Source organism: Caulobacter sp. GW821-FHT09A05 (assembly GCF_059418465.1).
On the sequence record NZ_JBWKPX010000004.1, the window covers coordinates 113,986 to 324,391 of the forward strand.

The window sequence follows — 210,406 nt, forward strand, 5'->3', positions numbered from 1 at the left end:
AAGGGAACCGAGGCCTGCGCGGTGTTCGGCTCGGGCTATCTGGCCAATACCGGCCTGATCCCCACCTTCGCCGGCAAGGGCGACATCGTGCTGGTCGACGAACTGGCCCACGCCTGCATCTGGGCCGGCGCCCAGCTGTCCGGCGCCCGGATCATCCCGTTCGCCCACAACGACACCGACCACCTGGCCGCCCTGCTGGCCGAGCACCGGTCCGGCGCCCGCCACGCCATCGTCGCCACCGACGGGGTGTTCTCGATGGACGGCGACATCGCCCCGCTGGACTGGCTGTCGGCGGTCTGCGAGGCCAACGACGCCTGGCTGCTCTCGGACGACGCCCATGGCGTGGGCGTGCTGGCCGAGGGCCGCGGCTCGGCCGCCCTGTTCCCCGAGGCCCAGATCCCGTTCCAGATGGGCACCCTGTCCAAGGCCCTGGGCTCGTACGGCGGCTATGTCTGCGGCTCCCGGGCCGTGGTCGACCTGCTCAAGACCCGGGCCCGCACCCTGGTCTACACCACCGGCCTGCCGCCGGCCGCCGCCGCCGCGGCCCTGGCGGCGCTGGATATCGTCGAGGCCGACGCCGTCCTGACCGCCCTGCCCCTGGCCAAGGCCCGGGCCTTCACCAAGGCCGTCGGCCTGCCGCCCGCCGCCAGCCCGATCGTGCCGGTGATCATCGGCGAGGCCCAGGACGCCCTGGACGCCTCGCGCGCCCTGGAGGCCGAGGGTTTCCTGGTCGTGGCCATCCGCCCGCCCACCGTGGCCGCCGGCGCGGCCCGCCTGCGCATCGCCTTCAGCGCCGATCACCCCGACGCCGAGATCGCCCGCCTGGCGGCCCTGGTGAAACCCTACGTGAAGGCGCGCCGCTGATGCCCGCCCTGTTCGTCACCGGAACGGGCACCGACATCGGCAAGACCCATGTCAGCTGCGCCCTGATCCGCGCCCTGAAGACCCGGGGCGCGGCCGTCGACGCCTTCAAGCCGGTGGTCAGCGGCTTCGATCCCCGCGACGCGGCCGGCAGCGATCCGGCCCGGCTGGCGGCCGCCCTGGGCGATCCCGGCGCCGTCCTGCGCATCGCCCCGCGCCGCTACCGCGCCCCGCTGGCGCCCAACATCGCCGCGCGGCTGGAAGGCCAGGTCCTGGCGCTGGACGACATGGTCATCGACGCCGTGGCCCGGGCGGCCGAGCTGCGCGACGGCCTGCTGCTGGTCGAGGGGGCCGGCGGGGTGATGTCGCCCCTGACCGACGGCGAGACCAATCTCGACATGATCACCGCCCTGGGGGCGCCGGTGCTGCTGGTGGCCGGCTCCTATCTGGGCACGATCAGCCATGTGCTGACCGCCCTGGTCGCCCTGCGCGCCGCGAAGGCCGAGGTCGCCGCCGTGGTAATGAGCGAGAGCCTCGACGCCCCGGACCTGGACCAGACCGCCGAAGCCCTGGCCCCGTTCCTGGGCGACGCGCCGCTGTTCCTCGCGCCCCGCTCCGAAGCCTGGGACGCCGCCGACCTCGCCGACCACCTCCTCGCCCGCTCGAGAACCCCATGACCCCGCGCATCGCCATGATCGGCCTGGGCGACATCGCCCGGAAGGCCTACCTGCCCGTCCTGGGCCCGCGCGCCGACGTCGCGCTGGTGTTCGTCACCCGCAACGCCCAGGCCCTGGCCGAGTTCGGCGCCGCCTGGCGGGTCGAGCGGTTGCACGCCGACCTCGATACGGCCTTGGCCGACGGCCTGGACGGCGCCCTGGTCCACGCGGCCACGGCGGCCCACCCGGACATCGTGCGCCGCCTGCTGGAGGCCGGCGTGCCGACGCTGGTCGACAAACCGCTGGCCGACAACGCCGCCGACAGCGAAGCCCTGGTCGACCTGGCCGAAACACGCGGCGTCTCGCTGATGGTCGGCTTCAACCGCCGCTTCGCGCCGACCTATCGCGACGCCGCCGCCCTCGACCTGCCCCTGACCCTCATGCAGAAGAACCGCGCCGACCAGGCCGACGAGGTGCGTCGCGTGGTGTTCGACGACTTCATCCACGTGGTCGACACCCTGCGCTTCCTGGCCCCCGGCGCGGGCGAGCCGCGCGTGCATGGCCAGGTCGCGGACGGCCTGCTGCGGCACGTGGCGCTGTCCCTGTCGGGCGCCGGTCGCGACGCCCTGGGGATCATGAACCGGGTCAGCGGCGCCAACGAGGAGACGCTTGAGGTCTCGGGCGCCGGCGCCAAGCGACGGATCGTCGACCTGGCCCAGGTGGTCGACCAGTCGGCCCAGGACCATCTCACGCGGCGCGGCGACTGGACCTCGGTCGGCCGCCAGCGCGGCTTCGAGGGGCTGTGCGAGCATTTCCTGGCCGCCGTCCGCGACGGCCGCCGGCTGTCGGCGCTGGACGCGCTGGAGACGCATCGCCTGTGCGAGACGGTGGTCGGGGCGCTTGGCGAGTAGCCCGGCGCTGTTCGAGGTTCGCCCTCCTTCCCGTTGTCATCCCGGAAAGCGCACAGCGCTTGTCCGGGACCCAGGTGAACCGCACCGCATAAGCCCAGTCTCCTGGGTCCCGGACAGCCTCTGCGAGGCTTCCGGGGTGACAACCTTGAAGGTCATGCCCCTTGAACGATGGCGGTGATCAGCGGAACCCGTAGGCGCCCGCCCTTCGCCCCTCAGGCGCTCCGCCGCTCCACCACCTCGTCGACCGCCAGGGCCGGCGCCATGCCCGCGCGGCGGAACAGCTTGGCCAGGGCCACGAACAGGCCTCGCTCCTCGACCCGGTGATAGGGCGAGGTCGCCGCCAGCTGGGCCGACAGCCGCGCATGGGCCTTGCCCAGGTTGTGGTACGGCAGGCGCGGCAGCAGGTGGTGCAGGGCGTGATAGCGCAGGCCAACCGGGGCCCACAGGAAGGGCAGCAGGGCCGGCGGCGGCACGTTGACCGAGTCCAGGAACTGGTCCTCGAAGCTCATCCGCTCGCCGTCGTTCTCCCAATAGTGGGCGACCAGGGTGCGCAGCTGGTTGACGAAGGTGGCCAGCGAGAACAGCGCGAACCAGGTCAGGACCACGCGCACCGGCACGACGCCGGCGACGGTCAGGGCCGCCACGCTCCAGCACCACAGCCAGCAGCCGACCTCCTGGGCCAGCCAGTCGGGCCGGGTCCGGTCGTTGTCCTCGCGCACGAAGTCGGGATTGATCACCAGGGCCGATAGCTTGGTCCGGACCAGCCGGCGCACGGCCGGGACCACGAAGGACAGCGGGATCAGGATCCCCGAACGCAGGATCACGCCCAGCGGGGCCAGCAGCGAGATCGCCGCAAACAGCGCCAGCCTGAACGGCGAATAGCGGCCCAGCGGCAGGTATTCCGGGTCGCGGGCCGTGCCGAAGCGGTCCTTGGCGTGATGCAGGTTGTGCACGCCCTCGTACATCATCGACGGCGTCATCAGCGGCACGCCGATCAGCAGGTTCCAGCCCAGGCGGAAGCCGGGCACGTCCTTGGGCCGCAGGTGGCTGATCTCGTGGATGAAGCTGAGGCCGCGATAGAGGGCCAGCAGGCCGACCAGGCCGGCGACCAGGCCTATCGCCAGGCTATTGGTCGTGGCCGCCAGGGCCAGGCCGCCCCAGGCGGCCGCGGCCGTGAGCAGGAGGTCGAGCCAGTAGACGCCGCGGTCGGGCGTCGTCAGGTCCGCCGTCAGGCTGTGCGCCTGGCGGACCAGTCCGACCTCGTCTTTCGGGGATGATCCCACGTCGCCCTCACGCCCACGCCAACTTCAGCGCCCCGACTTGGCGCCGCGACCTTCGAAATTCAATCCGCGTGGACGGGTGAACGGACGAAAATCGCTCAAGCCTCTAGCTCAAAATGGCCCGCGTCGAAACGCTGGCCATTGTCGCAGGTCAAGAAAACCCCGACGACGGAACGGTTGTGCACGCCCGCGAGGCCGTGCGGCGGAGGTCGTGACCTGGAGAACGACGATCCGGTCAGAAAGGCCGAAGATCGCGGCCGCGCGCCACGGCGAGGTCCCGCAGCCAGGTTCGGACGGCCCGCACGCGGGCGCTCGCGGCGACCTCGCGCAAGGTGCTGACCCAGAAGCGGCGATGCAGCAGCACCCGCGGCGTCACCCGCACCAGGCCCTCGGCCAGGAAGCAAGGCAGGACGCCCACGCCGCCGCCGGCCAGGATGATCTCGCGCTGGGCGCGGATCGACGAACTGGACAGCGCCGCCTCCAGCCCGGGCGCCACTTCGTCGAGATAGCGCAGTTCCGGGGAGTACAGCAGGTCGTCGACATAGCCGACGATCTGGCAGCGTCGCAGATCCTCGGCCTCGTCCAGCGGCCCCGTTTCGGCGAGATAGGCGGGCGTGGTGTAGACGGCCAGCTGGTAGTCGGTCAGCGGCTCCACCAGCAGTCGGCCATCGGTCGGCGCGCTCAGGGTCACGGCCAGGTCCACCTCGCGCCGGGTGGGCGACAGGAATCCGCCGTTGGCCGCCATTTCGATCCGCAAGGTCGGCCGCCCCTTCCGGAAAGCCGGCAGGGCGGGAGCGAGGACGTGGGCGCCGAACCCTTCCGCGACGCTGATCCGCACCGTGCCCCCCGCCGCTTCCGGATCGCCCGACCGGGCGGCCTCGTGCATGGCGGCCTCGGCCCTCAGCCCCGCCTCGAGCAGGCGCGAGCCCACGCTGGTGACCTGCAGGCCCGCGGCCGAGCGGACGAAGAGCGTCGCCTTCAGCGCGGTCTCCAGCCTGGCGACGCGCCGGCTGACGGTGGCGGTGTCGGCGCCCGCCCTCTGGGCGGCGGCGCTGAACGAGCCGGCCCGGGCGGCGGCCAGGAAGAAGCGAAGATCGTCCCAATCGAACATGGCTGTGAAAAACTGCCTCCAGGCCTTGCATATTTGCAATGGTAATATTGCGTGTATCCCCAATAGTCCCCACCCAGCAACGGAGGACACACGGTGCGGTTCGTTCACCATTTCATCGACGGCGTGGAGGCTCCGGGAACCCCAGGCGAGCTGGGCGGCCGGTTTGGCGACGTGTTCGATCCGAACACGGGCGAGGTTCAGGCGCGCGTGGCCCTGGCGAGCGACGCGGAGGTGGACGCGGCGGTGAAGGCGGCCGCCGCGGCCCAGGTCGACTGGGCGGCGACCAATCCCCAGCGCCGGGCCCGGGTGATGTTCGAGTTCAAGCGCCTGATCGAGCGCGACATGAACGCCCTGGCCGAGATCCTGTCGTCCGAGCACGGCAAGGTGATCGCCGACAGCAAGGGCGACATCCAGCGGGGCTTGGAGGTCATCGAGTTCGCCTGCGGCATCCCCCACGTCCTGAAGGGCGAATATACCGAGGGCGCGGGCCCTGGCATCGACGTCTACTCGATGCGCCAGCCCCTGGGGGTCTGCGCGGGGATCACCCCGTTCAACTTCCCGGCCATGATCCCGATGTGGATGTTCGGCATCAGCATCGCCGTGGGCAACAGCTTCATCCTCAAGCCGTCGGAGAAGGATCCGACCGTGCCGGTCAAGCTGGCCGAGCTGATGATGGAAGCCGGCGCCCAGGTCGGGCAGGATCTGGCCGGCGTGCTGAACGTGGTGCACGGCGACAAGAGCGCCGTCGACGCCCTCCTGACCCATCCGCTGATCCGGGCGGTCAGCTTCGTCGGCAGCTCCGACATCGCCTCCTACGTCTACCGGACCGGCGCGGCGCACGGCAAGCGCGTCCAGGCCATGGGCGGGGCCAAGAACCACGGGATCGTCCTGCCCGACGCCGACCTGGACCAGGTGGTCAAGGACCTGTCGGGCGCGGCCTTCGGCTCGGCCGGCGAGCGCTGCATGGCCCTGCCGGTGGTGGTCCCGGTCGGCCGGAAGACGGGCGACGAACTGCGCGAGCGGATGGTCGCCGAGATCGAGACCCTGAAGGTGGGGATCTCCACCGATCCGGCCGCCCACTACGGCCCGGTGGTCAGCGCCCAGCATCGCGCCAGGATCGCCGACCACATCCGGCAGGGCGTCGAGGAAGGGGCCGAGCTGGTCGTCGACGGGCGGGACTTTTCCCTGCAGGGCTTCGAAAAGGGCTTCTTCATCGGCCCGTCGCTGTTCGACGGCGTCACCAAGGGCATGAAAACCTACCAGGAGGAGATCTTCGGCCCGGTGCTGCAGATCGTCCGCGCCGAGACCTTCGAGGAGGCCCTGAGCCTGCCGTCCGAGCACCCGTACGGCAACGGCGTGGCCATCTTCACCCGCAGCGGCCGGGCCGCCCGCGAGTTCGCCAGCCGGGTCAATGTCGGCATGGTCGGCGTCAACGTGCCGATCCCGGTGCCGGTGGCCTATCACACCTTCGGCGGCTGGAAGCGCAGCGCGTTCGGCGACACCAACCAGCACGGCCTCGAGGGCGTGAAGTTCTACACCAAGGTCAAGACGGTGACCGCCCGCTGGCCGCAGGGCGAGCTCGAGGACAGCGCCTTCGTCATCCCCACCATGAAGTAGCCTCGGCGCGCCGACGGCCTTTCCCGGTGACGGCGTTCACCTGGGCGAGAAGCGGCCGGAAGCAGACGGTCCGCTATCGAGGCCTCAGGCGATCGCCGCTCGGACGGCATCGGCGAGCGGGCCGAGGAGAATGTCGATCAGGTGCTCGAGGCGCAACGCCGCTTCGACGCAGCGCAGGCGTCCGCCCTCTGAGCGATGCGTTCGAGCACGAACGATATTCGTCCGGCGATTACCGACATCATCCCGCAACGCGTTTCATCGAGGCGCGCTGCATCGAACGGCGCCTCAGGTTTCCGCGCGATAGGCCCGGGCGCGCCGCCGCGGAACGCCACCTGATCGCGGCGCGCGATCAGGTGGCCAAGGCTCAGAATCGCGCCTGCAGCGCCAGGAAGTAGGACCGGCCCACGATGTCGTAGGTGCCAGGCTGGGTAAGCCCGAAGGTGCCCGCGATCTGCAGCGGATCCTTGTCGGCCACGTTGCTGATCCCGGCGCGCAGCACCAGCCCATCCCGGATCTTGAGCGAGCCGGTCAGGTCGACCATGTCGTAGGCCCCGACGCCGGGCGCCGGACTTGTCGGCCGCGTCACCGAGGTCACGTCCTTCATCGACGGCAGGTGACGCCAGCGCACACCCAGTTCGGCTGAGCCGACGCTGTAGGTCAGGGTTGTCAGCAGTTTCCAGTCGGGCAGCGGCAGGCCGGCGCCCTGGGTGCCGTCGATGGCGCCGGCGTACTCCTGCCAGGCCGAGCCCGGCAGCAACTGCACGCGATAGGAGTCGGTGAAGTTGGCCACCAGGTTGAGATCGAAGCGACCCCATTTGTCGTCGAGACCGAAGACCGAAAGCGGGACCTTCCAGTCGGCCTGGACGTCGACGCCGCGGGTCTTCAAGCCGCCCAGGTTCAGGTAGGGCGTGGCCACGGTCCGCACCCCGCCGGTCGCATCCCGGCTGATCAGTTGGCAGTAGGTGTTGCTGGCGGCGTAGGTCGGATTGGTGCCGTCGAGATTGTAGCACTTGTTGATCGCGGTAACGCCGGAGACCACCGAGATCACGTTGCTGATGTCGATCGTGTAGTAATCGACGGAGGCCGACAACCCCGAGAGCAGAGGATGCTCGAACGGCGAGCGCCAGACGACGCCGGCGGTGTAGGTGTCGGCCTGTTCGGGCGTCAGATCGGTGCTGCCGCTCGAGAGGGTGCCGACGGACGTGGTCGTGTACTGATAGTTGTCGACGATCGAGCCGGGCACGCCGGTGGCGATGCAGAGCGTCCGGACGTTGGCGGCGCTGGCGCCGGTGCGCGCCGAGGAGCGCACGTCGCAGGGATCGCCCTGGCCCGGCGGCGAACCGATGGCGGCCTGGGCCGCGGTGGCGGCGCTGTAGAGTTCGCCGATGTTGGGCGCGCGGATCGCCCGCTCGTAGCCGCCGCGCAGCAGCAGGCTCTCGACCGGCTTCCAGGTCACATCGGCCTTGTAGGTGCCGACACGGCCGGAGACGTTGTAGTCCGAGGTGCGGTAGCCGACGTCGAGATCCAGGGCTTTGACGAACGGCAGGTCCTTCAGCAATGGGATCAGCAGCTCGATCGAGGCTTCCTTGACCGAGGTCGCACCTCCGCCGGGGTTGGTGGCCAGGGTGCCGATGATGTCCTGCGAGATCAGCGACGGATCAGGCTGGAAATCGAAGCTATTCTCACGATAGCCCAACGTGCCCGAGAACTGCAGGTCGCCGGCCGGCAGGGTGAAGAGCTTGCCCTGCAGGCTGGCTTCGACGATGTCCTGGCTGGTCTTGGTGTAGTTGTGGGTCCGGGTCTCGACATAGTTTCGGCAGGCCTGCGACACCGAACCGGCGGCGGCCAGGCCGAAGGGGTTGTAGCCGCCCGCGCAGATCGAGGCGCCGCCGTCGGCCGCCGCCAGCAGCGTGTTGAGCTTGGACAGCAAGATCGCCTTGTCCTGGGTCTCCACCAGGTCCATCGAGTCGTGCGAGCCGTAGACGTCCCAGGTCCAGCCCCGCCAGGGCAGCTCGCCGGTAAAACCGACCAGGAACTGGCTGACCCGGAAATCGGCGATGAACTCGCGTGTGTCGAAGGCGGTGAAGCGCTGGTTCAGGGTGAAGGGCGCGGTCGGGTTGGGACGCGAGGCCAGGATGGTCCGCAGATCGGCCGGGATGAACGGATTGGTCACCGGGATCGAGGGAATGGCGTAGAGCGTCGGCGTCCAGCCGACCTGGCCGGTGACCGTCGATTCGGTGTACATCGCCTGGGCGTAGGCCTTGATGCTGTCGGTGACCTTGTAGTCGAACTTGCCGAAGGCCGAGCGCCGGGTCATCGGATTGACGATGAACTCCTGGTAGGCCACCGGCTGGCGCACCGTCCCGCCCACGGTGGAGAAATAGCCGGAGGTCGGGCCCTTGTAGTTGGTGGCGCCGATCTGGCTGAACAGCGTGCCGTCATCGTTGAAGCCCAGCGAGCGCGACGGCGACACCGCGCCGGCCGCGGCTCCGTAACCGCCAAACACCGTGTTGAGCGCCGCTTGGGTCGGCAGGTTGCTGGCCGATGGCACATAGGTCCCCTGGCCGATGAAGGACGACAGCACGCCCAGGCTGAAGAAGTCGCGCCGATTGCCCCACAGCACCTGTCGGTCGGAATAGCCCAGGGACACCAGGGCATGGCCCCGATCGTCGGCCGTGGCCGCTCCGCCGGTGATCGAAAAGTCCGTGGTGCGAGCATCCGACTTGAACGAATTGCCGTAGCGGGCGTCGATGATCAGGCCTTCGAAATTGCGCCGCGACTTGAAATTGACGACGCCGGAAATGGCGTCCGAGCCATAGACGGCCGAAGCGCCCCCCGAGATGGTCTCGACCCCTTCCAGAATGCTCTGAGGGACGATGTTGACGTCGACGACGCCGAAGGCGTTCGACATCGGCAGGCGGCGACCATCGAGCAGCACCAGATTGCGGGACTCTCCCAGGCCCCGGAGGTTCAGCGAAGCGCGACCCGCGCCGCCGACCGCGCCGATGCTGCTGGCGGTCTGGCCTTGCACGAACTGCGGCATCTGGTTGAGCGTCGCCTCGATGTTGATGGCGCTGCTCTTGGCCAGGGCGTCCTGGCCGACCGTGGCGATGGGGCTACTGGAAATGTAATCGCGGCGGGCGATGCGCGAGCCGGTGACGATGATGGTCTCGACCGTGGTCTCCTGGCCGGCTTCCGGCGCGGTCGCGACCGGCGCGGTTTGAGCATGGGCCGCCGTCGCCAGGGCGAGAGCCAAGCCGGAAATCGAAGTCGCCAGAGCCTTGCGGTTCATGTTTGTCCCCTCCTATTGAACGCCCTTTCCGTCCGAACCGCGTCGAGGCGGCCACGGCAGGGCGCGTGCCTTGGTCGGACCAAGCGATCCGGCGACGCGTCGACCGCGTCTCAGGTGTCAGGGGAAGATCGAGGCGATGCGTCAGGCACGGCCCGCCGCCGGGAGGCGCGCGGCCTCCGCTCCCCTCGTCACGCCGTCGGGCGGCGCGTCGTTTCCTCCTGGCCCTCGTGATTGCTTTTCTGGTTTCTGCGAACCATCACGGTGGGTTTTCACAAAATGGACGAACTGGTACGTTTGTGTCAATCGGTAAAACGACGGTCGGTCAAAAGCCAGGTGCGGACCGGATTTTCGTCGCATGCGCCGCAACGTCGACACGACGATATCGACTGGGAGGCGACCGCTTGAAGACTCGCTTGAACCCTCGCCGCGCCCCGTTTCGCGGCCGCTCTTTCCTGGCCGCCGCCGGCGTTCTTCTGGCGTTGCTCGCCAGCACGCCCGGCCAAGCCCGCCCGGTCGCCGTGACACGCACGGAGGCGGGGATCGTCGCCGGAAAGCGCCTGCCCTCAGGCGTGACGGCCTATCTGGGCCTGCCCTACGCCGCGCCGCCGGTGCGGGCGCTGCGCTGGCGTCCGCCCGCCCCCGTCAGCCCCTGGGACGGCGTGTTCAACGCCGACCGGTTCGCCCCCGAATGCATCCAGAATCTGCGCGCCAAGGAGATCAACCATTATTTCGGCGAGGAGGCGACCAGCGAGGACTGCCTGTACCTGAACGTCTGGACACCGCCCGGGACCAAGGCCGACCAGGCCAGGCCCGTGATCGTCTGGATCTACGGCGGCGCGTTCTCGGTGGGGTCCTCGGCCATGGCCAACTATGGCGGCGAGGCCCTCGCCCGCAAGGGCGCGGTCTATGTCTCGTTCAACTACCGCCTCGGCGCCCTGGGCTTCATGGCCCATCCCGATCTCGCGGCCGAGGACGCCAACCACGCCTCGGGCGCCTATGGCTATCTCGACCAGATCGCCGCCCTCGCCTGGGTCCAGCGCAACATCGCCCGGTTCGGCGGCGACCCGAAACGCGTGACGATCATGGGCCAGTCGGCCGGATCGATCTCGGTCTTCGACCTCCAGGCCAGCCCCTTGGCCAAGGGACTGTTCCACCGGGTCGTCGGCATGAGCGGCGGTCCAGGCTTGGCCGCGCCGGGGGCCGGCGGCGCCGACCTGCTGTCCCGCGCCCAGGCCGAGGCCGTGGGTCTGCGCCTGCAGTCGGCGCTCAAGGCCCCGACCCTGGCGGAAATGCGACGACTGCCGGCCGACCGCATCCTGGCGGCCCAGAACGACTGCCAGGCGGGTCGCTGCGAGGGCGGCGGTCCGGCCCTGCCCTGGCCCAGCATCGACGGCCACGTCCTGCCCGACGCGCCGCTGCGACTGTTCGCCGAAGGCCGGCAGAACGACGTGCCGACCCTGATCGGCTTCACCCATGACGAAAGCTGGACCCCGCTGCGCGCGACAACCGACCTCGCCGGCTATCGCGAGACGGCGCGCAAGCTCTATGGCGATCGCGCCGAAGCCTTCCTGGCGCTCTATCCAGCGACCACGGACGCGCAGGCGGCGGTGATGGCCCGCGCGGCGGCGCGCGACGGCGGCATGGCCAGCGTCATGCGGCGATGGGCCCGCGCCCAGGCCGCCACGGGCAAGGCGTCCGTCCACGTCTATGGTTTCGCGCGGCCGCACCCCTATACCCCGGGGATCACCTTCGCCGATCTGGATCCCGCCACCGCCGGCGCCTACCACACAAGCGAGGTCCCCTACTTCCTGCAGACGCTGGACTCGCTGAACCTGTTTCGGCGCACGCGCGACTGGACGGCGGAGGACCGCCGACTGTCCGACGCCCTGGCCGGCAGCCTGATCGCCTTCGCCGCGACGGGCGACCCGTCCACCGCCGCCGCGCCCTGGCCGGCCTATGACCTGGCCGACGAGCGCCTGGTGACCATCGGCGCCGTCCTGACGCCCGACCGGTTCGATCCGGTCCGGATGGACTTCATGGACCGCGTCCGTACGCCGTTCTCGATCGGCGCGCCGCCAAGGGCCACGCAGCGCAGCCGCGACTGAACTTCAGGGAGAACTCTGGGCCAAGCGGGTATGGGCCGCCATCCGGACAGGCGCGTTGGGGGCGCCATAGTCGTCATATCCGCCCAGCCGCTGGACATATTCCAGAAAGAACCGCCCTTGGAACGTGGCGCTGTAGAGATGGAGGAATTCACCCTCCCCGACCCGGTCGTAGAGCACATTGAGGGCGCGTAGCCGATCGACGAACGCCAGGTCCAAACCGAAACGGGCGATCAGGTCGTCATAGTAGTTCTGGGGAATCTCGAGCACCGGGGCGGCGATCGCCTTCAGGCGTTCGGCCATGGCCAGGAGATCGTCGCAGCCGAACGCGATATGGTGGACGCCGGCCCCGAACTGGCTGGAGACCGACCGGGCCGTGGTGGTGTCGCGGCCCAGGGAGATGTTCAACGGAAAACGGACGGTGCGGTCGGGGTCGACCACCGCGCGGCTTCGCACCAGGCCGTAGGGGTCCGGCAGGACGAAGGTCTCCTTGGCCTCCAGGCCCAGGACCGCCCGATAGTAAAGCACCCAGCTGTCCATCTGGCCGGTCGGCAGGGCGATCGCGACATGATCGACGCCGGTGGGACTGGGCGCCGCGGCCCCGCTCCTGGCCCTGGACGGTTCGAGCTCGAACTCGATCTCGTAGAGGCCGCCGGACTCCACGCTCTGGTCGACGAAATAGATCAGGCTGCCGTCCAGGGCGCGCACGGCCGGAATGCTCAGGTCGTTGGGGCCGGCCCGGCCCTCGAACCGCGCGCAGCCGTAGTCGGTGGCGCGGCCCAGGGCCCGGATCGCGTCGTCGGTGCGCAGGCCGATCGCGCAGATCGCCGGACCATGGAGCAGGAAATAGGAGTGGGCGAAGCTGTCGACCTCGCCGTTGAGGACCAGGTTCACCGCGCCCGATCGATAGAGGCTCACCGTCTTGTGCCGGTGGCGGCCGATGCGCTCGAAGCCGAACCGTCCCAGCCAGTCGCCCAGCGCCAGCTCGGCCGCGTCGTCGACCGCGAATTCCAGGAACGACACGCCGGCCAGCCTGGCGGGCTCGGGCGGATCGAACAGCGCGACCCGGCGCTGGGCCTGGGCGGCGGCTGGCGCCGCCTTGCGCCGGTTGGTGACGGTCTCCTCCAGAAACCGCAGCGAGCGCAGGCCGTCGCGGGCGATCTGCCGGGCCGCGCCGCCGCGAAAGTCGTCGTTGAAGATCTCCAGCGACAGCGGGCCCGTGTAGCCGGCGTCGATCACCGCGTCGACGAAGCCGGCGACGTCCAGCTGGCCCTGGCCGGGGAAGCAGCGATAGTGACGGCTCCAGCTCAGCGGATCCAGATTCATCAGCGGCGCGTCGGCGATCTGGACGAAGGCGATCTTGTCGCCGGGGATCTGGCGGATGATCGCCGGGTCGTCCTTCAGGGCCAGCATGTGGAAGCTGTCGAGCAGCACGCCCAGATGCGGATGGTCGGCTTGCTGGACGATCCGCCAGACCTGGTCGACATGCTGGACGTGACGTCCCCAGGCCAGGGCCTCGTAGCCGATCTTCAGGCCGTGCTGGCTGGCGCGACCGGCCAGCTCACGCAACTGGTCGGCGGCCAGTCTCTCGTCGTCGATCGCGGCGGGCGATGTGTTGGAGCACACCAGCATCATCGGCGCCCCCAGCGCCGACATGACCTCGAACTTGCGCTCGGCCCTGTCCAGGTTGCGGGCGAAGGGCTCGGGCGGCATGGCCTCGAAGTCGCGAAACGGCTGGTAGAGCGCGATCTGCAAGCCAAGGTCGGCGGCCATCCGCCTGACCTCTTCGGGCGCGCCGTCGAAATAGAGCAGATCGTTCTCGAAGATCTCGACGGCGTCGAAGCCGGCCGCGGCGATGGCCTGCAGCTTTTCGCGAAGCCCGCCGCTGAGGCACACCGTGGCTATGGATCTGCGCATGTCGAAGACCTCGCGACCGCGGGGGTTAGTCGAGCACCATGCGCTCGACGTCGCCCAGGATGAAAATGTACGAAAGCGCGCCGATCAGGGCGATCACCCCCACGAAAGCCAGGGCCCAGACGAAGGATCCGGTGCTCGCGACGATCAGGCCGATGACCAGGGGCGTGATGATCCCGGCCAGATTGGCCGCCAGGTTGAACACCCCGCCGGTCAGTCCGGCCAGGCCCTTGGGGGCGATGTCGGAGATCAGGGTCCAGCCCAGCCCGACCATGCCCTGGCCGAAGAAGGCCAGCGACATCACCGCGATCACCGCCACGTCGCTGTCGAGCCAGTTGGCCGCGACGATCAGCGAGGCCATCAGCAGGCCCGCCACGATCGGCGACTTGCGAGCGATATTGGCCGAACCGGTCTTCTTCAGCAGGCGGTCGGAGACGATCCCGCCGGCCATGACGCCGATCGAGGCGGCGACGAACGGCATGATCGCGAAGAAGCCCAGCTTCAACCATCCCATGTGCCGTTCGGTCGCCAGATAGGTCGGAAACCAGGTCAGGAAGAACACCAGGGTCGAGTTGCCGGCGAACTGGCCGATGCTGGCCCCCAGCATCTGGCGCTTGCGCAGCAGCTTGCCGACCGCGGTCCAGCTGAAGGCCGTGGCCGCCGTGGTCGGGGACAGCCCGCCCCCCGCCGCGATGTGGTCGAGTTCCGCCTGATTGACCGTCCGGCTGTCGGCCGGTTCGCGATAGAGCCACCACCAGACCAGGCCAAAGCCAATGCCCACCACGCCGACGATGACGAACAGGCTGCGCCATCCGAAGGCGCCGATGATCCAGAACAGCACCGGGCTGAGAAAGGCCAGGCCGACATATTCGCCGACCGTGTAGACGCCGGTCGCCGTCGCGCGCTCGCCCTGGGGAAACCAGGTGCTGACGATGCGGCTGTTGGTCGGGAAGCACGGGGCCTCGCTGACGCCCAGCCCCAGGCGCAGAGCCAGCAGGGAGCCGATGCCGCCGGCCACGCTGTGCAGCAGGGTGAAGAACGACCACAGGGTGATCGACAGGAAATAGGTCAGCTTGGAGCCCAGCCGGTCGAGCAGGACCCCGCCCGGGATCTGGGCGGCGGCGTAGGTCCAGGAGAAGGCCGAGAACACCACCCCCATGACCGCCGCGTCGATCCCCAGATCCCGGGTCAAGGTCGGGGCGGCCACGCCCAGCACCGTCCGATCGAGATAGTTGATCAAGGTGCCGATCGCCAGCAACGCCAGCATCACGAAGCGCACCCGTGTCGGGCGGGCCAAGGCGGACGACGCCAGAACCGGCGCGGGGCTGTCCTGCACGCTGTTCACGCTCATGCTTCCAGCCTTTCGGTGGGGCGCAGACCGGCGAAGCGGGCCAGCATGCGATCGGTGTCTGGCGAGACGCCGGTGAACAGGCGAAACGCCTCGGCGGCCTGGAACACGGCCATGCCACCGCCGTCCAGGCTTGCGCAGCCCAAGGCGCGCGCCGCCCGCAGCAGCGCGGTCTCCAGCGGGAAATAGACGATGTCGGCCACCCACAGGTCCGGCCGCAGCAGGTCGGCCGGCAGCGGCAGGCCGGGATACTTGGCCATGCCGACGGGCGTGCAGTTGACCAGCCCGGCGGCGCCCGCCATGGCGTCGGCCAGATCCGAGACGACGGCGATGCGCGCCCGCCCAAACTGCGGGGCCATGACGTCGACGAGGCCCTGGGCCCGCTGGGGCGAGGTGTCATGGAGACTGACCCGTCCCGCCCCCAGCTTCAGCAGGGCGTAGACGGTCGCCGCCCCGCCGCCGCCCGCGCCCAGTTGAACGACATGACTCAGATCCGCCGCCGGCAGGCCGCGCCGCAGGTTCTGGGCGAACCCCGTCCAGTCGGTGTTGTGGCCTGTTCGCCCGCCGTCGCCGAAGACCACGGTGTTGACCGCTCCCAAGGCGCGCGCATCGTCCGACAGGGCGTCCAGCAGGGGGATCACCGCCTGCTTGACCGGATGGGTGATGTTCAGGCCCGCGAAGCCCTGCGCCTGAGCGGCGTCGAGCAGCCGAGGCAGCGCGGCGGCGCCGCCCGCGGCACGGTCAAGATCGAAGAGCTCATAGGTGAGGTCAAACCCCTGCCCCCGCGCCTCGTCCATGTGCATGGCCGGGCTGGCGGAGGCCTGGATTCCCGAACCGATCAGGCCGGCCTTCAGGATGGGCTTGGCGTCAGTCATGGTCGGAATGTCCCAGGAGCGCGGCGCAGCGCTGGATCGCCAGCCCGTAGCCCTGAACGCCGCAGCCGCAGATCACGCCGTCGGCGCGCGACGAGACATGGCTATGGCGGCGAAAGGCCTCGCGGCGGTGGATGTTGGAGATGTGAACCTCGATGACCACGCCCTCGAAGGCGTTGAGCGCGTCGAGAAGGGCGACCGAGGTATGGCTGTAGGCGGCCGGATTGATGACGACGGCGAAGGCCGCGCCCCGCGCCGCCTGGATGTGATCGATCAGCACGTGCTCGGCGTTGGACTGGTGGAAATCAAGTTCGAGGCCGGCGGCCTCGGCCTCGCGGCGGCACAGCGCCTCGACGTCGGCCAGGGTGTCGCGTCCATAGATTTCCGGTTGCCTCTGGCCCAGGAGGTTGAGGTTGGGACCGTTGAGCACGAGGAGGCGTCGACGGGCCCGGCTCATCGCGGCGCGCCCGGGCCGATCGTCGCGTCGATGAAGGCGGCGACCTCGTTCATCACTTCGGCGTTGACCCGCGCCTGCCGATCCGGCGTCGCCGCGAAGCTGTGATCGACGCCGGGAACCATCACCAGGCGGGCCTGGACGCCGCTGGCGCGCAGGCGGTCGTGGAGTTCCAACGATTGGCCGGGAGGCACGACCTTGTCCTGCGCGCCGTGGAGGAGCAGGAAGGGCGGGTCGCCTGCGTCGACATAGGTGACGGGACTGGCCGCCCGCGCCAGCCCCGCCGGGCAACGGCTTAACTGGCATCCCAGATACCGGCTGCTCGCCGATTGGGGATCATCATTGACCGTCCTGGCCAAAGGCAGGGCCTGGGCGTCGAGGGTCTCGAAGTCCGTGACGGGATACCAGGTGACGGCGCCCTGCACGCAGTCGGAGCCGTCCGGCAGGGCCCTGTCGCCCGCTGGCGCGCCGGCGGGCGCGGGCGACGGCCTGGGCGGCTCCAGGGCCGCAACGCCGCAGGAGGTCGCGACCAGCGCGGCCAATTGGCCGCCGGCCGACGCTCCCCAGATCAGCACCCGATCGCCGTCGATCCCATAGGCCTGACGGTTGGCCCTCAGCCAGCGGATGGCGGTCTTGACGTCCTGCACCGCGGCGGGGAACCGCGCCTCGCCGCTCAGACGATAGGTGACGCTGGCCACCGCGTAACCTCGCGCCGCCAGCTTGGCCAGTTCCGCGGGCCAGTTCTGGAAGGTTCCGGCCAGACGCTGCGTGCCGCCCGTCCAGCCGCCACCATGCACGAAGACGATCAGCGGGGCGGACTTTTCGGCGGCCTCCGGCAGATAGAGATCCAGCTTCAGGGGCCTGTAGCCCACCAGGGTGGCGTAGGTCACGTCGGGCAGGCCGGTGACACCGCCGGCGAACGTCACGCGGCGCGCGGGATAGGGATCAGCAGCGGAACGATCCGCCTGGGCCTGGGCCTGGGCCTGGGCGCAAGTCGCGGCGATCGCCAGGAAACCGATGGCGAGGAACGCGCCAGCCGAAACGCGCATCGTCCGTGGTGTTCCGGCCTGCACCTGAGCGCCTCCCTTGATCCGACCGGAGTCTCGCGCCCGGTTCACGTCCCTCCCGCGTCTTGACGCAGCGCAGGCTCGACACGAAATGTACTATCTAGTTCGTAATCGTCAAGCGCGGGTTTGACCCGCCAGGTGCGCCCCCTTGTGCCGCCTCGCCGCCGACGGTGCTGGTTCGGCTCGGGGCGGTTTGAACTCTCCGTGTTCCATCGCCCCTTGACGACGCGCCGAGCCGTACGGTCATAAGAGCATCGACGGGGCGACGCCTCGCAAATCCGGGGAAGCCGCAGGCATGGCGCCGAGGACCAGCAAGACCCGCGAACCGCGTCAGAACGATCCGGAACGCACCAAGGCCGATATTCTCGAGATCGCCACCGAGGAGTTCGCCGCGCACGGCCTGACCGGCGCGCGGGTCGACACCATCGCCGAACGAACCCGGACGTCCAAGCGGATGATCTACTACTATTTCGGCGGCAAGGAGGGGCTGTACCAGTCGGTGCTGGAAAAGGCCTACGCCGACACCCGGGCCCGCGAGGCCGAACTGCGCCTGGACGAATTGGAACCGCCCGTCGCGCTGCGCCGCCTAGTCGAATCCACCTTCGACTATGACGAGGAGAACCCCCATTTCATCCGCCTCGTGGCGATCGAGAACATCAATCACGCTCGCTATATCGCCCAATCCAAGGCGATCCGGGCCATGAACGCCGGCGCGATCGAGACCTTGGCGGCGATCCTCAAGCGCGGCCAGGACGCCGGCGTCTTCAGGGCCGGGATCGACCCGACCGACCTGCACATGATGATCAGCGCGTTCTGCTTTTTCCGCGTCTCGAACCGCTACACCTTCCGCGAGGTGTTCGGCATCGACATGAGCGCGGCGGCCTTTCACCACCGCCATCGGGAGATGATCGGCGCCACCATCCTGGCCTATGTGGGCGTCAAATAGAGCCTGTTCATCGGGATCAGATGATTCCATCTGATCCCGATGAACAGGCTCTAGATTCAAACATTTAGAGCGCGTTGAGCGGGCGAAACAGCTCACACCTTCGCCCAACGCGCTCTAGGGTCGCCATCCAGGCTGGCGACCCCAGCCCAACCCGCCCGCTCGACGGCGAGCCCAGAACTGTCCCGTGGATTCGCGAACGTCGCCCCCCACAAGCACAAGCACCCGAATGGTCGTTTGGCCGTTCATTTACGGTCGATCCCGGCGGGTTCCGCCCACGCTATTGCGACCAATCAAGAATGGGCGGCTGCAATAAAAAAGCGGCCAATTCCGGGAGGAATGGCCGCTTATTTACATTTTTGTCCCAGGTCCAGGTCAGAACGGTTATGCACACCTATCGGGCTGCAACAGCCGGCAAGCATCTGATCCAACAAAGCTTTTTTGTTTTCACTCAGCGAAAATGACAACAACTAGCTGTTTTGGCTTGGTTTTTGTTGCGCGGCGCGAGCCCTTCCGCTCGCGCGCGCCGCGCATCTTTCTTTCAAGATGAGGTTGAGGGGGGCCGGGGGAGAAGGAGAAGATGGCCACGGCTTGGCTCAGCAGGTCGTGATCGACGCGCTTGGCCATGCGGCGGGCCTGGGCGGCCAGATCGCGTTCGACGAAGGACTTGGTGCGAAACGCATCGCGATCCTCGGGCACGGCATTGGCGGCGCGGTCGACCGCACGCCAGAGCGCCTCATGCAGTTGCTTGCGCTTGCGCCGGCGGGCGGTCAGAGGGCCTAAGGCGGCCTTGCCCACGCCCAGCAAAGCTTTGAACACACCGGCCTGTTCGATCATGGCCACACGTCCTCGAAGGCGACAGGCCAGTCTGCGCCGAGTCGCCCGCCGACGGGCGATCCGAAAGTCAACGATCGAACCGACACGCCGGGAACCATGAGGGGATCGAGCGCAGCGATGCCCGGTCCTTCGGACCAGAGTTCTGCCCGCCACCTGCGACGTCGCCCATTGGGACTAAGGCGAGATCGACGCGTGACAACTGTCCCTGTGCCGTCGGTCTTGGCCTGGTTCCCTCAGACCTTGAACACGGCGGCGAGTTCCTGGTCGGCCCAACCGCGTCGCTCAGCCTCGCGCAACCAGCCATCGACCAAGGCCGGCACGGTTGGGCTGATCGCACCTTCACCAGGCCCTGGCTCTCGCATTTCCGTCGCGGGGTGCAAAACTCACCATCCGCTGGGCGAAACTGAAGGCCTCAGCCGAAACCGGGGCCCCAAGAACGGGATCGCCGCGGACGATCTTGCGCGCGAGGGCGAGCAGGGCCTCCTCGAGCACCAGCGCCCGATCGACGAAATGCCCCGCCAGCATCCGCACGAAAACCAGCTGGTAGCCCGGCATCAACAGTTCGACGGGATAGATGTTGCCCTTGCCCGGTTCGCGGCGAACCTCGTGTTCGAACGCCGGCGCCGCCTGACGCTCACGGACGACGACATCCAGCGGCTTGCATATGCCATCAGACAGGATGGTGGCGATGACAACGTCTCGGTCATATCCCCATTCCTCGGTGAGTTGGTTGAGATCTTTGATGAGCTGAGGATCAAGCGCCAGCGGAAAGCTGAAAGCGTTCTTGTGGATAGGCCGGAGCTTCAGGTCCCGAGACCCCATGATTCTCGCCATACCCACGCCTTCCTGGAGCCGGCGCCGGATCGTGCTGTCGACATCGCCGTCGTTCATCAGCATGCCCTCTTGAATGAGGGCGGCCATCGTCTCCTCGTCGATCCTCAGCGTCATTTCGACGTTGGCTGAAACACTGCCGCTATCCAACACCTTGCCCGTTCCTGGAAACCAATCCGCTCGCGGCCAACCGGGTCGATCGCGCCGCGGGATCGCTTTACATAATATAGTTGATAAACCAAGCCCTGGGGCTCGGCCAATGGTCGGCGCATGGACATGCGTCGCACCGTCGGCTCGAACGTCCGCAGGCTGAGACTGGAGAAGGATTTGACCCAGGAACGCTTCGCGGAGCTTTCCGGGTTGGCTCAGCAATACATCAGCGGCTTGGAACTGGGACGACGCAATCCCACCGTCGTGACGCTCTACGAATTGGCCGTGGCGCTAGGAGTCGAGCCAGCCGACCTGCTGCGCAGGTAGTGCGCCCGTGCGCGAACGGGGCGGCCTCTAACTTGATGGTCCAAGATCCTGCGTTCGGGAAAGCACCGCCGCCTTGCGAGCCTCGGCGGCTAGATTCGCCCGCTCGACAAGTCGTTGCGCCTGATCCCTGCGGCGAAACGCGACGATGACGGCGATGATGGCGACGCCGGCGGTGACACCGGCCAGGATGAGTTCATCCCGAGCGGCCGGTCCTTTGGCCAGGTACGCCAAGGTCGCGAGCAGGATAATGTAGACTAGCAGCGCCAGGAACGTGGTCAGATTCCATCGAAATTCGCGCAGAAACGTGCGGGCGCGGACATAGTCCTTGGCGGCCGCGGCCTGCTTATCGGGGCGGCGATGTTCGGCCAGCCTGCCTCGGTTCTGGCGAAGGATCACTGCGGCCAAGTGCCCGGGGCGCTTTTCCGCGAGGTTGACGATCGGGTCTTTATGCTCGCTCACGCCACGAGGTCCACAATCTTGGCGATATAGCCCTTCGATGCCGATCCGCCCTCCAACAGAAGACCGACGATAGCATCGATGACCTTGATCTTGCTTTGGGTCGATATCGCCATAGCCTGACACGCTCGGCGTACTGACCGCGGCTTCCTCCCCTGAAGGCTTTCGGAAGCCGGCCCTCAACGCCGGCCGCAGACCCCGTGCACGGGCCGGCATCCGAAAGCCCCAACATTTGCGGTCATTGGCTTCGGGCCAAAGAGCGGACATTCGACCAGACCTCGCGATGGACGACGTTTCCGTAGCTCGATCCTCGGGTGAGGTTAGACCTCCGCCGCAGGGTCTGGTCGACGGGTCGGCGAGAGTGTCCGGGAGCCTGTACGCGACGTAATCTGCGCGGTTGCGCCGCCCAGAAACGCATGCAGGAGAACGCATCTGACGCTCGACTCTTGGTTAAGATTGTGGGAGCGTTGCAACCGGCCGGCGATCAGGTGCGGCTGTCCTGGGGGGATCACGGTGTCGCGCAGGGCTGCGTCGCATCCGGTTGGACAAAGGCCGCGCGGTCGCCTCGCCGTCGTCCTGCTGCTGTCGGCCTGCGCCGGACTGCTCGCTCCAACACGCCTCAGTGGCGCGGAGCTGACCTCGGGCGCCAAGGTCATCGTTCGTCAGCGGATCGATACCAACTTCACCTCTGATGCTCAGACGGAAGAGCTTCTGCGGACGGCGCCGCCGCTCACCATTCGCACCGCCCCGCACGACACACTCGAACGGATCGTCGAGGCACGCTTCGGTCTCACGTCCGCCTCGAAGACCTATAGGGTGTTCGAGGCGGAGATTCTGCAACGCAATGGACTGACGCGTTCGTCGCCTGTCCTTCCACCACAGCTTCAGCTCCCCGACGTTCCCGCCGCCCCGGTCGGCGGTCCCATCGCGACCAGCAGCGCAGCGCCCCGCGTCGCTCTCGACGCAACGCTCTATCAGCGGCTCCTCGACAGCAAGCACCAGGTGTCCGGCGCGGGGGTCGCGGCGGCGGGCGCCAGGCGATCCAGCTCCGAGGTGCTGGTCTATCGGGAAGTTTCGCCACAGATCGCCCAGCGACTACCCCGCAGCACCACGACGGTCGAGAGCGCGCCGATCGAGATCACCTTCGCCGAGACGGCGGTGGCCGCCGGCCAACCCGTGGCGGCCTTGTCGGCGTCGGACGCGGGCCTCCTGAAGCAGACGATCGCGCGTCCCGCCAAACAACGCCCCGTGCTCATCGTCCTGGACGACTCCTGGCCCAATGACGCCGCGTTCCGGGAATCTCGGAACTTCTTTGCTGGCGCCGTGACGACGATACGGGAGCACTACAAGATTCGCGATCAGGCGATGAGCGGAGCGCTGCGGAACGCCCAGACGGCACCGTGGACGGGCGCCCCCCCGCCGCCGGGCGAGCGCCACGCGCAATCCATCCGCCGCGCGCTCGCACCACTCGAAGCGCTCGAGCCGGCGGAGGGGCGGGTGCGCGTGATTTACCTTCCCCTGTTCGCGCGCCAGGGCGGCGCGCGCGAACTGTTCGAACACTTAATCGCGCTCGATCAGCTGATCCCGACCCTGCGGGGGCGCCCCGAGGCGCTGGTCCCCCGCGACGCGGTCTATCTCGCCCGGCAACTCGCCAAGGACACCGCCCAGCGCATTCAGGCGACGAACCCCACTCAGGCGCGGTTCACCGACGTCGGGCTCGTCCAGGCCGTGCTGGGCTTCTGCCGCTACTACGGCGCCGCCGCCGGCCAGCCCTGTTTCGTGAACCTGTCGTGGACCACGCCCGACCTCTGGTTCGATCCGCGCATGCCTGCCGTCTTCCGCGGCGCCATCATCGCGGCGGCCGGCAATGAGGGCGGGGGCCAGGGCGACCTCTACACCCTGGGCCGGCAGTTCGCCGCGCGCAGTGCCACGCCGCCCGGCGATGTGCTCGCCGTCGTCAATCTGGACGCAGCGGGCCAGCCGACCTGCCAGTCGACGACACTCGGGCCGTCGCTCAAGAACCTCTTTGCGGTCGGTTTTCCCGGCCAGGTGACGACAGATCTTTGCGGCACAAGCTTCGCCGCCCCGCGGGTCGCCTGGCTGCTCGCAGCGCGCGAGGCGTTACGGCCGCCACCCGACAACGATCGCGCATGGCGCAGCGCCCTGTTCGACGAAGTCACTGCGGGGCGCGAGGCCGGCGGCGACCACGCCCAACTACGGCTCGACATCCCCAAACTTCTTTCCGAATTTCCATGAGGATCCACCAGATGAAGACCCTCGTACTGGCCATCGGCGCGCTCGCGCTTGCTGACTGCGGCGGCGGCGGCGGCTCCGCCAAGTCCGGTTGGACCGACGTTGTTGCGCGATGCGGCAAGTCGGACCTGAACGGCCCGAAGGTTCTGTTCTTCGGTCCCTCCAACGCCATCGGCGTCGGCTCCATCTGGCGCAAGGACGCCAACAGGGTGTTCCGACTGCGCTGGGACCTAGCGCAGATGCCGGATCCTAAAGCCTTCACCGCCGACTACAATCCGATTGCGTGTGACGGCACTCAGACGAGCACGTTCAAGTTCGGCGCCGACGCCTCCCTGGACGCCAATGTGGTGTCGGCCGAGGCCGAGGCTGAGTTTTCCAAGGCCACGTCCGTGACAGCCAAAGCCGGTGCCGTCGCCTGGGTGCCGATCGCTGAAGGCGCCTACGAGGCCTATCACAAGGCGCTCCCCGCGACGCACGGGGCCAAGGTCGATATCGATCGTGGCGACCGGTTCGTGATGACCCGCGCGCTCAAGGTCAGCGGCTTCGAGATGAACCTCACCTTCAGCCGGGCCGTCGCCGCTGGCCTGAAGGCCAAGCTTCCGAACGGCCCCCTGCCCGCCAACATGACCGGCTCTGTCGGCGGCGGCCTGAAGGGACAGTGGACTTCGGACACCACCTTGAAGATCTCGACGCCCGGCGAGTTCTACATCGCCGGCGAGATCCAACCCTACGATCCGAGCGGCTTCTCCAGCACCGCGAAGCAGCGCTTCGGTCCGGCCGAGACAGTGCCCGCGGGTGCCACCGTGGCCCGGGACGCGTCCTAGGGCCGAGCCGGCTCGATGTGCGGGACCTCCGTATGTCGGGCCGGATCCGGCGCGGCTCAGTGACACATACAGGTTCAAGACGGGCGACACGTCGGCTTGCACGACGTGTGGGCTGCAAGGGGGAGAGGATGCCGAACGGACGTCAGACGACAGCAACGCGTTCCGCCAGGCCGAGCGTCATCGCGCGACGACGGCTTGCGGCGATGGTGATGGGGAGCCTCGGGCTCACTACCGCGTTGCCCGTCGCGGCGCAGGACGCCGAGGTCACCTTCCGCACGGCCGACGTGACGTGGCCAGCGCCGGCCGGACCGATCGGCGCGTCCTCCGGACGTCGCTTCCCCGAGATCGCCACCACCACTGTGCCGGTCCTGGTTCCGCGCATCTTCTTCCGCGACAAGACCATGACCTTCGTCGGCAACGGTCCGCAGTACACGGCCTCGGCCGTGGAGAAGGGCGCGACCATCTCGGTATCCGGCACCCGGATCGCGGCGGACACCACCACGTCGCCTGCGTCCGACACCCAGAACGACAGCGTCGTGGTGGGCGATCAGACGGCCTCTGCTAAAGTCGTTCGCTATGGGGCCGCCTATGAGGTCACCGTCGAATGTCGCACAGCGAAGGACGCGCGTTGCCTCACCGGCGACTACGCCAAGAAGCTCCTGAACGCCGTCGACTTCCTGGGGGGGGGCCGCGATGGGCCGCCACGTCCGGCGCCCGTGGCCGTGGCCGCGGCCGCCACGCGGCCACTGCCGGCCCCGCCGCCGAGCTCCATGACAAAGCCGCCCGAACCGCCGGGAAAGCTGGTCACGGACAGCGGCGCCGGCGTGACCGCCACCACGATCTTCGCCCCGCGCATCCGCTTCCCGCTGCAGGGCCGCCCCGCCTATCTGAACTCGCAGGTCTGGGGGATCGGCGGCAGCAACGGCCCGGCGGGATCGTGGAAGAACCCACAGAACTACGCCTTCCCGTGGCGCGATAACTTCTGCGAGAGGCGCGTCTACAAGACCCTGATGTGTCCGGCCGGGTCCGGCCACCAGGGCGTCGACATCCGGCCGGCCGATCCCGCGGACCGGACCCACCCCGCCGTCGCGGTGGAAGCGGGCCGCATCGCCAAGATCGGTCCCTGGTCCGTCCGGCTCGCCGGCGATTCCGGGACGCACTACAACTACCTCCACCTCGAGATGGCGCAGCTGAAGGTCCGGGCCGGCGACCGTGTGGCCCCGGGCCAGGTGATCGGCCTGGTGTCCAATGACTTCGGCGGAACTGTGACGCCCGTCCACCTCCACTTCGAAATCCTTCAGAACATCAATGGTCGAGGCTGGACCCATGTCCCTCCCTACACCTCTCTCGTGGCGGCCTACGATGTCCGCTGAGGCAGCCCGTCATCCGCCTCGGCGCCCGAGATTTGCCGTCGCGTTGCTCGCCCCGTCCGTCCTTGGCGTCTCGCTTTGCGCGGGGCAGGTCATGGCCCAGGACCTCCCGGCCGCCGAGGACTCCACCGCCACGTCGGTCGTGCAGAACGCCTCTGCGGACGCCCCGCAAAAGCCGCCGGGCGTGCCGCTGCCGGCAACGCCCGCGGAATGGGCCCGCGCCGCACGTCTCAACAAGCCGATTGAGATCGGCGCCAACTACGTCGGCAAGCTGCGCGACGGCGTTAACGACGTCTTCCGCGTCGTGGTGAAGCCCGGCGATGCGGGCCTGCTGACGCTGATGTCGGACGACTTCGATACGAAGATCGCAATCCACGACATGGATGGCAAATGGATCGACGAGAACGACAACGTCCCGGCCCGCGGCGACACCAACTCGGAAATCCTCGTCAGTACGCCGAAGGGCAGTAAGACGGCTGCGACCTACTACATCCTCGTGTCGGGCGACGACATGCGGCGCGGCGTCTATGAACTGGTGACCCTCAAGCGCAAGGCGCCCCCGCCGCCCGAGGTCGTGGCGATCGCATCGGGCGAGACCAAGACCGGCGAGTTCAACGGCGATTCCCCGAAGCGCGAAGGCGGCGGCCGTTACTATCGCTTCAGTTTCACGGTCGCGGCCAAGACGCGGGTCGCCCTGTCGGCGCGGTCCGCCCTAACAGATGTTTCGCTTGAGCTCACCGACGGCGCCGGTGCCTTCATCGAACGCGATTTCGACAGCGGCGCCGGCAGCGACGCGTTTCTGGTCCGCCGGCTCGAGCGGGGCAGCTACGAAGCGATGGTCCTGACCGACAAGGGTTCGAAGGGTGAGTTCTCCATCTCGATGCTGGAGCTCCCCGAGCCCGATCCGCCGCCTGCCGCCCCGACGCCCCTTGCCGTAGGCCAGACGCTCTCGGGATCCTTGACGCATAAGTCGGCTGTCCTATCGACCAACCAGCGCCCCTACCAACTCTATGAGCTCACCGGCAACGCAGGCGATGTCGTGCGTGTGCGCACTTCGAGCGTTCAAGCCCGGAGTTTCTCTGCGCAGCGGATCATGATGACGGACATCGGCGTCGAATCGCCGATCGGCTTCGCGACCGTGCGATCCAGCACCACGAACTATTCAACGCTGCTGACCTTCCAGCGGACTGGCTCGGTGCAGGTCCGGATAAGCACCCTGGTGGGCAACGAGCTGAGCTACACCTTGGTGGCCTCCGCCGCGCCGCCCCCACCGCAAACGGGGACCAGCCCGGCGCAGGCGGCGACCAGTCCGACACAGGCGCGCCGATGACGCGTTCGCGACAGCTTGAGATCTTGCGCGCCGGCGGGCTCGCCGTCGCCCTGCTATTCGCACGCCCGAGCTTCGGCCAGGACGCTACGGCACCAAAGCCGCCTGCCCGTCCGCCGGCGCCGACCGTCGTCGGTCCCGGCGGTCGCACCCTGGTGCGTCACGAAGTGGCGCCCAAGGCTCGCCTGTCCTTCGAGCAGATCACGAAGGACAAGACGCAAGGCCAGATCGTCGGGGCGCTGACCACCTTCCGCATCAGCCGCCTGCCGGCGACCTTCGCCGCGACGCTTGACGACGGCGCGGTTTGCACCGCCACGCTTATCGGCCCACGCGTGCTGCTCACCGCCGCCCATTGCGTCGACCTCAACATCGAGACGGACGGCAAATGGGAGACGGCTGGCGGCGAGGTCGCCAACGCTGCGCGCACCCAGGTCCGCGGCATCCGCGAATGCACCATGGCGCCGGCCTATGTACTCTCGCCCTATCGGTTCGGCACGACGCGCAACACCGACGACTTCGCCCTCTGCGAACTGGAAGGCGCCTTCGGCCTGCGGGCCGAGACGATCTCTACCATCGCGGCGGCCGTTGCAGCAAAGACCGAGCTGCTGCTCGCTGGCTACGGTTGCACCGACGCAGACTTGGCGCAGGGCGAGATTACGTCCGCATCGCCGAACAAGGGCGTCCTGAACGTCGGCCTGAACCGTGTCTCCGGGTCGAGCGGCGGATGGCTCGAACTGCGCGGAAGGATCGGCACGACCGCGGCGATCATCTGCCCCGGGGACTCCGGCGGCGCGGCGTTCGCCAATGCGATCCTGGAGGACAACAGTGACTACGGCCTGCGGGTGGTGGCGGTTAATTCGGCGGTGGGGCCCGACAAAGGGGGCGAGAAGGGCACCTACATCTCTTATCTGTCGCCCCTCTCGGACCCTGACTTCCGTGGCTTTCTGAAAGGCTGGGTGAAGAAGAAGCCCAATGTCCGCGCCGTCTGCGGCGGCGCCCTGACAAGCGCCACCGCGAACTGCAGGCGATGATATGATCGGACCCGCGCGCGCCGCCGCCCTGCTCGCCGCCGTCGGTCTGGCGCTACCGCTCCCTGCGCCAGCAAACGCGGCGTCCGCCATCCCGGTTTCGCGGCAAGCTGAAAACAATCAGCTTGTCGAGCGCGCGGGTTGCCAGTCCGGACCCATCGGCGAATATCCGTTCTCGGTGAAGCGGGTACGCGCGGCGGCCGCGGCCTCGATGTTCGAGGACCATCCTCGCGATGTCCGGGTCGCCATCGTCGATAATGGCTTCCTGGGGTATCGGTCACAGCGGACCGACGACGACAACCCCACCGAGTCCCTGCTCCCCACCAAAAACTTCCCGCGTAACTTCTTCGACGCGCCGGTTCTCAAGTTCGCGCCCTGGCGCAACGAAGCCGCTCGCCTCCGCCCCCTGCCAGTCTCGACGGAGGCGCCTCTGCGCCTGGCGCACAGCCATGGCACACTCATCGCGGGCATCATCCTAGGCGGCATGTACGACGACGGGCAGGCGCCCGATGAGGCGCAGAACGTGAGGCGGCCCAATGTGCGCCGGCTGCTGCTCAGCCAGGACGACGAGGCGGGCACCGCCAACAGCCTGAAGTCGTGGATGCGGATGGTCTTTGTCCCCACGCAGGAGGCCGATCCCGTCGAAGCGTTTGGAAAATTCCTGGAGCGCAACGGTCAGGCCGACGTCGTCAACATGAGCACGGCGAGGCTGTATTCGGAGGCGGCGGACATGCCGCCGCTTCCAAAGTTTCCGAACGACGCCTTGATCGTCGCGTCCGCAGGCAACATCCGGCAGGAGCTTTCCAAGGAAGTCTATGCGGCGCCGACCACGGTGGCCGATCCGCGCGGCCAGTTGCTAGTCGTGGCGTCGCACGATGGGAACGGCAACTTTTCCTACTTCAGCAACTACGGCGGTCCGGTCGCAATCGCTGCGCCGGGCTGCGAGATCCTGTCATGGCCGGACGGCGAGGGGTCGGCCCGGCCTCTTAGCGGCACCTCGATGTCCGCGGCGGTCGTTTCCTTTTCCGCCGCGCTCGTACGATCGCGCTGGGCGATGGGGAGTGCGACGGCGGTCCGCAATCGCCTCCTCGTTTCCTCCCGCTATGAGCCAAAACTGATCGATTGCGCGAGGCGCCAACTCGACTATCGGAACCAGCCGCAGAAGACGCCGCCGCCGTGCGTCCAATATGGCAGCCAGCTCAATATCGAGGCCGCCATCGTCCTCGGCCGCGATCTGATCGAGTACCGCGAGTGCCCGCCGGGTCCGGACGCCGTGTGCACACCGCGCACGGCGGTCGGTCGCCTTGTCCGCATACCGACCAGCTTGGCGACATGCATCGAGGACAAGGTCCATGGCAATCTCAAGTACCACGGGCTCACCTTGAACGGCGCCGTGAAGCGCACCGAGACTGGCGCCTTCCTGATGGCCTTTGAACCCGGTGCGGCGGTCGGCGCCCTGCCCACCGAGTTCCAGACCTGCACCGTGGGCCGCGACGCGTCTCCGGGCTTCCAGTTCACGCAGACGGGACGACAACTGGACGGCGAGACTGTGGCTGATGCACTGCTCACGCCGAAGCCGGCCGACGTCATCCGAATCGTCACCCGCGTAGAGAACTAGACTAGGTGCGAGATGCAGGCGGGATCGGTCGATCGAGCTTCAGCTCATCTAGTCCGAAGAGGCTGGCATTATAGGACCACGTCACAAAGCGTTCGAGAAGAGCGTCGTTCATGGCGATCAGCCGCTTGTTCTCGGCCTCAAGTCGGCCGATGCGATCTCTCGCCAGTCGCAGGTCACCCATCGAGGCCCTGGAAGGGACAGGAGCGATCGTCGGATTCGCACGGCGGCGACTGAATGCACTGGCGATTTGGGGATACTTGTGAAGTGTCTGGCGAACGTACCAAACGTGCAGTACATCGCTAATCCGCTCCAACAGTGCGCGCCAGGTTATTTCTGGTTCAGACCAACCGTCAATTATCGCGACGATCGCCCTCACGTCATCAGCGCCCAAGTTGGGGGCGCGTCGCTTCATATCGGGCCCACTCACGTCGAAAGCTTTTGCGAAACCGAAGGGAGGCGCTCCCCCGAACGGTCTGGTGCGGCCCGTATCACGGTCCCTATTGGTAAATCTGGGTCCCGCATTATCGCCAAAATTTGCTGAACCCGCTCCACCGTTCGAATCTGGTGATCTTTCCATCGATCGACGCCTTCGTATCCTTGGTCGGCGGCATCTTCGGAGCGTTTGAGAAGGTCTCTTGAGATATTTAGGACTTGCTCAAGCGCGATCTCCTTTTTCTTGTCACCTTTGACGCAAACGTGCTCCTCGCAATTCAAGCAGTCTCGGTGAAGCTGGCACGGCAACATGGCGAAGTCGTGTAAGCAAAATCCGTACTCAGTTACGTGAGCTGCGCCAGTCGATAGAGCAGAGAATTCTTCTAGAGAGGCTGGAGGTTGCATCTTCAAGGGGTTGACGTCCACGCCAACCGCCATTTCTAAATCATCCAACAATTCATCCGCAGACACGTGATCGTAGGCAGCGTTTTGTGCGGGAGATGCACGCCCGCTCCACTTGGCAATGTCTAGAGGATCCACAGACCCGCGCTGTGCCAGGGTATTCAGGTAATGGCGGAACGAATGAGTGGTCATCTTGATAGGAGACCCGTCTTCATTCACTAAACCTAGACGAATAAACATCGACGGCACGCCGTGCTTCACCCGCGCGCCGAGTCCGTCGCTGATCTGTTGCTGCGTTACGCCCTCGATCATACAAGCTGATGTGCCGCGGTCTGTGCGAAACTCATTGAATTGAACTAGAAACATGGCGTCCGACGCCTGCAGTTTTGTCGCCTTATCGAATATCGGGAACCCGTCAGGTATATCTAGGAGAACAGATCGCTCAAATTCTTTGAAGGAAAATTGAGGCTGCCCCCCTACTTGCACGACCGCGAGCCCGCGTCTTGCGGCCCATTTTTCAGCTACAAGACCAAGCAGCTGATCGGCGGCGGCTAGTGAAATGAAGCCCTCCCCTCGCAAATGTGCTAGTTGGGCCGGCAAGTAGATTTCCGATGGATGCTTAGCGTACCAGCCCGCTATCCGCCGAGCTTCAGACGTCACTTCCCGAAGGATGGCGACCGCTGCCCTAGCAGTCGGCACCATCACCGGCAGAACCCATCGAACCTCGGGATCAACACCCTTTTCGGTCCACCACCTAAGTCCATAAGCTGGAGTGCCGGCGGCGGTGCAGTCCTCCACCTCACAGTCAGCACGCATGCGCAGCACTTCACCTATCCGGACCGGCGCGGAGCATAGTAGAGCTGCGGTCGCCGCGATCAGACGGTCTGACGGATGAACCGCGCGCCGGAACGCCAGTGCGAGCGCCTCCAGCGCCGTGCCTGATGGCAGTTTTTTGGCCCTGGCCGCGGCATGTTGCGGGCCAACGCGAATCGTCCCTCGCGGGCGCGGAATGGAGTTGCGCCACTGAAAAGGTGCCGAGATAAGGCGAGATTCACACAAGAATTCAGAAAGAAGCTCAACTTGGTTCGCGATCCGATAAGCACCTGCTGCGCTGAAATGCTCTCCTATAACCTTCGCAATATGGTCGAGGTGGTCTGCCCTTATATGAATTATGTGCACTTCAGATTGTCGCAAAACGAGATCGACCGCCCGAAGCGCTGATAGACGCTGTTGCGGATTTCGGGCGGGTGTTAACGCCTGTCGATGAGCGATATATGCCTTGGCAAAATTCAGAAAATCAGCCCGAATTATAGTTGGACTCTTGGAGACCGCAGTTTCAAGAGTACTAAACGTTATCCGCTGCCGGCCAAGGCCGCTGCCCATACTAGTCCCGGTTATATCCCAGACGTTCTCTTCGAAACGGATATGTTCACCAAACGGATTTGGCCCTTGGCGAACAGATTCAATAAATTCTTTGAGGTTGATTAACGCTGAATGGTCTATGCGCGAAACAAACGGTGTGATTTCAGACATCACCACCCTCACGGCACAAGGATATAACTTCGACTACTGCCAAGATTGTGCGATCATTGACTGCAGCAATGCGATCGCCAGATATATCTTTGACGCGCTCTCTCTCGGCTATTAGATGCTGCAAAAGTTCGCGGTGAGGCCCATTTCGCCAAGCGCGAAAACTAGGACATGTGTAACATCCTGTGGGCGCTGCGAGAGAACAAGCTGATCCTGACGCGCACTTACCTAGCGTACTTCGCGTGCCGAAGCGTGGATCCGAGATTTTTCCTCCGGGGAACGCATGCTTGGCACCTTCGTCGATGATTTCGCCGGCAAACGCTTGAGCGAGCGGCGCTAGGGCAGAAGCAACAGCCTCGTTTACGCGGTCAATGATATCCGGACGAGCTTCCACGTAGACCGAGACGCTCTGAAGGTCCGAGTGGTCCAGCATTTCAGCGATGACAATTTCTCCCCGCCCCTCGGCCGCTGCCCGAGTCCCGAGCGTCCGGCGCAGGCGAGCAGCGTTGAGGCGCATAGGAAGTCCAGTACGCTCTGAATGCACATTGAGCCCCTCAAGGCACCCAGTTATGCGCTGTGATATCTCCCTTGAAGTCGTATGCCACTCGAAACCCGGTGAGCATGAGGCCACAGGTTTCAGAGCGGGAAATAACGGCATACCTCCGGGACAAAACTCCAAGTTCAGTCTGGCGGTGACATCATCGCGCTGTCGCTCAAGCTGAATTACCAACTCGGGTAAAAGACGACGCTCTTTAAATTCATCTCGTATAGACTGTTTCCGCTGTTTCGCTCTCGGAATTCTCAGCGCTTCAGCGCCCTCGAAAAGGTCAGAGCGTACGATATCGCAGAGCTTTAGCGCTGCCATTTGGCTAGGTCGGATTGCAAAACCAATGCAAAGCCAGGCCATCAGGTATTCTTCATTAGTAATGAATTCATGACGCAGGGCATGTTTGCAAGCGGTCAGCAAGCCCGTGAATTCCGTATCCGTTAAAGGTCCGGATATTGGGCAGGCGGTTCGAACAGCTTCACCCTTCCTGTTTCCCGCCAGCCTCAGCTCTTTTAGTAATTTATATGCATCGTCTCGAACGCCGCCGTAGCCGAGATCAACCCAACGCCTTAACGCACCGGACAGGGTAGTCAGGTACCATTTGTGTTCGGGAGCGAGGGCAGCTCGGTAACTTATTATATGATTTGCAGTAATTTCTTCGATTCCTTCGCCTTTATTTTGAAAGCGGACGAAGTGTAGAAATCTCTGATATATACCCTGGGCATGTGATGCTGAACGGCTTTGCACATACCAAAGCATCAGGCCTCGAAATGCCGATACAAGCTTGGTGGAGCACCCCTCCAAGGCATTGAAGTCTATAAAGACCTCGCGCACCCCACTTCGAAACCGCCAGCTCTCCGCATTGGTGAGAAATTCTGCGCCGTCGGTTGAAACGGCTGTGTGTGGCAGCTCGGCCCACTCCCCTTTCCGCTCCTCATACCTCATCTACTGGCCGCCTTGAGCGAGGTAGCCCTGCATGCCCAGCAGAGCCTCATTGGCACGCCGTTCAATATGGCGTCGATTGTAGCGTTGCGCGGATCCGTCCCACCTCCAGCCCTGGAGATATTTGCGCAGCCGCAACTCGTCAGCAGGCTTGACGCGCTTCTGGTCCATGAGGAGCGAGAAACGATCGTTCCAATCATGCCGAAGAACATGGCTTGTTAAGTCATCTGGCAGATCATTTAGCGACCTCAACTTTCCGAATAACTTGTCTAAGGCAGAGACAGTTAGTGGCGATCCTCTATGTACATCCGCGAAAACATACCCATGCCTCCGGGCCGCGGGCACTGCCGATCTGATTTGAACGATATACTTGGAGATTTCTCCAGCCAATTCGTTACTGATCTCAAGGATCCGCTCTTCTGTTTTAGCTACTGGCTGGCGTCGTCGTGGGTCGCGGACATCATCAGGTCGACGCAGAATGCTAATTCGGCACTCTCGAACATTTACATCCTCTAACCGCAACGCGAGCAGCTCACCTCGACGAAGGCCGAGATCGTAGAATAATCGAATAATCAGAAAATTTCTGACTTGGGCCGCCTTACCCGACCAAGGGTTTTTTTGACTATCTGGGGCGATTATTTCGAGCAGAGCGCCGCGCTGCTGCACCGTGAGCCCCCTGCGCTTGGCATTGTTGAGCCGAACGGACGGCAATCGCGCAGCAAAGTCCGAGAGGGTTTTGTCCCGAGCGATCTGATACGCAGAATAGTCGGCTCCAGAGTGGGCAAGCTGATGGAGTCGCCGATTCATCAGCCAGGAGAGATATGATCGGCACGCGCGCAGCCTGTTGGCCGCCGTTTCCCGAGATAGCCCCTTCTTTCGGAAACGGTTCGTACGGGGCCCGACCTCCGCCTGGGCGCTAGCCATCGCCACCAACGCGTCGAGCTCATAGGCCGCAAACAACTGCCCAGTCTCGACTCGCCGGGCGAGGTCGACATCACGCGTGGCGCAAAACCGAAACAGCACCTGCAACGCAGCTAGCCGCTGATGGATGGTGTTGGCGGCGCGCCCTCGCAACTGACTAACCACGTAAACGGTGGGGTCGAAGAGAGGCTGGCCGGTGGCACGATCCAGTAGCACTGGGAGACGCTCGCCGTCCGATCGGACAAGAACACGTATCTTCGTGTCGCCGCTCATTTACACACCTTTGCCGGTAGGTTTTACCCACGATATGGCGCTGGTCCGGAGGGCGACAGATGCAATAAAAAAGTGACCAGATTCAAAGGAACCTGGCCACTTATTGACGTCTACAAGATTGGTGTTGGCTAGAACGGGATTTCATCATCCAGATCGGCCGAGAAGCTTTCGCGCGGGCCGCTCGGCTGGCTGCGCGGCGCGCCGCCGCCGCCGCCGCCGAAATTGCCACCGCCGCCGGCGTAGCCTTCGTCATAGCCACCGCTCGGCGAGGCGCCGGCATTGTCGCCGCGGCCGCCCAGCATGGTCAGCTCGCCGCGGAACTTCTGCAGCACGATTTCGGTCGAATACTTCTCGACGCCCGAGGCGTCGGCCCATTTGCGGGTCTGGATCGCACCTTCGATATAGACCGTCGAGCCCTTGCGCAGATAGCTTTCGGCCACCTTCACCAGATTGTCGTTGAAGATCACCACGCGGTGCCACTCGGTCTTTTCCTTGCGCTCGCCCGAGGTGCGGTCGCGCCAGGTTTCCGAGGTGGCCAGGCGCAGGTTGGCGACGCGGTCGCCCGAGCTGAGGGTGCGGATCTCGGGGTCGGCCCCGAGGTTGCCGACCAGAATGACCTTGTTGACGCTGCCCGCCATGGGGAAGATTCCTTTTCACGCCCGGCGACCAACGCGCCGGCATCTGGGCGGACGTTAACGGGTTCTTAAAAGCGAAATCAAGCTTTGTTCCACAAATGTTCCTGTGGAGCCCTGAGGTTATCCCCGGCTTTGCGACGCCTATTGGGCAGGCATCGCCCCCGGCACCGCCAGGCGTCCGTCGCCCGTGCGCACCAGCGACATGAACCGGGCCCCCTCGTAGGTGTCGCCCAGATAGATGCCTTCCTTCTGCAGGAAGATGAACTTGCCCTGGTAGGCGCCCGTCATTTCGCGGTTGGGGCTGCCCAGGCGCACGAAGCGCAGGCGCATGCCCTCCAGTTCGGCCGCGCAAAGCTCCAGGCTCGGCACGTTCTGGGCCACCGGATTGAACTTCAGCGTGCCGTCCTTCTGCTCGATCACGTGCAGGCAGACGCCGGCCTGGAACGGGGCCTTGGTCTGTTTCTCGCAACCGGCCAGGCCGGCGGCGGCGGCGATGAGCGAGAGGGCGACGACGGGAAGGCGCATGATCTTGCAGCTCGCTTTAGGTCGACGGAATGGAGCAGTTGGGCCCCAGGTCGATGATCGCATGGAAGGTGCGGTTGTCGGACGAGGATTCGACCTTGCCCGGCACCAGGCGGATGGTCTCGTCGCCCCAGCGGCCGTAGGTCGCCCCGCCGGCCTTCTCGCACTTGCCGCTGGAGATCTGCTGGGCGCAGGCGTTGACGGTGATCTCCCCGGGCAGCTTGCGCCATTCGCCGCCGGCGTAGCGCCAGCAGACGGCCAGGGGGGCGCTGGACGTCGCCGGGGCGGCGACGGCCGGGGTCGCGGCGGGCGCGGGCACGGTGGGCGCTTCGGCGGGGGGCGGCAGCGGGGTCAGCACCAGCCCGGCCTGGTCGGCGGCCGCCAGGGCCCCGGTCTCGTCGACGCCGACGTCAAGGGCGCCGGTCGCCACGCCGTTCTTCTTGGCGCACTCGGCCAAGGTGGTCTCGCCGACGAACTGGCCGCCGACGAAGCAGCGCAGCGGACGGCTGGCGTCCAGCTTGGTGTCGTCGGCCCTTCCCGTCTCGACGATCAGGCCCGAGCGCGAGGCCGGCGGGTCTTCGGCCGGCGACTTGGCGCCGTGCATCAGCGCCAGGGCGATGCCGAGGCCCGCGATCAGGGCCAGGGCCGCGCCCCCGCCCAGCAACACGCGTCGATCTTTGAGAAGTTCCATGATCCCTGGCTACGACGCGCCGATGACGCTTTCAAGTCCGAGGGCGAAGAAGGCGCGGAAGGCTGGCGCCGAGGCGCCTAGCCGCCGCCGGTCAGGCGGTTCAGCGCGGCCTGGTAGTTGGCGATCTGGTTGGTCAGATAGGCCGGGACCGGGCCGTCGACGCGGCCCGACGAAGCGGTCGCGTCGGCTCGCTTCACGCCGTTGGCGGTGTCGGCCATCTCGCGATAGGCGGTCCGCACCGCCGACAGGGCCTTGGTCATGGCCGCGACGGCGGCCTTGCGGTTGACGTCGTCGGTCAGGTCCAGGCCCGTATCCAGCGAGAAGCCGTAGATCGGGCCCTTGCCGTCGGCCGAGACGGTCTGGCCATGGTCGGTCTTGGTGTTGCGCACGACGCCCGGCTTCAGCCCCAGCGATTCCAGCACGTCGGTGCCGCCCTTGCCGGGCAGGATCTCGACCGTGGAGGTGGTCTGGGAGGGGCTGATCCGCAGGGTGCGGTTGTTGCCGACGCTGCTGAACTCGACCTTGGCCGCGTAGCCCGTAGCCTTGCGGATCTTGTCGGCCAGGGTGTCGAGGGTGTCGTCGGCCGCGATCTTGATCGTGGTCAGGGTCCCGCGCGCCCGGGTGCGGACCTGGAAGGTGTCGCCGGCCCGAGCCGAGGTCGCCGAGACGATCTTGTCGGTCTGGGTGAAGTCCATCGTGCCGCGCGGGATGCCGAAGATGTCCAGCGCGCTGGAGCCGGAGGCGTCGACGGCGATCGAGGTCGCCGTGGCGTAGCCGTCCTTGCCGGTCAGACGCTGCTCCCAGGTCGCCGCGCCGGTGGCGACGTCGATCTGGGCGACATAGCCGTCCTTGTCGCCGACCGTCGGCTGGCCCGCCAGGTCCTTGCCGGCCGAGCCGACCAGCCAGGCCTGGCCGTTGGCGACCGCCATGCCGGTGACCGTGTCGTCGCCCGTGCCGCCGTAATAGGCCAGGGTGTCCTGGCTCCTGTCGGTCAGGTCCAGCGACATCCGGGCCACGAAGCCGTCGGAACCGCCGGACGCCGCCTTGGTCTGGTTGTTGACGTCCAGGGCCCCGTTCGTGGTCGAGCCGCCGATATAGAGCTGGCCGTTGTCGATGGTCAGGCCGGCGATGTTGCCGCCCTTCAGCGTGCCCAGGTCGCGGGTCGCGCCCGCGGTGAACGTGGCCGCCTTGGTGTAGGTGGTCGGTTCGGTGACCCAGACCTCCTTGTCGTTCAGATAGGTGCGGTTCTCGGTCACGACGCTGGTCGTGACGTCGAAGCTGCGAAGCATCGCCTCGCTGCCTTCCTTGCTGGCGACCACCACCTTCCCGCCGTCGACGACGATGCCGGCGACGGTGTCGTCGTTCTCGCTGCCGAAATGGGTGGTGAACAGCGCCTTGGGCGTGCCGGAGATGTCGGTGGCGAACCCGGTCAGGTAGCTGTCATAGCCCCCGGCCGTGGCGCCGGTGGCCGAGCCGGGAATGTCCGACTTGGTGCGACCGCCCACATAGACGACGCCGTCCTCGCCGAAGGCCACGGCGGTGGCCGCGTCCTCCAGCATGCCGCCGCGGCGGACCGTCCAGGTCTCGTCGCCCTTGGCGTCGTAGAGCGTGACGAAGCTGTCGGTGAGCGTGCCGGCGGAATCGGAATTGATCGGGCCGTTGGTGGCGCCGGACAGGCCGCCGGCCACCGAACCGGCGATGGCCACCTGGCCGTCGTCGGAAATGGCCATGTTGTAGCCGGTGGCGGTGTTCGACGCCCCCAGGGTGCGGGCGTAGAGCAGCTTGCCGGACGAGTCGTACTTCAGCAGGGCGACATCCTGGTCGCCCTTGATGGTCTGGGTGCTGGTCGTGCCGTCGACGTCGGCCAGCACATAGAGCGAGCCGTCCGGCCCGGTCATGGTCTTGTGGACGGTGCTGACCGTGCCTTCCAGCGTGTCGGAAAACACCTTGGTCCCCGGCGTGACTCCCGCGCCCGGTCCATACTTGGTCAGGGTGTTCTCGATCACCGCGTCGTCGGTGGTCGTGTTCTTGTCCGGGTCCGGATTGCCGGCCGCCGTGGTGATGTAGACGGCCGGCTTCGGGACCGGGGCCGAGAAGGTCAGGGTCTCGGTCAGGTCGCCCTTCACCTGCAGGGCGAAGTCGTCGCCCGTGGCCGGCAGCTTGACGGTCTGCCCGTTAACGGTGGTGGTGCGTTCGGCCCCCACGGTGCGCGAAACCGCGAACTGGGTGTCGAAGCCGGCCTGCTCCAGCTTGTCGTTGAAGAAGCTGACCACGTTGGCCATCGTCCGCGGCGTGGCGCCCATCTCGGACAGGTCCATGGTCACGTCGGTGGAAACGCCGAACTTCTTGATGCTCATCGTGAAGCTGACGGCGCCCTTGAAGGTGGGGACCTCGTCGTCGACCTGGCCGCTGTAGATCTTGTTGGTGACGTAGGTGTAGTTGCTCTTGGGCACGCCGACCGTCGACTTGTCGCTGGTCATGACCGCGCCGGTCGTCAGGCGCATGCCGTCGGTGCTGAGGTTCTGGACATAGCTGTTGATCTCGTTCAGCCCCTTGCTGAACACGGCCTGCAGCCGCTTGATCTCGCTGTCGGTGACGCCCTTCTCGTCCGAGCGATTGGCGATGGCCGACAGGGTGTTGAGCGCCTGGTAGGCGGCGAACAGCTTCTTGTAGTCGCCGCTGATCGTCGGGGCGGCGGCCTGGGCCGCGCCCTCGTCGACGAACTTGCGGCCGTTCAGGGCGGCCTTGACCAGGTCGCTGGGCTCGGTCGTCACGCCGGTCCAGGGCGCGCTGGGCACGGCCTTGGTCGAGGAAGACGAGGTGGAGGCGCCGCTGGTCGACGCGGTCGCGTTCGCGGCCAGGCCAGCGGTCTTGGCCTGGTAGTAACCGAGCAGCAGACTGGAATCGAAAGTGATCACAGCGGGTCCCACCGGGACGCACTACGCCCCTTGATTCCGAGTGTCGGCGATGAACGCTGACGTTTCGTTAAGAGGTATGAAGAAGCGCCGCTCAGGCCGCGATCAGGTGGGCGTCGGTCAGGGAGCGCCGGACCTCGCCGCGCAGCTCGCGCCATTCCTCGGCCAGGATGCCCAGCAGGACCACGTCGCGCGGCTGGCCGTCCTTGAGGACATGGCCGCGCAGATAGCCCTCGCGCCGGAATCCGGAGGCGGCCTGGGCCTTCAGCGCCGCGTCGTTGTCGGCCATGACCTCGGCGAACACCTTGTGCAGGCCCAGCTCGCCGAAAGCACGGTCCAGCCCCAGCACCTGGGCGGCGCGGCCCACGCCCCTGCCCCGCGCCTCGGCCGAACCGAGGAACCAATTCCAGCCGGCCCGGCGGTGATGGCTGAGCAGGCCCGTCAGGGTCAGCAGGCCCGAGGGCTCGCCCGAGCGGACGATCATCCAGCCGCGCATGTCGGGATCGGTCCGCAGGGCCTGGAACCAGGCGGCATGGGCCTCGCGGCTCGGAAAGGCCGCGTCGGACATCCATCGATCGACTTCCGGCTCGCCCCGCCATTGGAACAGGACCGCCTCGTCGCCGTCCGTCAGATCGCGAAGCTCGATCATACCGGGTCGATTCTCCCAACTGTCGTGCTGGAAAGTCTAGCCCGCCCAGAGCATCAAGCCTAGCTGCCGCCGTTGAACAGCGACAGGATGATCTGCGGGGCCTGGTTGGCGATAGACAGCGCCTGGGCGCCGAGCTGCTGCTTGACCTGCAAGGCCTGCAGCCGCGCGCTTTCCTTGGCCATGTCGGCATCGACGAGGTTGCCCACGCCGGTCTCGAGCACGTCGCTCAGCTTGGAGACGAAGGTGTTGTGGGCGTCGATCTGCTTGGCTTGCGAGCCGATCGAGCCGACCGCCTGGTTGACGGCGGTCATGGTGGTGTCCAGGCGAGTCAGAACCGCGGCCGCCAGGGTCATGGTGAGGATGTTGTCGGCCGCCGTCAGGGTGTTGATCGTACCGCCCAGCGACAGGTTCTGCAGGTTCAGCGTGATGACCGTCGCGGCGTCGGCGTCGGCCAGGAAGGTGATGTTGGACGGCTCGCTGCCGTTGAGGATGTTGGCGCCGTCGAAGGTGGCGCTGTTGATCACCTGGGTCAGGTTCTTCAGCAGTCCCTGGAAGTCGGCGTTCAGCGCCTTGCGCGACGTGGTCGACAGCGAGGTGTCCTTGGCGGCGACCACCTTCTCGCGCATCTGGGTCAGCAGGTCCGAGACCGACTCGCCGGCGGCCAGGGCCACGTCGGTGATCGAGGTGGCGCGGTCCAGGCTCATCTTCACGGCGTTCAGGGCCGAGCGGTCGGCGCGCTGGTCCTGGGCGATCGACCAGACCGCGGCGTTGTCCTTGGCGGTGGAGATCGCCAGACCCGTGTTGATGCGGGACTGAACGCCCGACATCTCGTCATTGGTCTTGTTCAGATTTTGCAGGGCGATCAGCGCGGGCTGATTGGTGTTCACGCTCAGCGTCATCACGGTCTCCGAACGGCGGTTCTTGCCAGTGGGGCTCGGGACGCGATTCGGCGGCCGAGCAGGTCGGCCGTGAAGGTGGGGCTGAGGGAGTAAGAATATGGTTAACGCGCGTAAACCATGTTTGGCCTGCGACGCCAGGTCGCGGTCGGCATGGCCGCCCGGTTCAGGCCGCCCCGAACTCAGGTGAGCCCGTCGAAGACCTCGCCCGGATCGTAGTGCTCGGCCTGCTTGAAGCGCAGGACGTCCTCGCGCGGGAACTGCTGCAGGATGTCGCCCGTCCGGCGGTCCACGGTCTTGTAGACGTAGGTGCCGGTCTTGCTGTCCTGCTCGATCACCAGCCGCAGGTCTCCCGGCTGGGGACCGTCGGCCACGACGGGCTTTTCCACGGGCGCGGCCTCCTTGGGCGCGGACGTGAAAACACCGCCCGCGGGATGGCCCGGGACGGTCGACGCGGTGTTCGCGGGGAGCGTGGACGGCTCGGGTATGATGGGCGTCAACGCGACTTTGTTTTCCATGACTCCTATCGCGGCCGGTTCGCGGCGGCGCCTCTAGTGGTCCCTCCCCTCGCGCCTGGGCCCGAGAGAAAGGCGGAGGCGGCCCCGAAGGCCCGCCTCCTTCTTCGTTCCTATCGGAACAGGCTGAGGATCGACGAGGACGACTGGTTGGCGATGGAGAGGGCCTGGATGCCCAGCTGCTGCTTGGTTTGCAGCGACTGCAGCTTGGCGCTTTCCTTGGCCAGGTCGGCGTCGACCAGGTTGCCCACGCCGGCGTCGAGGCTGTCCTGCAGCTTGCCGACGAAGGTCAGGTGGGTGTCCAGGCCGGTCGAGCTGGTGCCCAGCGAGGCCAGCTTGTTGGTCGCCGTGCCCAGGGCCTTGCTAACGGTGTCGATCATCGTCTTGGCGTTGGCGGCGGTCGTGAACGAGGCCGCGGCCGACAGGCCGATACCGGCCAGCGACAGGGTCTTGGCGCTGACGGTGAACTGCGAACCGTCCGAGTTGGCCAGGAAGGCCAGCTTGGTGGTCGAGCCGTCGGCGATCGAGACGCCGTTGAACTTGGCGTTGGTGACGGCCTTGGTGATCTGGTCACGCAGGCTGTTGAAGTCGGATTGCAGGGCGTTGAACGAAGCGGTGTTCAGCGAGGTGTCGGAAGCGGCCAGGGCCTTTTCCTTCATCTTGCCCAGCAGGTCGGTGACGGTGTCGCCGGCGGCCAGGGCCACGTCGATGGTCGACTGGCCGCGTTGCAGCGAGTCCTTCACGGCGTTCAGCGAATTGGCGGTGGTCGACTGGTTCTTGGCCATCGCCCAGATCGCGCCGTTGTCCTTGGCGTTACCGACCTTCTTGCCGGTGTTGATCCGTTGCTGGGTGACCTGAAGCTCGCTGTTGGTGGCGTTCAGGTTTTGCAGGGCGATCATCGCGCCAGCGTTCGTGTTGATGCTATTCAGCGGCATCGCGACAGTTCCTATTCAAGGGTTCCGACGTCATTTTGACGGCCGGGAGCATTTTGCTCGAGGAACTAGGCAGCAAAGATCGGGCCAAAACTGCCCAGTAGGCAGATATTGCCAACCCTCTGAAAAATCTGCGTTATAGGTTTATTTACCACATGCCCGCGCGGCAATATTTGCCGAGCTCCGCGCTTGATGGGAAAATTCTGCCGGGCAAATTCAGGTTGAGTTCGGACAAACTCGACGAACCCGGGCCTGTAGAAAAAGAAATGCCGGACGGCCCTTGGGCCGTCCGGCTTTGATCGCTTCTTGAAGCCTAGTCGCCGATCACTTGAACAGCGAAAGGATCGACTGAGGCGTCTGGTTCGCGATCGACAGGGCTTGAACACCCAGTTGCTGCTTGGTCTGCAGCGATTGCAGCTTGGCGCTTTCCTTGGCCAGGTCCGCATCGACCAGATTGCCGACACCCGCGTCCAGGCTGTCCTGCAGCTTCCCCGTGAAGGTCAGGTGCATGTCCAGGCCCGTGGAGCTGGTGCCCAGGTTCGCCAGCTTGTTCGTCGCCGTCGTCATCGACTTGGTGACGGTGTCGATCATCGTCTTGGCGGTCGCGGCCGTCGTGAACGACGCAGCGGCCGACAGGCCCAGACCGACCAGCGACAGAGTCTTGGCGTTCACCGTGTAGGCGACACCGTCCGAGTTGCTGAGGAACTGCAGCTTGGTGGTGGTGCCGTCGACGAGGCTGACGCCGTTGAACTTGGCGTTGGTGACAGCCTTGGTGATCTGGTCACGCAGCGAGTTGAAGTCCGCCTTCAAGGCGTTGAACGAGGCGGTGTTCAGCGAGGTGTCGGAAGCGGCCAGGGCCTTTTCCTTCATCTTGCCGAGCAGGTCGGTGATGGTGTCGCCAGCTGCGAGGCCCACATCGATCGTCGACTGTCCGCGCTGGAGCGAGTCCTTCACGGCGTTCAACGAGCTCGACGTAGCGCTTTGCATCTTGGCCATCGACCAGATCGCGCCGTTGTCCTTGGCGTTGGAGATCTTCTTGCCGGTGTTGATGCGTTGTTGGGTGCTTTGGAGCTCCGAGTTGGTGGCGTTCAGGTTTTGCAGCGCGATCATGGCGCCGGCATTGGTGTTGATCGAGTTCAGCATGATGGTTCTCGCCATTTTGGGAGGATTGCCCCGGCGTTTTGCCGGTCGGGCGTTTTGCCCACGAAACCCATCGCAAGCGGCGGGCCAGTCGGCGCCACCTCCGAACCTTTTTTAAATCACTGATTTTACTCGATATTTTTAAACCCCACACCGGATACGAAACCGCCCGGCGAATGCAGAATTCGCCGGGCGGCAGGTTTTTCCGGAAAGGTTTGCCGGAGGGGCGAAAGCGCCCTCCCGGCGGGGATCAGGCGGCGTCGGCGCGGCCGGCCAGCCCCTGCATGATCATGCGGTTGATCTCAATCAGGGGCTCGAAATCCTCCTCCTTGCGCATCACGGCGCTGGAGTGGCGGCCGACCCAGAGGCTGAGCGAGATGATGCTGGCGCGCAGTTGCACCGGCAAGGTGTTCTCCGGCAGCGAACAGTCGGTCGCCAGGGCGGACCAGACGCGGCGGTTCCAGTCCAGCGCGTCGATGCGCGTGGCGATGTCGTCCGCCGGCGCCTCGGACGCCGCCATCAGCGCGCGGGTCACCTGACCGAACAGACGGTACTCCATCTCACGCGGATTTTCGGTCCGCGTCGCTGTCTGCTGATAGGCCCTAAGAGACATGCCCCAACCTCTGATCTTCGTATTCGATTAGCTTACGGCTCAGCATGAGCGCCTTGTAGTACTCGCGCGCCATCACGTGCTTGGAGATGGCGATGCAGTCGCTCAGCACGTCGGGATTGCGCACCACGCCCATGAATTCGGTCAGGCGGGTGGCGAATTCCTCGTACTGACGCTCGGCGGCGGACTCGTCCAGGTACATCATCATGACCGGGAAATAGATCCGACGAGCGGGCGTGGTCGCCTCGTCGGGCTGCATGATGTCCTTCTCACGCAGCACCGAGGCCTTGTTCTGAAGCACCAAGACGCCGCGGCGGTCGCCATTCTGGACCACCGCGCCGTTCAGCACGAATTTCTCGCCGGGTTTCAGCGACAGCTTCAATGGCACAAGGCCGCTCCCTCTTGCATCGCTGCGTCGCCCCACCCCGCCGAGATGGCGGTCTCGAAGCAGAAGCTAGGCGGAGGCGGTTAACGTCTCCTTGCCAGGCCCGCGACCGTGAGCCGCAGCTTAGGACTCAATTAAGCATACTGCCCCAGAGCATACTGCCTCAGAGGAAAAATACTCTCCAATCCCAAGGCCCGGATCATGCCCCGCCAAAGCGCGCCCCAGATTTCAACCAGCGCCATGATCGCGGCCCAGGAGTCCGTCGCCCAACCCGTCCACGCCGGGTTCAGGGACTCGATCGCCGGCGACTCGGCCTCGGCCGCGGCCTTGGCCCGCCTGACCCGCGAGGCCCACGAACTCCGCAGCGAGCAGGCGGCCAAGCTTCTCGACCGCACGATCCGCGCCATCCAGAAGGGCGACTTCGCCAAGGGCGAGCAGCTGGCGCTCAAGGCCCTGAAGCACGACGACAAGCTGCCCTTGGCCTGGCACGCCCTGGCCATCGCCCGCGAGAAGATCGGCGACTTCGCCAATTCGATGCACTGCTACGAAGCGGCGCTGAAGCTGATGCCCCACCATGGCGCGGCCGCCGGCGACCTGGGACGGCTGGCCCTTCGCATGGACATGCCGGAGATCGCCGCCAAGCTCTTCATCCACTACCTCGAATTCCGCCCCGACGACCTGGAGGCCATCAACAACCTGGCCAGCGCCCTTCGCGACCTGAACCGCAACGAGGAGGCCATCGCGATCCTTCGCCCCGCGATCCAGGAACATCCCGAGGTGCCGCTGCTCTGGAACACCCTGGGCACGGTGATGTGCAGCATGGGCGACGCCAGGACCGCCATCACCTTCCTGGACGAGACGATCCGGCTGGAGCCGACCTACGGCAAGGGCTACCACAACCGCGCCTACGCCAAGCTCGACCTGGGCGACGTCGAAGGCGCCCTGGCCGACGGCGACCTGGCCCTCGCCTACACCACCGCGCCCGAAGAGGTGGCGACCATGAAGTTCGGCCGCGCCACCGCCCTGCTGGCGCTGGGCCGGGTCGAGGAAGGCTGGAAGGCCTACGAAGCCCGGTTCTCCAAGGACCTGGTCGAAGCCCCCAGGTTCAACATCCCCGCCCCACGCTGGACGCCGGGCCAGGCCCTGGCGGGCAAGCACCTGATGATCTGCGCCGAGCAGGGCTTGGGCGACGAGGTGATGTTCTCCAACCTGCTGTCGGACGTCATCGAAGCCCTGAGCCCCGACGGCAAGCTGTCGCTGGCCGTCGAGCGTCGGCTGATCCCCCTGTTCGAGCGCTCCTTCCCCCAGGCGGCCATCACGGCCCACCGGACGATCGCCTTCGAGGGCCGCATCTATCGCGGCGCGCCCTTCATCGAAGACTGGAGCGGTATCGACCTGTGGGCGCCGATGGGCGGGCTGCTGGAGACCTTCCGCCCCAGCATCGACTCGTTCCCGAAACGCCCCAGCTTCCTGGTCGCCGATCCGGACCGGGTCGAGCATTGGCGGAAAATGCTGGAAGACGCGCCGAAGGGTCCCAAGGTTGGCGTGCTCTGGAAAAGCCTCAAGCTCGACGGTGAGCGAGCCCGGCAGTTTTCGCCCTTCCTGCTGTGGCGGCCGGTGTTCGAGACGCCCGGCGTCACCTTCGTCAACATCCAGTACGGCGACTGCGCCGAGGAGATCGCCCTCGCCCGCGAGGAATTCGGCGTCGAGGTCTGGCAGCCGCCGGGCATCGACCTGAAGCAGGACCTGGACGACGTCGCGGCGCTGTGCTGCGCCATGGACCTGGTGGTGGGCTTCTCGAACGCCACGATCAACCTGGCCGGGGCCTGCGGCGCGCCGATCTGGATGCTGGGCGGCGCGGCGGCCTGGACCCGCCTGGGCCAGACCGACTTCTATCCCTGGTACCCGCAGGCCCGCTGCTTCGTCACGGCCGACTACAACGACTGGAACCCGACCATGGCGGCGGTCGGCGCGGCCCTGCGCGAACGCTTCCCGGTCGGTTGACCGGCGAGGCCCCGCCACGGGCGCACCGTATTTCCCCGGTAGACGAACACCGGTGTTCGGGCTTCAAGATTCCGTCCCAACCACGGATACGCCATTGCCGCTCGCCATCCTCCAAGCCCGCATGTCGTCGACCCGGCTGCCCGGCAAGGTCCTGGCCGATCTGGCCGGGGCGCCGATGATCCTGAGGCAGATCGAGCGGCTCCAGCGCGCCACCCGGCTGAACGGGATCGTGGTCGCCACCTCGGACCAGGCCAGCGACGACCCGCTGGCCGTCTGCCTGCTCGCCGCCGGCGTTGCGGTGTTCCGCGGACCGCTGGACGATGTGCTGACCCGTTACATCGGCGCGATGGAGGCCTTCGGACCGGTTCGCACGGTGGTGCGCCTGACGGCCGATTGCCCGCTCGCCGATCCGGACCTGATCGACCAGACCCTGGACCTCCATCAGCGTTCGGGCGCCGACTACACCTCCAACACCCCGGCCAGGCGCAGTTTCGCCAAGGGGCTGGACGTCGAGGTCTTCGAATCCGTGGCGCTGAAGATCGCCGCCGACGAGACCGTCGATCCCTACGACCACGAGCACGTCACGCCGTTCCTCTACCGCCACCCCCTTCGCTTCAAGGTCGAGGGCCTGGAACAGGTGCGCGACGAGGGCGACGTGCGCTGGACGGTCGATCGACCCGACGACCTGGAGTTCGTCCGCGCCGTGTACGACGGCCTCTACGCCGCAAAGCCGGCCTTCACCTCCGACGACGTGCGCGCCTTCGTGCGGAGCCGACCGGACCTTGTCGCCCTGGGGGGAGATCGCCGCGTATGACTATTCAGCCCGCGCGCGCCGTCGTTCTGCGCGACGTGACCGAATCCGATCGCCAAAGGCTGCTGGACTGGCGCAACAGTCCCGAGGTCGCGGCCTTCATGTATTCCGACCACAGGATCCGCCAAGCCGAGCACGACCGATGGTTCGATGGCCTGGCCAGCGACTCCCGCCGGCGCTACTGGGTGATCGAGGTCGACGGCGAGCCGGTGGGCCTGGCCAACCTGGCCGACATCGACGTCCGAAATCGCCGCTGCGCCTGGGCCTATTACCTGGCCAGTCCGTCTGTCCGCGGCCTGGGCGTGGGCTCCTTCATCGAATTCTGGGTCATCGAATACGTCTTCAGGATCCTGGGCTTCGACAAGCTGTGGTGCGAGGTGCTGCTGTCCAACGAGAGCGTCTGGAAGCTCCATGAGCGCTACGGGTTCCAGCGCGAGGCCTTGTTCCGCCATCACGTGATCAAGGACGGGGCGCCCGCCGACGTGGTGGGGCTGGGCCTGCTGGCCCACGACTGGCCGGCGAGGCGCGAGGAGATGGCCCAGCGCCTGCTGGCCAAGGGCTACGCCCTGCCCTTCGCCTGAGGCTCCCCGCCTGGAAACCACGGAACAATCGTCACGGACGACGGGTTGAATCCGGGATCGCGAGGGCGCGCCGCCCTTGCTTCTCGACTTCAGGGAGCCCGCCATGCCCACCGATATCGATCGTGACGACCAGGACGGCGCGGAAGCCCTGGACGAGACCAACCTGACCGACGACGGCGAGGACATCGCCAATTTCGACGAACTGGACGACGTCTACGACGTGACCCAGGCCGACGGCGACGCGGACGAAGACGACGAGGACGTCAACGACCTGCTCGACGACGAGGATCTCGAGGCCATCGATGACGACCTCGAAGGCGAGCGCGACGACGAGGGCCTGGACATCGAGCGCGAGCCTCTGGAGGCCATCGCCGGCGACGACGAGGATCTGGTGTCGGACGACGATGACAGCGCCGCCGACTTCGAATCCACCGAACTGGCGGAGGATGATATCGAGTCCCTCGGCTACGCGAGGGAAAGCTGAGACCTTCAAGACCGGCCGGTCGTCGTTGCGGCTGGATCGCTCGACGCCTGGATTCGCCGGCGACAGGAGAGCGACCATGCCCGACGTGACGCCGGACTCCCGCAACGACACTCCGCCCGAACATCTCGAGGAGCAACTCGAGGAAGGACTGGAGGACAGCTTCCCGGCCAGCGACCCGCCCTCGGTCGCCCGCCGCCACCGCAGGCCGACGTCTGAGCCGCCGAAGCCGAGCGACGAAGGCTGACGACAAGCCGGCTTGATCCGGCCGACCGTTGGTCTGTAGGTTAGTCCTGATTTGAACAACTGTTCGAGGCGGCTCGCCGGGGCCGCCGTCAGGAAACCGAATGAACTCGCGCTTCGAAGGCACCGCCGACTACGTCGCAACCGAAGACCTGAAGGTGGCCGTCAACGCCGCCGTGGCCCTGGAACGTCCCCTGTTGATCAAGGGCGAGCCGGGCACCGGCAAGACGGTTCTGGCCTATGAGGTGGCCAAGGCGATGAACGCGCCGCTGCTGACCTGGCACATCAAGTCGACCACCAAGGCCCAGCAGGGCCTCTACGAGTACGACGCCGTCACCCGCCTGCGCGACAGCCAGCTGGGCGACGAGCGGGTCAAGGACGTCCGCAACTACATCAAGAAGGGCAAGCTGTGGGAGGCCTTCGAGGCCCCGGCCCGGCCCGTGCTGCTGATCGACGAGATCGACAAGGCCGACATCGAGTTTCCCAACGACCTGCTGCAGGAACTCGATCGCAACGAGTTCTACGTCTACGAGACCAACGAGACGATCGCGGCCAAGGTCCGGCCGATCATCATCATCACGTCCAACAACGAGAAGGAGCTGCCCGACGCCTTCCTGCGGCGCTGCTTCTTCCACTACATCCGCTTCCCGGACGAGACGACGATGCAGGCCATCGTCGACGTGCACTTCCCGGGCATCAAGCAGAAGCTGGTCGCCGAGGCCCTGCGGATCTTCTACGACATGCGCAAGGTGCCGGGCCTGAAGAAGAAGCCCTCGACGTCCGAACTGCTGGACTGGCTGAAGCTGCTGCTGGTCGAGGACATCGACGAGACCATCCTGCGCGAGAAGGATCCGACCAAGCTGATCCCCCCGCTGCACGGCGCCCTGCTGAAGAACGAGCAGGACGTCCACCTGTTCGAGCGCCTGGCCTTCCTGGCCCGCCGCGAGGGCTCGGGGCTGCGCCCGGGGCAGTAGGCGCTCGCCAAGACGCCGCGAATCCCCGAAGCTCGCCAGCCGGAGGGTCGTTCATGCGCAGCATCGTCGTCGGATTGATGTTCGCCGGACTGGCGGTGACGGCTTCGTCGGCCCTGGCCGAGGCGCCGACCTGCGCCGGCCGGATAGTCGAGGCGGTCGGCCGGCCGCTGAAGCTGAAAACACCGCTGGACGAGCCGACCCGCCTGGGCTTGAGCTTCAGCGTCGCGGTCGGACTCGACGATTCCGCGAACCCGGCCGGGCTCTGGCCCCGCGACACGATCCAGGCGGCCCCGGCCTGCCCCATTCGGACGTTCGAGGCGGCAGGCAAACGCTTCACCCTCTCCGGCGGTCTGGATCGCGTCCCGCCCCGGTTCGCGGTTTCCGACACAGGCGAGACCCTGGTTCTCGCGGTCCTGCCCTCGATCCCCGAGGCCTACGCCATGCAACGGAGCGGGCTCGGGGGAACCATGGAGCTCAAGCACGCCATCGCCGCCCTGGTGTTGCTGCGCCCTACCCGGATCTTCGTGCTCAAACTGTACGACGGCTTGCCGGCGGACGACGCCCTGGTCGAGGACATGAAGGCCGCCGCCACGCGAGCGCTGCCGGTTCTCGCCAGCTTTCACTCCACCAGCCGGGCGGTCAGCCTCAACCTTCCTACGATCAGCGGTCGTGACGCGTTCTTTCTGCGACCGCCCGGTCCGGACAATCTCGCCGTGATCACTGCGGCCGATGGGGATGTCTTTCGTCGGAGTGAAGGCGGCGCCGTGACCATGGCCGCCTCGGGCTTCGTCTGCCCGACCGACCAGGGCGGCTTCTCGCGAGACGATCTGCTGGTCATCGACACCACCGACGGCGGCAGGGATCTGGCCTGCCGATTCTTCGGCGACGCGGCTTGGTTCTCCGTCTTCGTCACCCGGTTCGACGACGGGCGGTCGGAGCAGGCCCAGTTCGACGAATATCTCGCCCAAGGCCGGCAGGCCGCGCCCCCGGTTGGCGAGATCGTGACCGACAATATGCCACGCGGCGGATTGCGCGCCGTGTGGCGGGACGCAAAAGGCCAGCGCCAGGAAATGTGGCTGCTGCGACTGGGCAGGTGGTATGTCCAGTTCAGGATCACGGCCGATCCGGCGCAGGCGGCCGCGACCGACGCCGCCGCGACGGCCATTCTCGACAACGCCCGCCGTACAGTCCACGAAGCCTCGGCATAGGGCCCCTTACCGCGATTTCATTGGATTTCCGCGCCTTCCCAGCCCAGGTTCGCGCCGAACGGGAGATTCCTCTGATGCGACACTCGCCGCTGACCGCCGCCGCGAGTTTGGCCGCGCTGATCGCCCTGGCCGGCTGCTCGCCCAAGGTCGAGGTCACGCGCAAGGACCACAAGGCCTCGGGCAGGCACGAACCCTTGCGGGCGATCAGCAAGCTGGACTGCCCGGACAAGCAGGGCGAGCTGACCCGGGTCAGCGCCGCCGCCGACGGCCAGGCCTGCGTCTATGCCGGCCAGAACGCCGAGGTCACCCTCAAGCTGGTGGCCTTGAACGGCGGCGACGCCGAGGCGGCCCTGGCGCCGATCGAGGCCGACCTGAAGACCCTGATGCCGGCCATCAAGTCGCCGCCGCCTCCGCCCCCCCCCGGCGGCAAGCCGCGCGGCGACAGCGCCCGGATCAGCCTGCCCGGCATCAGGATCGACGCCCACGACAAGGGCGCCGACATCAAGATCGGCGGCCTGACCATCAACGCCAACGACGACACGGCCGAGGTCAAGGTCGCCAAGAACGTCACCATCCGCGACGGCGACACGACGAGGAAGGTGACCGAGCGCGTCAGCGGCGGCAATTCCAACGTCAGCGTCAAGACCAGCGACGACGAGGAAGGCGACGTCGACATCCACGCCACCGACGAGGGGGCCCAGATCCGCCAGCGCCGGCGCGGCGACGGCGTTCGCGCCACCCTGATCCTGGCCAGCGACAAGGCCGCCAGCGGCTACCGGGTGGTCGGCTACGAGGCCCGCGGTCCCAAGGGCGGCCCGCTGGCCGTGGCCGTGGTCAAGGCCAAGGGCCGCGACGGCAGCGACCACGACATCTTCGAGGACATGAAGACCCTGGTCCGCCACAACGTCGGGGGCTGAGCCCCTCCTCCCCTAGACCGGCGTCACCTCCATCACCTTGTAGGTCAACGGCCGGCCGTCCTCGTCGGTGACGGTGACGTATTCGCCCAGGGCGAAGCGGTGCTCGCCCAGGCGGTGCACCGGCTCGTCGTCCAGCTCGACGTCCTCGTCATAGTCGAAGAACCAGCGCTCGCCGCGACGGTTCAGGCGGCCGTCGGCGGCGTCCTCGTCGGGGGCGAAGCGGCGCACCACGCACTCGTCCTTGGTCTTGGCGTAGGCGGCCGCGTCCAGATGGCCGTCCTCGGTCAGGGGCGCGGTCAGGGCGTAGCCGCGGTGGTCGTCGCCCCCCGCGAACTCGGTGCCGGGATTGCGGGCCAGGCGCATGACGATGCGTGACAGGGACATTTTCAAGCCCTCCTTCTTCTTGTTGAGCAACAACGACTTAGTGGGACAGGAACAGCGAGGGGCCGTCGCTGTTCAGCAGGCTGCGGGTGGTGCCCCCGAAGATGAATTCCTGCAGGCGCGGGTGGCCGAACGCGCCGGCCACCAGGAAGTCTGCGCCGACCTCCCTGGCCGCGCCCAGCAGCAGGGTCGCGGCGTCGTGGCTCGCGCCGTCCAGCACCTTGGCCGTGGCCGTGACGCCCCGCGCCGCCAGGAACTCGACCAGGCGCTCCAGGGCGAAGGTCCGCGACGAGGCGCCCGGCGCGCCGGCCACCACCACCTGGGAGGCCTTCTGCAGCAGCGGCAGCGCCGTGCGCATGGCCCGGCTGGCCTCCTTGCCGCCATCCCAGGCGACCATCACGGTCCCGCCGACCTTCAGGCCCGGCCGCGCCACCACCACGGGCCGCTGCTCGTCGGCGATCATCTGCTGGAACGACTCGGCCAGCGGGCCCTTGCCGCGCGCGGCGGCGCTGTCGAAGACGATCACGTCCGACAGCCGTCCTTCCATGGCCAGGCCGGCCCAGACGGGAGACTCCAGGCTGATCGCCCGGCTGCGGGCGTAGCCCAGTTCGGCCACCAGCCGGTCGACGGCGCGATGGCCCTCGATCGCGGCCTCCTTCAGGCTCTCCAGCGCCGTGACCTGCACGCCGCCCATGAAGCCCTCGCCCATCCACGGCATCAGGTCGGCCATGTCGGCGGGGGCGTGGACGCAGGCCAGCTCCGCGTCGAACCCCTCGGCCAGCACCCTGGCCGCCTCGAGCAGACCCCGATCGGCGGCCGCGCCGGCGAGCGGCGCCATGATTCTCGCCCAGCTCATGATCGATCTCCTGGTCCAGGCATTTCCAACGGCGAGGGCGTTTCCTCAGGCTCATTTCCACAGCCAAAGGCCGGCCCCTCATTGATCTTTGTCAATCGATGGGCCAGTCCAGTCAGGGTCAGGCCTGCACCTTCACCGTAAGGAACGATTTCGTGGCCAAAGGGCTGCATAAAACTCCGCCCCGGGCGTGGCAGCGCATGCTGTCGGGACGCAGGCTCGACCTGCTGGACCCCTCGCCGATGGACATCGAGATCGAGGACATCGCCCATGGCCTGGCCCGGGTGGCGCGCTGGAACGGCCAGACCACCGGCGAGCACGGTTTCTCGGTCGCCCAGCACAGCGTGGTGGTCGAGGAGATCGCCGCCCACATCAAGCCCGACCTCGAGCCGAAATGGCGGCTGGCCGCCCTGCTGCACGACGCCAGCGAATACGTGATCGGCGACATGATCAGCCCGTTCAAGGCCGCGCTGGGCGTCAGCTACAAGGACTTCGAGGCCCGGCTGGAAGACGCCATCCACATCCGCTTCGGCCTGCCCCCCAAGACCCCGCCGGCGGTCAAGAAGCTGATCAAGCAGGCCGACCGGGCCTGCGCCTTCTTCGAGGCCACCCAGCTGGCCGGGTTCGAGCACGCCGAGTCCCTGGCCATCTTCGGCGCGCCGCCGGCCGGCTATGACCTGAAGATCCTGCCCCTGCCGCCGTTCGAGGCCCAGGCCCGCTACGTCCAGCGCTTTCACGTGCTGTCCCGCGCCGCCGGCTTCGAGTCCGCGCCCGGCGCGGCGTTCGAGACCGAATGACCGGGGCGGGCTCGACATCGGTCGTCATCGGCCTGTCGGCGGTGGTGGTGGCCATCCGCGACGGCGAGGCCGTGGTCCTGACCGTCCGGCCGCACGACGCCGTCACCGACGTGGCCAGCCCCCTGCCCGGCTTGCCGTTCGGTCCGTTCGACCCGGCCGGCCACCGCACCTTCGAGCTGGGCCTGCGGGCCTTCGTCACCGAACAGACCCGGTTCCAGCTGGGCTATGTGGAGCAACTCTACACCTTCGGCGACGAGGGCCGCGACGCGCCGCGCGCCGAGATGGGGGCCGGGGCGGCCCGCGTGGTCTCGGTGGGCTATCTGGGCCTGACCCCCACGGCCGTCGAGACGCGCGCCCCCGACACCGCCTGGGCCCCGTGGTCGGCCTTCTTTCCGTGGGAGGACTGGCGCCATGGCCGCCCCGCCCTGCTGGACGACGCCATCGCCCCCGCCCTGCGCCGCTGGGCGGGCGACGACCCCGGCAAGGCCTCGCGGGCCCGCCTGGCCTTCGCCCTGGACGGCGCGCCGTGGAACGAGGAGCGGGTGCTGGAGCGCTACGAACTGCTCTACGAGGCGGGCCTGGCCCCCGAGGCCGCCCGCGACCGGGCCCGGGCCGAGGGCCACGACCCGGCCGAGCCGGCCGCCCTGTCGGCGGCCCTGGGCGAACCGATGATCTCGGATCACCGCCGCATCCTGGCCACCGGCCTGTCGCGCCTGCGCGGCAAGATCAAGTACCGCCCCGTGGTGTTCGAGCTGATGCCGGCCGAGTTCACCTTGTCGGCCCTGCAGCGCACGGTCGAGGCGATCGCCGGGGTGCCGCTGCACAAGCAGAACTTCCGCCGGGTGGTCGAACGCGAGGACCTGGTCGAGGGCCTGGGCCGCCAGGACGCAGACACCGGCGGCCGTCCGGCCGAACTGTTCCGCTTCCGCCGCGAGATCCTGGCGGCGCGGCCGGCCATGGGGCTCTCCCTGCCGCTGCTGCGGGACTGAGCGGTTCCTTCGATGGCTAAGGCCAACGTCGCGCCGCTACTGGGATAAAATCGAGGCTTTCTGGCGCAACGGGACCACCATCACGGACGATTAGATGAGTCCACAAACCACTCGTTGCGGACCTGGCGACGCCGACCTCATGATGACCGGATGGACGAGACGTGAGTTCTCCAAGGCGAGTTGCGGATGCGCACGACGATCTTCGCGATGATGCTACTGGCCGGCACGGTGACCGCCTGCGCGACCCAACACGTCAAGGTCCCGGCCGACTCGGACCGCAGGGTCATCGGCCCCAAGGGGTACACGGTGGATTGGGATCTGCCGGAAACGGGAACCTATTGGGTTCCCAAGGAAAGAGAGGACGCGATCAAGGCCGCCTCAGAGGCCTGCAACGCGCCCATAGGCGTCTTTATCTATCATCACCTGCCGCGTCCGCCGCAGTATAGCTACCTCGGCTTCCGCTTCGAACCTGCGGCCGACGCCGCGGCGCGCTCATGTCTCGTCGTCCGGCTCAAAGCCGTTCCGTCCCTGACGGTCTATCCGAAGAGGTGAGGTCGAGTCGAGTTTGGGCGCCGTGAGTGTGCTCGAGCTTCCCTTAATCGATGTCCGCTTTCCACCCGTCGCAGACCTTCGTCCTGTCCGGTTTCTGACGTGGACCCAAGTTCCGGGCCCGCCTCTTGGCGGACACTTCGAGCACCTTGCGTCCTTCGAGGCGCGCTCAGGAGCGCGCGCCTCAGGATGAGGAAATCAGCACGAGGCTCCTCATCCCGAGGCGCCCGCGCAGCGGGCCTCGAAGGACGCAAGGCCTGTCCGGGGCCCACCGATCTCGAGCAATCAACGGGGCCGCCTTCGCCGGAGAGGGAACAACCAGGTGCTCCGGTCAGGCCGCGTGGCCGGGGCGTCGCACGGCGGCGCGGGCCGGATCGGCCTGGCCGGCCCCGCTCAGCTCGAACCGGGCGACCAGGGCGCTCAGATGCCCGGCCTCGCCCTTCAGGGCGTGGCTGGCGGCGGTCGACTGCTCCACCATGGCCGCGTTCTGCTGCACCATCTGGTCCATCTGGTTGACCGCGGCGTTGACCTCCGAAAGCCCGGTGGCCTGGGCCTGGGTGGAGTCGTTGATCTCGGTGACCAGCGCCTCGACCGTCTCCACCTGCTCGACGATGCGGCGCAGCGCCTGGCCGGTCTCGTCGACCAGGGCCACGCCCTCGTCCACCTGCTGACCGGAGGTCGAGATCAGGGTCTTGATCTCCTTGGCGGCCTCGGCCGAGCGCTGGGCCAGGGCCCGCACCTCTTGCGCGACGACGGCGAAACCGCGGCCCGCGTCGCCCGCGCGCGCCGCTTCGACGCCGGCGTTCAAGGCCAGCAGGTTGGTCTGGAAGGCGATCTCGTCGATCACCCCGATGATCTGGGTGATCTCGGCCGACGACTTGGCGATCTTGCTCATCGCGGAAATGGCGTTGCGCACCACTTCGCCGGAGCCTTGGGCCTCGCCGCGCGCCGCCTCGACCGCGGTGGAGGCCTTTCGCGAACCGGCGGCCGTCTCCTTGACCCGCTGGGTGATGTCCTCCAGCGCGCTGGACGTGCGCTCCAGGCTGGCGGCCTGCTGCTCGCTGCGGCGGGCCAGGTCGTCGGCGGCGCTGGTCAGTTCGTCCGAACCGGCGCGGATGCCGTTGGCCGCGGTGGCGATCACGCCCATGCTCTGGTCGAGCTGGGAGACGGCCGTGTTGAAGTCGTCGCGCAGCTGGCGATAGTCCAGGGCGACCTCGTCGACCAGGCGCGCCTTCAGGTCGCCGCCGGCCAGGCGGTTCAACTGGCCGGCCATGGCCGCCACCAGCCGCCGCTGGCTCTCGCCGGCGCTTTCGAACGCGGCTTCCATGTCCTTCAGCTTGCGGTCCAGCTCGGTCTGGAACGCCGCGGCCTGGGCCTGCAGGCGCTCGCGTTCGATGCCGCCGTCCTTGAAGACCAGAACCGCGCGGGCGACGTCGCCGATTTCGTCCTTACGGTCGGCGCTGGGCACCACGACCGAGAAGTCGTCGGCGGCCAGGCGGCTGATCACGCGAGTGAGGTCGCCGAGCGGCCGCACCGAGCGCACCGACCACAGCGCGATCACCCCGCCCAGCACCAGGGCGCCGAGCGCCAGCAGGATCGTCAGCCAGGTAAAGCTCTCGGCGATCGCCCGGGTATGGGCTCCGATCGCCTTGTTCTGCGCTTCCTTCAGGTCGATGAACTGGTTGATCTGCTTGAGCCACTGCACGAACAGCGGCCGGGCCTGGCCCATCAGCACCTGGTGGGCGCCCGCGGCGTCGCCCGCGCGCTGGCGCTGGATGACTTCCTGGATCAGCGGCAATGTCTGGGCTTCGGTCTGCTTGATGCTGTCGACGATCGCGCGCTCGGCGTCGGTCGCGTCCGGCCGGGCCATCATCTCGTCCAGCGGAGCGGCCGACTGCGCGTACTTGTCGGTCAGCTTCTTGATCAAGGCCTCCTCGGCGCCGATCGCGGCGGGCTCGACCAGGGTCACGTCGCGCAGCGCGATCGCCCGGTCATGGACGCTGCCCCGGAAATTGATCGCGTAGCGCTGGGCCTTGCTGTTGACGTCGTTCACCGTCGCCAGGTTCTGGTTGATCTGCTGGACCTTCTGGATGCTGATCGCCGACAGGCCGATCACCAGACTGAGCACCAGCGCGAAGCCGACCCAGAGGCGAGTTCCGATCTTCAGGGACGAAAGGGTCTTCATGTCGCGCCTCATGGCCGGTGATCAGTGCATAGATGTGATCGACCCAAACCATGCCGCCCTCGCATCGAGACTTCGATACGATTCCAGCCCGTTTCAATCCTTGGAAATCGCCACACCGCCCTTACCAGTTTGGCGATCGAGGTAAATTTTCGATAAACAATTAACGTTCAGCCGGCGGCGAATTGTCGCAACAGCATCATTGTATACACCAAACGCCGATCTGTCGCCGACATAACCTAAAGTTTATTTATCAGAATAAAATCTTACGACGTTCCAAATGCAAAATGATTCATGTTTACTTGAAACCCACAACCAGGTCGCAAGTCAACGCCGGCCTGGCGGACGGTGAATCAGCAACCCCATGTTCGCGCCGGCCTAGTCGCCTCGCCCCGCCGCCCCCTGCCCCTCGCTTCGCGCCATCCGCGCCCGCCACTTGGCCTTCAGCGTCCGCGACGTGTCGCGCGATCCGTCCGCGCTCCAGCCGGGCGGGCCGAACACGTAGCCCAGGACCTCGCGGGCCGAGCGCGAGCGCGCCAGGTCCTTGCCGATGCCGATCCACTCGTGGAAGACGTTGGTCAGCAGGTTGAAGCTGGCCAGGTTCCTGACCGTGCCGTAGCGGCACGGCTCCGCGTCGGTCTCGGGGATGAAGGTGCCGAACATCCGGTCCCAGATGATCAGCACGCCGGCGTAGTTGGCGTCCAGGTAGCGGGGGTTGCGGGCGTGGTGCACCCGGTGGTGCGAAGGGGTGTTGAACACCGCCTCGAACCACGCGGGCATGCGCTTGATGGCCTCGGTGTGGATCCAGAACTGGTAGACCAGGCTGATCCCCTTCTGGATCGCCACCATGGCCGGCGGGAAGCCCAGAAACGACAGCGGCAGCCACAGCAGCCAGGTCCCGGCCACCCCGCCCGTCCAGGTCTGCCGCAGGGCCGTGGACAGGTTGTAGTGGGTGGAGGTGTGGTGGTTGACGTGGCTGGCCCACCAGAACCGCCGCTCGTGGGACAGGCGGTGGAAGCCGTAATAGGTCAGGTCCTCGGCGAAGAAGAGCAGCGCCCAGGCCCAGACGGCGGTCATGGGGATCGTGAAGATCCGATGCTGGTAGGCCCAGAGGCTGGCGGCGAACACCACCCCGGCCATCAGCGCGCCGGCGACGCTGCTGCCCAGGCCCATGGCCAGGGAGACGGCGGTGTCCCGGGTCTCGTAGCGGGCGTTCGCCCGGCCCATCCGGGCCAGGACGATCTCCAGGATCACGGCCAGCACGAAGAACGGGATGGCCATCTGCACGGGGTCGAAGGTCTTCACGCGGCGGCCTCCCGGGAGACGAACTGCGACGGCGGCCAGGCCTCGCCGTCGCCGAGGGCCAGGCGGGGCGCGCCGTCGGCGGCCTTGAGAACGAGAAAGCCCTTGGTGGGCGCAGCGACCAGGACAGCCGCCCATGGCAGGTCGCGGGCCACATAGCCGTCGCCCCTGCGCCAGGCGACCACGGCCCGCTCGCCCGATCGGGCCACCAGTCCCGCGCCATCGGCGGCGATCCACAGGGCGTCGACGGGATCGTCGGGGAACTCGACCGCCAGCAGGGCTCGCGCGGCCTCTGTGTCTAGCGGCGGGGTCGGCCGCGCGATCCGCGCCCAGGCCGCCAGGGCCACCAGCAGTCCCACGGCCGCGGCCGAGCCAAGCACTTGAATCAGCAGCGCCTCGTCCAAAGCGACGCTTCCTCCCCGAAATCCTGACGCCAGCGTCACGCTCCGCCGACCCAGCGTCAAGCGCGAGGTTTCCGCCCGGCCGGGGGACCCGTCGCCCATCTTGGGTGTTTACGTCCCGCCGTTTCGTGCCCAAGGTTGAGCGCCCGCCAGGGAGCGGGAGAAACTTTGGAGTTCCAGATGTCGCTGATGTTCGAGCCCTTGAAAAAGTACGCTCAATTCTCCGGCCGCGCGCGGCGTTCGGAATTCTGGCTGTTCGCCTTGCTCATCATCATCGCGGAGATCGTCTATTTCGCCGTGCTGGGCGCGGCGGGCGGCTTCAACCCCAACGGGCCGAGCGGCGCGGCGCTGGCGGTGATGGGAATCTTCTCGCTGGCCTTCCTGGGCGTCCTCATCCCCAGCCTGGCCGTCACCTTCCGGCGCCTGCACGACACCGACCGGTCGGCGTGGTGGCTGCTGATCAGCCTCATTCCCGGCATCGGCGGCCTGGTGCTGCTGGTCTTCTACCTGCTGCCCGGCACGAACGGTCCCAACAAGTTCGGCCCGGACCCCAAGGGTACGGCCACCGGGGACACCGCCGCGGTGTTCAGCTAACCGCCGAACCTCCCCTCCGGGAATCAGGAAGCGCGCCCCCGTCCAGGGGCGCGCTTCCTTCGTTTTCAGGCCTGGCCCAGGCTAGAACTTCCGAGCGTAGCCCACCGACACCACGTTGGCGTCGGCCGCGTCGTTGTCGCGGAACTGCTGGCGCGTGTAGTCGAGGCGCACGCCGTTCTTGTCGTCGACCTTGTACTGGGCGCCGACCCCGTAATTGACGCTGTCGGCGTCGAACTTGCTCTCGACCCCGGCCAGGGTCTGCTTGAACTGGGTGTTGCCGTAGCCGACCCGGCCGATCAGGTCGATCTTCGGGGTCACCGGCAGGAAGCCCACGCCGTAGACGGCGGCCGAGTGGGTCTGCTCGATGTTGGACCGCACGCCGTTGGTGTCGATGTCGTCGTCCTTGACGCCGCCGGACAGTTCACCCTCGACGCCGAAGTGCGGGGTCAGCTTGGCGCCCAGGCGGCCCTGCACCGCGCCGGTGTCGGCGCCGTCGGCGCGGGATCCGGCGTAGCCGAGGGTCCCATAGACCCCGGTGTCCTGAGCTTGCGACAGGGCGGGGACAGCAGCGACCGAAAGGGCGGCCAGGGCGGCCGCCGTCATGAGAGTTTTCATTGTTGTACTCCTTGGCACTGGCGAGGCGGGGGAGCGCCTCGACCTGCCCTGGATAAGCGCGCCGTGGGGCGGCGATGGGACCCTGGCGCGCCCGTTTGGGGCCATTGGGTGTCGATCTCGACATGTCCGTGGCGATTGTGGCGGCGCGAAATCGTTCCGTGTCCGGCGCCGAAAGCCGCGAGGTGTGGCCCGGATGCCGCGCGGGGAAAGGTGACGCCCGCCTCAGGCGTGCTATGGATCGACCAACAGAGCCAAGCCGCGCCCGCACCTTTTCAGAGAGGGGGCGCGCCAGCGTCACCGGGACCGCCGCCTTGCCTAAAGCCGTCATCGTCGCCACGGGGCTGTACACCCCGCCGTTCAGCGTTTCGAACACCGAGCTGGTCGAAGCCTTCAACACCTATGTCGAGCGCTTCAACGCCGCCAACGCCGAGGCGATCGCCGCCGGCGAGGTCACGGCCCTGGCCCCCTCCTCGCCCGAGTTCATCGAGAAGGCCTCGGGCATCAAGGCCCGCTACGTGATGAACAAGACCGGGATCATCGACCCCGAGGTCATGCGGCCGATCCTGCCCGAACGGCCCAACGAAGAGATCTCGATCATGGCCGAGATGGCCGTCGAGGCCGCCCGGCGGGCGATCGAACGCTGGGGCAAGCCGGCCTCGGAGATCGGGGCGGTGATCTGCGCGGCCTCGAACATGCAGCGCGCCTATCCGGCCATGGCCATCGAGGTCCAGCAGGCCCTGGGGATCGAGGGTTTCGCCTTCGACATGAACGTCGCCTGCTCCTCGGCGACCTTCGGCATCAAGACCGCCGCCGACTTCATCGCCACCGGCAGCGCCAAGGCCGTGCTGATGGTCAATCCCGAGATCTGCTCGGGACACCTGAACTTCACCGACCGCGACAGCCACTTCATCTTCGGCGACGTGGCCACGGCCGTGATCCTGGAAGCCGAAGACCAGGCGACCGGCGGCTGGGAGATCCTGGGCGCGCGGCTGAAGACCCAGTTCTCCAACAACATCCGCAACAACTTCGGCTTCCTCAACCGCACGGCCCCCGAAGGGATCGGCGCCAAGGACAAGCTGTTCGTGCAGGAGGGCCGCAAGGTGTTCCGCGAGGTGGTGCCGATGGTCAGCGAGATGATCGTCGACCACGCCGGCGAGATCGGCGTCGATCCCACGGGCCTCAAGCGCCTGTGGCTGCACCAGGCCAACATCAACATGAACGAGATGATCGGGCGCAAGGTGCTGGGCCGCGACCCCGCGCCCGGCGAGAACGTGATCATCCTGGACGCCTACGCCAACACCAGCTCGGCCGGCTCGATCATCGCCTTCCACACCGCCAGCGACGACTTCGCCCCGGGCGAGACCGGCCTGATCTGCAGCTTCGGCGCGGGCTATTCGGCGGGAACGGTGTTCGTGCGCAAGCGGTAACACATTGCGTCCTTCGAGGCTCGGCTACGCCTCGCACCTCAGGATGAGGACTTCAGAGCTACAACGCTCCTCATCCTGAGGCGCCCGCGCAGCGGGCCTCGAAGGACGCACCGCGTTTAGTCCGCCGCCTTCGGATGCGCCGCCTTCCAGTCCATTGCCCGGCGGATCCGGTTACCCACCGCCGGGTGGTCGTAGAACAGCACCTCCTCGAGGCGGCTGGGCGTCGCCGCCCGGTACTCGATGGTCTTGACCAGGGCCTTGGACAGGCCGTCCGGTTCGTTGAAATGCACGAGGCTGTAGTGGTCGGCGTCGCTCTCGGCGATGCGGATCAGGCTGTTGGTCACCGGCTGGCCCACAAGGCCCAGCACGCCCAGGATCACCGCCAGGATCGGCAGGCCGGCCGGGTCGGCCAGGCCCCTGACCGTGTCGGCGCCCATCAGGGCGGACACCGGCGCGAACAGGCGGTCGACCAGGAAGAAGGCGACGATGGCCAGGAGGCTCATCCCGCCGGCGATCCACAGGGCGTGGTGGTGGGCGTAGTGGCCCATCTCGTGGCCGACCACGCCGCGCACCTCGGCCAGATCCGCCCCCTGCTTGAACATGGTGTCGCTCATCGCCACCCGCGCCGAGCCGAACAGGCCCGAGACGTTGGCGGTGTAGGCGTTGGACTGCTTGGAGCCGTTGTAGACGAAGATCTTGTCGGCCGGGACGCCGTTGGCCTTGGCCATGGCCACGACCTGGTCGCGCACCGGTCCGGCCGGCGCGGGCGTGTACTGGTTGAAGATCGGCTCGATATAGATCGGGGCCAGCACCATCATGACGGTGATGAACACCGCCGTCAGCCCGCCGCTCCACAGCCACCAGGTGCGCGGCGCCCTGCGGATCAGGGCGTACAGCGCCGTCAGGAACAGGCCGAACAGCACCGCGCCGATCGCCGTGCCGATCGCCTGCTCGCCCAGCCAGCCGGTGAAGGCCTGGCTGGTCAGGCCGTACGACTTCTGCCGCTGCCAGTCGGCATAGATCGACCAGGGCAGGCTCAGAAGACTGTCGATCACGAGGTAGACGACGCCGACCACCAGGCTGACCAGCACGGGCCTCGACTTGCGCCGCTCCAGCCGGCGACGCAGCCCCACCAGCACACCGCTGCGCACGATCAGGAACGCGACCAGGGCCGAGACCAGGAAGCCCCACAGCAGCAGCCAGTGCCCGCCCTGCGTATAGGCCGTGGCCCTGGCGTGGGCCTCCGGCGGCAGTTGCGCCAGATAGGCGGCGGTGGCGGCGGCCGGATCGAACAGAGCCAATGGGAATCCCCGACGAACGATTGAGCCCCGCAGCAAGCCAGAACCGAAGTGTGGCGTCAGGTTAAATCTCGGTCAGGTTGGGTTCCACAGCGCGAGGGCGAGGCTTGCCTCTGGCGGCGGCGCGCGGGGCGTATAGAAATGCGCGAATGATTTCGTCTTCCGAGGCTCGCATGCGATTCCCCGCTCGTCGTGAACTCCTGATCGCCCTGGCCCTGAGCGCGACCGCCCTGGCCGGCTGCGGCGGCAAGACCGGCGACGTGGCCGAGACCGGCCTCAAGCGGATCGAGGCGACCAAGACCCTGCGCATCGGGCTGGAAGGCACCTATCCGCCGTTCAACTTCCAGGACAAGGACGGCCAGCTGGCCGGCTTCGAGGTCGACTTCGCCAAGGCCCTGGCCGCCCAGATGAAGGTCAAGGCCGAGTTCCACCCCTCGCCGTTCGCCGGCCTGCTGGGGGCGCTGGAGTCCAAACGCATCGACGTGGTGATCAACCAGATCACGATCACGCCCGAGCGCGCCGCCAAGTACGACTTCTCGCGGCCCTACACCGTCTCGGGCATCCAGATCATCGTCCGCAAGGGCCAGGCGGGGATCGCTACCCCGGCCGACCTGGCGGGCAAGAAGGTCGGCGTGGGCCTGGGCACCAACTACGAAAGCTGGCTGCGGGCCAACGCGCCGACGGCCGTGGTCCGCACCTATGACGACGACCCCACCAAGTACCAGGACCTGAAGGCCGGCCGCATCGACGCGGTGCTGAATGACCGGCTGGTGGCGGCCGACTTCGTCAAGACCTCGCCCGACTTCGTCGCCTCCGGCCCGCCCTTCGCCAACCAGGGCATGGGCGTGGCCATGCTGCGCGACCCGGCCCTGAAGGTCACCATCGACGAGGCCATCGACGCCCTGCGCGCCAACGGCCAGCTGGCGGCGATCTCGAACAAGTGGTTCGGGCAGGACGTGACGAAGTGATCCGCAGCTCCCCCGTTGTCATCCCGGAAGCGCATAGCGCTGTCCGGGACCCAGGGGCGACTGCACCGCGCTGGCCCAGTCACCTGGGTCCCGGACAGCCTCTGCGAGGCTTCCGGGAGGACAACGCTTGGGGACGGGAATGACCCCCGCCCTCGACCTCGTCGCCCAGTCCGCCCCGCTGCTGCTGAAGGGCGCGGGCTACACCGTGCTGCTCAGCCTGATCGGCATGGGCGTGGGGCTGGTGATCGGGTTCGGTTTGGCCCTGATGCGGCTGTCGCGCAGTCCATTCCTACGCTGGCCGGCGGCCGTCTACGTCTCGGCCATTCGGGGCACGCCGCTGCTGGTGCAGCTGTTCCTGATCTATTACGGCCTGCCGCAGCTGGGCGTGCAGCTGCCGCCGCTGCTGGCGGCCGGGATCGGCTTTTCGATCAATATCGGGGCCTATGCCGGCGAGATCCTGCGCAGCGCCATCGCCGCCGTCGACAAGGGCCAGTGGGAGGCCGCCAGCGTGCTGGGCATGAGCCGGGGCCAGGCCCTGCGCCGGGTGATCCTGCCCCAGGCCGCCCGCACCGCCGTCGCGCCGCTGTCCAACAGCTTCATCAGCCTGGTCAAGGACACCTCCCTGGCCGCCACGATCCAGGTGCCCGAGCTGTTCCGCCAGGCCCAGCTGATCACCGCCCGCACCTACGAGATCTTCGCCATGTACCTGGCGGCCGCCGCCCTCTACTGGATCCTCTCCAGCCTGCTGGCCCTGGGCCAGACCCGGCTGGAACGCCAGGCGGAGGGCCGCCGATGACCGAAGTCCAGGGGAGCGCCATCGACGCCAGGGGCCTGGTCAAGCGCTTCGGCGACACCACCGTGCTCAACGGCGTGGACCTGACGGTGACGCCCGGCGAGGTCGTCGCGGTGATCGGCCCCAGCGGCTCGGGCAAGAGCACCCTGCTGCGCTGCCTGGCGGGGCTGGAGGCCACCGACGGCGGGACCCTGACCGTGGCGGGCGTCACGGCGGGCGCCAAGCCGCCCCTGGCCCGCGCCCTGAAGGGCCGCGTTGGCTTCGTCTTCCAGAGCTTCAACCTGTTCCCGCATCGCACGGCCCTGGAGAACGTCGCCGAGGGTCCGATCGTGGTGCGCGGCGAAAAACCCGCCGTCGCTCACGCCAAGGCCCGGGCCCTGCTGACCAAGGTGGGCCTGGCCCATCGGATCGACGCCTATCCCCGCGAACTGTCCGGCGGCCAGCAGCAACGCTGCGCCATCGCCCGCGCCCTGGCCATGGATCCCGGGGTCATCCTGTTCGACGAACCGACCTCGGCGCTCGATCCGGAACTGGTCGGCGAGGTGCTGACCGTCATCCGCGACCTGGCCGCCGAGAAGCGGACCATGGTGATCGTCACCCACCAGATGGACTTCGCCCGCGATGTGGCCGATCGGACGCTGTTCATGGATGACGGCGTTATAATTGAACAAGGCCCTTCCGCCGAAGTGCTTGGTTCGCCTAAGGAAGAGCGTACGCGGCGATTCCTCAGCAAGGTGAGTGGCCTAAGGTCATAATTTGGCCTCCGGCGCCCCTCACCTCCTCTCCGCCGACGCCGTGTGCTGTGAGGCGAGGTCCAGTGAAACCCTATATCGATCTGCAAGGCGCATCGGGCGCCGTCTACCGTTACAAGCTGGCCGAGGATCGCGATCCTCGGACGACGATCGCTGGCAATTTCGTCTTCGTGGACGCCACCGGAACCGTCGTCTACGCCGGCGAGGCCAACAACCTGCACGGGGCCGCCAATCGCTTCCCCGAAGCCGCGATGAAGCACAAGGCCGAGTATCTCTACACCCGCCTGAACGTCTCGGGCGCCTCGCGCTCGGACGAGCTGCAGGACATCCTGGCCGCGCTGAATCCGGCCATGAACAAGGGCGAGTAGCGCCTCGCCTCCGGATTTCCGAGGGGCGACGCAAGCGCGCCCCCGGGATCCGCTCGGCCTTCTACGGTCGAGCTTTCCTCGAAATCGCCAGGCGGCACGAAAAGAGAACATCGCGGCGTCCACATCCGTCGCGGGCTTCGCTATGGTGGGAGCCGCATGCGCCCCGAGATTCTCTTTCCGCTGTTCACGCCGGTCTCCACGCTGAAGGGTGTGGGGCCGCGCGTCGCGCCGCTGGTCGAGCGCCTGGCGGGCCCGATCGTCCGCGACGTGCTGTTCACCCTGCCGCAAGGCCTGATCCGCCGCACGGTCACCACCTCGGACCGGGCCGTCGACGGCCAGGTCCAGACCTTCCTGGTCACCATAGACGCCCACCTGCCGCCCCAGCGCCCGGGCCAGCCCTGGCGGATCCGCGCCTGGGACGAGCACGGCTTCGTCACCCTGACCTGGTTCAAGGGCCACGGGCCGCACCTGGAGCGCCAGCATCCGGTGGGCGCGAGACGGGCCGCCAGCGGCAAGGTCGAGCGCTACGGCAGCGAGATCCAGGTCGCGCACCCCGACTACCTGCTGGACGCCGACAAGGCCAGCGACATCCCGGCCGTCGAGCCGGTCTATCCCGCCACCGCCGGCCTGCCCTCTCGCACCTTCCGCAAGTTCGCCCAGGAGGCCCTGGAGCGCGCCGCCGCCCTGCCCGAGTGGCAGGACCCGGCCTGGCTGGACAGGAGCGGCTTCCCGGCCTGGCGCGAGGCCCTGGCCCTGGTCCATGGCCCGCAAGCCGAGACCGACCTGTCGCCGATGTCGGTCGCCCGCCGCCGCCTGGCCTATGACGAACTGCTGGCCCACCAGTTGGCCCTGGCCCAGCGCAAGGCCGGCAAGCGCTCGCACCCGGCGCCGCGCATCGTCGCCGGTCCGTTGTCGGACGCGGTCGAGAAGGCCCTGCCCTTCAGGCTGACCGGCGCCCAGATCCGCGCCCTGTCCGAGGTGCGCGGCGACATGGCCAGCGGCGAGCGGATGGGCCGGCTGCTGCAGGGCGACGTCGGTTCGGGCAAGACGGTGGTGGCCATGCTGGCCATGGCCGACGCCGCCTCCAGCGGCCTGCAGTCGGCCCTGATGGCCCCGACCGAGATCCTGGCCCGCCAGCACTACGAAACCCTGGCGCCGTCGCTGGAGGCGCAAGGCCTGGCGGTCGTCCTGCTCACCGGCCGCGACAAGGGCTCGGTCCGGGCCTCGAAGCTGGCCAAGCTGGCCGACGGGTCGGCGGCCGTGGCCGTGGGCACCCACGCCCTGTTCCAGGACGACGTGGCCTTCCAGGCCCTGGGCCTGACCATCATCGACGAGCAGCACCGCTTCGGCGTCAACGAACGCAAGCGCCTGCAGGATAAGGGGGCGGGCGCGCACCTGGTCGCCATGTCAGCCACGCCGATCCCCCGCACCCTGGAGTTGACGGTGTTCGGCGACCTGGACGTCTCGCGCATCGACGAGAAGCCGCCAGGCCGCACGCCGGTCGCCACCCGCGCCGCCCCCACCCCGCGCATTCCCGAGATCATCGAGCGGCTGAAGGCGGCCGCCCAGGCCGGCGCCCAGGCCTTCTGGATCTGCCCGCTGGTCTCGGAGTCCGAGAAGATCGACCTGCGCGACGCCGAGCAGCGCGCCGCGTCCCTGCGCCAAGCCATCGGCCCCAGCGTCGGCCTGGTCCACGGCCAGATGGCCGCCGCCGAGAAGGATGCGGTGATGGCCGATTTCGTGGACGGCAAGGTCTCGGTCCTGGTCGCCACCACCGTGGTCGAGGTCGGGGTCAATGTCCCCAACGCCAGCATCATGGTCATCGAACACGCCGACCGCTTCGGCCTGGCCCAGCTTCACCAGCTTCGCGGCCGCGTCGGCCGCGGGGCGCGCGAGAGTTCGTGCGTGCTGCTCTATGACCCGCCGTTGTCGGAAACCGCCCAGCAGCGGCTGGATATCCTGCGGCGCAGCGACGACGGCTTCGAGATCGCAGAGAAAGACCTGGAACTGCGGGGCGGCGGCGATCCGCTGGGGCTGAAGCAGAGCGGCTTTCCTGCCTACAAGCTGGCCGATCCCGTCGCCCACCGCGACCTGATCGCCGTGGCCGCCGACGACGCCCGGCTGATCCTGGCCCGCGACCCGGACCTGAGCTCGCCGCGCGGCCTGGCCGTGCGGACCCTGCAGGAACTGTTCGACTGGAAGGCCGCCTCGCCGCTCAACGACGCGGGTTGAGCAGCCTAGCTGGACGCCTGCGGAACCGGCCCCCGCCGCTTCAGCGCCGCCACCCGCGCCAGGGCGTCCGCCTCGATGTCGGCCCAGAACAGGTTGAAGCCGTCAACCTTGCGGCGGTCGGTCCACGAGCCGCTGTCGCGCAGCGAGGTCGATTTCGGGCGGCCGGTGTGCAGCAGGCCGTCCTCGCACTGGGCCCAGACCTGGCGCTTGAGCAGGGCCGGCCGAGCGCCCCATTCCAGGCCCGTGGCGTTGGCGGCGCCGAGGTTCAGCCTGGCCGGCGCGCGGATCTCGTTGCGCGCGCCCAGCAGCGGGTTGACGCAGAGCGGCGGACGGCCGTCCAGCGTGACCAGCTCGCCGCCGGCGTTCCAGACCAGGGAGCGGTTGGTCAGTGCCTGGGCCTGCTGGAAGTCGCCGTCGACCATCGAGGCCCAGGCGACCAGGCAGCCGGCCTGGTCGCGGCCCGCGCAGGCCGGCACCGGCGCGCCCGGACCGAACTCGTCGGCCGGGACCACGGTCTCGATCAGATAGGCCCCGGCCAGGCGGCCGCGCAGCGCCGCGTTCGGCGCGATCTCCTCGCTCAGCAACCGCTCGGCCAGGATGCCGCCCTGCTCCACCCCGACGAGCACGATCGGCCGCCCGCGGTTGTCGTGTTCGAGATAGTGGCGGAAGGCGGCGCGGACGTCGTCATAGGCGAAGCGCCGGGCGTCGCGGGCGTCGTCGCGCAGCGTCAGGAAGGTGTAGAGGCTGGCCTGGCGATAGTGGGGAGCGAAGATCCGCCCGACCCGCGCGAACGGGGCGGCGTAGTTGGGCAGCATCACCCGGGCCAGGTCGCGCGCTGCCTTGGGCTGGTCGAACGGCGCGTTCCAGTCGCGGCCGCCGTCATAGCTGGTGGGGTGGACGAAGAAGACGTCGGCCGCGCCCCGGCTCCCGACGCCGCGCTGGGGCAGCAGCGCCCAGGCGTTCGGCCGGGCGTAGTCGGGAGCTGGCGGCGGCTCATAGGTCTGGAACGGCACCTTGGGGTCGAGGGTGGTGCGCAGGATGTCGTAGCGCCAGTAGAACGCCGCCGACAGGACCAGCGTCAGGAACAGCACCGCCCCCGCGAAGATCCAGCGCTTGAAACCCTTGAACCGGTCGGCCATGGGCCCTGGTTACACGAACCCGCCGCGTCGCGCGAGACGGCCCGGCGCCCCTTGAGCGCGACAGCCGAAGGCGACGCCCTTTGCCATGGCGGCGCTCCCGATCGTGGCGCGGCTTGGAGGCGGTATTGATCGGATGTATATACAGGGCCATGAGCCTGTACATCCGCAGCGAAGAAGCCGACCGCCTAGCCCGCCAGTTGGCGGAGCGGACGGGACTGACCCTGACCGACGTGGTCACGCGGGCGTTGCGCGCCGAACTCGATCGCACGCCGACGGCGCCGGAAGCCCTGGCCGCGCGGCTGGCGCGGATCCGGGCGATCCAGGCCAGGGTCAGGGCCTCGCCCGTGCTGCGGGAAGGCTCCGACGACGCCCTGCTGTACGACCAGGACGGCTTGCCGAAGTGATCGTGGTCGACACCTCGGCCCTGATCGCGATCTTTCAGGGCGAGCCTGACGCCGAAGCTCTTCTCGACGCGATCCTCAAGACGGAAACCGCGCTGATCGCCGCGCCGACGCGCCTGGAGGCCTTCATCGTCGCCAGCCGCCGCCACGGCCCCGCGCGCGCGGCCGAGTTGACGGACCTCGTCGCCGCCCTGAACCTGACGACGGTGGCGTTCGACGGGGTCCTCGCCGATGTCGCCCAGACGGCCTACCGAACCTTTGGACAAGGCGCTCACGGCCTGAACTACGGCGACTGCTTCAGCTACGCCCTGGCCAAGTCGCGCGACCTGCCGCTGCTGTTCAAGGGCAAAGACTTCGCCGTCACCGACGTACGGCGGGCGGTCTGACTGCCGCCTGGCTTGGCCTGAGAAAATTTGAGCCCCGGCTCCCGAAAACAGCGCTAGGTTGAAAAAGAGCATTGGGGGGGCAAGGACATGGTTCGCATAGAACGGCTGGCGATGCTGATCGCATCCAGCATCGTCACTCTCAGCCCGCCCTCCCTTGGCGCGGCGCAATCGCCTTATCCGCAAGGCATGGACTATGGGATCTCGGAATACCTGCTGCTCAGGCCGGTCGCTTGCATCAAGGCGCCCATCGACGGCGGAAGCAGCCCGGACCATCCGGTCTATGTAGTCGACCATGGCGAACTGAACCTGCCTGACCGGCGGCAGGTGGTCGACGCTTTGGAGCAGATGGCCGATCTGGGCCTGCTGGCGCGCGATACGTCCGACGGCGCCCATCGTCGCTTCTATCGGATCACGGACACAGCAGCCTACCAGAGCCGTGGAACCTTCTGCTACGGGCGGGAAGTCTTGACCAAGATCATCAGCATCGCGCCGCCCCATCCCTACGGTCCATTCTGCATCCGCTACGCCGAAGTCTTGACCGAGTTCAGGGATGTTCCCGGCTGGATGGGGCGCCCCGCGCTGGCGCCCTATGTGGAAAACCGCGCGACCTCGAAACGGGCGGGAAAGAGCAAGACCATCCAGCTGCGCCGGGATGGCGAAGGCTGGAGAGCTTCGACGCCCTACGATCCCATCCACTCCAACTGGTCCGGCCCCAGGTCGTTCAACGCCTGCCTGGACTACCGATAAGGATCATCCGTGTTCAGGAACCCGCAGACATAGTCCTCGACGCCGTCTTCCAGCGAGGTCATCGGCGCGTTGTAGCCGGCGGCGCGCAGGCGGCTCATGTCGGCCTCCGTGAAGTACTGGTACTTGCCGCGCAGCACTTCGGGCATGTCGAAATAGTCGATGTCGGGCTCGCGGCCGATGGCGCGGAAGGTCGCCTCCGCCAGGGCCTTGAACGAGCGGGCCTTGCCCGAGCCGAGGTTGTAGACCCCGTTGACGTGCGGGCTCTTGACCAGCCAGGCGACCACGTCGGCCACGTCGCGCACATAGACGAAGTCGCGCAGCTGGCCGCCGTCCTCGTAGTCGGGATGGTGCGACTTGAACAGCCGCACGCCCTCGCCCGCCGCCACCTTGGGCCAGATCTGGCAGACCACCGATTTCATGCCGCCCTTGTGGTCCTCGTTGGGGCCGTAGACGTTGAAGAACTTCAACCCTACCCACTGGGCCGGGGCGTGGCCGCGGGCGGCCTCGCGCACGGCGTAGAGGTCGAGCAGCGCCTTGGACCAGCCATAGGCGTTCAGCGGTCGCAGGGCCTTCAGGCTCTCCAGGTCGTCCTTGCCGTCGAAGCCTTGCAGGCCGTCGCCGTAGGTGGCGGCGGAAGACGCATAGATCAGCCGTCGCTTGTGCAGGGCGCACCACCGCCACAGGTCGCGCGACAGCACGAAGTTGGACTCCACGATCAGGTCGGCGTCCGGCTCGGTGGTCGAGGAGATCGCGCCCATGTGGATCACCAGCTCGACCTCGTCGCCGCGCTCGGCCAGCCACTCGAACAGGTCCTCCGGCGGAACGAAATCGGCGATCGGCGACTTGGCCAGGTTCTTCCACTTGTTCTGCGCGGCCTCGCCCAGCCAGTCGCAGACCACGATGTCGAGGCTGTCGTCCTCGCACAGCTTGGCCACGATGTTGGAGCCGATGAACCCGGCGCCGCCGGTGACGAGGATGACGCGTCTGGACATGCAGGGCGTTATGGCACAGGGGGCGGATGGAGCAAGCCATTGGGCCAGACCTCGGAGTGACCGTGCGGATCGATCGGGACGGCCCTGTCATCGTCTGGCTGCGCAACGACCTGCGCCTGGCCGACAACCCCGCCCTCGCCGCCGCCGCGGCCACGGGACAGCCGGTGATCCCGCTCTACATCCTGGACGAGACGCCCGGCGTGCGGCCGATGGGCGCCGCCTCGCTGTGGTGGCTGGACAAGTCGCTGGCGGCCCTGGCCGCCTCGCTGGAGGCGATCGGCTCGCGGCTGATCCTGCGGCGCGGCCCGGCGCGGGCGGTGCTGGAGGACTTGGTTGCCCCGGCCAAGCCGGCGGCCGTGGTCTGGAACCGGCTCTATGACGCCGCCGCAATCGACCGCGACAGCGCCCTCAAGGCCTGGCTGAAAGACGAAGGGGTCGCCTGCGAGAGCTTCAACGCCGGGCTGCTGAACGAGCCCTGGACGGTGAGGAACGGCTCTGGCCAGCCCTACAAGGTCTTCACGCCCTACTGGCGCGCCGCGCGGGACCAACTCCATCACGTTCAGGTCGAGCCCGCCCCCAAGGCCCTGCCCGTCCCGGAACGCTGGCCGCGCGGCGAAGCGCTCGAAAGCTGGAGCCTGCACCCGACCCGGCCGGACTGGTCCGGGGACTTCGACCTGTGGACGCCCGGCGAGGCCGGCGCGGCCGAACGGCTGGACGACTTTCTGTCCGGTCCTGTCGAGCATTACGGCCGCCGGCGCGACCTGCCCGGCGTGGAGGCGACCTCCCGCCTGTCGCCGCACCTGCATTTCGGCGAGATCGGTCCCCGCCAGGTCTGGGTCGCGGCCCGCAACGCCGCCGAAGCGGGCGACGCCCCCGCCGCCCCCGTCGAGGCGTTCCTGTCCGAGATTGGCTGGCGGGAATTCAACCATTCGATCCTGTTCCACAATCCGGACCTGCCCAAGGCGAACTTCCGGCCCGAGTTCGACGGCTTTCCCTGGAGGCGCGACGACGCCGCCTTCGAGGCCTGGACCCGGGGCGAGACCGGCTATCCGATCGTCGACGCCGGCCTGCGCGAGCTGTGGGCCACCGGCTTCATGCACAACCGCGTGCGGATGATCGCCGCCTCGTTCCTGGTCAAGCATCTGCTGATCGACTGGCGAGCGGGCGAGGCCTGGTTCTGGGACACGCTGGTCGACGCCGATCTGGCCAACAACGTCGCCAACTGGCAGTGGGTCGCCGGCAGCGGCGCCGACGCCGCCCCCTATTTCCGAATCTTCAACCCCATCGCCCAAGGCCAGAAATTCGACCCCGCCGGCGCCTATGTCCGCCGCTGGGTTCCCGAACTGGCGGCCCTGCCCGACGCCGTGATCCACGAGCCGTGGAAGGCCTCGGCGCAACTCGGCGCCACCGCCAGGCGTATCTACGAAGAACCGATCGTGGGACATCCGGCGGCCCGCGCGCGCGCCCTCGAGGCCTATCACGGCCTCAGGGGAGACCAGGTTTCTCGCGGCCCCGGATAGCGCTCCCCATTTACAGGTCGGTTCCGAGGGTTCTTAACTTTCGTCATCAAGTTAGGGATGGGAGCGTCGATGACCGATATCCTGCCTGCGACCTGGCCGGCCACCGCCCGCGACCCCGAGCTGCGTCGCGCCCCGGCCGCCTTCCGCACCGCCCTTCGCGTCGCCGTGGAGAACTGGGCGGTCGGCGACCTGACCTTCGTCCTGCCGTCTGGCAAGCCGCTGCGCATCGTCGGCAAGACGCCGGGTCCGGACGCGGTGATCCGCATCCACGACTACCGGTTCATCCGCCGGGCCCTGGCCTCGGGGGACATCGGCTTCGCCGAAGGCTACATGGCCGGCGAGTGGGACACGCCCGACCTGTCGGTCGTGCTGGAGGCTTTCTCGCTGAACTTCGACCGGCTGACGGCCCTGGTGCGCGGCAATCCGGTGATGCAGGCGGTCAACAAGCTGTACCACCTCTTCCACCGGAACGATCGCGTGGGCTCCCGGCGGAACATCCACGCCCACTACGACCTGGGCAACGCCTTCTATTCCCGCTGGCTCGACCCCAGCATGACCTATTCCTCGGCCCTGTACGAAACGCCCGGCCAGCCGCTGGACCAGGCCCAGCACGCCAAGTACGCGGCCCTGGCCCGGTCGATCGACCTGAAGCCCGGCCAGCACGTGCTGGAGATCGGCTGCGGCTGGGGCGGCTTCGCCGAGTTCGCGGCCAAGGAGATCGGCGCCAAGGTGACCGGCGTGACCATCTCCCAGGCCCAGCACGACTTCGCGAAAAAGCGACTGTTCGACCAGGGCCTGGCCGAGAAGGCGCAGATCCGGCTGATCGACTACCGCGACGTCCAGGGCCAGTTCGACAGCGTCGCCTCGATCGAGATGTTCGAGGCGGTCGGCGAGGAGTACTGGCCCACCTACTTCGGCAAGATCCGTGAGGTCCTGTCGCCGGGCGGCCGGGCCGGCCTGCAGATCATCACCATCCGCGACGAGCTGTTCGCTCGCTATCGCGGCCACACCGACTTCATCCAGCGCTACGTCTTCCCGGGCGGCATGCTGCCCAGCGAAGCCCGCCTGAAGCAGGAGACGGCCGCCGCCGGCCTGGCCTGGACGGGGATCAGCCGCTTCGGCCAGAACTACGCCGACACCCTGGCCGAGTGGGCCACGCGGTTCGAGGCGGCCTGGGATGACATCAAGGGCCTGGGCTTCGACGAGCGGTTCCGTCGCCTGTGGCGGTTCTATCTCAGCTATTGCGAGGCCGGCTTCCGCACCGAACGCACCAATGTGATCCAGCTGGGCCTTTCCAGGGTCTAATGAGGGCTCGGACCTGGCGAACCAGGCCCTGCATCCCGACCTTCGGTGTGCGTACAGTCCGCGAGCGCGTCCCGAGGTCGGCCCGATGAACCTCTACACCCTGGTCCTGGATTTCCACGGCGGCACCTACATCACCCAGTTCGACGCCGCGACCGCCACCGACGCGGTCGCCGCCTGGTGCAAGGAACTGGAGGACGAGCAACTGCTGGGCGACGCGTCCTTCCCCGTGGCCGAGGGCATCATGATCGACGCCATCGAGAACCACCTGGTCGAGGTGGAGGGCCTGCACGGCGCCTGGTGCGCGGCCGCCTCGGTGAACGGCTCCCTGGCGCTACTGAACGTGATCATCACCCAGCGGGTCGATTGAACCCGCGCTAAACCGCCAAGGCCGCCTTCAGGAAAACTGGCCTTGCCTGAGGGCCGCGCATCACGATCTACCCTACCGACCTCCCGACCGGCCGGACCGAAGAGATGACCGTAAAGACCAGCGTCCTCGACGCTATCGGCGACACGCCGCTGATCCGCCTCAACCGCGCCAGCGAGGCGACCGGCTGCGAGATTCTCGGCAAGGCCGAGTTCATGAACCCCGGCCAGTCGGTCAAGGACCGCGCGGCCCTGGGCATCATCCGCGACGCGGAGGCCAGGGGCCTGCTGCGGCCCGGCGGCCGGATCGTCGAGGGCACGGCCGGCAACACCGGCATCGGCCTGGCCATGGTCGCCTCGGCCCTGGGCTACAAGACCACCATCGTCATCCCGCGCACCCAGAGCCAGGAGAAGAAGGACGCCATCCGCCTGCTCGGCGCCGAGCTGGTCGAGGTGGACGCCGTGCCCTACTCCAACCCCGACAACTATGTCCGCTATTCCGGCCGCCTGGCCGAGGAACTGGCCCGGACCGAGCCGAACGGCGCGATCTGGGCCAACCAGTTCGACAATGTCGCCAACCGCCAGGCCCATTTCGAGACCACCGGCCCGGAGATCTTCGAGCAGACCGACGGCAAGGTGGACGGCTTCATCTGCGCCATCGGCTCGGGCGGCACCCTGGCCGGCGTCGCCGCTGCTTTGCGCGCTCGCAAGCCGTCGGTGAAGATCGGCCTGGCCGACCCGCACGGCGCGTCGCTGTACAGCTGGTACGCCGACGGCGAGCTGAAGTCGGAAGGAACCTCGATCAGCGAGGGCATCGGCCAGGGCCGGATCACCGCCAATCTCGAAGGCCTGGCGATCGACCATCCGTTCCGGATCAGCGACGAGGAGATGCTGGAGCAGGTCTTCGACCTGGTGCAGCACGAGGGCCTGTGCCTGGGCGGTTCGACGGGCATAAATGTCGCCGGGGCGGTGCGCATGGCCAGGGCCATGGGTCCGGGCCACACCATCGTGACCATCCTGTGCGACCACGGCTCGCGCTACCAGAGCAAGCTGTTCAACCCCGCCTTCCTGGCCGAAAAGGGCCTGCCGACCCCGCCCTGGATGTAGAGCGGCGGTGACCCGCCATGCGGGCGTCGCGCGCGAACTGACCAAAAAGTTGCGGAACTCAACCGTCCGGTGCAGGATCACGCCAAGTCGCACCGGGAGGGCCTGATGGCTTGGAAAGGTATTGTCGGCAAGAGCTTTTCGCCAGAGTCGTTCGAAACCTACTGCGAGGCTTTGACCTGGTCGGCCTGGCGGCCGAAGTTCATCGCCTTGCACAATACCGGCGTACCGTCGCTGGCCCAGAGGCCGCAGGGCTTCACCCAGACCCATATCGCCAATCTCGAAGGCTATTATCGCGACAAGCAGAAATGGAGCGCGGGGCCGCACCTGTTCATCGACGACAAGCAGATCTGGGTGTTCACGGCCCTGACGGTCTCGGGCGTCCATTCGCCCAGCTGGAACAGCATCGCCCTGGGCCTGGAGATGCTGGGCGACTACGACAAGGATCTCTTCGACAGCGGCCGCGGGGCGGCGGTGCGCGACAACGCCGTCGCGGCCATGGCCACCCTGTCGGCCGTGCTGGGCCTGGACCCCGCCAGCATGAAGCTGCACCGCGAGGACCCCGCCACGACCCATGCCTGCCCGGGCAAGAACGTCAAGAAGCTCGACGTCATCCAGCGCGTGCAGGAGAAGATGGTCCAGGAGGCCAAGGAGCACTCGCTGCACGAGGCCCATCCCTAGTTTTCCCCGGACTGTGGGAATGCGGAAAGGCAGGCTCGACGGCTTGCCCCCCAACGCCGATCGCGTGATCTTGCCCGCCTTCTCGAAGGGGCGAGTCAGACCCCGAAAGGCTTCGTCATGACCCATACCGATCCGCTCGTCTCGACCGCCTGGCTGGCCGAGCACCTCGACGCGCCCGACGTCCGCGTGGTCGACGGGTCCTGGCACATGCCCGCCGCCCAGCGCGACCCGCGGACCGAGTACGACCGGGTCCACATCCCGGGGGCGGTGTTCTTCGACATTGACGACATCGCCGACGAGACCTCCGACCTGCCGCACATGCTGCCCTCGCCGATCAAGTTCGCCTCGCGGGTCAAGAAGCTGGGGCTGGGCGACGGCTCCCGGATCGTGGTCTACGACACCAGCGGCATCCTGCCCGCCGCCCGGGTCTGGTGGGAATTCCGCGCCATGGGCCACGAGGACGTGGTGGTGCTGGACGGCGGCCTGCCCAAGTGGATCGCCGAGGGCCGTCCAGTCGACGACCTGGCCGTCGTCCCGCAGGAACGCCACTTCACCCCGCGCTACCAGGCCGACATCGTCCGCTCGCTGGACCAGATGAAGCGCAACCTGGAGAAATCGCCTGAAGACCGGGGCCGCGAACAGGTGATCGACGCCCGCGCCGCCGGCCGGTTCGAGGGCCGCGATCCCGAGCCCCGGGCCGGCCTGCGCGGCGGCCACATCCCCGGCTCGCGCAACGTGCCGCTGTCGGCCCTGCTGGCCCCCGACGGAACCCTGCTGCCGGCGGACAGGTTGGAGGCCGTGTTCGAGGCCGCCGGGGTCGACATCAACCGGCCGATCGCCACCACCTGCGGCTCGGGCATCACCGCCTCCGTGGTCGCCCTGGCCCTGGCCCGGCTCGGCCGGCCCCGGGCGGCGGTCTATGACGGCTCGTGGACCGAATGGGGCGGTCGCGAGGACGTCCCGGTGGCGACCGGGCCGGCGGCGGCGGTCTAGCTAGAGCATTTTCGAGCGAAGTGGATTCCGGTTCGCGTAAAGAAAATGCGTTAAAACAAATCTCTAGAGCCACGCCCTGATGCAATCAGGCCGGGGCTCTAGACCGACTCCCACAATCGCAGCTCGCGCCCCGCCAGGCCCTGCGCGGCGACCGGCAGGGCGCGCAGCCAGGCCGCCTGGGCGAAGGCGCGGTTGCTGGTCGAGACCGAGGCCACCACGATCCGCCGACGCCGCGCCTCGTCCTCCAGCCGCGCCAGCACGGGGGGCAGCAGCCTGGGCAGCACGGCGTTCATCATGCAGTAGACGTCTGCCGGCGGCCAGGGCGCCGTCAGCAGGTCGCCGGCCGCGAAGGTCACCCGGGTCAGGCCCAAGGCCCGCGCCGCGCGCGCCGCCGCGTTCGCCCGCTCGACCACCAGCTCCAGCCCGTGGGCCGTAAGGCCGTGCCGCAAGCCGCCATAGAGTCCAATCCGCCCGTAGCCGCTGCCCAGGTCCAGCAACCTCGGGCCCGGGCGCGCCGCGATCTCCGGCCGGAGGGCGCGGTAGAAGGCCCGCACCACGTCATAGGCCAGGTCGCCCTGGTCGAAACGCTGGACGCCGTGCCGGTCCAGCAGGCTCAGGGTGTCGAGCCGCGCCTCCGTCGCCGCGACCTCCAGGCCCAGGGCCGCGTCGAGCGCGGCGTCGATGATCGGCCCGTCCGCGCGGTCCAGGGCCTGGACCAGCCGCCGCGCGGCGTTCGCATCGACGTCCAACTCGCCTTCGATCGCGTGCATGGGCGGCTCCAGACCCCAGAGACGATACAATCGCTATGCTATCATAAAATCTCCATACACCCGTGAGTTGACAAAATCGCCACTTTCCCTGAACGTTCGGGACAGGAGAAGGATCGCGATCTTTCTCCGCCGCGGCGTGATCGGCCGCAGCGCGACATCGCCAGTGCCCGCCTATCGCCTCAATCGTACGCCGAACGCCCGCTGGACTGGATCGGAGTCCCGACGCCTCGCGCCGGGAGGACTACGCCTGCCGCGCGCTCGGCTCACCCCAGCCCCGGAGCCTCCCATGACGCCCGTCCCCCTCTACGGACAAGCCATCACCGAAGCCATCGCCGGCGGCGACCTGGACCAACTGCGCAAGCTGCAAACCCTGGCCGAGTCCCATCTCGAGGAACACGGCGACGTCGGCGCCCTGCTGACGCAGCTCAAGGTCGAGATCGCCAAGCTGAACCGCTGATCGCCCGCCCACCAGAAACGGAGGAAATCCCATGAGCATCAAACCCTACGGCGTCGCCGTGACCGACGCGATCGCCTCGGGCGATCTGGCCCGCCTGAAGGAGGCCGAGGCCGCCGCCGAAGCCCACCTGCAGGAGTACGGCGACATCCCCGCCCTGCTGGCGGTGCTGAAGGTCGAGATCGCCAAGCTCGAAAAAGGCCGCGGCTAACCGCGGTCGCCCCTCAACCCTTCTCATCGGAGGTCATGACCATGGCCATCGTCATTCTGTACGGACAAGCCATCACCGACGGCATCGCCAAGGGCGACCTGGCCGAGCTGCAGCGCCTGCACGACCAGGCCGAGGCCCACCTGAGGGAATACGGCGACATCCCCGCCCTCCTGGCCCTGCTGAAGGTCGAGATCGCCAAGCTGGAACGCGGCCGCTGACGCCCGGCCAGCCTTCCTCCCGCGGGACGCGCGGCCCCACGGCGGCGCGTCCCGCTCCCTTTCCCGCCTTGCGCCCCTGAAGGATCGACACGATGACGGACGCGATCTCGCTGGACTCCGGCGCGCGGACGCCCGCCGCGCCGCCCGCTGGCAAGCCGGTCCGCTACCGGCTGGAGCGCGACTACACCGAGCTGGTGCCCGTCCATGTGGTCTGGGAAGTCACCCTGGCCTGCAATCTCAAGTGTCAGCATTGCGGCTCGCGGGCCGGCCGGCCCCGGTCGGACGAGCTGACCACCGCCGAGGCCCTGGAGCTGATCGACCACCTGGCCGCCCTGGGCACGCGCGAGCTGACCCTGATCGGCGGCGAGGCCTATCTGCGCCGCGACTGGATCGAGCTGATCCGGCGCAGCCGCGCCCACGGCATCCGCACCGGCATCCAGACCGGGGCCCGAAACCTGACCGACAAGCGCCTGGACGAGGCCGCCGAGGCGGGGCTGCAGGGCGTGGGCGTGTCGATCGACGGCCTGCCCGAGCTGCACGACCGGGTGCGCGGCGTGCCCGGCTCCTACGACCAGGCGATCGACGCCCTCAGGCGCGCCAAGGCCCGGGGCCTGGCCGTGTCGGTCAACACCCAGATCGGGGCCGAGACGGCCGAGCACCTGCCCGAGCTGATGGACCGCATCATCGCGGCCGGCGCCACCCACTGGCAGATCCAGCTGACGGTCGCCATGGGCAACGCCGTCGACAACCCCGAACTGCTGCTCCAGCCCTACAAGCTGCTGGAGGTCATGCCCCTGCTGGCCCGGCTGTACCGCGAGGGCGAGGCCCGGGGCCTGCTGATGGTGGTGGGCAACAACATCGGCTATTTCGGTCCCTACGAGCACATCTGGCGCGGGTTCGGCGACGACACCGATCACTGGAACGGCTGCTCGGCCGGCCAGACCGGCATCGGTATCGAGGCCGACGGCACGATCAAGGGCTGCCCGTCCCTGGCCACCTCGCTCTACGCCGCCGGCAATGTCCGGGACATGACCGTGGCCGACATCTGGCGCCACGGCGAGAAGATGCGCTTCGGCCGCCTGCGCGACGTCGAGGAGCTGTGGGGCTATTGCCGCACCTGCTACTACGCCGACGTCTGCCGGGCGGGCTGCACCTGGACTTCGGAATCGCTGCTGGGCAAGCGCGGCAACAACCCCTATTGCCACTACCGCGCCCTGGACCTGGCCAAGCACGGCCTGCGCGAGCGGGTGGTCAAGATCAAGGAAGCCCCGCCCGAGAGCTTCGCGGTCGGCGAGTTCGCCCTGATCACCGAAGCCATTCCCGGCGTGCAGGCCACGCCCCTGCCCCAACGCGACCCGGCCGCGGTGCATGTCGCGCCCCGCCAGCGCTCGGCGGCCGGCGGCGCCCTGCCGCCCAGCCTCAAGCCCTGCCGAGCCTGCGCCGGCTACATCTGGCCGCACGAACTGACCTGCCCCCACTGCCAGGCCGACGTCGCCGAGGCCGAGGCCCAGTTCAGGACCGACACCGAACGCCGCCGCGCCCTGATCGCCGAGGCCACGCGGGTTCTGGGCCGGCTGGGCGCGGTGGCGACCTAGGATACCCGTCGGGGACAGGTCCCCGGGGCATGTTCCGGGAACCTGTCCCTGGCCCCTGAAAAGACCTGTCATCCCGGACAAGCTCGGCGGAGCCGAGCGCCGATCCGGGACCGCCGCAAACGCCGAGTTCACGCCCCGGTCCCGGATCTTCGCGCTGCGCGCTCGTCCGGGATGACAGCCGTATGCGATGGCCCCAGGCCCCTTCGCCAGCGCCTCTCCCAGCCCGGACGGAATTCCTGCCTTGAACCGGCTCGCCCCCGCGCCGTAAACGACAAGGGCTTCGCAGTCGTTCGAGTCCGCCATGCCCCTGGATGAAGAAACCCGCCTGGTCCGCAAGGGCGCCCCGCCCAAGGGCGGCTCGGTGCTGGCCCGCACGGTCAATCCGCCGGTCCAGCGCGGCTCGACGGTGCTGATGCCCAACGCCGCCTCGCTGTATGACGACAGCCAGCTGACCTACGGCATCACCGGCCTGTCCTCGCCCGCCAACCTGCAGCTGGCCCTGGCCGAGCTGGAAGGCTCGCCGGACGTGACGCTGTACCCCTCGGGCCTGGCGGCGATCACCGGCGTCATGCTGGCCCTGCTGAAGGCCGGCGACGAGATCCTGGTGGTCGACAGCACCTACAAGCCCACCCGCCGGTTCTGCGACCGGGTGCTGACCCGGTTCGGCGTGCGGACCACCTACTATGACCCGGCCCTGTCGCCCGAAGCGCTGATGGCCCTGTGCACGCCGCACACCCGGTTGATCCTGCTGGAAGCCCCCGGCTCGCTGACCTTCGAGATGCAGGACATCCCGGCCATCGCCGCCGCCGCCAACGCCCGCGGCGTCCTGACGATGATCGACAACACCTGGGCGGCGAGCTTCTACTTCAAGCCCCTGGCCCACGGGGTGACCATCAGCGTGCAGGCCCTGACCAAGTATGTCGGCGGCCATTCGGACGTGTTCATGGGCAGCGCCGCCACCGCCGACAACGTGATCGGCAACCAGCTGGGCGACGCGATGTGGGACATCGGCTGGTCGGTGTCGCCCGACGACGCCTACACCGTGCTGCGCGGCCTGCGCACCCTGGCCACCCGCCTGCCGGCCCACCAGGACAAGGGCCTGGAGATCGCCCGCTGGCTGCGGGGCCGGCCGGAGGTGGCCCGCGTCCTGCATCCGGCCCTGGAGGATGATCCCGGCCACGCCCTGTGGAAACGCGACTTCACCGGCGCCTGCGGCCTGTTCGGCGTGGTTCTGAAGCCCGTCCCGCAGAAGGCCGTCCACGCCTTCCTCGACGCCCTGGACCTGTTCGGCCTGGGCTTCTCCTGGGGCGGCTACGAAAGCCTGGCCATCCACTGCGACCCGCAACTGAAGAACCGAAGCATCCCGGTGAACCTGGAAGGCCCGCTGCTGCGCCTGCACGTGGGGCTGGAGGCGACCAGCGACCTGATCGCCGACCTGGAGCAAGGCTTTGCGGCGTTGAACGCGTAATTCGGTCCGCGACGAGGCGGTCGCGAGGGTCTAAACAGCCGCCTCGTTCGAAAGGCCCGTTCCATGACCGTCCACATCGCCCTGCTGCGCGGCGTCAACGCCGCCGGAAACCGCCAGGTCACGGCGGACGAGCTGAGCGGCCTGTTCGGCGAGCTGGGCCACGCCGAGGTCCGCGCCGGTCCCAAGGTCGGCGACCTGGTGTTCACCAGCGGCGACCAGACCGGCGCCGAGCTGCAGGCCCGGATCGAGGCCGCGCTGATGGACCGCTTCGCCCTGCGCACCGACGTCTATGTGCGCACGGCCCAGGCCTGGCGCGCCCTGGTCGCCGCCAACCCGTTCCCCGAGTTCGCCGCCCAGGACCCCGGCTGGCTGATGACCCTGTTCCTGAAGGACGCGCCGGACAAGAAGGCCGTCGGCGCCCTGCGCGCGGCGATCCGCGGCCGCGAACAGGTGCGCGCCGAAAGCCGGCAGCTCTACGCGATCTATCCCGACGGGGTCGGCGGCTCGAAACTGACCAACGGCCTGGTCGAAAAGACCCTGGGCGCGCGGATCACCGGTCGGACCTGGACCACCGTCCTGGCGCTGGAAGCGATGATCACGGACTGACCGCCGCGCCGCGACAAACCAGGATGCGAGGTTTGCCGCCGGACCTGCTATAGCTGCTCCCGCGTTCGTACACGCAGGACATGGTCGTCGAGAGCGAGCCGCCGCAGGGTGGTCGATCCGCTCCGGCTCGGCCGCCTTTCGAGACATTGAAACCCATGAACTGGCTCTTCGAGCTGTCGGCGGCGTGCGTCCTGATCGCGCTCGTGCTTCCCGTCGCGTTCAAGCTCCTGCCGCCCCGCCGCCTCGTCCTGCGTCCGGCGCGCGCGAAGGCCTCCCGCCCCGCGCCTTCGGCGGACTCGACCACGCCGTCCTGATCCGCCGATCGCCCCACAAGCCCATGGCCACCACGCGGCGCCCTGCGTCGCGCGCTGGCGCTTGCCCTCGCTCCAGGAGTGACCGCGTGATCGCCTATCTCATCCTCGTCCACCGTTTTCCCGAGCAGTTCAAACGCCTCTTCAAGGCGATCCACGATCCCGCCAACCACTACCTCATCCATGTCGACAAGAACTCCGGCCCGGACCTGGAAGCCGACATCCGGGGGTTCGTGGCCGCCTATCCCAATGCCGACGTCCTGGAGAGCAAGGCGGCGCTGTGGGGCGGCTACAGCCTGGTCGACGCCGAGTTGCGCGGCATGGCTCGCCTGCTGGAAATGGGCCGGGACTGGGAAGTGTTCATCAACCTCAGCGGCCAGGACTTTCCGCTCAAGACCCAGAAGTCCATCAAGGCCTTCCTGGCGAGGCGGAGAGGCCAGGAGTTCATCAGGGCGCTGGATCAGCAACTGGCCCGCCCCGACACCATGCCCCGGGTCCGGAAATACGCCTTCGAGCTGCGCGATCGGATCGTCCGCACGATCCTGGGACGCCGGTTCCTGTCGGGCGCCAAGCCCTATATCGGCAACCAATGGATGATGGTCAGCCGCCGGTTCTGCCAGTTCGTCTGCCACGACCAGCGGGCGGATCGCTACAAGGCCTTCTACCGTCACACCTTCATCGCCGACGAGGGTTTCTTCCAGACGGTGATGATGAACACCGCCGAGCATGGCGTGGTCGTGCAGGACGACATGCGGATGATCGACTGGATCCCCGACGGCGACATCAAGTTGCGGCCGCGCACCTACGTCACCCAGGACGCCGCCGCCCTGATCGCCAGTCCGGACCTGTTCGCCCGCAAGTTCGACACGAGCGTCGACGCGGGGATTCTCGACCTCCTGGAAAGCCACCTGGCGGCCCAGGACATCGCCAATCCGGAGACCGCCCCCATCCCGCGCCGCGGAGCCCAACCCGTCCTGGCGGCGGTCTAGGCCGGACGTCTAGGCGCCGCCCTTCGGCAATTTCAGCAGCAACCAGGCCAGCCCCACCCCCGCCACGCCGATCACCGAGGTCCCGTAGGCCGCCCCCGCCAGAAAGCCGCTCCAGTCCAGCTGCAGGTGGGCGAAATAGCGTGCCAGCAGCAGGGAGACGCTGCCGACATAGCCGCAGGAGTCGGCGACATAGATCAGGAACCCCGCCGTCCCCACCTGGCCGGTGGCGGCGATCAGCCGGTCGAACAGCATGCCGTTGAACGGGGTGTAGGCCATGTAGATCCCCGCCCCCGTGGCGATCATCCAGGCCACCGGGCCCAACAGCCCGACCTGCCGCCCCAGGGTCGCCGCGCCCAGCAGGGCGAAGCCCAGGGCCACGAAGGCGAAGTTGAAGCCCACCGCCCGGCGGTTGTCGCGCACCAGGCTCAGCACACCCAGCCCGACCAGTACGATGGCCGCGACCGGGATTTCCGACAGCGAGAAGATCGCCGCGGCGTTCTTGAAGCCCAGCTCGGCCCAGATCTCGGCGGCGAAATTGTCGCGGAAGTCCCGCAGGGCGGTCAGCAGCACATAGACCGCCACCAGCAGGACCAGGGCCGGCGCGTGGGCGGCGAACATGGCGGCGCGGGCCTTGGCGTCCATGGGCGCGCGCCGTACGCGGGCGGCCTCGTCGGCCGGCGACGGCGGCGGCAACTGGGTCAAGGCGGCCACGGCCAGCAGCAGCAGCAGAGTAAACATCAGGCCGGTCAGGGCCGGCATCCAGCGCTCGTCGACGCCCTGCAGCAGCAGACTCTTGCCCACCGACTTCACCACGCCCGAGGCCAGGATGAAGCTGGCGCACAGCATGGCGCCCAGCACCTCCGAGAGCCGCCGCCCCTCGACGAAGCCGAACACCAGGCCCCAGATCATGCCCAGGCACAGGCCGTTGACGAACAGGGCCGGCGGACCGGCGACGGCCGGCCCCAGGCTCAGCCCCAGAAGGGACAGCTCGGCGCCGCCGATCAGGACAAGGATGGCCAGCCAGCGCCGCTCGGGCCGCATCTCGGAGATCACCTTGATCCCGACGATCTTCGACACGGCGTAGCCGGCGACCTGGGCGATCACCAGGGCCACCTTGAAGTCGATGGCGAACGGCCAGCCGGCCATGGGGTCGTAGTGGGCGGCCGTGAACGGCTTGCGATAGGCGAACATCGAGAAATAGGCCGCGAAGGCCGCCAGCCCGCCGTACAGGGCGAAGGCCCAGGGCGGCGCCTGGGTCAGGGCGCGGGCGATCGGTCCCTGGGCCAATGGCTGAGTCGGTGTTGCATCCGGCATGCCCCATGGGCGGGCCGAAACCCTCCCCGCGTCAACTGGCGATCGACGTCAGGCGGTCAGGGCGGCGCGCGAAACGGTCTCCAGGACCTGGTCGGCCGAAAGATCGCGGGCCTGGGCCGCCACCTCGCCAACCACGATCACCACCGGGCCGCCGTGGCTGTCCAGCCGGTCGCCCAGGGTCTCCAGCGTGCCGTGATAGATCCTGGCGTTCGCCCCGCCGGCCTGCTCGACCGCCACGGCCGGCGTGCCGGGCGCGCGGCCGGCGGCGATCATCCGGGCGCAGAGGGCGTGGGCCACCTCGCCGCCCATATAGACCGCCAGGGTCGCCTCGGGATCCCCCGCCGCGCTCCAGTCGCCGCTGAGCGTCCCGGCCTCCAGCCGCGCGGTGGTGAACACCACGCGCCGGGCCTCGCCGCGATGGGTCAGGGGAAAGCCGAACTGGGCGGCGGCGGCGCAGGCGGCGGTGACGCCAGGCACCACCTCGACCGACACGCCGTGCTCGCGCAGGAAGGCCGACTCCTCGCCCACCCGGCCGAACACGGAAGGGTCGCCGCCCTTCAGCCGCACCACCCGCAGGCCCCTGCGCGCCAGGCGCAGCATCAGGCGGTTGATCTCATCCTGGTGCATGCTGGGCTTGCCGGCCCGCTTGCCGGTCTGGATGCGCACGCAGCCGGCCGGGGCCAGGGCGATGGCCTCCTCGCTGATCAGGGCGTCGTAGAGCAGCGCCTGGGCGCTCTCCACCGCGCGCACGGCCCGCAGGGTCATCAGGTCGACCGGACCGGGACCGGCCCCGACGAGCAGGACTTGGGCGGCGTCAGACATGGGCGGGCTCCTTGGCGGGAACGGCGGCGGTCGCGGCGATCATCCGGGCGATCTCGGGACGGCAGGACCCGCAATTGGTCCCCGCCCCGGTGGCGGCGCCGACGGCGTCAGGACTGGCGGCCCCGGCGACGATGGCGGCCTGCACGGCCCTGGCGCCCACCTTCAGGCAGGCGCAGACCAGCGGTCCCTTGTCGACAGGGGCGCCGGGCGGGCGGCCGAACAGCAGGGCCGAGCGAGCCTCCTGGCTCAGTTGCGGCTCGGCGAACAGCTCGGCCAGCCAGTCGCGCGGCGGCAGGCGGCCGCTGATCGTGATGTACAGGACCGCGACCAGCTGGCCGTCGCGCAGCCAGGCGTCACGCCGCGCGCCGGTGGCGGCGTCCTCATAGGTCACGAGTTCGCCGACGAGGCCCTTGACGAGCCCCCTGCGCAAGGCGGCGCGCTCGACTTCGTCGCCCCGGCCGGCGAACTCGTGTTGCTGGCAGGCGTCCTGCGGGATGCGCCGCCAGACGAGGTCCAGACCCGACGGAAGGGCGAGGCTGTCCCGCGTGAGAAAGAAGCCCTTCCAGGTCTCGCGATAGGCGCGGAGCCGGGCGGGGGTGTGCTTGAACTCGGGCTGGCCGGAGGTGGGATCCAGGTTCGGCGCGATCAGGTGATTGGAGCGGCCGGACGGCGCGAAGGCGTCGGTCCAGTGCATCGGCATGAACAGGCCGCCGGGCCGCTGGCGCTCGGTGACCTTGGCCAGGGCGACGGCCTCGCCGCGGGCCGTGATCACCCGAGCCAGGGCGCCGTCCCGGACCCCCAGGGCCTCGGCGTCGACGGGATGGACCTCGACGAACGGCTCGGGCGCGTGGCGGCACAGGTCCGGGGCCAGGCCCGTGCGGGTCATGGTGTGCCACTGGTCGCGGATCCGGCCGGTGTTCAGCGACATCGGATAGGCCGCGTCCATCGCGTCGGCGGGACCCTTGGGTCGGGTGGGGACCATGCGGGCGCGGCCGTCGGGAGTCTGGAAACGGCCGTCGGTGAACAGGCGCGGCGTCCCGTGTCCGTCCGCCCGCACCGGCCATTGAACCGGCAGGAGTTGAGCGTAAGCCTCTGGCGTCAAAGTCGAAAGTCCCGCCAGGTTCAGGACGCGACCGGTCTCGTCGCCGGTGTTCTCATATGCCGTCAGGCGAGCCCATTCGCGGAACACGCTGGCCTGCGAAGACCAGCCGAAGCCGTCGAAGCCCATGGCCTTGGCGACGTCGGCGACGATCCGCCAGTCGGCGCGGGCCTGGCCCGGCGCCGGGAACAGGGCCCGCTGGCGCGAGATCCGGCGCTCGGAATTGGTGACCGTGCCGTCCTTCTCGCCCCAAGCCAGGGCCGGCAGCTTGACGTCGGCGAAGGCCGTGGTGTCGGTCTCGACGCAGTCGGACACCACCACGAACGGACAGCGCTCCAGCGCTTCGCGCACGCGGCCGGCGTCGGGCAGGCTGACGGCGGGGTTGGTGGCCATCACCCACACCGCCTTGATCTTGCCGGCGTGGATGGCCTCGAACATGTCGACGGCCTTCAGGCCGGGCGCGCGAGCGGTGTCGGGCGCGCCCCAGAAGCGGGCGACGCGGTCACGGTCGGCCGGAGCGAAGTCCATGTGGCCGGCCAGGGTGTTGGCCATGCCGCCGGTCTCGCGCCCGCCCATGGCGTTGGGCTGGCCGGTGATCGAGAACGGGCAGCTGCCCGGCTTGCCGATCCGCCCGGTGGCCAGGTGGACGTTCAGGATCGACAGCCCCTTGGCCGTACCCTGGGCCGACTGGTTGGCGCCCATCGAGAACAGGCTGACCGTGCGTTCGTGGGCGGCGAACAGGTCGTAGAAGGTCAGCAGGTCCTCGATCGCCACGCCGCAGTCGGCGGCGACGGCGGCCGGCGACTGGTCGAGCTCCGCCAGGGCCGCCTCGACGGCGTCGAAGCCGTTGACGTGGGCGGCGATATAGTCGCGGTCGATCGCCGCGATGCGGATCAGGTGGGCCAGCAGGCCGTTCCACAGCCGCACGTCGCTCTGCGGGGCGATGGCCAAGTGCAGGTCGGCGCCCTCGGCGGTGTCGGTGCGGCGCGGGTCGATGACCACGTGCTTCTGGCCGCGCGCCTTGGCCTGCTCCATGCGCCGGAACAGCACCGGATGGGTCCAGGCGGCGTTGTGGCCGCTGAACACCACAAGGTCGGCCAGCTCCAGGTCCTCGTAGCAGCCGGGCACCAGATCGGCGCCGAACGCCTGCTTGTGGGCCGCCACGGCCGAGGCCATGCACAGGCGGCTGTTGGTGTCGATATTGCCCGAGCCGATGAAGCCCTTCATCAGCTTGTTGGCGACGTAATAGTCCTCCGTCAGGATCTGGCCCGAGACGTAGAAGGCCACACTGTCGGGGCCGTGCTTGGCGATGGTGTCCTTGAAGCGCTTGGCGACCAGGGCCGTGGCGTCGGCCCAGCTGGCGGGCTTGCCGTTGATCGTCGGCTCCAGCAACCGGCCCTGCAGCCCCACCGTCGCCCCCAGCGCCGCGCCCTTGGAGCACAGGCGGCCGAGGTTGGCGGGATGGGCGGCGTCGCCGGCCACCGACAGGGCCCTGTCGTCCGCGGACGGGGTTTGGCCAACCGCGCCCGACACGCCGCAGCCCACCCCGCAATAGGGGCAGGTCGTCTTGACGAGCGCGGCGGCCGAGCCGTCAGCCATGGGCGTCGAGGCTCAGCAGCAGGCGGCCGTCGCGGACCTCCAGCGGCACCACCGGCGTGCAGCCCTTGCCCTTGTCGGCGCCCATCGGCTCGCCCGAGGCCAGGTCGATCGACCAGTTGTGCAGCGGGCAAGCCACGGCGCGCCCGTGGACGATGCCCTGGCTCAACGGCCCGCCCTTGTGCGGACAGGCGTCCATCAGGGCGAACACCTCGCCGTCGCCGGTGCGGAAGATGGCGATGTCGCCGCGCGGGCTGGGCACCCGGCGGGCGCCGCGGCGGGGAATGTCGGTCACCGCCCCGACATCCACCCAGACGGGAACTTTGACATGCGCGTTCATGCGGGGACGAACTCCATCCGGCGGCTCATGGGGGTGAATTCCTCGGTGTGGCGGCCGGCCACGCGCTCGGCCCACGGGTCGATGCGGGCGAAGCGCTGCGAGAACACGAAGCGGTCGTAGAGGGCCTTGCGCTGGTCGGGATCGGTGACCTTGGCCTGGATGCTCTCCAGGCCCACGCGCGCCATCCACTTGTAGACCCGCTCCAGGTACCAGCCCTCCTCGCGGTACAGCTGCATGGCCGCGGCGATCACCCAGACGGCCTCGTCCTCGGTCGCCACCCGGGTCAGCACCTGGGTGCCCTGGATGTGCAGGCCGGCGGCGCCGCCGATGTGGATCTCGTAGCCGCTGTCGACGCAGACCACACCGAAGTCCTTGCAGGTGGCCTCGGCGCAGTTGCGCGGGCAGCCCGACACCGCCAGCTTGACCTTGGCCGGCGCCCACGAGCCCCACAGGAACTTCTCCAGGCGAATGCCCAAGCCCGTGGAGTCCTGAGTGCCGAACCGGCACCAGTCGCTGCCGACGCAGGTCTTCACCGTGCGCAAGCCCTTGGCGTAGGCGTGGCCGCTGACCATGCCCGCGGCGTTCAGGTCGGCCCAGACGGCCGGCAGGTCGTCCTTCTTGACGCCCAGCAGGTCGATCCGCTGGCCGCCGGTGACCTTGACCGTCGGGATGGCGAACTTGTCGGCCACGTCGGCAATCGCGCGCAGTTCGTTGGGCGTGGTCACCCCGCCCCACATGCGCGGCACGACGCTGTAGGTGCCGTCCTTCTGGATGTTGGCGTGGACGCGCTCGTTGATGAAACGCGACTGCTTGTCGTCGCGATATTCCGACGGCCAGGCGCACAGCAGGTAGTAGTTCAGGGCCGGCCGGCACGACGAGCAGCCGTCGGGGGTGGTCCATTCCATGGCCTGCATGACGGCGGGCATGGACTTCAGTTCGTACTCGACGATGGCCTTGCGGACGTCGGAGTGCGGCTTGTCCGTGCACTTGCACATCGGCTTGGGGCCGGTCTGCTCCTTGAAGCCGTCGCCCAGGGTCAGCTTCAGCATCTGCTCGACCAGCGGCGTGCACGAGCCGCACGAGGCCGAGGCCTTGGTGACCGCCTTTACGTCGTCCAGGGTCGTCAGGCCCTGGGTGGTGATGGCCGAGACGATCGAACCCTTGCAGACGCCGTTGCAGCCGCAGATTTCCTGCGTGTCGGGCATGGCCGCAACGGCGGCGTTAGGGTCCAGGCCGGACAGCCCTTCCGTGATGGCCTGGCCGAAGATCAGGGTCTCGCGGATGTCGGTGACCGAAGTCCCGGCCCGCATCAGGTCGAAGTACCAGTTGCCGTCGGCCGCGTCGCCGAACAGCACCGCGCCGGCCACCTTGCCGTCCTCGATGACCACGCGCTTGTAGACGCCGCGGCCGGCGTCGCGGAACACGATGTCCTCGCAGCCCTCGCCGCCCGAGAACTTGCCGGCCGAGAACACGTCGACGCCCGAGACCTTCAGGCGGGTCGACAGGACCGAGCCCTCATAGGCCCCTTCCCCGTCGGTCATCGACTCGGCCAGCGAGCGGCACATCTCCCAGATCGGCGCGACCAGGCCGTAGCAGGCGCCCCGGTGCTCGGCGCATTCGCCGACCGCGAACACCGCGGGATCCGAGGTGCGCATCGCGTCGTCGACGACCACGCCGCGATTGACGGTCAGGCCGGCGGCCCTGGCCAGGGCGGCGTTGGGCTTGATGCCCACGGCCATGACCAGCAGGTCGCAGGGCAGGACGCGGCCGTCCTTGAGCTTGAGGCCGGTGACCTGGCCGTTCTCGCCGACGATCTCCTCGGAATGGGCGCCCATCACCGTCTCGACGCCGCGCTCGGCCAGGGCCTCGCGCAGCAGGAAGCCGGCGCTCTCGTCCAGCTGGCGCTCCATCAGCACGTCCATCAGGTGGACGACCGTGGCGGACATGCCGCGCCGGGCCAGGCCGTAGGCGGCCTCCAGGCCCAGCAGGCCGCCGCCGATCACCACGGCGCGGGCCCCGGGCTTGCCCGAGGCCGCGACCATGGCCTCGACGTCGTCCAGGTCGCGGAAGGTGACCACGCCCTTCAGGTCGATGCCCGGCAGCGGCAGGCGGAACGGGTCGGAGCCCGTGGCCAGGATCAGCTTGTCGTAGGGAACTTCCAGCCCGCCCTCGGCCACCACCTTGCGGCCTTCCAGATCGACCGCCGTGACGGCCCGCCCGGCGTGCAGGACGATGCCGTTGTCGGCGTACCAGGCCTCGTCGTTGATCACGATGTCGGCGAAGGACTTCTCCCCCGCCAGCACCGGCGACAGCATGATGCGGTTGTAGTTCACCCGCGGCTCGGTCCCGAAGATCGCGATCTCGTAGCGGTCGGGATCGCGCTTGAGGACTTCCTCGACCGCCCGGCAACCGGCCATGCCGTTGCCGATGACGACCAGCTTTTCCTTGGTCATGGTTTTGCTCACTGGAGGAAAAAGGTCAGACGCGGACAGGGGCGGCGGAGTCGCCGTGCAGGGTCGGCCAGATCGCCCGCCAGCGGGCCTTCAGGCTGTGCAGGGCCACCAGGGCGAACACCGCCAGGGCCGCGAAGCCCAGGAAGCCGACCTGGTAGGAGCCGGTCAGCTTCTTGGCCATGCCCAGGCTCGAGGCCAGGTAGAAGCCGCCGACGCCGCCGGTCATGCCGATCAGGCCGGTCATGACGCCGATCTCCTTGCGGAACCGCTGGGGAGCCAGCTGGAACACCGCGCCGTTGCCCGCGCCCAGGGCCAGCATCGAGAACATCAGCACCGCCAGGGCGACATAGGCCGACGGCATCTGGAAGCTGGCGACGGCAAGGCCGGCGGCGGCCAGGACGAAGACGAAGCTCAGGGTCCGCACCCCGCCGAAGCGGTCGGCCAGGGCCCCGCCGACCGGGCGGATGAACGATCCGGCGAACACGCAGGCGGCGGTGAAGAAACCGGCGATCACCGGCGAGAGGCCGTATTCGGCGTTGAAATAGATGGTCAGGGACGAGGCCAAGCCGACAAAGCCGCCGAAGGTAACGGCGTAGAGCAGCATCAGCCACCAGGCGTCCGGAACCTTCAGCACGTCCAGGTACTCGGCGAACTTCTTGGGCGCGGGCTGGTCGGGGGCGTCCTTGGCCAGCAGCATGTAGACGACAAAGGCCACCGCCAGCGGGATGGCCGCCATGCCGATCACATTCTGCCAGCCGAAGGTCTTGGCCAGGATCGGCGCGAACAGGGCGGCCAGCGCCGTGCCCGAGTTGCCGGCGCCGGCGATGCCCAGGGCCAGGCCCTGGTGCTCCTGCGGATACCAGCGCGACGCCAGCGGCAGGGCGACGGCGAACGAGGCGCCGGCCACGCCCAGGACCAGGCCCAGGGCCAGCACCTGATGATAGTTGTGCAGGCCCAGGAGCCAGGCCAGGACCAGGCCGGTCAGCACGATCAGTTGCCCGATCATCCCGGTCTTCTTGGGGCCGATGCGATCGACCAGCACGCCGTTGACCAGGCGCAGGACCGCGCCGGCCAGGACCGGGATAGCGACCATCAGGCCCTTCTGGGCGGGATCGAGATGGAAGTCCTTGGCGATGGCCACGCCCAGCGGGCCCAGGATCACCCAGACCATGAAGCTGAGGTCGAAATACAGGAACGCGGCGAACAGGGTCGGCGCATGGCCGGCCTTGAGGAAATCACGAGAGATCATGATGAAACTCGGCTTTGCGTGTCTGCGAGAGCGAGGCGCGGGGCCCCAGGCGGGTGACCGCATCCGAGCGGTCGTCTCTGGCAGCCGCGGACGCCGTTGTCCGAAGGCCTAGCGTCCATGAAGGATCAGATGGCTGACGGTGTCACGCGCCATGCTGCATTGCGGCGCAACCGGAGGCCTCATAGCGCAATTGCTCAGCAAACAAGCAGGCCTCCTGCTTGAAGCATGAGCAGAATGCATAAGTCCTGATGAGGAGGAAGCGCCGCCACCAGGCGCCTGGCTGGCGCTGGAGCCACGGTTCGACGCGCCGCCGGCCCTAGGAAACCCGTCCCACCGCGAACGACGCCGCATAGCCCCGGACGTCGGCCGGATCGAACGGCGCGCCGTCGAACAGGGCCGAGGCCGGGGGCGCGGCGTCGGCGAACACCTGGGCCGGTTCCAGCACGGGCCCCAGCGACAACGCCGCTTCGCGGAACAGATCCGGGCGATAGACGCGGTCGGCGACGGCGGCCAGGTCGAGGCTCGCCTCCACCTGGCCCCAGCGCACCATCTGCGACAAGAACCACAGGGCGTGCTCGCGGCGCGGCAGGCCGGCGGCGTCGCGATGGAAGACGATCTCGGACTTCAGGGCCCGGGCCACGACCTCGGCCTCGACGCCCACATGGTCCGGGCGCGACAGCAGGGCCACCAGCTCGGCGTGATTGCCCGGCTCGTCGGCCCAGGCCGAGGCGCGGATGATGGCGCGCAGGGCCGCCCGCAGCTCGTCGCCGTGGCGCTCGGCCCAGGCGGCGGTGACGCCGAACACCTTGTCCGGCCCGCCCGGCCAGAACTGCGAAGCCTTGATCAGCGTTTCGCCCAGGCCTTCGTCGACGGCGACGGCGTTCCAGGGCGCGCCGACGCAGAAGCCGTCGATGTCGCCCGAGCGCAGGTGCTCGACCATGCGCGGCGGCGGGGTGACCACCAGGCGCACGTCGCGATCGGGATCGATCCCGGCCTGGGCCAGCCAGTAGCGTAGGAAGGCGTTGTGCATCGAATACGGGAAGACGACGGCGAAGGTCAGCGGCGGGGCGCCCTGCTCCCGCCGGCGCGCGACCACCGCCGCCAGGGCGTGGGCGGTGACCAGCGGCGCGGCCAGGGCGCCGGGATCGGCCTCGGCCATCAGCGCCGCCAGCTGGATCGAGACGGTGATGGCGCTGCCGTTCTGGTTCAGGGCCAGGGGCGCCAGCATCGATCCGCCCTCCAGGCCGGCCGGGGCCAGGGTCATGGGAGCCAGCATGTGGGCGCCGTCCAGCGCGCCGACGGCGACCTTGTCGCGGATCGTCGCCCACGAGGCCTCGCGGCTCAGCGCCACCTCCAGCCCCTCCTCGGCGAAGAAGCCCTGCGCCTTGGCCACCACCAGGGGGGCGCAGTCCGTCAGGGGAATGAACCCCAGCGTCAAGTCGGCCAGTCCGCTCACGAAGCGTCACCCTTCAGCACGCCGGCGAAGGCCAGCAGGTCGGCGGCGATCTGGCCGATCGGCTTGCCGCGATCCATGGCCAGCTTGCGCAGCAAGCGATAGGCGCCGTCCTCGTCCAGGCCCCGCTCCTTCATCAGCAGCCCCTTGGCCCGTTCCACCGTCTTGCGCGATTCCAGGTCGGCCTTGGCCTTGGCCAGGTCGCCCTGAAGTTGCTGGGTCAGGGCGAAGCGGCTCATGGCCACGTCGAGGATCGAGCGCACCCGCCCCGGCGCCAGGCCGTCGACCACATAGGCGGCGACCCCGGCCCGCACGGCCTGCTCGGCCAGGCCCGGCTCGGAGCGGTCGACGAACATCACCACCGGGCGCGGATTGTGCAGACCGGCCTCGCGCAGGCTTTCCAGCGTATCGCGATCGGGGCTGTCGGCGGCGATCACCACCACGTCCGGCGCGAAGGCCGCGGCCTCGCGCTCGTCGAACACGGCCGCGCGACGCACCTCCAGGGGCTGCACGCCGGCGAGTCCCTCGGCCACGAGGGCGGCGCGCGCGGGATCGGGGTCGATGACGAGGACGCGCATGCCCTTCGCCCTAAGACCGTCCGGCGACAGGTGGGAGCGGCGAAGGTTCATCGCGGTCGGAGTCGCTCAATCAGCCTGATATTTGCGCAGCCTGCCCGAAATAGCGGCGCCAAACGAGCAGGCAAGTCGCCACAGGCGCGACGATGGGCGCTTCCGGCCGTCTAGGCCTGGGGTTTCCACCCGCCGCCCAGCGCCTGGATCAGGGCCACGGCGGTCGTTTGCCGCGCCACGGCGGCGGTGAGCAGCGCCCGGCGCGCCGACGCGGCCGAGGCCTGGGCGGCCACCACGTCCGTATAGGCCACCTGCCCGGCCTTGTACTGGTTGAGCAGCATCTGCTCGGTCTGATCCGCGGCGTCGGAACTGGTCTTCAGCAGGGCGTAGCGGCGCTCCAGCACCTGGGCGGCGGTCAACTGGTTCTCCACGTCCTCGAAAGCGGCCAATGCGGTCTGGCGGTAGTCCGCGACCGCGGCGTCGTAGGAGGCCCTGGCCTGCTCCACCCGCGCCTTGCGCGCGCCCGCGTCGAACAGGGTCTGGGCCGCGGTCAGGCCCAACGACCAGGTGTTGGCCGAGGCCTTGAACAGGTCACCCAGGTTGGAGGCGCCGCTGGCGCCGTCGGCGCTGAGGCCGATGGTCGGGAAGAACGCCGCCCGGGCCACGCCGATGTCGGCGTTGGCGGCGGCGACCCGGCGCTCGGCGGCGGCGACATCGGGACGACGCTCCAGCAGGGTCGAGGGCACGCCCGCCGGGATCTGCGGCACGCGGGCGCTCCAGGCCGGATCGGCGGCCAGGCGGAAGCCGCTGGCCGGTTCACCCACCAGGGTGGCGATGGCGTTCTCATAGGTCGCACGGGTCTGGCGCAGGCTCTCGAGATCCGCCTGGGCCCCGGCCAGCTGGGTGGTGGCCTGCAGCACGTCCGACTTCGGCGCGATGGCGGCGGCGTAGCGGTTCTGGGTGATCTGCAGGCTGCGCTGGTAGCCCTCGACCGTTCTGGCGACCAGGGCGATCTCGGCGTCGGCCTGGCGCAGGCCCAGATAGTTGACGGCCAGCTCGCCCTGCATCGACAGGCGGGCGCCGGCCAGGTCGGCGGCGCTGGCCTGCTCCGAGGCCTTGGCCCCGTTGATCCCCTGGCGGATGCGGCCCCACAGGTCCGGCTCCCAGCTGGCGCCGATGCTGGCCTGGTAGCGTCGCCCTTGCGTCGAACCGCCCGAGCCCGAGGTCGTCGAGCCGGACCCGCCGGACCGGGTCGCCGAGCCGGACAGGTCGATGGTCGGGAACAGGCTGGCGCGCTGCTCGCGCACCAGGGCCCGGGCCTGGCGGTAGTTGGCCTCGGCCGCGGCGATGGTCTGGTTGGAGACGTTGACCTTGCCGGCCAGGGCGTCCAGCTGGGGGTCGCCCAGCAGGGTCCACCAGTCGCCGCGATCGAGCAGGTCGCCGGGCGTGGCGACCTTCCAGCCGTCCAGGGCCTTGTAGGTCGCTGGCAGGCTGGCGGCCGAGACCTGCGGCTTCTCGTAGGCCGGGCCGACCGCGCAGGCCGACAGCAGGGTCAGCGCGGCGCCGGCGAGCGCGAGGGACTTCAAGGCGGGCATCAGACGGGCTCCGGCGCGGAGGGCATGTGGGCCAGGTAGCGCTCGTCGCGCGCCTTGCCCCGCAGGCGGTCGAGATAGACATAGACCACGGGGGTGGTGATCAGGGTCAGCAGCTGGCTGGCGATCAGGCCGCCGATGATGGTGATCCCCAGCGGGCGGCGCAGCTCGGCCCCCTCGCCAAAGCCGATGGCCAGGGGCAAGGCCCCCAGGGCGGCGGCCAGGGTGGTCATCAGGATCGGGCGAAAGCGCAGGAGGCTGGCCTCGCGCACCGCCTCCAGCGCCGTCAGCCCGCGCGAACGCTGGGCCTCCAGGGCGAAGTCGATGATCAGGATGGCGTTCTTCTTGACGATGCCCAGCAGCAGGAACACCCCGATCAGGGCGATCACCGAAAACTCCATCTTGAAGACCAGGAGGGCCAGGAGCGCCCCCACCCCGGCGGCCGGCAGGGTCGACAGCACGGTCAGCGGGTGGACGTAGCTTTCGTAGAGGATGCCCAGCACGATGTAGATCGCCACGATGGCGGCGGCGACAAGGAACGGCTGCTGCTTGTTCTGGTCCTGGGCGCTGCGGGCGCTGCCCTGGAAGCTGCCGCGGACATTGGTCGGCAGGGCGATGTCGGCCTCGGCCTGCTTGATGGCGGCCTGGGCGTCGCTGAGCGAAACCCCGTCCGCCAGGTTGAACGAGATCGTGGTGGCCAGTTCGCCGTTCTGGTGGTTGATCGAGGTCGGGGTGGCGGCCTGGGCGACGCTGGAGATGGCGGTCAGCGGGGTCATCGGCGTCTGGGTCGTGTTCAGGGCCGAGCCCGTCGAGGCGTCGCGCAGGGCCGGATTGACCGCCGCGCCGCTCGTCGAGGCGGCCGCCGCGCCGGTGGGATTGGTCGGCACATAGACGTCGTTCAGCGCCTCCGGCCCCCGCGAGAACCGGCGGTCCCACTCCAGGATCACGGCGTACTGGTTGATGTCCTCGTAGATCGTGGCGACTTGCCGCTGGCCGAAGGCGTCATAGAGCGCGTTGTCAACCGCGCGCGGCGTGACCCCTAGGCGCGAGGCGCTGTCGCGATCGATGGTGACGAAGGTCTCGACCCCGTTCTCGGACTGGTCGCTGTCGACGTCTGTCATCACCTCGGAGCGGGCCTTCATCGCCTCGGCCAGCTTGGGCGCCCAGGCCTTCAGGGCGTCGCTGGAGTCGCTGGTCAGGGTGTATTGGTAGGTGGAGTTGCTCTGTCGTCCGCCCATCCGCACGTCCTGGACGGGATTGAGGAAGACGCTGATGCCGGTCACCCTCTGCAGCTGCGGCCGCAGGCGGTTGATCACCGCCGAGCCCTTCTCCTTGCGATCGTCCGGCCCGTCGCCCAGCGGCTTGAGATTGACGAACATGAAGCCGCCGCCGGCCCGGGAGCCGCCGGTGAAGCCGACCACGGTGTCGACCGCGGGATCCTTGCGGATGATGTCGACCACCTGGCGCAGCTTGGTCTGCATGACGTGGAACGACACGCTTTGGTCGGCGCGCAGCCCGGCCTGGATCTGGCCGCTGTCCTGCTGCGGGAAGAAACCCTTGGGCACGGCGACGTACAGCCAGGCCGTCATGGCGATCACCACCACCAGGATCAGCAGCACCAGCGGCTTGGCGGCCAGGGCCCAGTCCAGGCTGTATTCGTAGGTCCGGTGGATGCGGTCGAAGCCGGCCTCGAACCAGCGGGCGATCCGTCCCGGCTTCTTGTCCGCCTTCGGGGGACGCAGCAGGTAGGCGCACATCATCGGCGTCGTGGTCAGCGAAATGACCAGCGAGATCATCACCGCCGCCGACAGGGTGACGGCGAACTCGCGGAACAGCCGCCCCACCTGGCCGCCCATGAACAGCAGCGGAATGAACACCGCCACCAGCGAGATGCTGATCGACAGCACCGTGAACCCCACCTCGCGCGCGCCCAGCAGGGCGGCCTGGAAGCGGTCCATGCCCTTTTCGATGTGGCGGGCGGTGTTCTCCAGCACCACGATGGCGTCGTCGACCACGAAGCCGGTCGCCACGGTGATCGCCATCAGGCTGAGGTTGTTGAGCGAGAAGCCCAGCAGGTACATCACCCCGAACGTGCCCAGCAGCGAGACAATGGTCGCCGCCGCCGGGATGAAGGTGGCCCGGGCGCTGCGCAGGAAGGCGCTGACCACCAGCACCACCAGCACGATCGAGATCAGCAGGGTCACCTCGATCTCGTGCAGCGAGGCGCGGATCGAGTTGGTGCTGTCGCTGGCCACCGCCACGTTGATGTCGCCCGGCAGTTGGGCCCGCAGCTCCGGCAGGGTGGCCCGGACGCTGTCCACCGTCTGGATGATGTTGGCCCCCGGCTGGCGGGTGACCAGGATGATGATCGCCGGCTTGCCGTTGAACAGGCCCAGGGTTCGGGTGTCGGCGACGCTGTCGGTGACCTCGGCCACGTCCATCAGCCGCACCGGCGCGTCGCCGCGCCAGGCCACGACCAGGCCGGCATAGTCGGCCGCCTTGCGTCCGCCCGGGCTGGTATAGACCTGGAACCGCCGCCCTCCCCCCTCGACCTGGCCCTTGGGCCGGTTGGCGTTGGCCGACTGGACCGCGGCGCGGACGTCCTCCAGGGAAATGCCGTACTTGTTCAGGAGAAACGGGTTGGCCGACACCCGGACGGCCGGCAGCGAGCCGCCGCCGATCTCGACGTCGCCGACCCCGGTCACCTGCGACAGGCGCTGGGCCACGATGTTGGACACCGCGTCGTAGATCTGGCCCGGGGTCTTGGTGTCGCTGGTCAGGGCCAGGATGATCACCGGCGCGTCGGACGGGTTCTGCTTGCGATAGCTGGGGTTGCTGCGCAGCGTGGCCGGCAGGTCCGAACGGGCGGCGTTGATGGCGGCCTGCACCTCGCGGGCGGCCCCGTCGATATTGCGGTTGAGGTCAAACTGCAGGGTCACCCGGGCCGAGCCGGTGTTGCTCTGCGAGGTCATCTCGGTGACGCCGGGGATCACGCCCAACCGCCGCTCCAGCGGGGTGGCGACGCTGGAGGCCATGGTCTCGGGGCTGGCCCCCGACAGGTTGGCCGAGACCGAGATGGTCGGATAGTCCACCTGCGGCAGCGGCGAGACCGGCAGCACGAAGAAGGCCGCGATCCCGGCCAGGGCCAGGCCGATGGTCAGCAGGACCGTGGCCACTGGCCGCCTGATGAAGGGCGCCGACAGGTTCACGACGGCGCTCCCGGGATCGGGTCGGGATCCAGCCGGCCATTTCTCGTATCATTTGGCGCGACAGGGTCGTCGTGGCGGCGCAGGCCCCTGTCGGCTGGGGCGAAACGGTCGAAGGCCAGGTAGATCACCGGGGTGGTGAACATGGTCAGCAGCTGGCTGACCAGCAGGCCGCCGAAGATGGCGATGCCCAGCGGCCGGCGCAGCTCGCCGCCCTCGCCGAAGCTCAGCATCAGCGGAATGGCCGCGAACAGCGCCGCCAGGGTGGTCATCAGGATCGGGCGGAAGCGCAGGATGGCGGCCTGGAAGATGGCGTCGCGCGGGCTCTTGCCCTCGTTGCGCTGCGCGTCGATCGCGAAGTCGATCATCATGATCGCGTTCTTCTTGACGATGCCGATCAGCAGGATGATGCCGATGATGCCGATCACCCCCAGGTCGTTGCCGGTGATCCACAGGGCCAGCAGCGCCCCGACCCCCGCCGACGGCAGGGTCGACAGGATGGTCAGCGGGTGGATGTAGCTCTCGTAGAGCACGCCCAGCACGATGTAGACGCAGACCACCGCCGCCAGGATCAGCCACAGCTGGTTGCTGAGCGAGTTCTCGTAGGCGCCGGCCGCGCCGAGGAAGGTGTGAGTCACCGCCGTCGGCATGCCGATGTCCTTCATCGCCGCGCGGATGTCGTCCACCGCCTTGCCCAGCGAGACGCCCGGGGCGGTGTCGAAGCCGATCGTGGTGGCCGGGAACTGCGAGACGTGGGTCACCTGCAGCGGGGCGGTCTGTTCCCTGATGGTCGAGATCGCCGACAGGGGCGTGGGACTGCCGCCGCCGGTCTTCAGGTTCAGCAGGCCCAGTGACTCCGGCGCGGTCAGCAGGCCGGGCTTGGCCTCGAGGATCACCCGGTACTGATTGGTCTCGGTGAAGATCGTCGAGACGATCCGCTGGCCGAAGGCGCTGTACAGGGCGTCGTCGATGTCCGAAGCGGTGATCGACAGCCGCGCGGCGGTGTCGCGGTCGATGTCGACATAGGCCGCGGCCCCCGTGGCGTCGGCGTCGCTATAGACGTTGCGCACCGATTTCACGCTGGCCAGGCGCGCGGCCAGCTTGCCCGCCCATTCCTTGACCGTGGCGGTGTCGGCGCCTTCCAGCGACAGGCGGTAGAGGGTCGGGCCGGTCTCGGCGTCGATGGTCAGGTCCTGGGTCGGCTGCAGGTACAGCGTCACCCCCGGCACGGCGGCCACGCGGTCGCGCAGCCGCTGCATGATCTTCTCCTGCGAGCCGCCACGGTCGGCCTTCAGGTTGATCAGCATCTGGCCGGTGTGGAGCATCGAATTGTTGGCGCCGTCGACGCCGATGAACGAGCTGAGGCTCTCCACCGCCGGATCGGCGAGAATGGCCTTGGCGGCCTGCTGCTGCAGCCCGGCCATGCGATCGTACGAAACCGACTGCTCGACCTCGGTGCGGGCCTGCAGCTGGCCGGTGTCCTGGGTCGGGAACAGGCCCTTGGGGATGATCAGGTACAGGAAGGCGGTCAGGGCGAAGGTGGCCACGGCGACGACCAGGGTCGCCTTCTGGCGTTCCAGAACCCAGTTCAGGCCTCGTTCGTAGTGGTGCTCGACCCGTTCGAACACCGCCTGGGACTTGCGGGCGATGGGGCCCTGCGGCTCGTGGCCCTCGCCCTCCCCGGCCGGCCTCAGCCAGCGGGCCGACAGCATCGGGGTCAGGGTCAGGGAGACCACGGCCGAGATCAGGATGGTGATCGCCAGGGTGATGGCGAACTCGCGGAACAGGCGCCCCACCACGTCGCCCATGAACAGCAGCGGGATCAGCACCGCGATCAGCGACACGGTCAGCGAGATGATCGTGAAGCCGATCTCGCGCGCGCCCCGCAGGGCCGCCGCCATCGGCTTGACGCCCTTCTCCAGGTGCCTGGAGATGTTCTCGATCATGACGATGGCGTCGTCGACCACGAACCCCGTGGCGATGGTCAGGGCCATCAGGCTGAGATTGTTCAGCGAGAAGCCCAGCAGGTACATCACCCCGCACGAGCCGATCAGCGATATCGGCACGGCCAGGCCGGCGATCAGGGTGGCGCGCAGGCTGTGCAGGAAGAAGAAGATCACCACCACGACCATCACCACGGCCAGCAGCAGCTCCATCTCCACATGGTGGACCGAGCCGCGGATGCCGGTGGTGCGATCGGCCAGCACCTTGACGTCCAGACTGCCCGGAAGGCCGGCCTCCAGTTCCGGCAACTTGGCCTTGATGGCGTCGACGGTCTGGATGACGTTCGCGCCCGGCTGGCGCTGGACGTTGACGATGATCGCCGGCGTCTCGTTGGCCCAGGCCCCCAGGCGGGTGTTCTCGGCGCTCTGAACCACCTGGGCGATGTCGCGCAGGCGGATCGGGGCGTTGTTCTTGTAGGTGACGATCAGGTTCGAATAGTCGTCGACCGTCAGCAACTGGTCGTTGGCGTTGATCGTGTAGGCGCGGGTGGGCCCATCGAAGCTGCCCTTGGCGCTGTTGGCGTTGGCGTTGCTGATCGCGCTCTGCACATTGGCCAGGGTGACGCCGTAGGAGGCCATGGCCTGGGTGTCGGCCTGGATGCGGATGGCCGGGCGCTGGCCGCCGCTGAGGGTGACCAGGCCCACCCCCGACACCTGGCTGATCTTCTGGGCCAGGCGGGTGTTGACCAGGTTCTGCACCTGCGTCAGCGGCAGGGTGTCGGAGGTGACCGCCAGGGTCAGGACCGGGGCGTCCGCCGGATTGACCTTGGCGTAGACCGGCGGGGCCGGCAGGTCGGCCGGCAGCAGGCTGTTGGCCCCGTTGATCGCCGCCTGCACCTCCTGCTCGGCGACGTCGAGGCTTTCGCCGAGATTGAACTGCAGGGTGATGATCGAGGCGCCGGCCGTGCTGACCGAGCTCATCCGCGACAGGCCCGCCATCTCGCCCAGCTGGCGTTCCAGCGGCGCGGTGACCGTCTGGCTCATCACCTCCGGGCTGGCGCCGGGATAGAGGGTCTGGATCTGAATCGTGGGGTAGTCGACCTGCGGCAGGGCCGACAGCGGCAGCAACCGGAAGCCGACCAGGCCGGCCAGGACGATGGCCGCCATGAACAGCGCCGTGGCGACGGGCCGCTGGATGAAGGGACGCGAGGGGTTCATGGCGCGGGCCTATTGGGCCTGCTGCTGACGACGGTGGCGATGCTCGCCGCCCTGCCCCTGGCCGCCCTCGCCCCGCTTGCCGGCCCATTGCCCCTTGCCCTTGCCTTGGCCCATGCGGCCGGCGGCCTGGCCGGGCAGCTGCACCTTGCCGCCCTCGCGCAGGCGGTCGCCGCCCTCGGTGATCACCTTCTCGCCGACCGTCAGGCCGCTGGTCAGCGACACCTGCGTGGTGGTCGAGGGACCGGCGACGACCTTGCGCTTGTGCACCACCTGGCCCTCGCCCAGCACCCAGACGAAGGCGCCGTCGCTGCTCTGGCGCAGGGCCGTGGCCGGCACGACCACGGCGTTCCTGATGGTGTCCAGCTCCAGGCGGACATTGACGAACTGGCTGGGGAACAGCGTCCCGCCGGCGTTTGGGAACCGGGCCTTGGCCTTGACCGTGCCGGTGCCCGTGTCGACGACGTTGTCGAGGGTCGAGAAGGTTCCGGCGCCGAGCGTGGTGGTCCGCGTCCGATCCAGGGCGATGACCGGCAGCGCCGCGCCGCCGTTGGCCCGCGCGCCGATGCGCGGCACGTCGTCCTGCGGGACCGTGAATTCGACGTCGATCGGCGAAACGGTGGTGATCACCGCCACCCCGTTGGTGTCGCCCGCCCCGATATAGTTGCCCACGTCGACGACCCGCAGGCCCACCCGGCCGCTGACCGGGGCGACGATCCGCGCATAGCCGACATTCAGCCGCGCCGTGCCGACGGCGGCCTTGTCGGCCATCACCGTGCCCTGCAGCTGCTTGACGGTCGCGGCCTGGGTGTCGACGTCCTGGCGGGCGATGGAGTCCTGGGCCAGCAGCGTCTGGTAACGCGCCAGGGTGACCTGGGCGTTGGCCAGCTGGGCCTCGTCGCGGGTCAGGTTCCCTTGCGCCTGCAGCAGGTCCATCTGGAACTGGCGGGGATCGATCTGCACCAGCGGCTGGCCGGCGCGGACCATCTGGCCTTCCCTGAACAGCACCTGGGTGATCACGCCGGCCACCTGCGGCCGGACGGTGACCGTCGCGGCCGGAGTCACCGTGCCCAGGGCCTCGATCACCACCGGCAGGTCGGTCTGGGTCGCGGTGGCCACCGCCACGGTGCTGGCCGGACCGCCGCGCCGTCCGCCGCCGAAGCCGCCGCCCGGGCCGCCCGGGCCGCCGGGCCCGCCGGCCGCGTCGCCCTCGCCCCTGGGCGCGTGCATCAGGCTCCAGGCCAGCCACACCACGCCCGCCAGCACCGCCAGGGCGATCGCGCCCCCGATGATCTGCGCCTTGCGGCTGACGGGGCGGATCGGTCGGTGGGGTTCGGTCATCGAGATCTCGGGCGCGCGGGGGCTATGGAGAGCGGACGAACGCTACTGTTCGAAGCACCAAACGCCACAATGGCGAAACGGATGCTCGTACGGTCGCGCTCGGCGGCCGCGTCAGCGGTCGCTCACAGCCTTACTTGCCCGGCCACATTGCCTGCGCATTTCAAGGTCGAAACTTGCGCCGCCGCATCTTTGCCGCCAGTTGGCGAGCGGCGTCGAGGCCCAACGCGCGCCTAGGCGCCGTTCAGCCGCCAGGCGAACCGGGTGGCGATGGTCACCGCGCCGTCCTTGCCCCCCGCCGGTCCGTCCAGCGTCTCGCTCTCGATGAACTGCAGGCCGGCCTCCTTCTGGGATCGCCAGACCACGCGGGTCAGGTGCACCCGCTTGGCGATCGAATCCACCAGGAAGATGCCCTCCTCGGGCAGGCCCATGTCGGCGAGCGAAACCCGCGCCCCGCCGTCGGCGATGTCGATCAGCGAGCACTTCCAGGCCTTGCGGCCATCGACCAGATAGGCCTTGCGCTTGGTCGGCGTGCGGGGGTGGGCCCGCTGTTCGAGACCGCGTGATTGGACATCTGTTCGCATGGCCACAACCCTAGCGCGGCACGGTTAACGGATGGCGCCGCTTGGAGAAGCTTTGCTATTGCGAGCGAACCGCGTCGACACAAGGTCTTTGGGGCGCCGACGATCAGTTGATCCAGCCGCCGTCGATGATGTGGATCTGGCCAGTGGTGAAGCTCGACTCGTCGCTGCCCAGATACAGCGCCAGCTGCGCCAGTTCCTCGGGCCTGCCCAGGCGGCCCATCGGTTGGCGCGCGGTGAAGGCCTGGCGGGCGGCCTCGTAGTCGCCGGTGTCGGCCAGGCGCTGGTTCAGGGACGGAGTCTCCACCGTGCCCGGGCAGATGGCGTTGCAGCGGACGCCCTGACCCACGAAATCGGCGGCCACGGCCTTGGTCAGGCCGATCACCGCGGCCTTGGTCGCCCCGTAGGCGAAGCGGCCGGGCACGCCTTTGATCGAGCTGGCCACCGAGGCCATGTTGACGATCGACCCGCCGCCGGCCGTCAGCATGGCCGGCAGGAAGGCGCGGATCATCCGGTACATGGCGTTGACGTTCAGATCGTTGGAGAACGCCCAGGCCGCCTCGTCGCAGTCGAGGATGGTGCCGGAATGCACGAAGCCGGCGCAGTTGAACAGCACGTCGACCGGGCCCAGCTCGGCGGCCAGGTCGGTGATGGCCTTGGGGTCCAGCACGTCCAGGCGGCGGGGCTCGCAGCCCACGACCTGCGCCAGCAGGGCCTCGTTGATGTCGGTGGCGATCACCCGCGCGCCCTCGCGGGCGAACAGTTCGGCGCTGGCCTTGCCAATGCCCTGCGCGGCCGCCGTGACCAGGGCGGTCTTGCCGGAAAGTCTTCCCATCTCGATAGCTCTCTAATTGGCCCGCCGCAGCGGAAGGCAGGCCGGACCGATCGGGTCGAAGGCCTTGTAGGTGAGGATGAATTCCTGGTGGCCCAAGGCTTCCGAAACGGTGCGTTCGCCGCCGGCCACGGCCAGGACCAGGTCGTAGATCTCGGTCCCGACCTCGTCGAGGGTCCCGCGCCCCTCCATGATCCGCCCGGCGTCGACGTCCATGTCGCCGCTCAGCTTGCGATAGGTCTCGGGATTGGCGCAGATCTTGATGACCGGCGAGATCGCCGAGCCGACCACCGAGCCACGACCGGTGGTGAACAGGGTGATGTGGGCGCCGCAGGCGATCAGCTCGACGATCTCGGCGTTATCGGAGATGTTGGGAAAGCCGAAGCGCACCTCGCCGTCCGGCACCACGTCCAGCAGGTAGAGCCCCCCGCTGGGCGGCAGGTCGCCGGGCTTGAGGATGCCCACGATCGGCGCCGATCCGGACTTGGAATAGGCCCCCATCGACTTTTCTTCCTGGGTGGTCAGCCCGCCCTCTGCGTTGCCCGGCGCGAAGCTGCCGTAGCCCATGACGGTGTAGTAGGCCTCGGCCTTCTGGACGCTGCGCTCCAGCTCCAGGCCCAGTTCCGGCGTGATCGCCCGGCTGGCCATGATCGTCTCGCAGCCGACCAGTTCGCCCGTCTCCTCGAACACGCAGGCCGCGCCGTCGGCCCCCAGCCGGTCAAACGCCCGCCCGACGGCCGGATTGGCGGTGATGCCGCTGGTGCCGTCCGAGCCGCCGCAGATGGTGCCGATCACCAGCTCCGAGACCGCCATGGGCGCCAGGGGCGTCTGGTCGGCGACGGCGCGCAGGCGGGCGACCGCCTCCAGCCCCTTGGCGATGGTGCTGGCCGTGCCGCCGTTCTCCTGGATCACCAGGGTCTCGACCGGTCGCCCGCTGGCCTCGATGGTCGCCCGCAGCTGTTCGCGGTTGAAGCTCTCGCAGCCCAGCGAGACCAGCAGCACCCCGCCGACATTGGGATGCGTGGTGATCGCCTGCATCACCTTCAGCGCGTAGGCGTTGGGATAGCAGCCGGGAAAGCCGATCAGGTGCGTCTCGGCGTCGTCGCTCCTGGTCACGATCGCCCGGGCGACGTGGTGGGCGCATTCGACCAGGTAGGCGACGGCCACGACGTTGCGGACGCCCTTGCGGCCGTCGGCCCGGAGATAGCCGCGCAGCGTGTGCGACATGGTCATGATCCTTCCGCGCCCGTCGCCTGCCGGGTGTGGCTGGCGATGTAGTCGCTCTTCATATTGTGCAGGTGGACATGGCCGCCAACGGCGACCGGCGCGGTGATCGAGCCGATCGGCGCGCCGTACTTGAGCACCTTGTCGCCCACCGCCAGGGCCCGGCGGGCCAGCTTGTGGCCGACTCCGACGTCGGCGCTGGCCGTCACGGCCTGGCCGTCGACCACCAGGGCCTGGCCCGCGCGCACCGGCGCGCTGAGCACCAGCACATTGTCGTCGGGGTGAAGCAGGATCAGGCTCATCGGGACTTCCTGGGCGTCGGCGCGCCCGGATGCAGCAGGGACTCGGCGCGAAGGTCGTCCCACAGGGCGTCGGGGATGGCGTGCGCCGCCCAGGCCAGGGCCTGGCGCACCTGCTCAGGACTGGACATGCCAGGGATAACGCTCGTCACTTGCGGATGGGCCAGCGGAAACTGCAGGGCGGCGGCGGCCAGGGGCGTGGCATGGGCCAGGCAGACGGCCTCCAGCCTGCGGACTCGATCGAGAATCTCAGCCGGGGCCGCGCCGTAGTTGTAGTGGGCGCCCGGCCCCGCGCCCTCGACCAGGATCCCCGAATTGAACGGCCCGCCGACGATGATCGACACCTCGCGGGCGGCGCAGCGCGGCAGGAAGCGGTCCAGCGCCGTCTGTTCCAGCAGGGTGTAGCGGCCGGCCAGCAGGAAGACGTCGAAATCGCCCTCGTCCAGCGCCGCGTCGCAGACCTCCCATTCGTTGACGCCCAGGCCGATCGCGCCGACCGCGCCGCTGTCGCGCAAGGCCCGCATCGCCCTGTAGCCGCCGTCGAAGAACTCGCGGCGCCGCGCGGCGTCCTCGTCGCCATGGGTGACCGCGCCCAGGTCGTGGGCCAGCAGCACGTCGACATGGTCGCGCTTCAGGCGCGCCAGGCTGCTCTCAAACGACCGCATGACCCCATCATACGAGTAGTCGAACACCGGCTCGAACGGCGCGGCGCCGACGAAGCCGTGGCGTTCGGCGGCCGGATCGGCCTCCGGCGCCGGGCGCAGCAGCCGGCCCACCTTGGTCGAGATCCGGGCGTTCGCCGGCAGCGCCTCGCCCAGGCGGGCCTCGCTGAGGCCGAAGCCGTAGTGCGGCGCGGTGTCGAAATAGGCGAGCCCGGCCGACAGGGCCGCCTCGATCGTCTCGCGCGCGGCGGCGTCGCTCATGGCGGCGTAGAGATTGCCGATCGCCGCGGCGCCGAAGCCCAGCGGCGGCAGGTCCAATCGGCCGCGGCCCTCCGCCCGGTCGCGGGAGGATGTCTGCGCGTCGGCGAAGATCACTGGAATTGGCCTCCAAGTTCCACGGAGATTTCGTCGGCCGCCGCCCGGATGGCCGCGATCGTGTCGGGCACGGGGATGGCCGTGGGCGTTTCAACATAGGGCGAGGTCAGGGCCGCGGCGACGCCTTCGGGACCGAAGATCGGCGCCGACAGGTCGACCACGAGCCGGGTCACGCCACTGGACGCCTGGACGTGCTGGTCGGCCCTGGCCTCTTCGGCCTTGGCCTCGAACTTGGCCCAGGCGGTCCGGCTGACGGTGGGTTCCAGACGGGCGCGCCACTCATCCCGGACGCGCTTGGGCTGGAAGGCGTAGAGCACCAGACCCGAGGTCGCCTCGACGATGGCCCGGTGATAGCCGACGCGCACCGAGAAGCCCTGGTTGCCGGGGGCCTCGATCCTGGCCACCACCACCATTTCGGCGGCGCTGGCCACCGCCAGGTGGCAGGACTGGCCGATCGTCTCGGACAGGCGCCGCATCACGGGCAGGGCCGCCTCCAGCACGCTCTTGGCCGGCGCCCGGGTCATGCCCAGCGAGAACAGCTTGTTGGTCAGCACCAGGCCGTCACCGGCCGGCGTGTTGGCGACATAGCCCCGCTGCTCCAGCACCTGGACCATCCGGAACAGCTCGCTGACGGACCGGTTCAGCGCCGCGGCGATCTGGACCATGCCCATGGGCGCGCCGCGCGCCGCCAGCAGCTCGAGGACGTCCAGGCCCTTCTCGAGGGCCGGGGCGCGGTATTTGGCGGACGTTTCTTCGGACTCGGTCATGGCCCTATATCCGATAGAAGCGGCGGGATGTCCCGCCGAACAGGGCCGCCAGTTCGTCCGGATCGGTCAGCCCGCTAAGCTCCCTGGCCAGGGTCAGCCAGCCGCCGTAGTCGCCCGCCAGGTTCAGCACCGGCCAGTCGCTGCCCCACATCAGGCGCTCGGCGCCGAAGGCGGCGACCAGATGGGCGACATAGGGTGCCAGGGCCTCGCTCTCCTGCTCCGGCGCGGCTTCGGTCAGGAGGCCCGACAGCTTGCAGAACACGTGCGGCAGCGCCGCCAGGGCGTCGATTCCCCGTTTCCAGGCGCCGTCACGGTCTCCGGCGGCGATCGGCGGCTTGGCGCCGTGGTCGATGACGATCGCCAGGTCGGGCCGGCGGCGCGCCAGGACCAGCAGGTGCGGCAGATGCCGGGTCAGGACCAGGGCGTCCAGGGACAGGCCGTGGGCGACCATCGCGTCCAGCGCGGGGTCCAGGCCGGGCGCGGCGATCCAGGCGTCGTCGTCGAGGCTCTGCAGCATCGGTCTCAGGCCGCGAAGCTTGGGATTTCGGCTCAGTTGCGCGATGCGCGCCGGGGCCGTGGGCGACGCGAGGTCCGCCCAGCCTACGACGCCCAGCACCAGCGGCTCGTCGGCCGCCACCGCCAGCAGCCAGTCCGTGTCGCGATCGTCGGGCTGGGACTGCACCAGCACGCAGCCCGTCAGGCCCAGAGGCGCCGCGATCGCCGCCAGGTCGGCGGGGCCGAAGTCGCGGTGGATGGCCGCCAGATCCGGCGTCGGCCAGGAGAAGCCGTTCTCCCCGACCCGCCAGAAATGCTGGTGGGCGTCGATCAGCACGAGACGATCGCCTTGATCACCCCGGCCTGGGGCTCCATCCAGCCCGGCAGGGCCTCCGCGACTTCCGCCAGGGTGGCGGCGTGGGTGTTCAGGGCCTTGGTCGGGACCTTGCCCGCCCGCATCGCCGCGACCACCGCGTCGAAGTCCTCCGGGGTGGCGTTGCGGCTGCCCAACAGCGTCGTCTCGCGCTTGTGGAACTCCGGGTCCGAGAAGGTGATGTCCGCCCCGACCACCGAGATCAGCACATAGGCGCCCCCATGACCGACATAGGCGAAGCCCGCCTCGATCGCCTTGGGGTTGCCCGTGGCGTCGAAGACCACGTCGAAGAAGTCGCCGTCCGTGAGATCGGACAAGGCCTGTCGCGTGTCGTCGTTCAGGGTCACGATCTGGTCCACGCCCAGCTGGTCGCGGCAGAAGTCCAGGCGGTCCTGACGACCATCCAGCGCCGTGACGATCCCGCCCTCGAGCTTGGCGAACAGCGCCGCTGCGATGCCGATCGGCCCGGCGCCGACCACCAGCACCGACTGTCCCGGCGTGATGGCGGCCCGGCGCACGGCGTGGGCGCCGATGGCCAGGAACTCGATCATCGCCGCCTCGTCCAGGGTGATCCCCTCGGCCTTGCGGACGAAGCCTTGAGGAACGGCCAGATACTCGGCCATGCCGCCGTCGCGGTGCACGCCCAGCACCTGGATGTTCATGCAGCAGTTGGGCTTGGCCTTGCGGCACGCCGCGCAGGTCCCGCACGACATGTAGGGCATCACATAGACCGGATCCCCAGGGACCAGGACACCCCCGGTCGGCGCGGAAACCACTTCACCGGCCAGTTCGTGACCCATCACCCGCGGATAGGCCAGGAACGGCTGGGTCCCGCGGTAGATGTGCATGTCGGTGCCGCACACCCCGACGCGGCGCACGCGGATCAGCACCTCGCCGTCCGCCGGCTCGGGGATCGGGCGACGCTCCAGGACCAGCTGTCCCGGAGCGGCGCAGACGAGGGCGTCCATCATCAGTGAGCCCCTGCCGGAGCGGCCTTCAGGTCCTCGCGGGTCGCGCGGCCGGCCGTGAAGCCGAACAGCCCGACCACCGCGAAGCAGACGCAGGGCACCAGGATGGCCAGGTCGATGGCGCTGGCGTCCGAGACCGCCCCCATCAGCGTCGTCAGCACCGCGCCGCCGATGATGCTCATCACCAGGAACGACGAGCCGGTCTTGGTCAGCGGACCCAGGCCCTTCAGCGAGCCGGCGAAGATGGTGGGGAACATGATCGACATGAAGAAGCTGGTCGACGCCAGGGCGTAGAGCCCGACCTTGCCGCCCACCAGGGCCGCCACCAGGGTCAGGCCGACATTGATCGCCGCGAACAGGCCCATCAGCAGCGAGGGGCGCACCCGGCTCATGGCGGCCGTGCCGATGAAGCGCCCGATCATGAAGCCGACCAGCGACCAGGACAGATAGGCGGCGGCCGCCTTCTCGCCCAGGCCCGGCACCTCGTGCTGGGCGTAGCGGATCATAAAGCTCCAGACCCCGACCTGGGCGCCGACATAGAAGAACTGGGCCGCCACGCCGAACACGAACCGGGGTCGGGCCAGCAGGGCCGGGATCGCCTTGGCGGCCGGCAGGCCGGCCTCGGCCTCGCCGGGATCGGGTCGCCCCGCCTGGTGCGGAAACTTCGTGAAGGCCACCAGCAGGGCCCAGGCCAGCACGACGGCGGCGATGATCAGGTACGGAACCTGGGTCGAATGGGCCTCGGCGGTCTGGAAGGCGTCCAACTGGGCCGGCGTCATGGCGGCGAACTCGGCCTTGGTCGGCTCCACGCCCGACAGGATGAACTGGCGCCCGACCACCACGGCGGTGATCGACCCCAGGGGGTTGAAGGCCTGGGCGAAGTTCAGGCGCTGCTCGGCCTTGGCCGGGTCGCCCAGCACCGTGATCAGCGGATTGGCCGAGGTTTCCAGGAAGGCCAGGCCCGAGGCCAGGACGAACAGGGCGGCCAGGAACCAGGAATATTGCCGCGCCTCGGCGGCGGGCCAGAACAGCAGGGCGCCCAGGCCGAACAGCAGAAGGCCGACGATCACCGCGGCCTTGTAGCCGTAGCGGCGCATCACCGCGCTGGCCGGCAAGGCCAGGAAGAAATAGCCCAGATAGAAGGCCATCTGCACCAGGCCCGACTGAAGGTCGGTAAGGAAGAAGGCCTTCTTCAAATGCGGAATCAGCACGTCGTTGAGGTTGTTGGCGACGCCCCATAGAAAGAACAAGGCGACGATAAGCACGAGCGGGGCTAGGGCCGTCCGCTCCGATGGACGTTGTTCCATGGGGGCTTCCTTCCAAGGGGACGATTGACCCGGCCCCGTTTATCTGGGACGGAAATCACCACATATGAAATGGCGCGTCAAATATGAAAGAGCGCCCTAGTTCAATGGAGGAAAACGCCATGGCCACGCGGCATTGCCTCGCGCTGGACCTTCACGATGACCCCGAGACCATCGCCGCCTACCGGCGCTGGCACGCGCCCGGCGGCCCTCCCGCGGCCGTGACCGAGTCGATCCGCCGGGCCGGGATCCTCGACATGCAGATCTGGCTGACCGGCCCTCGGCTGTTCATGATCATGGAGACCGGGCCGGACTTTTCCCCCGAGGCCAAGGCCGCAGCCGACGCCGCCGATCCGGACGTCCAGGCCTGGGAGGCGCTGATGGGCAAGCTGCAGAAGGCCTTGCCCTGGGCCGCGCCGGGCGAGAAATGGACGCCGGCCGAGCGGATCTTCAGCCTGGCCGAGCAGCCCTGAGGCGCTTCAGCTCATCGGAGCGAAGCCTCCAGTTGACGGATCAGTTCCCCGATCTTGCCACCGCGGGCTGGAGCGGGGGGATAGCGCTTGAGGACCTCCACCACGACTGGCGGCGGAAGGATTCGTGCTTGCGCCACGGAGCTCCGCCCCGTGGGTTCTTCTGCAGCGGCGAGTTCGAACGCGCGCATGGCGTGAGCGGCCGATCCGAGGATGTGCTTGACCTGGGTCTCCTTCGCCAGCGGATGGAGGAAGGCGGCCCCAGCCGCCGCCAGCGCCGCGCGAGCGGCTTCGCTTGCGGCGGCCAGCCCCGCCTCACCGGCCTCCCGCGCCGCCCGGTGCGCCGCCCAGGCGCTATCCCGCAGCGCCTTGGTTCGGGGGCCTCCATCAGCGAAGGCCTGCGCGACACCGATCGCCTCCCGTGGGCGCGTATCCCCGGGACGCGCCTGCTCGAAGATCGCCAAGACGGACCGAGCGCATGCCGCCGCATAGGCGACGACCTGGCGAAGTTCAGCCAGGCTGAGTTCGATTATCGGGGAGTCCTCGGCCATACCGCGCGCGCCTCGCGTCACGCCACGAACGGGAACGGCGACAGGGCCTTGCTGGACTCCTCGACCAGCAGGGTCCGGTTGATCGGCGCGGCGGCCCGTTGCGGACAGGCCGGCCGCTCGCAGATCCGGCACGACGGGCCGATCTCCACCGCCGCCGGCGCGGCGATGTCCAGACCCCGGGCATAGACCAGCTTGCCAGCGTGCTTGAGCTCGCAGCCCAGCCCCACCACCAGTTCGTCCTCCAGCCCCGCCTGCAGGCCCGACACCCGCCGCACGGTGCGCGAGAGAGTGAAGTAGCGCTCGCGATCGGGGGTTTCGATCACCTGGGTGACGATCCGCCCCGGCGTCTTGAAGCTGTCGTGGACGTTCCAGCGCGGACAGGCGCCGCCGAATCGCGAGAACGGGAACGGACCGGCGGCGAACCGCTTGGAGATGTTGCCCGCCGCGTCCAGCCGCATCATGAAGAACGGCACGCCGCGCGATCCGGGCCGGCTGAGGGTGGTCAGGCGCTGGGCGGCCTGCTCGTAGCTGATCCCGAAGCGCGATCGCACCCGCTCGATGTCGTAGCCGCTGGCTTCCATGGCGGCGAGGAAGGGCTCGTACGGCGTCATGATCGCCGCGGCCAGGTAGTTGTCGAGGAACACCTTGAGCAGCTGGCGGGTGGCGCGGTCGGGGGCCTGGAAGCGGTCGGTTAGGGCCGACAGGGTCTCGCCCGCCTCCATCAGACCCAGCTGGTAGCACATGGCGAAGATCCGGCTGGCCGGGGCCAGGGTCTCCGAGAGCATCAGCCGCTTGCGGTGATGGTCGTAGCGCCGAAGCGACCCGGTCATGGTTTCGACCGGCATCACCCGCGCCTGGACGCCGAAGCGCTCGAGCAGCCGGGCCCGCACGGCGGGGCCCAGGTCCTGGGGATCGGCCTTCATCGCCGCGACGATCGGCTCGGCGGCGGTCTCCAGTTCGGCGAAGTGGTTGCGTTGCGATCCCACGAGGTCGCGCACCCAGTCGGTCGGCGAATGGGACGACACCGGCGCCGCCCCATCCGGCCGCTCGAACGCGCCCAGGTCGATCAGCCGGCCGCGGTCGAGATAGGCGCGATAGAGCCGCGCCATGGCCTCGGCGATGCCCGGCGACAGTTCGGCCACCTCGGCCGCCTCGTGCCGGCTGACGCCCAGGTCGGCGAACATCTTGTCGGCCAGCACCTCGTCCAGGCCGGCCCCGCCGCCGGGGTCGTCGGCCGACAGGCTGCGCAGGTCCAGGTCGTAGGCGTCGGCCAGGCGCAGCAGGATCTGGGCCGTGACCGGGCGCTGGTTGCGTTCCAGCAGGTTCAGATAGCTGGCCGAGACACCCAGATTCTCGGCCATGCGGCTCTGGGTGACGCCCAGGTCGCGCCGTAGCCGCTTGAGCCGGCCGCCGAGGAACAGCTTCTTTTCATGCGTCGCCATTCAGTCACGTTGTCATAGCTTTACAAGAATTACAAAGTCGATTTGTGACAAATTACCTTCAATAGGTTCGACGCGGACCGCGCCACGACGCTTAGCTCCCCTCACGAACTTTTCCGCCCGGTCATCCCTGGCCGGCCGACGATGGGACCCAAGAGCCATGACGCTGCGCAAGACCTACGCCCAACACCGCCAAGAGCTGCTGGCCCGCTATCCCCAGGGCGTCACGCCGGGCGGCGTCGCGGTGGACGACATCATCCAGCTGAAGCTGCAGAACACCTTCTCGACCCATCTGGACATCGCCCGCGAGATGGCCGGGGTCATGCGGGCCGACATGGCGGAATACGACGCCGACAGCGGCAAGTTCACCCAGTCGCTGGGCTGCTGGTCGGGCTTCCACGCCCAGCAGATGATCAAGTCGGTCAAGCGCCTGCGCGGCACGACCAAAGGGGCCTATGTCTATCTGTCCGGCTGGATGGTGGCGGGTCTGCGCAACCGCTTCGGCCACCTGCCCGACCAGTCGATGCACGAGAAGACCTCGGTGGTCGACCTGATCGAGGAGATCTACGTTTCGCTGCGCCAGGCCGACGAGGTGGCGATCAACGACCTGTTCAAGACCCTGCGCGCGGCCCGCGACGCGGGCGACAAGGCGGCCGAGCAGACGGCGATCGCGGCCATCGACGGCTTCGAGACCCACGTCGTGCCGATCATCGCCGACATCGACGCCGGCTTCGGCAACGAGAACGCCACCTACCTGTTGGCCAAGGAGATGATCAAGGCCGGCGCCTGCTGCCTGCAGATCGAGAACCAGGTCTCGGACGCCAAGCAGTGCGGCCACCAGGACGGCAAGGTCACCGTGCCGCGCGAGGACTTCATCGAGAAGCTGCGCGCCTGCCGCCTGGCCTTCGAGGAACTGGGCGTCGACCAGGGCGTCATCGTCGCCCGCACCGACAGCCTGGGCGCGGGCCTGACCCAGAAGGTGCCCGTCAGCCAGGAGCCGGGCGACCTGGCCAGCGACTACATCAAGTGGCTGAAGACCGAGCCCATCACCCCGGACAATCCCATCCTGCCGGGCGAGTTGGCGCTCTACCGCGACGGCCGGTTCGAGAAGCCCGTGCGCATGCCCAACGGCCTGTTCGCCTTCCAGGAGGGCACCGGCCGGGCGCGGGTGATCGAGGACTGCATCGCCTCGCTGACCCTGGGCGGCGCCGACCTGCTGTGGATCGAGACCGACACCCCCAATGTCGACGAGATCGCCTCGATGGTGGCCGAGATCCGCAAGGTCGCGCCCAACGCCAAGCTGACCTACAACAACTCGCCGTCGTTCAACTGGACCCTGAACCTGCGCCGCCAGGTGCGCGACCAGTGGATCGCGCAGGGCAAGATCCACAAGGACAGCTATCCCGACGGTCCGGGGCTGATGTCGGCCGAGTTCGACGCCAGCGACCTGGGCCGCGAGACCGACGAGCGCCTGGCCCGCTTCCAGGTCGACATCTCGGCCCGGGCGGGGGTGTTCCACAACCTGATCACCCTGCCGACCTTCCACCTGACGGCCAAGAGCATGGACGAGCTGTCGCGCGGCTATTTCGGCGACGACCGGATGAAGGCCTATGTCAATTCGGTGCAGCGCGAGGAGATCCGCCGCGGCGTCTCGGCGGTCAAGCACCAGCACGAAGTCGGCTCGGACCTGGGAGACAGCTTCAAGGAGATGGTCGCAGGCGAACGCGCCCTGAAGGCCGGCGGCCACGCCAACACCATGAACCAGTTCGCCGCCGAATAGCGGCGAACACGCCCTTCCCTCCCCCTTCCACCCGATCGAGGATTCAACCATGACCGCCACGCAATTCGCTCCCGCCGCCATGCCGAACGCCACCGACCAGCAACGGGCGGTCGATCGGGTGGCCGAGGCCGCCCACCGGCTGAACGAGGCGGTGCAGCGCGCCATCGCGGCCGGCTATTCGGTCGAGCTGGTGCGCACCTCGCGCCACCACGACGGCGCGGGCAACTGGGGCGACCAGATCGTCCCGACCGTCCGTCCCGGAACGAGATAGCCGTATCTCCGCTCATCCCGGCGAATGCCGGGACCCAGATGGAATGGCTTTGAGACTGACGCCAAAAGCGCTGAGCTCTTCCCATTATTCCATCGCTATAGGATCTGGGTCCCGGCATTCGCCGGGATGAGCGGATCAAATTGTCATTCTAAATATCGCGTCCAACAGGATTCCCCACATGCCCCTCGACATCGCCGCCAACGTCCAGATCAACGGTCCCGTCGAGGGCCGCGCGGTGGAGATCCTGACGCCCGAGGCCCTGGCCTTCGTGGCCGACCTGCACCGTCGGTTCGACGCCCGCCGGCGCGAGCTTCTGGCGGCGCGCGTCGCCCGCCAGGCCCGTTTCGACGCCGGCGAGCTGCCCGATTTCCTGCCGGAGACCGCCGAGGTGCGGGCCGCCAACTGGAGCGTCGCGCCGATCCCGGCCGACCTGCAGGACCGCCGGGTCGAGATCACCGGGCCGGTCGACCGCAAGATGATCATCAACGCCCTGAACTGCGGGGCCAAGGTGTTCATGGCCGACTTCGAGGACGCCACCTCGCCGACCTGGGCCAATGTTCTGGAGGGGCAGGTCAACCTGAAGGATCGCTGGGCGGGAAACCTGACCCACGTCGATCCCAGGTCCGGCAAGCGCTATGCGCTGGGAGCCAACCCGGCCGTCCTGAAAATCCGCCCCCGTGGCTGGCATCTGCCTGAACAGCACATGGAAGTGGATGGCCAGCCCGTCAGCGGAGCCTTGTTCGACTTCGGCCTCTACCTGTTCCACAACGCCGCGGCCGCCCTGGCCCAGGGCTCGGGCCCCTATTTCTACCTGCCCAAGCTGGAGAGCCATCTGGAGGCGCGCCTCTGGAACGCGGTGTTCGTCCACGCCCAGGCGGCGCTGGGCCTGCCCGTCGGCACGATCAAGGCCACAGTGCTGATCGAGACCATCCCCGCCGCCTTCGAGATGGACGAGATCCTCTTCGAGCTGCGCGACCACATGGCGGGCCTGAACTGCGGCCGCTGGGACTACATCTTCTCGTTCATCAAGCGCCTGGGCCGCCGGCCGGAATTCCTGACGCCGGACCGCTCGGCCATGGTGATGGGCAAGGCCTTCCTGGGCGCCTATTCGCTGAAGCTGATCCAGACCTGCCACCGGCGCGGGGCCTTCGCCATGGGGGGCATGGCCGCCCAGATCCCGGTCAAGGGCGACGACGCCGCCAACCAGGCCGCCTTCGCCAAGGTCCGGGCCGACAAGGAGCGCGAGGCCGGGGCTGGCCACGACGGCACCTGGGTCGCCCACCCCGACCTGGTGCCGGTGGCCATGGAAGTCTTCGACCGCCTGATGCCCGCGCCCAACCAGCTGGACAAGCGCCTGGCGGACCTGACGATCACCCAGGGCCAGATGCTGGAGCTGCACGACGGCCAGCGCACCGAAGCCGGCGTGCGCGAGAACATCCGCGTCGGCGTGCGCTACACCCAAGCCTGGATCGAGGGTCGCGGCGCCGTGCCGCTCTACAACCTGATGGAGGACGCCGCCACGGCCGAGATCTGCCGCACCCAGCTGTGGCAGTGGATCCGCCTCGGCGCCGATCTGGCCGACGGCCGGCAGATGACCTCTCAGCTGTTCGTCGGCCTGTTGACCGAAGAGATGGCCGACCTGCGCCGCGACTTCCCCTCGCCTCGCCTGGAGGATGCGGCCCTGCTGTTCTCGCGGATGGTGCTGTCCGACACGCTGGAGGAGTTCCTGACCCTGCCGGCCTACGAGCTGATCGCCTAGCCGCGCACCGACCGCGGCCAGGGCGTCATGGAAGCGCGGGCACGGCGGCCAGGGCCCGCACCGCGGCGATGACCGGCTCGGCCTCGGTCCGGACCAGCCAGTCGGGGCTGACGTCGGCGAACCGCACCCGGTGGTCCCGGCCGATCACCACGACGGTCGGCTGCGGCAGCTCCCAGGTCCCGGTTCCCGTCGTCTCGCCGATCGAGCCGCCCTTGGCGCGCTGGGCGGCCTGGCTGGCCTCGTCGGCGGTGTAGAGGATCCCGAACCGGCGGCCCAGCGTGTTGTCGGTGTCCGACGCCACCTTGAACGACAGGTCGTGGCGCGCGCGGATCTCGCCCAGCCGTTCGGGGACCTGCGGGCTGACGGCCACCAGCGGCACGCCCAGGGGCTTCAAGGTCGGCTGCAGCGCGCGCTCGTAGTAGGGCAGCGCGATGTTGCAGGCCGGGCAGCCGGCGAAGCGGAAGAACACCAGCACCACGGGCCCCTTGGCGGTCAGGCCCTTGAGGGTCAGCTCGCCCCCCTCGACGTCCTTGAGGACGAAGGGCTCGACCACGTCGCCGGCCTTGACCCAGGCGGCCGGATCGGCGGTCTCGACCAGGGTCGCGCGCTGGTCGATATTGATCTTCAGGGCGGCGGGATCCCAGGTGCGGACACGCTCGGCGTGCAGATCGGCCAGCAGCTTGGCCAGGCTTTCTTGGCTCATCGGACGGTCTCCTCGGCTTGAAGGGTTTTGTGGGCGGCGATTTCGATCGCCTGCAGACGGGCGCGCTCGAAGATCGAGCCCATGCGCCAGTGCTGGTTGGTGTGGGTGGCGGCGTGCTCGCCCCAGCCGGAGTCGCGGCGGAACGCACCCAGTTGGCCGGACGCCAGGGCCTGGTCGGCGGTAATCCCGGCCGGCGCCTCGCAGTCGGGCCAGACGAACAGGGCGTCGGCCGGGCAATACAGTTCGCACAGCAGGCAGGTCTGGCAGTCGGCCTGGCGGGCGATCACCGCCTTGCCGCCCGGGCCGACCTCCAGCACGTCGCTGGGACAGGCGTCGACGCAGGTCCCGCAGCCGGTGCAGCGCTCATCGATGACGACCTCGATCATCAGGCCACCTCCGCCTGGGCCGAGACCGTTTCGAACGCGGTCCAGGCGCGGTACAGGCCGCCGGCGCGCTGGCGCGCGGCCAACCGATGATCCAGGCCGGTCGCGTCCTCGCGGCGATGCATGCCCCGGCTCTCGCGCCGGGCCAGGGCCGAGGCCTTGCTCCAGCGTCCGGCGGCGACTAGGGCGGCGGCTTCCCGCGTTCGGAGGGACGCCCTGCCCTCGCCGCGCGCATGAGCGGCCAGTTCGACCCAGGCCTCGTCCAGCCGTTCGGCGGACCTGGCCAAGGCGGAACCACGCCGGAAGATGTTGCGCTCGTAGTCGTTGAGCTCTTCGCGCACGGCCTGGACCGCGGCGCGCAGGTCGACGGGACGCTCGGCGCGGCCGGGCCTCAAGCCGGCGCGGCCCGTGGCCACCACCAGCGCGTCCGCCCTCGCGCCCTGCTCCAGGGCCAGCCGCGCGGCGCCCGCGCCGGCCCATTGTCCCGACGACAGCGCCCAGGAGGAGTTGACGGCCCCGCCGCCCGAGATCGCGCCGGTCACCAACTCGCGACTGGCCGCGTCGCCGACCGCGAACAGGCCTGCGACCTGGGTCTGGCAGGTTTCGTCCACGATGCGCAGGCCGCCGATCCCGCGCACCGTACCCTCGGCGTGCAGGGTCACCTCGAAGCGGTCGCGGTAGGCGTCGATCCCCCTGCGATCGAACGGCAGGACGAAGTTGGGCTGTACCTGCGGCATCACCCGCTGGATGTCCTCGGGCACGCGGTCGAGACGGCAGAACAGCGGCCCGGCCATCAGGGCCTTCGCCAGGTGCGGGGTGACGTCCGGGCCGTTGGGGATGTCGAGCTCGCGATCGTCGGCGTCGAACCAGCGGGCGAAGCTGTAGGCCATCGAGCGGGCCATGTTCGTGCCGGCCATGGCGGCGGTGTAGTAGTTGCTGAACTCCATGCCCGACAGGTCGGCCCCGGCCTCGACGCCCATCAGCAGGCCGTCGCCGGTATTGGTCGCCGAGCCCAGCAAGCGCGAGGCGAAGGCGCAGCCGCCGGTGGCCAGCACCACCGCCCCGGCCCGGATCGTCCAGGGCGCCTCGCCGCGCAGGGCCAGGCCCGACGCTCCGGCGATGGAGCCGTCGCCGTGCAGCAGCAGTTCCAGGGCCGGGTGGTGGTCGAGGATGCGCACGCCCTGGGCCAGCGCCAGGTTGCGCATCGCCCGCATGTATTCCGGCCCGCGCAGGCCGCGATAGAACGGCTGCCCCTGATCGTCGGTCGAGAAGTCGTAATAGCCGCGCAGGGTCGGCAGGCTGGTCCAGGTCAGGTCGAGGATCCGTCGCATCCAGTCCGGGTCGCCCAGGCCCAGGGAGCGCTTCAGCCGGTCGGCCACCGCCGCTTCGCGATGTTCCGGCGGAACCCACCAGTGGCCGGGACCGGCCGTGGCGGTGACGCCGCTGGTCCCGCAATGGCCCTTGTCGGCGAGGACCACCTCAGCGCCCTCGCGGGCGGCGGCGATGGCGGCCCAGGTTCCCGCCAGGCCGCCGCCGATCACCAGCACGTCGGTCGACGAGGACAGGCCGTGGGTCACGGCGCGACCGCCGCGTTGAACGAGCGGTCGAAGGCGCCGGCCGGATCGCGGGTCGAGGTTACGGCGCCGGCCGCCCGGAAGCGATCGAGCACGGCCCGCCCCTCGGCCACCGCCGCGTCGTCGATCGCCGACGGCGCGATGCGATAGTGCTGGACGGTGTACAGCGCCACGTCCGGCTGCAGGCCCGTCTCCTTCGACAGGGCGGCGGCGAACGCCTGCGGATGCTCGCCCGCCCAGCGCCGGGCCTTGGCCAGGCGGCGCAGGAAGTCCTCGACCTGCGGCCGCTTGCCGGCGATCGCCGCCTCGCTGGCCGCTTCGTAGCCGTAGCCGCTGAGCCGCCCGTCGCCGTCGGCCAGGATCGTGGCGTCGTCGTGCAGCCTGGCCAGGGCGACATACGAGCCCCAGGTGACCCAGGCGTCGATCGCCCCGCTGCTGAAGGCCGCCTTGGCGTCGCCGGGATTGAGGAACACGATCTGGACGTCGGCCGGCCTCAGGCCCGCGTCTTCCAGCAGCCGCAGCAACAGGTAGTGGCCGATCGAGCCCCGGCCGGTGGCGACCTTCTTGCCGCGCAGTCCGGCGATGTCGCGGATGGTCGAGCCCTTGCGGACCAGCAGGGCCGTCGCCGAGCCGCCGCTCTTGCCGGCCTGCACCGCCTTGATCCTGGCCCCGCCGGCATAGGCGAACAGGAACGGCGCGTCGCCGGCCTCGCCCAGGTCGACCGCTCCGGCCCCGACCGCCTCGAGCAGCGGCTGGGCGGCCGCGAACTCGCTCCATTCGATCTTGTAGGGAACGCCCTCCAGGGCGCCGGAGGCGATCAGGATCGCCTTGGTTCCGCCCCTCTGGCTGCCGACCTTGAGCGGGGCCTGGCCGTCCCCTGCCCCGCCGGCCCCGCAGCCCGTCAGCAGGACGGCGGCGGTCAAGGCGGCGATGAGGCTGCGTCGTTGCATGGCGCCCTCCCTCAGAAGCGTTGGGTCAGGCGGGCGTAGTAGTAGCCGCCGGTGATGCCGAAGGGCGAGAAGAGGCCGAACTGGTTCATGCCGGTGTCGGCGTTGACGATGCCGATCTTGTCGGGATGTTCGTCGAACAGGTTGTTGGCTCCGATCGCCACGTTGGTGGTCGGGCGGACATCCCAGGCGATGTCGAGGTCGGTCACCCACTTGGGACTGTAGGTCCGGTCGAGATCGGCGGAGGTTCCCGCCTCCGTGTACTGGCCATACCGCGTGGTCCGCAGGCTGGCGGTGACCGTGTCGCGGCTCCACAAGGCGGCGAGGATCAGCTTCTTGCGCGGCGTGCCGACGGTCAGGTCGGCGATCTTCTGGCGATCGAACAGCACCAGGTTCGGATTGACCGCCTTCAGGATGGCCGGGGTGTCGATCCGTCGGGTGATCCTGGTCTTGTTGAAGGCGTAGGCGGCGTTGAGGTTCAGGCGGCCGAAGGCGCCGAGGTCCAGGGCGTACTCGCCGACCAGATCGACGCCCGTCGTCCGGGTCGAGACGGCGTTGGTGTAGTAGGTCGCCGCCAGGCCTTGGGGGAAGCGCGCCAGCAAGGGCGACAGGGCCGGCTGCGAGGCCAGCTGCGCCGCGCTGAGGTCGAGGTTGCTGGTGTCGACGATGCGGTCGTCGATGTCGATCCGGTAGGCGTCCAGCGTGACCCGCAGGCGGCTGGTCGGCTCGGCGGTGATCCCGAAGCTGTAGTTGGTCGAGGTCTCGGGCTTCAGCGGCGTGGCTCCCAGGGCCCGGGCTTCGCTGGAGTCGGCGCGCAACACCTTGGTCGGGAAGGTCAGGTACTCGCCCGGCGTGCAGGGCGCGCCGCGGAAGACGTTGTTGGGCGCGGCGGCGCAGAGGCTGCCGTTGATGGTCGAGCTGGCGAACACCGACTGGGCCAGGGACGGGGCGCGGAAGCCGTTGCTGACCGTGGCGCGCACCGCATAGCCCGGCAGGAACTCCCAGCGCGTGGTCAGCTTGCCGCTGGTGGTGTCGCCGACGTCGCCGGTGTAGCGCTCGTGGCGACCGGCCACGCCGACGTACCAGGTTTCGGTCAGGTTGGTCCCGATATCGATATAGGCGGCGTAGACGTTGCGGCTGACCGAGCCGGCGTCCTCGGGGGCGGTTCCGGCGTAGGAGGCCAGGCCGGGATTGGGCCGCAGGCCGGCGAACGGCTGGCCGGCCGGGATCACATAGTCGCCGACGATGTAGGACGCCTCGTCGCCCGGCTCGATCCGGAAGTGCTCGTAGCGCTGCTCCAGGCCCCACGACACCTGGAGCGGCCGGGGCAGCACGCCCTCGAACTCGCGGGTGACGTCGAGATTGGTGGTCCACTGCTGGAACTGGTGGGTCGACAGGTGGAAATAGGTCGGGCTGGCGGGGCCCAGGGTGGCGTTGAGGGTGTTCTGGCCGTCCAGCTTCGCATGGTCCTGGGCGAAGGTGGTGGACAGGTCCCAGTCCCAGCCCCTGGCGACGCCGCGCGCGCCCAGGGTGGTCTGGAAGTCGAGCTCGAAGATCCGCCGCAGGGCGTTGAAGCCGTCGGGATAGACCTCGGGCAGCGAGTTGCGGTTCTGCGGCCGGCCGGCGGTCACGCCCGCCACCGGCGCGAGGTTAGGCAGGAAACTGCCGGTGTTCTTCTTCGACGCGCGGTGGCTCAGCGTGCCGGTCGAATAGAGGGTCAGATCCTTCCAGGGCAGTTCGGCGTTGTAGGACGCCGCCAGAATGTCCTCCTCGCCGGGACCGTAGCTCTTGCCCCAAGAGTAGCGGTCAGCGGTGGCGTCGCGGGGATCGGGAGTGACGGTGGTGACCCCGCCGACCGTCGAGACCGTCGGCTGGTAGAGATACTGGGCCCGCGACGGGACCGAGCGCGAGGCGGCCTCGTTGTTCTTCCAGTTCAGGGCCAGCTGGATGAAACCGCCCTGCTCGCCCAGCGGCAGGCCGTAGTTCAGGGTGGCGCTGCGGGTGTCGCCGTCGCCCAGATAGGTCTGGCCGCCGGTGTAGCTGAACGACCCGCCTTCGGCGCCTTGCTTGAGGATGATGTTGACCACCCCGGCGATGGCGTCCGAGCCGTACTGGGCCGAGGCGCCGTCGCGCAGCACCTCGATGCGCTCGATCGCAGAGGTCGGGATCAGATCGAGGTCCACCGGCGCGCCGCCGCGTCCCACCCGGGCCAGGTTGTTGATCAGCGCCGTGCCGTGGCGGCGCTTGCCGTTGACCAGGAACAGGGCCTGGTCGCCGTTCAGGCCGCGCATGGTGATGGCGCGCACCGTCCACGACGTGCCGCCGCCATTGACGCCCGGCAGGTTGAACGACGGGATCACGGTGTTGAGCACCTCCTTCAGGCCCACCTTGCCGGTGGCCGTCAGTTGCTCGCTGGAGATCACGTCGACCGGGGCCGGGCTGTCGGCCACGGTGCGACGCACGCCACGCACGCCGGTGACGATCACGCCCTCCAGGGCGACGGCGCCCTCGACCTCGGCGGGCGCCGCGTCGACGACCGGCGCGACGGCGGGCGTCTCGGCGGCCCGGGCCGGGCCGGAGAGGATCGCGACGGTCAGGATCGAGGCGCAGGCCAGGAGGCCGGTCCGGAACGTCGTTTCCAGCGAAGGTCGGGCCAGCGCCCGGGTCGTGTAAGGCAAGTCTCTATCCCCCGCGCGGAGCCCGTGGCCGCCGCGTCGTGTTGTTGGTCTTGAAGGTGAAAGGCGCGCCGCCGGCCCCTCGGCGCGCCGCAGGGTCAGGTCGGGCGACGCTCGCGGTACGGAATGTCGTCCGAGCCGATCAGCACGCGCTCCATCACGCGCGGGAAGTCGCCGTAGTCGCGGACCGCGTAGTGCAGCCCCGCGCGATTGTCCCACAGGGCCACCGAGTTGGGCCGCCAGCGGAAACGGGCGTGATATTCGGGCTTCTTGACCTGGTCATAGAGCCGGGCCAGCAGCGCCCTGCTCTCCTCCGGCGCCAGATCGACGAACCGCGGCTTAAGGCTGAAATTGATCCAGAAGATGTCCTCGCCGGTTTCCGGATGGGTGCGGATGGCGGGATGGGCGACCAGCGGATAGCGCTCGCCGGAGCGGTTGAGGGCCTCCTGATAGTCGTGGATCACGTAGAGGTCGTCGACGGCCGCCTTCAGGTCGTCGGGCAAGCCGCGATAAATCGCGCCGCCGTCGGCCCAGATCGTGTCGCCGCCCACCTCGGGAATGTGCACGGCCTTCAGCACCGCGCCGAATGACGGGTTGATCCGCCAGCTGGTGTCGGTGTGCCAGTGGTTCTCGCGGACGTCGTAGTCCTTCAGCGCCTGGGCGGAGATCGGCTGGACGGCCCGGTGGGTCTCGACCCCGCCGACCGGGTGGGCGTAGACCTCGCCGAAGTTGGCGGCGAAGGCCAGTTGCTGGTCACGGGTGATGTCCTGGTCGCGGAAGAACAGCACCTTGCGCTCCAGCAGCAGGGCCTTCAGCGCGTCGCGTTGCGACCGGTCCAGCGGCTGGCGCAGGTCGATCCCGCTGACTTCCGAGCCGATGGTCGGGTTGAGGTGGATCGTGCTCAATCCCGTCTTTTCGCGAATGCCGGTGATGGTGGCGCTCATGGGCCTCTCCTCGCCTGATGGGTTCGACGCACGGCGAGCAACGCCGCGACCGGCGGCAACATGGGCAATCAGATCAATCGGCGCGAAACAGTATTCCTTCAACCAAGCTCAGAGATTTATATATCCACACTTCAAATACATATCTTCATGACGAGAAATCATAAAGACAAATAACAATCACTCATAAGCTCCATTGACGAAACTCCATTGCCGCGCCCGGCGCGCGGTGACAGTCATGCCGCCGAAACATTCTATCGGAGGCCGTCATGGCGAAGCGCAGGCAGTTGAAGCTCGGCCACATGATCGAGGGCGCGGGGCGCACCTGGACCGACTGGCGCCATCCGGACGCCCAGCCGGGCGCGAGCACGGACTTCAAATACTATAGCCGCGCCGCCAGGCTGGCGGAACAAGGCAAGTTCGACTTCCTGTTCATCGCCGACAGCCTGTCGATCAACGCCAAGTCCAGTCCGCACTACCTGAACCGCTTCGAGCCGATCACCATCCTGTCGGCCCTGGCGGCGGTGACCGAGCATATCGGCCTGGTGGCCACGCTCAGCGTCACCTATTCCGAGCCCTTCAACGTGGCCCGGCAGTTCGCTTCGCTGGACCATATCAGCGGCGGCCGCGCCGGCTGGAACGTGGTCACCTCGTGGCTGGAAGGCTCGGCCGAGAACTTCGGCAGGGCCGAGCATCTGGCGCACGACACCCGCTATCGCCTGGCGGCCGAGTATCTCGACGTCGTCCAGGGCCTCTGGGACAGCTGGGAGGACGACGCCCTGGTCCACGACAAGGCCAGCGGCGTGTTCTTCGATCCCGACAAGCTCAACACCCTGGGCCACAAGGGCGAGTTCCTGTCGGTGAAGGGGCCGCTGAACATCGCCCGCTCGCCCCAGGGCCAGCCGGTGATCTTCCAGGCGGGCGCCTCGGAGGACGGCCGCAACCTGGCCGCCAAACGCGCCGACGCGATCTTCGTCGGCCACGGCGGCGTCGAGGAGGCCCGGACCTATTACGCCGACGTCAAGGCGCGGGCGGCTGGCTTCGGCCGTGACCCCGACAGCCTATTCATCTTGCCCGCCGCCGCGCCGATCATCGGCTCGACCGAGGCCGAGGCCGAGGCGCGCTGGCGGGAACGCGCCGAGCTGGTGTCGATCGAGTCGGCCCTGGCCATGCTGGGCCGCGGCTTCAACGACCACGACTTCACCGGCTATGACCTCGACGCGCCCTTCCCCGACGTGTTCAACCGCGGCGTCAACAGCTCGCAATCGGCGACCTTGAAGATCGCCAAGGCGGTCGAGGAGGAGAATCTGACCCTGCGCCAGGTGGCCCTGCGCTTCGCCACGCCGCGCGGCGACCTCGTGGGAACGCCCGAGCAGATCGCCGACAAGTTCGAACTGTGGCTGGACAGCCGCGCCTCGGACGGCTTCGTGATCGGCGAGTCCCTGCCCGGCCAGTTCCAACTGCTGGTCGAGGAGGTCGTGCCTCTGCTGCGGAAACGCGGGATCTTCCGCGAGGACTACGAAGGTTCGACGTTCCGCGAGAGCCTGGGGATCGGCGTTCCGGCCAACCGTTTCAGCGTCCAGAAGGCCAGCCGCGCCGTCGCCTGACGGCGGCCAGCGGCGCGTCTCGCCGGGCTTCAGGTCACGACTCCGCACCTTGCTTCGACCAGCAAAGGTTTCAACTATCGCTTTGATAGGAACAATCAATTTTACCTATGCCACGAAGAGCGTTGTCTAGGCACGCGCCGATGTCGGCGACAGAACAAAGCCAGCGCGGAGAAAGACGATGGACGCCAAGGTCGAAGACAGCGCCGCCGGCCAGTGCCCGGTGGGCCACGGCCGGCCCAGGGGCAATCGTGATTGGTGGCCGCAGAACCTGCGCCTCGAGAGCCTCAACCAGCATTCGCCGCGCTCCAACCCGATGGGCGAGACGTTCGACTACGCCGAGGCGTTCAAGAGCCTCGACCTGGACGCGGTGATCGCCGATCTGCGCGCCCTGATGACCGACTCCCAGGACTGGTGGCCGGCCGACTTCGGCCACTATGGCGGCCTGTTCATCCGGCTGGCCTGGCACAGCGCCGGGACCTACCGCATCGCCGACGGCCGCGGCGGCGCTGGCGGCGGGCAACAGCGCTTCGCCCCGCTCAACAGCTGGCCCGACAACGCCAACCTGGACAAGGCGCGCCGGCTGTTGTGGCCGATCAAGCAGAAGTACGGCCGCAAGATCTCGTGGGCCGACCTCTATGTCCTGGTCGGCAACGTCGCCCTGGAGTCCATGGGCTTCAAGACCTTCGGCTTCGGCGGCGGCCGGGCCGACACCTGGGAGCCCGAGGAACTGTTCTGGGGTCCGGAGGGGTCCTGGCTGGGCGACGAGCGCTACAGCGGCGAACGCCAGTTGCACCCCACGCTGGGCGCCGTGCAGATGGGCCTGATCTACGTCAACCCCGAGGGCCCGAACGGCAACCCCGATCCCGTCGCCTCGGCGCGCGACATCCGCGACACCTTCGCCCGCATGGCGATGAATGACGAGGAGACCGTCGCCCTGATCGCCGGCGGCCACACCTTCGGCAAGACCCACGGCGCGGGCGATCCGTCTTTTGTCGGTCCTGAGCCGGAAGGCGGCCAGATCGAGGCTGCCGGTCTGGGCTGGGCCAGCAAGCACGCCAGCGGCTTGGGCGCCGACGCGATCACGTCCGGACTGGAAGTCACCTGGACCCAGACGCCGACCCGGTGGAGCAACCACTTCTTCGACAACCTCTTCAAGTTCGAGTGGGAGCTGACCAAAAGTCCTGGCGGGGCCCACCAGTGGGAAGCCAAGGACGCCGAGGCCGACATACCGAACGCCTTCGATCCGTCGAAGAAGCAGCGTCCGAGAATGCTGACCTCGGACCTGGCCCTGCGCTTCGACCCCGCGTACGAAAAGATCTCGCGCCGGTTCCACGAGAACCCCGACCAGTTCGCCGACGCCTTCGCCCGCGCCTGGTTCAAGCTGACCCACCGCGACATGGGGCCGATCGGGCGCTATCTGGGCCCGCTGGTCCCGCAGGAGACGCTGATCTGGCAGGATCCGATCCCGCCCGTGGACCACCCGCTGGTCGACGCCCAGGACATTGCGGCGCTGAAGGCCAAGATCCTGGCCTCGGGGCTCACCGTGGCGGAGCTGGTCTCGACCGCCTGGGCGTCGGCCTCGACCTACCGCGGCTCCGACAAGCGGGGCGGCGCCAACGGCGCGCGCATCCGCCTCGCCCCGCAGAAGGACTGGGAGGTGAACGACCCGCCGACCCTGGCCAAGGTGCTGGCGACGCTGGAGGCGATCCAGGCGGAGTTCAACGCTTCGGCCGGCGGCGGGAAGAAGATCTCGCTGGCCGACCTGATCGTCCTGGGCGGCGGCGCCGCGGTGGAGAAGGCGGCCACGGACGCGGGCACGCCGGTGGAGGTTCCCTTCACGCCCGGGCGCATGGACGCTTCGGCCGAGCAGACCGACGCCGACTCGTTCGCGCCGCTGGAGCCCCTCTCCGACGGCTTCCGCAACTATCGCCGCGAGGGTCTCCAGTTCATGGCGCCCGAAGAGGCGCTGGTGGACCGGGCGCAACTGCTGCGGCTCTCGGGGCCGGAGCTGACTGTGCTGGTCGGCGGCCTTCGGGTTCTGGGCGCCAACGCCGGCGGGTCCAAGGCCGGCGTCTTCACCAACCGCCCGGGCGTCCTGACGAACGACTTCTTCGTGAACCTGCTCAGCATGGGCACGACCTGGAGTCCGACGGCCGTCAACGCCTTCGCCGGCCATGATCGCAAGAGCAGCCAGCCGCAGTGGACCGCCACTCGCGTTGACCTGATCTTCGGCTCGCACGCCGAGCTGCGGGCCTTCGCCGAGGTCTATGCCTGCGCCGACTCCCAAGCCAAGTTCGTGAAGGATTTCGTGGCCGCCTGGAACAGGGTCATGAACGCCGATCGGCTTGACCTGAACTGACGCGTTTCGGGAGGGACGAGATGGCCCCGGGGCGCCCGCCAGCTTGGCGGGCGCCCTTCCCTATTCCCGTCCGGAAACGAGGGTCGAAGCGGTCAAGAGAAGACACCCGGGCCGGACCGGCGGGGGAGCCGTGCCGACCCGGGTGGTCGCCCAGGGGGAGGTGATAGGCGACTGGAGTTAGAAGCTGTAGCGCAGGCCGACGTGATAGAACCGGCCCAGCAGGTCGTAGAGCGCGGGGTTGGCGTCCAGGCCGGTGTTGGTCTGGGGCGACGGGGTCGGGTCGCGGTTCAGCAGGTTGTCGACCTTGCCGTAGAGCTGCAGGCCGTTGCCGAACTTGTACGAAGCGCTGACGTCGACATAGGTCGCGCCGCTCATGTGGTTGTAGTCGATGGTCGGTCGGCTGCCGGTCGAGACCGGGCAACTGCCGGGCTTGCATTCGACGTACTCGGTGGTCGTGCCGCCGAACCTGCCGTCGCTGAACCAGCGCTCCTGTACGCTGAGGGCGAAGCGGTCGGTCTCCCAGGACTGGATGGCCAGGACCTTCCAGTCCGGCGTGGCGCCGGAGTTCTGGCCGGCCGAGTCGACGGCGACCGCCCCGGGGATGCCGGGATTGGTGACGAACTTGTGCGTGTTCGTCGCCAGGCCGCGGATCGTGAAGCGGCCAGGCACGCTGGGCAGCTCGAAGCGGTAGCTGCTCTCGATGTCGAAGCCGCTGGTCTTGATCGAGGCTAGGTTGAACGTCTGGGAGTTAATGAACGGCGTCACGCCGCCCGAAGGGGCAAGATTGAAGGCGCCGCAGAACTGGGTGAGGCCCTGATAGCAGAAGGTGACGATCTGCTGAGCGCCCAGGCTGGAGATGCCGCCATTGAGGACGATGTTGTACCAGTCGACCGAAACGCTGAAACCCGGCAGCCATTTCGGGTTCGAGAGCACCGCGCCGATGGTCACGTTCTTGGCGATTTCCGGCTTCAGATTCGGGTTGCCCACCACATTCTGCAAAGCCGTCAGCGAGCCGCTGGCGGGCTGGCCGGGCGGGGGCGTGCCGGGCGAGGGAATGGTGAAGTTGGGCAGCGTCGTCGTCACCGGCGCGGCGAACAGTTCCGACAGGTTCGGCGCGCGGACGTCACGCGAGGTGACGGCCCGCAGGCGGACGCCATCGATTGGCGTGTCCCAGGTGGCGCCGACCTTCCAGGTGTAGACGGTGCCCGAGGTGCTGTAGTCGGTCCAGCGGCCGGCCATGTTGAGGTTGGCCTTGCCGGCGGCCTCCGAATTGACCAGCGGAATGTTCACTTCCGCATAGGCTTCCTTCACCGAGTACTTGCCGGCGCCGGAGTGATAGTTGCCCGCGAACCAATTGGCGCCGGCCGGGTTGAGAACCGGGTCGGCCGGATAGTCGGCGGTGTTCGGAGAGTCCGTATTGCCGTCGCCGTAGGGGTCGCCTTGGACGTGGTACTGCTCCTTGCGCCACTCTCCGCCGAACGCCAGCGACATCGGGCCGGCCCATAGCGAGAAGGGCTCGCCGCTGAAGTTGATGCTGGCGACGTCCTGCTTCTGCACCGAGTGCTGGTAGGGGCCGTTCTCGGGCGTGATGTAGGCCAGGGCGGCGTCGCTTGGCCGCTGACCGCCGAAGATGTTGATCGGCACGCAGCCGTTGGCGCGCGCGATCGGGTCGGCGCAGACGATCTGGCCATTTACCGTGACGGCCTGAACGGCCGCGCGATAGCGCGGCATCAGCAGGATGTCGCGAACGTGGATGTTCGTCGTGTTCTCGCCGTGCTCGTAATAGGCGTCGTAGCGCCATTCCTTGCCCAGGGCGTTGAACTTGCCGTCTGCCCCGATGACGCCACGATACTGGGTCCGCGTGGGATGGACCGAGATGTTGCGCGGCAGCAGCGCGTTGCTGGTGCCGAAACCGAAGGTCGTGACGCCGTTGGCGGCGCAGGCCGCCACGATCGACGCCGGCAGGTACGGGTTGGCGCACGACATCGTCAGGCCGGTCGTGGCCGCGCCCGGATTGGGCTGGTTGGAGCTCTCCACGCGGGCGGCGTTGAAGGTGGCGTAGATCTCGTTGTTGGCGTCCAGATCGAAGCCCACGCGGGTGTAGGCGTTCATGCGTTTCAGGCGCGACTGCAACGAGGTGCCGACGCCGACATTGCCCGACAGGTCGCCGCCGACGCAGAAGCCGCCGTTCGTGTAGCAGCCGACGACTTGGCCGACGGTCGGACCGGTCGAGGCCTTGGTCGGCACGCCGTTCGAGCCGTACTGGAACTGGAACGGATTGCCGCTGATGTCGAAGGCCGTGCCTTGCAGCGGGCCGCTGCTGATCAGGCCGTACTTGGTGTACTGATAGGCCTGGGCGTGCTCGCGATAGAGGTACTGCGGCGAGCCGTCGTTGGTGACCCCGCGGTTGACCAGGGTGGCGGTGGTGTACCAGTCGCGGCTGCCGGGCGCATCCTCGCCGAAGCCGCCCGCCGGCACGCCTTCTTCCCAGTCGTACTCGCCGCTGACCTGCACGTGCAGGCGGTCCTCCATGAAGTTCTTGCCCGCGGCGACCTGGGCCAGCCACTGGTGGTTGTCGCCATAGGTGGTGACGCCGGTGAGCACGTTGGCCTTGAAGCCCTCGAACTTCTTGTTGGTGATAAAGTTAACGACGCCGCCGACGGCGTCCGAGCCGTAGGAGGCCGAGGCGCCGCCGGTGACCACGTCGACCCGCTCGACCAAGAGTTGCGGGAACAGGCTGATGTCCGGCACGCCCGTGACATTGGCCGGCACGACCCGTTGGCCGTCCAGCAGGGTCAGGGTGCGGATGGTGCCCAGGCCTCGCAGCGAGAACGAGGACAGGCCCTGCTGGCCGCTCGAGGTGCTGAACGTGCCCGTGGTCGCGCCGCTCGAGCCCTGCAACGACGGCAGCTGGGTGATGGCCGTGAAGATGTTCGGCTGGGCGGCGCGCTCCAGGTCGGCCTGGCCCAGGACCTGGGTCGGCGTCGGCGCGGTGAAGCCGGTGGACCGGATGCGGGTGCCCGTGACCACGATTTCCGACAGGGCCGTGGCCGAGGCAGGGTCCGTCGGCGCCGGGGCTGGCTCGGTCTGCGCGCTGGCGGTTCCCGCCGATAGGAACACCGCGACCGCGCTGGTCGCGAACAAAGCGCTCAAAAAGGATGGTCCGACACCACGCATCCCGCTGCCTCCCGTTTTTCGTTGAGTCCATCGACGATGGCCTGCGGGAAAACTGTCAGACAAAAGAGGCGTGAACCATTACGACCATGGTCGTACGTCGGGCGATCGGCGGCTCGGCAACGGCCGCGTCGAGAGCGCTCCGCCCAGCCTAGTCGCGCCGAACGGCGTACAGCGCGTGGTGGGTCAGGACGAACAGGGTCCGCTTGTCCGGACCGCCAAAGACCAGCTGCAGCGGTCGCTCCGGGATGTCCACGCGCCCCAGTTCGCGCCCGTCCGGGGCGTAGACGAACACCTGGCCGTTGGCGACATAGACCCGCCCTTCCCCGTCCGTGGCGACACTCTCGCCGCCGCGATCGGCGAAGGCCTTCAGGTCCGTGATCGCCCCCTGCTCGCCGACCCGTCCGCTATAGGTCTTGTTCTCCGAACTGTTGGCGACGAACACTCGCTGACCCGGTTTCGCCGTGGTGAAGCCGTAGGTGTCGAGCGCGTCCGAGAAGCGAAGCCCCCGGAAGTCGGACGGACCCTGCTGGAAGACGCGATAGGCCGGCAGGGCCAGGCTGCCGTCGGGCGAGACGTAGGCCTTGGGCTTGGGCAGCGCCATGTCGCGGGCGAACATCTCGGCCAGGGTGGTGAACTGGTAGGTCTGCGGATCGAGCTGGTCCTTGAACTCGCCGTTGTTCCACCAGTTGACAGGCAGCACAGTAGCTGCCGACGGGTGGGCGGCGGCCGGGGTCGCCGCGATCACCGTAACCTCGGCGTCGGGAGCGCCGGGCTTGAAGCTGTAGACCGTACCGTTGCGGCCGTCCGACGACAGCACCAGCAGGTTCCCTGACGCGTCCACCGCCAGGTTGACCGGGTCCAGCGTATTGTCGCGCACGATCGACAGCTTACGCTCGTCAGACCAGCTGTAGATGCGCTGGTGGCGGCGGTCGGTGAAATAGAGCGTCCCGGCCGCGTCCACGGCGCCGCCGCCCAGGGAGAAGAAACCGTCGGCGAGCTTCTCCACCCGCGCGCCGGCGGGGTAGGTCGAAGGCTCGACTGGAGGGGGATCGGCGACCAGGTCCAGCACGGCGAACTGGCGCTCGCGCGCCTCCAGCCCGCTGGTGACGTCCTGGATCGCGTTCTCGTACGGATACTTGGTCAGGCGCAGGAAGGTCGCGCAGCCGTCCTCGTCGCAGGTCGCAAAGCCGCTTTCGCCGTTCACCGCCACATTGCGGAAGCGGATGTCCCGCGAGTTGTAGACCTTGACCGCCGCCGCCGCCGGCTTGCGCGTCCGGGTGACGCGATAGGCATGATAGTTGGCCAGCAGGATGTCGTGGGAGTCTCGGATTTCCAGCGAGACGGTGTCCTCGCCCTCCCCTGCCTCCTCCTCGGTCTGCGGCGCCAGGAATTCCCAGTTGGCGACGCGGTTGAGGCTGATCTCGGTGCGCATGTGATGCTCGACCGAGGCCTGGTAGACATGGCCGGGCGTCTGGGTGTCCGACACGTAGATCCCGGAATAGGCGTAGGTGCTGGGGCTCCAGAGGTTGGCGAAGGTCCCGCCACCGCCGTTGGTCACCCACAGGCTGGGATACTGGCCCGCCCAGCGCTTGGCGGGGTCGGGGTCGGCCGTGGCGTTGGCGTTGTAGGGATTGAACCGCGCGCCGTCGTACAGGTTGGTGCCGTGGCCGCCCTGGAATTTGACGTCCTCGACCAGAGAATTGGCGCCCGCCGTCCACAGCAGGGCCGTGGCGCGCGCATTGACCCCGCCGGTGTTGAGGCCAAGGCCCGAAACCATGTTGTCACCCCCGGCGGCCGAGGCGACCAGCGCCTTGGCCGCGCCCACGCCTTGATAGCCGGGCGTTCCATCGGGCAGCACGATCTGGGTGAGGCTGGGATGCAAGCCGACCAGCACCGTGTCGGGCCGGAGCTTCAGCGTGTCGGTGACCCGATAGAAGCCTGTCGGGAAGTAGACGACGCGGTGGGTGTCGATGACCTTCTGGATGGCGGCGGTGTCGTCGGTGGCGTCGTCGCCCTTGGCGCCCTGGGCCCGCACGTTCGCCCAGTCGGACAGGGCAGGCAGGGCCCGGATCGCCGGCGCGCGCCGCGCCGGCAGGGCTGGAAGGGCCTCGGCCTTCATTTCGGTCCTGTACGTCCCCATCCGGCCCAGGCCCGGCAGCGTCAGGCCGTGGGTGAACGACGAGACCCGATAGGCGCGGCCCCTGCCCGTCTCCGTCTTGCCGCTGTCGCGAAACCGGGCGAACACCGGGGTGTCGGCGGCGACCGCGTTCTCGAAACCGACCTGGGTGTAGACATTGTTCTCGTTGGAGATGACGACGGCGGCCTTGGAGACGTTCTCGAAGCGGACGTCCTTGCCCCACAGCCAGTCGCCGTAGCCGCGATCGATGTCGATCCCGACCGGCGTGTTCCGGATGGCCACATTGACCAGGGTCAGGCCGGCTTCATGCTCGCGGATGGCGGCGTCGCGCTGCCCCTCGAACGTCGAGTCCAGCAGCACGAAGCCCCAGGCCGGCGAGGTCTTCTCGGCCAGGACTCCGTAGCGCCCGCCCTTGAAGTGCAGGTCCTCGGCCAGGTTGCCGACCTGGTACAGGCCCGCCAGGCCCGAGCCGATGTCGAAGTCCATATGGCTGAGATAGGCGTGCTGGGCGGCGTGGAAGCGGATCGCCGTCGCCGCCGGATTGCCCTTGCCGATCTCGAAATCGACATTGCTCATCGCCGAATAGAAGGTGCCGGAATTGGCGTCGGCGACGTCCTTGTTGAACGGCACGGTGCCCGGCGGCGGGAACGGTACGCGGCGCGCCGGGTCGGGCTTGGCGCCGGCGAAGATCACCATGTTGACCACGCCCTTCTGGAACCCCGGCGTCGCGTCGCCCAGCAGGATCCGCGGACGCGTGGCGCCGGTTCCGAACATCCGCACGCCCGGCCACAGGAAGAGCGTCCTGCTGATGCGGTAGCGGCCCGAAGGCAGGAAGACCAGACCGCCGCCCGGCTTGGCCGCGGCCGCATCGATCGCGTCCTGCAGGGCGGCGCTGTCGTCGGCGCGACCGTCGCCCTGGCCCCGCACCACGACGGCGGCCGGATCGTCGGGCGCGGTCGCGAAGACCGAGACCGAGGCCGCCGCCGGCCCGCTCGCCGCCGCGAACAGGGCGATCAGGGCGGCGCACGACGCGACGAACCAGCTTTTCATGAGCAGCCTTTCGGACTGTGGGCCTTGGTCAGGGCGTCACGGCGTAGAGCGAATGATGGGTGAGGACAAACAGGGTCTTGCCGCCCTCCCCGCCGAAGATCAGTTGCAGCGGCCGCTCGGGCACATCGATGCGGCCGGCCAGCCGCCCGTCGGGCTCGTACTGGAAGATCTGGCCATTGGCGACGAACACCCGTCCCTGACCATCGACCGCGACGCTCTCGCCGCCCCGGTTGGCGAACACCTTCAGGTCGGTCAGCGTCCCGCCGGGCCCGACTTGGCCGCTGTAGGTCTTGCCCTCGGACTCGTTGGTGACGAAGACCCGCTCGCCGACGGCCCCGCCGATCAGGCCGTGGGCCTGCAGGCTGTCGGCCCAGCGCCAGCCGACGTGGTCGGGCGGCCCCTGCCGCCACACCCGGAAAGCCGGGAGCGACAGGCTGCCGTCGGGCGAGACGTAGTCCTGGGCCTTGGGCGCGCCGACGTCGCGGGCGAACATCTCGGCCAGGGTGGTGAACTGGCCGGTGGCCGGATCGTACTGGTCCCTGAACTCGCCGTTGTTCCACCAGTTGACCGGCAGCAGAGTCTTCGCGCCGGGCCGCGCGGCCGACGGCGTCGGCGCGATCAGCGTCATCTGGTCCTTGGGACCGTCGGGGTCGATCGAATAGACCGAGGCCTGCGGTCCGTATGACGACACCACCAGAAGGTTTCCCGAGCGGTCCACGGCCAGGTTGGTCGGGTCCAGCGAATGGTCGCGCACTACTTCCAGGCCCTTGGCCCTGGTCCAGCGATAGATCCGCTGGAAACGCTTCTCGACGAAATAGAGCGCACCGTCGGCTCCGACCGCCGCGCCGGAAATCGACCAGAAGCCGCTTTCCAGTTTCTGGACCTTCCCTTCGCTGGCGGGCGCCGGAGAGGCCTTGCCGGCGACGTCGAGCACCGCGAACTCGCGCTCGCGCACTTCCAGCTTGCTAGTCTTGTCCTGGATCGCGTTCTCGAACGGGAACTTGCTGGCCCGCAGATAGGTCCCGCAGCCGATCTCGTCGCAGAGGGCGATGCCGCTCTCGGCGTTGATATGGACGTTGCGGAAGCGGATGTCGGACGAGTTGAACAGCTTCACCGCCGTCTCGGCCGGATGGTACGACCGCGTCACGCGATAGCCGTGATAGTTGGCGAACAGGATGTTGCGCGAGTTGCGCACCTCCAGCGAGACGGCGTCGGGGCCGTCGCCGACCTCCTGCTCGGTCTGGGGCGCCAGGAACTCCCAGTTCTGGACGTTGTCCAGCACGAACTCGTTGCGCACGTGGTGCTCGACCGACACCTCGTAGATATGGCCCGGCGTGCTGGTGTCGGAGATGTAGAACCCCGCCGAAGCGAAGGTGTTGGGACTCCAGACATTGGCGAACGTGCCGCCGCCCCCGTCGGTCACCCAGATGCTGGGGTACTGCCCGTCCCAGCGGCCGTCGGCCACCGGGTCGCCGCTGCGCGCCTGGGCCGCGCCCAGCGGCTTGCCGTCCATGGTGGGCGTGCCGCCGCCGCCCATGATCTTGACGTCGGTCACCTGGGAGTCCGCGCCCGAGCGCCACAGCAGCGCCGAGGCGCGGGGGTTGACCCGTCCGGTGAAGATCCCCAGGCCGAAAAGGATGTTGTCGCCGCCCTTCGGCGTTTCCAGCACCGGCGCGACCGGCCCGACGCCGGCGTGGCGCGGATTGTCGTCGGGGATCACCAGCTGGGTCACGGCCGGATGCAGGCCGATCAGCACCGTGTCGGGCCGCAGCTCCAGGGTGTCGGTGACCTTGTAGAAGCCGGTCGGCAGGTAGAGCACGCGATGGGTGTCGATCGCCTTCTGCAGGGCGGCCGTGTCGTCGGCCTGGCCGTCGCCCTTGACGCCCAGGGTCTTGACGCTGGTCCAGTCGGCGACCGGCGGCAAGGCGCGCAGCGCCGGGGCCGAAACCGCCGGCAAGGCCGCAAGCGCGGTCATGGCCACGTCGGTCTTGTACTCGCCCATCTGGCCCAGGCCCGGCAGCGTCAGACCGTAGGTGAACGAGGCCACCTTGTAGGCGCGCCCCTTGCCGGCGACGGTCTTGCCACTATCGCGAAACCGGGCGAACACTGGGGTGTTGGTCGCCACGGCGTTCTCGAACCCGACCTGGGTGAAGACATTGTCCTCGGCCGAGATGACGACGCCGGCTTTGGAGACGTTCTCGAAGCGGACGTTCTTGCCCCACAAACTGTCGCTGTAGCCGCGGTCGATCTCGATTCCGACCGGCGTGTTCCTGATGGCCACATTGACCAGGGTCAGGTCGACCTCATGCTCGCGGATCGCCGCGTCGCGTTGTCCGTCGAAGGTCGAGTCGATCAGGGTGAATTGCCAGGCCGGCGAGGTCTTCTCGGTGACGATGCCGTAGCGCCCCCCGTGGAAGTGGACGTCCTCCATGATGTTGCCGGCCTGGTAGACGCCGGCGAAGGCCGAACCCAAGCGAAAGTCCATGTGGCTGAGGAAGGCGTGCTGGGCCATGCGGAACCGGACCGCCGCGGCGGCGGGATTGCCCTCGCCGATCTCGACATCGACATTGCTGAGCGCCGAATAGAAGGTGCCGGAATTGGCGTCGCGCACCTTGTCGGTCGGCGGGACCACGGTCGGCACGGGCACGGGGATGGCGCCGACGCCGTACTGGTCGCCGCCCGTGAACACGATCAGCGTGCCGACGCCCTTCTGGAAGCCCGGCGTGTTGGGACCCAGCACGAAGACCGGCCGGGTCGCGCCCACGCCGAAGATGCGCACGCCCGGCGGGACCAGGATGCTGCGGCTGAGCCGATAGCGCCCCGACGGTAGGAAGACCAGGCCATGGCCGGTCTTGTCCCGCGCGGCGTCGATGGCTTGCTGAACGGCCTGGGTGTCGTCCGCCCGACCATCGCCCACGGCCTTGACGGTGATCGCCCGCGGATCGTCCGGCGCGGTGAGCAGAACGGAACTGGTGGAGGCCAGGGCCGGGGTCGAGACCGCCAGGAACACCGCCAAAAGGACCGCTCTCATGCCGTTCTCCCTGTCGCGATCCCTTATCGATAAGGAAATCGCCCCAGGCCGGCCATCCTCGACCATGGTCGTAGTTACGCCCCGTCAGCGGCCCGCTAGAACCCGGCTGAACCGTGCGGTCAGCCTGTCGGTCCTTCGACAGGCCGGCCAGCTTTCAAGGAAGCCGCTTGCCGTCGCCACCCCGCCCAGCGCCGCTCGCCGTCATCGCCATGGGCGTGAGCGGCAGCGGTAAATCGACGCTCGGCGCCCTGCTGGCCCGCAGGCTGGACTGCCCGTTCCTGGAAGGCGACGATTTTCACGACGCGCGAGCGGTGGCCAAGATGAGCGCGGGCCACCCCCTCGACGATGGCGACCGCTGGCCCTGGCTCGATCGCCTGGGCCTAGCCATCGGCGAGGCCGTCGCCTCGGGCGGGCGGGTCGTGGCGGCCTGTTCGGCGCTGAAGCGCGGCTATCGCGAACGCCTGCGCGCCGCCATCGGGGCTCCCACCCGTTTCGTTCTGCTGGACGCCGGCCAGGACGAACTCCTGCGGCGGCTCACCCGCCGTTCCGGCCACTACATGCCCGCCAGCCTGCTGGAGAGCCAGCTGGCCACACTCGAGCGCCCTGGCGCCGACGAGGCGATCTTCACGCTGGACGCGGCCGCGCCGCCCGAGCGGCTGTGCGACCTGGCGCAGGCCTGGCTGGAAATCGACGCGCGTCAGGCCGGCGGCGCGGCGCGCGCTTCAGGGCATTAGCCGCTTCCGTCCGCGCGAAAGGTGCCAGCGCATGGCCAGGGCGGCGCCGTCGCCATCCTGGGCGCGGATCGCTTCGACGATCATCTCGTGCTCGCGCATCATCTCGGCGATCGCTTCCGGCGGCCGCGAGCGCGAGATGTCGACCCCTGCCCGCATGATCCGGTCGACATCAGGCTGCAACGCCTCGAACGTGACCAGGAAGGCCGGATTGGCGGTGGCCTGCACGATGCGGCGGTGCAGCTCCATGTCCTCGGCATGGGCGGGGGCGTTCGACAGCAGCGCCTCGCGCAGCTTCGACAGCGCCTCCTCGATACCGGCCATCTCCTCGGCCGAACGCCGCGCCGCCGCCAGGCGCGCCGCCTCCGCCTCGAGCACGAAGCGCACCTCGTAGCTGCCCAGGGTCGAAGGCAGTTCGGAGAGCGGCATGTAGGCGCCCAGCTTGTCGGAGGGGCGGTTCTTGACGAAGGACCCTGCCCCGCGGCGGGCCTCGGTAATGCTGTCGGCGGCCAGCCGCACCAGGGCCTCGCGCACGATCGTGCGCGACATGCCGAACGTCTCCGCGAGGCGCGCCTCGGAGGGCAAGCGATCGCCGATCGCCAGGCCGTCGGTGTTGATCATCTCGACGATGGCGGTATAGGCCCGGTCGGCTAGGCGGCCCTGGCTCATCCCATGGATCTCCCACGCGACCGTCGTGGCGCGGTCACGCTTTGAAGTTTCATAAAAAACGGCTGCCGGCCAGCACAGCCGGCGCGCCGGCGACGGGGACGACCGCTTCCGTCGCCGCCAGCGGCGAGCCCGCGACAGCCGATCGACCGCGCCGAGACCCGCAAATTCCGCATTGCCCCTCCCGGCTCACCTCTGCGTCCGCAGAGACGCGACCACAAACCTGTATGACAGCTTTTCCCAGAGAACCTAAAAATCAGATTTGTGCACGCTAACATTGACCAGCTCACTTGAATCTGTCCAACTAATATCACTAAGTTCGCTGAACACGAACCGCCGCCGGCGAAGACTGGCGCACCGATCAAGGCGGAGCCCGGCCGTGGCAGAACGGCTGGTCAGGAGAGGAAAATGGCAGGGGTGAACATGACCGGGATGAAACAACGCGACGCCGACGGGGACCTGAACGTCGGTTTTTGCGAGCTCACGCCGACCCAGATGAAGGTCCTGGAAGGGGTCAATTCCGGGCGGCTCAACAAGCAGATCGCCTTCGACCTCGGGATCGCCGAGGCCACGGTCAAGGCGCACATGACGGCCGTCATGCGCAAACTCAACGTGCACAACCGCACTCAGGCGGCGATCGCGGCCCGAACGATGAGCTTCAGGTCACGGGCGGAAGCCCAGTAAGCCGGTGGCGCGGCGTCAGCGTTCGCCGGAAGGCGGCCAGGCTATGGCCATGGCGACTTCGGCCTCCGACCCAAGCCAGGCTTTCGCCCGGGATCGACCGGAGCTTGCGCGAATGGGCGCGCCACGCCCCTATGGACTTGCACCGAAGACTCGAGCGCGACGGTCGGACCAGATCGCCGCCGCGTCGCCGGCGGACGCCGGGAAGGTTACCCCTTGAACAGACCAGACCGCCCCCGGGGCGCCACCATCGTCGATGTCGCGCAGAGGGCGGGCGTCTCGCGCATGACGGTGTCGCGGGTCATCAACGACGGAGCCAGCGTCCGGGAGACGACGCGCAAGGCCGTGCAGGCGGCGATCCGGGAGCTGAGCTACGCGCCCAACCTGGCGGCCCGAAACCTGGTCATGGCCGGCGAGCTGCGGATCGGGGTGATCTATTCCAATCCTAGCGCCGCCTTCATGAGCGACTTCCTGGTGGGGGTGTTCGAAGAGGCCACCAACGCCGGGGCCCGCCTGATCCTGGCGCGCGGCGAGAGCGGCCATCCTCCCGCCCAGGCGGAACTGGAGAGGCTGCTGGCCTCCGGTGTCCAGGGCGTGGTCCTGGCGCCGCCCCTGGGGGAATCCGCCGCCGTTCGCGACGTCCTTCGGGCCGCCGGCCTGCCCGTCGCGGTGGTCGCCGCCGGCCGTCCGGCGAGCGACGCGATCAATGTCCGCATCGACGACCGCCAAGCCAGCCGGACGATGACCGAGCATCTGTTGGGCCTGGGCCATCGACGGATCGGCTTCATCGCCGGAAACCCCGACCAGACCGCCAGCGCCGAGCGCCTGGAGGGCGCTCGCGCTGCGGTCGCCGCCGTCGAGGGCGCCGAACTGGTCCTGGCCCAGGGCGCGTTCACCTATGATTCAGGCCTGCGGGCCGCCGAAGAACTGCTGGATTCAGCCCCCCTCCCCACCGCGATCTTCGCCAGTAACGACGACATGGCCGCCGCGGCGGTGTCCGTGGCCCACCGCCGGCGCCTCGACGTGCCGCGCGACCTGACCGTGGTCGGCTTCGACGACGCGACGGTGGCCACCACGCTCTGGCCGCCGCTGACCACCGTGCGCCAGCCGGTGCGGCAGATGGCGGCGGTGGCGCTGGATCGGCTGATCCGCGCCCTGCGCGCGTCGGCGCCCGACGGCGGCGTGGCGGCCGACCATGTCCTGGACCACGCCCTGATCCGGCGGGAGTCCACAGCCCCGCCACGTCGCATCGACACCGGGCCGGACGCCAGGATCAACGGAGCACGCCCTCATGTCTGAACTCGCCGAGGCCGGAATGGAGAAGGCGACGGTCGGACGGATCACCGCGCGGCTGATGCCGCTGTTCTGCCTGATGTACCTGATCGCCTACATCGACCGCCAGAACGTCTCCTACGCCAAGCTGGAGATGGTGCAGGCCCTGGGCCTCAGCGAAGCCGCCTACGGCCTGGGCGCGTCGCTGTTCTTCATCGGCTACTTCCTGTTCGAGGCGCCGTCGAACCTGATCCTGGCCCGGGTGGGCGCGCGGGTCTGGTTCACGCGGATCATGTTCACCTGGGGCCTGGTGACCCTGGCCCTGGGCTTCACCCAGAACGCGGCGATGTTCTACGGGCTGCGCTTCCTGCTCGGCGTCACCGAGGCCGGATTCTTCCCCGGGGTGCTCTACGTGCTGACCCTATGGTATCCCCAGGCGCACCGTGCTCGGATGGTGGGACTGTTCATGGTGGCCAGCGCCGTGGCCAACGCCGTGGGGTCGGCCGTGGGCGGACTGCTCCTGGACCTGGACCAGGTGCTGGGCCTGGCCGGCTGGCAATGGGTCTTCCTGGCCACCGGCGCCCCCGCCGTCCTGCTGGCGCCTTACGTCCTGTGGAAGTTGCCGGACGGTCCGGCCCAGGCCAAATGGCTGCCCGAGGCGGGCAAGGCGTGGCTGACCCGGGTGCTGGACCACGAGCGCGGCGGCGCCGTCGACGACCATCGCGGCGCCTGGAAGGCGATCTTCGACCCGCGCGTCCTGCTGCTGGCGGGGCTCTATATCGGCATGCCGCTGGGGGCCTACGGCCTCAGCTATTGGCTGCCGACCATCGTCAAATCGTTCGGCGTGTCCAACACCGTCAACGGCCTGGTGAATGTGCTCCCCTGGCTGCTGGTCGCCGTCGCCCTCTGGCTCGTGCCGCGTCACGCCGCGCGCCACGGCGCCAGCGCCTGGCATATCGCCGGACCTATAATGGTCGCCGCGGTCGCCCTGACCCTGAGCGTGATCCTGCCGGGGGCGGCGCTGAAGTTCGCCATGCTGTGCATCGCGGCGCCGGCCATCTTCTCGGCCCAGCCGGTGTTCTGGAGCCTGCCGCCGAGTTTCCTCAGCGGACCGCGGGCGGCGGCCGGCATCGCGGCGATCAACGCGATCGGCAATCTGGGCGGTTTCATCGCCCAGAACCTGGTGCCGCTGGTGCGCGACGCGACGGGCAGCGACCTGGCGCCCATGCTTGCCCTGGCCGCCGTGCTGGTCGTGACCAGCGTCCTGATCTTCCATGCCATGGCCCGACTGGACCGGACGCGGCGCGAGCCGCCCCCCTAGAACAAGCCTGTCGGGCCGGCGGCGGACGCCAGGAGATCCTGATCCGCCAGGTCAGGTGATCTGCGGCAAGGTCGAGGCCGGCCCCAGCCGCCCGTGGTCCAGCGGCGCCTCGATGGTGCAGACGACGCCGGCCTCATCGAAGTCCAGCCGCACGACGCCGCGCAGCTCGGCCGCGAGGCTTCGGGTGAGCAGGCGCGATCCGAACCCGGTCGCCGTCGGCGGCGAGACCTTCGGCCCGCCGCGCTCGGTCCAGGTCAGGCGCAGCATCTCCGGGGACGTCATCGCCCACCTCAGCGTCACGCGCCCCTCGGGCGTCGAGAGGGCGCCGTACTTTAGGGCGTTGGTGCAAAGCTCGTGAAAGGCCATGGACAGCGTCAGGGCGGCGTTGGGTCCCAGCGAGACCGGCGGCCCCTCGAGGGTCACCGCCTCGACGCTCGGCAGGTTCGGCGCCAGCACGTCGGTGGCGATCTTGGCCAGTTGCGCGCCTTCCCACTGCTGGCGCGTCAGGATGTCGTGCGCCCGGCTCAAGGCCATCAGGCGGGCGGTGAACGCCTCCCGGGCCTCCGGCAACGACGGGCTTCCGCGGAAGGTCTGGGCGGCCAGAGCCTGGACGGCCGCGAGGTTGTTCTTCACGCGATGGTTCAGCTCGTTGACCATCAGCTCCAGGCGCTCCTGCGCCCTGCGCCGGTCGTCGATGTCGATGCTGGCGCCGATCCACCCGGCCAGGCCGCCTTCCCGATCCCGCACGGGCTCGGAGCGCGACAGGAACCAGCGAAACTGCCCGTCGCCGCGGCGTATGCGCAGCTCGGCCTCGAAGCCCTCGCCCTTCTTCAGGGCGGCGTCCCAGATTTCGACAGCCCGAACGGCGTCCTCGGGGTGCAGCAAGGCCGCTGGATCGGCGTCGGCTTCCGCCGAGGTTCCGGTGAACGCGAACCACCGGTCGTTGAGAAACTCGACCTCGCCGCGATCCGAAGACATCCAGACCATGGCCGGGACCACGTTGGCCAGGGTTCGCAGTCGCGTCTCGCTGTCCCGCAGCACCGCCTCGGCGGTCTTGCGCTTGGTGACGTCGCGATAGAACACCGCGACGCCTTCCGGCGTGGGCTGGGCCCGGATCTCCAGCCACATGGTTCCGCGCCGATCGCTCCAGGACTCTTCGAAAGCCAGGGCGACCTGGGAGGCCAGGACGTCTCTGTACCTTTCCCGCAACCTCTCGGCCTCGGGGCCAGGCCAGATCTCCTCGTGGGTCCTGCCCAGCATGGACTCCGCCGATCGTCCCTCCATGCGGAGCGCCGCCTCGTTGACCTGCAGAACCCGCAGGTCGCGGTCCATCAGCACCAGGGCGTCGAGCATGTTGTCCAGCACGCTCTGGCTGCGATCGCGCTCGATCTTCAGCGCCTGCTGCGCGGTCAGGCGATCGCTGATGTCGCGGATGAAGCCGACGAAACTGATTTCGCCGCCGTCGTCGATCCGGGAGACCGACAGCTCGACGGGAAAGACGCGTCCCTCGCGGTCCGTGGCCATGACCTCGATGCGGCGATTGAGGATGCCCCGAGCGCCCGTTTCAAGATGCCTGCGCAAGCCCTCGGCATGGGCTGGCCGGTCCGGTTCGGGAATGATCAGTTCCGCCATCGGCCGTCCGAGCGCTTCGTGACGAGACCAGCCGAAGGTGATCTCCGCCTGCCGATTCCAGTCTCGCACCCGCCCGTCGGCGCCCATGATGACCGTGGCGTCGAGGGCGGTCTCCAGCACAAGTCCGATTGGCGAGCCCTTTTTGGCGTCAGTGGTCAACGGCACCCTCGCCCCATGAGCCTTATGAGAAGCCTTAACGCGCACCCCGGTGCGCCGGCCAGCGACGCTTCGGTCACCATAGCAGATGTTCACGGACATCGCGGTCAAGCCCCGGCGCGTTCCCCAGCGGGCGAGTGAGACAACACGCCGCAACCAGGACGCTAATTCCGATTAACCATCCGCGCCTAGCGTTTGGACCATGATATCGATCAACGATTCCTGCTCGGACGGGGCCGACCGTCGCAGCCATCCCCGCTACAGCGACCGCAGCCCGGTCTATGTCGGTGACGGGGCGCTTGCACGACGATGCCGCCTTGTCGACGTGTCCAGCGGCGGCGCGCGGATCTTCCTCGGCCGAGGCGCGGACCTCGCCTCCCATGTCATATTGGTCGATCCCAGGACGGGCCTCAGTCATCGGGCGGCCGTGGTCTGGCGGAGCGAAATCGAGGCCGGGGTTCGTTTCCTGGAAGAAGGCGTCCGCTATCGCGTCATGACCCGCACCGGCGATCTGGGTTGGAACGCCGGCCGGGATTCGTATCGCCAGGCCTCGTAGAGATTGCCTCGCCGCGAGACTGGCGCCCTCCAGGACGGGCGTTCGTTCCGCTCCATGCCGATGCCGCGAAACATCGTTCCGCGTCTGAACTTGGTCGCCGCGCAAACGAGAACAAACGTGCCGCCGCGAACCGCCTAGGGTCGTCTCATGACCCAGGACATGACCTACGCGCGGTACCTCGCGCTGGATCAACTGCTCGCGGCCCAGCAGCCGTTGAGCGACCGTCACGACGAACTGCTGTTCATCGTCATCCACCAGACCAAGGAGCTGTGGCTCAAGGAGATCATCCACGAGGTGCTCCTGGCCAAGCGGCTGATCGCGGCGGGCGATGTCGAGCCGGCCTACAAGGCCCTGGCCCGGGTGTCGCGGATCCAGACGGTGATGACCCTGTCGTGGGATGTCCTGGCGACGATGACGCCGGCCGACTATCTGAGCTTCCGGGGCGAGCTGGGCTCCAGTTCGGGCTTCCAGTCGCACCAGTTCCGCACCCTGGAATACCTGCTGGGCCTGAAGGACCAGAGCTTCCTGAAGTTCCACGCCGAGGGCTCGGACGCCCTGGCGCAGTTGCAGGAGGCCCTTGCGGCGCCCAGCCTCTACGACGTCGCCATCGCGCAGCTGCCCAAGGCGGGACTGGCTGTGCCGGACGCGGTGCTGAACCGCGACTTCGCCCAGACCTACGCGCCCTCGCCCGAGGTGGAGGCCGCCTGGCTGGAGGTCTATCGCGACACCTCGCGCTATTGGGAACTGTACCAGCTGGCCGAGAAGCTGGTTGACCTGGACGACGCCCTGGTCACCTGGCGCCACAAGCACGTGCTGACCGTCGAGCGGATCATCGGCGGCCGTCCGGGCACCGGCGGCACCGAGGGAGTCGCCTATCTGACCTCCACCTTGCGCCGGCGAGCCTTTCCCGAACTGTGGTCGCTCAGGACCAGACTGTGAACGCCGCGCGCAAGGATCTGTTCTCGCGAGCCCTGGCGGCCGCGCCGGGTCGGCTGCACATGGCGGCCCACAGCCACCACCTCTGGCCCGACGTCACCCTGGCCGCCCAGATCGAGGCCTGGGAAGACGCCGCCCTCCTGGCCGACCACAAGTGGGACAAGGCCTTGGGCCGGGTCTATCCGGCCGCCCAGGACCTCGTCGCCCGCGAACTGTCCCTGCCCTCGTCGGACAGCGTGGTCTTCGCGCCCAACACCCACGCCCTGTTGACGGCGCTGTTGTCGGCGATCCAGCGCCGCCCCGTGCGGATCCTGTCGACCGACGGCGAGTTCCATTCGTTCCGCCGCCAGGCCCAGCGCTGGGTCGAGGCCGGCGAGATCGAACTGACCCTGGTCGAAAGCGACGCGCCCGATTTCGCCGAGCGGTTCCTGACCGCCGCGCGCCTCGGGACTTTCGACCTGGTCTTCGCCAGCCACGTGTTCTTCAAGACGGGTCTCGTCTTCGACCGCGTCTGGGAGCTTGCCGACCTGGCGCGGCTGGAAGGGCCGTGGGTGGCGGTCGACGGCTATCATGGCTTCCGGGCCGTTCCGACCGACCTCTCGGCGGTGGCCGACCGGGTCTTCTACCTGGCGGGCGGCTACAAGTACGCCATGGCGGGCGAAGGCGCGGCCTTCCTGCATGCCCCGCGAGGCTTCGGACCTCGCCCAGTCCTGACCGGCTGGTACGCCGAATTCGGCGAGCTGGAAGGCCCGCCCGGCGGGGTGGGCTATGGGCGCGACGCGGGCCGCTTCCTGGGGGCGACCTTCGACCCGTCCGGCCTTTATCGCTTCGTGGCCGCGGGACGAATGCTGCAGGCCGAGGGCCTGACCACGGCGGCGATCGCCGATCACGTGGCCGACCTGCAACGCAACCTGCTTGGCCGGATCGCCGCGGGCGCGGCGGGCCCGCTACGGGATGCGGTGGTGTTGAACCCGCCGGGCCAGGGTCCCCACGCCCGCTTCCTGGCCCTGCGCCATCCTGAAGCGCCAGCGTGGAAACAGGCGTTGGCGGCCCGGGACGTCGTGGTGGACGTGCGCGACGACGTGCTGCGCATCGGCCTCTCGATCTATCACGACGAGGACGATCTGGAACTGCTCCGCGCGGCCTGCGAGACGCTGGCCTAAAGCTTCACGACAATCCCGCGGCGATCCATGACGTAGCCCAGCAACCAGCAGACCAGCATGTAGGCGATCGCGCACAGCAAGGAGCCCAGCGCGCCCGGCGTCAGGGCCTGGAACACATGGATCCCGACCCACTCGTACGGCCCCATGCCCGGCGCGACCTCGATCATCCCCAAGGCGACGATGAACAGTTCCGAGAACAGGTAGATCACCAGCGGATTGAGGCCAAAGACTTGGAAGAAGCGCGTCGCCACGTTCGGCTTGCGCCCCTCGAGCACGGCGGTCAAGGCCGCCAGCAGCACAAGGTCGATGCCGACGGTCAGCAGGACAAAGCTGCTGGTCCACAGTTTCTTGGCGATCGGGAAGGCCAGCCCCCAGGCGAGGCCTGCGGCGATCAGGACCGCGCCGGCCAGGGCCATGCGGATCGTGGCGCGGCGGGCGGCGGGCGTGTCCTTCAGGAACCGCGCCGCCAGATAGCCGGCCAGTACGTTGACCGTCGATGGCAGGGTTCCCAGCAGGCCTTCGGGATCGAAGCCGCCATCCTTGCGATAGAGGTGGTTCTGGCCGATGAGCCAAAGGTCCAGGTGCGTGCCGGCGTTGCCCAGTTTCGACAGCGGATCGGCCGGGTCGCCAAGGGTCAGCAGGATCGCCCAGTAGCCCAGCAGCAGCACGACCGACAGCACCACGATCAGGCGCGGCGACAGCCAGCGCACGGCGAACGCGGCCAGCACGTAGCAGAGCGCGATCCGCTGCAGGACGCCCATCACCCGCGTTTCCGAAAACGGGATCAGCGTCCAATGACCGTCCACGTTCCGAACGAACGGGAACCAGTACATCAGGAAGCCCAGCAGGAAGATCAGGGCGCCGCGCCGCAGGACCTTGGCCATGAACTCGGCGGTGGGGGCCGGTCGCGAGAAGGCGAAGGCCATCGAGCAGCCGACCGCGAACAGGAAGGAGGGAAACACCGCGTCCGCCGCCGTGAACCCGAACCAGGGCGCATGGACCAGCTGGGTGTAGGCGCTGGCGCCGGGACCGGCGGTGTTGACCACGATCATCAGGCAGACCGTCAGCCCCCGGAAAACGTCGAGGGACAGGAAACGCGCGGCGGGCTTGGTCATCCGTTCTTGTTCCGGGCTTGGTCGAGATGGGAGATCAGGGCCTTGACCCCGCCGACCGGGTCGGCCGGGCGCTGGCGGCGGTAGGCGACGTCGGCGGCGACCCAGGCGCGTTCCCAGGCGACGCCGTCGCGGGTGACGGCGACCTCGTCGAAGGGCCCGGTCCCCGCCGCCTTCAGGGCGTCGAGGAACCGCGACCAGCGCGGCAGGTAGAAGTCGCGATAAAGTCCCTGCCAGGCCTTGGAGGCGTAGTCGTTGAGGTTGCCCTCCCCGCCCCAGACCGTCACCTGGGCCTTGGCGTTGGCGACATAGGCCGCGGCGTCGGCCGGGGTGTCGCCATAGGCGCGGGCGTCGTCGATCCAGGTGGCCAAGGTCTCGGGCTGGATCCCCAGCAGGGCGTCGATCGACAGCGCCAGGGTCGCGACCGCGCCGCGCGCCCGGTCGCCGCCGACGGCGTCGCCCTTGCGATAGGCGGCCACGGCGACCTGCAGCTGGTCGTCGATCTCGAGGCTGGCCAGGTGCCGGGCCGCATCGACCAGGTCCAGCACGAACAGCGGCTGGTCGGCGAAGGCGCCGGCCTGGACGGCCAGGCCGCGGACGGCCGCGTCCAGCTGGGCGCGGTCGCCCGGATGGCCCGGGAACTCGCCGATCGTCGCCGTCGGCCGCTTGAAGAACAGATAGGCGCCGGCCTTGCTCTTCCACCAGCGCGGCGACCAGTAGCGGGTCGCGTAGGCGGCCTGCACCAGCTGGTCCATGGCCGCGTCCAGCGCTGGCGTGGTGCGGCCGTAGCGCGACCGGGCGTAGGTCGACAGCCAGGCCGACTGCGACTCCTGGCCCGCCCCCCAGGCCAGGTCGTAGACGGCCTCATAGACGATCGAATTGTTATGCAGCCCCTCGGGGAACATCCCAAAGCCGGCCAGCTTGCCCGTGTCGAGATTGCCGGCGATCGCCGTCATGTCGCGACGATAGTAGCCAAGGTCACCATAGACCGGGTTGCTGCCCCCGTAGTTATGCACGTAGCCGTAGATCCAGGGCTTGCCGCCGAAGGCCTTGGCGTTCTTCCAGACATCCGGATAGCGATCGTTGCCGATGTCCAGGACCATCAGCTTGTCGTCGGGCACGAGGCTCAGATAGGCCGAGATCGCCGGCGGGTCCCAGAAGTGGCTGTCGGCGCCGAACAGCCAGCCCTGCATCACCCACACCGCGTCGGGGCGGGCCTGGCGGATCGAGTCGTAGATCGCCTTGCCGTAGGCGGCCAGGCGCTTGGCTTTCACGGCGGGGTCGATTTCGACCTTGGTCTTGGTCGCGGCGGCGTTGGCGATACCGTCGCCATAGGCCGCGTCTCGCGCGTCCGCGCCGTCGGCGCTGATCGGCGGAAGCATCTCGTTGAACGAGTCGGCCAGGTAGTAGGCCCCGGCGCCGTAGGTCTGGGTGTACAGGGCCAGGAAGCGGCCCGCGATCTGGGCGAACAGCGGGTCGGCCGGGTCCAGCCAGTAGGTCTCGTGGAACCCCTCCCACGGCCGCATCCGATAGATGCGAGCCTTGGGATTCTTTTGGGCGAAGGCCTTGGGCACGTAGCCGCCGAAGGCCGGCAGGATCGGCGTCATGCCCAGCGACCGCATCCGCCCGAGAATCCGGACCTGCAGATCCTTCTTCTTGTCGATCCAGTTGCCCGGCAATGGCGCGCGATAGCCCTCGATGTTGCCCATGCGTTGCCAGGGCGTGAAGGCGGGTCCGGAGAAGTAGTCGGCGAGTTCCGCCTCGGTCAGGCCGAACTCACGCCATAGCGCCCGCCAGACATGCTCCTGGCCCTCCATGGCCAGCGGCATGTCGACCCCGTGGACCGCCATCCAGTCGATCTCGCGCGTCCAGCGTTCCCAGCTCCACCAGGGCGTGGTGTAGCCGTAGGTGCAGGTGTTGAGGTAGGCGCGGTGGGCGAAGGGGGTAGCGACCCTTCCCATGTCGGCGTCGGGAAAATGGTCCGGCAGCGCCACCCGATCGCCCTCCCAGCTAACCGACGCCGCGCCGATGGACTTCAGGTAGCTGTAGGCGCCGCGCGTCAAGGCGATCGGCGTGTCGCCGCTGATGCGAACCCGCCCCTCCCTGCACCTTGCCGTGTACCAGGGCGGCGCGGTCGCCGTCGCGCGCGGCGCGAGCGCCAAGTCGATCTGGCCGGCGCGCGGACCGAAACGGCGAACGAGCACCGCCCGAGCCGCCTTGACCGCGCTCGCGTCGTCGCCGGCCGCCGCGGCGAGGGACGGCGTCGACATCGCGGCGACGGCGGCCAGGGCTTGCTGAAGCGCCTGGCGACGAGAGGGGCTAGGCCACATGGAAATCAGGTCTCGGGACATCTGGACCACCGAAAAATTTGGTCGCCGCCCAGGAGTCCGGCGGCGACCAGCAGTTCCGCCGAATGTTCGGCGCCTTGGGGAAGCTTTGAACGTTACATCTTGTACTGGAAAGACAGGTAGTAGCTGGGTCCGGTGGACGAGCTCATCTGCCAGCGGCTCTTGTCGATCAGATAGGCCTTCTCCTCGGCGTTGTTGAGGTTCATCGCCGCGAACGAGAAGCTCAGATGATCGTTGAGGTTATAGCCGAGATTCAGGTCGAACTGGGTGCGCGAAGCGACCGTGTGCCCCAGCGGGCCGGCGAAGAAGCTCTCCACCGAGGTCTGGTCGTAGGCGCTGCGATAGTTGGCCGACAGGCGAGCGCTGAAGGTCTTGTTCTCCCAGTAGACCGTTCCATTGGCCGTGTGCTCCGACAGGTTGGCCAGCTTGAAGCCGGTGGTCGAGGTCGCCGGGCTGACGTGGGTGTAGTTGGCGATGAAGCCGAAGCCCTCGATCGGCAGCCAGGCGTCCAGCGACTGCTGCCAGTTCACCTCGTAGCCCTTGATCGTCACCTCGCGGGCGTCGTTCAGGGGCTGGGTGATCGAGTAGGTGTCGCCGGCGCCGGAGACGCAGACGCCGCTGGCGTCCTTCGACAGGCTGACGCCTTCGTAGGAGGCCGGGCAGACCACCGAGGTGTAGGTGCCGTTCTTGACCTTCTTGCTGAAGAAGCCCGCGCTCAGGCCGTCGCCGTCGCCGTAGTACCACTCCAGCCCGACATCGATCTGGTTGGCGGTCAGCGGGTTGAGCGAGCCCTGGCCCAGGGCCACGGTGGTGACCTTGTGGCCGGTGCTGTCGGTCGTGGTGCTGACCGTGGTGGCCAGTTGGTTGCTGGAGTCGATGATCGGACGGACCAGCACCTTGGCGGCGGCGAAGCGCAGCAGCAGGTTGTTGGTCAGGTCGACGCTGAAATTGGCCGAAGGCAGGACGTTGTCGTAGGACTTGGGCGTCGAATAGGTCCCGGCGACCAGCTTGACCTCGGTGTTCTGCGGGTTGGCGGCGCCGGCGACGTAGCCATGGACCGTCTGGTCTGTGCTTTCCCGGCGAACGCCGACATTGCCGCGGAACGGCAGCGAGAAGATCTCCCCCTTCAGGTTGGCCATCGCGTAGACCGAGGTCAGGTCGCGATTGACGTGGTAGCTGCCCTGCGGATCGAAGGCCTCGTAGACCGTGTAGCCTTCCTTGGCCAGGGCGTCGCGATAGGCCTGGATGTTCGGCGAGATCCAAGCGCCTGGAATGGTCATGTCGCCATCCAGGAAGTTCGACACCGCGATGCCGGTGGTCGTCAGGCTTGGCGCGAAGGCCGTCGGCACGTTGGTGTCCTGACGGTCGAAGCGATTGACGTGTCGCTTGAGCACTTCCTTGCGGTACTTGCCGCCGAAAGCGATCGATTCCAGGAAGCCATAGTCGACGTAGCGCTTCACATCCAGCTGAGCGGCGTCTTCATAAGAGTCGATCGTGCGATAGGCGCCGGTCGGATAGTTGTTCCGGAACAGGTTGGCCGGCGCGTACTGCGACGCGTCGGTTAGAGAGTTCGACGTCGCAAAGGCGATATTCTTGGGATTGCCGATGTCCAGCGTCGCCGACGGAACAACAACGCCGAGGATCGCGGCTTCCTCGTTGAAGATCGCGTGGCCGCGCGAATAGTGCGCGACGCCCTTGAAATCCCAGTTCTCCAAACCCGTCCAATGAAAGTTGGTGGTGAAGGCGCCGGTCGATTGCGGCCGGGTCTCGAACTGGTGGTTGTTCTCCAGGCGGAAGTTGTTGATCTGCACCTTCGTGGCGGTGTTGTTCGCCGACGCCAGCGTGACCACGTTCGACGCCGAAGGGCTGGTGAACAGGAACACCTGCTGATGCAGGTCCTGGGTGGTCTTGTCCTTGGCGTAGGTCGCGATCATGTCGATCTGCAGGGTGTCGATCGGCTTGAACTGGATAGCGCCGTTGACCATGCTGCGCTTGGTGTCGCGATCGATGCGACGAAAACGCAGGCGACCGGGCGTATAGACGCCGCTGTTGACGATCCAGCGGTCCATCCACATGTAGTCGCCGCGGTCCTTCAGCGCCTGGTAGCCCGCGCCGAGGAAGACGCCCAGCTTGTCGTCGAAGAAGTGGTCGACATAGGTCGCGCCGGCCTTGGCGGTCGGGTCGCCATCGGCCAGATTCTGCTTTTGCAGCTTGCCGGCCAGGATCAGTTGCCGGCCCTTCACGTCGAACGGGTGCACGGTGTCGATATTGACCGTGCCGGCTAGACCGCCGGCGTCCATGTCGGCGGTCGGCGACTTGATCACCTGGATCGCCGAGGCCAGTTCGGTCTGGATCACGTCATAGCGAAAGCCGTCGGTGAAGTTGGCGCTCTTGAACGACTGACCGTTGATCGTGGTCATCGCATATTGCGGGCCCAGTCCGCGAATGCTGATCGTCGAGCCGCGGCCGTTGATGTTGGAGATCTGTACGCCCGGAATGCGCTGGATCGCCTCGGCGATGTTTTCCGACGGAAACTTGCCGATGTCCTCGGACGAGATGCCGTCCGAGACACGGATGTCCTTGCGCTTGGTGTCCAAAGCGGTCGCCAGGCTCTTGCGGAAGGCGGTGACCACCACCTCGTCAATTGCGTCGGCGGCGGCTGGCGCCGCGGGCGATGTCTGAGCTGAAGCGACGCCGGCCAGGCAGGCACCGGCCAGCAAGGTGAGCACAAACGTCTTGCGCCTGTTGGCCGGTGCGAAAGACGCAAACTTGGTACGCATCATCAATTATCCCCCTCAAGTCGACAGCGCGACGGATCGCGCCGTTCCGACGCCGCACTCCGCGGCCATTTCGAGCAGACCATTTAGAGACCTATCTGGGCCGCCCTCAAGGCACCGTAGGGCCGGGTCCGAGGAGGGTCAAAGCGCACAACCCCTTATTTTGCTTGGAATTTTGCGGTGATGGAAACATGGGCGCCGGCTCTACTGGTCATATGTTCGCCAGAAAGACGCATTCTGGAAAATTTCCCAAGTAATTCCAATGCATAAGTAAATCTCGCCTCCAAGAGCAGATAATACCAATTTAATGCCTTCTTTCCAGCCAATCCACGCCGCACCGAGCGCCCCAACAAACAGGCGTGCGCCGCCGCCACGGTCGGGCGACCGACGCCTGCTTGAGATCAATGGAACGAATATTCGATCGTCGCCCCGTCACCGCATGGTGGGAATGACGAAGCTCTGGTCCAGCACCGCCCCGCCCTTGGGCCAGCGCTGGGTCACGGTCTTGGTCCGTGTGTAGAAGCGCACGCCGTCCATCCCATACTGGTTCAGGTCGCCAAAGCCCGAACGCTTCCAGCCGCCGAAGCTGTGATAGGCGACCGGAACCGGGATCGGCACGTTGACGCCCACCATGCCGACCTCGACCTGATCGGCGAACTCGCGGGCGGCGTCGCCGTTGCGCGTGAAGATGGCCACGCCGTTGCCGTACTGGTGGCGCGACGCCAGACCGATCCCCTCGGCCAGGCTCTCGGCGCGGACCATCTGCAGCACGGGGCCGAAGATCTCGTCCTGGTACGAGCGGCTGGTCGGCTTGACGTGGTCGAACAGGGTCGGGCCGACGAAGAAGCCGTCCTCGTGGCCTTGCAGGCTGAAGCCCCGCCCATCGACGACCAGTTCGGCGCCTTCGTCGACGCCCATCTGGATGTAGCTCTCGATCCGCGCCTTGTGGGCGGCGCTGACCACCGGACCGTAGTGGGCGTCGTGGTCGGTGCTGACGCCGACCCGAAGCCCGCCGATCGCGGCGACCAGTTTCTCGCGCAGGGCCACGGCGGTCTTCTCGCCGACCGGGACAACCACCGGCAGGGCCATGCAGCGCTCTCCGGCCGAGCCGTAGGCCGCGCCGATGATGTCGGCCGTCGCCTGGTCCAGGTCGGCGTCGGGCAGGACCAGGCCGTGGTTCTTGGCCCCGCCCATGGCCTGGACCCGCTTGCCGTTCGCGCCGGCGCGCTGGAACACCGACTGGGCGATGTCCGAGCTGCCCACGAAGCTGACGGCCTTGATGTCGGGGTGGTCGAGGATGGCCTCGACGCAGTCCTTGTCGCCGTGGACGACGTTCAGGATCCCCGGCGGCAGGCCGGCCTCCATCATCAGCTCCGCCAGGCGCACCGGCACGGACGGATCGCGCTCGGACGGCTTGAGGATGAAGGCGTTGCCGCAGGCGATGGCCGGGCCGAACATCCACATGGGGATCATGGCCGGGAAGTTGAACGGCGTGATCCCCGCCACCACGCCGAGGGCCTGGCGCATCGAGTAGACGTCGATGCCCGGGCCGGCGCCTTGGGTGTACTCGCCCTTCAGCAGGTGCGGAATTCCGCACGCGAACTCAATGACTTCCAGGCCGCGCATGATGTCGCCCTTGGAGTCGGCGATGACCTTGCCATGCTCGGACGACAACAGCTCGGCCAGTTCGTCCATGTGGACGTCCAGCAGGCGCTTGAACTCGAACATCACCCGCGCCCGGCGCTGGGGATTGGTCGCGGCCCAGGCCGGCTGGGCCGCCCTGGCGTTGGCGATGGCGGCGTCCAATTCCGAGGCCGAGGCCAGGGCCACCCGCGCCTGCACCTTGCCGGTGTTGGGATCGAAGACCTCGCCGAAGCGGCCGGACGCGCCTTCGACGGCGCGGCCGCCGACGAAATGGGAAATGCTGCGCATGGCGCGCTCCTTCTCGAATGGGTCGGGGATCACGCTTGCCGCATGATCCAGTCGTGGGCCGGATCGTTGCGGAAGATCCACTTCCGATGCGGTCCGGCCATGACGTTAAGGTAATAGAGATCGTAGCCGTGCGGCGCTCCGACCGGATGATAGCCGCGCGGCACCATCACCACGTCGCCGTCCTGCACGCAGACCGTCTCGTCCAGGCTGCGGTCGTCGGTGTAGACGCGCTGGAAGGCGAAGCCCTGCGGCGGGTTCAGGCGGTGATAGTAGGTCTCCTCCAGCGCCGTCTCCTCGCCCTCGGCGGCGGTGTCGTGCTTGTGCGGCGGATAGCTGGACCAGTGCCCCCCCGGGGTGACCACCTCGACCACCAGCAGGCCGTCGGCCGGCGCCGTCTCGGGCAGGATGTTGCGAACATGGCGGACGTTGGTCCCCTTGCCGCGAACCTCGCGCGGCATGTCGCCTTCGGCGATCCGTCGGGCCTGGCCGCCGGGCTTGCCGGGGGCCGTGCAGAGGGCCAGTTCGACATCATTGACGGCGGTCACGGCATAGGCGGTGGCGGCGGGCACGTAGACGGCGCCCGGGGCCTTGTCCTCGAAGACGCTGGACCGTCCGCCGATCCTGCCGAACGAGACCCCGTCGGCGGTGACCTCGGCGGCGCCGCTCATGATCACGACGCAGGTCTCGCGGACCGGGTCGCCCCCATCGAAGGTCTCGCCGGCCGCCAGCTTGACGACCTGGAAGCCGACATGGGTCCAGCCGGCCGACTGGGGGGTGACTTCCAGGACGGAGCCGTCGGCGTCGGGCGCGTGGGGGCGGACGAGTAGCTTGCTCATCACGCCGCCCTCAGGCCCGCCGCCGCGGCTTCCCTCTTCAGCGTCGCCAGACCGACCTCGCCATATTCGCGAGGATTGGCGATCGCCGGATCCTGCTCGGCCTCGACGATGATCCAGCCGGAATAGTTGATCTCGGCCAGGGCCCGCATGACGGCCGCATAGTCCAGATAGCCGTCGCCAGGCACGGTGAACATGCCGGCCAGAACGCCGTCCAGGAAGCTGCCGCCGTCCCGCGAGATCACCTGCTGGAAGACCTCGCGACGGATGTCCTTGCAGTGCACGTGGGCGACGCGCTCCGGATGGGCGCGGATCACCGAAACCGGGTCCAGGCCGCCGAGCGCCGCGTGGCCGGTGTCGACGGTCAGGCCCACCGACGGGCCGGTATGGGCCAGGAAGGCCTCCAGGTCCTCGGGCCGCTCGACCACGGTGCCCAGGTGGTGGTGGTAGGCGAACTTCAGGCCCTGCCCCTGGATGTAGTCGGCCACCTGGGTCAGCCGCGCGCCGAACTCCTTCCATCCCTCGGCGTCGAGGCGCGGCGTCGCCGACAGCGCCTTGCTCTTGTCGCCGTGGATGGCGTTGCTGGTCTCGGCGTGAACGAAGACCGTGCAGCCCATGGCCTTGAGCAGGTCGAGATGCGGCTGCAGCGCCGCGATCTCGTCCTGCGCCGACTGAACGAGCAGGCTGCCGCTGTACCAGCCGCCGACCAGATCGAGGCCGTAGCGGGCCAGGAGCGGCTTCAGCACCGCCGGGTCGCGCGGGAAGACGCCACCCAGCTCGACGCCTTCGAAGCCGATCGCCTGGCAGTCGGCCAGAACGCTCTCCAGCGGCGTGTCGCCGCCCAGCTCGGGCATGTCGTCGTTGATCCAGGCGATGGGGCTCACGCCGAAACGGATGGTCATGGGCGTCTAGTCTCCCGTACGCTGCTGCTTGATCTTGTCTTCGTAGTCGGCGCGGGCGGCGTTGACCGCCGGACGCACCGAGACTTCCGGCACCGCCACGTCCCACCAGGCGCCCCCCTCGGTGGTCGGCGTCGGATCGGTGTCGATGACCACGACATAGGTCCGGTCGCTGGCCTTGGCCCTTTGCAGGGCGGCCTCGAGTTCGGCCAGGCTGCCCACCTTCTCCGACCGCGCGCCCAGGCTGGCGGCATGGGCGGCGAAGTCGATGTCCGGCAGGGTCTCGTGGACCGTGTCGGCCAGCAGGTTGTTGAACGCCGCGCCGCCGGTGGCCGCCTGCAGGCGATTGATACAGCCGAAGCCGCGATTGTCGAGGACGGTGACGATCAGCTTGGTCCCCAGCATCACCGAGGTGGCGAGTTCGGAATTGAGCATCAGGTAGCTGCCGTCGCCGACCATCACGTGGACCTCGCGGGCCGGCGCGGCCATCTTGACGCCGACGGCGCCGGCGATCTCGTAGCCCATGCAGGAGAAGCCATATTCGACGTGGTAGCCGCCCGGGCGGCGCGTGCGCCAAAGCTTGTGCAGCTCGCCCGGCAGGCCCCCGGCGGCGCAGACCACCACGCTGTCGTCGGACGAGGCTCGCCACACCGCGCCCAGCACCTGGGCGTCGGTCGGCAGCGGCCGGGCGTCGGGCTTGGTCGCCGCGTCGAAGACGGCGTTCCAGCCCGCGACGCCGCCGGTCGCCTTGGCGGTCCAGGCCTCAGGCGCGCGCCAGCCATCCAGCGCCGCGGCCAGGCCCTCGACCACCGCCAGGGCGTCGCCGACCACGGCGGTCGCGCCGTGCTTGTGGGCGTCATGGGGGGCGACATTGACCTGGACCAGCTTGCGCCCCTCGGCGCCGAACAGCGCCCGCGATCCGGTGGTGAAGTCCTGCAGGCGCGTGCCGACGCCGATGATCAGGTCGGCCTCTTCCGACGCCGCCACCGAGGCGGTGGTGCCGGTGACCCCGACGGCGCCCAGGTTCAGCGGGTGATCCCAGGCCAGGCTCCCCTTCCCGCCCTGGGTCTCGGCGACCGGCAGTCCAGTTCGGGAAACCAGATCGGCCAGGGCCGCCTCGGCGCGGGCGTAGAGCACCCCGCCGCCGGCCACGACCAATGGCCGCTTGGCGGCCTTGATCAGGGAAACCAGGTCGGCCAGCTCGCGCGGATCGGGGCGCGGCGCGCGGATGCGCCAGACCCGCCTGGCGAAGAAGGCTTCCGGATAGTCGAACGCCTCGGCCTGGACGTCCTGGCAGAAGGCCAGGGTCGCGGGGCCGCAGGTCGCCGGGTCCAGCATGACGGCCAGGGCGCGCGGCAAGGCGTCGAGGATCTGCTCGGGCCTGGTGATGCGGTCAAAGTAGCGCGACACCGGCCTGAAGCAGTCATTGGCGCTGACCGCGCCATCGGCGAAGTCCTCGACCTGCTGCAGCACCGGATCGGGGCGGCGGCTGGCATAGACGTCGCCGGGGAGGAACAGGACTGGCAGGCGGTTGACATGGGCCAGGGCGGCGGCGGTGACCATGTTGGTCGCGCCCGGGCCGATCGACGTGGTGCAGACCATGGCCCGCTCGCGCCGCGACTGCTTGGCGAAGGCGACGGCGGCGTGGGCCATGCCCTGCTCGTTGTGGGCGCGCCAGGTCGGCAGGACGTCGCGGACGCCGTGGAGGGCCTCGCCGAGGCCGGCGACATTGCCATGACCGAAGATCGCCCAGACCCCGGCGAAATACGGAACCTCGCCCTCCCCGGTCTCGACGTACTGGGCCAAGAGCCAGCGAACGGTGGCCTGGGCGGCGGTGAGACGAACGGTAGCCATGTTACGCGGCCTTCTCCGCGGCGCCGCGCAGGCGCCTCCACGCGTCGACCAGCACCCTGAACTTGCCGACCAGGGCGGCGACAGCCGCCTCGTCGTCGATCCGGTTCGCCAGCCACTCGCGGGCGACATCGTAGAAGATGGTTCGGCCGACGGCGAAGCCCTTGACGATCGGGAACGGCGCGACGACCTCGAACGAGGCCAGGAGCTCGGCTTCCGGCGCCGACAGGCCCAGCAGCACCACGCCCCGGCACAGGGGGTCGTTCTCGGTGATGGCGACCTCGATCTCGCGCCAGGCGGCGGGATCGGTCAGCGGTTCCAGCTTCCACCAGTCGGGACGGATGCCCAGGCCGTAGAGCCGGCGAATGCCCCGCGCCACCGTATGGCTGTCGCTGGCCATGTCGCTTGGAAGGATCAGCTCCACCAGCAGTTCGTGGCGCGTCTTCCGACAGGCGTCGAACAGGCGCAGCAGCTGGCGTTCCTGGCGGTCGCGCAGTTCGATCTCGTCGTCGGGATGGTAGAAGACCAGGCACTTGACCACATGGTCCAGCGGCCACTCGGTCAGCTCGGTGGCGACGTCGGCCGAACTCTCGAACTCCAGCGGCCGCGACTTGGGCAGCTCGATCGGGCGGGCGATCCAGTAGTCGTGATCCGCGGCCTGCGCCAGGGCGTCGAAGCCGAAGCGACCGTCCAGGAGCATGCCGAACCGCGCCTCGTCACGACCCGCCACCTGCTGGACCGCGCGCAGGGCCAGGGTCTTGAAGTGCGGGATCCGCTCGGGATCGCCGCCGGTCTCGGCGATGAGGTCGAGGAACTGACTGCGGTGGTCGACCGCCAGCACGGTCAGTTCGTCATAGACGCGCTCGCGGGTCGTGGCCCAATGGATGTGCTCCAGCTCGACATCCTCGCGCAGCCGGAACGGTCGTTCCCGATCGCTCAGGAACGCCTGAAGCTCGACCCAGGTCGGCATCGCCGGCGTGCAGCCGTGCCGCGAGACGACGATCGCCCCGCAGGCGTTGCCCCACTCGCAGCAGGTCTCGACGGGCTCGTGGCGCAGCCAGCCGCGCAGGAAGCCGGCCATGAAGGCGTCGCCCGCCCCCAGCACGTTGAACACCTCGACCTTGAAGCCCCGGGCGCTGACGCCCTGGTCCAGGCGATCGGGAATCGCGCCCGGGAAAGCCACGCAGCCGTCGGGGCCGCGCTTGCAGACCAGCAGGGCTTCACTGCCTCGCCGGATCGCGCGCAGGGCCGCGATAGTGTCGGTCGAGCCGCCCAGGATATGGATTTCCTCCTCCGTGCCGACGATCAGGTCGCAGAGGGCCACGACCTCCTGCAGCTTGCGGGTGACGTCCTGGTTCTCGACGAACCGGTTCTCCCCGGCGTCCTTGCCGGTCAGGCCCCACAGCACCGGGCGGTAGTCGATATCGAAGGCCACGCGACCGCCGGCCTTCTTCACCGCGCGCGCCGCCTTCAGGCTGGTGTCGTAGACGTTCGGCTGAGACAGGTGGGTGCCGTTGATCAACACCGCCCCGGCCTGGGCGAACCAGGCCTCGTCGACGTCCGACGGCTGAAGCGCCATGTCGGCGCAGTTCTCGCGATAGAAGATCAGCGGGAAGTTCACCCGGTCCCGGATGCCCAGGACCACCAGGGCCGTCAGGCGGTCGGGGTCGGACAGCACGCCGGCGACATCGACGCCTTCGCGCTGCAGCTGCTCGCGGATGAAACGGCCCATGTGATCGGCGCCGACGCGGGTCAGCAGGCCTGTCTTCAGGCCCAGGCGGGCGCCGCCGGAAGCGGTGTTGGTGGGGCTGCCGCCCAGATACTTGGCGAAGGAAGCCATGTCCTCCAGCCGGCCGCCCACCTGCTGGCCGTAGAGGTCGACGCTGGAACGGCCCACGGCGATCAGATCAAGGGTCTTGGAGTCCTGCGCCATACGGGTTCCACGTTACTCTGCGGCCGGCTTTCCACCAGCGATGTGAAACGCATATTCCAACATCAGAACACTCGCAATATCCATTTCATTTTCGCCCAGACTGGAACGGATGGTTCAGCCGACGTTGGCCTTGGCCTTCTTCTTGCTGGCCGTGAAGGCGAAACCGATCACCAGGGCCTGGGCCAGGCAGATCGAGGCGGCCAGCGAGCGGAAGGTCCTCACCTCGGATTCGCGCACGTGCAGGACCATGCTGGCCAGCTTGGCGATCGGACTGACCAGACTGTCGCTGATCGACAGGATCCTGGCCCCGCGCTGTCCGGCCATCTCGACCGCCTGCACGGTCTCTTCCGCATAGGGGTGATAGCTGACGGCGATCAGCAGGTCCTTGGGACCGATGGTCTGGACCTGCTGCTTGGTCAGGCCGGCCACGCCATCAATAAAGAGCGTGCGCTTGTTCAATTGCTGCAGGGAATAGGCAAGGTACGAGGCGACGGGAAACGAGCGGCGGAAACCGACCACATAGACCGTCTCGGCCTTGTCGATCAGGGACACGGCCCGGGCCATGTCCGCCTCGCTGACCGTCTGGTTCAGGTTCTGCAGGGCCAGGGTATTGCCCTCGACGAACTCGGACAGCACGTCGGCCCCGCCCTCGGGCTTCTTGGCGACCGCCTCGTTGAAGTGGCGCACGCGTTCGCCGTAGCCCAGGCCGGCGTGACCCGACAGCAGGCCCTCGCGGAAAAGCCGCTGCATCTGGCTCGCGCCCGGATAACCGAACGACTTGGCGAAGCGGACAATGGCCGAGGGCTGGACCCCGCAGCGCTCGGAAATCACCGCCAGGGTCTCCAGCGCCATTTCATTGGGCTCATCAAGCACATAACGCGCGATCTGCTGCAGGCGCTTGCTGAGCGTATCGTAGCGCTCCAGGATCGCCGTTCTCAGTTCATCGGCGCTGGCCGGCGCGCTCGCCGCCATGGTCTCTTCGGTCATTTCGGCCCCGGCACAGTTGGTCCAAGTTTAGAATATCCGTTCCGCATACAAACACCAAGGCCTCGCTCGCGTCGCAAAATTCCACTTTATCTGTAGAGGGAATTTCCGTTCCAATATACAGGAGAGCGAAACCCGGCCACGTTCCGAGCCGGATCAGGGAGCGGTGATGGTCGACGCGACGCGACTGAACGACGATCGAATGGGTCCGTTCCGCCCACGCCCCGCGCCGTCCCGGCCACGAGACGCCGCGACCGCGCTCCCGCCCCGCCCGATTTCCTGAGACTATGAAGGTTCCCATGCACGACATCGCGATCCTGGGCGCCGGCCGCATCGGCCGCATCCACGCCAAGAACGTCTCCGGCCAGGCGGGCCTGCGGCTGAAATACGTGGTCGATCCCGTCGCCGCGGCCGCCGACGGCCTGGCCACGGAGACCGGCGCCAGCGTCTCCGATCTCGACACCGCCCTGAATGACCCGGCCGTGGCCGGCGTCATCGTCGCCAGTTCCACCGACACCCACCTCGACTACAGCCTCAAGGCCATCGCGGCCGGCAAGGCGGTGTTCTGCGAAAAGCCGATCGACCAGGACCTGGCCCGCGCCCGTTCGGCGGCCGGCGAACTGGGCGGCAAGGGCGTGAAGCTGTTCCTAGGCTTCAACCGCCGCTTCGACCCGAACTTCCAGGGACTCAAGGCGCGGCTGTCGGCCGGCGTCGTCGGCGCGCTCGAGACGGTGCACATCACCAGCCACGACCCGGCCCCGCCGCCGGTCGCCTACGTCAAGGTGTCGGGCGGCCTGTTCAAGGACATGGCCATCCACGACTTCGACATGGCCCGCTGGCTCCTGGACGAGCCGGTGACCGAGGTCTACGCCGCCGCCAGTTGCCTGGTCGATCCGGCGATCGGCGAGGCCGGCGACGTCGATACGGCCAAGATCGTCCTGCGCACCGCCTCGGGCAAGCTCTGCGTCATCAGCAACAGCCGCCGCAGCGGCTACGGCTACGACCAGCGCATCGAGGCGTTCGGCGCCAAGGGCCTGGTCCGCGCCGACAACGTCATGGAGAGCACGGTCTCGGTCTGGGGCGAGGCTGGCGCGGCCAGCGACGCGTTCCAGAACTTCTTCCTCGACCGCTACGCCGAAGCCTACCGTCGCGAGATGGCCCATTTCGCCCAGATCATCCGCGGCGAGGCCCTGCCCTCGGTCGGCTATGTCGACGGCGTAGAGGCCCTGGCCCTGGCCGAGGCCGCCGGCCAGTCGGCCAGGACCGGCCAGGTCGTGAAGTTGTAGCGCCGGGGCGAAGCCCCCTGGGAACGGGACGCCGAAAGGCGCCCTGGCGACGCCATCGCGGCAGAAATGAAATGCGCCTTCCCTGATGTTCTTGACATGGAATTTATATTCCATTCTTGTATCAAAGAAAAACCGGGCGATGCTTCACGCCCCATAAACGTGCCATTAGAGAGTCGAGAAACGCCATGAACCGCACCCCGACATCGCGCCGGCGCTTCCTTGGCCTGATGTCCGGACTTGGGCTGACGGCGGCGGCCGGCGGCCTGCTCGGCGCCTGCGCCCGCGGGGGCCAGAACGCCGCCGAGATCGTGGTCAGCTTCAACGACCTCTCCCAGCCCTTCTTCGTGGCCATGCGCCGGGAACTCGAGGACGAGGCCGGCAAGCTGGGCGTCAAGGTCCAGGTGCTGGACGCCCAGAACAACTCGTCCAAACAGATCGCCGACCTGGAGGCCGCCGCCGTGCAGGGCGCAAAGGTGGTGATCGTCGCCCCGACCGATTCCAAGGCCCTGGCCACCGCGGCCGATGAGCTGGCCGAACAGGGCGTGGCCGTGATCTCGGTCGACCGCAACATCGTCGGGGCCAAGACGCCCGTGCCGCATGTCGGGGCCGACAATGTGGCCGGCGGCCGCGCGATGGCCGACTGGGTGGTCAAGACCTATCCGGGCGGCGCGCGCGTCGTGGTGATCACCAACGATCCGGGCAGCTCCAGCTCGATCGAGCGGGTCAAGGGCGTGCACGAAGGCCTCACGGCCGGCGGCGCGGCCTTCAAGATCGTCGCCGAGCAAACCGCCAACTCCAAGCGCGATCAGGCCCTGACCGTCACCCAGAACGTGCTGACCTCGATGCACGACACGCCGCCCGACGTGATCCTGTGCCTGAACGACGACATGGCCATGGGCGCCCTGGAGGCGGTGCGCGCGGCCGGCTTCGGTTCCGACAAGATCAAGGTGCTGGGCTTCGACGCCATCCCCGAGGCCCTGGCCCGGATCAAGGCCGGCGAAATGGTCGCCTCGGTCGAACAGAACCCCGGCAAACAGATCCGCACCGCGCTCCGCCAGGCCGCGGACAAGATCAAGACCGGCGCGGCGCCCAAGAGCGTCAGCCTCACGCCCGTGCTGATCACCAGCGCCAACCTTTCCGAGGCTTCGCGCATCTCGGAAGTGAAATAGCCCCGCGGCGGATGATGTGATGGCGCTTCTGGACGTCAGCCAGGTTAGCAAGAGCTTTCCCGGCGTGCGGGCTCTCGACCGGGTGCGGCTCGAGGTCGGGCGCGGCGAGGTCCACGCCCTGCTGGGCGAGAACGGCGCGGGCAAGTCGACCCTGATCAAGATCCTGTCGGCGGCCCACGCGGCGGACGAGGGCGTCGTGACCTTCGACGGCCAGCCCTTGGATGCACGCGACACGCCGCTGCGGCGCCAGCAACTGGGTATCGCCACGATCTATCAGGAATTCAATCTCTTCCCCGAGCTCAGCGTCGCCGAGAACATGTGTTTGGGCCGCGAGCCGAAGCGCCTGGGCCTGATCGACTGGCGACGCCTGCGCGCCGACGCGGCCGCCCTGCTGGGCGAGCTGGGCCTGCCGCTGGATCCCGACGCGCCGGTCAGCCGCCTGACCGTGGCCGAGCAGCAGATGGTCGAGATCGCCAAGGCCATGACGCTGAACGCCCGGCTGATCATCATGGACGAGCCGACCGCGGCCCTCAGCAGCCGCGAGGTCGACCGCCTGCACGCGATCATCGCCGACCTCAAGGCGCGCGGCGTCAGCGTCATCTACGTCTCGCATCGCCTGGCCGAGGTGAAGGCGATGTGCGACCGCTATACGGTGATGCGAGACGGCCGCTATGTGGCCAGCGGCGACGTCGCTGATGTCGAGATCGACGACATGGTCCGCCTGATGGTGGGACGCTCCGTCGAGTTCGTTCGCCGGGCGCGTTCGGGTCCGCCCGGTCCCGTCGTTCTGAAAGTCGAGACCGTGACGCCCAAGCGCCCGCGCCTGGCGGCGCCGGGCTATCTGAAGGACGTCTGCCTGGAGGTGCGCGCCGGCGAGATCGTCGGCCTGGCGGGCCTGGTCGGCGCCGGCCGCACGGACCTGGCTCGGCTGATCTTCGGCGCCGACGCCATCGCCTCCGGCTCGATCCGGCTGGACGACAAGCCCCTGAAACTGAGGTCGCCGCGTGATGCGATCCGGGCCGGCGTCATGATGGTGCCCGAGGACCGCAAGCAGCAGGGCTGCTTCCTCGACCACTCCATTCGCCGCAATCTGAGCCTGCCCAGCCTGAAGCCCTTGAGCCGCCTGGGCCAATGGATCGACGAACAGGCCGAGCGCGACCTGGTCGAGACCTATCGCCTGAAGCTGCGCGTCAAGATGGCCAGCCAGGAAACGCCGATCGGCAAGCTGTCCGGCGGCAACCAGCAGAAGGTGCTGCTGGGCCGCTCGATGGCCCTGGCCCCGCGCGTGCTGATCGTCGACGAACCCACCCGCGGCATCGACATCGGCGCCAAGGCCGAGGTCCACCAGGTGCTGTCCGACCTCGCGGCGCAGGGCGTGGCGATCCTCGTCATCTCGTCGGAACTGGCCGAGGTGATGGCCGTGAGCGACCGCATCGTCGTGTTCCGCGAGGGCGTCGTCGTCGCCGACCTCGACGGCGAGACGGCCACAGAAGAGGGCCTGATGGCCTATATGGCGACCGGCGTCGGCCGGGCTTCGCCGCCAGGAATGGAACACCGTCCCCAATGACCTCCTCCCCGACGCTTTCCCCTGACCCGGCGGCCGACCAGGCGGCCGCCCCGCCGCGCCGTTTCGATCCGCTGGCCTTCGCGCGCAAGCACCGCACGATCCTTTTCCTACTGCTGCTGATCGCCGTGTTCGGGGCGGTCAACGAACGCTTCCTGACGATCCGCAACGCGCTGAACATCCTCAGCGAGGTGTCGATCTACGGCATCATCGCCGTGGGCATGACCTATGTGATCCTGATCGGCGGCATCGACGTGGCCGTGGGCTCCCTGCTGGCCTTCGCCTCGCTGGCGGCGGCCTATGTGGTGACCACGGTCGTCGGCCCCTCCCCGGCCAGCTGGCTGATCGCCCTGGGCATTTCCACCCTGGTCGGCCTGGCCGGCGGCTACGTCCATGGCAAGGCGGTGACTTGGCTGCACGTGCCGGCCTTCATCGTCACCCTGGGCGGCATGACCGTCTGGCGGGGCGCGACGCTGATCCTCAACGACGGCGGGCCGATCTCGGGCTTCGACGCCGCCTACCGCTGGTGGGGCACCGGCGACATCCTGTTCGTGCCGGTGCCGATCGCCGTCTTCGTGCTGGTCGCCGCCCTGGGTCACGTCGTGCTGCGCTACACGCGCTATGGCCGCCAGGTCTATGCGGTCGGCGGCAACGCCGAGGCCGCCCGCCTGTCGGGCGTGAACGTCGACTTCATCGTCACCAGCGTCTACGCGGTGATCGGCGCCCTGGCCGGCCTGTCGGGTTTCCTGCTGTCGGCCCGCCTGGGTTCGGCCGAGGCTGTCGCCGGCACGGGCTACGAGCTGCGGGTCATCGCCTCGGTGGTGATCGGCGGGGCCAGCCTGACCGGCGGCTCCGGCGGCGTGGGCGGCACGCTCCTGGGCGCGCTGCTGATCGGCGTGCTGTCGAACGGCCTGGTGATCATGCATGTCAGCTCCTACTTCCAGCAGGTGGTGATCGGCCTGATCATCGTGGCCGCGGTCGCGTTCGACCACTACGCCCGCACCCACAAGGCCTGATCGTCATGCGCGCCCTGAGCGGCCTTTTCCTCGGCGCCGCCCTGCTGACGCTGCCGCTCGCCGCGGCGGCCCAGACCGCCGCGCCGGACCTGGCGAGCAAGGCCGATCCGTTCGTCGGGGTCGACGGCGGCGGGGTCACCGGCGGCAACACCGTACCCGGCGCCGGCGTGCCGTTCGGCTTCGTGTCGCTGAGCCCCGACACCACCAACGCCGACACCAACGGCTACGACTCCAGAAGCCCGATCATGGGCTTCAGCTACACCCACGTCAGCGGCACCGGCGGGTCGGGCAAGTACGGCAATTTCCGGGTCACGCCCGCCGTCGGCCCCCTACGGGTCAACCACCTGCACTTCGGCAAGACCGACGAACAGGCCTCGCCCGGCTATTACAGCGTCGGCCTGGGCAACAGCGACGCCGAGCGGATCAAGGTCGAGCTGACCGCTTCGCGCCGGGTCGGCTTCCAGCGCCTGACCTACCCCGCCGCCGCCGAGAGCCAGCTGATCTTCGACGTCAGCTCGGTGGTGGCCATGCGCGGGCGCGGCCAGCGGGTGCGGCTGGCCAAGGTCGAGCTGATCGACGATCACACCCTGGCCGGCGAGGTCACGGTCGAGGGCGGCTGGAACCCCGCCCCCTACACCCTCTATTTCCACGCGGTCGTCGATCGCCCGGCCAAGGCCTTCGGGGCGTGGAAGGCCGGCCAGGGCTGGTTCAGGGCCACGCCCGGCGCCGGCCGAAGCGAGGGCGGCGCGCAGGTCAAGAGCGCCGCCAACCGCCAGGGCCTGATGATCGAGTACGACACCGAGCGCGAGTTCTCCAACCGCCTGGGCGCCTACCTCACCTTCGACACCACCACCGATCGCCAGGTGCGGATGAAGCTGGCCATGTCGTTCGTCAGCGCCGACAAGGCCCGCGCCAACCTGACCGAGGAGATGCCCGGCTGGGACTTCGACGCCTATCATCAGGCCGCCCGGGCGCAATGGAACGACGCCCTGGCCAGGATCCAGGTCGAAGGCGGATCGGACGAGCAGCAGCGGATCTTCTATTCCGCCCTCTACCGCGCCCACACCATGCCGCACGACCTCTCCGGCGAGAACGTGTGGTGGAACTCCACCGAGCCCCACTACGAGGACTTCTACACCCTGTGGGACACGTTCCGGACGCTGCATCCGCTGCTCACCGTGATCCAGCCGCAGCGGCAGCGCGACATGATCCGCTCCCTGATCGACACCTACAGGCACACCGGCTGGATGCCGGATTCGCGCATCGCCGGCGCCAACGGCATGACCCAGGGCGGCTCCAACGGCGACATCCTGGTGGCCGACGCCGTGGTCAAGCGCCTGGGCGGCTTCGACCAGGCCCTGGCCTATGAGGCCATCCGCAAGAACGGCGAGGTCGATAGCGACCAGCCGTTCCTGCAGGGCCGGGTGCTGAAGGACTACCTGAAGCTGGGCTACGTGCCGTTCACGGAGACCCGTTCGGCCTCGCGCACGCTGGAATACGCCTATGACGACTATGCGATCGGCGTGGTGGCCAAGGCCCTGGGCAAGACCGACGACGCCAGGCGCTATCTAGCGCGGTCGGGGAACTGGAAACACCTCTGGGACGATACGCTGGGCTGCATCCGACCCCGCTACCCGAACGGGGACTGGGTCGAGAACTACAGCTGCACCTACGAGTATCCGGACCGCTCGGGCCCCTGGTGGGACGCCCCGTTCTACGAAGGCAATTCGCTGCAGTACTCGACCTACGTACCCCAGGACGTCGCCGGGCTGATGGCCAAGACCGGCGGGCGCGAGGGCTTCGTCGCCTGGCTGGACCATCTGTTCGACGGCCACTACTCGCAGGGCAACGAGCCCGACATCCTGGCGCCGTATCTCTACATCCACGCCGGACGTCCGGACCGTACGGCCGAGATCGCGCGCCAGCTGATGGCCAAGCACTATCGCCCCAGCCGCACGGGCCTGCCGGGCAATGACGACGCCGGGGCGATGTCCAGCTGGTACGTCTGGAACGCCATCGGGCTCTATCCCAACGCCGGCCAGCCCTACTACTACATCGCCTCGCCGGTGTTCGCGCGCAGCGTCATCGCGCTGGAGAGCGGCAAGACCTTCACGGTTCAGGCTTTGGCGACCTCGGAGGCGAACCGCTACGTCACCGCCGCGCGCCTGAACGGCAAGCCGCTGGACCGCGCCTGGATCACCCACGCCGAACTGGCCCAGGGCGGCGTGCTGGACCTGACGATGGGCCCGGCGCCGTCGGGCTGGGCGACGACGTTCACGCCGCCGCCCAACGGGCTTTAGCCCCTCCTCTAGTGGTTCTCGTGCACCGCCACCTGCTCGGGTAGCACCAGCCGCACGCGGTCCAGGCCAACGCGGCCGGCGCGCGAGGTCACCGTGATCGTATGGCGTCCCGGCGACAGCGACGGGCCGACGGTGGCTTTCAGCAGGTTGTCCAGCACGCCCTCGGCCCAGGCCGGGGATCCGACCTTGCGCGGCAAGCGCACGTGCTCGACCGCGCCACCATCGACGCTGACGTCGAACTCGATGTCCTGGGCCTGACCGTCGGGGAAGATCGGCAGCACGCCCAGTTGCACGCGGCGGCCGTCGGCGCCGGCGACATCGACGGCCAGGGTCAGGGTCGCGCCCGGCGCATCGGCCATCATCACCCCGCGGCCGCGGCCGACGCCCTCGACCACGCGCCAGCCCGTGTTGGCGGTGAACGCCTCGGCCTCGAACACCGGCGAGGCGGCGGGCGCATTGCCGTCGACCACGGCCAGGAACCTGGCGGGATCGGCGGTAAGGCCCGCGCCCGGGAGCGGGATTGGGCGGGCGCGATAGATCCGCCACTGGCTGTCGGCGGGCTCCTCGGGCATCAGCCAGCGCCACTTGCCGCCGGCGATCTGGTTGTTGAAGCGGTCGGTCAGGGCGGAGATCTCGGCCTGGGCGTCGACGGCCGCGCCGCCGGCCGAGCGCGCCATCGCCTGGTCGCTGTCGACCAGTTCGTTGTACCGCTCGGCCGCGAAGAACCGCATGTTGGCGGCGGCCGAAATGCGGATCGGAAACTCGACCAGCTCGAACCAGGCGTCGGCCAGCTCCGGCGGCACGGACGCGCTCGTCGCCCGCGTCTCGGCCACCAGCTTGCGGAAGGCCCGCAGGCGGTCGTTGACCTCGTCGGGCGTGTAGCTGGACAGGTGGCGGTTCTCGGCCTGGGGCTGCCACTCCAGGTGCTCGGGCCGCCGCTCGAAGTTGAGGCGATAGTAGGCGTCCATCAGGTCGGCCGTCTTGCCGGCCAGGACGGGTCCGAAGGCGCGGCGGCTCCAGTCCTCCAGGAACTGGCGCTGGGTCTTGCCCCGCCAGCGGTCGATGTCCCAGGCCATCTCCAGGAAGTGGCTGGCGCCGATCTCGGCCGGCTTGATGTCGCCGACGTTGGCGATCCAGACGTTGCGCGCCCCCTTGTCCCAGGCGTGGATCATCTCCTCCTGCACCAGGGCCGGCGGCGTCGTGCCGAGCCAGAGATAGGCCAGCGGATAGCCCAGGTATGACAGGTGGTAGTAGACCCCCGCCCCGCCCTTGCGGTTGGCTTCCTCGGCGCTGGGGAACTGGCGGATGTAGCCGAAATTGTCGTCGGGCCAGACGATGGTGACGTCGTCCGGGACCTTCACCCCCGCCCGGTAGATCTCCAGCACCTCCTTGTAGGGCACGAAGATCTGCGGAACCTTGGCGACGTCCGGCGAGACGTTCCTGGCCAGGATCTCGCGCTGGTCGGCGATGATCTTGTCCAGCAGGGCGACCTTGTCCTGCATGGTCTTGGGACCGACCATGCCGGTGTCGTGGATGCCGCGCATGCCGACCGTCCACAGGCTTTCATAGGGACCGTTGGCCTTGGCGCGCTCCTCCCAATAGGCTTTCACGCCCTCGGGATTGGTCGCGTAGTTGAACCTGTCCGGCGCGTCCTTCCACTCGCCGACATTGTTGCGCAGCATGGCTTCGGCGTGGGACGAGCCCATGACGATGCCATATTCCTCGGCCAGCTTGGCGTTGGCCGGATCGGAATTGAACGGCGCGGTCGTGTGGTGCATGGCCGGCCACAGGGTGTTGGCCTTCAGGCGCAGCAGCAGGGTGAAGATCCGGCGATAGGTCTTGGGCCCGATGTCGCCGCGCTCGGGATCGAAGGTCTTGGCCGCCCACGGATAGAGTCCCCAATCCTCGTCGTTGACGAAGACGCCCCGGTAGCGGACCGAGGGTGGTCCGAAGCGGTGGACGCCCGGGGCGACGAACAGCCTGTCGCGGTGCGCGGGCGTGACGTCGGCCCACCAGGCCCAGGGCGACACGCCCATGGCCTGCGCCACCTCGTAGACGCCGAACGCCGCGCCGCGCCGATCGCTGCCGATCACCACCAGGGCCTTGTCGACGCCGGGCACCGGACGATCGACCGAGGCGATGACGAAGCTCTCCCAGGCGCCGGACAGGCGGGAGACGTCGACCTTCCTGGCCGCGACCATCTGGTCGATCAGCTTGCTGTGGCCCAGCGTGCCCACCAGGATCGCCGTCCTGCCGGCCGGTGCGGCGGCCACGGTCGCCTGCTGGGCGGTGACGGTCTTGATGTCGTCCGCCAGGTCGTCTGCGGCGTGGCGCACGACCGCGGCGTCGGCCGGATCGACCACGATCGTCGGCGCGCGGCCCGCCTCGACCAGCACGAAGCCGCCCCGCGCCAGGCTGTCGGTGAACAGGGTCCCGGTCTCGCGGCGGCCCTGCGCCTGGGCGGCCTGGGCGGCGCCGAGGCATAGGATCAGCGCCAGGGCGCCCCGCCAGATCGACTGCAGTCTGTTCATCGGCCCAGGCCTCCCTACGCGTGGCGGATCTTGTACTTTGGATGATGGACGATCACGACGCCAAGGCTTGCGATACAAGGGTCTCGAACCGGTCCAGAGGGCAATCGAACGCCGGCGTGGCCGTGCTGCAGCCCGGGATGAACAGCGGCGCGGCCAGGGGTGGCGCCGCCTGGGTCAGGGGCGTGGCCTCGCGCAACTGTCGAAGGCTCTGGCCGGTGAAGCGGGCGCGGATCACCCGCACGCCGTCGGCGCGGCGCCAGCGTTCGAACACCAGGGCGCCGCCGGGGCCGATCTGGTTGGGCTGGTAGCCCGGCAGGGTCCATTCGACGCGCAGCAGGCCGCCCAACACGGCCAGGGTGCCGTCATGGCCGGCCACGAAGACGATCCGGGCGTCCGCCGGACCGATCGCATCGCCCTGCCCCGCGCGCCCCGGCCCGGCGCCCGTCTCCAGCGTGGCCAGGATCCGCCGGGCCAGGTGGCCGCCCAGGGTCCTGGCGACATAGGGCGTGCGAAGCCGCAGGTCGAACTCCGCCTGATGCAGGGCGAAGACACGGGTCAACGCGTCCTCGTCGAGGTTCCGCCACCCCTGCCCCGCGAAATCCTGGCCGTCGGCCCAGGCCATCAGCAGGCTTTCGGTGACGCCGGACGCGAAGGCTTCCGGCCCCGACAGCGAGACAAGATCCTCGCCCTCGGCGAAGCCCGGCTTGGCGTCGAAAATCCGCCGCTTGCCGGGCGATGGCGGGCACGGGCCAGCCGGACACTGCATCAGGAGCGCGTCCAGGCGCTCGGTCGCGTCGCGATGGCTGGCGCTCCAGGCGGCCAGATCGCCGCCGGCCCGGCCGGCGACAGCCGCCCGCGCCAGCTCAGGGTCGGCGACCACGACGCCCGCCTTGATCGGCTCGAACATCGGGTCGAGACGTCCCTCGCCCACCGTGCCCACGACGACGGCGCAGCCGGGCGACAGGGTCCGCGCCACCGCCTGGGCCGTGGCGATCGTCCTCTGGGTGACATTGGCCCAGTAATAGGTCGCGTCGCAGTCGCCCCGCCCTTCCAACAGGCCCTCGGCGGCGTAGTGTTCGCGGAAATAGCCGCCCATCAGCGACGCCAGGGCTTCGCCCCGAGTGGTCAGGTGGCCGGGCGGGACCGAGAACCGCGGCCAGGGGCGGGCCGAGGCCTGTTCCAGCCGCTCGGGGCTCGACATCGCCGCCCGCACCCCGTGCCGGCTGAGGATCACCACCTTCTCCAATCGCTCGCCCGGCGCGCCGGCCCAGGCGGAACCCGCCGACAGGAGAACGAACGCGGCCAGGGCGGCTCGAAGGGAACGGATCATCACGCGGCTCCGGACGTCAGTGGCAGCCGGTTCCGGCGATCAGCTCGACCTCGGCGACCTGGACGGCCTTGCCGGCGGTCAGCGCCAGCCGATAGCGGACATAGGCCTTGGCCTTCAGGGCGAAGGTTCGAGTGGCGTGGCGATGGTCGAAGCGTTGGCCGCGCCGTTCGTCCAGTTTGACCCAGCGCTTGCCATCGAAACCGCTGAAACGCCAGGCGGTCGGATCGGCTTCCTCCGGGCCGACGCTGACCGTATAGGCCTTCAGGCAGGTCGCCGCCGGACGGGTGAACACCGCCGACTGGCCGGCCGAGGCGGTCCAGACCGTCGAGGTCTTGCCGTCGGTCAGGGCCGGCGCGCTGGCTTCGGCCTTCAGCACGGCGCCGTCATAGGCCCACTGACCGGGCTTGTCGCTCATCGTGAAGTTCAGCACGCCGCCCGACAGCATTTGCGCCTGGGAAACGAATGGACCGGACAAAGGGCGCCCGTTCAGGCTGGCGGCGGCGATGTAGGGGCGATCCGCGCCGGCGTTCGCCGCGAGGATCTCGAGGGCCTTGCCGCCTTCCAGGTGGATCAGGCTGCGGGGGTGACGCGGCCCGTGCAGATAGAACAGGTCGCTTCCCAGCTTGGGGAAAAGGCCCAGGCGGTTGAATACGTAGTTGGAGCTCATCGCCCCGGCGTCCTCGTCGCCGGGATAGGCCGTGTCGGTGAAGTGCTTGAACACCTGCTCCGCCCAATAGGACGACAGGTCGGCCCGGCCCAGGTTGTGGAACAGCCAGGGTGTCGCGAAGGACGGTTCGTTGGTGATGTCGATCAGCCCGGCGTCCAGGGCGTGGTTCAGGCGCTCGTTGAAGCGCACCCGGCCGCCCATGGCCTCGACCAGGCCGGGCAGGTCGTGCAGCACCCCGTAGGAATAGATCCAGGCCGTGCCCTCGTAGTAGCCGACATTGTTGTGGACCTTGCCGTCCCAGCCGAGCTTGGGGTCGATGTCCTGGAACTTGCCGTCGGGATAGCGCGGCATCAGGAAGCCCGTGAAGCCGTCGCTCTGCGTGTCCGGGTTCCAGATCTTGCGCCAGTTCTGGGAGCGCTTTGACAGGGCCGCGGCCTCGTCGGCGTGACCCGCCTTGGCGGCGACCTGGGCGGCGAAATAGTCGTTCAGCGCGAAGCCCAGGGTCGACGAGCCCGACTTGGCCCGCTGGTTGTTCGGCTCGGGGCTGAGGTCCCCCACGCCGAAATAGCCGCTTTCCAGATAGCGCGGCCGGCGTCGCTCGAAGGCGTTGAAATGGGTCACGCGCCAGGCGTCGTTCCAGTTCACGCCCTGGGCCCCGCGCAGCGCCGCCTCGCCCAGCACGTTGTCGACCTCGTCTCCGCCCTGGCCGACATGGTAGTTCTGGCCGCCGATAATGGCGGTATCGGCGGCGCCGAACTTGTCGAAGGTGTGGATCAGCGAGTTGAGATTGGCCGTGTACTGGCTGGGCCGCAGCACCGACATCAGTGGGAACAGGGTCCGATAGGTGTCCCACAGGGTGTAGTGGTCGTCCCAGTTCGGCCGGCCCAACTCCTTGGCCGGCTGGTCCAGCGACCGGTCCCGCGGATGGGTCGAGGCGTGGTAGAGCGCCGTGTAGAACCGTCGGGCCTGGGCCTCCGAAAGCCCCGAGATCTCGATTTCGCCCAATCGGTCGTTCCACGCGGCCTGGGTCTCCTGGCGCACGCGGTCGAAGTTCCAGTCCGGGATCTCGCGGTCCAGCAGGGCTTCGGCCGTCTCGGCGCTGGTGAAGGACACCGCGATCTTGACCAGCAGCGGCTTGCCGTCCGTGGCCTTGAAGGTCTGCCAGGCGCCCAGGCGCTCATCCGGACCGGTCTTGCCCTCGATGGCGCCGGCCTTGCGATCCTGTTTGTCGAAGACGCCCCAGGCGGTGGGCTTCTGGTCGAACTTGGCGACGAACCAGATGTCGATCAGGGCCGGGTTCCAATAGCCCTTGGCCTTGACGTGGCCGACGACCTTGCCCTCGGCGGGGAACAGCTTCACGTCGGCCTGGTCCGACGCGACCAGTCCGCCGACCTTGCGCGTGACGTCGAAGACCAGCTGGGCTTGGTCCGTGTTCGGATAGGTCAGGCGATAGATCGCCGAATAGTGGGCCGGCGTGACCTCGACGCGCGTGTCGTAGCGCGACAGGCGCACCGAATAGGCGTCGGCGGCCAGGACCTCGTCGGCCTTGGGCGACAGGTGCGCGGCCTCGTCGAACTGGGCCGGTCCCACCTGGGGCGACAGCAGGAACGTGCCGTAGGTGGTGACACCGCCCGATCCTTGCGAGTGCAGTTGGGCGAAGCCGCTGATCGGCTCGGCGGCGTTGTAGCCGGCGTTGCTGGGGTTGGGAGTCTCGGGCGAGGGATGGATGGACCCGTTGGGCCGCGTCGGTCCGGGGATGGTGTCGCCTTCGTTGTCGTTGCCGAGGCCGACATTCAGCGCGGGAAGCTTGTAGAGCAACCGGTCGGGGTCGGCCCTGGCCGTCGTAGACGCCGCCAGGAGGGCAAGAACCAGCAGGGGCGACAGGCGCGCGCGAAGTCCGGGCATCAAGGTCCTCCGACTACGGAACGAAAGACCGCCAGATGCATGCCTGGTCGGCGGCCTCCCTGAAATCGAAAATATAGCCGGTCCACGAATGGACCGGCTATCAAGTGCTTCACACGGGGAGAGTGAAGATTAGAAGGTGGCGCGCGCCGTCAGGGTGTAGGTGCGGCCATCGTAGTCGACCCAGCGCGAGACCTGCGTATCGTTCTCGTATTCGAACCGCTTGGAGTCCGTCAGATTGTAGGCGTCCAGCGACAGGGTGAGATTGTCGGTCACGTTGTAGGAGGCCGACAGGTCCAGCTGGCCGCGCGCCTTCACCGAACGGGCGCCGCCGGTATAGGTGCCGTTGGCGTTCAGCGGGTAGTCGGAACGGTAGTTGTAGACCGCGCGCACGCCATATTTGGGCGTCTCGTAGTAGCCGATCAGGTTGACGTTGTGCTTGGAGATGCCCGGGAACGGGGCGATCGCGACACTCTTGGAGGTCGTGTAGGCGTAGTTGAAGCTGCCGCCGAAGTTCGCCCAGAAGCCCGGCAGGAAGTCGAGATTCTGCTGGAGGTTGAACTCGACGCCCTCGACCGTGGTCGCCTTGTCGAGGTTGTAGGCGCCGCTGGCGTTGACGTGGACCTGCTTGGTGGCGCTGCTCAGGCTGGTGGCGTTGCAGTAGGTGCCGTCCCAAGACAGGGCGCCGAAGCCCCAGGTCGAGCCGTCCGCCGGGCAGAGGATCGACGGATCGGTGGTCGTGGCGATGCGGCCAGTGATGTTCTTGCGGAAATAGGCCAGCGAGATCAGGCCGTTGGGGCGGTTGTACCACTCCAGCGACAGGTCGAAGGACTCGGCCAGATAGGGCTTGAGCTTGTTGTTGCCGATCGCCACCGAGACGTCATAGACGCTGGTCGTGCCCGAGCTCAGACTATTGTTGAGGATCTGGGTCGGGCTGACCTTGGTGGACGGCGAGTATTGACGCGGGTGCGGACGCACATAGGTCTTGTAGTAGGCGCCACGCAGGACCAGGTCGTCGGTGACATCGGCCACGAAGATCGCCGACGGCAGGAAGTAGTCGTACTTGTTGACATACTCGTCAGTCTTGAACGCGGTGGGCGAGCCGATCGAGTCGGTCGGCGGGGTGGTGCGGTCCAGAGTCGTGATGGTGTTCTTGGTGTCTTCGTAGCGGCCGCCGAAGTTGCCGCGCACGCCGTGGCCGAAGATCTGGGTGTCGTACTTCGCCTGGATGTAGAACTGATTGATATCGTTCTCGTTGGTGAAGTTCTTGTCGTAGTAGCTGCTGTCGGCGTACTGGATGTTGAAGCCTTGGGAGGACAGGCCGCCGCCCGGATAGACCGTCACCGGACGGACCGCGTTCAGGAAGTCGCGGACGTTCAGGACCTGCCAGTTGCGGTTATAGCTGCCGGCCGTCCCGCCCATGAAATCGTCGACGAAGGGCGCCGTGACCATCATGCTGGACGTGATATTTTGCAGCTGGGCGCCGTAGGCGTACACGCGATAGCCCGTCGAGACGTACTTCTCGCGCTCGAGGCGGACACCGCCCTGGATGCTCTTGATCGGGCCGAAATTGACGAAGCGCTCGACGTCGAAGGCGGCGCTGTTCAGGTTGTTCTTGGCGAAGCTCTCGGTGCCCTGGATCCAGATGGCGTTCGTGGAATTGGCGCGCGTGCCGTTGTTGTAGAACGCCGTTGGGTCGCTGCCGCCCCCCCAGGTCCAGGTCTGGCCCGTCGTGATCGAGTTCTGCGGCGTCGGCGTCGTCGTATAGGAGAAGTTGCCGATGTCATCGAGGCCGGTGGTCAGCGAACCGGAGATGCCGTTGCCGCCCGCGCGAGTATAGTTGACGACGTCGACCTCGGTTTCGACCGACGCGTTGTAGCCGGACGACAGCGTCAGGGCGCCGGCGAGGCGCCAGTCGTCGTTGCTCCAGTCGATATTGCCGATCACGCCGTCGGACTTCTGATGCTGCGAATACAGGCGGGTCGAAGAGAGCGCGTTCATGTTGGCGAACGAGTAGCTCTGATAGAGATAGCGACCGTCATTGGTCTGGACCGGCGCGCCCGTCGGAGTGATCACCGTGCCCGCCCCCGCCGTGGATGACGGCGTGACGGTGTTGATCAGGAAGTATTGCGTCGTATCGGGCAGGTTACGGTCGGTCGAGAACCCGATCAGGCCGATCTTGGTGTTGTCGTTGGGCTTCCATTCGACGCCCGCCGAGCCCGACCAGACCTTGCCGACGTTCATACGGGTATATTGGCGGATCTGGCTGTTGGCCCAGACGCCGTTGGTGCTGGTCGAACCCGTGTTGCTGGTGACGTAGGCCGAGGCCGCCGACTGCGACAGGCCCAGGGCCTGGGCCAGCGAGCGGCAGTACGAGGTCGCGCTGGTGGCGCAGGTGGTCGGGGAGAAGTACTGGCCGTAGGTGGTGTTGAACTGGGTCGGGGTCAGCCCCGTCATCGCCGACGTCAGATAGTCGTAGCTGTTCAGCCGGATCGTATCGCGGCGGAATTTTTCCTTCTTGTAGGCGATCGTCCCGAAGACGGCGAGGTTGTCCGTCAGGTGCTTGTTGTAGCCCAGCGTCGCGGCGGGCGCGCCCAGATCGCCCAGGTCGTTGTACTCGTAGGCCGCCTTCATGAAGCCGCCATCCTTGCGCGACAGCGCTGGGGCGATCTGCAGGTCGACGTTACCGCTGAGCCCGCCCGAGGTGGTGTTGGCCATCGGCGACTTGGCGATTACGAAGGCCGAGAAGATGTCGGAGTTGAACGCGCCCAGCGGCGAGCCCTGGTTGTCGCGCAGCAGGGCCGGGCCGGCGAACGACTGGCCGTTCAGCGTCGTGCGGGCGTACTCGCCCGGCATGCCGCGCAGGTTGATGGTGGCGTCGCGGCCTTCGGCCTCGCGGTTGATCTGAACGCCCGGGATTCGCTGCAGCGCCTCACCCACGTTCAGGTCGGGGAAGCGGCCCAGGCCGTCCGACGAAATGCCGTCGGTGATCTCGATGGCGTTCTTCTTGGCCCGGACCGCGTTGGCGTAGCTCTGCTTGAAGCCCGTCACGACGACGGCGTCGAGCACGTCGGCGCTCGGCGCGGCCGTGCTCGACGCGGCGGCTTCCTGGGCCGCGGCGACCGCGGGCAATCCGCCAATGATGGTGGCCGACAGGAGCGCGACCTTCAGGACGCGCCTCGGGCTGATTTTCGCTTGCAACTTTTTCCCTCCTCGTTGCGGCCATTGCCTTGGCGGCTTGTTGGCACGACCTTTTCGCGACATTGATTGAACCCGGATTTATTGACTGGTCAGGACAATATTTCCGGAACGCTCACCCCCGTGTCGCACCCTGCAGTCAACTACAATGACGTTGATATCACTGACCTATTTCATGTAGCTGATTTGGTTTGTATATTATTTTTTGTCAGCGATCTAGAATTTTTTTTTCATATTTTCCTACTGGTCAGGCCAAAATGAACATCTACAACCAACGGTGAACGGCCTTTCAGCCGGGCGTTGAGAGTTGACGGCGAGGTTCGGAGGAGACCACTGGCCCGGGCCACGGTCTCCGCGACATATGCGCCCGCCCCTTCGGGCGCTGGCGTTTGAGGAACAGGCGCGGGCCGGGCGAGGCCCGGGTCAGGGAGAGATGGAATGAAGCGAAGCATGGTGGCGGCGAGCATGGCCGGGCTGGCGATCGGCTTCGCCGCGCAGGCCGAAGACGCGCCTCGCGTGCAGCCGGTGCAGGTGGACGCTTCGCGGCCGGACTGGGAGAACCCGGCGGTGTTCGCGCGGGGCAAGCTGGCGGCCAGCGCCACCCACTTCGCGTTCGAGAGCCGAGAAGCCGCCCTGGCCGGCGACATGACCCGTTCGGCCCGCTACCAGTCGCTGGACGGGGCGTGGTCGTTCAGCTTCTCGCCGTCGTCGGACGAGGTTCCCAAGGGCTTCGAGCAGCCCGGCTATGACGTCTCCAGCTGGAAGACCATCAAGGTCCCGGCGATGTGGCAGACCGAGGGCTATGACCAGGCCCGCTACAACAACATCACCTATCCGTTCCCGGCCAACCGCCCGCTGATCCCCCACGCCACCAATCCGGTCGGCTCCTACCGGCGGACCTTCGAGATCCCGGCCGGCTGGTCGGGCCAGGACGTGATCCTGCACATCGGCGCGGCCGGCTCGGCCTACCAGGTGTGGGTCAACGGCGTGGAGGCCGGATATTCCGAGGACTCCAAGCTGCCCAGCGAGTTCGACGTCACCAAGCTCTTGAAGCCCGGCCAGCCCAACATCGTCGCCATCCAGATCCACCGCTGGTCGGACGGCTCCTACCTGGAAGACCAGGACTTCTGGCGGGTCTCGGGCATCGAGCGGTCGGTCTATCTGAAGGCCGTCCCCAAGGCCTCGGCCACCGACCTGTTCGTCCATGCCGGCCTGGACAAGGCCTACAAGGACGGGGTGCTGTCGACCGACCTGGCCCTGGCCGCCCGCGACAGGCCGGTGACCCTGCGCCTGACCCTGCTGGACGGCGAGCGGACCGTCCTGACCCGCGAGGCTAAGGTCGCGGCCGGGGCCGCGAAGACCCAGACCCTGTCGGCCAGCGTGCCGGGCGTGCGCCCCTGGACCGCCGAGACCCCCAACCTCTACACCCTGCTGGTCGAGGTGCTCGACACAAAGGGCGGGGTGATCCAGGCCACGCCCCAGCGCATCGGCTTTCGCACCGTGGAGATCAAGAACGGCCGGGTGGCGGTCAATGGCAAGCCGATCGTCATCCGCGGCGTCAATCGCCACGAGCATGACCCGGAGACCTTCCATGTGATCTCCGAGGCCTCGATGCGCCGCGACATCGAGCTGATGAAGCGCAACAACATCAACGCCGTGCGCACCTCGCACTATCCCAACGCCGAGCTCTGGTACGCCCTGGCCGACGAGTACGGCCTCTATGTCATGGACGAGGCCGACATCGAGAGCCACGCCTATATGGGCTGGGGCAACGCCGACCCGTCACAACGCGACAAGCGCCAGATCGGCTTCGACCCGGCCTGGGAGCAGGCCCATGTCAGCCGGGTCATGAACATGGTCGAGCGCGACAAGAACCACCCCTCGGTGATCTTCTGGTCGCTGGGCAACGAGGCCGGCATCGGCCCCAACTTCGAGAAGGCCGCCGCCGCCGCCCGCAAGCGCGATCCCTCGCGCCTGATCTCATACCTGGGCTGGGGCGCGCGGCCGTGGGAACACGTGCCCAACACCTATGTCGACATCTATGCGCCCATGTACGACGACGTGACCAAGATGGTGGACTGGGCTACCGATCCCACCCGCACCCAGCCGATGATCCAGTGCGAATACGCCCACATGCAGGGCAATTCCGGCGGCAACTTCAAGGATTACTGGGACACCATCTACCGGTATGACAAGCTGCAGGGCGGCTTCATCTGGGACTGGGTGGACCAGTCGATGTACCGCTACACCAAGGACGGCCGACGCTACTGGGGCGACGGTGGCGAATATGGCCCCAATCCCGGCGGCGACGTCGAGTTCGGCGACGGCCTGATCCAGCCCGACCGCACGCCCAATCCCCAGTTCTATGAAGCCAGCAAGGTGCTTTCCCCGATTCAGTTCGGGGCCTTCGACCCGGCGACCGGCAAGGTCAGCGTCACCAACCGCCACGACTTCCGCGACCTGTCGGGCTTCGACTTCGACTGGGTGCTGGAGGAGAACGGCGTGGCCATCGCCTCGGGCCAACTGCCGGCCTTGACGACCGCCGCGCGTGGGGTGGAGGACGTCGTCCTGCCGCTGCCGAAGCTGCCGGTCAAGCCCGGCGCGGAGTACTTCGTCACCGTGCGCGCCAAGGCCAAGGCCGGCGCCGTGCCCTTGACCCCGGCCGGCCAGGTCGTCGGCTGGGAACAGTTCGCGCTGAGTTCGACGCCCAAGGCCGAACCCGCCCGCGCCGGGTCGGTGGCCGCGTCCGACGGCAAGGACGTCGTGACCCTGTCGGCCGCCGGCGCGGTGCTGAAGATCGATCGCGCCACCGGCCTGGTCGAGGCATACGCCAAGGACGGCGTCGTCCTGACCAAGGGCGGCCAGCCCAACTTCTTCCGCGCCGAGACCGACAACGACGCCGGCACCGGTCTTTCGACCCAGCAACGTCCGTGGCAAGCGATGACGCAGCAGCGCCAGACGCGGTCGGTGACCGTGGACGCGACGGGCGGCCGGGTCGTCGTCGAGCACGCCCTCGGCGCCGGCGCGGCGCGCTTCGTGACCACCTACACCATGGCCGGAGACGGTTCGGTCGCCGTCGCCGGCGAGCTGACCCCGCTGAAGGACGACCTGCCGCCGCCCGTCCGGGTCGGGTTCTGGTATTCGGTTCCGCCAAGCCTGAAGACCGTCGAATGGTATGGTCGCGGCCCGCACGAGACCTATGTCGACCGCTACACCTCCGCCCCGATCGGCCTGTGGCGCGGGGCGATCGCCGACCAGAACCACGACTACATGCGGCCCCAGGACACCGGCAACAAGATCGACGTCCGCTGGATGGAACTGAGCGGCCAGGGGCGCGGCGTACGGGTGGCCGGCGACAAGCCCATGATGATGACGGCCCTGGCCTTCCCCTACGATGACCTCTATCGCCGTCCGCCCGGAACCTGGAAGTCGACCGATATCGTCGCGCACGGGGACGGAACCCTGCTGGTGGACGCCGTCCAATGGGGCGTCGGCGGCGACACCACCTGGAACAGCTTCGGCCTGCCGCACATGAAATACCGCACCCGGCTGGAGCCCACACGCGTAAGCTTCCGCCTGGAGCCCTTCGCCGGCGACGGAACCTCGCCCGACAAGGCCCGTCCCGCCCAGGCGACGCCGCCGGAATAACCCTCCCCCTTCATCGCCTGCTAGGATCCGGCCGCCATCGCCGGAGCCGTCGAGTTCAAGGAGTCCCCAATGAAGCGCTTCGCCCTCGTCCTCGCCGCCCTGATCGCGGGGCCGGCCCTGGCCGGCGAGCCGATCAGCCCGCGTTTCAACGCCGACCCTTCACCGCATGCGTTCAAGGGCGGCTACTATCTCTACGCCACCGACGACGCTTCCAATTCGGGGACCTACTGGGACTCGACCACCTGGCGGCTCTACACCTCCAAGGACTTGAAGACCTGGAAGGACGGCGGCGCGTTCCTGGGCGTGTCGGTGTTCAAGTGGGCCAAGCCCGACGCCAAGGCCTGGGCGCCCGAGGCCGCCTATCGCAACGGCAAGTACTACTTCTATGCGCCGGTCGGCGGCGACAAGATCGGCGTGGCCGTGGCCGACCGCCCCGAGGGGCCGTTCCGCGACGCGATCGGCGCGCCGCTGGTCGACAAGGCGCGGGACGCCAACGCCGGCGCCGAGCCGATCGACCCGCAGGTGCTGATCGACGACGACGGCCAGGCCTACATGGTGTTCGGCACCCGCGTGCCCAAGGTCGTCAAGCTGGGCGCGGACATGGCCAGCCTGGCCGGTCCGATCCAGGACATCGCCATCACCGGCTTTCCGGCCGACGACCCGAAGAAGACGTATGGCGAAGCGCCCTTCCTGCACAAGCGCAAGGGCCTCTACTATTTCAGCTTCTCCACCGGCTGGCCGGGCCAGATCGTCTACGCCACGTCGAAGAGCCCGACGGGTCCCTACGCCTATCGCGGCGTGATCCTCGACTACCTGAAGATCTCGACCAACCATCAGGCCATACTGCAGGACAAGGGCAAGACCTGGTTCTTCTACCACGACGCCCTGTTGCCCGGCGGCGGCAGCCATCGCCGCTCGATCGCCATCGAGCCGCTGAGCTATGCGCCGGACGGCTCCATCGTCGAGGTGCGACCCAAGTCCCCGACGAGATAGCCCAGCCCCGTCGAGGGCGAGGCCAAGGCCGCGTCGAAAGGCGCGCCGCGCACCGCCGCGCGGCCTTCGAGCCGCCGGTGGCGCTCCAGGATGCGTTCCAGCGTGCTGGCCTTGACCGGGCGACCGTCTCGCAGCTTGACCCAGGTGGTCTCGCTGATCCCGAAGGTCTCCTGCAGGCAGACCTTCGTGGTCGCCCGCAAGGCCCGACGCAGGGCGAGGAAGGTCTCGCGGTCGGCGACCGTCATGACTGGGCCGGTACGCATCGCCCTAGCCTCCGGGAATCGACGCCTGGACCAGGTCCAGACGCGCCTTGAGGGGATCGGCCCCGGCCTTTACCCCGTCATTGGCGAAGTCGAGGATCGTATCGCTCCCGGTGTCGAACCTGGGCCAGTCCGGCTGTCCCGACACCGCCGGTTCGCCCTTGGCCGCGAAGGCGATCCAGTAGGCGTGCGCCGCCTTGGCCGCCGCGGCGTCCGCCGGGGTCAGGGCCGCCCCGTAACGCGCATCGACGGTGTCGAACACAAACGGAATTTCGGTGGCGTGCGGCGCGCCCCACCAGTCCTTGCGCTGGCTTTCGGCCACATAGGAGAAGCGGTACTGCCACACCGGCGCCCCCTGCGCCGACAGGGTGCGGGCGATCTTGCGCGACGGCTCGATGAACATCCGGTCGCCCGCCGCCTTCCAGCCGTAGACCTTGATGTCGCCCTTGCCTGTCGGATCATAGGCGGCCTCGGCGGCCGCGCGCTGGTCGCCGAACGGGGCGAACACCTGGTCGCGGGTCCCGCCGAAGAAGAAGCCGTCGGCGCCGGTGGCCCCGACCATTACCGGCATCTTGCTCCAGGCGCCGGCGACGTAGGAAGCCAGCGGCTCGCGGAGCAGGATCTTGCCGTCGATCATCGGCCCGCCGCCCCAGGTGGGCGTGCCCGACGTGGCCATGTTGAGGCCGTCGACCACGGCGTCAGCCGGCAGGGCGCGCAGGGCCGCCAGGGCCTGGGCCCCCTCCCCCGTGACGCCCGCCTTGGCGGCGAAGGCCAGGCCGGCGCTCTCGGCCGAGCGCTCGCCGTTCGCCGCCCGCAGCGGCAGGGTCGGCAGGAGCCTCGGTCGCCCGCCGCCCGACTGGATGATCGCCTTGTGGAACAGCCCCTTGGCCAGCGGCGAGGTCAGCAGGGCGTGCACCGACAGGCCGCCGGCCGATTCCCCGAAGACCGTGACATTGTCCGGGTCGCCGCCGAACGCGGCGATATTGGCCTGGACCCATTTGAGCGCCGCGATCTGGTCGAGCAGCGCATAGTTGCCCAGCAGGCCGCCATCGGCGTTCTCGGCGGTCAGGGCGGGATGGGCGAAGAAGCCGAAGCGCCCGACCCGATAGTTGAAGCTGACCAGCACCACGCCGTCGCGGGCGAAACGGTCGCCGGAATAGACCGCCGGCGACGAGCCGCCGTTGACGAAGCCGCCGCCATAGATCCAGACCATCACCGGCCGCTTGGCCTTGGCGGTCTCAGCTCCGGCCGGCGTCCAGACATTGGCGTAGAGGCAATCCTCGGCCGGCTTGACGCCCAGGGGCGCCGCGTCTCCGGGGAACGGGTTCTGCATGCAGTCGGGGCCATAGGCCTGGGCTGACCGCACGGCCGTCCACGCCGGGGGCGGCTGGGGCGCCCGCCAGCGCAGGTCGCCGACCGGGGGCGCGGCGAACGGCACGCCCTTGAAGGCGTCGACGCCCTCGCCCCCCCGACCGGCCACTGGACCATGGGTCGTCCGAACCACGGGATCAGCCGCCAAGGCCGAGGCGGCGGCGAGATTGACCGCCGCGAAGGCGATTGCGGCGTAGCGACGCGGAACCATCGACGTCTTCTCCTGCTTGGGTTCGAACCTACGGCCTGATCGTCCGAGCCTTGACCTTGGCCGCGCCCTTCAGGGCGAGATCGGCCGACGAGCCCCCCACGGCCACCTGGTAGTCGCCGCTCCGGACGGTCCAGCGGTGGCCGGCCACGTCGAAACCGCCCAGCAGGCGCGGATCGGCGGTCACGGTCACCCGACGCGTCTCGCCCGGCTTCAGGTCGACCTTTTCGAAACCGATCAGCCGCTGCAAGGGCCTGCCGACGGCGGCGGTCAGATAGACCTGAGGCGCATCCTTGCCCGGGCGCTGGCCGGTGTTGGTGACATCGAAGCTGACCGTCAAGGTGTCGCCGCCGGTCACCTTCAGGTTGGCGTAGCCAAAGCGGGTATAGGACAGTCCGTAGCCGAACGGGAACAGCGGCTTCTGGCCGGTGGCGGCGAAGCGGCGGTAGCCGACGTCGGCGCCCTCCGTATACGGCACATCGAACCGGGTCTTTTCCGGCAGGCCCAGCCCCGGCAAGGCCGCGCGCGGATACTGGTCGATCGAGACGGGAAAGGTCACCGGCAGGCGGCCCGAGGCGTCGACCTGGCCGAACAGCACGTCGCCGATCGCCTCGCCGCCCTTAGCGCCGGAGTACCAGGCGGCCAGCACCGCGCCGGCCTGGTCCAGCCACGGCATCGACACCGCGCCGCCGGTCTGCAGCACCACGATGCTGTTGGGATTGGCGGCGGTGACCGCCGCGATCAGGGCGTCCTGGCCTTCGGGCAGCGACAGATCGGGCGCGTCCTCGCCCTCGCCCATCCACTGGTTGCCGAACACGACGACGATGTCGGCGGCCTTGGCGTCGGCCACGGCCGAGGCCAGGTAGCGGCCGTCGTTGAACGTGACCTTGGCGTCCGGGACCTCGGCGCGGATGGCGGCCAAGGGCGCGGAAGGGTGGAAGACCTGATTGCGGAACGCCGCCATCATCCCCTCGCCGCCCATCGGGATCGCGACCTTGGCCCCGCCCGGCGCAACGACCTGGGACGAGCCACCGCCCGACAGCACGCCGGCGTCGGCGTGACCGCCGATCACGGCGATGGTCCTGGCGGTCTTGGCCAGGGGCAGCAGGCCGTCCCGGTTCTTCAGCAGCACGATGCCTTCCTGGGCGACCTTGAGGGCGACCTCGGCGTTGGCCTTGTAGTCGATCTCGCTCTTGCCGGCCGGCACGTCGAACAGGCCGGCGGCGAACATCGAGCGCAGGATACGGCGGCTCATGTCCGAAAGGCGGGCGGCGGGAACCTTGCCCGTCTCGACGGCCGTCTTCAGCGGAGCGCCGAACCAGACCTGGTCATCCAGTTGCTCGCCCGACTGCTGGTCCAGGCCCTTGAGCGCATAGTCCATGGCGTGGACGGCGCCCCAGTCCGACATCACCCAGCCCTTGTACGCCCAGTCGCCCTTCAGCACGCCGTTGAGGAGATGGTCGTTACCGCAGCTGTAGTCGCCGTTGACGAGGTTGTAGGCGCACATCACCGAGCCCGGCTGGCCCTTCTCGATGGCGATCTGAAAGGCCAGCAGGTCGGACTCGCGGTGGGCGGCCTCGTCGATCACCGAGTTGGCCCAGTGACGGTTGGTCTCCTGACCATTCAGGGCGAAGTGCTTGATCGTCGAGACCACATGCTGGGCCTGTATGCCCTTGATCGATTCCCCGGCCAGGATCCCGGCCAGCAGCGGATCCTCGCCGAGATATTCGAAGTTGCGGCCATTGCGGGGATCGCGCGCCAGGTTCACGCCGCCGGCCAGCTGGACGTTGAAGCCCTTGGCCCGCGCCTCTCCTCCGACCATGGCCCCGCCGTCATAGGCCAGCTTGGGATTGAAGGTCGCGGCCAGGGCCAGGCCCGACGGCAGGGCCGTCGCGCCGTCGCCCGGGCGCATGCCCAGCGGGTTGGTCACGCCCAGGCTGGCGTCGCTTTCCTGCAGCGCCGGGATTCCCAGACGCTCGACTCCGGCGATATAGCCGGCCGAGCCGATCGCGCCCTTGGGGATCTCCGGGATCTTGAAGGGCATGGCCATCGGCCCGTGGAGCAGGCCGATCCGCTCATCGAGGGTCAGCTCCTTGTCCAGCAGCCGGGCGCGCTCGTCCGGCGACAGCTTGGTGTCCATCCAGGGCTTGCCGGGGGGAGCCTGGGCGATCGAGGCCGTGGCGAAGGCGATGACGGCCAGGCTGGCGGCGGCGGTAAGCATAGGGCGCATGCGGTCGTCCTTTAGTAGGTCAGGCCGAAGTGGATTGGGTAGAGCGGCTTGGCGGAGTCATGGGGAGCGTCCTCGGCCTGGGCCTCGACGGCGGCCATCGACGAGGGCAGCTCGAACGGCAGGCGGCCGCGCGGCGCGACCGCGCCGGTCAGGGCGTCGAGCAGGGCGTCGTCGCTGGCCCCGAAGTCGCCGATCAGGGCCGTCGCCTTGTCCTTGACGTTGGTCAGGATCGCGGGGCGGTCGAGATAGACGCTGACGATGGTCGGAACCTTGGCCGAGGCGGCCTTGATCGCCTCGTAGTCGGCCGCGCCGTCCTTGAACGACAGGTCGCCTTCGTGCTGGCGGCTGCCGAAGGTGTAGGTCGGGTGCAGGGTCTGGAAGGGCGTGGCCGTGCGGATGATCGCCAGGTCGGCCTGCGCCAGGTCAGCCACCGGCGTCAGGCCGTGAGCCCTGGCGGCCTCGGGCGACACGCCCATCAGCCAGACCTTGCGGCCGGCGGGCCTCAGGGGCAGCAGGCCGTCGCGGTTCTCCAGCAGGGTCAGGGCCCGGCTCTGGGCGGCGCGGCCTTCGGCGACGAAGGCCGGCGCGCCGACGGTCGCCTCGGCGGCCTTGGGATCGACATAGGGGTTCTCGAACAGGCCCTGCTGGAACTTGACGGTCAGGATGCGGCGCACCGATTGGTCGATCCGGGCCTGGGTGATCTTGCCGGCCTGGACAGCCTGGACCAGTTCGGCCGTGTCCTCGACCCCGCCGAACTGGTCCAGGCCGGCGTTGACGCCCTTGGCGTAGCGATCGACCTTGCTCAACCCTTCGACGCCCCAGGCGGTGGAGAAGCCCTCGAAATTGGGCGCCTGGCCGGCCGGAAAGCCGTTCCGGCAGGTCTCGCCGCAGTCGTTGGTGATCGCCCAGTCCGAGATGACCAAGCCCTTGAAGCCGTGCTGGCCGCGCAGCAGGTCGGTGAGCAATTGCCGGCTGAAACCCGCCCCCACCGGCTCCAGCGGCTTGCCGTCCACCGTGACGCCCTGGAGGATCGCATAGGTCGGCATGACCCCGACGACGCCGGCCGCGAAGGCGTCGTCGAACGGCTTGACGTGCTGCGCGAACTGGCCGGCCGGGAACACGGCGTAGCGGCCGTAGCTGTTGTGGCCGTCGAACCCCTTGGCCGAGGCGCCATAGCCGACCCAATGCTTGACCACGGCCGAGACGCCGTCGGTCGCCAGGCCCTCGTCGCTGCCCTGGAACCCCTGGACATAGGCCTTGACCATGGTCCCGACCAAGGCGGGATCCTCGCCGAACGTGCCGTTGATCCGCGACCAGCGCGGCTCGGTGGCGAGGTCCGCCATCGGCGACAGCGCCTGATGTATGCCCACCGCGCGGTATTCCTGGCGGGCGACCTCGCCGAAGCGCTTGGTCAGGGCCGGATCGCCGATGGCCGCCAGTCCCGTCGCCTCGGGCCATTGCGAAAAGCCGCCGGCCGTCACGCTGGCTCCGGCGGTGAACTGGAAGTGGTTGCGGGGATCGGTGCTGATCGTCACCGGTATGCCCAGCCGCGTGTTCTCGGCCAGGGCCTGGAGGGCGTTGTTCTGTTCGGCCAGCATCGCCGGCGCGCCCGACAACCGGGTGATGAAGGTCTCGACATGGCGCGACTGGATCAGCGGCGCGGCCTTGTCGAGGTCATAACCCGCGCCGATCCCGGCCACGCCCAGCGGTCCCCTGGCCGGCACGGTGCCGTGCATCATCGCGCCGGCCTTTTCGTCCAGCGTCATGCGGGCCGTCAGGTCCGCGGCGCGCCGCTCGGGATCCAGCCGCCAGTCCTCGTAAGGCGACAGCTTTCCGTCGCGGTCGAGGTCGCGGAACTTCAGTCCGTCCACCACGATCGTCGCGCCGCCGCGCGAGCCCAGCACGGGCTGAACGGGCGCGGCCGTGGCGAGGGCCGGCAAGGCGGCGGGCGACAGGGCGGCGGCGGTCAGGAGCAGGCGACGAAACAGCGACATGCGGGAACTCGGAAAAGAGAAAGACCCCCGGCGGGCAGGTCCGCCGGGGGGGAGACGACGGGCCTAGAAGGTCACGCCCAGACGCACGCCGTAGGTGCGCGGCGGCGCGTAGAAGTCGGCGTTGCCGTTCGTGGCGAGGCCCGTGGTGGCGTTCGGCGACGAGGCGGTGCGGACGTCCTCGTTCTCGATGTTCCGCACGTAGCCCTGCAGGGTCCATCGGTCGTCGGCGCTGGCGTAGGTCAGGCTGACGTCGCTCTTGGTGAAGCTGTCCTGCTTGTTCTGGGCGAAGCCGTGATATTCGAGGTTCTTGCCGCTTTCGTAGTGGGTCTGGACCCGCCCGGTCAGCGTGCCGCCGAACGACAGGTCCCAGGTGTGCTGGTAGCCGAGGTTCACCGTCCAGGCCGGGGTCCGGGCCATGCGGCAGCCCGAGAAGTCGGTCGAGCGCGGGGCGGCGGCGGCGAAGTTGGCCGTGTAGCAGCCCGCCACCGTGGCGTTGGCGTTGTTGTTGGAGAACGAGTCGCCCAGCGGCAGGATGAAGTCGGTGTATTCGGCGTGGATCCAACCCAGCGTGGCGTCGATCCGGTCATGCTCGGTCAGCACGAGATTGCTTTCCAGTTCCAGGCCGTAGACCCGGGCCTTGTCGGCGTTCAGCGTGACGGTGGCGTTCTGGCCGGCGATGACGCCAACCGCCGAGACCTGGAAGTCCTTGTAGTCGTAGAGGAAGGCCGAGGCGTTGAGCTGCAGCCGGTTGTCGAGGAAGCGGTTCTTCACCCCGGCTTCGTACGAGGTGATCTTCTCCGGCTCGTAGGTGTTCTGCCCCACCCCATCGAAATAGCCCCCCGCCTTGTAGCCGGTGGCGACGTTGGCGTAGAGCATCGAGTCCGGCGTCAGGTCGAAGTCGGCGCCGAGCTTCCAGTTGGTGGCGTCCCACTTGGCGTCGGCTATGTTGAGCACCACGGTCGAGGTGATGGCCCCCGCCGCATTGGTCAGGAAGGTGCCGCCGTTGCGAGCCTTCTGATCCTCCGTGTAGCGCAGGCCCGCGGTGAGCCGCAGGCGATCCGTCACCGCATAGGTTCCCTGGCCGAACGCCGCCCAGGACTCCGCCGTCACTTCCGGCTGGATGAACGACAGGTAGGAGTTGGTCGCCAGGAACACCCGGAAATCGACGTTGTTGTCCTCGGTGAACCGATACAGGCCCACCACCCACTTCAGGTCGCCGGTCTCGCCGCCCAGCCGCAGTTCGTGCGACCAGGTGTGGTCCTTGCCCTTGAAATAGTTGGGCGCGCCGGTGCTGGCGTTCTCGCCGTTACGGTCCAGGCGCGAGAAGTTGTAGCCCATCAGATAGGTCAGGGTCGCGAAGCCCAGGTCCCAGTTGGCCTCGCCGCCGGTGCTGAAGAACCGGTTGTTGCGATAGAGGTTGACCGAGCAGTTGCACGTCCACGGATCACCGGTCACCCGCGTCGTGCCGTAGGTCTGGTCGCCGCCGCCGGCTCCGCCCTGGTGCAGGTAGTCAGCGGTCAGGCGCACCGAGAACACGTCGCTGGGCTTCCACAGCGCCTGCACACGGGCCGACTTGTCGTCCTGGTCGTAGCGGTCGTTGCCGCCCGTGCCCGGGCCCTTATTGAGGGCGGTGACATAGCCGTCGTGGCGGCTCTGCTGGAAGGCGGCCCGCACCGCAAGGGTGTCGCCGACCGGGATATTGACCGCGCCGCTGGTGGTCAGGGCCCCGTAGTTGCCGACATCGACCGATCCATAGCCTTCGTAGTCGCCGAGCCTGGGCTTCTTGGTGATGACATTGATCGCCCCGGCCGTGGCGTTACGGCCGTACAGCGTGCCCTGCGGGCCGCGCAGCACTTCCACCCGGTCGATGTCGTAGAACAGCGAACCCACCGAGGTGGAGCGTGCGATGTAGATGCCGTCGATGTGGTAGGCCACCGCCGGGTCGCCGACCTCGGTGGTGTTGGTGCTGCCGATGCCGCGCAGGAAGATCTGGGCCGCGCCGCCGCCGCTCGAGGTGATCTGCAGGGCCGGCACCTGGCTGCCCAGGTCGACCACCGACTTGATCCCCTGGGACTCCAGCTTCTCGCCGGTCACCGCCGAGACGGTCAAAGGGGTTTTCTGCAGGTTCTCGCTGCGGCGCTGGGCGGTGACCACCACCTCGTCGAGCTGAACCTGGGTCGTATCCTGAGCGTACGCCATCGGTGCGTGAAGTCCCGCGATCGCCACGGCGGTCGAAGCCAAGAGCATGGTGCGCATGTTGTTCCCCTTTCCTGCGCAGCCGTTCGAGAACCGGCGCGGACGCGCCGGCCGGCGAACCGGCTGCCTGACGGACGCCGCGTCGCGACGACCAGTTGTTTCCTCCACCCCTGTCCCGGGGTTTTGCCTGACGCCGTCGCAGCGCGTTTGGCGCGCCACGACAACGTTGTCTTAATTAGACATCACGTGACGACAACGTTGTCTATGAGATTTTCAAAGACACCGCTGTCTAGAATTTCACGCCCCAAAACGGCAATTTTACAGGAAGCGCCTTCTACGATTTGCCGCTAGGCGGCAATGATCCATCACAACCAGGGATGGGGTTGCGCGGCGCGGCGATGGAGGCGCGGTCCACGACCCGGAAGTCCAGCTGCCGCATCAGGGTGCGGCCACGGAATCGTTTGTCGCCGAAACCGTCGATCAGCATCTCGGCCGCCGCCTCGGCCATCTCGGCGACGGGCTGGTGGACTGTCGTCAATCTCGGCCACGCCGACGCCGCGACGGGACTGTCGTCGAAGCCCACCACGGACAACGCGCCGGGAACCGACAGTCCGCGCTTGGCGGCGGCGGCCAGCACGCCCACCGCCATACCGTCGTTGGCCGCGAAGATCGCCGTCGGCGGGGTGGGAAGGTCCAGCAACCGCTCGGCGGCCTCGAAGCCCGAGAGGCTCCCGAAATCCCCGGACTGGATCCAGTCGGCATCGGGCGTGACGCCGCGCGACACCAGGGCGGCCAGATAGCCGTTGCGGCGGCGGGCGGCCGCCATGTGCTCCTGCGGCCCGTCGAGGAACGCGATCCGTCTATGGCCCAGATCCAGAAGCCGGCCGGTAATCTCCTGGGCCGCCAGGGTGTCGTCCATGAACACATAGGGCGAACGCCCAAAATCGCCGCCGGGGGCGATGCGGACATAGGCCAGGCCCTGGCTCTCGACCACGTCGAGCAGCTCGGGATCGTCGCAAACGGGCGGCGTCAGGATCAGGCCGTCGAAACGGCCGGCGCGCAAGGTCTGGATCAGCGTGTCGCGGACCTCGCCGGCGCCGTCTCCGACCTGCTCGACCACCAGCTGATAGCCGGCGCGGCGACAGGCGCGCATCGCGCCCGCCTGGATTTCGCCGATATAGTGGTAGGCGCCCATCCTCAGGAAGATCACGCCGATCAGGTAGCTGCGCCGGCTGGAAAGCAGGCGGGCGGCGACATTGGGACGATAGCCGAGCCGGGCGATCAGATCCTCGACCCGGGCCCGCGCCTCCGGCCCCACCCCTTCCTCGCGATTGACCACCCGCGAGACCGTCTTGATCGAGACACCCGCCTGCCGGGCGATGTCGACGATCGTGACGCCTTCCGCCCCCTCCCCCTTCGGTCCTCGTCTTGGCATGGTCCGAGCTTAGCGGAGTCGCGGATGGGAAGCGAGTTGGCCTGGCCGCCCGTCCCCGCTAAGCGAGTCGATAGAGGCCCGCGCCGTGCCGGGGCAGTTGCGCCGAGAACCGCCCCGCCGTCCGACCGAGATCCCCGCGCGTCCAGAGATCCCGCACCGACGCCGAGGCCGGCAGGCCGACGAGCTTCAGGTCGACCCCGACCTCGCGCGGCTTTTCGCCGGTATTGAACAGCGCCAGATAGGCGTCGCCGTTGGCGGCCTTGGCGGTCCAGACACGCATGCCGTCCTCGACGAAGTGTGGGCGGTTGTCACGCGAGGCCTGGTTGACGGCGATGACCTCGGGATTGGTCAGCAGGGCCTTGGTCGGCGCATCGAGATGGCGCAGGTCCCCACCCATGATCAGGGGCGAGCGGGCGATCGACCACAGGGTCATCAAGGTGCGCTGCTCGTCGGGGGTGAACTTGGTGTCGCGCTCGCCCAGGGCGAGGCGGCCCAGCGGCAGCATGTCGGCGTCGGGCCAGCCGCCGTCGCCCATGTAGGGCGACCAGTTTTCCAGACGGGTGAACTGGGCGTCCAGCATGTTCCAGTCGTCCCAGAAGTCGTCCGAGATCCGCCACATCTGGGCATGCTGGCGCGCGTGGGGGCCGCGCACGACCGGGGTCTCGCCCGGGGACATGGACAGGATCATCGGCCGTCCGGTGCGGCCAATGGCGCGGTGAATCGCCTCGATCTCGGCCATGTGGGAGTCATAGGGACGGCTGAGATCGTCGACCTTGACGAAGTCCACGCCCCACGACGCCAACAGCGCAAAGACGCTGTCGTAATAGGCCTGGGCGCCGGGCTTGCTCATGTCGACCCCGTACATGTCGGGGTTCCAGGGACAGATGCTGCGCTTGTCGACAATGTCGGCCAGGCTGATGTTCGTGCCCAGAACCTTCAGGCCGCGCTCGACCGCCAGGCGCGGGGCGCCGCGCATCAGGTGAACGCCGAATCGCAGGCCAAGAGCGTGGACCTTGTCGGCCAGCGGCTTGAAGCCCTTACCGCCGGCGCTGGACGGGAAGCGGTTTGGGGCGGGCAGCAGCCGGCCGTGGTCGTCCAGCGTCGGGACCGGCTTGGCGGCGTAGGTATAGCTGCTGGCGCCCGGCTCGTACCATTGGATGTCGACGGTCAGGATGTCATAGCCGGCGGGCCGCAGCTCGCGGGCCATGATGCTCGCCTGCTCCAGGGTCTGGGCCTCGGTGATGGTGGTGGCGAAGCTGTTCCAGCTGTTCCAGCCCATCGGCGGCGTCGGCGCCAGGAGCGGAGCTTTCTTCGCTGCGCGCCTTGCGGGCGCGGGCTTGGCGGCGGTGGCGACGGCGGGCAGCGCCGCCAAGCCCGCGGATGCGCCCAGCAGGCCACGACGACTCAGGTTCGTTTTCATTTTCGAGGCGCTCCCCACGCGGAATTTGGCGACGATGATCCAGCGCTTTCGGCCGGTGGCGAGCCTACGCGACACACCTGGCACGGCGACACCCTGCCCATCGGCGCTAGGCTTACATCCGAACGATGTCGCCGTTCAATACTATTGTCTGACTTATACCGCGCCGCCACCCGATCGAATTTGCGGATCGATTTTTGCGTCCATGGGTGTTTTTCCCAGGGCCATGCACGACGAAGAATTGTTCGGACTGGGTTTCCGGCCCGTACGAGCGATTTTCACCATCAACGACGCGCTTGACAATCTCAAAACTCCGACAAATCATGTATAAAAATATGTTCAAATATAAAATGGCGGGAGGTGCACATGACACCGACAAGACGCGCGCTATTTCGGGGCTGCGCCGCGGCGGGCTTGATGGGCGCTTCGACGGCTTCAGCCGCGGACCTGGTTCCAGCCGGGTTCGACCAGATCGCCCAGGGGCCGTTCGAACCGACCTGGGATTCCCTCAACGCGGGCTATCGGACGCCGGACTGGTTCCGGGACGCCAAGTTCGGGCTGTGGGCGCACTGGGGCGCCCAGTGCGTGCCGGAAGCGGGCGACTGGTACGCCCGCAACATGTACCTGCCCGACCAGGCCGCCTACGCCCACCACCTGAAACACTACGGCCATCCGGCGGATACGGGCTTCATCGACATCTATCCCCGATGGCGGGCCGAAAACTGGAACCCGGACGACCTGCTGGACCTCTATGCGAAGGCCGGCGCGAAGTACTTCGTGGCCATGGCCAACCACCACGACAACTTCGACGCCTTCCACTCCAGGTTCCATGACTGGAACTCGGTTCGTCTCGGTCCCCGGAAGGACATCATCGGCTTGTGGGCCAAGGCGGCCCGAAAGCAGGGTCTGCGCTTCGGCGTCTCCAACCATTCGGCGCACGCCTGGCACTGGTTCCAGACCGCCTATGGCTATGATCCCGAAGGACCGCGCAAGGGCGAACGCTATGACGCCTTCAAGCGGTTCGCGGCGGACGGGCGGGGAAAATGGTGGGAGGGCCTTGATCCGCAGCAGCTCTACGGCGGCCCGGTCATGCCGTTGCCGGACGGTTTCGACACAGTCGCCGACGCCAATAAATGGCACGAGGCCAACGACCGCGTCTGGAGCGAGAAGGCCCCGCTGAACAATCCCGCCTTCACCCGCCAATGGTATCTGAGGTGCAAGGACCTGATCGACAGCTACAAGCCGGACCTCGTCTATTTCGACAACTTCGACCTGCCGCTCGAACAGGCCGGCCTGGACATCGCCGCGCACTACTACAACGCCTCGCTGCAGTGGCGGGGCAAGCTCGAGGCGGTGATCAATATCAAGCCTCACGACACCCATCGCGCGGGCATCGTCGCCGACGTCGAGCGCGGCCTGCGCAGCGAGATCAGCGCCGAGCCCTGGCAGACCGACACCTGCATCGGCGACTGGCACTACAACCGCCGGGTCTTCGAGGAAAAACGCTACCTGCCGGCGGCGGAGGTCATCCACAGGCTCTGCGACATCGTCTCCAAGAACGGCAACCTGCTGCTCAGCATTCCCGTGCGCGGCGACGGCACGATCGACTCCGAGGAGCGGCGCATCGTCGAGGAGATCGCCGCCTGGATGGGCCGGTTCTCCGATGCGATCCACGGTACGCGGCCCTGGCTGGCCTTCGGCGAGGGCCCCACGGTCGTGGCCAGCGGCATGTTCAGCGAGGGTCGGCAGAAGCCATTCACGCCCCAGGACATCCGCTTCACGACGAAGGGCGCGGCGCTGTATGCGATCACCCTGGGCCGGCCGGAAGGCGGACAGGTCGTGGTCGCCACGCTCGCCAGCAACGGGCGCCACGCCAAGCGCCCAGTGCGCCGGGTGACCCTGGTCGGCGAAAAGACGCCCTTGCCGTTCCACCAGGACCGGGCCGGCCTGCGCGTGACCGTGCCCGACGCCGCGCTGCATCCGTTCGGCGTCGCGCTCAGGATCGACGGGGTCCTATAGCGCCGACACGCGTCCGTTTCCGGAAGCCAGCGGCCGAACGATGTGGACAGCACATCGTTCGGCGCGGATTGGGAGGCGTCCAGGCGAGCAAGCCGATCCGTTGACGATGCTCGCCCGGGGAGAAGCGTGGCGCCGCGTCAGAACTTGGCGCTGAGCACCAGGCGCACGTCGCGACCGGGCATGACCACGGAGTCCTTGTTCAGGGCGGTGGCGTTACGGATCGTCTCGTCGGCGAGGTTGTGGCCCACCAGCAGCAGTTCGATCCCGGGCTTGGCCTTGAACGGCTTCCACCGAACCTGGGCGTCGACGGAGGTGTAGCCGTCGGTCGCCAGGTCGGCCACGCCGACATGGTCCTGCGCCGACACGGCCAGCACCAGGAAGCTGGCGTCGATCGAGTCGTTGGCCCAGTCGAGACCGCCGCCGAAGCGGCCCGGCTGGATCCGCGGCACGTCGCCGCCGCCGCCCGTGAACTTGGCTCGGACATAGTCGCCTAGCACCTGGCCCGACAGCTTGCCGCCCGCCACCGAGGTCAGCGGGAAGAAGGCCTTGGCCTCCACGCCCCAGAAGTTGGCGTCGCGCTGGCCGTAGTTGAGCTCCTTGAGTTCGCCGGTTCCGCCCGCCTCGCAGACCCCGTCCTCGTCGCACATGCGCCCCGTCAGAGCGCCGTAGATGTAGTTGTCGAAATGCGCGCCCCAGACCGAAGCCTCGATGCGGCCTTCCAAGCCGAGCTTGTAGCGCGCGGTGGCCTCCAGGGAGTTGGCGCGTTCGATCTTCAGGTCCGGATCGCCGGTCTCGAACGTCGCCGGTCCGTCGTGCGGGCCGCGGGCGAAGAGTTCCGTCTGGGCCGGCGCGCGCGCCGCCGAGGCGGCCGTCAGGCCCAGGCGCAGGGCGTCGGAGGCGTCGTAGGTGAAGCCCGCCGAGACGCTGAACGGCGTATAGTCGCGGCTGGTCTCGATCCCCGTGGCCGGCGTGCCGTCGATCTTGACGTGCTCGACCCGCGCCGCGCCCTGGAACTGCAGGGCGCCGACCGGCGCCTCCACGAACGCGAAGGCCGCCGCGCTCTGGGTGTGGGTGGGCAGCAGATAGTCGGCCCCTTCGCCGAGGGCGCTGAACTTGCGATCCTGGAACTGGACGCCGAGCGCCGAGGCCGAGAGCGGGCCCGTCGCGCCGAACAGCGCCTCAACCCGTCCGTCCCACTCCTTGTTGTTGAAGGTGGACAGCACCTGGTTGCCTTCCGGGTCGATCTCGCTGTGGGTGTAATCGGCATAGCCGGCGTCGACGTTCACCCGCTGCAGGACTCCGTCGCCAAACTTGAACGACCCGCCGAACGCGCCCTTGTCCTGCTTCATGCGGATGAAGGTGTCGTCGGACGGAATGCCGTAGCGGGCCTCGTAGTGCGTGCCGCTGGCGCCGACGCGGCTGTCGTCACCGAAGAAGTACGAAGCGCCCCCGGAATAGCCGTTGCCGCGGAAGAACGAGTTCGGCTGGACGCCATCGGGCGTCTTGTAGTCACTGGCCCGCCGGCCGAAGCCGTCCAGGTGGACCGCGAACGGCCCCTGCCCCGCGTCGAGGCTGACCGTGCCCTCGCCGGTCGCCGCGCCCGTGGAATAGGCCGTCGTGGCCTCGCCCTCGATCCCGTCGATCGGCTTGAGGGGAATGCGGTTGTTGATGACGTTGACGACGCCGCCGATCGCCTGGCTGCCGTAGCGCAGGGTGGCCGCGCCGCGCACGACCTCGATCTGCTGCGCGGCCAGCGGGTCGATCGGCACGCCGTGGTCAGGACCGACGTCCGAGACGTCCGAACTGGAGAGGCCGTTCTCGGCCAGCTTCACGCGCTGGGCGTCCATGCCACGGATCACCGGACGGCTGGCGCCGGCCGCGAAACCGGTCCCGGCGACGCCCGGCACGTTGCGCAGGGCGTCGGCCAGGCTGGCCCCGCCATTGCTCAGCACCTGATCGCGGCTCACCTGCTCGACGATGGTCGCGAAACGGTCGGGATCGCCGGCCAGGGGTGAGGCGGTGATCACCACCTCGGACACCGAATGGCCCAGGTCCTGGGCGCCGGCCTGGCTGGCGCAGGCCAACAGAACGCCGGCCCCGGCCGCCGTCAGCAACATCGTACGCAGTCGCATCTCATCCTCGCAAATAAGGCCCCGAGCGTCATCTATGTTATATCATAACATTGGCCAAGCTATTTTTCCAAAGCTGGACACCGGGCGGGTTCGTCGCGCTTTGGGCGCCGCTCGGCAGGTCGCTGATCGCCCAGGGCGACAGGTTCCGGCCCGCGCTCCGGACCGGATCAGACGATCCCGCGCCAGAGCCCCGCCGAGCTTGTCGATCGTTCCCCGACATGGCTCGCCGCCGCGATCAGCGGCGGCGGCAGGGCGACGGCGCGACCCCAACCCCGCCAGCCCTCCACGCCGATAGAGAAGCTTGGCGCTAAGGACAGAAAAACTCGGTTTTCAATCCCTACTAACTAGATAGGTGTTGCGCCATCGAAACCGGCGTTTCGCCGTGGCGTCACCCGCCGACACAGGGGATAGTTCAGTGATCAAGCGTCTTCTCATCGGAACCGCGGCGGGCGCCTTGGGCGCGGCGTTCGTGACGGGGGCCTACGCCCAGGCCGCCGGCGACACCGAACTGGAGCAGGTGGTCGTCACCGCCCAGCGTCGCGAGCAATCGGCCCAGGACGTCGGCATCGCCCTGTCGGTGATCTCCGGTGAGCAGCTGGCGGCACGGGGCGTGACCAACGTCAACCAGCTGCAGTACCAGACGCCCAGCCTCGAGGTCGTGCCGGCCTTCGGCGGCGGCCAGCCGCAGTTCCGCCTGCGCGGCGTCGGCTTCGACGACTACGCCACCAACAACACCCCGACCGTCGGCATCTATGTCGACGAGGTCGCCTACCCCGTGCCGGCCGCCACCCAGGGCGTGCTCTACGACCTTGACCGGGTGGAAGTGCTGCGTGGCCCGCAAGGCACGCTGTACGGCCGCAACACCACCGGCGGCGCGATCAACTTCATCACCCGGCGTCCCACCGACCGCCTGTCGGCCGGCCTTGCCGCCGAATACGGCCGGTTCGACAGCGCCAAGGTCGAGGGCTTCGTGTCTGGACCGATCAGCCAGACCCTGAAGGGCCGCCTGTCCGCGGTGACCGAACAGGGCGGCGCGTGGCAACGCAACCGGGTCACCGGCGAAAAGCTCGGCGACGCCGACCGCAGCGCCGTCCGCGGCCAGTTGGACTGGTCCCCGACCGACAAGGTCGACGTGCTGCTGAACGCCCACTACGGCCGAGACAAGTCCGACGGCCAGGGCCTCTACCTGCTCGACGTTCCCGGCCAGGTCGGCGACACCCGCTACAACGCCACCGGCTGGGGCGTCTCCTCGACCTTCGCGGCCCTGGCTGGCGTGTCGCCGGACGCCAGGCCTCAGCGGGACAACACCTCCGGCGGCGGCTCGATCACCGCCAATATCGACCTGGGCTTCGCCAAGCTGACCAGCATCAGCAGCTACGAGAACCTAGAACGCCGCGAGCTGAACGACTGGGACGCCAGACCGACCTCGGAGTCCGACACCTTCTGGGGCAGCGACGTCGACGTCCATTCGCAGGAGGTGCGGCTGGCCTCCAAGGGCGCCGGCCCGCTGAGCTGGGTGGCCGGCGGCTACTACAGCCACCAGACCCTGGACGAGACCTTCCTGACCGACTTTAGCCAGAGCCTGGGCTTCATAACCCACACCTCCTACCGCCAGAAGGTCGAGTCGATCAGCGGCTTCGGCCAGGCTGAATACGCCCTCACCCCGCGGCTGAAAGCGATCCTGGGACTGCGCTACGAGCACGAGGAGCGCGACCTGGAGAACTTCGCCACCAAGATCGGCGGGGCGCCGCTGTTCAACAACGGCGATCGCCACACCTCGCTGAACGAACTGTCGGGCAAGGCCGGCGTCGAGTTCCAGGCCGACGACAACGTCCTGCTCTACGCCAATGTCAGCCGGGGCGTGAAGTCGGGTGGCTTCACCGTCTACAACTCGCCCCAGTCCGACCAGATCAACGCCTTCAAGCCCGAAGTGGCCTGGGCGTACGAGGCCGGCTTCAAGGGCGACCTGGCGCGGAACCTGCGCCTGAACGGCTCGGTGTTCTACTACGACTACCGTAACCAGCAGGTGCTGGGCGTGGTCATCAACCCGACGAACGGCGCCATCGGCCGGATCACCAACGCGCCGAAGTCCGAGATCTACGGCGGCGAGCTGGAACTGCAGTGGACTCCGTTCCACGGCCTGCAGATCACCCAGACCGCCAGCTACAAGAAGGGCTCCTACAAGACCTTCGACGACGTCGACGCCAGCTCGGTGGTCAGGGATCCGGTCACTGGCCTCTGGACCGGCCAGACGATCGACAAGTCAGGCGTGGCCCTGGACTTCCCGCGCATCAGCTATGGCGGCGCGGTCAGCTACACCTGGGCCGTCGGGAACTTCGACGTGCAGGCGGCCACCGACTACGCCTATCGCGACAAGGCTCCGTCGTTCCTGGGCGCGGAATACACCGTGGCCTCCTACTGGCTGGCCAACGCCAACCTGACGATCCAGCCGAAGGAAGGGCCCTGGAGCCTGGGCCTGTGGGGCCGCAACATCTTCAACGAGAAGTACGACGTCACCCGCAACTACTTCCTCACCTCGGCCAAGATCGGCGCCGCCGGCCGTCCGGCCACCTATGGCGTGCGCGCCAGTTACGCTTTCTAACCCTTCCACCCTTCCCTCGCCTCGGGCCCCTGCTTGGCGGTCCGAGGCGTCGATGCTCAAGTACGAGCCGCCTTTTTGGGATCTTCGTGATGATCAAGACCCTGTTGCTGATCCTGGGCGGCCTGGCGGCCCTCGTCGTGGTGGTCGGCCTCGTCGGCTGGCTGCTGTTGCGCGGCCCCGACATTCCCTACGAGACGCTCGAAGCCAAGTACGCCACCGCGGCCTCGCACTATGCCGACCTGCCCGGCGGGGTGCGCCTGCACTACAAGGACGAAGGCAAGGCCGACGGGCCCGTGCTGATGCTGGTCCACGGCTTCGGCGACTCGCACTTTTCCTGGGAGGGATGGGTCGCGCGCCTCTCGGACCGCTACCGGATCATCACCGTCGACCTGCCTGGCCACGGCCTGACCCGCGCCCCGGCCGGCTATGTCGCCACCAGCGACGGCTACGCCGACCTGATCGACGCCCTGGCCGCCAAGCTGGCGCTGCCGCGGTTCGCCATCGCCGGCAATTCGATGGGCGGCGGCGTGGCCTGGCAAACGGCCGCGCGCTATCCGGACCGCGTGGACGCCCTGGTGCTGGCCGACGCCGCCGGCTGGCCCGCCGAAACCCTGAAGAAGCCCCCGCTGGCCTTCAAGTTGCTCAAGTACGCATGGGGCCGCGCCTTCCTGCGGTCGATCGACAACAAGCCGCTGATCCGCTCGGGCCTGCGCGGCCAGGTCGGGGATCCCGCCGTGATCACCGACGCCTTCATCGACCGCTGGGCCGAACTGCAGCGCGCGCCCGGCCACCGCGCCATCCTGATGTCGATCCAACCCGGCAAGCACGGCCAGGCCACCAAGGAGACCCTCGCGACGATCAAGGTCCCGACCCTGGTCCTGCACGGCGAGATCGACCCGATCATCGAGGTCTCGGCCGGCCGCAAGTTCGCCGACGCCATCCCGGGCGCCAAGCTGATCATCTATCCCAAGGTCGGCCACTTGCCGCAGGTGGAGATTCCCCAGCGTTCGGCCGACGACGTCGCCGCCTTCCTGGCCGCCCATCCGGCCCCGTAGCGCAAAAGGGCGCGCCCGGCTGGCGCGTCCGCCTTCGCCGATTAGAGTAACCCCATGCGCGTCGACTACCTGGGCAATCCCGTCACCGTCTCGACCGACGCCTCGCTGGCGGCGGTGAACGATTTCGTCGATGGCTTCCTGGCCTACGAGACCCGGGCGGCGAACGTCTTGTCGGCGGCCGACGCCGATCCCGCCAGCGCCCTGCTCAACGTCTATGCCGGCGTGCTGTGGTTGTTGCTGGAATCGCCCGAAGGCCCGGGTCGGGCCGCGCCCTATGTCGGCAAGGCCCTCGCCGCGCGGTCCGCCGCCCATCCGCGCGAGCAGGCCGCGGTCGACTTCCTGCTCGCCTGGTTCGACGACGACATCCCCCGCGCCCTGGCCATGGCGGACGCGATCCTGGCCGCCTGGCCGCGCGACCTGCTGATCCTCAAGCTGCGCCAGTACCACGACTTCAATCGCGGCGACTTTCCCGCCATGCTGCGCGCGGCCGCCAGCGTCGGCGCCGCCAACGCCGACGTCGCCCACTGGCACGGCATGGCGGCCTTCGCCTACGAGCAGTGCCATCTGCTGGACGAGGCCGAGGCCGCCGCTCGTCGCGCCCTGAGCCTGCGGCCCAAGGAGCCCTGGGCCCAGCACGCCCTGGCCCACGTCATGCTCACCCAGGGACGCATCGACGAAGGCGCCCGGTTCCTGGAAGGCGCGCGCGACACCTGGACGGGCCTGAACTCGTTCATGGACACGCATCTCTGGTGGCACCTGGCGCTGTTCTATCTCAGCCAGGGTCGGTTCGACCGGGCGCTCGACGCCTACGACCAGCATTGCTGGACCCAAGAGAAGGACTATTCCCAGGACCAGGTCGGCGCGGTCTCGCTGCTGGCCCGCCTGGAATGGGCCGGCGTCGATGTCGGCGGGCGTTGGAACGACGTCGCCGACCACCTGGCCCGGCGCGGCGACGACGTCGTCCAGCCGTTCCTGACCCTGCAGTATCTCTATGGCCTGGCCCGGGCCGGCCGAGACGAGGCCGATAGCCTGCTGGCGGCCGTGCGCCACAAGGCGAGGCAGGCGCCCGACTTCGCCCGCGCGGCCTGGCGCGACGCCGCCCTGCCCGCCGCCGAAGGCCTGGTCGCCCACGCCCGCGGCGACTTCGAAGCCGCCGTCCAGGGCCTGCGTATCGCCCTGCCCCGGATGATCGAGGTCGGCGGCAGCCATGCCCAGCGCGACCTCTTCGAACAGATCGCCCTGGACGCCGCGATCCGCTCGGGTCGCCTGTCCGAGGCCCAGCAGGCGCTGGAACTGCGGCGAGGCTTCGATCCCGACGGCGTGCCGCTGAATCGCATGCTGGCCGAGGTCTACGACCGGCTGGATCTGCCGGCCGAGGCGGCCAAGGCCCGAGCCCGGGTCGAGCGCAGACTGGCGGCCCTGGCGTGAAACCCGCGAAGATCCTGGGCGCGATCCTGGCCGCCTGCATGCTCGTCCTGCTGGGCGCGCCGCATCCCGCGCTGGCCAAGGACAGCCTGACCCTGGCCCTGCAACTGGAGCCGCCCAATCTCGACCCGACCTCGGGCGCGGCGGTGGCCATCGACGAGGTGGTCTACGCCAATGTCTTCGAGGGCCTGGTCCGGCTGGACCGCGACGGCGCGATCAAGCCCCTGCTGGCGACGTACTGGGAAATCGCTCCCGACGGCCTGACCTACACCTTCCGCCTGCGCGACGGCGTGCGCTTCCAGGACGGCGTCCCTTTCGACGCGGATGTCGTCAAGTTCAGCCTCGAGCGGGCCATCGCGCCGGCGTCCACCAACGTCCAGAAGCAGGCGCTGAGCGTCATCCGCCGGGTCGAGGTCATCGACCCCCGCACCGTCAAGCTGCATCTGGCGCGGGCCGACAGCAACCTGCTCGCCGTCCTGGCCTTGGGCGACGCGGTGATGGTCTCGCCCCGCTCGGCCGCGACCCTGGCGACCGCGCCCGTCGGGACGGGCCCGTTCAGGTTCGCCGGCTGGCGGCGCGGCGACGCGGTGACCCTGACGCGCAACGACGCCTACTGGGGCCGCCCCGCCAGGCTGCGCCAGGTGGTCTTCAAGTTCATCGCCGATCCGGCCGCGGCCTTCGCGGCGATCAGGACCCACGAGGTCGACGCCTTCCCCGACTATCCCGCGCCCGAGAACCTGGCCCAGCTTCGCACCGATCCCTCACTGAGGGTGATCTCAGCCTCCAGCGAGGGCGAGGTGATCCTGGCGATCAACAACCGCAAGGGTCCGCTGGCCGACGTCCGCGTGCGGCGGGCCATCCAGCACGCCCTGGACCGACGGGCGATCATCGACGGGGCGATGTACGGCTATGGCGTTCCGATCGGCAGCCACTTCCCGCCGCAGAACGCCGCCTACGTCGACCTGACCGGCCTCTATCCGCACGATGTCGCCAAGGCCAAGGCGCTGCTGGCGCAGGCGGGCCATCCCGACGGCTTTTCCCTGAGCCTGAAGCTGCCGCCGCCCAACTACGCCCGCCGCAGCGGCGAGATCGTCGCCTCGCAGCTGGCGGCGGTGGGGATCAAGGTCAGGATCGAGAACCTGGAATGGGCCCAGTGGCTGGACCAGGTCTTCGGCCGCCACGCCTTCGACCTGACCGTGGTCAGCCACGCCGAGCCGATGGACTACGACATCTACGACCGGCCCGACTACTATTTCGGCTATGGCGACGCCGACTTCCACGGCCTGATGACGGCGTTGAAGGCCACGACCGACGAGGGCCAGCGCACCGTCATCCTGCAGCGGATCCAGCGCAAGATCGCCGACGACGCGGTCAACGGCTTCCTGTTCCAGTTTCCGCGCCTGGGCGTTTTCGACGCGAGACTGAAAGACTTCTGGGTCAATTCGCCGACCCTGACGGTGGATCTGCACGCCGCCCATTTCGATGCGCCCGGCGGCGCGGCGGGCGAGGCCGCGATCACCACGGCCAGCGGGGCCGGCGCGGCCCTCGGCGTCCTGGCCGGCCTGGCCCTCGCGGCGGGCCTGATCGCCCTGCTGGTCCGCTTCGGCGCCGCCTATCTGGGCGGGCGCGCCCTGATCATGGCCCTGACCCTGCTGGCCGCCAGCCTGGTGGTGTTCGCCATCATCCAGGTCGTGCCTGGCGACCCGGCCGCCTACATGCTGGGCCTGAACGCCAATCCCGAGGCCGTGGCCAACCTGCGCCACCAGATGGGCCTGGAGGGACCGGCGCCGCAGCGCTACCTCGCCTGGCTATGGGGCCTGCTGCGCGGCGACCTGGGCGTCAGCTATACCTACCAGACGCCGGTGGCGGGCCTGGTGGCCGAACGCCTGGCCGTCTCCCTGCCCCTGGCGATGGCGGCCATGGCGCTGTCGGTGCTGATCGGCGCGCCGATCGGGGCGCTGGCGGCGGCCAGGCGCGGCGGCGTGGCCGACGCGACGGTGATGGGCCTGACGCAGATCGGCGTGGCCATTCCCAACTTCTGGTTCGGCGTCCTGCTGGTGATGGCCTTCTCGATGGGCCTGCGCTGGTTCTCGGCCGGCGGCTTCCCGGGCTGGGAGGCCGGATTCTGGCCGGCGCTCAAGGCCCTGACCCTGCCCGCCCTGGCGCTCGCCGTGCCCCAGGCGGCGATCATCGCCCGCGTCGCCCGCTCGGCCCTGATCGACACCCTGGCCGAGGACTACATGCGCACGGCCCGGGCCAAGGGCCTGTCGCCCAGCCAGGCCCTCTGGCGCCACGGCCTGCCCAACGCCCTGATCCCGCTCCTGACCATCCTTGGCCTGCAGTTCCCGTTCCTGCTGGCCGGCGGCGTGATCATCGAGAACGTCTTCTTCCTGCCGGGCCTGGGAAGGCTGGTGCTGCAGGCCATCACCCAGCGCGACCTGATCGTCGTGCAGGGCGTGGTCATGCTGCTGATCTTCGCCGTGACCGCCACCACCTTCCTGGTCGACGCGGCCTATGTGCTGGTCGATCCCCGGCTGCGCGGGAGGAGCCGGTCATGAACTCCCGCTCCGTGAGCCTGATCCTCGGCGCCGCGATCACGGCGCTCTTCGTCCTGGCCGCCCTGGGCTCGCTGGCCTGGACGCCCTACGATGTCGCGGCCTTCGACATCGCCCACCGCCTGCAAGGCCCCTCGGCCGCCCATTGGCTGGGGACCGACCATTTCGGTCGTGACGTGCTGTCGATGATCCTGACGGGCGCGCGCAGCGCCCTGGCCGTCTCCCTGGTGGCGGTGCTGCTGGGCGCGGGCGTCGGCGTGCCGCTGGGCCTGCAGGCGGCGGCCCGCCGCGGCTGGACCGACGAGCTGGTGATGCGCGCCAACGACGTGGTTTTCGCCTTCCCCTCGCTGATCCTGGCCATCCTGCTGACCGCCGTGCGGGGGCCCGGCGCGATCAACGCGGTGATCGCCATCGGCGTCTTCAACATCCCGGTCTTCGCCCGCCTGACGCGAGGCGCCGCGCTCGACCTCTGGACCCGCGACTACATGCTGGCCGCGCGCACGGCGGGCAAGGGCCGGGCGCGGATTTCCTGGGAGCACGTCCTACCGGGCTTGCTGAGCCTGCTGATCGTCCAGGCGACCCTGCAGTTCTCGCTGGGGATCATCGCCGAGGCGGGCCTGTCCTATGTCGGTCTGGGCGTCCAGCCGCCGGACGCCAGCTGGGGCAAGATGCTGGCCGACGCCCAGACCCTGATCAGCCTCTCGCCCCTGCAGGCCATCGTCCCGGGCCTGGCCATCGTCGTCACCGTCCTGGGCCTGAACCTGCTGGGCGACGGCCTGCGCGACCGGCTCGATCCGCGCCTGGACGGGGAGCGCTGACATGCCCCTGCTGGCGATCGAGACGCTGAACGTGACCATCGGCGACCGGCCGATCCTGCGGGACGTCTCCCTGGCGCTGGAGCCCAGTCAGGTGCTGGGGGTGGTCGGCGAGTCCGGCTCGGGCAAGTCGATGACCGCCCTGGCCATCCTGGGCCTGCTGCCGCGCGGGGCGAAAACCTCGGGCGCGGTCCGTTTCGAGGGCCAGGACATCAGCGGCCTTTCCGAGACCGAGCTTTGTCGCATGCGCGGCGCGCGGATCGGCATGGTCTTCCAGGAGCCGATGACCGCCCTCAATCCGGTGATGACCATCGGCGACCAGGTGGCCGAGGTCGTGCGCCTGCACAAGGGCGGCTCGCGGGCCCAGGCCCTGGCGGCGGCGCGCGGGGCGCTGGACCGCGTGGGCCTGCCCGCCGACCGCTTCGCGCTGAACCGCTACCCGCACGAGCTGTCGGGCGGCCAGCGCCAGCGCGTGGCCATCGCCATCGCCATCGTCCTGTCGCCCCGGCTGATCATCGCCGACGAGCCGACCACCGCCCTCGACGTCACCACCCAGGCCCAGGTCCTGGACCTGCTGCGGACCCTGGTGCGCGAGGATGGCGCCGCCCTGATGCTGGTCAGCCACGACCTGGCGGTGGTCGCCGAGATCGCCGATCGCGTGGCGGTCATGAAGGACGGGGCGATCGTCGAACAGGACGAGACCACCGCCCTGTTCGCCAACCTCGTCCATCCCTATAGCCGCGCCCTGGCCGCCGACGCCGCGCGCGTTGTGGTCCGGCGCGGAGGTCCCGACCTCGCGGCCCCGCCGGTGCTGGAAGCCAAGGCCGTGGTTCGGGACTATCCCGGCCCGCGCCGCCTGCTGCGCGCCGGCCCCGCCTTCCGCGCGGTGTCCGAGGTCAGCCTGGCGATCCGGCCGGGCGAGATCGTCGGCCTGGTCGGCGAGTCCGGCTGCGGCAAGTCGACCCTGCTGCGAACGCTGCTGGCCCTGGAGGCGCCGCAAGGCGGCGAGGTCGAGCTGGTTGGCCGACGGTTCTCGCCCGCCGCCCCGCGCGCCCTGCGCCGCCACGTCCAGGTGGTGTTCCAGGACCCGCACGGCAGTTTCGACCCGCGCTGGACCGTGGAGCGGCTGGTCGCCGAGCCCCTGCACCTGCTCGACGCCAGGCCAAGGCCGGTCGAACGCCGGGCCATGGTCGAAAAGGTCTTGGCCCAGGTCGGCTTGCCGCCCGAAGCGGCCGACCGCCATCCGCACCAGTTCTCGGGCGGACAGCGCCAGCGGATCGCCATCGCGCGCGCCTTGATCGCCAGGCCGTCGGTGATCGCCCTCGACGAGGCCGTCTCGGCGCTGGACGTCACCGTGCGGGCCGAGGTGCTGGACCTGCTGGCCAGGCTCTCGGACGACCTGGGCCTGGCCTACCTGTTCGTCTCGCACGACATGGGGGTGGTGCGCGGCCTGACGGACCGCGTGCTGGTGATGAGGGCGGGCCGGATCGTCGAGGAGGGGCCGACAGCCGAGGTCTTCGCCCGTCCGAAGCATCCGTATACGGCGCAGCTGATCGCCGCGACACCGGACCTGGAAAGGGCCTTGGCCGCCAGGGCCTAGAGCGGATCGGGGTTCCTGGCGAATTTCGACCCGTTGCGGACCTTCAGTATCCCTCTCTCAAAGAGAGAGGGTCTTGGCGCGAGCACGGCCCTGATCAGCGGGCGCTTCAAAGGTCCGACACCCGCCCTTCTGAGACGTTCGGAATGTTCGCTTGTCGGATCGCCGCTCCGCCCCGTCGGATGGGGCTGGATGGATTGAAGTTTTGATCGCGGGACGAGCGGCTTTGACGGGGATCCAGCAGGCCGCATCCCCGTCGCCGGCGCTGCGAACCTCAACTCGTTCAACACCCTAAAGAAAAAGCAGCGTCACCAACGCGCCAGTCCTCAAACCGCCCGCACAATGGACCCTGTCTCCATCGCGGGGGAGGGCTCTTGGTACCGGCCCAAGCAGGCGATGGGGATGGAACCGAGCGGGGCCGCCTGG

Annotated in this window: 164 protein-coding genes and 3 pseudogenes (1 of these 167 cut by a window edge); 76 read left to right on the forward strand and 91 right to left on the reverse strand. The window is 68.3% G+C overall.

Annotated features, from left to right (window positions below):
- The 3 genes in view from bioF to AC07NX_RS05220 are tightly spaced (each overlapping or abutting the next) and all read left to right on the forward strand, a layout consistent with a single transcriptional unit that may run on beyond the window.
- Positions 1-864 carry the 3' portion of an 8-amino-7-oxononanoate synthase gene (gene bioF / locus AC07NX_RS05210; RefSeq protein ID WP_494639725.1) on the forward strand. Its footprint begins 291 nt before the window's first position, so only the last 864 of its 1,155 coding nucleotides appear in the window; its start codon lies off the left edge, out of view; it ends in the stop codon at positions 862-864.
- Positions 864-1,538, forward strand: coding sequence for a dethiobiotin synthase (gene bioD / locus AC07NX_RS05215; protein WP_494639726.1), 675 nt, complete (start codon positions 864-866; stop codon positions 1,536-1,538). Before bioF ends, bioD begins: the two co-directional genes overlap by 1 nt.
- Entirely contained in the window at positions 1,535-2,428 is an 894-nt protein-coding gene (locus tag AC07NX_RS05220; RefSeq protein WP_494639727.1) for a Gfo/Idh/MocA family protein, read from the forward strand. The genes bioD and AC07NX_RS05220 overlap by 4 nt, the downstream gene beginning before the upstream one ends.
- 212 nt (positions 2,429-2,640) lie before the next feature.
- Here the strand turns inward: AC07NX_RS05220 and AC07NX_RS05225 are convergent, their stop codons facing one another.
- Positions 2,641-3,711, reverse strand: coding sequence for a fatty acid desaturase family protein (locus AC07NX_RS05225; RefSeq protein ID WP_494639729.1), 1,071 nt, complete (start codon positions 3,709-3,711; stop codon positions 2,641-2,643).
- 232 nt (positions 3,712-3,943) lie between these two features.
- A complete protein-coding gene (locus AC07NX_RS05230; RefSeq protein WP_494639731.1) occupies positions 3,944-4,819 on the reverse strand; it encodes a LysR family transcriptional regulator in 876 nt (291 codons plus the stop codon).
- A gap of 114 nt (positions 4,820-4,933) precedes the next feature.
- Here AC07NX_RS05230 and AC07NX_RS05235 point away from each other — a divergent pair, with 114 nt between their 5' ends.
- Complete coding sequence (locus AC07NX_RS05235; protein WP_494640024.1) at positions 4,934-6,436, forward strand: CoA-acylating methylmalonate-semialdehyde dehydrogenase; 1,503 nt, start codon at positions 4,934-4,936, stop codon at positions 6,434-6,436.
- A 364-nt stretch (positions 6,437-6,800) separates the two neighbouring features.
- Here the strand turns inward: AC07NX_RS05235 and AC07NX_RS05240 are convergent, their stop codons facing one another.
- The gene (locus AC07NX_RS05240; protein WP_494639733.1) at positions 6,801-9,728 is read right to left on the reverse strand and encodes a TonB-dependent receptor domain-containing protein; all 2,928 of its coding nucleotides are present in this window, start codon (positions 9,726-9,728) and stop codon (positions 6,801-6,803) included.
- A 413-nt stretch (positions 9,729-10,141) separates the two neighbouring features.
- On the opposite strand from AC07NX_RS05240, the gene AC07NX_RS05245 reads away from it, so the two are divergent.
- On the forward strand, positions 10,142-11,833 hold the full coding sequence (locus AC07NX_RS05245) for a carboxylesterase/lipase family protein (RefSeq protein WP_494639735.1): 1,692 nt from the start codon (positions 10,142-10,144) through the stop codon (positions 11,831-11,833).
- A gap of 3 nt (positions 11,834-11,836) precedes the next feature.
- Here AC07NX_RS05245 and AC07NX_RS05250 read toward each other — a convergent pair whose 3' ends face one another.
- Genes AC07NX_RS05250 through AC07NX_RS05270 form a run of 5 tightly spaced genes read right to left on the reverse strand, consistent with a single transcriptional unit; the run spans position 11,837 to position 17,467 of the window.
- Positions 11,837-13,747, reverse strand: coding sequence for a bifunctional sugar phosphate isomerase/epimerase/4-hydroxyphenylpyruvate dioxygenase family protein (locus AC07NX_RS05250; protein ID WP_494639737.1), 1,911 nt, complete (start codon positions 13,745-13,747; stop codon positions 11,837-11,839).
- Positions 13,748-13,772: 25 nt separating this feature from the next.
- Positions 13,773-15,095 (reverse strand): MFS transporter, encoded by a 1,323-nt coding sequence (locus AC07NX_RS05255; RefSeq protein WP_494639739.1) that lies wholly within the window; start codon positions 15,093-15,095, stop codon positions 13,773-13,775.
- The gene (locus AC07NX_RS05260; protein WP_494639741.1) at positions 15,092-15,967 is read right to left on the reverse strand and encodes a shikimate dehydrogenase; all 876 of its coding nucleotides are present in this window, start codon (positions 15,965-15,967) and stop codon (positions 15,092-15,094) included. Before AC07NX_RS05260 ends, AC07NX_RS05255 begins: the two co-directional genes overlap by 4 nt.
- Positions 15,960-16,421 (reverse strand): type II 3-dehydroquinate dehydratase, encoded by a 462-nt coding sequence (gene aroQ, locus AC07NX_RS05265; RefSeq protein ID WP_494639743.1) that lies wholly within the window; start codon positions 16,419-16,421, stop codon positions 15,960-15,962. The genes AC07NX_RS05260 and aroQ overlap by 8 nt, the downstream gene beginning before the upstream one ends.
- Positions 16,418-17,467, reverse strand: coding sequence for an alpha/beta fold hydrolase (locus AC07NX_RS05270; protein WP_494639745.1), 1,050 nt, complete (start codon positions 17,465-17,467; stop codon positions 16,418-16,420). Before AC07NX_RS05270 ends, aroQ begins: the two co-directional genes overlap by 4 nt.
- 313 nt (positions 17,468-17,780) lie before the next feature.
- Here AC07NX_RS05270 and AC07NX_RS05275 point away from each other — a divergent pair, with 313 nt between their 5' ends.
- On the forward strand, positions 17,781-18,431 hold the full coding sequence (locus AC07NX_RS05275; RefSeq protein WP_494639747.1) for a TetR/AcrR family transcriptional regulator: 651 nt from the start codon (positions 17,781-17,783) through the stop codon (positions 18,429-18,431).
- A 444-nt stretch (positions 18,432-18,875) separates the two neighbouring features.
- Here AC07NX_RS05275 and AC07NX_RS05280 read toward each other — a convergent pair whose 3' ends face one another.
- On the reverse strand, positions 18,876-19,265 hold the full coding sequence (locus tag AC07NX_RS05280; RefSeq protein ID WP_494639749.1) for a hypothetical protein: 390 nt from the start codon (positions 19,263-19,265) through the stop codon (positions 18,876-18,878).
- A gap of 339 nt (positions 19,266-19,604) precedes the next feature.
- On the reverse strand, positions 19,605-20,249 hold the full coding sequence (locus AC07NX_RS05285) for a hypothetical protein (protein WP_494639750.1): 645 nt from the start codon (positions 20,247-20,249) through the stop codon (positions 19,605-19,607).
- Positions 20,250-20,372: 123 nt separating this feature from the next.
- Between AC07NX_RS05285 and AC07NX_RS05290 the strand changes: the two genes are divergently transcribed.
- Positions 20,373-20,573, forward strand: coding sequence for a helix-turn-helix transcriptional regulator (locus AC07NX_RS05290; protein ID WP_494639752.1), 201 nt, complete (start codon positions 20,373-20,375; stop codon positions 20,571-20,573).
- 27 nt (positions 20,574-20,600) lie between these two features.
- Here the strand turns inward: AC07NX_RS05290 and AC07NX_RS05295 are convergent, their stop codons facing one another.
- Positions 20,601-21,032, reverse strand: coding sequence for a hypothetical protein (locus AC07NX_RS05295; protein WP_494639754.1), 432 nt, complete (start codon positions 21,030-21,032; stop codon positions 20,601-20,603).
- 510 nt (positions 21,033-21,542) lie between these two features.
- Here AC07NX_RS05295 and AC07NX_RS05300 point away from each other — a divergent pair.
- From AC07NX_RS05300 to AC07NX_RS05325, 6 genes are all read left to right on the forward strand, one after another.
- On the forward strand, positions 21,543-23,285 hold the full coding sequence (locus AC07NX_RS05300) for a S8/S53 family peptidase (RefSeq protein WP_494639756.1): 1,743 nt from the start codon (positions 21,543-21,545) through the stop codon (positions 23,283-23,285).
- Between the two features lie 11 nt (positions 23,286-23,296).
- Positions 23,297-24,106: a hypothetical protein gene (locus AC07NX_RS05305; protein WP_494639758.1), complete on the forward strand. Its 810-nt coding sequence runs from the start codon at positions 23,297-23,299 to the stop codon at positions 24,104-24,106.
- 128 nt (positions 24,107-24,234) lie between these two features.
- Complete coding sequence (locus tag AC07NX_RS05310; RefSeq protein WP_494639760.1) at positions 24,235-25,479, forward strand: M23 family metallopeptidase; 1,245 nt, start codon at positions 24,235-24,237, stop codon at positions 25,477-25,479.
- A 91-nt stretch (positions 25,480-25,570) separates the two neighbouring features.
- A complete protein-coding gene (locus tag AC07NX_RS05315; protein ID WP_494639762.1) occupies positions 25,571-26,806 on the forward strand; it encodes a hypothetical protein in 1,236 nt (411 codons plus the stop codon).
- Complete coding sequence (locus AC07NX_RS05320) at positions 26,803-27,834, forward strand: trypsin-like serine peptidase (protein WP_494639764.1); 1,032 nt, start codon at positions 26,803-26,805, stop codon at positions 27,832-27,834. Before AC07NX_RS05315 ends, AC07NX_RS05320 begins: the two co-directional genes overlap by 4 nt.
- Before the next feature lies 1 nt (position 27,835).
- Entirely contained in the window at positions 27,836-29,449 is a 1,614-nt protein-coding gene (locus tag AC07NX_RS05325) for a S8 family peptidase (RefSeq protein ID WP_494639766.1), read from the forward strand.
- Between the two features lies 1 nt (position 29,450).
- On the opposite strand, the gene AC07NX_RS05330 is transcribed toward AC07NX_RS05325, so the two are convergent.
- The 15 genes from AC07NX_RS05330 to flbT form a co-directional block, all read right to left on the reverse strand.
- The gene (locus AC07NX_RS05330) at positions 29,451-29,861 is read right to left on the reverse strand and encodes a hypothetical protein (RefSeq protein ID WP_494639768.1); all 411 of its coding nucleotides are present in this window, start codon (positions 29,859-29,861) and stop codon (positions 29,451-29,453) included.
- 11 nt (positions 29,862-29,872) lie between these two features.
- Positions 29,873-31,816, reverse strand: coding sequence for a hypothetical protein (locus AC07NX_RS05335; protein WP_494639770.1), 1,944 nt, complete (start codon positions 31,814-31,816; stop codon positions 29,873-29,875).
- Complete coding sequence (locus AC07NX_RS05340; protein WP_494639772.1) at positions 31,809-33,305, reverse strand: site-specific integrase; 1,497 nt, start codon at positions 33,303-33,305, stop codon at positions 31,809-31,811. Before AC07NX_RS05340 ends, AC07NX_RS05335 begins: the two co-directional genes overlap by 8 nt.
- Positions 33,306-34,496: a tyrosine-type recombinase/integrase gene (locus tag AC07NX_RS05345; RefSeq protein WP_494639774.1), complete on the reverse strand. Its 1,191-nt coding sequence runs from the start codon at positions 34,494-34,496 to the stop codon at positions 33,306-33,308.
- Between the two features lie 128 nt (positions 34,497-34,624).
- Positions 34,625-35,134, reverse strand: coding sequence for a single-stranded DNA-binding protein (gene ssb / locus AC07NX_RS05350; protein WP_494639776.1), 510 nt, complete (start codon positions 35,132-35,134; stop codon positions 34,625-34,627).
- A 138-nt stretch (positions 35,135-35,272) separates the two neighbouring features.
- Positions 35,273-35,656 (reverse strand): hypothetical protein, encoded by a 384-nt coding sequence (locus AC07NX_RS05355; protein ID WP_494639778.1) that lies wholly within the window; start codon positions 35,654-35,656, stop codon positions 35,273-35,275.
- A gap of 16 nt (positions 35,657-35,672) precedes the next feature.
- Positions 35,673-36,344, reverse strand: coding sequence for a hypothetical protein (locus tag AC07NX_RS05360; RefSeq protein ID WP_494639780.1), 672 nt, complete (start codon positions 36,342-36,344; stop codon positions 35,673-35,675).
- A gap of 77 nt (positions 36,345-36,421) precedes the next feature.
- Positions 36,422-39,262: an autotransporter outer membrane beta-barrel domain-containing protein gene (locus tag AC07NX_RS05365; RefSeq protein ID WP_494639782.1), complete on the reverse strand. Its 2,841-nt coding sequence runs from the start codon at positions 39,260-39,262 to the stop codon at positions 36,422-36,424.
- 91 nt (positions 39,263-39,353) lie between these two features.
- Entirely contained in the window at positions 39,354-39,908 is a 555-nt protein-coding gene (gene pseH, locus AC07NX_RS05370) for a UDP-4-amino-4,6-dideoxy-N-acetyl-beta-L-altrosamine N-acetyltransferase (RefSeq protein WP_494639784.1), read from the reverse strand.
- Between the two features lie 59 nt (positions 39,909-39,967).
- The gene (locus tag AC07NX_RS05375; protein WP_494639786.1) at positions 39,968-40,807 is read right to left on the reverse strand and encodes a flagellin; all 840 of its coding nucleotides are present in this window, start codon (positions 40,805-40,807) and stop codon (positions 39,968-39,970) included.
- 179 nt (positions 40,808-40,986) lie between these two features.
- Positions 40,987-41,193 (reverse strand): hypothetical protein, encoded by a 207-nt coding sequence (locus AC07NX_RS05380; protein ID WP_494639788.1) that lies wholly within the window; start codon positions 41,191-41,193, stop codon positions 40,987-40,989.
- Positions 41,194-41,432: 239 nt separating this feature from the next.
- Entirely contained in the window at positions 41,433-42,254 is an 822-nt protein-coding gene (locus AC07NX_RS05385; protein ID WP_494639790.1) for a flagellin, read from the reverse strand.
- Positions 42,255-42,575: 321 nt separating this feature from the next.
- Positions 42,576-43,397 (reverse strand): flagellin, encoded by an 822-nt coding sequence (locus tag AC07NX_RS05390; RefSeq protein WP_494640026.1) that lies wholly within the window; start codon positions 43,395-43,397, stop codon positions 42,576-42,578.
- A gap of 244 nt (positions 43,398-43,641) precedes the next feature.
- Entirely contained in the window at positions 43,642-44,004 is a 363-nt protein-coding gene (flaF, locus tag AC07NX_RS05395; RefSeq protein WP_012286916.1) for a flagellar biosynthesis regulator FlaF, read from the reverse strand.
- On the reverse strand, positions 43,994-44,389 hold the full coding sequence (gene flbT / locus AC07NX_RS05400) for a flagellar biosynthesis repressor FlbT (protein ID WP_029589245.1): 396 nt from the start codon (positions 44,387-44,389) through the stop codon (positions 43,994-43,996). Before flbT ends, flaF begins: the two co-directional genes overlap by 11 nt.
- 198 nt (positions 44,390-44,587) lie before the next feature.
- Between flbT and AC07NX_RS05405 the strand changes: the two genes are divergently transcribed.
- The 8 genes from AC07NX_RS05405 to AC07NX_RS05440 all read left to right on the forward strand — a co-directional run bounded on the left by AC07NX_RS05405 (position 44,588) and on the right by AC07NX_RS05440 (position 51,605).
- Positions 44,588-46,390 carry a tetratricopeptide repeat protein gene (locus tag AC07NX_RS05405; protein WP_494639792.1) on the forward strand — a complete coding sequence of 601 codons (1,803 nt, stop codon included), beginning with the start codon at positions 44,588-44,590 and terminating at the stop codon, positions 46,388-46,390.
- A gap of 94 nt (positions 46,391-46,484) precedes the next feature.
- Positions 46,485-47,204, forward strand: coding sequence for a cytidylyltransferase domain-containing protein (locus AC07NX_RS05410; protein WP_494639794.1), 720 nt, complete (start codon positions 46,485-46,487; stop codon positions 47,202-47,204).
- Positions 47,201-47,782, forward strand: coding sequence for a UDP-4-amino-4,6-dideoxy-N-acetyl-beta-L-altrosamine N-acetyltransferase (gene pseH, locus AC07NX_RS05415; RefSeq protein ID WP_494639796.1), 582 nt, complete (start codon positions 47,201-47,203; stop codon positions 47,780-47,782). The genes AC07NX_RS05410 and pseH (AC07NX_RS05415) overlap by 4 nt, the downstream gene beginning before the upstream one ends.
- Before the next feature lie 103 nt (positions 47,783-47,885).
- Positions 47,886-48,266 (forward strand): primosomal protein, encoded by a 381-nt coding sequence (locus AC07NX_RS05420; protein WP_494639798.1) that lies wholly within the window; start codon positions 47,886-47,888, stop codon positions 48,264-48,266.
- A gap of 76 nt (positions 48,267-48,342) precedes the next feature.
- On the forward strand, positions 48,343-48,510 hold the full coding sequence (locus tag AC07NX_RS05425) for a hypothetical protein (protein ID WP_494639800.1): 168 nt from the start codon (positions 48,343-48,345) through the stop codon (positions 48,508-48,510).
- A 100-nt stretch (positions 48,511-48,610) separates the two neighbouring features.
- A complete protein-coding gene (locus AC07NX_RS05430) occupies positions 48,611-49,480 on the forward strand; it encodes an AAA family ATPase (protein ID WP_494639802.1) in 870 nt (289 codons plus the stop codon).
- Between the two features lie 53 nt (positions 49,481-49,533).
- Positions 49,534-50,688: a hypothetical protein gene (locus tag AC07NX_RS05435; protein ID WP_494639804.1), complete on the forward strand. Its 1,155-nt coding sequence runs from the start codon at positions 49,534-49,536 to the stop codon at positions 50,686-50,688.
- Between the two features lie 74 nt (positions 50,689-50,762).
- Complete coding sequence (locus AC07NX_RS05440) at positions 50,763-51,605, forward strand: hypothetical protein (protein WP_494639806.1); 843 nt, start codon at positions 50,763-50,765, stop codon at positions 51,603-51,605.
- Positions 51,606-51,617: 12 nt separating this feature from the next.
- Here AC07NX_RS05440 and AC07NX_RS05445 read toward each other — a convergent pair whose 3' ends face one another.
- Together AC07NX_RS05445 and AC07NX_RS05450 are read right to left on the reverse strand one after the other, a co-directional pair.
- Positions 51,618-51,989, reverse strand: coding sequence for a hypothetical protein (locus AC07NX_RS05445; RefSeq protein ID WP_494639807.1), 372 nt, complete (start codon positions 51,987-51,989; stop codon positions 51,618-51,620).
- A 37-nt stretch (positions 51,990-52,026) separates the two neighbouring features.
- Entirely contained in the window at positions 52,027-52,842 is an 816-nt protein-coding gene (locus tag AC07NX_RS05450) for a universal stress protein (protein WP_494639809.1), read from the reverse strand.
- A gap of 152 nt (positions 52,843-52,994) precedes the next feature.
- On the opposite strand from AC07NX_RS05450, the gene AC07NX_RS05455 reads away from it, so the two are divergent.
- The 3 genes and pseudogenes from AC07NX_RS05455 (at position 52,995) to AC07NX_RS05465 (ending at position 55,177) form a co-directional block, all read left to right on the forward strand.
- A complete protein-coding gene (locus tag AC07NX_RS05455; protein ID WP_494639811.1) occupies positions 52,995-53,636 on the forward strand; it encodes a YfbR-like 5'-deoxynucleotidase in 642 nt (213 codons plus the stop codon).
- Positions 53,602-54,625, forward strand: a pseudogene (locus tag AC07NX_RS05460) (NUDIX hydrolase); the annotation flags it as partial. The gene AC07NX_RS05455 and the pseudogene AC07NX_RS05460, both read left to right, overlap by 35 nt.
- A gap of 186 nt (positions 54,626-54,811) precedes the next feature.
- Entirely contained in the window at positions 54,812-55,177 is a 366-nt protein-coding gene (locus tag AC07NX_RS05465) for a hypothetical protein (RefSeq protein ID WP_494639813.1), read from the forward strand.
- 328 nt (positions 55,178-55,505) lie between these two features.
- On the opposite strand, the gene AC07NX_RS05470 is transcribed toward AC07NX_RS05465, so the two are convergent.
- The 3 genes from AC07NX_RS05470 to AC07NX_RS05480 all read right to left on the reverse strand — a co-directional run bounded on the left by AC07NX_RS05470 (position 55,506) and on the right by AC07NX_RS05480 (position 59,062).
- Positions 55,506-57,359 (reverse strand): methyl-accepting chemotaxis protein, encoded by a 1,854-nt coding sequence (locus AC07NX_RS05470; RefSeq protein WP_494639815.1) that lies wholly within the window; start codon positions 57,357-57,359, stop codon positions 55,506-55,508.
- A 375-nt stretch (positions 57,360-57,734) separates the two neighbouring features.
- Positions 57,735-58,637, reverse strand: a complete 903-nt coding sequence (locus AC07NX_RS05475; RefSeq protein ID WP_494640028.1) for a sterol desaturase family protein — start codon at positions 58,635-58,637, stop codon at positions 57,735-57,737.
- A 20-nt stretch (positions 58,638-58,657) separates the two neighbouring features.
- A complete protein-coding gene (locus AC07NX_RS05480; RefSeq protein WP_494639817.1) occupies positions 58,658-59,062 on the reverse strand; it encodes a hypothetical protein in 405 nt (134 codons plus the stop codon).
- Between the two features lie 177 nt (positions 59,063-59,239).
- Between AC07NX_RS05480 and AC07NX_RS05485 the strand changes: the two genes are divergently transcribed.
- A complete protein-coding gene (locus AC07NX_RS05485) occupies positions 59,240-59,653 on the forward strand; it encodes a DUF805 domain-containing protein (RefSeq protein WP_494639819.1) in 414 nt (137 codons plus the stop codon).
- Between the two features lie 81 nt (positions 59,654-59,734).
- Here the strand turns inward: AC07NX_RS05485 and AC07NX_RS05490 are convergent, their stop codons facing one another.
- The gene (locus tag AC07NX_RS05490) at positions 59,735-60,268 is read right to left on the reverse strand and encodes a porin family protein (protein WP_494639821.1); all 534 of its coding nucleotides are present in this window, start codon (positions 60,266-60,268) and stop codon (positions 59,735-59,737) included.
- Positions 60,269-60,579: 311 nt separating this feature from the next.
- Here AC07NX_RS05490 and AC07NX_RS05495 point away from each other — a divergent pair, with 311 nt between their 5' ends.
- Both AC07NX_RS05495 and AC07NX_RS05500 read left to right on the forward strand, forming a co-directional pair.
- On the forward strand, positions 60,580-61,695 hold the full coding sequence (locus AC07NX_RS05495) for a beta-ketoacyl-ACP synthase III (RefSeq protein WP_494639823.1): 1,116 nt from the start codon (positions 60,580-60,582) through the stop codon (positions 61,693-61,695).
- 3 nt (positions 61,696-61,698) lie between these two features.
- Positions 61,699-61,814: pseudogene (locus tag AC07NX_RS05500) on the forward strand (hypothetical protein); the annotation flags it as partial.
- On the opposite strand, the gene AC07NX_RS05505 reads toward AC07NX_RS05500, so the two are convergent.
- Positions 61,812-62,996 carry a M48 family metalloprotease gene (locus tag AC07NX_RS05505; protein WP_494639825.1) on the reverse strand — a complete coding sequence of 395 codons (1,185 nt, stop codon included), beginning with the start codon at positions 62,994-62,996 and terminating at the stop codon, positions 61,812-61,814. The pseudogene AC07NX_RS05500 and the gene AC07NX_RS05505 sit on opposite strands and share 3 nt — an antisense overlap.
- 170 nt (positions 62,997-63,166) lie before the next feature.
- On the opposite strand from AC07NX_RS05505, the gene tcyJ reads away from it, so the two are divergent.
- From tcyJ to recG, 5 genes are all read left to right on the forward strand, one after another.
- The gene (tcyJ, locus tag AC07NX_RS05510; RefSeq protein WP_494639826.1) at positions 63,167-63,961 is read left to right on the forward strand and encodes a cystine ABC transporter substrate-binding protein; all 795 of its coding nucleotides are present in this window, start codon (positions 63,167-63,169) and stop codon (positions 63,959-63,961) included.
- A 139-nt stretch (positions 63,962-64,100) separates the two neighbouring features.
- Positions 64,101-64,757: a cystine ABC transporter permease gene (gene tcyL / locus AC07NX_RS05515; protein WP_494639827.1), complete on the forward strand. Its 657-nt coding sequence runs from the start codon at positions 64,101-64,103 to the stop codon at positions 64,755-64,757.
- Entirely contained in the window at positions 64,754-65,509 is a 756-nt protein-coding gene (locus AC07NX_RS05520; protein ID WP_494639829.1) for an amino acid ABC transporter ATP-binding protein, read from the forward strand. Before tcyL ends, AC07NX_RS05520 begins: the two co-directional genes overlap by 4 nt.
- Positions 65,510-65,571: 62 nt before the next feature.
- Positions 65,572-65,874: a hypothetical protein gene (locus tag AC07NX_RS05525; protein WP_019847494.1), complete on the forward strand. Its 303-nt coding sequence runs from the start codon at positions 65,572-65,574 to the stop codon at positions 65,872-65,874.
- A 156-nt stretch (positions 65,875-66,030) separates the two neighbouring features.
- Positions 66,031-68,106, forward strand: coding sequence for an ATP-dependent DNA helicase RecG (recG, locus tag AC07NX_RS05530; RefSeq protein WP_494639831.1), 2,076 nt, complete (start codon positions 66,031-66,033; stop codon positions 68,104-68,106).
- 5 nt (positions 68,107-68,111) lie between these two features.
- Here the strand turns inward: recG and AC07NX_RS05535 are convergent, their stop codons facing one another.
- On the reverse strand, positions 68,112-69,245 hold the full coding sequence (locus AC07NX_RS05535) for a DUF3089 domain-containing protein (protein WP_494639833.1): 1,134 nt from the start codon (positions 69,243-69,245) through the stop codon (positions 68,112-68,114).
- A gap of 149 nt (positions 69,246-69,394) precedes the next feature.
- On the opposite strand from AC07NX_RS05535, the gene AC07NX_RS05540 reads away from it, so the two are divergent.
- The 3 genes from AC07NX_RS05540 (at position 69,395) to AC07NX_RS05550 (ending at position 70,779) form a co-directional block, all read left to right on the forward strand.
- Positions 69,395-69,649, forward strand: coding sequence for a type II toxin-antitoxin system VapB family antitoxin (locus AC07NX_RS05540; protein ID WP_494639835.1), 255 nt, complete (start codon positions 69,395-69,397; stop codon positions 69,647-69,649).
- Positions 69,646-70,032 (forward strand): type II toxin-antitoxin system VapC family toxin, encoded by a 387-nt coding sequence (locus AC07NX_RS05545; protein ID WP_494639837.1) that lies wholly within the window; start codon positions 69,646-69,648, stop codon positions 70,030-70,032. Before AC07NX_RS05540 ends, AC07NX_RS05545 begins: the two co-directional genes overlap by 4 nt.
- An 87-nt stretch (positions 70,033-70,119) precedes the next feature.
- On the forward strand, positions 70,120-70,779 hold the full coding sequence (locus AC07NX_RS05550; protein ID WP_494639839.1) for a hypothetical protein: 660 nt from the start codon (positions 70,120-70,122) through the stop codon (positions 70,777-70,779).
- Here AC07NX_RS05550 and rfaD read toward each other — a convergent pair.
- A complete protein-coding gene (rfaD, locus tag AC07NX_RS05555; protein WP_494639841.1) occupies positions 70,770-71,771 on the reverse strand; it encodes an ADP-glyceromanno-heptose 6-epimerase in 1,002 nt (333 codons plus the stop codon). The genes AC07NX_RS05550 and rfaD overlap by 10 nt on opposite strands.
- Positions 71,772-71,833: 62 nt before the next feature.
- Between rfaD and AC07NX_RS05560 the strand changes: the two genes are divergently transcribed.
- From AC07NX_RS05560 to sseA, 6 genes are all read left to right on the forward strand, one after another.
- Positions 71,834-73,291: a cryptochrome/photolyase family protein gene (locus AC07NX_RS05560; protein WP_494639843.1), complete on the forward strand. Its 1,458-nt coding sequence runs from the start codon at positions 71,834-71,836 to the stop codon at positions 73,289-73,291.
- 69 nt (positions 73,292-73,360) lie between these two features.
- On the forward strand, positions 73,361-74,596 hold the full coding sequence (locus AC07NX_RS05565) for a class I SAM-dependent methyltransferase (RefSeq protein WP_494639845.1): 1,236 nt from the start codon (positions 73,361-73,363) through the stop codon (positions 74,594-74,596).
- Positions 74,597-74,681: 85 nt separating this feature from the next.
- Positions 74,682-74,963 carry a hypothetical protein gene (locus AC07NX_RS05570; protein ID WP_035075225.1) on the forward strand — a complete coding sequence of 94 codons (282 nt, stop codon included), beginning with the start codon at positions 74,682-74,684 and terminating at the stop codon, positions 74,961-74,963.
- Positions 74,964-75,067: 104 nt separating this feature from the next.
- Positions 75,068-76,066 carry a cysteine synthase A gene (locus AC07NX_RS05575; RefSeq protein WP_494639848.1) on the forward strand — a complete coding sequence of 333 codons (999 nt, stop codon included), beginning with the start codon at positions 75,068-75,070 and terminating at the stop codon, positions 76,064-76,066.
- 105 nt (positions 76,067-76,171) lie between these two features.
- Positions 76,172-76,744: an N-acetylmuramoyl-L-alanine amidase gene (locus AC07NX_RS05580; protein WP_494639850.1), complete on the forward strand. Its 573-nt coding sequence runs from the start codon at positions 76,172-76,174 to the stop codon at positions 76,742-76,744.
- Between the two features lie 117 nt (positions 76,745-76,861).
- A complete protein-coding gene (gene sseA / locus AC07NX_RS05585; RefSeq protein ID WP_494639852.1) occupies positions 76,862-77,737 on the forward strand; it encodes a 3-mercaptopyruvate sulfurtransferase in 876 nt (291 codons plus the stop codon).
- Between the two features lie 98 nt (positions 77,738-77,835).
- Here sseA and AC07NX_RS05590 read toward each other — a convergent pair whose 3' ends face one another.
- On the reverse strand, positions 77,836-78,507 hold the full coding sequence (locus tag AC07NX_RS05590; protein ID WP_494639854.1) for a class I SAM-dependent methyltransferase: 672 nt from the start codon (positions 78,505-78,507) through the stop codon (positions 77,836-77,838).
- A gap of 286 nt (positions 78,508-78,793) precedes the next feature.
- On the opposite strand from AC07NX_RS05590, the gene AC07NX_RS05595 reads away from it, so the two are divergent.
- From AC07NX_RS05595 to AC07NX_RS05630, 8 genes are all read left to right on the forward strand, one after another.
- A complete protein-coding gene (locus AC07NX_RS05595; RefSeq protein WP_081942490.1) occupies positions 78,794-78,964 on the forward strand; it encodes a DUF1843 domain-containing protein in 171 nt (56 codons plus the stop codon).
- A 31-nt stretch (positions 78,965-78,995) separates the two neighbouring features.
- Positions 78,996-79,172 (forward strand): DUF1843 domain-containing protein, encoded by a 177-nt coding sequence (locus AC07NX_RS05600; RefSeq protein WP_494639856.1) that lies wholly within the window; start codon positions 78,996-78,998, stop codon positions 79,170-79,172.
- 41 nt (positions 79,173-79,213) lie between these two features.
- On the forward strand, positions 79,214-79,390 hold the full coding sequence (locus AC07NX_RS05605; RefSeq protein ID WP_081942498.1) for a DUF1843 domain-containing protein: 177 nt from the start codon (positions 79,214-79,216) through the stop codon (positions 79,388-79,390).
- A gap of 92 nt (positions 79,391-79,482) precedes the next feature.
- The gene (locus tag AC07NX_RS05610; RefSeq protein ID WP_494639859.1) at positions 79,483-80,985 is read left to right on the forward strand and encodes a GDL motif peptide-associated radical SAM/SPASM maturase; all 1,503 of its coding nucleotides are present in this window, start codon (positions 79,483-79,485) and stop codon (positions 80,983-80,985) included.
- Positions 80,986-81,292: 307 nt separating this feature from the next.
- Positions 81,293-82,453, forward strand: a complete 1,161-nt coding sequence (gene metC, locus AC07NX_RS05615; RefSeq protein WP_494640030.1) for a cystathionine beta-lyase — start codon at positions 81,293-81,295, stop codon at positions 82,451-82,453.
- 63 nt (positions 82,454-82,516) lie between these two features.
- Positions 82,517-83,059, forward strand: coding sequence for a DUF1697 domain-containing protein (locus AC07NX_RS05620; RefSeq protein WP_494639861.1), 543 nt, complete (start codon positions 82,517-82,519; stop codon positions 83,057-83,059).
- 155 nt (positions 83,060-83,214) lie between these two features.
- On the forward strand, positions 83,215-83,373 hold the full coding sequence (locus AC07NX_RS05625) for a hypothetical protein (RefSeq protein ID WP_494639863.1): 159 nt from the start codon (positions 83,215-83,217) through the stop codon (positions 83,371-83,373).
- Positions 83,374-83,459: 86 nt separating this feature from the next.
- Positions 83,460-84,359 carry a beta-1,6-N-acetylglucosaminyltransferase gene (locus tag AC07NX_RS05630; protein ID WP_494639865.1) on the forward strand — a complete coding sequence of 300 codons (900 nt, stop codon included), beginning with the start codon at positions 83,460-83,462 and terminating at the stop codon, positions 84,357-84,359.
- A gap of 9 nt (positions 84,360-84,368) precedes the next feature.
- Here the strand turns inward: AC07NX_RS05630 and AC07NX_RS05635 are convergent, their stop codons facing one another.
- The 21 genes from AC07NX_RS05635 to fucP form a co-directional block, all read right to left on the reverse strand.
- Positions 84,369-85,673, reverse strand: coding sequence for a DUF5690 family protein (locus tag AC07NX_RS05635; protein WP_494639867.1), 1,305 nt, complete (start codon positions 85,671-85,673; stop codon positions 84,369-84,371).
- A gap of 48 nt (positions 85,674-85,721) precedes the next feature.
- Complete coding sequence (cobA, locus tag AC07NX_RS05640) at positions 85,722-86,495, reverse strand: uroporphyrinogen-III C-methyltransferase (protein WP_494639869.1); 774 nt, start codon at positions 86,493-86,495, stop codon at positions 85,722-85,724.
- On the reverse strand, positions 86,488-89,193 hold the full coding sequence (locus AC07NX_RS05645; RefSeq protein WP_494639871.1) for a nitrate reductase: 2,706 nt from the start codon (positions 89,191-89,193) through the stop codon (positions 86,488-86,490). The genes cobA and AC07NX_RS05645 overlap by 8 nt, the downstream gene beginning before the upstream one ends.
- Positions 89,186-89,530 (reverse strand): nitrite reductase small subunit NirD, encoded by a 345-nt coding sequence (gene nirD / locus AC07NX_RS05650; RefSeq protein ID WP_035075262.1) that lies wholly within the window; start codon positions 89,528-89,530, stop codon positions 89,186-89,188. The genes AC07NX_RS05645 and nirD overlap by 8 nt, the downstream gene beginning before the upstream one ends.
- On the reverse strand, positions 89,527-91,983 hold the full coding sequence (gene nirB / locus AC07NX_RS05655; RefSeq protein ID WP_494639873.1) for a nitrite reductase large subunit NirB: 2,457 nt from the start codon (positions 91,981-91,983) through the stop codon (positions 89,527-89,529). The genes nirD and nirB overlap by 4 nt, the downstream gene beginning before the upstream one ends.
- A 25-nt stretch (positions 91,984-92,008) precedes the next feature.
- Complete coding sequence (locus tag AC07NX_RS05660) at positions 92,009-93,232, reverse strand: nitrate/nitrite transporter (RefSeq protein WP_494639875.1); 1,224 nt, start codon at positions 93,230-93,232, stop codon at positions 92,009-92,011.
- A 316-nt stretch (positions 93,233-93,548) separates the two neighbouring features.
- Positions 93,549-94,688, reverse strand: a complete 1,140-nt coding sequence (locus AC07NX_RS05665; RefSeq protein ID WP_494639877.1) for a CmpA/NrtA family ABC transporter substrate-binding protein — start codon at positions 94,686-94,688, stop codon at positions 93,549-93,551.
- A complete protein-coding gene (locus AC07NX_RS05670) occupies positions 94,685-95,263 on the reverse strand; it encodes an ANTAR domain-containing response regulator (protein WP_494639879.1) in 579 nt (192 codons plus the stop codon). Before AC07NX_RS05670 ends, AC07NX_RS05665 begins: the two co-directional genes overlap by 4 nt.
- Before the next feature lie 161 nt (positions 95,264-95,424).
- Entirely contained in the window at positions 95,425-96,849 is a 1,425-nt protein-coding gene (locus tag AC07NX_RS05675; RefSeq protein ID WP_494639881.1) for an efflux transporter outer membrane subunit, read from the reverse strand.
- Positions 96,849-100,055 (reverse strand): efflux RND transporter permease subunit, encoded by a 3,207-nt coding sequence (locus AC07NX_RS05680; RefSeq protein WP_494639883.1) that lies wholly within the window; start codon positions 100,053-100,055, stop codon positions 96,849-96,851. The genes AC07NX_RS05675 and AC07NX_RS05680 overlap by 1 nt, the downstream gene beginning before the upstream one ends.
- Positions 100,052-103,213 carry a multidrug efflux RND transporter permease subunit gene (locus tag AC07NX_RS05685; RefSeq protein ID WP_494639884.1) on the reverse strand — a complete coding sequence of 1,054 codons (3,162 nt, stop codon included), beginning with the start codon at positions 103,211-103,213 and terminating at the stop codon, positions 100,052-100,054. The genes AC07NX_RS05680 and AC07NX_RS05685 overlap by 4 nt, the downstream gene beginning before the upstream one ends.
- 9 nt (positions 103,214-103,222) lie before the next feature.
- On the reverse strand, positions 103,223-104,551 hold the full coding sequence (locus tag AC07NX_RS05690) for an efflux RND transporter periplasmic adaptor subunit (RefSeq protein WP_494639886.1): 1,329 nt from the start codon (positions 104,549-104,551) through the stop codon (positions 103,223-103,225).
- Between the two features lie 230 nt (positions 104,552-104,781).
- Positions 104,782-105,132 (reverse strand): PilZ domain-containing protein, encoded by a 351-nt coding sequence (locus AC07NX_RS05695; protein ID WP_494639888.1) that lies wholly within the window; start codon positions 105,130-105,132, stop codon positions 104,782-104,784.
- A gap of 103 nt (positions 105,133-105,235) precedes the next feature.
- Positions 105,236-105,964, reverse strand: coding sequence for an SDR family oxidoreductase (locus tag AC07NX_RS05700; RefSeq protein WP_494639890.1), 729 nt, complete (start codon positions 105,962-105,964; stop codon positions 105,236-105,238).
- Between the two features lie 12 nt (positions 105,965-105,976).
- Complete coding sequence (locus AC07NX_RS05705; RefSeq protein ID WP_494639892.1) at positions 105,977-107,194, reverse strand: UxaA family hydrolase; 1,218 nt, start codon at positions 107,192-107,194, stop codon at positions 105,977-105,979.
- Positions 107,191-107,487: a UxaA family hydrolase gene (locus AC07NX_RS05710; RefSeq protein ID WP_494639894.1), complete on the reverse strand. Its 297-nt coding sequence runs from the start codon at positions 107,485-107,487 to the stop codon at positions 107,191-107,193. The genes AC07NX_RS05705 and AC07NX_RS05710 overlap by 4 nt, the downstream gene beginning before the upstream one ends.
- Positions 107,484-108,521 carry an aldo/keto reductase gene (locus AC07NX_RS05715; protein WP_494639896.1) on the reverse strand — a complete coding sequence of 346 codons (1,038 nt, stop codon included), beginning with the start codon at positions 108,519-108,521 and terminating at the stop codon, positions 107,484-107,486. The genes AC07NX_RS05710 and AC07NX_RS05715 overlap by 4 nt, the downstream gene beginning before the upstream one ends.
- Positions 108,518-109,288 carry an IclR family transcriptional regulator gene (locus AC07NX_RS05720; protein WP_494639898.1) on the reverse strand — a complete coding sequence of 257 codons (771 nt, stop codon included), beginning with the start codon at positions 109,286-109,288 and terminating at the stop codon, positions 108,518-108,520. The genes AC07NX_RS05715 and AC07NX_RS05720 overlap by 4 nt, the downstream gene beginning before the upstream one ends.
- Positions 109,289-109,292: 4 nt before the next feature.
- A complete protein-coding gene (locus AC07NX_RS05725; RefSeq protein ID WP_494639900.1) occupies positions 109,293-110,120 on the reverse strand; it encodes an amidohydrolase family protein in 828 nt (275 codons plus the stop codon).
- Positions 110,114-111,127: a zinc-binding alcohol dehydrogenase family protein gene (locus AC07NX_RS05730; protein ID WP_494639902.1), complete on the reverse strand. Its 1,014-nt coding sequence runs from the start codon at positions 111,125-111,127 to the stop codon at positions 110,114-110,116. The genes AC07NX_RS05725 and AC07NX_RS05730 overlap by 7 nt, the downstream gene beginning before the upstream one ends.
- On the reverse strand, positions 111,127-112,431 hold the full coding sequence (gene fucP, locus AC07NX_RS05735) for an L-fucose:H+ symporter permease (RefSeq protein WP_494639904.1): 1,305 nt from the start codon (positions 112,429-112,431) through the stop codon (positions 111,127-111,129). Before fucP ends, AC07NX_RS05730 begins: the two co-directional genes overlap by 1 nt.
- 119 nt (positions 112,432-112,550) lie before the next feature.
- Here fucP and AC07NX_RS05740 point away from each other — a divergent pair, with 119 nt between their 5' ends.
- Positions 112,551-112,901 carry an L-rhamnose mutarotase gene (locus tag AC07NX_RS05740; protein ID WP_494639906.1) on the forward strand — a complete coding sequence of 117 codons (351 nt, stop codon included), beginning with the start codon at positions 112,551-112,553 and terminating at the stop codon, positions 112,899-112,901.
- Positions 112,902-112,912: 11 nt separating this feature from the next.
- Here the strand turns inward: AC07NX_RS05740 and AC07NX_RS05745 are convergent, their stop codons facing one another.
- A complete protein-coding gene (locus tag AC07NX_RS05745) occupies positions 112,913-113,449 on the reverse strand; it encodes a putative immunity protein (protein WP_494639908.1) in 537 nt (178 codons plus the stop codon).
- A gap of 17 nt (positions 113,450-113,466) precedes the next feature.
- Positions 113,467-114,891, reverse strand: coding sequence for a helix-turn-helix domain-containing protein (locus AC07NX_RS05750; RefSeq protein WP_494639910.1), 1,425 nt, complete (start codon positions 114,889-114,891; stop codon positions 113,467-113,469).
- 157 nt (positions 114,892-115,048) lie between these two features.
- Here AC07NX_RS05750 and AC07NX_RS05755 point away from each other — a divergent pair, with 157 nt between their 5' ends.
- From AC07NX_RS05755 to aceB, 3 genes are all read left to right on the forward strand, one after another.
- Positions 115,049-116,668: an isocitrate lyase gene (locus AC07NX_RS05755; protein ID WP_494639912.1), complete on the forward strand. Its 1,620-nt coding sequence runs from the start codon at positions 115,049-115,051 to the stop codon at positions 116,666-116,668.
- A 49-nt stretch (positions 116,669-116,717) separates the two neighbouring features.
- Positions 116,718-116,939: a hypothetical protein gene (locus tag AC07NX_RS05760; RefSeq protein WP_494639914.1), complete on the forward strand. Its 222-nt coding sequence runs from the start codon at positions 116,718-116,720 to the stop codon at positions 116,937-116,939.
- 178 nt (positions 116,940-117,117) lie between these two features.
- Positions 117,118-118,698, forward strand: coding sequence for a malate synthase A (aceB, locus tag AC07NX_RS05765; RefSeq protein ID WP_494639916.1), 1,581 nt, complete (start codon positions 117,118-117,120; stop codon positions 118,696-118,698).
- A gap of 25 nt (positions 118,699-118,723) precedes the next feature.
- On the opposite strand, the gene AC07NX_RS05770 is transcribed toward aceB, so the two are convergent.
- The 6 genes from AC07NX_RS05770 to AC07NX_RS05795 form a co-directional block, all read right to left on the reverse strand.
- Complete coding sequence (locus AC07NX_RS05770; RefSeq protein WP_494639917.1) at positions 118,724-119,401, reverse strand: peroxiredoxin-like family protein; 678 nt, start codon at positions 119,399-119,401, stop codon at positions 118,724-118,726.
- The gene (locus AC07NX_RS05775) at positions 119,398-119,787 is read right to left on the reverse strand and encodes a 4Fe-4S dicluster domain-containing protein (protein WP_494639919.1); all 390 of its coding nucleotides are present in this window, start codon (positions 119,785-119,787) and stop codon (positions 119,398-119,400) included. Before AC07NX_RS05775 ends, AC07NX_RS05770 begins: the two co-directional genes overlap by 4 nt.
- Entirely contained in the window at positions 119,787-121,361 is a 1,575-nt protein-coding gene (locus AC07NX_RS05780; RefSeq protein ID WP_494639921.1) for an FAD-dependent oxidoreductase, read from the reverse strand. Before AC07NX_RS05780 ends, AC07NX_RS05775 begins: the two co-directional genes overlap by 1 nt.
- Positions 121,358-122,308 carry an ABC transporter substrate-binding protein gene (locus AC07NX_RS05785; RefSeq protein WP_494639923.1) on the reverse strand — a complete coding sequence of 317 codons (951 nt, stop codon included), beginning with the start codon at positions 122,306-122,308 and terminating at the stop codon, positions 121,358-121,360. The genes AC07NX_RS05780 and AC07NX_RS05785 overlap by 4 nt, the downstream gene beginning before the upstream one ends.
- Before the next feature lie 11 nt (positions 122,309-122,319).
- The gene (locus tag AC07NX_RS05790; RefSeq protein ID WP_494639925.1) at positions 122,320-124,983 is read right to left on the reverse strand and encodes a TonB-dependent receptor plug domain-containing protein; all 2,664 of its coding nucleotides are present in this window, start codon (positions 124,981-124,983) and stop codon (positions 122,320-122,322) included.
- A gap of 95 nt (positions 124,984-125,078) precedes the next feature.
- A complete protein-coding gene (locus tag AC07NX_RS05795) occupies positions 125,079-125,924 on the reverse strand; it encodes a TauD/TfdA dioxygenase family protein (RefSeq protein WP_494639927.1) in 846 nt (281 codons plus the stop codon).
- 266 nt (positions 125,925-126,190) lie between these two features.
- On the opposite strand from AC07NX_RS05795, the gene AC07NX_RS05800 reads away from it, so the two are divergent.
- Both AC07NX_RS05800 and katG read left to right on the forward strand, forming a co-directional pair.
- Complete coding sequence (locus AC07NX_RS05800; RefSeq protein ID WP_494639929.1) at positions 126,191-127,528, forward strand: LLM class flavin-dependent oxidoreductase; 1,338 nt, start codon at positions 126,191-126,193, stop codon at positions 127,526-127,528.
- 178 nt (positions 127,529-127,706) lie between these two features.
- Complete coding sequence (gene katG / locus AC07NX_RS05805; RefSeq protein WP_494639931.1) at positions 127,707-129,887, forward strand: catalase/peroxidase HPI; 2,181 nt, start codon at positions 127,707-127,709, stop codon at positions 129,885-129,887.
- A gap of 177 nt (positions 129,888-130,064) precedes the next feature.
- Here the strand turns inward: katG and AC07NX_RS05810 are convergent, their stop codons facing one another.
- From AC07NX_RS05810 to AC07NX_RS05820, 3 genes are all read right to left on the reverse strand, one after another.
- Positions 130,065-133,064 carry a TonB-dependent receptor plug domain-containing protein gene (locus AC07NX_RS05810; protein WP_494639933.1) on the reverse strand — a complete coding sequence of 1,000 codons (3,000 nt, stop codon included), beginning with the start codon at positions 133,062-133,064 and terminating at the stop codon, positions 130,065-130,067.
- Positions 133,065-133,212: 148 nt separating this feature from the next.
- Entirely contained in the window at positions 133,213-136,251 is a 3,039-nt protein-coding gene (locus AC07NX_RS05815) for a glycosyl hydrolase family 28-related protein (protein ID WP_494639935.1), read from the reverse strand.
- A 28-nt stretch (positions 136,252-136,279) separates the two neighbouring features.
- The gene (locus tag AC07NX_RS05820; RefSeq protein WP_494639937.1) at positions 136,280-139,282 is read right to left on the reverse strand and encodes a glycosyl hydrolase family 28-related protein; all 3,003 of its coding nucleotides are present in this window, start codon (positions 139,280-139,282) and stop codon (positions 136,280-136,282) included.
- A 167-nt stretch (positions 139,283-139,449) separates the two neighbouring features.
- Between AC07NX_RS05820 and AC07NX_RS05825 the strand changes: the two genes are divergently transcribed.
- Entirely contained in the window at positions 139,450-140,016 is a 567-nt protein-coding gene (locus AC07NX_RS05825; protein ID WP_494639938.1) for a gluconokinase, read from the forward strand.
- Here AC07NX_RS05825 and AC07NX_RS05830 read toward each other — a convergent pair.
- Positions 140,005-140,682, reverse strand: coding sequence for a FadR/GntR family transcriptional regulator (locus AC07NX_RS05830; protein ID WP_494639940.1), 678 nt, complete (start codon positions 140,680-140,682; stop codon positions 140,005-140,007). The genes AC07NX_RS05825 and AC07NX_RS05830 overlap by 12 nt on opposite strands.
- 405 nt (positions 140,683-141,087) lie before the next feature.
- Between AC07NX_RS05830 and AC07NX_RS05835 the strand changes: the two genes are divergently transcribed.
- From AC07NX_RS05835 to AC07NX_RS05845, 3 genes are all read left to right on the forward strand, one after another.
- Positions 141,088-141,363, forward strand: a complete 276-nt coding sequence (locus tag AC07NX_RS05835; protein ID WP_494639941.1) for a helix-turn-helix domain-containing protein — start codon at positions 141,088-141,090, stop codon at positions 141,361-141,363.
- A gap of 213 nt (positions 141,364-141,576) precedes the next feature.
- A complete protein-coding gene (locus AC07NX_RS05840; RefSeq protein ID WP_494639943.1) occupies positions 141,577-142,659 on the forward strand; it encodes a LacI family DNA-binding transcriptional regulator in 1,083 nt (360 codons plus the stop codon).
- Positions 142,652-143,953, forward strand: a complete 1,302-nt coding sequence (locus AC07NX_RS05845; protein WP_494639945.1) for an MFS transporter — start codon at positions 142,652-142,654, stop codon at positions 143,951-143,953. The genes AC07NX_RS05840 and AC07NX_RS05845 overlap by 8 nt, the downstream gene beginning before the upstream one ends.
- 51 nt (positions 143,954-144,004) lie before the next feature.
- Here AC07NX_RS05845 and AC07NX_RS05850 read toward each other — a convergent pair whose 3' ends face one another.
- Complete coding sequence (locus AC07NX_RS05850; RefSeq protein ID WP_494639947.1) at positions 144,005-145,744, reverse strand: PAS domain S-box protein; 1,740 nt, start codon at positions 145,742-145,744, stop codon at positions 144,005-144,007.
- A 199-nt stretch (positions 145,745-145,943) separates the two neighbouring features.
- Between AC07NX_RS05850 and AC07NX_RS05855 the strand changes: the two genes are divergently transcribed.
- From AC07NX_RS05855 to AC07NX_RS05865, 3 genes are all read left to right on the forward strand, one after another.
- Complete coding sequence (locus AC07NX_RS05855; RefSeq protein ID WP_494639949.1) at positions 145,944-146,297, forward strand: PilZ domain-containing protein; 354 nt, start codon at positions 145,944-145,946, stop codon at positions 146,295-146,297.
- Positions 146,298-146,444: 147 nt separating this feature from the next.
- Entirely contained in the window at positions 146,445-147,236 is a 792-nt protein-coding gene (locus AC07NX_RS05860) for a tryptophan 2,3-dioxygenase (RefSeq protein ID WP_494639951.1), read from the forward strand.
- The gene (locus AC07NX_RS05865; RefSeq protein WP_494639953.1) at positions 147,212-148,396 is read left to right on the forward strand and encodes a PLP-dependent aminotransferase family protein; all 1,185 of its coding nucleotides are present in this window, start codon (positions 147,212-147,214) and stop codon (positions 148,394-148,396) included. Before AC07NX_RS05860 ends, AC07NX_RS05865 begins: the two co-directional genes overlap by 25 nt.
- Here the strand turns inward: AC07NX_RS05865 and AC07NX_RS05870 are convergent.
- From AC07NX_RS05870 to AC07NX_RS05910, 9 genes are all read right to left on the reverse strand, one after another.
- The gene (locus AC07NX_RS05870; RefSeq protein ID WP_494639954.1) at positions 148,393-149,511 is read right to left on the reverse strand and encodes an acyltransferase family protein; all 1,119 of its coding nucleotides are present in this window, start codon (positions 149,509-149,511) and stop codon (positions 148,393-148,395) included. The genes AC07NX_RS05865 and AC07NX_RS05870 overlap by 4 nt on opposite strands.
- On the reverse strand, positions 149,508-151,838 hold the full coding sequence (locus AC07NX_RS05875; RefSeq protein ID WP_494639956.1) for an alpha-N-acetylglucosaminidase: 2,331 nt from the start codon (positions 151,836-151,838) through the stop codon (positions 149,508-149,510). The genes AC07NX_RS05870 and AC07NX_RS05875 overlap by 4 nt, the downstream gene beginning before the upstream one ends.
- 113 nt (positions 151,839-151,951) lie before the next feature.
- Complete coding sequence (locus AC07NX_RS05880; protein WP_494639958.1) at positions 151,952-154,636, reverse strand: TonB-dependent receptor; 2,685 nt, start codon at positions 154,634-154,636, stop codon at positions 151,952-151,954.
- A gap of 429 nt (positions 154,637-155,065) precedes the next feature.
- The gene (locus tag AC07NX_RS05885) at positions 155,066-156,565 is read right to left on the reverse strand and encodes a CoA-acylating methylmalonate-semialdehyde dehydrogenase (RefSeq protein ID WP_494639959.1); all 1,500 of its coding nucleotides are present in this window, start codon (positions 156,563-156,565) and stop codon (positions 155,066-155,068) included.
- 29 nt (positions 156,566-156,594) lie between these two features.
- A complete protein-coding gene (iolB, locus tag AC07NX_RS05890) occupies positions 156,595-157,404 on the reverse strand; it encodes a 5-deoxy-glucuronate isomerase (protein ID WP_494639961.1) in 810 nt (269 codons plus the stop codon).
- Positions 157,401-158,300: a myo-inosose-2 dehydratase gene (iolE, locus tag AC07NX_RS05895; protein WP_494639963.1), complete on the reverse strand. Its 900-nt coding sequence runs from the start codon at positions 158,298-158,300 to the stop codon at positions 157,401-157,403. Before iolE ends, iolB begins: the two co-directional genes overlap by 4 nt.
- A gap of 6 nt (positions 158,301-158,306) precedes the next feature.
- Positions 158,307-160,151: a 3D-(3,5/4)-trihydroxycyclohexane-1,2-dione acylhydrolase (decyclizing) gene (gene iolD, locus AC07NX_RS05900; RefSeq protein ID WP_494639964.1), complete on the reverse strand. Its 1,845-nt coding sequence runs from the start codon at positions 160,149-160,151 to the stop codon at positions 158,307-158,309.
- A 1-nt stretch (position 160,152) separates the two neighbouring features.
- A complete protein-coding gene (locus AC07NX_RS05905; RefSeq protein WP_494639965.1) occupies positions 160,153-162,081 on the reverse strand; it encodes a bifunctional 5-dehydro-2-deoxygluconokinase/5-dehydro-2-deoxyphosphogluconate aldolase in 1,929 nt (642 codons plus the stop codon).
- A gap of 114 nt (positions 162,082-162,195) precedes the next feature.
- Positions 162,196-163,068 (reverse strand): MurR/RpiR family transcriptional regulator, encoded by an 873-nt coding sequence (locus AC07NX_RS05910; RefSeq protein WP_494639967.1) that lies wholly within the window; start codon positions 163,066-163,068, stop codon positions 162,196-162,198.
- A gap of 296 nt (positions 163,069-163,364) precedes the next feature.
- Here AC07NX_RS05910 and iolG point away from each other — a divergent pair, with 296 nt between their 5' ends.
- The 5 genes from iolG to AC07NX_RS05935 all read left to right on the forward strand — a co-directional run bounded on the left by iolG (position 163,365) and on the right by AC07NX_RS05935 (position 170,400).
- Positions 163,365-164,351: an inositol 2-dehydrogenase gene (gene iolG / locus AC07NX_RS05915; protein ID WP_494639968.1), complete on the forward strand. Its 987-nt coding sequence runs from the start codon at positions 163,365-163,367 to the stop codon at positions 164,349-164,351.
- A gap of 185 nt (positions 164,352-164,536) precedes the next feature.
- Positions 164,537-165,520, forward strand: a complete 984-nt coding sequence (locus AC07NX_RS05920; protein ID WP_494639970.1) for a sugar ABC transporter substrate-binding protein — start codon at positions 164,537-164,539, stop codon at positions 165,518-165,520.
- A 19-nt stretch (positions 165,521-165,539) separates the two neighbouring features.
- Complete coding sequence (locus AC07NX_RS05925) at positions 165,540-167,087, forward strand: sugar ABC transporter ATP-binding protein (RefSeq protein WP_494639972.1); 1,548 nt, start codon at positions 165,540-165,542, stop codon at positions 167,085-167,087.
- Positions 167,084-168,100 (forward strand): ABC transporter permease, encoded by a 1,017-nt coding sequence (locus tag AC07NX_RS05930; protein ID WP_494639974.1) that lies wholly within the window; start codon positions 167,084-167,086, stop codon positions 168,098-168,100. The genes AC07NX_RS05925 and AC07NX_RS05930 overlap by 4 nt, the downstream gene beginning before the upstream one ends.
- 5 nt (positions 168,101-168,105) lie before the next feature.
- Positions 168,106-170,400 carry a GH92 family glycosyl hydrolase gene (locus AC07NX_RS05935; protein WP_494639976.1) on the forward strand — a complete coding sequence of 765 codons (2,295 nt, stop codon included), beginning with the start codon at positions 168,106-168,108 and terminating at the stop codon, positions 170,398-170,400.
- An 8-nt stretch (positions 170,401-170,408) separates the two neighbouring features.
- Here AC07NX_RS05935 and AC07NX_RS05940 read toward each other — a convergent pair.
- The 4 genes and pseudogenes from AC07NX_RS05940 to AC07NX_RS05955 form a co-directional block, all read right to left on the reverse strand.
- Positions 170,409-172,820, reverse strand: a pseudogene (locus AC07NX_RS05940) (glycosyl hydrolase 115 family protein); the annotation flags it as partial.
- A 163-nt stretch (positions 172,821-172,983) separates the two neighbouring features.
- Positions 172,984-174,261, reverse strand: a complete 1,278-nt coding sequence (locus AC07NX_RS05945) for a histidine-type phosphatase (protein WP_494639978.1) — start codon at positions 174,259-174,261, stop codon at positions 172,984-172,986.
- A gap of 16 nt (positions 174,262-174,277) precedes the next feature.
- Positions 174,278-176,833: a GH92 family glycosyl hydrolase gene (locus AC07NX_RS05950; protein WP_494639980.1), complete on the reverse strand. Its 2,556-nt coding sequence runs from the start codon at positions 176,831-176,833 to the stop codon at positions 174,278-174,280.
- Between the two features lie 129 nt (positions 176,834-176,962).
- On the reverse strand, positions 176,963-180,031 hold the full coding sequence (locus AC07NX_RS05955) for a TonB-dependent receptor (RefSeq protein WP_494639982.1): 3,069 nt from the start codon (positions 180,029-180,031) through the stop codon (positions 176,963-176,965).
- Positions 180,032-180,466: 435 nt separating this feature from the next.
- Between AC07NX_RS05955 and AC07NX_RS05960 the strand changes: the two genes are divergently transcribed.
- Together AC07NX_RS05960 and AC07NX_RS05965 are read left to right on the forward strand one after the other, a co-directional pair.
- Entirely contained in the window at positions 180,467-183,676 is a 3,210-nt protein-coding gene (locus AC07NX_RS05960; RefSeq protein ID WP_494639984.1) for a glycoside hydrolase family 2 TIM barrel-domain containing protein, read from the forward strand.
- 69 nt (positions 183,677-183,745) lie between these two features.
- Entirely contained in the window at positions 183,746-184,669 is a 924-nt protein-coding gene (locus AC07NX_RS05965; protein WP_494639986.1) for a family 43 glycosylhydrolase, read from the forward strand.
- Here the strand turns inward: AC07NX_RS05965 and AC07NX_RS05970 are convergent.
- The 7 genes from AC07NX_RS05970 to AC07NX_RS06000 form a co-directional block, all read right to left on the reverse strand.
- Complete coding sequence (locus tag AC07NX_RS05970; protein ID WP_494639988.1) at positions 184,615-184,932, reverse strand: hypothetical protein; 318 nt, start codon at positions 184,930-184,932, stop codon at positions 184,615-184,617. The two genes, AC07NX_RS05965 and AC07NX_RS05970, sit on opposite strands and share 55 nt — an antisense overlap.
- A gap of 4 nt (positions 184,933-184,936) precedes the next feature.
- On the reverse strand, positions 184,937-186,511 hold the full coding sequence (locus tag AC07NX_RS05975; RefSeq protein ID WP_494639990.1) for a carboxylesterase/lipase family protein: 1,575 nt from the start codon (positions 186,509-186,511) through the stop codon (positions 184,937-184,939).
- A gap of 28 nt (positions 186,512-186,539) precedes the next feature.
- The gene (locus AC07NX_RS05980; protein WP_494639992.1) at positions 186,540-188,738 is read right to left on the reverse strand and encodes a beta-glucosidase; all 2,199 of its coding nucleotides are present in this window, start codon (positions 188,736-188,738) and stop codon (positions 186,540-186,542) included.
- 11 nt (positions 188,739-188,749) lie between these two features.
- Positions 188,750-190,732, reverse strand: a complete 1,983-nt coding sequence (locus AC07NX_RS05985) for a glycoside hydrolase family 3 protein (protein WP_494639995.1) — start codon at positions 190,730-190,732, stop codon at positions 188,750-188,752.
- 63 nt (positions 190,733-190,795) lie between these two features.
- On the reverse strand, positions 190,796-192,931 hold the full coding sequence (locus AC07NX_RS05990; protein WP_494639997.1) for a TonB-dependent receptor: 2,136 nt from the start codon (positions 192,929-192,931) through the stop codon (positions 190,796-190,798).
- A gap of 331 nt (positions 192,932-193,262) precedes the next feature.
- Complete coding sequence (locus tag AC07NX_RS05995; protein WP_494639999.1) at positions 193,263-194,363, reverse strand: LacI family DNA-binding transcriptional regulator; 1,101 nt, start codon at positions 194,361-194,363, stop codon at positions 193,263-193,265.
- Between the two features lie 58 nt (positions 194,364-194,421).
- Positions 194,422-195,783, reverse strand: a complete 1,362-nt coding sequence (locus AC07NX_RS06000) for a glycoside hydrolase family 27 protein (protein WP_494640002.1) — start codon at positions 195,781-195,783, stop codon at positions 194,422-194,424.
- A gap of 363 nt (positions 195,784-196,146) precedes the next feature.
- On the opposite strand from AC07NX_RS06000, the gene AC07NX_RS06005 reads away from it, so the two are divergent.
- Entirely contained in the window at positions 196,147-197,799 is a 1,653-nt protein-coding gene (locus AC07NX_RS06005) for an alpha-L-fucosidase (protein WP_494640004.1), read from the forward strand.
- Positions 197,800-197,936: 137 nt separating this feature from the next.
- Here AC07NX_RS06005 and AC07NX_RS06010 read toward each other — a convergent pair whose 3' ends face one another.
- Positions 197,937-199,931 (reverse strand): TonB-dependent receptor, encoded by a 1,995-nt coding sequence (locus AC07NX_RS06010; protein ID WP_494640006.1) that lies wholly within the window; start codon positions 199,929-199,931, stop codon positions 197,937-197,939.
- A 415-nt stretch (positions 199,932-200,346) separates the two neighbouring features.
- On the opposite strand from AC07NX_RS06010, the gene AC07NX_RS06015 reads away from it, so the two are divergent.
- The 6 genes from AC07NX_RS06015 (at position 200,347) to AC07NX_RS06040 (ending at position 209,983) form a co-directional block, all read left to right on the forward strand.
- Positions 200,347-202,533 (forward strand): TonB-dependent receptor, encoded by a 2,187-nt coding sequence (locus AC07NX_RS06015; RefSeq protein ID WP_494640008.1) that lies wholly within the window; start codon positions 200,347-200,349, stop codon positions 202,531-202,533.
- An 89-nt stretch (positions 202,534-202,622) separates the two neighbouring features.
- On the forward strand, positions 202,623-203,588 hold the full coding sequence (locus tag AC07NX_RS06020; RefSeq protein WP_494640010.1) for an alpha/beta fold hydrolase: 966 nt from the start codon (positions 202,623-202,625) through the stop codon (positions 203,586-203,588).
- Between the two features lie 54 nt (positions 203,589-203,642).
- Entirely contained in the window at positions 203,643-205,016 is a 1,374-nt protein-coding gene (locus AC07NX_RS06025; protein ID WP_494640012.1) for a tetratricopeptide repeat protein, read from the forward strand.
- A complete protein-coding gene (locus tag AC07NX_RS06030) occupies positions 205,013-207,571 on the forward strand; it encodes an ABC transporter substrate-binding protein (protein WP_494640014.1) in 2,559 nt (852 codons plus the stop codon). The genes AC07NX_RS06025 and AC07NX_RS06030 overlap by 4 nt, the downstream gene beginning before the upstream one ends.
- A complete protein-coding gene (locus AC07NX_RS06035) occupies positions 207,568-208,386 on the forward strand; it encodes an ABC transporter permease (RefSeq protein ID WP_494640016.1) in 819 nt (272 codons plus the stop codon). Before AC07NX_RS06030 ends, AC07NX_RS06035 begins: the two co-directional genes overlap by 4 nt.
- Position 208,387: 1 nt before the next feature.
- Positions 208,388-209,983: an ABC transporter ATP-binding protein gene (locus tag AC07NX_RS06040; RefSeq protein ID WP_494640018.1), complete on the forward strand. Its 1,596-nt coding sequence runs from the start codon at positions 208,388-208,390 to the stop codon at positions 209,981-209,983.
- The last annotated feature ends 423 nt before the right edge of the window (positions 209,984-210,406 follow it).

What these genes read in the sequence shown, in the direction of transcription:
- AC07NX_RS05465 (WP_494639813.1), top strand. Translation starts at nt 54,812, where the DNA reads ATGCGCACGACGATCTTCGCGATGATGCTACTGGCCGGCACGGTGACC.
- AC07NX_RS05975 (WP_494639990.1), bottom strand. Translation starts at nt 186,511, where the DNA reads ATGGTTCCGCGTCGCTACGCCGCAATCGCCTTCGCGGCGGTCAATCTC.
- AC07NX_RS05470 (WP_494639815.1), bottom strand. Translation starts at nt 57,359, where the DNA reads ATGAAGACCCTTTCGTCCCTGAAGATCGGAACTCGCCTCTGGGTCGGC.
- AC07NX_RS05920 (WP_494639970.1), top strand. Translation starts at nt 164,537, where the DNA reads ATGAACCGCACCCCGACATCGCGCCGGCGCTTCCTTGGCCTGATGTCC.
- AC07NX_RS05570 (WP_035075225.1), top strand. Translation starts at nt 74,682, where the DNA reads ATGAACCTCTACACCCTGGTCCTGGATTTCCACGGCGGCACCTACATC.
- AC07NX_RS05770 (WP_494639917.1), bottom strand. Translation starts at nt 119,401, where the DNA reads ATGAGCCAAGAAAGCCTGGCCAAGCTGCTGGCCGATCTGCACGCCGAG.
- AC07NX_RS05860 (WP_494639951.1), top strand. Translation starts at nt 146,445, where the DNA reads ATGACCCAGGACATGACCTACGCGCGGTACCTCGCGCTGGATCAACTG.
- AC07NX_RS06040 (WP_494640018.1), top strand. Translation starts at nt 208,388, where the DNA reads ATGCCCCTGCTGGCGATCGAGACGCTGAACGTGACCATCGGCGACCGG.
- AC07NX_RS05835 (WP_494639941.1), top strand. Translation starts at nt 141,088, where the DNA reads ATGGCAGGGGTGAACATGACCGGGATGAAACAACGCGACGCCGACGGG.
- AC07NX_RS05625 (WP_494639863.1), top strand. Translation starts at nt 83,215, where the DNA reads ATGAACTGGCTCTTCGAGCTGTCGGCGGCGTGCGTCCTGATCGCGCTC.
- AC07NX_RS05720 (WP_494639898.1), bottom strand. Translation starts at nt 109,288, where the DNA reads ATGACCGAGTCCGAAGAAACGTCCGCCAAATACCGCGCCCCGGCCCTC.
- AC07NX_RS05880 (WP_494639958.1), bottom strand. Translation starts at nt 154,636, where the DNA reads ATGCGTACCAAGTTTGCGTCTTTCGCACCGGCCAACAGGCGCAAGACG.
- AC07NX_RS06000 (WP_494640002.1), bottom strand. Translation starts at nt 195,783, where the DNA reads ATGAAAACGAACCTGAGTCGTCGTGGCCTGCTGGGCGCATCCGCGGGC.
- AC07NX_RS05270 (WP_494639745.1), bottom strand. Translation starts at nt 17,467, where the DNA reads ATGCGCGTTTCGGCTGGCGCGTTCCTCGCCATCGGTTTCCTGGCGATC.
- AC07NX_RS05925 (WP_494639972.1), top strand. Translation starts at nt 165,540, where the DNA reads ATGGCGCTTCTGGACGTCAGCCAGGTTAGCAAGAGCTTTCCCGGCGTG.
- AC07NX_RS05815 (WP_494639935.1), bottom strand. Translation starts at nt 136,251, where the DNA reads ATGAAAAGCTGGTTCGTCGCGTCGTGCGCCGCCCTGATCGCCCTGTTC.
- AC07NX_RS05965 (WP_494639986.1), top strand. Translation starts at nt 183,746, where the DNA reads ATGAAGCGCTTCGCCCTCGTCCTCGCCGCCCTGATCGCGGGGCCGGCC.
- AC07NX_RS06010 (WP_494640006.1), bottom strand. Translation starts at nt 199,931, where the DNA reads ATGCGACTGCGTACGATGTTGCTGACGGCGGCCGGGGCCGGCGTTCTG.
- AC07NX_RS05745 (WP_494639908.1), bottom strand. Translation starts at nt 113,449, where the DNA reads ATGGCCGAGGACTCCCCGATAATCGAACTCAGCCTGGCTGAACTTCGC.
- AC07NX_RS05785 (WP_494639923.1), bottom strand. Translation starts at nt 122,308, where the DNA reads ATGCAACGACGCAGCCTCATCGCCGCCTTGACCGCCGCCGTCCTGCTG.
- AC07NX_RS05320 (WP_494639764.1), top strand. Translation starts at nt 26,803, where the DNA reads ATGACGCGTTCGCGACAGCTTGAGATCTTGCGCGCCGGCGGGCTCGCC.
- tcyJ (WP_494639826.1), top strand. Translation starts at nt 63,167, where the DNA reads ATGCGATTCCCCGCTCGTCGTGAACTCCTGATCGCCCTGGCCCTGAGC.
- AC07NX_RS05905 (WP_494639965.1), bottom strand. Translation starts at nt 162,081, where the DNA reads ATGGCGCAGGACTCCAAGACCCTTGATCTGATCGCCGTGGGCCGTTCC.
- AC07NX_RS05855 (WP_494639949.1), top strand. Translation starts at nt 145,944, where the DNA reads ATGATATCGATCAACGATTCCTGCTCGGACGGGGCCGACCGTCGCAGC.
- AC07NX_RS05960 (WP_494639984.1), top strand. Translation starts at nt 180,467, where the DNA reads ATGAAGCGAAGCATGGTGGCGGCGAGCATGGCCGGGCTGGCGATCGGC.
- AC07NX_RS05740 (WP_494639906.1), top strand. Translation starts at nt 112,551, where the DNA reads ATGGCCACGCGGCATTGCCTCGCGCTGGACCTTCACGATGACCCCGAG.
- AC07NX_RS05990 (WP_494639997.1), bottom strand. Translation starts at nt 192,931, where the DNA reads ATGGCGTACGCTCAGGATACGACCCAGGTTCAGCTCGACGAGGTGGTG.
- tcyL (WP_494639827.1), top strand. Translation starts at nt 64,101, where the DNA reads ATGACCCCCGCCCTCGACCTCGTCGCCCAGTCCGCCCCGCTGCTGCTG.
- AC07NX_RS05870 (WP_494639954.1), bottom strand. Translation starts at nt 149,511, where the DNA reads ATGACCAAGCCCGCCGCGCGTTTCCTGTCCCTCGACGTTTTCCGGGGG.
- AC07NX_RS05930 (WP_494639974.1), top strand. Translation starts at nt 167,084, where the DNA reads ATGACCTCCTCCCCGACGCTTTCCCCTGACCCGGCGGCCGACCAGGCG.
- rfaD (WP_494639841.1), bottom strand. Translation starts at nt 71,771, where the DNA reads ATGTCCAGACGCGTCATCCTCGTCACCGGCGGCGCCGGGTTCATCGGC.
- bioD (WP_494639726.1), top strand. Translation starts at nt 864, where the DNA reads ATGCCCGCCCTGTTCGTCACCGGAACGGGCACCGACATCGGCAAGACC.
- AC07NX_RS05810 (WP_494639933.1), bottom strand. Translation starts at nt 133,064, where the DNA reads ATGCGTGGTGTCGGACCATCCTTTTTGAGCGCTTTGTTCGCGACCAGC.
- AC07NX_RS05645 (WP_494639871.1), bottom strand. Translation starts at nt 89,193, where the DNA reads ATGGCTGACGGCTCGGCCGCCGCGCTCGTCAAGACGACCTGCCCCTAT.
- AC07NX_RS05985 (WP_494639995.1), bottom strand. Translation starts at nt 190,732, where the DNA reads ATGTCGCTGTTTCGTCGCCTGCTCCTGACCGCCGCCGCCCTGTCGCCC.
- aceB (WP_494639916.1), top strand. Translation starts at nt 117,118, where the DNA reads ATGCCCCTCGACATCGCCGCCAACGTCCAGATCAACGGTCCCGTCGAG.
- AC07NX_RS05800 (WP_494639929.1), top strand. Translation starts at nt 126,191, where the DNA reads ATGGCGAAGCGCAGGCAGTTGAAGCTCGGCCACATGATCGAGGGCGCG.
- AC07NX_RS05220 (WP_494639727.1), top strand. Translation starts at nt 1,535, where the DNA reads ATGACCCCGCGCATCGCCATGATCGGCCTGGGCGACATCGCCCGGAAG.
- AC07NX_RS05775 (WP_494639919.1), bottom strand. Translation starts at nt 119,787, where the DNA reads ATGATCGAGGTCGTCATCGATGAGCGCTGCACCGGCTGCGGGACCTGC.
- AC07NX_RS05705 (WP_494639892.1), bottom strand. Translation starts at nt 107,194, where the DNA reads ATGACCATGTCGCACACGCTGCGCGGCTATCTCCGGGCCGACGGCCGC.
- AC07NX_RS05565 (WP_494639845.1), top strand. Translation starts at nt 73,361, where the DNA reads ATGACCGATATCCTGCCTGCGACCTGGCCGGCCACCGCCCGCGACCCC.
- AC07NX_RS05375 (WP_494639786.1), bottom strand. Translation starts at nt 40,807, where the DNA reads ATGACGCTGAGCGTGAACACCAATCAGCCCGCGCTGATCGCCCTGCAA.
- AC07NX_RS05520 (WP_494639829.1), top strand. Translation starts at nt 64,754, where the DNA reads ATGACCGAAGTCCAGGGGAGCGCCATCGACGCCAGGGGCCTGGTCAAG.
- AC07NX_RS05290 (WP_494639752.1), top strand. Translation starts at nt 20,373, where the DNA reads ATGCGTCGCACCGTCGGCTCGAACGTCCGCAGGCTGAGACTGGAGAAG.
- AC07NX_RS05315 (WP_494639762.1), top strand. Translation starts at nt 25,571, where the DNA reads ATGGCCCAGGACCTCCCGGCCGCCGAGGACTCCACCGCCACGTCGGTC.
- sseA (WP_494639852.1), top strand. Translation starts at nt 76,862, where the DNA reads ATGACCCATACCGATCCGCTCGTCTCGACCGCCTGGCTGGCCGAGCAC.
- AC07NX_RS05425 (WP_494639800.1), top strand. Translation starts at nt 48,343, where the DNA reads ATGCCCGACGTGACGCCGGACTCCCGCAACGACACTCCGCCCGAACAT.
- AC07NX_RS05830 (WP_494639940.1), bottom strand. Translation starts at nt 140,682, where the DNA reads ATGAGCCAGGGCCGCCTAGCCGACCGGGCCTATACCGCCATCGTCGAG.
- AC07NX_RS05580 (WP_494639850.1), top strand. Translation starts at nt 76,172, where the DNA reads ATGGCTTGGAAAGGTATTGTCGGCAAGAGCTTTTCGCCAGAGTCGTTC.
- nirB (WP_494639873.1), bottom strand. Translation starts at nt 91,983, where the DNA reads ATGACCAAGGAAAAGCTGGTCGTCATCGGCAACGGCATGGCCGGTTGC.
- nirD (WP_035075262.1), bottom strand. Translation starts at nt 89,530, where the DNA reads ATGAACGCGCATGTCAAAGTTCCCGTCTGGGTGGATGTCGGGGCGGTG.
- AC07NX_RS05550 (WP_494639839.1), top strand. Translation starts at nt 70,120, where the DNA reads ATGGTTCGCATAGAACGGCTGGCGATGCTGATCGCATCCAGCATCGTC.
- AC07NX_RS05250 (WP_494639737.1), bottom strand. Translation starts at nt 13,747, where the DNA reads ATGCGCAGATCCATAGCCACGGTGTGCCTCAGCGGCGGGCTTCGCGAA.
- AC07NX_RS05440 (WP_494639806.1), top strand. Translation starts at nt 50,763, where the DNA reads ATGCGACACTCGCCGCTGACCGCCGCCGCGAGTTTGGCCGCGCTGATC.
- AC07NX_RS05950 (WP_494639980.1), bottom strand. Translation starts at nt 176,833, where the DNA reads ATGCCCGGACTTCGCGCGCGCCTGTCGCCCCTGCTGGTTCTTGCCCTC.
- AC07NX_RS05820 (WP_494639937.1), bottom strand. Translation starts at nt 139,282, where the DNA reads ATGAGAGCGGTCCTTTTGGCGGTGTTCCTGGCGGTCTCGACCCCGGCC.
- AC07NX_RS05445 (WP_494639807.1), bottom strand. Translation starts at nt 51,989, where the DNA reads ATGTCCCTGTCACGCATCGTCATGCGCCTGGCCCGCAATCCCGGCACC.
- AC07NX_RS05535 (WP_494639833.1), bottom strand. Translation starts at nt 69,245, where the DNA reads ATGGCCGACCGGTTCAAGGGTTTCAAGCGCTGGATCTTCGCGGGGGCG.
- iolD (WP_494639964.1), bottom strand. Translation starts at nt 160,151, where the DNA reads ATGGCTACCGTTCGTCTCACCGCCGCCCAGGCCACCGTTCGCTGGCTC.
- AC07NX_RS05230 (WP_494639731.1), bottom strand. Translation starts at nt 4,819, where the DNA reads ATGTTCGATTGGGACGATCTTCGCTTCTTCCTGGCCGCCGCCCGGGCC.
- AC07NX_RS05385 (WP_494639790.1), bottom strand. Translation starts at nt 42,254, where the DNA reads ATGCCGCTGAATAGCATCAACACGAACGCTGGCGCGATGATCGCCCTG.
- AC07NX_RS06020 (WP_494640010.1), top strand. Translation starts at nt 202,623, where the DNA reads ATGATCAAGACCCTGTTGCTGATCCTGGGCGGCCTGGCGGCCCTCGTC.
- iolE (WP_494639963.1), bottom strand. Translation starts at nt 158,300, where the DNA reads ATGACCATCCGTTTCGGCGTGAGCCCCATCGCCTGGATCAACGACGAC.
- AC07NX_RS05875 (WP_494639956.1), bottom strand. Translation starts at nt 151,838, where the DNA reads ATGTGGCCTAGCCCCTCTCGTCGCCAGGCGCTTCAGCAAGCCCTGGCC.
- AC07NX_RS05420 (WP_494639798.1), top strand. Translation starts at nt 47,886, where the DNA reads ATGCCCACCGATATCGATCGTGACGACCAGGACGGCGCGGAAGCCCTG.
- AC07NX_RS05355 (WP_494639778.1), bottom strand. Translation starts at nt 35,656, where the DNA reads ATGCGCCTTCCCGTCGTCGCCCTCTCGCTCATCGCCGCCGCCGCCGGC.
- AC07NX_RS06005 (WP_494640004.1), top strand. Translation starts at nt 196,147, where the DNA reads ATGACACCGACAAGACGCGCGCTATTTCGGGGCTGCGCCGCGGCGGGC.
- AC07NX_RS05750 (WP_494639910.1), bottom strand. Translation starts at nt 114,891, where the DNA reads ATGGCGACGCATGAAAAGAAGCTGTTCCTCGGCGGCCGGCTCAAGCGG.
- AC07NX_RS05345 (WP_494639774.1), bottom strand. Translation starts at nt 34,496, where the DNA reads ATGAGCGGCGACACGAAGATACGTGTTCTTGTCCGATCGGACGGCGAG.
- AC07NX_RS05845 (WP_494639945.1), top strand. Translation starts at nt 142,652, where the DNA reads ATGTCTGAACTCGCCGAGGCCGGAATGGAGAAGGCGACGGTCGGACGG.
- flaF (WP_012286916.1), bottom strand. Translation starts at nt 44,004, where the DNA reads ATGTCTCTTAGGGCCTATCAGCAGACAGCGACGCGGACCGAAAATCCG.
- AC07NX_RS05635 (WP_494639867.1), bottom strand. Translation starts at nt 85,673, where the DNA reads ATGCCGGATGCAACACCGACTCAGCCATTGGCCCAGGGACCGATCGCC.
- AC07NX_RS05685 (WP_494639884.1), bottom strand. Translation starts at nt 103,213, where the DNA reads ATGAACCCCTCGCGTCCCTTCATCCAGCGGCCCGTCGCCACGGCGCTG.
- AC07NX_RS05610 (WP_494639859.1), top strand. Translation starts at nt 79,483, where the DNA reads ATGACGGACGCGATCTCGCTGGACTCCGGCGCGCGGACGCCCGCCGCG.
- AC07NX_RS05795 (WP_494639927.1), bottom strand. Translation starts at nt 125,924, where the DNA reads ATGAGCGCCACCATCACCGGCATTCGCGAAAAGACGGGATTGAGCACG.
- AC07NX_RS05690 (WP_494639886.1), bottom strand. Translation starts at nt 104,551, where the DNA reads ATGACCGAACCCCACCGACCGATCCGCCCCGTCAGCCGCAAGGCGCAG.
- AC07NX_RS05240 (WP_494639733.1), bottom strand. Translation starts at nt 9,728, where the DNA reads ATGAACCGCAAGGCTCTGGCGACTTCGATTTCCGGCTTGGCTCTCGCC.
- AC07NX_RS05335 (WP_494639770.1), bottom strand. Translation starts at nt 31,816, where the DNA reads ATGTCTGAAATCACACCGTTTGTTTCGCGCATAGACCATTCAGCGTTA.
- AC07NX_RS05490 (WP_494639821.1), bottom strand. Translation starts at nt 60,268, where the DNA reads ATGAAAACTCTCATGACGGCGGCCGCCCTGGCCGCCCTTTCGGTCGCT.
- AC07NX_RS05675 (WP_494639881.1), bottom strand. Translation starts at nt 96,849, where the DNA reads ATGCCCGCCTTGAAGTCCCTCGCGCTCGCCGGCGCCGCGCTGACCCTG.
- ssb (WP_494639776.1), bottom strand. Translation starts at nt 35,134, where the DNA reads ATGGCGGGCAGCGTCAACAAGGTCATTCTGGTCGGCAACCTCGGGGCC.
- cobA (WP_494639869.1), bottom strand. Translation starts at nt 86,495, where the DNA reads ATGTCTGACGCCGCCCAAGTCCTGCTCGTCGGGGCCGGTCCCGGTCCG.
- AC07NX_RS05255 (WP_494639739.1), bottom strand. Translation starts at nt 15,095, where the DNA reads ATGAGCGTGAACAGCGTGCAGGACAGCCCCGCGCCGGTTCTGGCGTCG.
- AC07NX_RS05275 (WP_494639747.1), top strand. Translation starts at nt 17,781, where the DNA reads ATGGCGCCGAGGACCAGCAAGACCCGCGAACCGCGTCAGAACGATCCG.
- AC07NX_RS05755 (WP_494639912.1), top strand. Translation starts at nt 115,049, where the DNA reads ATGACGCTGCGCAAGACCTACGCCCAACACCGCCAAGAGCTGCTGGCC.
- AC07NX_RS05435 (WP_494639804.1), top strand. Translation starts at nt 49,534, where the DNA reads ATGCGCAGCATCGTCGTCGGATTGATGTTCGCCGGACTGGCGGTGACG.
- recG (WP_494639831.1), top strand. Translation starts at nt 66,031, where the DNA reads ATGCGCCCCGAGATTCTCTTTCCGCTGTTCACGCCGGTCTCCACGCTG.
- AC07NX_RS05340 (WP_494639772.1), bottom strand. Translation starts at nt 33,305, where the DNA reads ATGAGGTATGAGGAGCGGAAAGGGGAGTGGGCCGAGCTGCCACACACA.
- AC07NX_RS05760 (WP_494639914.1), top strand. Translation starts at nt 116,718, where the DNA reads ATGACCGCCACGCAATTCGCTCCCGCCGCCATGCCGAACGCCACCGAC.
- AC07NX_RS05710 (WP_494639894.1), bottom strand. Translation starts at nt 107,487, where the DNA reads ATGAGCCTGATCCTGCTTCACCCCGACGACAATGTGCTGGTGCTCAGC.
- AC07NX_RS05945 (WP_494639978.1), bottom strand. Translation starts at nt 174,261, where the DNA reads ATGATCCGTTCCCTTCGAGCCGCCCTGGCCGCGTTCGTTCTCCTGTCG.
- AC07NX_RS05605 (WP_081942498.1), top strand. Translation starts at nt 79,214, where the DNA reads ATGGCCATCGTCATTCTGTACGGACAAGCCATCACCGACGGCATCGCC.
- AC07NX_RS05700 (WP_494639890.1), bottom strand. Translation starts at nt 105,964, where the DNA reads ATGGGAAGACTTTCCGGCAAGACCGCCCTGGTCACGGCGGCCGCGCAG.
- AC07NX_RS05910 (WP_494639967.1), bottom strand. Translation starts at nt 163,068, where the DNA reads ATGACCGAAGAGACCATGGCGGCGAGCGCGCCGGCCAGCGCCGATGAA.
- AC07NX_RS05450 (WP_494639809.1), bottom strand. Translation starts at nt 52,842, where the DNA reads ATGAGCTGGGCGAGAATCATGGCGCCGCTCGCCGGCGCGGCCGCCGAT.
- AC07NX_RS05485 (WP_494639819.1), top strand. Translation starts at nt 59,240, where the DNA reads ATGTCGCTGATGTTCGAGCCCTTGAAAAAGTACGCTCAATTCTCCGGC.
- AC07NX_RS05280 (WP_494639749.1), bottom strand. Translation starts at nt 19,265, where the DNA reads ATGATCGAACAGGCCGGTGTGTTCAAAGCTTTGCTGGGCGTGGGCAAG.
- AC07NX_RS05575 (WP_494639848.1), top strand. Translation starts at nt 75,068, where the DNA reads ATGACCGTAAAGACCAGCGTCCTCGACGCTATCGGCGACACGCCGCTG.
- AC07NX_RS05885 (WP_494639959.1), bottom strand. Translation starts at nt 156,565, where the DNA reads ATGCGCAGCATTTCCCATTTCGTCGGCGGCCGCGCCGTCGAAGGCGCG.
- pseH (WP_494639784.1), bottom strand. Translation starts at nt 39,908, where the DNA reads ATGATCGAGCTTCGCGATCTGACGGACGGCGACGAGGCGGTCCTGTTC.
- AC07NX_RS05430 (WP_494639802.1), top strand. Translation starts at nt 48,611, where the DNA reads ATGAACTCGCGCTTCGAAGGCACCGCCGACTACGTCGCAACCGAAGAC.
- AC07NX_RS05475 (WP_494640028.1), bottom strand. Translation starts at nt 58,637, where the DNA reads ATGGCCATCCCGTTCTTCGTGCTGGCCGTGATCCTGGAGATCGTCCTG.
- aroQ (WP_494639743.1), bottom strand. Translation starts at nt 16,421, where the DNA reads ATGAGCCGGGCCCGTCGACGCCTCCTCGTGCTCAACGGTCCCAACCTC.
- AC07NX_RS05310 (WP_494639760.1), top strand. Translation starts at nt 24,235, where the DNA reads ATGCCGAACGGACGTCAGACGACAGCAACGCGTTCCGCCAGGCCGAGC.
- iolG (WP_494639968.1), top strand. Translation starts at nt 163,365, where the DNA reads ATGCACGACATCGCGATCCTGGGCGCCGGCCGCATCGGCCGCATCCAC.
- AC07NX_RS05360 (WP_494639780.1), bottom strand. Translation starts at nt 36,344, where the DNA reads ATGGAACTTCTCAAAGATCGACGCGTGTTGCTGGGCGGGGGCGCGGCC.
- AC07NX_RS05600 (WP_494639856.1), top strand. Translation starts at nt 78,996, where the DNA reads ATGAGCATCAAACCCTACGGCGTCGCCGTGACCGACGCGATCGCCTCG.
- AC07NX_RS05595 (WP_081942490.1), top strand. Translation starts at nt 78,794, where the DNA reads ATGACGCCCGTCCCCCTCTACGGACAAGCCATCACCGAAGCCATCGCC.
- AC07NX_RS05935 (WP_494639976.1), top strand. Translation starts at nt 168,106, where the DNA reads ATGCGCGCCCTGAGCGGCCTTTTCCTCGGCGCCGCCCTGCTGACGCTG.
- fucP (WP_494639904.1), bottom strand. Translation starts at nt 112,431, where the DNA reads ATGGAACAACGTCCATCGGAGCGGACGGCCCTAGCCCCGCTCGTGCTT.
- AC07NX_RS05995 (WP_494639999.1), bottom strand. Translation starts at nt 194,363, where the DNA reads ATGCCAAGACGAGGACCGAAGGGGGAGGGGGCGGAAGGCGTCACGATC.
- AC07NX_RS05540 (WP_494639835.1), top strand. Translation starts at nt 69,395, where the DNA reads ATGAGCCTGTACATCCGCAGCGAAGAAGCCGACCGCCTAGCCCGCCAG.
- AC07NX_RS05980 (WP_494639992.1), bottom strand. Translation starts at nt 188,738, where the DNA reads ATGCGCCCTATGCTTACCGCCGCCGCCAGCCTGGCCGTCATCGCCTTC.
- AC07NX_RS06025 (WP_494640012.1), top strand. Translation starts at nt 203,643, where the DNA reads ATGCGCGTCGACTACCTGGGCAATCCCGTCACCGTCTCGACCGACGCC.
- AC07NX_RS05730 (WP_494639902.1), bottom strand. Translation starts at nt 111,127, where the DNA reads ATGATGGACGCCCTCGTCTGCGCCGCTCCGGGACAGCTGGTCCTGGAG.
- AC07NX_RS05970 (WP_494639988.1), bottom strand. Translation starts at nt 184,932, where the DNA reads ATGCGTACCGGCCCAGTCATGACGGTCGCCGACCGCGAGACCTTCCTC.
- AC07NX_RS05260 (WP_494639741.1), bottom strand. Translation starts at nt 15,967, where the DNA reads ATGACTGACGCCAAGCCCATCCTGAAGGCCGGCCTGATCGGTTCGGGA.
- AC07NX_RS05620 (WP_494639861.1), top strand. Translation starts at nt 82,517, where the DNA reads ATGACCGTCCACATCGCCCTGCTGCGCGGCGTCAACGCCGCCGGAAAC.
- AC07NX_RS05325 (WP_494639766.1), top strand. Translation starts at nt 27,836, where the DNA reads ATGATCGGACCCGCGCGCGCCGCCGCCCTGCTCGCCGCCGTCGGTCTG.
- AC07NX_RS05405 (WP_494639792.1), top strand. Translation starts at nt 44,588, where the DNA reads ATGCCCCGCCAAAGCGCGCCCCAGATTTCAACCAGCGCCATGATCGCG.
- AC07NX_RS05670 (WP_494639879.1), bottom strand. Translation starts at nt 95,263, where the DNA reads ATGCGCGTCCTCGTCATCGACCCCGATCCCGCGCGCGCCGCCCTCGTG.
- AC07NX_RS05660 (WP_494639875.1), bottom strand. Translation starts at nt 93,232, where the DNA reads ATGATCTCTCGTGATTTCCTCAAGGCCGGCCATGCGCCGACCCTGTTC.
- AC07NX_RS05590 (WP_494639854.1), bottom strand. Translation starts at nt 78,507, where the DNA reads ATGCACGCGATCGAAGGCGAGTTGGACGTCGATGCGAACGCCGCGCGG.
- AC07NX_RS06035 (WP_494640016.1), top strand. Translation starts at nt 207,568, where the DNA reads ATGAACTCCCGCTCCGTGAGCCTGATCCTCGGCGCCGCGATCACGGCG.
- AC07NX_RS05305 (WP_494639758.1), top strand. Translation starts at nt 23,297, where the DNA reads ATGAAGACCCTCGTACTGGCCATCGGCGCGCTCGCGCTTGCTGACTGC.
- AC07NX_RS05695 (WP_494639888.1), bottom strand. Translation starts at nt 105,132, where the DNA reads ATGCGAACAGATGTCCAATCACGCGGTCTCGAACAGCGGGCCCACCCC.
- AC07NX_RS05330 (WP_494639768.1), bottom strand. Translation starts at nt 29,861, where the DNA reads ATGAAGCGACGCGCCCCCAACTTGGGCGCTGATGACGTGAGGGCGATC.
- katG (WP_494639931.1), top strand. Translation starts at nt 127,707, where the DNA reads ATGGACGCCAAGGTCGAAGACAGCGCCGCCGGCCAGTGCCCGGTGGGC.
- pseH (WP_494639796.1), top strand. Translation starts at nt 47,201, where the DNA reads ATGACTATTCAGCCCGCGCGCGCCGTCGTTCTGCGCGACGTGACCGAA.